Raw genomic sequence first — 230,686 nt, 5'->3', positions numbered from 1 at the left:
TGGAAACAGGTATTAAAGTAGTAGACCTTCTAGCACCTTATATCAAAGGTGGTAAAATCGGTTTATTTGGTGGTGCGGGTGTAGGTAAAACCGTACTAATCCAGGAATTAATCAACAACATCGCACAAGAGCATGGTGGTATTTCCGTATTCGCAGGTGTTGGGGAACGTACTCGTGAAGGTAATGACCTTTACTACGAAATGAAAGATTCTGGCGTTATCGCAAAAACAGCGATGGTATTCGGTCAAATGAACGAACCACCTGGAGCTCGTATGCGTGTTGCCTTAACTGGTCTTACAATGGCGGAGCACTTCCGTGATGAGCAAGGTCAGGACGTTCTATTGTTCATCGACAACATCTTCCGTTTTACACAAGCAGGTTCAGAGGTTTCGGCACTTCTTGGCCGTATGCCATCTGCCGTTGGTTACCAGCCAACACTTGCAACGGAAATGGGTCAATTACAAGAGCGTATCACATCTACAAACAAAGGTTCTGTAACATCTATCCAAGCGGTATACGTACCTGCCGATGACTACACGGATCCGGCACCGGCTACAACGTTCGCTCACTTAGATGCAACAACAAACCTTGACCGTGGATTATCTGAGCAAGGTATCTACCCAGCCGTGGATCCACTTGCATCAACATCTCGTGCCCTTGACCCTGAGATCGTTGGGGATGAGCACTATAATGTTGCGCGTGAAGTTCAGCAAACAATCCAAAAGTATAAAGAATTACAAGATATTATCGCGATCCTTGGTATGGATGAGTTATCTGATGAAGATAAACTTACCGTTGCTCGTGCGCGTCGTATCCAGTTCTTCTTATCTCAGAACTTCCACGTTGCGGAGCAGTTTACAGGTCAAAAAGGTTCTTATGTACCAGTTCAGGAAACTGTTCAAGGTTTCCGTGAAATCCTTGACGGTAAATATGATGACCTTCCAGAAGATGCGTTCCGTCTAGTAGGTCGTATCGAAGAAGTAGTAGAAAAAGCGAAGCAAATGGCGTAAAAAACGCCTTTTGCTTTTATTCCAGCCTAAGGAGGGGTTCTGTTGAAAACACTAACAGTAAGTGTTGTTACTCCGGATGGCCCTGTTCTGGAAGATTCATTTGAAATGGTTAGCTGTAAAGCTGAGAGTGGAGAGCTCGGGATCCTACCAGGTCACATTCCGCTCGTTGCACCGTTATCAATAAGTTCTGTGCGCTTAAAAGGAGAAAATCCACATCGCATTGCCGTAAGTGGAGGATTCCTTGAGGTACGCCCTGACAAAGTGACCATCCTGGCACAATCAGCAGAGCAGCCAGAGGACATCGATATCGAACGTGCCCGCGCAGCAAAAGAACGAGCAGAACGCCGTTTACAAGCTAAACAAGATGAAATTGATTTCAGAAGGGCAGAATTAGCACTACAACGTGCCTTAAACCGAATCGAAATTAAAGAAAACAGATAAGTAACAAAAAAAGGTGGCTGCCGTAACCGTCCAGGTTATGCGCAGCCACCTTTTTTGCATAGGCTCTGCAATGTTCCATGTGTTAGACCTTCGTTCCGCGTAGGCACGGCACATAGCCGTCAAGTTAAGAAAAAATAGTCTTTAAACCTTTTTGCATGTTTACTCCTGTCATATCATCCATTCTTATGGACAGATGAGCAGAAAAAGGGAAAAAGTTGTCCATAAGAATGAATCTTACGGACAGTAGAAAAGGAAAAAAGCAAAAGCTGTCTATAAAAACTAAATCTATGACCAATCAAGGGTATCAAAGGAACTCTTGTGCCAATACTTGTGTAATTCGAAGCCGACAATACTTCGAGATTAGCTCCGCCTTATTTTTGGTCAGCCAAAAAAGTATAAAAATGCAGTCACAGCAGTAAACTTATAGAGTTTGAAGTTGAGTTCCTATAATATGGATTATGTAAACTGGAACTGTCTGACACGTAGTTAATTTTGATAGTTTTCATCTGCTTAGCAAAGCTCCGGAAATAGGCTCCGCGTCCTGTGGGCACGGCTTCAGCTAGGCTACTACTTGAAAATGCTTCTTTGCTGCCTTGTGCCGAGGAAGCTCACTTCGAAGCAATGCTTGCAGACACAGGCACAAATGAAGTGGATCTTCAGCTCGCGCTGATTCCACGGGAGTCTCCGCCTATTTCCTACGCTTAAGGAAAATGCTACAACGGATGTAACAGCAAAAAGCAGTGGTTCTAGGCATTGTTGAATAGCTATTATATATGCATCCGATCAATATGCTAGCTCTTACAAAAGTTGTAGAGTCCCTATCCTAGCGTAGGCCAACCACGTAGACTCCCGCGGGATCATGCAGGCGCTGAAGATCCACAACGTCTGCACCTGTGTCTACTAGTAACGCTTCGAGGTAGGCTTCCTCGGTGCAAGGCAGCAGAGTAGTAATTCTAGTAGTAGCCTAGCTTCAGCCGTGCCCCGCAGGACGCGAAGTGGTTGGACGGAGCGGTATCACAGCACATGAATCATTTCAAAATTACCACTAAGCATAAAGCAGCTACTTTACATAATCCATATTATAGGAAGTTGTTTAGTAATGAAGTCAATTAGGACCGGGTGGTTTATGCACGTTTTTCTTAAAACGATCTGCATTATTAGTAGTCATAGAATATCCTTTCACTGCGTTAGTTCTACAACAGGTGAAGCAGCTAAGAGAAGGGAACAAAGCATGGTTAGAGAATTAAATCGACACTGATGGATAAATTTCAATATGTTTGAAGCGTCAGTACATAGCGTAGACCATCCACATACATTCCCGCAGACGCGAAGTGGTTAGCCGCATCGGTATTCCACCAATCCCAGCGACATGCGAATAACAGCACATTTTTGACAAATCACCAGCTTAATTGCCGTCGAATTTCCCGGGAAATATCGAATCGTAGCCAAAAAAACAGAAATCGATCCAGATATGTTATAATATAGGATAAAGTGAGACTGCAATCAGCGGGGGGAATCCCGACGGATTGCTTGCGAAACTTATCAGGAAGTTATCGCTGTGATAAATCATAGGTTAGTGAGGGATTTTGAATGTTAGAGAGTTTAGCGCAAGATGGGTTAGTCGGCATGTTATCTCATCTGCTTTTTATTGTGATCACATGGCAAGTACTCCAATCATTAAATTTTGATGAATGGTTCAAGAAGCACAAAGTAATGGAAGCGAGAATCTTCCTTATATTAATAACCATTACGATCGGTTCCACTGTAAGTAACTTTTTCTTAGATTTCTTAAACTGGTCCCAGCAACTGCTGTATATGTTTTCTTAAGACATATCCGTTCAGCAATACCAAAAAGATAAGATCTTCATGTATGGATACTTCATTTTCTGCCAATACTTTTTACTAAAAAAAAGGAGTGCGGGGAATGAAGTATTTACTTTTTTCTATAACGGCAATGATGATGATATTTTTTGTACAGCAATTAGATGCGAAAACGATGGATGATAATACGAAAGAGATGAATGATATGGTGGCGATGATAGAGGAACAAGGCTTAAATCTAGCAAACTTAGAAACTACTATTAGAGAAAGAAGAATAATTCCAGAAATTTCTCGTTTTATCGACAATCTCAAAGGGTATCAACTTACTATGGTCGACGACGATACGTATAAATTAGATGCAAACCGTCGGAATAATAACGGGATGAACGAATCATTATTAATAGTGCGCACCTATGAAAAGAAAAATGAATATCAAGTCCTTTATACTATTTCAGCGACGGAAATGACGCCGGAAGTACTAGAAAAGTTTCAGCAGAAAATAAAAGGAGTTACGAAAGTAATATTTACGGACAAAGCACAATATTTCTCTTGTGCACAGGCATGGAAAAATGGTATTATAGATATTGTTTCTTTTATAAATTTTGTAAAATCTGAACTGAAAATGTCAATTATTGACGAAGTAAAAGAACCAGACTTTACTACGTGGACTGGTTATACAGCGAACTGGAATCAAAAAATACAGCAATATGATCAAGAATTCAATATACAAATCGCCGTTAGAGAAGGGATAGGAGACAGAACTACCGTAACAATTGGAACACCTATCCTGATTAATGAATACTAATAATAATGAATATGCACTACAGAGGAGAATGAGCCTTGGAAAATATCATCGTTCGTGGTGGGAGGCAGTTAAATGGTACCGTTAAAGTAGAAGGTGCCAAAAATGCCGTACTGCCTGTCATTGCCGCAAGCATAATTGCAAGTGAAGGAAAAAGTATTATACACGAAGTACCTGCATTAGCAGATGTACTCACTATAAATCAAGTATTAACGCACATGAACGCAGAAGTTAAATATGAAAAGAACACCGTTACAGTTGATGCAACACAACCACTTCTAACAGAAGCTCCTTTTGAATATGTACGTAAAATGCGTGCTTCTGTACTGGTATTAGGGCCATTGTTAGCTCGTTATGGTCATGCAAAGGTTGCTTTGCCGGGAGGATGTGCAATTGGCTCAAGACCGATTGACCTTCACTTAAAAGGCTTCGAAGCAATGGGGGCAGATGTACATGTAGGTAATGGTTTTGTGGAAGTTTCAACAAATGGCAGATTGAAGGGTGCAAAAATCTATCTCGATATGCCGAGTGTTGGAGCAACAGAGAACATTATGATGGCCGCAGCACTTGCAGATGGCAAGACTGTTATTGAGAATGCTGCGAAGGAACCAGAAATAGTAGACTTGGCCAACTATCTGAACAAAATGGGTGCGCATGTTATTGGAGCAGGAACTGAAACAATTAAAATCGAAGGCGTCGATAAATTGCATGGTGCAGAGCATACGATTATCCCTGACCGTATTGAGGCGGGAACATTTATGGTAGCTGCAGCAATTACTGGCGGAAATGTTTTGATTGAGAATGCTGAAGTGGATCATATGCGCGCACTAGTATCAAAGATGGAAGAAATGGGAGTCCGTATTCTTGAAGAAGCGGATGGTGTTCGTGTGATTGGACCTAAAACACTTCAATCAACAGATATCAAAACGTTGCCACACCCAGGCTTTCCAACAGATATGCAGTCTCAGATGATGGCCCTTATGCTACATGCTGCAGGTACAAGTGTAATTACCGAAACTGTTTTTGAAAATCGTTTTATGCATGTTGAAGAATTCAGAAGAATGAATGCAAAATTGAAGATCGAAGGCCGCAGCGTGATTGTAGAAGGTCCTGTAAGTTTACAAGGGGCTGAAGTAGCTGCGACAGACTTACGCGCAGGAGCTGCGTTGATTTTGGCAGGACTGGTAGCAGACGGTTACACACGTGTTACTTCTCTGCACCATATTGACAGAGGGTATGTCGATATCACGGAAAAATTTGCAAAACTTGGGGCGGACATTGAACGCGTGAACGCAATGGAAACATCTTTTGTAGCAGAAGCTAATATGGCGGATACAGAACAAATAGAAGTACAATAATAGAGATAAGAGGACAGCTTAGACATATGCTAGTCCTCTTTTTTCTTTTACGTTTCTCCTGTTCTATTCTCCTAATCTTGTGAATAAAATAGAGTAGAATTGCAAGACAAGAATGAGGAGGTTATTCATGGCCAAATGGCAGTACAAAAAAACCAAACAATCCAACTGGAAATTGCCTTTCCTAGTCATCGTAGCAACTTTGCTGACCTTTATGTTCATCGTCCCTACTATTATTGTTATTCCTTTTAAAGGGGACAACGCCACACAAGCATCCAGCGAACAACAGGCAGAAGAAGCGACAGCCGCAGCACCCGTCACATTGGATTCTCCTTTTGATGTCAATGTCTTACGTAGTGAAACGGACGAAGTCGAAAAAGTACCATTGGAGGATTATGTCGTACATGTGGTTGCCTCAGAGATGCCCGCAGATTTTGAATTAGAAGCATTGAAGGCACAAGCGCTGGCGGCAAGAACGTATATCACGCAATACCTATCGCAAGGTCAACAAGGTAAGCTGGAAGGTGGAGCAGATGTAACCGATACCGTCCAGCATCAGGTGTATAAGAGCACAGAGGAACTGCGCCAGGTATGGGGTAGTGATTATCATTGGAAAATGGACAAAATCACAGAAGCTGTAGCAGCGACACAAGGTAAGATTATAACGTATAGCAATCAGCCTATTACACCAGCGTTTTTCTCTACAAGTAATGGGTATACTGAGAACTCGGAAGATTACTGGGAAGGTGAGTTGCCATACCTTCGAACAGTAGAAAGCCCATGGGATGAAGAGATTTCACCTAAATTTTTTGATCAGAAGATTTTTACAAAGGCAGAGCTAGAGAAGAAATTAGACGTAACGATTTCCAGTCAGATCAATGATTTTCAATTGACGAGAACGGAAAGTAAACGGGTAGCAACCGCCAAAATAGGTGATAATACGTTCACAGGCCGTGATATACGAGAATTATTAGGCCTGCCATCCAATGACTTCACCATTTCGAAAAAAGACGATCATTACGTCTTCACGACGAAAGGGTACGGTCATGGTGTCGGTATGAGCCAATACGGGGCAAATGGCATGGCGAAGGAAGGAAAAACGTATGAAGAGATCATCGAATATTACTATCAGGGCGTGCAGGTTTCTACGCTTGAAAAGGCGACACCAAAACTTTTAGTAAAAAAATAATTTTTCCATGTATATTTTTTCCTCTATTTGATCACAATGGTTGCTGAGGTGATGCATAATGGAGGAAAACAAAAACGTTTCAAAAAATAGCTGGAAACGTATCTTCAAGAAAAGATGGTTCTTTCCTGCAGTTTATTTAGCAGTAGCGGCTCTACTTTTAACAGGGGTATTATGGTATCAGAATGCTATCAATCAAGTTCCAGAGGCTGCAGAAGACATGCAAGATCAATTGAATGGTGAGCAAGACAGTCAGGATGAAGAAGATGCAACAACAGTCATGCAACAACAAGAAATGCTGGAGATGCCAGTAGCGCAAGACTTGCAAACGGAAATCGTGACAAAATTTTATGATTATGGTGCAGATGCAGAAACACAGGAACAAGCGTTAATTCTACACGAAAATCAATACTATCAAAGCGATGGCATTGATATCTCAACATCCGGAGATGAAGCTTTTGACGTAAGTGCTGCACTATCAGGTGAAGTAGTCGAAGTGAAACAGGATCCTTTACTAGGTAACGTTGTAAAATTAGAGCATGATTTCGGTGTGACAACGTATTACGCTAGTTTAGAAGAGATTTTCGTAGAGCAAGGCAGTACAGTAGAACAAGGTCAAGCAATCGCAACAGCTGGACAGAACACGCTAGGTCAGGAAAATGGAATTCACGTACACTTTGAAGTAAGAAAAGATGGTACACCAGTGAATCCAGAAGATTTTGTTAATCAACCAATTAACAAGATTGTAGCCCCTGATCAAGACGATGCCGAAGCTGATAGCGAAACAGACACAGAGTCAGACCAAGGAACAGAAGCAGATGATAGCGAAGATAAAGCCCCTGCTGCTGAAGAAGAAGACAATACAGATGATGCAGAAGAGACACCAGAGGATACCGAAGAAGATTCAACGAATAACAACGAATCTGAAATGGAAAACAGTGAATCTTCAAGCGCAATGGAAAACGCATAAAAACGAATCTCCTTACCTGTGAAAATAGGTAAGGAGATTTTTTTGTGTGTCAGAATCTCTTAGATAAAAAAATTTACAGATTGATTATTTTGAAAATGATTCATGTGCTAGGATGAGATGAGGCTTTTAGCAGTATTCATCAGTCTCCGAAGTTGTTAAACAGCAATAAAATACTAGTTTACACAATTGGAATGAAAGGAAGAAGTATATAAGATCAGATGGTAGGAAGTTTAAGTATTATATACAACGAACAAAACGTTTCTAAAAGCGATCGATCTGTCGATAATATGAGGTATTTGACGAACGAATATACCGATTTACCTATTGAAATCTATCTCGAATATGAAATAATATAGTAATGTGAAAGGAGATCGCAAATGGAAACTACAAAAATAAAAACAGGGATGATCCGCGAATATGTTGAATCAGAGAAGCAGATGCAGCTCTCACAATTCCTCACGATGATCAGCTTGGATAACGACGAAACACAGGAACTGTCCATCACTAAAGATTTTTTACTTCTTAGTAATTCCACCACAGACCAACGCCTTGCCTTAGAATACTTTTACATCAATCGATCCTACGAGGAACTGCAATACTATATAAAATTAAATATGGACCATGCCCATCCAGTAAATAAAAATGCGGCAAAACTATACAAGCTTATGCTCCATCTAAGAGATGGCAAACCTGCCCATGAAGTTAGGGCTCTTGCGAAAACGGTTTCCGCCGACACACCTGAATTAAAGTGTATAAAATACTTTTTAAATATAGAGGTAGATTCAAAAGTATATAACTTTGAGAGAATCGGATATTTCTTGAACAAAATCCAAAAACAGATACGCTATGTGGACAATCCGCTTTTGATTACATTCTTTAATAGCAGAATTCAAATGATTTTGTTCCATTATTATTGGAAGCGTAACGAATTAATTCTGGCGAGGAAACATGCATATGAAGCATTACAACTACCACATCAGGCAATACAAAAAGCACAGCTCCATCTGGATTTGGCGTTAACGTATATTTATGAAGATTTTCATTCCTGTATCTATCACATCGAAGAGGCAAAATATTTGGCACTTGCCTTAGATGATAGAGAGATCTTAGATAGGATTGATAATTTCACTTATCCGTTTGTTTGTGCGCACTTCGGAAAGACGGATGGTGTTGATACAGAACATCCCGTAGAAAAAGCGCACCTTGAAATTGCGAGAGGGAACTTCGACGTGGCTCAACAACTATTGGAAAACTTGGAATTCAGCACCCCTTTTTCGCAGTATTATTTAGGACTCGCCACCAAGAAACAGCATTTCTTTATATATTCTTACCAACACTTTATGGAGAAAAGGAGTGATCATTTTTTCGCAAAACTGCCACTCAAAGCTTCGGAAGGATTAGGTTTATAAAGTGAGACTCCAATCAGTGTGGGTTTTGACCCCTCGCTGATTGATAGCGAAACTTATCAGGAAGTTATTGTTCGTTTATCACCCACTTATCTTCTTATTTATCTCTCGAATCTTGAAGTGTGGAGATTACGGACGGTTAGTACCGTGATAAAAAAGATAATCCAAGGGAATAGGGGAAATTCGGTTAATGAAGTCAATTAAAAAAGAGGACCCAGACTACGGTGATATCGGATGAAAGGTGATGGTGCAGCCATCACCTTTTTCCTTTTGTGCAAGCAGTAGAGTGTGGCTATGTAAAAGAGAACAAATGGCGAAAGGAGCCAAAAGTAGGGCATCCTCTCATAGATTTGTATCCATTGCAGCGGAAAGGAGACAAGAGTCAGAAGCCAAGCGGCAGATTTGTATCGTTTAACGAGAAAGGATCCAAAAGGGTGAAGCAGTCCCCATAGATTTGTATCGTTTAGCGGTAAAGGACCCAAAAGTGTGAAGCAGCGACCATAGATTTGTATCGTTTAGCGGTAAAGGACCCAAAAGTGGAGAGCAGTCCCCATGGATTTGTATCGTTTAGCAAGAAAGGACCCAAAAGTGTGAAGCAGCGACCATAGATATGTATCGTTTAACGAGAAAGGACCCAAAAGTAGGAAGCAGCGACCATGGATTTGTATCGTTTAGCGAGAAAGGACCCAAAAGCGGAGAGCAGCCATCATAGATTTGTATCCATTACCCAGGAAGGGACCAAAAAAACCAATGCAAGCAGCAGATTTGTCTCCAAAACATAGAAGCCCAATAGAAAAGCGTTCATTCGCAGATCGTATCTGCACAAAGCCAGCCAACAAATCCCCCGCCCACCCACTCACCCAAAACAACTTCCATCCCATATCCCTCGCCCGCCACTCACCCAACCCCCCATACCAAAAACTCCGCCACATCCCCCCACACACCAGCCTGTCCCACCATTTGTCCCATTCCAATATCCATCCGGCAAACACTGCTTGTCCAATCCATATGAATACGCTCTCCTCGCCACTTGAAAAGCGATCGAGCATAGGTATGTCCCAAAAATTACTGTCATATTGGGCTTTGCTGAGTAATAAGATGTTACAAATTATCTTTTATTTGTCTAAGGTGAAGTTCTCATCTCAGTATCCTATGTATTTTTATACGCAATGCTTGTCTCAATTCACGCCTTGGACTGACAACTATGGGAGGCGAGTAAAGTGCATGACTACATCAAAGAACGAACATTAAAGATTGGCAGGTACATCGTAGAAACGAAGAAAACAGTTCGAGTCATAGCGAAAGAATTTGGAGTGTCCAAAAGCACGGTACACAAAGATTTGACAGAGCGCTTACCAGAATTACATCCCGACTTAGCTAACGAAGTAAAAGAAATATTAACTCACCATAAATCAATCCGTCATTTAAGGGGTGGGGAAGCGACCAAAATGAAATATCAACTTCATGGCAAACAAGCACCACCACATCCAGAAGAACTTATTACAAAGTAGCAGCACATTATCCTCTCTAATTCATCTGGAATCCTTTTTCAAATAGCCTATTCCCAACAACCATTCGCCAATACCATCTAAGATCCGACAGCATCCACATATTTTCCTAAAAATATTGACATTTTTTATGGAAAGCTATAACGATCTGGATCATTTTGTGATATTATATATAATTAGAGGTATTATGTACCATAATAATAATGATTCTTCTATAAAGCTTACATACATAACAAACAACGTCCTAGACGAAATGGATCACAAGGTATTGAAATAGGGAGGATAATCGTTCATGTTTTCAAGAGATATTGGAATAGATTTAGGAACAGCGAATGTGCTGATTCATGTAAAAGGAAAAGGGATTGTACTAGACGAACCATCAGTTGTAGCAATGGATCGTAACACTGGTAAGGTTCTCGAAGTAGGGGAAGCGGCTCGTCGTATGGTTGGTCGTACACCTGGCAACATCGAGGCGATTCGTCCGTTGAAAGATGGTGTCATCGCTGACTTTGACGTAACAGAAGCGATGCTGAAATATTTTATTAACAAAATTAATGTAAAAGGATTCTTGTCAAAGCCAAGAATGTTAATCTGCTGCCCGACAAACATAACGAAAGTGGAGCAAAAGGCGATTAAGGAAGCAGCCGAGAAATCCGGTGGAAAGAAAGTATACTTAGAAGAAGAACCTAAGGTAGCAGCGATTGGCGCGGGAATGGATATTTTTCAGCCTAGCGGTAATATGGTAGTTGATATCGGTGGTGGAACAACAGATGTCGCTGTGTTATCAATGGGTGATATTGTAACGGCACAATCGATCAAAATGGCTGGGGACAAATTCGATGCTGAAATTCTTCAGTATGTAAAACGTAAATATAAATTATTAATTGGTGAGCGCACAGCAGAAGATATTAAAATCAATGTTGCAACGGTATTCCAAGGAGCCCGCAGCGAGGAAATCGATATCCGCGGCCGTGACATGGTGTCAGGTTTACCAAGAACGATTACGATTCGTTCGGAAGAAGTAGAAGAAGCATTGCGTGAATCGATCGCTTTAATCGTACAATCAGCGAAAACCGTTCTGGAAAAAACACCACCAGAGCTGTCCGCAGACATCATCGACAGAGGTGTGATTCTAACAGGCGGCGGTGCATTACTAAACGGATTAGATCAATTATTGGCAGAAGAATTAAAAGTACCAGTCCTGCTTGCAGAAGAACCAATGAACTGTGTGGCAAAAGGTACCGGAATTATGCTCGATAATATCGATAAATTAGAACGTTCTATCGTATAACGTAACCGAAAGTGAGGTTCAACCGATGTTAAGAGGTTTCTACACAGCGACAAATGGCATGATGGCGCAGCAGCGCAGTCTAGAAGTGATGTCGAATAACATGACGAATGCGCAAACACCAGGCTATAAACAAGATACCGCAACACTAAGAGCATTTCCTGAACTGCTGATTCAACGGATGGAAAACCGTGAATTGCCAACAACGGAAGGTACGAAGATCCCGACAATGACAGAGCTCGGGGCAATCAATACAGGTGTGTACGTGCAGGAAACGATCCCTGATTTTGTACAAGGCACGTTAAAAGAAACAGGTGTCTCGACTGATATGGCACTCGTGCAAGGCACCACACCAGATGAGAACGGCTCGATTTTTTTCACGGTTCAGAATGGTGATGGCGATATTCGTTATACACGAAACGGTAATTTCACAGTAGATGGTGAAGGAAATCTGACGACTAATAATGGTTACTATGTATTAGACGAAGCCGGTAATCCGATTAATACGAATGGGCTTGATTTTACTGTGTCAACAGATGGTATGGTTCAGGTGGCAGGTGAAGAGATTCCTCTCGGGATTGCCTACAGTGCCAATGCCAATGATCTAGTGAAAAATGGACAGGACCTGTTCGAACTGGCTGAAGATGGACAAGCGTTAGTCAATGCCGGTGGCTTAGCAGGATTGCAATACAGCATCCAGCAAAATCATCTGGAGAATTCCAATGTGGATACGCAACAGACGATGACTGATATGATGCAGGCATATCGTAGTTTTGAAGCCAATCAGAAGGTTGTGCAGCAATATGATCGCAGCTTGGACAAAGCGGTCAATGAAATTGCACGACTTGGATAACTAAAGGGGTAGAAGCCGATGACTAGAATGACTTTTCAAGCTGCCGCGACAATGGGGCAATTGCAGAAACGACTAGATAATATCGCGAATAATATCGCCAATACCAATACGACTGGCTACAAAAACCGTGATGCCAATTTCTCTTCATTATTGTCGCAACAAATCAATCTCGAAGCAGATCCAACCAATGAAACCGGCCGATTAACGCCGGAAGGTCTACGTGTAGGAACAGGAGCAAAATTAGGGCATACTAATTTTGATTTCACCCAAGGTTCGTTGCAGACAACGGATCGCAACCTCGATGTTGCATTGCTTGAAGATAATCAATTTTTTCAAGTAGCGGTTGAGGAGAATGGTCAGCAAGAGGTTCGTTATACGAGAGCGGGTAACTTTTACTTAAGTCCGATGGAAAATGATACGGTGATGCTGGTTACCTCGAACGGTAATCCGGTACTTGGTGCAAATCAACAGCCGATCACGTTAGCGGATAATATGGAAGACTTGACCATTGACGAAAATGGTATGATCAATGTAACAAGGAATGGCGTTCAAGTTGTCGAAGGACAGCTCGGTGTCGTGGAAGCTGTGCGACCTCGTCTGTTCGAGGCATCAGGTGAATCGCTTTTCCGATTATCAGAGGACAGTCTTACCAATTATCCACTAAACGAAATTATAAATGACGTCGATACAATCCGTGTCCAAAGCGGGGCACTGGAAGGATCAAATGTAGATATTGCCAAACAAACAACCGATATGATTGAAACACAGCGCGCCTATCAGTTTAACGCGCGAACAATCTCGATGCACGACCAGATAAATGGTCTAATTAATCAATTGAGATAAAGTCGAAATAAGGAGCCATCTCGTATGTCAGAGCAAATAAAGAACGAAAAACAACCAACTGAATCCAAGCAGGAAAAGAAGCAAAAGAATGAAAAAAGAGCTGAAGTGAAAGAAAAGCAGAAGCAGGAAAAAGCCAAGGAAAAGGAAAAACGCTATGTTCGAAGGCTTATTCCTATCTGGGCAAAGCTTCTCATCTTTTTAGTGCTCGGCTTATTTGCGCTTATCATTGGACTTATTGTAGGATTTAGCATACTAGGAGATGGCAGCCCGTTAGATGTGCTGAAATGGCAAACATGGCAGCATATCATCGATTTTATTCGTAAATAGAGGAAAAGGGATCAGGCAATTGCACTGATCCTTATTGTATGTAAATGGAAGGAGACAAACCTATCATGGATATTCAAGAAATTAAAGAGACGATTCCACATCGTTACCCATTTTTACTAGTGGATCAAATCACTGAACAAAATGACACAAAAATCACCGGAAAAAAGAACGTAACGATCAATGAACCTTTTTTCCAGGGACACTTCCCCGATTACCCGGTAATGCCCGGTGTCCTAATCGTTGAAGCCCTTGCTCAAGTAGGTGCTGTAGCAATCTTAAGCAAAGAGGAAAACAAAGGAAAAATCGGTTTCCTGGCCGGTATCGATAAATGCCGTTTCAAGCGTCAAGTAAAACCAGGCGACCAACTGCAATTAGAAGTAGAAATCATCCGCATCAAAGGCCCAATCGGCAAAGGCAAAGCAGTAGCTAAAGTAGGCGACGACCTAGCATGCGAAGCAGAAATTACATTTGCGGTAAAATAGTATTTACATGAAAAGCAGAACATAACTCAGCAGACGATTGGAATTCTCCTGTGTTATGTTCTGTTTTTTTATTTAACTTGACGGTAAGGGTGGTCTTACCGAATGAACGAGCTGTCAATTCGATCATAACTCAAGATGGAAAATTTGATTAATGAACGAATGAGAGGTTTATTCGGATTAGACTGTCCGATAGAAGGATTCAAACGACCAAAAGAGGAGTGGAGCAGTGTCCAATTGTCCGATAGAAAGGTTCAAACGGCCAAAAAGGGAGCGAAGCAGTGCCCAACTGTCCGATAGGAAGGTTCAAACGGCCAAAAAGGGAGCGAAGCAGTGTCCAATTGTCCGATAGAAAGGTTCAAATGGCCAAAAAGGGAGCGAAGCAGTGTCTAATTGTCCGATAGAAGAGCTCAAACGGCCAAAAAGCGAGAGGAGCAGTGTCCAACTGTCCGATAGAAGGGTTCAAACGGCCAAAAAGCGAGCGAAGCAGTGTCCAACTGTCCGATAGAAGGGTTCAAACGGCCAAAAAGGGAGCGAAGCAGTGCCCAACTGTCCGATAGAAGGTTTCAAACGGCCAAAAAGCGAGAGGAGCAGTGTCCAACTGTCCGATAGAAGGTTTCAAACGGCCAAAAAGGGAGCGAAGCAGTGCCCAACTGTCCGATAGAAAGGTTCAAACGGCCAAAAAGCGAGAGGAGCAGTGCTCAATTGTCCGATAGAAGGAATCAAACGGCCAAAAAGCGAGAGGAACAGCGCTCAACTGTCCGATAGAAGAGTCAAGTCCATATTCCGTAAGAAAAACTCAAAGCTTCATCCTACAGCCCGCCGCACATCGCCAAAAGCAACTAACGTACGAAAGCGAAGCCAATCCAAGCCGAATCAACACCCCCAGAAAAAGATCTATTCTCTCGACAACTTTTAACCAACCAAAACAACGAAAAGCAGTGGTCAACCACCCCTCGTAACCATACAACACCAATCCACCACAACCCCGCATTCAGCAAATCTTATCAAATCCACACCATATCTCCCCACATATCCACCCATCAAAAAATTTCCATTCCACATAAGCATATAATTCGAAAAAGTTGGTTAAGCTAGCACTGAAGACGACTTAAAAGGAGGACAACACCTTATGAAAACGAAGTACATCAAGTACCTAAGTGCCTTTTTATTATCACTTGCTTTTCTTGCAGGTTGTGCAGATAGTGAAGAAGAAGAACCATTAGAAGAAGAACAACAGCAAGAGGATGACCAAACAGGTACAGAAGAGGAAGAAGTACCTGGCGATACGGGTGACAACCCAGAAGAAGGAACTGGAACGGGCACTATTGATGAAGGTACCACAGATGAAGGCACTACCGAAGAAGGAAACACAGGTGAAGACATGGGCGAAGAAATGGAAGATACCATGGATGAAGCCGAACAAAATATGGAAGATGCGGTAGACAACGAAGAAGATAATACAGAAAATGAATAAGTAAGAATAAAAGCCAATCTTCATATCAGGAAGTATTGGCTTTTATTATGTTTTCAACAAGTCAGCAGAAAAAAAGTTGAAACACAATTATTGCAACACGCTTTGATAGTTGTTAATGTGGAGGTGTGACTGACCAGTCATGAGAAAAAGTGAAACCTCTGTAGTTCAGCTATCGTACAAGAAAGAGGGGAGAGAAAGCCATGTCGAAACTGGAAGATAAAAAGAAACGAATCATGCAGGAAAGTCTGAAACTCTTCGCAGAAAAAGGATTTCACACGACTTCTATTCAAGAGATTGCCTCCACCAGTGAAGTATCCAAAGGCGCCTTTTACATCCATTTTGATTCAAAAGATGATTTGTTAGTAGAAATCTTCAAATACTATTCCGAAACCATCATGGAGAAACTTAACCGTATGGAAGATTCCTCGGATGATCCGTTTGAAGCATTCACAAATCAAATAGCAGCCTTTCTTGAATTATATAAAGACCACAAAGAATATTTATTAATGCATTTTCGTGATAATATTCACCTCGGTGACAAGATGGATGACCTGATCCGTAGTCTACATAAACAAAGCTACGACTGGATGGAAGAACGCCTGAGCAATATTTATGGCAGTCCGTTATCCACACATATGACCGATATCATCATCCAGGTCGACAGTCTGCTCAGCGGCTATTTCAAATGGATTGCGATCCATAACCTGGAGTTCGATTCCAGCCAATTGGCATCATACATTACCCATCATATTAACCTAATGATTCAGGATGTTCTCGAGCAACAGGCACCACCGATTTTTCACTATCAGGATCTTACCCAATTTAATGAAAAAGATGAACTGGCGATTCAGGAGAATATCGATGCATTACATGAAAAGATAACCCAGTTACCTCAACAGGACAAGCAGGATGCGCAAGAAGCGATCCAAGTATTAGAAGAAGAACGAACGAAGCAAAAGCCGAAACGCATTATTATTCAGAGTATGCTCAAGCATTTAGAAACACATGAGGTATTACAATCCCATGTGCAAAATATAAAAAAATATCTTTAAGAACAGAGAGGGGACAAAAGAATGAAGCGTTTATTGTTTTTACTGATGATTGTGATCATCACACTTGTTGCATGTTCACAGAATGACAACGAAGAGCAGGAGGAAGAGACAGAGCGTGTGACGCCAGTAGAAACTGGTGAAGTAACAAAAGGTGATCTGGTCATGGATCGTGTTTTTTATGGACGAACCTCACCAAATCAATCCACACCTGTTATTCCGTCAGTAGCGGGCGAAATCGATGAATTGGAATTAGCGAATGGTGATGAAGTCGAAGAAGGCGACGATATTGCGAAGATCGCAAGCCCGCAAGGAACGATTACGGTAGAAGCACCAGCAGATGGTGTGATTACTCAGCTGACTGCCAAAGAAGGTTCCATGGTATCGACACAGGATCCATTAGCTGTTGTTACCGATCTGACAAGTCTTAACGTCCAATTACAAATTGCCGATACGCAACTGAATTTATTTGAAGAAGGAAATGAAGTGAGCGTCACGACAGGTAATGAGGACGAAGAAGCGCAGCAGGCGACGATCGATTACGTGTCAGATGTCTCGAATGATTCCGGTCTGTTTCCAGTTGATTTGTCGTTTGACAATGAATCAGCCAATATAAAAGCAGGCGTTGTGGCCAAAGCGATTATTAAGGATACTGTTGTGCAGGATGCCTTGCAGGTTCCGACCGCTGCCTTAGTGGAACAAGATCAGGAGACGTTTGTCTATGTGGTCGATGGCGATACAGCTCGAAAAGTAGCCGTCACAGTCCAAGCTACCCAATCACAGTCAACCGCTGTGGAGGGAGAGCTTTCAGAAGGAGATCAACTCGTCACGAGCGGCCAGCTGACGTTAGTCGATGGCAGTAAAATTAAAGTAGCTGAGGAGGATTAATCATGAAATTAGTATCAACATCTGTGAAACGGCCAGTCGGGGTCATCATGATTGTCCTCGCTATCATCGCAATGGGTTTTATCTCCGTTCGAAATTTAGCGATAGATTTATTTCCGGAAATTGATTTACCAATTGCGGTCGTTGCAACCAACTATCCGGATGCAGCACCACAAGAAGTGGAACAGCTCGTTTCCAAACCAGTAGAAAGCAGTCTTAGCTCGATTGAAGGTGTCAACACGATTCAATCCCAGTCACAAAGGGGTTCTTCACTCGTTATTGTCATGTTCGAAAATGGCACGAACCTCGATAATGCCTTACTTGAAGTCCGGGAAAGCGTGGATCAGGTCAAAGGGGCATTGCCAGACGGCGCCAATGATCCAAGCGTTCTCCGTTTTAATCCGAACCAAATGCCCATTATGTGGGTCGGTTTAACAGGCAGTGATACACAAAAATTACAATCTGTAGCAGAAGACACGGTTCAGCCTTATTTTGAACGTCAAAGCGGTGTCGCTTCCGTCAGTATCGAAGGTGGCGAAGAACGAGTGATTGACGTTGAACTCGACAGAGCGGCCATGAAGCAGTACGGTGTCTCGACGCAACTGATTCAGCAGTCATTACAAGGCGCCAATCAATCCGCCTCTGCCGGTACTGTGCAACGAGGTGAACAGGATTTACAGATCCGGATAGACGGTTCTTATGGATCGGTCGATGATATTCGCCAGTCGATTATCCAGACACCACAAGGGGCCCAGATTACGCTCGATGACGTAGCGGATATCCAGGATAACAGACAAAAAAATAGTACAGCCCTGGTTAACAATGAAACAGCAGTTGTCCTCAGCATACTTAAGCAGTCTGATGGCAACACGGTCGATGTTTCTAACAATATATTAGATGCGATGGACGACTTGAATCAGCAGCTTCCAGATGATGTCAGTCTCGATGTTGTCGTCGATACATCCGATTTCATTAAACAATCGATTAATTCGGTTATCCAGAATATGATCTTCGGTGGTATCTTTGCATTACTCGTCCTGCTGTTATTCCTAAGAAGTTTCCGTGCCACGCTCGTTATTGGTGTATCCATCCCAATCGCGATTATTTCGACGTTTGTTTTACTCTATTTCACCGGTGAAACCTTAAACGTCTTAACAATGGGTGGTCTCGCCCTCGGTATCGGGATGATGGTCGACAGTTCGATCGTTATATTAGAAAATATCGTCGCCTACCGTCAAAAAGGCTACAGTATGAAAGAAGCGGCGATCAAGGGTGCATCCGAACTCGCACCAGCGGTTATTGCCTCCACTACGACGACATTGGTAGTATTCTTGCCGATTGTGTTCGTAGAAGGAATCGCATCCGAGCTATTTACGCCACTAGCCTTAACGATTTCGTTCTCGCTGATTGCATCACTGGCAGTAGCAGTTACACTGATTCCGATGCTATCTTCCAAGCTATTAACGAAAGCAATGGAGGATCACGGCAGACGTTACTGGTTTGATCGCATTATGCAAAAGGTGATCAACGGCTACGAACGCGTCCTTAAAGGGGCATTAAAATTAAGAAAAACAACGATTCTTATCACGATTGCAGCAATTATCGGAAGTCTCGCCTTAATCCCTTATATCGGCACAGCCTTTATACCAGAAGGGGACCAGGGCCAACTGACGATTAGCGTAGAAACACCACCAGGAACGAGTGAAGAGAAACGACTCGACCTAACCGAAAAAGTGAATACACAGCTAGCAGAATATGACGATATCATCGATGTCAGCTATGTCACAGTTGGAAGTGGCAACAGCCAAAGCGCGATGATGTCAGGCGGAGGAGGTTCAAACGCCTCGTACCAGATCCAGCTCGTCCCAGCAGAAGAGCGGGAGCAAACAACGTCATCTTTCGTACAGGAAGTTGATGAACAATTACAGGAAATTGCCGGCGCCGAGATCACGGTTAGTGAGGCAAGCTCAGGAGCAAGCCTTGGCGATCCAATCCAGATTCAGCTGTCCGGTCCCGAGAATGATGTGTTAAAAGAGCTGTCTGATCAAGTATTAACCGTATTAGAAGATGTGGAGGGCGTCTATAATCCAACGTCATCCTTATCGGATACCCAGCCAGAAATGATGGTAGAGGTAGATCGTGAATTAGCATCCCAGTATGGTCTCACGTATCAGGAAGTGATGAGTCAGGTTCAAACCGCCATGACCGGCCAAACCGTGATGCAATACCGTGAAGAAGGCGAAGAGATGAACGTCACCTTGCAATATCCAGAAGATGAAACGTCTACCATTAACGATTTAGAAAATCTGGAAATCCAGAATCAGCAAGGTACGACGATTCCGTTATCAACCATAGCAGAATTTGAACAAGTTCAAAGTGCTGCCACGATCAGTCGTGAAAATCAGCAGCGCCAAGTAAATATTACCTCTGGTATCGAAGGCAGTGACCTTGGAACTGTGTCACAAAATGTGGAAGATGCACTTAACTCGATGCACTTCCCAGAGGAATATGACTACTCAATCGGTGGTCAGGCAGAAGACATGACGGAAGCTTTCGCTGACTTAAGTCTTGCGTTAATCTTATCAATCTTCCTCGTCTATGCTGTTATGGCTGTTCAATTTGAGAACTTCTTGCATCCGCTAGTCATCATGTTCTCCATGCCAGCAACAGCAGTCGGTGTCTTCGGCGGCCTCTTCATCACCGGCCTGCCACTATCGATCACCGCCTTCATCGGGGTCATCATGCTCGCCGGTATCGTCGTCAACAACGCCATCGTGCTTGTTGACTACATCAACATCTTAAGAGACCGTGGCATCGACCGATATGAAGCAATTGTGGAAGCAGGAAAAACAAGACTGCGCCCAATCCTGATGACCACGTTAACCACCATCCTCGCCATGGTCCCACTTGCCCTGGGCTACGGCGAAGGTGCCGAAATGCAGCAACCAATGGCAGTCACCGTTATCTTCGGTCTTGCCGTATCAAGTATTTTCACACTAGTATTAATACCGGTTGTGTATACGTACTTTGACAGCGTGTCGATGCGAGTGAAGGGATGGTTTACGAAGAAATAATTATGAAAAAAGAAAGCTCCATTCTATTACAACTACCAGAATGGAGCTTTCTTTTGTTACAAAAATATTAATTTGAAATGAATGGGTAGATTTTCAATTGCAATTATTAAAGTTATTGTTTATAATATTTCAGGAAATAATTTTAAAAAAAGTCTCTTATTCTATAATTGTAGAGTTTTAGTTTAACTAGAGTTAGAGTTGGAGGATTAAAATGTTGTATATAGCCTTGTTAATAAGTTTACTACTCACAATTTTACTAACACCTTTAGTCATTAAATTAGCCGTCAAGACAGGAATAGTAGATCAACCAAATAATAGAAAGGTTCATAAAAAATTAATGCCACGTTTGGGTGGGTTAGCTATTTTTGGAAGCTTTGCTATTACCTATTTGCTTTTTATAGATAGAACAATAGAAATTTGGCCAATTTTCGCAGGTGGCCTCATTATAACAGCAGTCGGAATAGTAGATGATGTGAAACAAATCTCACCAAAAGCAAAATTATTAGGTCAATTATTAGCCGCCTTAGTGACTGTACTTGGTGGAATACAGATTGATTTTGTAACATTACCTTTTATTGACAGAGTTGAGTTTGGTTTTTGGGCAATCCCGATAACTATTGTATGGATTATTGGTGTAACGAATGCTATTAACTTAATTGATGGTTTAGATGGACTTGCTGCTGGGGTATCCTCGATAGCAGTATTTACTATCTCTGTATTTGCTGTAGCAATGGGGAACTATTTAATAGCCTTAATCGGCTTTATCCTATTAGGAAGCACTGTTGGTTTCTTATTGTTTAATTTCCATCCAGCAAAAATCTTTATGGGAGATACAGGATCGCTATTTTTAGGCTATATGATCAGCGTGTTGGCAGTATCAGGGCTATTTAAGAATGTGGCAATGTTCTCCTTACTAGTACCTATAATTATTTTAGCAGTGCCAATTATAGATACAAGCTTTGCTATTATAAGAAGAGTTGTAAATAATAAGCCTTTATCTTCTCCAGATAAATTGCATTTGCATCATTGCTTATTACGATTAGGTTTTTCACACAGACAAACTGTCTTACTAATTTATCTAATGAGTAGTATGTTCAGTGTTGCAGCAGTTATTTTTACAGAAGCTACTATCTGGGGAGCGACACTTCTCATTATTGGACTATCAATAATTGTTGAATTAATTGTAGAAATTACTGGTTTAATAAGTAAAGATTATAGACCAATACTGAACTATCTAGATACAAAGAAGCAAAATTAGACAAACTTAAAGCCCTTAATTTTAATAAGGGCTTTTATTTTTTAGAAAAATTGTCGAAAAAGTTGCGATATATAGTGTATAATGTATCAGAATGCTTAACAAAAAATAGTGGGTTTGTTCTAGGGGGAGCTCTATCGTTATGAATTTAATTGAATCAAACAGAATGAAATGGTCCAAATATATAGAATTTTTCTTTGTGTTTTTTATTTGCTTTCAGCCATTCTTGGATGTTTTAGCATTTTTAGATTTACCTTTTTCTGAACTGATCAGAGTAGCAGCTATGGGAATAGGTTGTATATATGTGCTACTATTGCCGAAATCGAAAATGAAAAACTTTGCACTTACTTATCTAGTTGTCCTAGGGGTGTTTATTTGTAGTCACTTTGTGAATAATTTCTTAGTAAAAGAACCTTTTAACTTAGGACAGGAAGTCAATTATATAATTAAAACATTATTCGTAGTTATTATGTTAATTATATACCCTTTAATTTTCCAATCAATCATAAAAAAAGATAATTGGCAAGAAATAATCCAAAGAAATATATTTATTAGTATGTCGATAATAGGGATTATTATGTTAATCGCAGATTTAACCTCTACAGGAAAACGAAGCTACGGTCAGTTAGTAAAAGAAGGTCATTCAGGGTGGTTTTTCTCTGGGAATGAATTAAGTGCGATATTAGCAATGGGCCTATCTCTAATGATCTTATACATGATTAAAAAGAATAATCTTAAACATAAAATCCTTCTATTACCATTTATTATTGTCGTTGCTTGGTCAAGTCTCCAAATTGGAACAAAAGTTGGTCTAGGGGCATGTGTTTTTGTTCTAGGAGTAGCTTTTATCGGTATATTAATAGCGCAAATAATTAAAAAAGGTCAATTTATAAATGCTTTATTTATTGGTGGGTTGTTAATAGCTACACTTGCATATGTACCTATTTCTCCTGTTTGGAACAACATGAATGTAATGGTTGAAGATACTGGAGAGGATGATTTAGGAGAGTTTGATAATGGACTAGGTGAAGGAGAAGATGAGAGTTTTCCAGAAGGAAATGTAGATGAAAATGGCGAACCTAAAGCGAATCATAGCATCTTACAGAATAAGTGGGTAATTAAATTACTTAGTGGGAGAGCTAACTTTTTTGAAAATACATTAACACAATTTGAAAACTCACCTAACTCCCAAAAAATATTAGGAATGGGTATTGGTGGAAATTACGAAACAGAAGAACAAATGAAATTAATTGAAATAGACTATTTCGATTGGTTTTTCGGCTATGGAATATTAGGATCAATCATATTGTTTAGTTTATTTATCTTCTATGGATTTTTTATTATAAAAGGCATCGTCGATCGACTTAAGTTAAAAAATGTTAATATATCCTATTTACTGGTCTTTGTTTCAGTAGGGTTAGGATTAGGAGTGGCATTTTTTGCGGGGCATGTACTCTTGAATCCAGCATCAGGTATATATTTAGCAATTGCTTTAGCTTATTTATATGTCCTGTCCATTCATCCAAGTGACAAACTAAAATAAGGGAGTTTGAAATCTAGCTATGCTAAATAAAAACAAAAAAGTTTTAGTAATTACGAATATGTATCCTAGCGACAAACACCCATCATTTGGTATTTTTGTGAAAAATCAGGTGAGCGCTTTACGAGATAAAGAACTGGACATTGATGTAGCAGCTATTCAAGACCAACGAATGGATAAGATGCATGTTATCAAAAAATACCTGCTATGGGTGTTTCAAATATTCAAATTTCTAATCCTAAATGGAAAAAAATATAATGTTGTCCATGCTCATTACGTTTTTCCATCAGGTTTATTTGCCATGTTTTTCAAGAGAATATTCGGTACGAAAGTCGTAGTTACTGCTCATGGTGGAGATATAGATAGAATGGCAAAAAAAAATAAAATAATATCTAAGATAACTAATTATATATTAAATGGTGCAGATCATATAATTGCTGTTGGTTATCAGTTGAAGGAAGAGATTATTCAAACTTACTCCATTAATGAGCGTAAAGTTTCCATCATAAATATGGGTGTAAATAGAAAGGTATTTGAACCGCGTTCAAAGTTGGACACAAAAAGTAATTTAAACTTAGATCAAGAACATTTTCATATTTTATTTGTTGGTAATCTTATTAAGGCAAAAGGAGTGCAAGAATTAATTTTTGCGTTTCAAGACCTCCAAAAAAAAGATCAAAAAATAGAATTACATTTAATAGGTGCTGAAAAAGAACCAGCATTTTTAGCAGATTTAAAAAAAGAGATAGGAGCAAGAGAATTAACAAAGATAAATTTCTATCCACCTAAATCCCAAAAAGAAATCGCTCAATGGATGGCAGCCGCTGATGTATTCGTTCTGCCTTCGCATATGGAGGGGTTTGGATTAGTAGCATTAGAAGCAATGTCTTGCCATACTCCAGTTGTTGGAAGTGATGTTGGTGGCTTATCATATTTGCTTAGAAATAATGCTGGGATACCGGTGCAACCTGCTAATCAAGAATCATTATTTAATGCTTTGGAAAAGATACTAACAGATAAGTCATTTAGACAAATATTAATAGATAATGGTGAGAAGCAGGCTGACCAAAATAAGGAAAGTGTTCAAATAGATAAATTATTAAACATCTACAATTTAAATGGAGAGTAATGACATGAAAAATAAAAAGCTTTTATTAATTTCGTCAATTGGTGGTCATTTAACCCAATTGTTACAATTAGAACCATTATTTAAACAGTATGATTATCATATTGTTACAGAGAATTCAGAAATCACAAAGAAACTTTCTGAGAATTACCCTATGTCTTTTTTAGTTTATGGAGCGAGAAATTATCCAGTAAAATATATATTTAAGTTTTTCTACAATATCATCAAATCATTATATATATTTATGCGTGAAAGACCAGATGTGGTTATTACTACAGGTGTCCACACTTCAGTTCCTATGTGCTATATAGCAAAACTCTTTAGAAAGAAAGTTATATTTATAGAGAGCTTTGCCAAGTCATCAACACCTACACTTTCAGGTAAACTTGTATATCCAATTGCGGACTTATTTATCGTTCAATGGGAATCAATGAAAGAAGTTTACCCTAAAGCAATTTATGGAGGGACGATATATTGATACTAGTATTATTAGGTACTCATGAGTTACCATTCCAGAGGTTATTAGATGAAATAGAAACATTAAAAAATAGTGGCAAGATTGAAGAGGAAATTGTTGTACAATCTGGTCATACAGACTTTAAAAGTAAAGAAATGAAGATAATCCCTTTTATCAATTATGACGAACTTGAAGAATTATATGAACAAGCCTCTTTAATTATTACTCATGCTGGTACTGGATCTGTAATAACTGGTCTAAAGAAAGATAAAAGAGTAATAGCAGCTCCACGATTAAAGCAACACGGTGAACATAATGATGATCACCAATTAGAGTTAGCAAAAGTATTTGAGGAATCTGGTCACATCTTGATTTGGAATGATGGTGACGATTTAGAAGAAATTATTCAAATCTCACGACAGTTTTCTCCAAACAAATTTATATCACAAAAGAAAAAGATGCTCGGACTTTTAGAGGACTACATCGATAATATTTGATGACATAGGAGTGTTTGCGTAGATGAATACACCATTGGTTACAGTTTTTATACCAGTTTATAATTGTGAAGACTATATAGTAGAAACACTAGACAGCATGCTAAATCAAACGTACAAAAATTTGGAGATTTTGCTGGTAAATGACGGTTCGACAGATAAATCAGTAGAGGTAATAAACTCTTTTAATGACCCTCGAATCAAATTAATAAATAATGAAAAAAATATGGGAATACCGTTTTCAAGAAATGTTGGTTTAACAAGAGCCGCTGGAGACTATCTGGTGATTATGGATTCAGATGACATATCTGTGCGAACTAGAGTGGAAGAGCAAGTAAAATACATGGAAAATAATCCTGAAATAGACGCTGCAGGCTCGTATTATATCAAATTTAATGACAGCAATGAAAGAAAAATTAGACCTTCTAACTTTACTAAACCAGAGGAATTAAAGATCGAACTTATGTTCTTTAATCCTATTGCTAATCCATCGGCAATTGTAAGAATGAATACAGTAAGCAAGCATAAATTAACTTATAGTCTTGAACATTTCGTTTCACAAGATTATGGATTTTGGGCCCAACTATCAAAAGTTGGAAAAATAAGTATTATTCCGGAATATCTTTTGAAATATAGGAGTGGGCATGAAAATATCACTAAAAAATCCAAGGCTAATAAGACATTAAAAAGAAAAGCAGTCATCAGTTCGATACAATTAGATTTGCTCAATTATTATGAATTTAACCTTAATAATGATGAATTAGAAATATACCACGATTTCTTTTCATTTAATTACAGTAGTATTGAACAGATAGAATCTATTATAAATTTAGTGCAAAAAATAAAGCATTTTGGAGAAGCGTCGCGACATTTTGATCAAGCAACATTTAGCTATGTATTAGAAGACGCAGTATTCAGAGGAATTACTAATCAGAGAATTTCCTTATTGAAAAAGCTTAAATTATGTAGTTCATTGGTAAAGAGTGATAAGACTAGAAGATATGCTTACATTATTATAAAACATGTATATCATACAATTCGCAGGTATTAGAGTAAGGTGGAATCTGATATCGGAGAAACAACATTTCCTGAGATCACATTTTAAGTTCGAGTGAGATAACGAGCACTTACAAAATGCTAAGCTTTGTTATTCTTAAGTTGTTGTCTTTCATTCATGGAATCTTTACTTTGATCAACTTGTTAAAAAATTTAGGTGAATCCAGAACTAGAATCTGATAAGAATTTGAGGTAGTTACATGTTTAATAAGTTAAGTAAGTTCTTTAAAAATAAATTCATACGAAACGTTATCATTATGGTTTCGGGTACTGCAGGAGCTCAAGCAATTACTATGCTACTGTCCCCAATAATAACACGTGTGTATGGTCCTGAGAATTATGGGTTAATGGGGACATTTATGGCCATCGTAATAATAATGGGGCCCATTGCATCTCTAACCTACCCGATAGCGATCGTTTTACCTAAGAAGGATTCAGAAGCAAAGAATCTTATTTTACTTTCTGTCATCATTGCCATATCTGGAGCAGCTATAGTTGCTATTCTCCTCTTAATTTTAAAACCGTTTATTGTGGAATGGTTTGATATTGGCGATATACAGGGTTACTTGTATTTAATACCTGTAGTCTTGTTAGGAGCTTGTTTTCTGCAAATAAATGAACAGTGGCTTATAAGAAAAAATAGTTTTAAAGTTTCTGCGAAAGCAGCTATTTTACAAGTAATTGTTACACAAGGTGGTAAAGCAGGAATTGGGTTATTTGCCCCTTATGCATCTGTATTAATAATCATCTCTGCGTTTAATGAAGCAATTAAAGGGATTTTTATGTTTCTCTTGTCAAAACGAAATGTACCGCTTAAATTCGTAAAAAATGCCATAAATTTCGAAGAGTTGAAAGAAGTAGCTAGAAAGTATAGAGACTTCCCTAAATATCGTTCACCACAAGTATTCTTGAATGCATCATCTCAGAATCTTCCTGTTTTAATGTTAACAGCATTTTTTGGACCTGCAGCGGCGGGATTTTATTCGATTGGTAGGACCGTACTTAATATCCCATCGCAATTAATTGGCAAATCAGTCGGAGATGTGTTCTATCCTAGAATATCGGAAGCAGCCAATAATAAGGAAGATGTGACTGGAATTGTTATTAAGGCAACCATGATTTTAGCAATGATTGGTCTCATTCCTTATGGGATTATTGTGGCATTCGGACCTCAATTATTTAGCTTTGTATTTGGTGAGGAATGGTTTAGGGCAGGAGAATATGCAAGATGGATGGCTCTATGGGTTTATTTTATGTTTATTAATCAGCCTTCAGTTAAGACATTACCAGTTATCAATGCTCAAAGGTTTCATTTGATCTTTACAATAGTAATGTTAATAGGGCGTGTATCTGTATTATTTTTAGGATATTACTTATATTCAAGTGATATAGTTGCAGTAGCATTCTTTGGAATTGCTAGTGCCGTGCTAAATATTGCTTTAATATTTGGAACTGTTTATTTAACTAAAAAGCATAAAAGGATGACTTAACGTGGTAGATATTTTTGTATGCGGAGATATTGTCAATTATCAACATAAAGACGGTTATTTTATATCAGAACCATTACGCGATATAATTGCAGGTGCAAATTTTTCAATAGCAAATTTTGAAGCACCGATACAAGGTAATTTTGGCCCTGCGGAGAAGTCTGGTATTCAGCATCATCAATGCAAAAATACGATTGCAGCATTAAAGGATCAAGGATTTGATATGCTTACTCTAGCTAACAACCATATTATGGATTATGGTGAAGAAGGCTTGAAAGCAACACTAAATGAAATAAAAGCTAATGAACTTAGAAATATTGGGGCTGGTACGAGCTTTTCCGAAGCTTATACCCCTCAAATAGTTAAAATAAATAATATAACGATAGGTTTTATTAATGCATGTGAAGCACAGTTTGGTGTCCTAGACTATAATTCGTCTGATAAAAGTGGTTATGCCTGGATTAATCACAATGAAATAGATGAGAAGATTATCGAGTTAAGAAATATATGTGATTATGTTGTTGTGCTTGCGCATGCAGGATTGGAAAACTTCTCTATTCCCCAACAAGAATGGCGAATGCGATATAAACAATTCATTAATCTTGGTGCAGATGTTGTAATAGGATCTCATCCACACGTTCCTCAAGGATTTGAAGAGTATAAAGGGAAATTTATTTTTTATAGTTTGGGTAATTTTTATTTTGATTCGAAAAATTATGTAAACAAAGAGGATAACTCTTATTCTGTGTTACTAAAACTTGAAAAAGAGTTGAGTTTTGAGTTGATTTACCACCATAAAGAAGATGGACAAGTGTTATTATCCCAAGACGATCAAAAAATAAATATACATGATTTAAATAGACAACTGGAAGATAATTATGTCTCTGAATTAGACAAAATATCTTTATCAGTATTTAATAAAAAGATTAAAAAGAACTTAGTTTATTCTCTTTCAATTGGTATATATGATGGAGGGATTCTGTCGAGCTTAAAAAGAATAATCAGAATTATCATTGGGAGAGAAAAACGGCATAATAAAAAATTATTATCTTTACACTTAATGCGTAATGAAACATATTATTATGTGGCTAGAAGAGCACTAGAACTACAAGCTAATTCTAAGATTGATGGTGATATACATGAGTGATTTTATATATTCTTACAATAAATGCAGCATCTCTGACATTAAGAATGCATTCCAGTCAATTTATCCTGATGACTTTAACCTTACTGTTACCGAGTATCATGGTGACTGGGGAAACCTTTTTGTAACGAAAAGTCCCTATAATGGCTTTGAACCTTATGAAACAGATGAATATCTCGCTGTAGTAATAGGAGGACCTTTACTAAACTTTACGGATAATAGCCATCTTTCTGTTAACGAAAATAATGATGCAACAAAAGCAATTTTCGACAGATGGTTAAGTGGCAAGATGGAATGGCAGAACGATCTAAATGGTCCATTTGCGGTTATTATAATAGAAAAATTATCAAAAGAAGTTTTCAGTGTAACAGATTTAATGTCTTTTATACCGCTTTACTATTATCAAAAACAAGGTCAATCCGATATGATTGCAAGTCACGTAGATGTATTTAATAAAATGTTTGATGGTCATTTAGAAGAAGATATAGTATCGAAAGTAGACTTTATCCTTCATGGAATTGTTACTTATCCCTATACAGAGTATAAGAATGTCTTTCAATTAGCACCAGCTTCCACTACAGTAGTGACAGAAGGTAATATACAAAGAAATGAACATTACTGGTACCCAAGTGAAGTTGATCTCCATTTAACAAAGAAAGAAGTCGCAGAATCCCTTAGAAATGCACTGACCTCCTATACGAAAACTATTACGGATCACTCCTATAATGTTGCCCAATTTATTAGTGGAGGCGAAGATTCTAGAGTTTTATTAGGTTTGATACCTGAGGTAGATAAAAAAAGAGAAGCAATAATATTTCTCGATAATATGAATAGAGAAGGTCAAATGGCTAAGAAAGCTGTTACCTTGTATAAAACAGCTAATTTTAATTTGTATACTCGAAGCAAAACATATTATTTAGATATATTACCTCAATGTGCTGATCTTGTAGGCAGTGGTGCTCAGTACTTTCATGCACACACATTTGGTTTTTATAATAAAAGTAAGTTGAACGAGTATGATGCTGTATTCGGAGGCTTATTCTCGGACGCACTGTTGAAAGGTGCTAGGGTGAAGAAAATAAGAGGGTCAAAACGATTTCCCTTTATTCCCGATATTAAATTGTCTACCTATTCACCAGAAAAGCAGCAATCGACAGGTGTGTTTAATAATGAAGTTGTACAAGAAGTATTCCGTAGAAGAAAAAATCACTTCGAATTCATTAAAACTTTTAGGGAGAAAACAGCTGAAGAATGGTTCGAATTATGGCCAAGTTCTATGAATTTAAATATTCCTAATTTTCATGTGAATAGAAGGTTGTTCAAAAGTTTTGAACCATTTTTATCAAATGAAGTAGTAAAATTATCTGCCGCTATTCCTCAAAAATGGAAAATGAATCGAATTATCTTTCACAGGACAGCTAAATCTTACCTGAAACCTTCTAAATGGTTATTTCATAGTGACGGGAGGCTTCCGTACTTCGCATGGTATGTGAATATTCCAATTCAATTTAGTTTTTGGTTATATGAACAACTGGGAAAGAAACTAGGATGGATTAAAGGAAATCAAGGACCATGGGCAGAATGGCACTTTGTTATGAAAAGCGCAAAATGGAACGACATGATTGAAGAATATGCCTCAGATGAATACTCTTTGAGTGAATATGTTAACGCAGATAATGTAAGTGAATTGTTTAATTCGAATCTAAACTATGTTCAAAAATTAAATGTGATGCAACTTTTAAATCAAGAATATAAAAATAGAAAAATTGTAGAAAAATAGTAGTTTTTATCTGTTTTTTTACAAAATTGTATTGAAAAATGTTCCATTAAAATATACTATTAGTAATGTAAATATTTATCATTTTATGTTACTCTGGGGTGAATACATTTGAAGAAACAGGCATATTTAACTATTTCTCTTGCTGCCGGTTTAGTAGTTTTTAATCAAGATTATCTAATCACAAAAGCTGAGACTGCTAAGAGAGAAGTCGTAGAACAAAAGGCTAGTCAAAGTGAAAATGCAATGGAATCTTCAACAGTTAAAGCTGTCGCTACTAACGGTGACTTATCCATCGGTTCTTCCGGCGAAGCTGTTAAAACGATGAAGATGAATTTAGCTAAACTCGGTTTTATCGTTTCAGACAATCCTAATCAAGATTTTGGACCAAAAACAAAGGAAACAGTCCAAAACTTTCAAAGTTATTATGGACTTCAAGCTACTGGCGTGGCAAATGAAATAACGTTGAGTAAGATCGATCAAATATTAGCAAGTCCGTTACAAAAAGGTAATAGTAATCCAGAAACCCTGCAAATGAAGCTTGATTTGGAGACGTTAGGATTTGAGGTATCTGATGATCCAAATGAAGATTTCGGACCGAAAACTGCTGATACATTGAAAGAATTTCAAAATAAATATAATTTAGTAACAAATGGTATAGGTGATCCCGTAACGATGGCAAAGATAACAGAATTAATCGAAATGCCGATGCAGTACGGCTTATACCGCCAAGATGTATTAGAAATGAAATTAGATCTCGAAGAAATAGGATTCAATGTAACGGATAATCCAAGCCCACAATTTGGCCCTAAAACAGAAGCAACTGTGAAGGAATTTCAGGCTTATTATGGACTGACTGCAGATGGAATAGCAGGAGATCAGACTTTAGAAAAAATTGATCAAATACTGACAAGCCCGCTCCAAAGCTGGAATAGTAATCTGGAAACACTTCAACTAAAATTGGACCTGAAGATATTAGGATTTGAAGTATCCAATGATCCCAACAATGACTTTGGTCCGAAAACCACCGCTACTTTGAAGGAATTCCAACAAAAATATAATTTAGTAGCAAATGGTATAGGTGATCCCGTAACGATGGCAAAGATAACAGAATTAATCGAAATGCCGATGCAGTATGGTTTATATCGCCAAGATGTATTAGAAATGAAATTGGACCTCGAGGAAATAGGATTCAAGGTTACCGATAATCCAAGTCCGCAGTTCGGTCCTAAGACAGAAGCTAAAGTGAAGGAATTTCAAGCATACTATGGACTTGAAGCTGACGGTGTTGCAGGATCCCGAACTTTAACTAAAATTGACGAGGTACTGGACAGTCCTTATCAGATTGGTAAAAGGGGCGAAGAAATCCTTCAATTCAAGTTAGATTTAGCCGAGCTAGGATTTGGTGTCTCTAGCAACCCGAATGAATACTTTGGTGCTAAGACGAAAAACACTGTTCAAGCATTTCAATCGGAATATGAATTAGTTCCTAATGGTATTGGAGACGAAGTGACATTAGCGAAGCTAGAAGAATTAAAAGATGCTCCACTTCAAATAGGCGTTGATCATGAAGATGTTCTTATTATGAAAGAAAAATTAGCAGAATTAGGCTTTAAAGTATCTGATAACCTTAATACACAATTTGGTCCGAAGACAGAAGCAACTGTAAAAGAATTTCAACGCTATTACGGATTAGAAGTTACTGGGGTAGCTGGAGATATAACGTTAAATAAATTAGATAGTTTACTTAATACTCCGTTAAAATATGGAATCACTCATCCGGAATCTATCACTTTAAAAAGAAACTTAGCAAGACTAGGTTTTAAGATTACTAATAATCCTTCTGAATATTATGGACCTAAGACAGAAGCTACTGTAGAAGACTTTCAAAGCTACTACGGATTAGTGGTAAGTGGTATTGCGGAAGAACGGACACTCAAGGAAATTCAAAACATATTAAGCAGTCCATTAAGTCCAGGGCACAGTAACCAAGATACGAAAACACTGAAAGAAAACTTAAAGAAGCTAGGTTTTAGTGTAAGCGATAATCCGAATATGGATTATGGACCTAAGACAGCATCTACAGTAAAAGAATTTCAGCAATATTTTAATTTAAGAGTTAATGGTATTGGTGATACCGCTACCTTATCTAAAATTAACGAAATTCTGTCTTCACCATTAAGATATGGTGAGAGTAATGCTCAAATTAAACAATTAAAGATTGATTTAGCAAAGTTAGGATTTGTGATATCGAACAATCCAAACAATGATTTCGGTCCCAAAACGGTAGAAGTTGTTAAAGATTTTCAAAAGTTTTTTGGGCTTCGCGTTAATGGAATTGGCGATGAAGTAACACTTAGAAAGATTAGTGAATTGCTAGAAACACATTCGTCAATTAACTATAGTAATTATGATTATACTTTTGACAGCTTTATCGATATTCAAATGACCAAAACACCAAAGGCAAATGGTTCCGGAAGTATCTCGGCAGGAAGAAACTTAGTAGAGTACTATGCTAATCCTTCCAATTTTTCTATGTCGTCAAAATCCTATTTACAATTCTTAATATTAAATAAAAGCGCGAATACAAATGTGAATGAAATAAACGACAAAGTACTTACAGGAGTTGGAAGCTTAACTAATGAGGCAGCGGCATTTATTGAAGCTGGTGAAGAATATGGTGTAAATGAAATCTACTTAATGGCTCATGCCTTACATGAAACCGGTAACGGGAGATCAACTTTAGCAAGAGGTGTCGGGGTTGATAAGAATGGAAATATCCCGACTGATAGTGAAGGAAATTTAATTATTATCACTGATAAGAACGATCCGCGGGTAGATAAAGTAGTTTATAATATGTATGGTTATGGCGCTGTAGATGCCAACCCTACTAGAGGCGGGGTAAGGTATGCCTATGAAAATGGCTGGTTTTCACCGAGTGAGGCTATCATCGGTGGTGCAAGTGATATTGTGAGAGGCTATATTTCAAAAGGTCAGGACACATTATATAAAATGCGTTGGGATCCGGATGATCCAGGTGATCATCAATATGCAACACATGTGGCCTGGGCAGTAATTCAGACTTCTGAAATGCATGAAATATATCAGTCACTAAATAATTATGTGCATTCCTTTGATGTTCCCAGTTACAAGAATCAACCAGGCTCATCCGGTGATCATCCACCACAGAACTTAATAGAATATCCTAGCAATATAAGTGGACAAACAAATGCAAATGTTAATTTCAGATCTCAACCTAACACAAATAGTAGTACAACTATTTATCAAACTCTTCATAAAGGCACAACTATTAAAGTACTAGGATCTAATGGAAACGGCTGGCTTAAAGTACAATATAACGATCGCCAAGGATGGGTATCCGATCCTTATGTTGACCTTCAAAATTTACTAAAAATAGTAGCAAGCAATTTAAATGTAAGGGTTGATCCGACAACGAACCATTCAGCTGTAGGGAAAGTATATAATGGAGACCTGCTAGCTGGTGTTTTACAAGATGATAACCATTTAGTAACGAGAAATGGTTGGTATCAGGTTTATTATCAAGGTAGTAAAAGATGGGTAAGTGGTGGAAATGGTTCATATGTCAGGGAAATAAAATAAACAAATAAAGGCTGTTGATTATTCAACAGCCTTTTCTTTTAAAATTAAAAATCTAATATAGAGGAGAGTATGTGATGATAAAAATGTCGGGTAAAATACCGTGTTTTATTGTTTTACTGGTTGTTACTATTCCTATTTCAGTATTTGCAGCCGATGCAAATGAATCTAGCAATCATACATATGCAGTATCAACAGAATCAGTAGAATTATCAATAGGTGATTCAAGTGAGTTAGTTTTGGAATTAAAAAAACAATTAGCTATTATCGGTTTCAAAGTATCAAATCATCCCAATCAAGATTATGGTCCAAAAACCGCTTCAATGGTAAGAAGCTTTCAAAAGTATTATGGATTAGAAGAAACGGGAGTTGCGTCAGAAGATACTTTCAAAAAAATTGATACAATATTATCAAGCCCCTTACAGGTAGGTAAAAGTAATCAGGCAACACTAGAGTTAAAAACAGACTTAGAGAAAATAGGATTTACAGTATCAGATACACCTAATCAAGATTACGGTCCCAAAACAGCAAGGACTGTAGAAGCCTTTCAAAAAAAATATGGTCTTACAGTTAATGGTATAGGCGATGAAATAACATTAAATAAAATTCAGGAAGTATTAGAAATGCCTATGCAAAATGGCTTGTATCGTCAAGATGTGCTTGAATTGAAAGTTAAGCTTGCTAAATTAGGATTTGAAGTATCAGAAAATCCAACTCCACAATTTGGCCCCAAAACGGAAGCAACTGTAAAACAATTTCAATCCTATTATGGATTAAATGTTACAGGGGTAGTAGGTGAAGCCACGTTATTAAAGGTTGATAAAATACTTGCAAGCCCCTTACAATTGGGAAACAGTAATCCAGAGACTTTACATTTAAAGCAAGATTTAGAGAAACTAGGGTTCATTGTATCCGATAGCCCAAACGAAGACTTCGGCAGAAAAACTGCAATTACAGTAGAAGCATTTCAGGCAAAGTACGGTCTGACCGTTAATGGTATTGCTGATGAAGTAACACTAGCAAAGATCCAAGAAGTATTAGAGATGCCAATGCAGTACGGTTTATACCGTCAAGATGTGTTAGAAATGAAGTTACAATTAGCCAAATTTGGCTTTGAAGTTTCCAATAACCCAACACCACAATTTGGACCTAAAACAGAAGATACTGTAAAAGAATTTCAACAATATTATGGGTTAGATGCTGATGGTGTTGTCGGAAAAGAAACATTAGACAAAATAAATGAAATGAATAACAGTCAATATCAACCGTGGAATAGCAGTAACCAGATTTTGGCATTCAAAAAAGATTTAGCTAAAATAGGATTTGTGGTATCTGATCAACCGAATAATGATTATGGGCGGAAGACAGCCGAAATAGTGAAAGAGTTCCAGCAAAAGTATGGACTAGTGGTTAATGGAATTGGCGATGAGGTAACACGAACAAAGGTTCAAGAAGTATTAGAAATGCCTATGCAATATGGTTTATATCGGCAAGATGTAAAGGAAATGAAAATTAAAATTGCCAAATTAGGTTTTGTTGTATCCAATAATCCAACGCCTCAATTTGGTGCAAAAACAGAAATAGTAGTAAAACAATTTCAGCGTTATTATGGTTTAAGTGCAACTGGTATTATGGATGATAAGACATTAAATAAAATAAATGATAATTATGGTACAATATTACAATACGGTAACAGCCATAATCAAGTGCTTGATATGAAGCAAGATTTGGCGAAATTAGGGTTTAAAATAACTAGCAATCCATCTACTTATTTTGGTCCCAAAACAGAGAATTTGGTAGAAGAATTTCAGCAGTATTACGGGCTGAAAGTAAATGGAATTGTTGATGACGTAACATTAAATAAGATCCATTCGATTTTATCGAGTGATATCATGATATGGAATTCTAATGATAAAATTCTACAGTTTAAAATAAAGCTTGAAAAATTAGGGTTTAAAGTTTCTAATCAACCAAACCAAGACTTTGGTTCTAAAACAGAACAAGTAGTGAAAGCATTCCAACAATATTATAATTTGAGAGTAAATGGTATTGGAGATCCTGTAACTCTCCAAAGATTAGATGAAATTCTTAAGAATTCTTTGCAAGTTGGAGATAGTCACAAAAATTTAATTAACATTAAAAATGATCTAGCTAGAGCCGGTTTCAAAATATCTAATCATCCCAACAGTGATTTTGGACCAAAAACAGAGGAAGAAGTAAAAGCATTCCAAGAATATTATGGATTACGTGTGAATGGATTACTAGATGATGTTACACTAATTACATTAGAACGAGTGGTCAACAATGAGTTAACTAGAAATGTTCCGCTATTAGTGAATGGAGCTCAAACTTATAGTTATCAAGATCTTCAGGGAGATATTAATGATTTCAACTTTTATTATCCTAATCTTGTTAAGACGGTAAACATAGGAAGGTCTGTAGACGGCAGAAACATTTATGCAATGAAATTAGGGAATGGTAATAAAGAGATTTTCATTAATGGTTCACATCATGCTAGAGAACATATGACAACGAATATCATTATGAAAATGATAGATGAATATGCGAAAGCCTATGTAGGAAACAAAAGATTTAGTGGTTACAATGTTCGAAAGCTGCTTAATGAGTTCTCAATTTGGTTTGTACCAATGGTAAATCCAGATGGTGTTATGCTAGTCCAAGATGGAGCATATTCCGCTAAAAGCCCTCAAAGAGTAATCTCTATAAATAATGGTAGCAGAGATTTTAGTGCTTGGAAGGCTAATATTCGTGGAGTTGATCTAAACAGGCAATATCCTTACCTTTGGAATACTATTACAGATAATTTAAGTAGTCCAGGATATGCATTCTATAAAGGACGTGCACCATTAACAGAACCTGAAGTACAAGCAGTTTATGACTTTACAAACGACCATAACTTTTTAGCGGCAGTTGCCTATCATTCATCAGGTCAATTAATTTATACTAGATATGGGTTCACGCCACATACAAGAAATATAACCAAAGGCGTTCAGAGAATTACAGGCTATACACCAATTGACTTGCAAAATAGTGTCAGCGGCGGTGGATATACGGACTGGTTTTTAGCTGATAAAAGAAAACCAGCGATTACCATTGAAATTTCACAATATGTCGGTGAACGACCAGTACCATTAGGTAATTGGGACAGTATTTGGTCTAAACAAAGAAGCATCGGATTATACCTTTTAGATTATGCAGATGAAAATCTATAGTAAACTAAAATAAGATGAAAAGAATAGCATGTTGTAAAGGAGTGAGGAACATTTCGGTACATCATGCTTTTTCTTTGGATGATATCTAAAGAATATTTATCACAGCGCTAAGCGTCCGTAATACTCAGGTTCAAGATTAGAGAGATAAATAAGAAGCTAAGTGGTGGATAAAGACGATAACTTCCTGATAAGGTTCACCACAATAAGTGTGGGCCCATCACTTGTTGAAGTCTCACTTTAAAAATTCTTACAAAAAAGATACCCTATAAAGCATGTAAATAACACGAATATATGAATAGAATGATGAAAATAGAGGGTGAATGAATTTGAAATATAATCACACGATAGATGCAGTCAAGTTTATTTGTGCAATTTTAGTAGTGTTAATCCATGTAACAGCTCCAATAGATCAAAAAGGTATGGCCACTTTTCTAAATTATGACAGTTATAGATCTTTTTTTGATATAGCGGTACCTTTTTTCTTTGCGGCTTCTGGATTTTTTTTAGCTTATAAAAATCGAGAATATTTAATTGGATATACAAAAAAAATACTATATTACTATATTATGTTTTCCGCCTTTTATATATTCTGTAATGCGGTATTGCTGGTAATCGATCGGTTAGTACTTCAGAGAGCGTTCTGGCCACGGGCAAGAGATCTATCTGACCAATGGAATTATGTGAATTTTTTAAATGGCACAATTGGGTCCTTTCATTTGTGGTTTTTAACAGCCTTACTATTTAGTACTCTTTTGGTTTATATGCTTTATAAAAGAAGGCCAGAAGTTATTTTATTGGTTTCATTTCTAGCATTTACAGTAAATGCTACAGGGATATTTAATTTCGGAGAACTGTTTCTGCATGGGGGAGTAGTACAAGGCTTTCTATATGTATCACTAGGATTTTACGTAGGTTCAAAGGACTTGAAGATACGATCACCATTATTGTGGTCCATTGTTTTCCTGGTCATTTACTTTATTGTAGGGGATTTCTTAAAAACAAGTATTAGTATAATATTCCTTTTTATATCTGTTTATTACTTGCTAATCTTTTGTAAGAATAATCCTGGTAATGAATCATTGATATCTAAATTAGGAAAGAAATACTCTTTAGCAATTTACATTCTACATGTGCTTATATTAGCCATAATGAAAAAAGTGTATATTTATGCCGGGTTGACATATTATGAGCATTTCTCATTCTATTTAATTTCAAGTATTGTTTGTGTAATAGTTTCTGTAGTAATCTTTAGTGGAGTTATGAAATCCTTGGATAAAGTGTTTCTTGTACCGTTTAATCATATACTTAATCCGGAGAAAAGAACTCAATATTGATAAACAGGGAGGCTTTAATAGGGTGTTGCTCTTGTGAGTAGCATTCTATCATAGGGCTTCCTTTTTCATGTTCATTGCTTTTGCACTATTTTCTTGATATATCCTTTTAATTGGAAGCGAGAGTAGTTAAGAAGCATCAGACTAGAAATCTTTAGTTAAATGATATTTTTTCGCTCATTTTTTTCGTTATTTGTGCGTCTATTCGACAAGTAAGATCATAAAAGATATAGAGATTAGTCCATATCCTAAGGGTGATGAGTATTGACAAAAAATGTTTTAATTTTCCCCCTCTGTCAAAAAGGTAATCATATGGTCACAAAACAGAGGCAAGCGAAAAGGACGTTAAATAGAATATAAGCATCCTCTAGAGAATGGAAACTAAACATATTCTTTATTAAAATAAACTCTACTAATTTGTATGTAAAGATAAACGAGTAACAGTTTTTGTAAGGCATGTTTTTAGTTAAAATACTATAGCAATAAGTACTTTAAATGCTCTTGAATATCTAATAGACCTATATTTTTGTATGATTTTTGTCTATTTAACAAGAATTTCATAAAACTAATATGTTATAATTCAACGATGAAGAGAATCCACAATACACTACTTTTTACGTTGCAAAATTTAATTTTAACTAACAAGTAAAAAGAAACAGGAGGGCAATCATGCACAAACTAATAACTATTATGGTACCAACTTATAACGAAGACCAAGTTATAGAACAGTTCTATGATAGAATTAATGATGTAACAAACGGGATAAATAACTATGAATTTGAACTCCTTTTTGTAAATGATGGAAGTGAAGACAGTACACTTTCGATCATAAAAAAACTGAGAAATACAGATAATAGGGTATCATATGTTGATTTATCTCGTAATTTTGGAAAAGAAATAGCGATGCTGGCAGGCTTTGATTATGCGAAAGGGGAGGCAGTCATTATTATTGATGCTGATTTACAAGACCCCCCAGAACTTATTACAGATATGATTCACTATTGGGAACAGGGGTATGATGATGTCTACGCAAAACGTAGCGATCGTCAAGGTGAAACGTGGTTAAAAAAGTGGACTTCTAAAAATTTTTATAAGGTTCTTAAGAAAACCTCAAGTATACCTATCCAAGAAGACACAGGTGACTTCCGATTATTAGATCAACGGTGTGTGAATGCACTGCGTAAACTAAGGGAGTCACAACGTTATACCAAAGGACTTTTCAGTTGGTTAGGCTTTAAGAAGAAGGAAATATTATTTAATAGAGATCCACGTGCTGGTGGTGAAACCAAATGGAATTATCCCAAATTAATAAACCTTGCGATTGAAGGGATCACTTCTTTTACTACATATCCATTAAAGCTTTCTTCTTATCTAGGAGTTATCATCTCACTCGGAGCTTTTATCTATATGTTATTCGTCATTTTTAAGACGATAGTATTTGGTGAATCAGTAACTGGTTACCCCTCTTTAATGAGTGTCATTTTATTTTTAGGCGGAATTCAGCTGTTATCTCTTGGTGTAATAGGTGAATACTTAGGTAGAATTTTCAACGAAACGAAGAAAAGACCGGTCTATCTTGTTCAGGAATATAATGATAAGAAAGATTTAGTGATACATGAAAATAAATAGGGAGATATTCAACTATATAGTCTTTGGGGTCCTTACTACCTTAGTCAATATTGCAGTGTATGCTTTATTTACCAAGGTATTTAGTTTGAATTATCAAGTAGCCACAGTAAATGCATGGATTGCAGCTGTTTTGTTTGCTTACTACACCAATAAAAAATACGTTTTTAAAGCTAAAGATAGAAACCTTAAACAACTAGTTAAAAGCTTTCTTTTATTTGTATATTATCGTGTTCTATCCCTTGTCATTGACTTATTAGTGATGTATCTTCTAATAGAAATATTATCCGTAGATGACATGGTCACGAAAGTTATTGCAAACATTGTAGTCATTATTTTCAATTATATTACAAGTAAATTGTTCGTTTTTAAAAAAGAAACATACTAGTTTGCCAGAAACAGAGAGAAATGAGGTTATAAAAATGGGGATTAGCACAAAAATTTCAAAAGACAATATTTTTATTTTGTCTATTATCCTGCTTTCAATCATACTTACTTTTATCTTTTCCACTCAGAAAATTAATTATCATATTGATGAGCTAATGACATACAGTCTTTCAAACAGTACGAGTTATATCGATATCACACCAGGTGAAACATATAAATCTTATGGTATGTATCAAGAGCAATTTCTAACTACAACAGAGGAATCAAATTTTGATTACGAACAGGTTTGGCAAAACCAGGCTAACGACGTACATCCTCCGTTCTATTATGTTCTGATTCACACTATTAGTTCCTTTATGCCGGGAGAATTCAGTAAATATATAGGAATAGCTGTTAACATGTTTTTTAATGGTCTTATCATTCTATTGTTATTCAAATTCTCCATGCTGTTAACTAATAATAGAAATATTGCTTATATAACGAGCTTGTTCTGGGCTGTTAACCCTGGTGTTATTTCAGACATGATGTTTATCCGTATGTACATCATGACGATGTTTTTTTGCTTGTTGATTTCATATATTCACTTAAAGCATGTTCAAACAGTGAACACTTATAGTTACAAATTTTATTTAGCTTTGTTTTTTGTATCCTTGACAGGGATTTTAACTCATTATTACTTTCTAATTTTCACATTTTTTATTTGTGCATTATTTGTCTTTTATTTGCTTGTTCGAAAGCGGTGGATGGACTTACTTATTTATATTGGTACATATGTTGGTATCCTGATATCTGCCATCGGCGTGTTTCCTTATATTTATCGTCATATATTTGGTGGTGGACAACGTGGGGCAGAGTCGATGGAAAATTTCATGAATATAAATGACTATCTCATATCTGTGAAAACTTTTTGGCAGATTATAAGTAACAGTTTATTTGGTGGCTACTTATTTATCTCAATAGTTGCAATAGTATTAATGTTCTTAGTTGCGATTCTGTTTAAAAGAAGTCAGTCAGTAGAAATTACTACCTCTTTAAGCAAGATTATCTATTTATTCAGTGCGTGTTGCCTGTATTTCTTACTAATCTCTAATATAGCTGTTTATACTGTTGAAAGGTATATACAGCCTATTTTTCCAATTTTAGTTCTTATGTTTGTTTGTCTCTTGTATCACGCTGTGATGTATTATCTAAATAGAACAAACTCCTTGTACATCTTAAGTGCCTTTCTGATAATTATTTGTATAAATGGTTATTGGCACACCACTTCATTTGAATATTTAATAAAAAACAGTGAAGAAGCACTAAATGTAGCTGAGCAATATCAAGAAAAAAATGTCGTTTATTTATATGATCGAAATTGGAAGATACCAACGAATTATATGGAATTGGCAAATTATAAAAGCGTTACTTTCTATGATCGTAATGATTTAGCTCCTTTTTATCAGAATACAAATTATGAAGAATTTGTTCTTTATATTCACTCTGAAGATGAGTCCATTGTTAATTCTATCGTAGATCGACTTCCTAACATTGATAACTATACAAAACTTAATAGTTATGGATACTGTGTAGTCTATTATTTAGAATAGACTCAGTATTTCATTTTATAAAGAGGTCCTGTTAAACATAGCGGAAGGTATAGGGATGATTGAAATGATGTTTTGTGAATAGTTGGTAATGAGTCCAAAATCACTGATAAAAGGGGCGTCTCACCGTGTCTTTTATTAACGTTTGGGTCGCCTTGCTTCCTTTACTTTGATATACTATACGTATCAATTGAAAGAGGGAGAAACGTGTATGAGTTCCGTCGATGCTTTAACGCAAGTCATCTAAGCGCAAGCGAAACAAATAGACCAATTTACGGCTCAACTCGCTCATCAAGCGAATGAGATGAAATTGTTGCGTGAACAAGCAGAGTACTTAACGCAAAAACTATTTGGAAAGTCAAAAGAATCTATTCCCACAGATGATAACCAGCTTTCGTTATTTGACGCACCGGAAGCACCGATACCCTTGGAAGAGGAAAAGGAAACCATTACATATCATCGAAAAAAGTCTAAAGGCAGAAAATAAACTATTTTACATCAATTTTCAGAACATTCTGTTCATCATGAACTGGTTGGGGATACTTGTGCATGCCCAACTTGTGAGCCAACCATGAAAGAGATAGGAAGCTATCCCGCGCGAGAAGAACTGGTCTATATTCCAGCTCAACTCAACCGGCATGTCCACTACCAACACGCCTATAAGTGTGAGGGTTGTTCTCCAAAAAGGATTGACAGATAAGATTGACAAAACACCTGTTCCGAAAGTACCGATGGATAATAGCTTGGGTTCCGCCTCTATTATTGTCTAAACGATTCACCAGAAATTTTCGTTAAAAGTACCCGCGTACCGCCAGGAAGAGGATTGGCATCGGATGAGATTACTGATTACGCAACAACATATTACCAACTGGCATATCAAAGTCTCTCAATGTTATTTAGAACCGTTTTATCAGGTATTGAAAGAAAAGCTGGTGGAACAAGATATCTTACATGCGAATGAAACCTCTTATCGCGTATTGGAAAGTGATACTAAAAAGACGTATTACTGTACCTTTTTAAGTGGTAAACATAGCGAGCACCCCATCACACTTTATCATCATGATGCAAGTCGGGGATCGCATGTCGTTAAAGACTTCCTTTCCAGTTATAAGGGGGATGTTCATTGTGATATGTGGTCAACTTATCAAGCCTTAGAGAAGGCAGAATTAGCTGGCTGTTGGGCGCATGTACGCCATAAATTCTGGGAAGCGATGCCGAAAGATTGTCCGGCCGATGCGGTAAGTCGACAAGGGGCAGGAGCTTGTGATCGGTTCTTTCGATATGAACGATCATGGAAATCGCTATTACCGAATGACCGGCTGAAGAAGCGAGAGAAACTTTTTCAACCAGAAATGGATAACTTCTTCGATTGGTTGCGTGCACAACCCGTGCTCTTTGGCAGTAAATTAGGAACGGCTATTAAGTATGCACTGAAATATGAAGCTACTTTCCGCACTGTATTAGATGATCAGTTAGTGCTTGATAACAATCGAGCAGAACGTGCGATGAAAGCTTTCGTGACAGGTCAGAAAAATTGGTTGTTTCGATGGAGCAAAGGCAGCAACCATTATTATGAGTCTCATCGAAACAGCGAAAAAAAAACAACATGATTCTGGAAACTTATATTACATATTTACTTGAAGCACTACTAAACCTAGAGATCCTTGCCGATTCTGCTAAATAGGGATATTTTTACATGGCGTCCGATGGTACAAGCTCGCTGCAAAAAAATAGGAAACAGAAACGAAATGAACAGGAGCATACCCAACACATTCGCTAACCTATCTCAAGAATAAGTTTAGCTTAGTGTTGGGTATTTTTCTATATACTTGAGTATTTGGCGCTTACCAACAAATTGACAGCGCATAGACAAATTTCAAATATTTGACCGAACAAGAATGAGGGAGAGAGGACTAATCCTCTCTCCCTCATTTATATTTAGTATAAAATTTATATTTGTTGTATTTCTACTAAGCATCATTTTGTAAGGATGGTTGGGAAAAGAGTAAAGACATTTCTTGACTATAACGTAATAATTCTAAAATATGGAAATTTTTTGAATTAAAACATTATAAAATTTAATATTAATCAAAATTGAACATATCTTCAGCAGTTAGCTGTGTATTATTGTACATGATGAAAACTGCGTCGAAATTGTTATTTGCAATATAATCCTTTAAGGATTGATCAGGATTATGTCTTAAATCATAGATCGTAGTTTCATGAAAATGTTGAGCGATATGATAGATTAAGGCATTTGTGTACGAATCTTTAATTATTAAAACATTGTCTGATTGAGCATTTGCATTATTTGTAATTTTAATTTTACTCTCATCATTAGAAAAGATATTCCCATAATATATATTATTTTTGGTGTCATAATCTTCTAGACCTGAGGCATATACCAGATATGGATCTATAGACTCCCCATTTAGCGCAACTTCATAACTAGAAAATGTTTTATCATCAAGATAGACACACTCATTCTGAGAGTCATTTGATTTTACGCTAGCATAAATTTGCTTATTATAGGTTCCCATAAAAAACTTATGATCAGGAATGCATTGTTTTTCATATGCGTCTTTCTTAAGATCATTATTCGCCACACTCATCTTTAGGAAATTATCCGCCTTTAACTGATTCACCGTTGCAGTATACGCGGCAAATGCTCCGTTTGCATTCCAATGGTGATCCGTCTTAAAGTAGAAATTACGGAGTTCTGATTCTGATTTTTCATTAAATGCTTCTCCGACATTAATTACATTCATATCATCTTTATTCAATTGTGACAAGAAGTACTCATTCTTTTTATCATAAGTCGGTTCTCCCAGATAACCTGGATACAAGAACTCTAGAGTAGCTGCTTTATGTGGTAAAGAAATATAGTAAGTGTTTATATTCTGTTTCTTTAAATACTTTGCGAATGCATTGGTATTCTCAGTAGCTGCATCCATTTTTTCCTGTGGAAAGCTCTTAGAAGGTTTCGGCATGATCCAGTTATCATCTGTTATATAATAATCAAAGATATAGGTTTTATTACTCAAACGTTGCCAATTGATATACATGTTAAGCCATACGTTTCTCCCCGGAAACTGATCGGTAAAAAAGGCTTCAAAATTCTTCATAAATTCTCCCGTCGACATTTGCTCCAATGAAATAGGTGGTCTCTGGGCTAACGTTCGATTTTCTACATCTGAATCTTTATTTTTCGGCGCAATGACTAAATAGACACCAATAATAAAAATGTAAGTAATAAATAAAATAAGTAAGATTTTTTTACCTGTTTTATTCATAGATGACACCTCCAATACTAAAATCTGAAATATATGAATGGATTATAAGTTGAGTTTACTAATGAAATCATTACAATGCCTAATAAAGACATGTAAACAAAAGGCATCACAATGGAATAGATTGGTCGTATTCTGTTTTTGTTCGTTTCACTAAGAGTACTGGACAAGCTTACTTTCAAATACTTAGCAATTGGCATGGAGAAAATAATACCAAGTACGAAAATGATCCAATAATCATTAAGAAAAATAATGGTCGTACCATTCATTAACTGGTCTCCACCTAATCCAAATAAGACTTGGATATAATCAAAAGAATAGGCAAAGTTATCAGCCCTGAAGAAAACCCAACCAATCATAACTACCAATAGCAAATAAATATGCTGAAGGGGTCTGTATGCTTTTGCTAATACTTTGGAAAATCCTAATCTTTCGACAACGATTAATAACCCAAAATAAAAACCCCAAGCCATAAATGTCCAACTGGCACCATGCCAAAAACCTGTTAAAGTCCAGACAATTAATAGGTTTACTATAGTCCTGACAGCACCTTTTCTATTTCCTCCCAGAGGTATATATACGTAATCTCTAAACCAGGTACTAAGTGAGATGTGCCATCTTCTCCAGAATTCTGAAACAGATCGGGCAATGTATGGATAGTTGAAGTTTTCTGGGAAATCAAAACCAAACATTTTACCTAATCCAATTGCCATATCACTATAGCCGGAAAAATCAAAATAGATTTGCAATGAATAGGCTAGTACCCCAATCCAAGCAGTAGCAACACTCAGTTCAGTTGTATTTGTAGCGAATACCGTATCTGCAATCTCTCCAAATGCATTAGCAAGCAAGACCTTTTTGGATAAACCAATAATGAATCGTTGAATACCGTCTGTAAACTTGTCTAGTGTAATCTGCCGCTTCTCTAATTGCTCATTAATTGAGTTATATCTGACAATTGGTCCGGCTATTAATTGCGGGAACAAAGCGATATAGAGTGCTAACGAAGTTAAATTTCTTTGTACTTTGGTGTCATGTCTATACACGTCTATAATGTAACTAAGTGCTTGAAACGTAAAAAAGGAAATTCCGATTGGCAGAGGGAATTCCTCAATAGTAATATGCAGATTAAATAGTTGATTAATATTATCAACTAAAAATTGTGCATATTTAAAGAAGCCAAGTATCAATAAATTACTGATAATGGCGCAGATAAGAAAAGTTTTTTTCCTGATTAGCTTCGTTCTGTTTGTATCTATTAACAATCCGAATACATAATTTATCAGAATAGAGACAATCATGAGGAAAATATATTTTGGTTCACCCCAGGCATAAAAAACAAGACTTGCAATTAATAAAATATAATTTTTCAGTTCAATGCGCATCATGTAATAACAGAATAAAACCATGGGTAAAAAACCAAAAAGAAAAACTAAATTGCTAAATACCATCACATTCACCTACAGATTTAAATTTATTTATAAAGAGAAATAAGCTAAGAGAAATACTATTTCATGTAATTCTCTTAGCTTTTCTTTAGGATTACAGGTGCTTAGGAGCAGCCTATATAAGTATTATTCAACATCATTTTCAAACTCTAAGTGTTGTTGGAATTTGGCTTTAACTTCTTCCAAATCTTGCTGATTTAATTCAAAATAATAACGATCAGCCCACAAATCACTTCCAGTTAAGTTTAGGGTTTCTATATCTAAAGAGCCAGATGTACCATATGTAAGCAAGCTCCTCATTTCACCAAAAGTAAAATTCGTTGTCATATTGTCACCGACTGCTTCAATGGCATCATCTAATTTAAATACTGAATTTACTGAAATTGTTTTATCTAGAATTGCTTTCATTATTTGCTGCTGACGTTTTCCTCGTTCTAAGTCATTATCTAATTTTCTTGTTCTAGCTAGAGCTAAAGCTTCTTCTCCGTTCAGTGTTTGTTCACCTTCGTATAAGTGGATCGCATTCTTTTGATCCTTTGAGTTCTGTTCTGTAAATTCATACGGAACATCTACTGTGATACCGCCAAGGGCATCTACAACATCGACAAATGCATCAAAATTCAATCGTACATTATAATCTACCGGTACTTCTAACAACTCTTCCACTGTATCAATTGTGGCATTTATGCCTCCAAAAGAATGGGCATGTGTTATCTTATCCTTATATCCAACTTTAGGTATATAAACGTATGAGTCTCTAGGAATACTCAGCATTTTTACGCTTTTATCGGTCTTATTCAGAGTTGCAAAGATTAATGCATCTGATAGTGCATTTGTATTATTTCTGTGTTCACTGTTATCGATTCCAATAAATAAGATTGAGATATGATCTTCTGTTGGATCAACCTCTTGATCTCGCAGATCAGATTTGTCTCTTCCATTATCTTCATATGATTCTGAAACAACTTTTTCAGCTTTGTTAAGGAGATTGACTGCATAAGTAGTTATCGCCCCGACAAGCAGAATAGAAAACACTAGTAGATATAGTAATATTTTCTTTTTTTTCTTTTTCTTATCCAATTTTTTGTTTACAATTCTAGAATGCCTCTTATTTTCAGTCATTACTTATCCTCCACATTACTGTTTGTTCAAACAATCTAAAGCTAATTCTACTATGAAACGAACGGAACGTAAATAAAATTTATCCTTATTTCGAAAAGTTTAGTATGTGACAAATATCGTATGCTAGTTACAATATTTTATCATATTTTACAATAAAGTTGTTTGTGATATGATATAATTTACATGTTAACTTAAATTTAATGCTAATAATTTTAGGAAGGAAGAATATACATGAAAATAGCTGTTGCTGGGACAGGATACGTAGGTCTGTCAAATGCCGTATTATTAGCCCAACACAACCAAGTAATTGCGTTAGACATTGATGAAAATAAAGTTAATTTAATTAATAATAAAAAATCACCTATAATAGATGAAGAAATTCAAGAGTTTTTATTGAATGAAAATTTAAACTTGATAGCATCTACTAACCAGGAAGAAGCATATGATGATGCTAATTTTGTTATTATTTCAACACCAACTAACTATGACCCGGAAAAAAATTATTTTGATACATCCAGTGTAGAACAGGTAATTAAGCAAGTAGTAGCTACTAATCCCAATGCTGTAATTGTTATTAAGTCAACCATTCCTGTTGGTTATACTTTAGAGCTTAGAGAGAAATTTAATACGGAAAATATTATTTTCTCTCCAGAGTTTTTAAGAGAAGGTAACGCATTATACGATAACCTCTATCCTTCCCGCATAATTGTAGGAGAGCAGTCTGATCGTGCGGAACAGTTTGCTTCATTGTTGGCTGAAGGAGCAAAAAAGAAAGACATTGATATATTGTTTACCAATTCAACCGAAGCGGAGGCCATTAAATTATTTGCAAACACTTATTTAGCGATGAGAGTGGCATTCTTTAATGAATTGGATACTTATGCGGAAGTAAGAGGCTTAAATACAAAGCAAATAATAGAAGGTGTTGGTTTAGATCCTAGAATAGGTAATCATTATAATAACCCTTCATTCGGATATGGTGGATATTGCTTACCAAAGGACACCAAGCAGCTATTGGCTAACTATCAGGATGTGCCAAATAACATAATGGCAGCAATAGTGGATGCTAATCGAACAAGAAAAGATTTTATTGCAGAAAGTATCTTAAGTAAAAATCCTAAAGTAGTAGGTATTTATCGATTAACAATGAAAACAGATTCGGATAACTTTAGACAGTCAGCTATTCAAGGTGTAATGAAGCGTTTAAAAGCAAAGGGAATTGAAGTTGTCATTTATGAACCGGTACTTGAAGAAGAAAAGTTCTTTAATTCGAGAGTGATTAAAGACTATAATGAGTTTGTTCAAATGTCAGATGTAATTGTTGCCAATAGACTAACCGATGAATTACAAGCAGTAAAAGAAAAAGTATATACACGAGATTTATTCACACGCGATTAAATTTCTATATTCTGCAGGCAAAAAGGTATAAAAATAGTCGTATTATTTAATTATATAAAAGACAATAATCGTTAGTGGGTGTATAAATGTATAACATTTTAGAGTTAGTTATCGCATTTTTAATCTCATCAATTTCTGCTTTTTCAGTAACACCTTTGATAAAGAAATTTGCGATAAAGATTAATGCTATTGATGTTCCGGACGAAAGAAAGAAACACGAAGGTATAAAAGCACGTCTTGGTGGTATAGCTATAATTATTGGGGTAATGGTTGGATTGTTATATATCCAGCCACAACATCCACACATGCTTACTGTTATTATTGGTGGTATTATTATCATCATTACAGGTATATTAGATGATTTGCTTACTTTAAAGGCATATCAAAAACTGCTAGGTCAACTAATTGCAGCAGGGATCGTTGCATCATCTGGTTTATTAATTGATGCTTTGACTATCCCGTTTATAGGTACCGTTCAATTAGATGGTTTTGCCTTTATTCTAACCATGATATGGATTGTCGGGGTAACAAATGCAATCAACCTTATCGACGGCCTGGATGGTCTCGCTGCAGGGGTTTCAGCAATAGCCTTAACAAGCATACTAATCATTGCGATAATGGATTATCAAATTATTGTGGTATATCTAAGTATTGTTTTGGTTGGGAGCTGTCTAGGGTTCCTATACCATAACTTCTACCCTGCTAAGATTTTTATGGGAGATACTGGAGCACTCTTTTTGGGTTATGCCATTGCAATTATTTCGATGCTTGGTTTGTTCAAGAGTGTAGCATTATTCAGCTTCATTATTCCTATTATAGTTATTGCAGTACCTATATTTGATACATTATTTGCGATATTAAGAAGAGTAATTAATAAACAGAGCATCGGTGCACCAGATAGGAAACATATTCATTATCAGTTAATGGAAATGGGTTTTAGTCATCGTACTTCTGTATTAATTATATATGCCTTTAGCGCCTTCTTTGGAATTATGGCTATTATATTTAGCAGTGTAACAATGCTCACTTCCTTGATAATATTTGCTATCACTTTATTTGGAATACAAATTATTGCAGAATTGACTGGTGTAGTATTAAATGGTCAAAGACCATTACTTAGTGGTATTCGAAAATTAATTGCAAGGAAAAACTAAAAAGTCAGTACAAGTTTAACTTGTACTGACTTTTTTTGTATTTTACGACACCTCCCACCCTTCCCAATTGATTATAGTAGTGAAGGGAGGTGACCGTTATGGCCACAGCAAATCGAATTGATTCCAGATTACAATTAACATTCGAGAACGGAACAGATCCTGTCTCAGGTGATCCGATCTACAAGAAACGTTCCTTCAACAATGTGAAAATCGATGCAACAGCTGATCAGCTGCTAGAGATTACGAAAGCACTTGTCCCATTGCAGCAATTAACGTTGTATTCGGTGAAACGTAATGACACTGAGTTAATCACGGAATAATCTTACGCATCACACGATAGAAAGGAGGAATAAGACATGAAGAAGATCGAACTCAAATTTGAGAACGAGCTAGGCAAAACCGTCACGATCTCACTGGATAATCCAGTCGAGCCAGTTGATCAGGAAGCTGTCAATGCTGCCATGGATGCGGTCATGAGCCAGAATGCGTTCTTTTCATCCGGCGGTGATTTAGTCGCGAAGAAAAGCGCACGCATCGTTGAACGAAATGTAACGGATATTGAATTATAATCTAAGTAAAAAAAGGGGAGCTTCCTTCAAGTGAGGCTCTCCTTTTTTCAGAAAGGAGGAGCAATCATTATGGAAGAAACCTGGACCACATTAATCACCGATCTTGGCTTCCCGGTTGCAGTCACCTTTTACCTGCTGCACCGTATCGAAACGAAGCTCAATACATTAATCGAGTCCATCGTCGCCTTGCCGGATAAAATGCGCTAGCCTTGCATGTGAAAAAGGTTAACCTCAGCTAACACCCATCGTTAGCTGAGGTCATTAAAGGAAGGATGGTTAGACGGACGGCTCGAATGTTTGGCAATCTGTTTCTTCTTCAGTGGCAGCACTGTGTCCTGTATGACTGACTACATAAATGATATCTGCATGACATCGATTCCCTTCAGCCCAGAACTTACAGTTGTTAACCTCACATTTTACATCTTTAGCCATCATGTACACCTCCTACAAGCCTTAGTATCATGCCCTCAGAGTCAAAAGATGTATGGTAATTTTTACTTGACGGGATACTTCTGCAGCAAGTGCGAAATAAATCGGTTGCCAGGAAATACGTAATAATGCTTACAAGCCTGTTTGTAGGATTTCAGCCGGTAATAGACATCCCCAAGAATTGCATGACAGTAGTTAGCTTCGACGACATCGCCATTTGATTGGTAAAAAGGAATAATCTCCTCGCTTACTCGCCTGCGGAATGATTCTGATCCGTACGTACACTGCACGATTTCTTTCAAAATGTAGAAGCGGTACTGGTATTTTTCTGAGGTGGCCATCTTTAGACCGCCATTGATCATCGTAATCGTCATTTCAACATCGCCCATTAATGCGTATATGTAGGCATACAGGTACAGGTATCTTTCTTTAAAAAAAGGATTCGTTTCATGATGGAGTGCTTTGCGAATATACTTCAGTGCCTGTTCATATTCGTCTTGCTGCAGGTAGGCGTAGCTGATTAAGTAGTAGATGTAGAAACGGTGTGTGCTTGGATAGTTTTCAAGGATAGTGTGTAATTGTTCAATGATCGTTGGCGTAGATTCTCTGCGGATTTGGTTCTTGATGACGAGAAAGCGGGAATATAGAATATTAGGCTGGTTCATTTTGTCCTGAAATAACATCATTGCTTTGACAGCGTGCTCGTGCGAATCTGCAAAATTTTCTCGTAAATAATAGGCAAGTGCATAGTATAAGTGGATTTCGCCGTCATGCGTAAATTGTTCCTTGTCCAATTTCTTGGCAACATGCAAATAAGTCCAGGCATCTCCCATTTGGGAACGAAGTAAATAATAACAACCGATCGACTTATAATAAAGGTAACCATAAGGTGTGGGAATAACATCAGCATGTTTCTTGACGTCCTCCAGGAAAGCTTCGGCATAATCAAGGTTGAATTTCATCAATCCGTAACGGAAATGACAAAGGGAATACAAGCCAGTTTCATCGTTCAAAGAGCGGATCGATACGTCTTTGAATTGCTTATAATAGTCATCTGCCTTTTGGTGATTCCCCATGGAGATGCTTTTTTGCCAGGCATTTAATTTGTCAAGCAGCGGATGATAGGCTGGATAGGTAATTTCTTTAATATTAAGGGCCTGCTGGATCTGGGTTATCTTTTCCTCCGTAAGGGTGTATTTGCCAGCTTCAAATCTGCTAATGATCGATGCGCTGGTATTTACATGATTGCCTAATTTGGTTTGCGACCAGCCAAGCATCTTTCGATATTTTCGTACAATTTTACCTCGATCATACCTCACTTTGATCATCTCCTAATTATTTACTTTTATTGCATGGATATATCATACTATAGTATTGGTAAAATGTAACTATAAAAAGTAAAGTTTTTTATTTTTTTTTGATTTGCCACTCGACAAAAAAGCCAATAATCAGCAGTATAAAAACGATGACAAAGGTTTTGATGCCGATCATTGGAATGACGATTAGTAACCAGGGGACGAATACAAGAAAGCCAATTAGCATAACAAAGCAAAAGAATACAAATCCTTTCATCGTCTGCCTTCTCCTTCAACATAGTGATACTATAAAGTATGACAATTGCCCAGAATCGTGATTTTTGAGATTGCAAACGATATAGCATATAATAATTGGCGAAGGGGGAATAATGATGAAGAACATAAATATGCAAGATTACCGCAAGGCCGACTATCCGATCGATGACATGTTTGTAAATCGCTGGTCACCTCGTTCCTTCGCGGAAAAAGAACTAGAAGAAGATACATTAATGACCGTACTCGAAGCAGCTCGCTGGTCACCATCCGGGAGCAACAAACAGCCATGGCGCTTTATCGTTGCCCGTTCAGAAGAGGATCGCAAGCAATTTCATTCCTTTATTATGGATGGGAATTTAGCATGGTGTACCAAAGCACCTGCATATGTGTTAATTATATCGGATACCGAAGCAGGCGCTGCACATGCTTTTGATGCGGGTACAGCTTGGGGATTCCTATCCTTACAAGCGATGAAACAAGGACTGATTACACACGCAATGGGCGGTTTCTATAAAGACCAGGCACGTGAAGCTCTGAACATTCCGGAACGATACCAGCTGCACGCAGTTATCGCCATTGGTTACCAGGATGAGAAAGAAAAGCTGGAAGAAGCATTCCAGGAACGCGAAGTACCATCACCGCGTCGTCCGTTAAGTGAAACGGTAATGGAAGGGAAGTTTAAAGCCTGAATGATTTCAGGCTTTTTCTTATATGTTCAGAATCTTATCGGTTTCTCTCTTGTGATCAAAAGCGGATGGTATTCGACCATAAGAGAGAAGAAAAATCGAGTCGTAGTGAACGAAAGTAAGCATCATGCGAACATAGCGCGACTTATTTCCCGGTTCAATAACCATCACAAATCTTCGATCAACTTCAGCCCTTATCTACCTTACAGACTTTCATGACAAGCCCATTGGACATGGCGAATGCGGGGATCCCACTAGTGTTTTCCCGGTTTAATAAGAAATTGATTATAACAAAAATATACTCAATTTTCGCAGTGAGAAAAATGCGTTTAGGATAACTAGCTGTAATGTGTGTCACTGTTCAAATATGGTCATTGATATTAGAAATAGGTATAAATAAAAACTCAATTTTTGGAATAGTATAATTGTCTAGAAAACACTACCAAATAAATTAAAATCTACATTTGAAGAATTAGCATTGTTTATACATCTTAGAAATGATGGTATTAAAAAGTCTGTCAACTTTACTTGTGCCTATCTTTTTCAAATGTTTTTTTGTGATCTTTGAAAATAAGAACTGGTATCAACTACTTCAAAGTAACAAAGCGAATGATTGTCTAGAAAAAATGCCGTCTATCGCTTTTTAAACAAGTCTACCTTTGCGTGAAGAAGATTTTTTACTATTTCTAAGTGCTCATACCATTGGAAAGGTAACCAACTTTTCGAATCATGATCGCCCAAAAGTTTTGATTATAGATGATTCTTCGTATAATCGTAACCGTATTAAATCAGTTGAATTATTAGCTCGCTGTTTTGACCATGTATCCCAAAAATGCGCTTCTATAAAGGGTTTCGTATGCTTACGCTTGGCTGGATTACGCACCGACTGTACCCTTGAAGATCAGGAAATCTTCGTATTTATGGAATATGCTGGGACTTTGAAGTCTCTTTTAAACCAACATAGTCTCTTTTGAGTTCCGAGGTCGCTCGTATGACAGCTTAATTATCATACCACGATTGTTTTCGCTCGATTTATTGTACTTCTTGGCAAAATAGATGTAGCACCGATGAACGGACTTTAGGTGGTATGTTTTATGAACTATGTGATGAGATACATGATCTTGATTGGGCTGTGGCATTTCAACAGTTGATCGAGCTTATTGAAGATGCTCTGAATAAGAGCAACAAGAAAGTACAAAAATTAATCAAAAGTCAAGTCCAACACTGGATTGCAGGCTTACCCAACTATAACAGTGCTTACCTGCCTATTTCAGTCTGCGAAAATTGAGTAACTAATAAAATTCGAAGTATTGTGTACGAGAATAATAGTAAAAAAAATAGAATCATTTAATCCCAAATTACTAAAGGTAATTCCGTGATATTCTAATAAGGCATCACCATACGATCGTATTAGGTTTTTATTAATGAAAGTTTCGTTGGGTCCCTATAGTCTGTATGTCTTGTCAAATCATACCGTTTTGGGAGCATAAATCAGTCATACAACGTAAAAGCATTTGGCGAAATATACGTTTTTACCATGGTATCTTGTTAAAACTCCTGACGCTACCTATAGTTAGATACGAATAAATGAAAAAAATTATGCTATTTATTCTAATATAGTAAAATAGTCTGGTATCATTCGTTTATTATTTAAAATAATGATACATTTAACCTAAAACTATAATTTCTATTATAAGAAATTTGTCTGTAATCGTAGAAATTTGGTATCATTTCTGCTTATAAGGTGGTAAAATGAAGGTGTTATTTTAGCTATTTATACTAAAGGAGGTAAATTTTATGAAAAAATACTTGTCAATATTGTTGATTGCTTTCATAATGTTCTCTCAATTATCGTACTCTAGTTCGATCATTCTTGCAGAAAGTAACAACAATCACACAGAAGAGTTTACCATCACCCTAGAGAGTGGTGCGTCGTTAAAAGAAAGTATCATAGATATAGGTTCAGAAACTATATATGACAACTTAAAAATCACTTTACCTAATGATGCGGATTGGGATGAAGAAAAAACAAAAGAATTAACAAAAGCAGACTTTTCTTTAACCTATCAACCTGATACTCATACGTTAGTAGTAGATAACGTACCCGATTCACCACCTTTATCTATTAAAATAGTACTGAACAATTTATCAGAACAGAACGAAATAAAAGTTGAAGGATATACAAATAATGAATTAGTAGCTAAAGAAAGCTTAACGTTTTCTCTAGACAAAAACGCTGCTGACGACAAAAACGTTTCTAATGACTCATCTACTATAGAGAGCACAAACAATGATTCCTCGGAAAATATCAACAATAAGTATGATGATACTGTTGCTAACCCCAAAGAAACCACCAAAGAAGAAGCAACCCAAGACGTTCTTTCAAATAATTTTATTACTCCTCTATCGGGTAATTTAAATGTGGATATTGATGTATCGCCATTAAATACTAATATTTATGCTGGAAATGACGCTGCTTATAAATTTGTATTTAAAACGACAGGGTCAATCGCAAAATATACGAATGCTGTGATTCGAGTAGATTTACCAGAACTAGATACAGTATCATTTAATCAGGCTCTTTCTGAATTGAAAATAGCAGGCGTCGAGCCTCATTTTGATGAAGAAATGAATCAGTTGATATATGAGTTTGATAGCATAAGTACTGGACAAACGTATGAAAATATTATCAAAGTGCAGACTGCAAATGGCATAACACCGAATGCAACGAAGTTAAATATGACGGCATCATTTGAAGCAGATCAACAAGCGATAGTGGACGATTCGGCACAAGTAATAGTGGATTCCTCCACAACGATTTCTGTATCAAAAAATTTTACCAAAGCAATAGGAAATGATCGAAATCTACCTATTCCAAATTCGGACACAGTTTGGAAAATTAGTGTTGATATCCCTAAAAAAAGTATTGGGCAAAGCTACATTGAAGAAGGCTCAAAAATTACGGTAGTAGATACTATACCGAATGGGCTAAATTATGATTCGACCTCTAAAGGGCCTGAACCAGATCAGAGTGGAAATCAATTAACGTGGACATTTGACGCTCCAAGTATAGAGGAGCAAGAAAATTCGGAAGATACATTATTCACAAAAGATCTTGAAGTGGTATTAACGGCTGAAGATAATACCGTGGATCAAACGTTAACAAACAATGTTGATGTTACTACTTCTTTTATTGGGGGAAATGAAAATAGTGTTAGTGCAAGTGACAGTGTAACAATCGTGGATTCGGAGAAAGCAACTGGCGACATTGAGGGAAATGTTTATGTGCCGGGGCATCACGGACCTTTAAATGGTAAAGGGGATATTGGTCCATTTGATAATAAAAACCCTAATCCCGTCGTATATGATGACGCTTTACTAGGATTTTCACATGGTATTGCACCATTGCAAGAAAGTAAAGAAGGAGATTTTCGCAAGTATACTACGCGTTATGATATTGATCCTCATTTAATATTTGAAGAAATGAAGACTCCAGGAGGGTTTGTATATAGACCTGGACCTGATTATCCCGGAGGGGTACCTTTAACTAATGATCCTGTCTTCAACATAGAAGCAATAGTCGACGGAAGTAGAGAAGTGTTAGTACAAGAAGCAGATATTGATACAACTTATACCAGATCAGAACTAGGAATAAGCGAGAATGCCAGAGTAAGTGCTATATTCTTAGATTTTACTTACGCACCCAGCGGTATGCTTAATAATGGCAGACCAAATTATTATTTTGGAGTTGAAAAGGGATATACTGGAGATGTTACAAACATATTTAATATTAATGGTATAGGTGGTGAGGGGACAGCCTTCGGAAGTAATACAAATGGGAGGCCATACAATACGGATCCCATTGCAGGCCCTAGATCTGCGCAAATTGTGCCCAAGCCCACGGATCAACCACCAATAGCAACAGTCGATGTATCGCTAACCAATCATCAAGGTTCCTATGTTGACTTTGGAGATAATCGAATGAGTGTTAATTTAACTACATCAAATAGTTCTACCTTAGCTATGAACGAGCCGTTAGAAGCAACAGTATTGTTACCATCAGGGGTTGTAATCTCAGATAATCCAGATTCGTTATTTTATGGTTCAGACGGAAGAGAATCAAATGGTGAGTATGAAATAGTTAGTGATAATTTTAATGATACAGGGCGGCAATTGATAACCTTTCATTGGGAAGATAGACTCTTACGTCCGGGGAAGAATATAAACACAGAAATCAATGTGGACATTAGTGAAGGGGCTCCGAATATTTTAAAATTTGATGTATATGGCTTTTCCGGAGATGAGGAACTAACAGTTCCCACTGTAGATAATCCAGGGTTAACAGATACCATTCTTCAAACAGACGTAGGGGACCTAAATGGAGACGGAAATGATGACCAACCACGACTGAAATCTGGTAATGAATATTATATGAGTGGTCAATATAATATTCAAACAGAGAAGTTAGTAAGAGGTGCATTAGATGATACATTTACCAAATTCGGGAGTACTGTGCCTGGTGGGGAAATTGATTATCAATTAACGTTAACGAATACAACTGGAGATGATATTTCTAGTATGACTTTAATGGATGTCTTACCATCTGTTGGAGATTTAGGTATCACTGATAATATTGATCGAGGAAGTCAGTTTACCCCTTCGTTGGTAAAGACAATTCAAATACCTACATCTTGGGAGGATAGAGTAGATATATACTACAGCTCCGTTGCTACACCTGAACGTGATGATTTAACGAGGAATACAAATTATCCAGAAACGACAGAGAAACTTTCTAATCCTGATAGCGCGGAAGCACCAGATTGGACATTAGCTAGTGAAATTGAAGATTGGTCTTCTATCCATGCCTTTAAAATTGAATTAAAAGATGGTGTTGAATGGATAGAAGGCGAAGACATAACAATTTCTTTCTCCATGGTAGCTCCGGCTGCTTCTGATGTAGATCCTAAGGTGTTAGATAAAAATATTAATCCAAGTGAAAGAGCAGCATGGAATTCGTTTGCGATTGCGACTGATCAAGGACAACCTGTGGAACCGACTAGAGTCGGTGTTTATATGAATTTAGATAATTCTGTACAATTATTAAAGAAAGGCGAAGATGATGAGGTTCTTCAAGGTGCGATATTCTCTCTTTATAATGAAGATAATCAAGAGATAGATTCTGGACTAACCACTAATGAACAAGGAATAATAGTTGTAGAAGACTTATTGCCGGGAAGTTATGAATTTGTAGAAACAAGCGCACCGGAAGGATATCAATTAGATGATACGCCAATACCCTTTGACATTGAGTTTGCTCAACAAGAGCCAGTTGAGATTAGTAAAGTTAACGAACTAGCCACAGGCTCTGTGGAGCTGAAAAAAGTGGGGGAAGACGGACTATTACTGGTAGGTGTAGAGTTTGAACTTCAGGATGCTGAGGGGAAAATGCTTCAGGATGGATTATTTACAGATGAAAACGGAGTTATAAAAGTAAATGGTTTAAAGCCAGGTAGTTATCAATTTGTGGAAAAGGCTACACTTGATGGATATAAGCTAGACACAAATCCTATTTCATTTGAAATTGGATTTGCGCAAAACACTCCGGTTGAATTAGAGGTAGAGAATTTATTAAGTACAGGTTCTGTAGAATTATTTAAAATAGGAGAAGAAGGAGAGGGGTTAGAAGGCGCTGAATTTACGTTACGCAATGAGGCAGGGGACGAGCTTCAAACAGGTTTAACAACGGATGAGATTGGTCAACTGCTCATTGAAGATTTGAAACCCGGTCATTACGAACTGGTAGAGACGAAGGCACCATTTGGTCATGAATTAGATGAAACACCTATACCTTTTGAAATCGTGTTTGATCAACAGGAAACGTTACAACTAACGATGGAAAACGAACAATCAACCGGAGCTGTGGAATTAACGAAGACCGGGGAAGACGGGAACATTTTAGAAGGCGTAGAATTTGAGCTGCAAGATGCGGAAGGGAATACCCTTCAAGAGAATTTGACCACAGATGCAGATGGCAAGTTACTCGTGCAAGAGTTGAAACCAGGAAACTATCAATTCGTCGAAACCAGCACGATCCAAGGATACGACATTGATAACACGCCTATCTCCTTTGACATTGTACTGGGGCAAACAGAACCAACCGAAGTTTCCTTTGAAAATCCATTAACACCGGGAGCTGTTACCTTAACGAAGGTAGGAGAAGAAGGAGAGGGGTTAGAAGGCGCTGAATTTACGTTACGCAATGAGGCAGGGGACGAGCTTCAAACAGACTTAACAACGGATGAGACTGGTCAACTGCTTATCGAAGACTTGAAACCCGGTCATTACGAACTGGTAGAGACGAAGGCACCCTTCGGCTACCAATTAGATAAAACGCCTATACCTTTTGAAATCGTGTTTGATCAACAGGAAACATTACAATTGACGATGGAAAACAGCTATATTCCAAGTACCTTCGAGTTAACCAAACAAGGGGAAGATGGACGCTTATTAGAAGGTGTCGTCTTCGAATTGCAGGATAGCGACGGCGAAACGCTAGAAGAAGGTTTTACGACAGATGAGCAAGGAAAGCTAACGATAGCTGATCTTGATCCTGGTAGCTATCAATTAGTCGAAACAGAGACCATTGCAGGCTATGACTTGGATGCGACGCCAATTGAGTTTGATATTGGTTTAGGACAAACGGAACCAACCGAAGTTTCCTTTGAAAATCCATTAACACCGGGAGCTGTTACCTTAACGAAGGTAGGAGAAGAAGGAGAGGGGTTAGAAGGCGCTGAATTTACGTTACGCAATGAGGCAGGGGACGAGCTTCAAACAGGTTTAATAACGAATGAGACTGGTCAACTGCTTATTGAAGATTTGAAACCCGGTCATTACGAACTGGTAGAGACGAAGGCACCATTTGGTCATGAATTAGATGAAACACCTATACCTTTTGAAATCGTGTTTGATCAACAGGAAACGTTACAACTAACGATGGAAAATGAACAATCAACCGGAGCTGTGGAATTAACGAAGACAGGGGAAGACGGGAACGATTTAGAAGGCGTAGAATTTGAGCTGCAAGATGCGGAAGGGAATACCTTGCAAACAGGATTGGAAACTAATGCGGGTGGTAAGTTATTGATTAGTGATTTAAAACCTGGTAGTTATCAATTTGTGGAAACAGAAGGTTTACCTGGGTATGACCTAATTGCGGATCCTATTGAATTTATTATTACACTTGGTCAGACAGAAGTTACAAAAGTTAATGCGGTGAATCCACTATCTACTGGATCAGTTGAACTAACCAAGTTAGGAAAAGCAGATAATGGCTTATCTGGAGCGATATTTGAATTGTTAAATGAGCAAGGGGAAACACTGCAAATGGGTCTTGCTACTGATCAAAATGGAAAGTTAATCATTGAAGATTTGAAACCAGGTTCTTATCAACTAGTAGAAACGGAAGCGCCTTTCGGTTATGAGTTAGATAGCACTCCAATACCATTTGAAATTGATTTTAACCAAGCAGAAACATTGAATCTAGCAATGAAGAACAGTATGACTAGCGGCTCAGTTGAATTAACAAAAGTAGATGAAGAAACTGGTGGAACATTAGCAGGTGCGACCTTTGAACTTCAACAAGAAGGAAAGGTTTTACAAGAGAATTTGAAAACAGATGAAAATGGGAAACTTTTAGTGGAGGACTTAACGCCAGGTACTTATCAATTTGTCGAAACGCGAGCTCCTGATGGCTATCAGCTAGATTCAGCACCTCTCACCTTTACGATTGATTTAGGTCAAAGTGAAACGTTATTAATCTCTACCGATAATACCATTGTAAAAGGTGATTTTGCATTAACCAAGGTAGATTTTGATAATCCATCGTTACCTTTAGCAGGTGTGAAGTTTGAAGTGCAAGATGCAGAAGGAAACATATTAAGAGAGGATCTTGTAACAGGAGAAGATGGCAAGCTTTTAATTGAAGATTTACGTCCTGGAAAATATCTGCTAAAAGAAACGGAGCCGTTAGAAGGTTATCACTCCCATCGACCGATATCCTTCACAATTGATAAAGGACAATTAGCACCTAAAAAAATAGCATTAACTAATAAGCAAATTCGTTCAGGCGTAGAATTAGTAAAGTTAGACAGTAAGAATAAGGAAAAGACCCTACATGGGGCAGAATTCAGTTTAAAAAATAAGGATGGCGAACTTATTGCGCAAGATCTTACCACCGATGAAAATGGTATGATTATTGTTGATTATTTAAAGCCTGGAGAGTATTACTTTACAGAAACAAAAGCTCCTAAAGGTTATACGCTTGATCCATCACCTATTCGATTTACAATAGAATTAGGACAATCTGAACGAACGAAAGTCGAAGTGCTGAATCAATTGGAAGTAAATGGTGAAGAAAAGACTCAATCTAGTCTTCCTACAACAGCAACAAATATTTTTAATTATACGTTATGGGGAGCTCTTTTTGTGATTGGTGGTACCGTTACTTTCATGTTCTATCGTCGTAGAAGACAATAAGTATATAATGTATATAGTATAAACATATAAAAGCATCACTTCTGTTGATTGAAAGACGGAAGTGATGCTTTTTTAATGGAAATTTATAGAATTGAAATAAGCTAGATATAAAGTAAGCGCCCAATAACGAAGTATCTATATGAACCGATCATTCTCCTATCCACTTATCCTAAGACAAAAGCATAGGAGGTTTTGATTTGATTGTAAATGTAGAGGATGCGAAAAGATGTTATATCGTATGTGGTAAAACGGATATGCGCTATGGCATTGATTCATTAGCTTATACCGTCCAACCACAGTTTGACTTAGATCCCATTCCAGGATGCTTTTTTTCTTTTGTGGGAACAAAAAAGACCGCTTTAATGCACTATATTGGAATGGGGGTGGTTACTGTATAAGCGGTTTGAGAGCGACCAATTAAAATGGTCTCGAACCATAAGAGAAGTGAGAACATTAATGGTCCAACAAGTGGATTGACTACTGCGTGGCTTCACTATAGATCCACCGATAAAAGATGCGTATCCCACACATTCGCTAATCTATCTCAAGTCTTGGTTTAGCTCAGTGTTGGGTATTTTCCTATATACTTGAGTATTGGTCGCTTACGATATAAAAAATCTAGAGTTAAGAAGAATTTGTAAATCTAGTCACATTGAAAAAATATATTGTATTCTATGGGTAGAGAATGTCGGTAAGAGAAAATTAGCGCCTATAATAATTGACTCAACTTTCGCAGACTGAAATAGGAAGGTAATCATTGATATAGTTGGATAAGCCTGTAATCCATTGTTGGACTTGACTTTTGATTAATTTTTGTACTTTCTTGTTGCTCTGTTTTTCAAGGCATCTTCAAGAAGCTCGATCAAGTGCTGAAGTGCCACACCCCAATCGAGACCATGAACTTCATCACATAATTCATAAAACATGCGGCCAAGTGTTCTCTCGTCTGTACTACATCGGTTTTCCCACGAGAGAATAATATATCGTGCGAATACGATGGTTGTATGACTAATGAAGCCGTCATACGAACGACTTTGGAACTCGTTTTGGAGTTTCAAAAGAGATTTTGTTGTTTGGAAAAACGAATTTCAAAGCACCAGGTGATTATGAGGGCAAAACAATCTGGCTCTTCAATGTCGGTACTAAAGCAGGCTATAAATTCAATCAGTCTTTCTTAGATGGTGCGATTGGAGCTATTGATGTAGGGGGAATTCGGAATGAAGAAATCGAAATGGTACTTTATATAGGCTGGAATAATGGAAGACTTGATAGATTTACTAATGCGTATCGTAACGACGATGGCAAGGTTGTTATCATTTATTTTATGATGGCACGACAAAAACAGATTATCAGTAATAACTAGAATAAGTAGTTCCGTTTAGTCGGAAATATCATAAAAAACAAACACATATGTTTTTCTTTCAGTATTCAAGTAGCTGCAATTGATGCCCGTTCAACAGAAAGTTAAAAAAATGCAGTAACTATTTCGTGGTGTCGTCAGCGAGTTTTTGTATTATAATGTAAAGCTTCTCCCTGACGATACCACACTACACCATTATACATATGATGCCTTTTACTCCTGATTTTGTTCTTCAGAAGGTTCTTCGGTTGGATCCGGTTCTTGCTCATCATTACCATTCCCGCACCCGACTAATAAGGAAGTGGAAAGAATGGCAGTAAACAGACCATATGCTAATTTCTTATATTTCATGATATTCACCTCATTTCAATCATTTATCTGCTTATTATTTCAGTTTTCTTCTTCATTATTCATCGAATCAATTAAGGTATCGCCCTAATTAATCTGTTCGATTTCAACGTTTCCAGTTCTGTAAAGGCTTCATAACAGCATCCAGTTGCCAAAGCTCTAGTCCTATGTCAATATAGACGATGCCCAATTGATTCCTCTGTCTATAAGATATTGGGAAAATTAATAGTCCTTGGATTAACGCTTTCAAATTCCTTCTATCATGCTTCATAATGAACTCTTTATGTTATATGCACCAACTTCTTATCATACACTCTATAGACTATAAAAAGATTGGTGGAGAATTTATGAATAAGAAGAATACAAATTCCCAACATAACCATACGTCAGAGAATCATTCCCCTTCATTCGCAAGGCCCTATAAATGGAATATAGACTTGCCAGCTAAACTTCACTCTCAAACAGTAGGAAAACGAGGGCCCATTTTAAAACAAGATAGCGTTGAACATGAAACACTACAGACATTTATCCATGAAAAGATTACAGAACGGCCTGTGCATGTGAAGGGATGGGGCGCTTTCGGCTACTTTGAAACCATTTATTCGATGTCCGATTACACGTCGCTTTCTTTTCTGCAAGAGCCAGGAACACAGGTGCCGGTATTTGTGCGATTCTCATTAGCGGTTAGTACAAAAGGAACACCAGATACATCCAGAAATGTGCGGGGTTTTTCCACTAAATTTTATACGGAAGAAGGTATTTTTGATCTTGTGTTTAATCATATTCCAGTCTTTTCAGTGCGGGACACGATTCGTTTCCCTGAAGCGATTAAGGCATTTCTTCCATCATCGAAAAACAACTTAATCGATCCGACCCGTTACTGGAACTTCGTCGCAAGAGCACCGGAGTCATTGCTATTCACATTACTTGTGTACTCCAATCTAGGCACAGTAAAAAGTCTGCGTCATATACCAGGCTATAGTGTTAATACATATGTCTGGAAAAACACAGAAGGTAAGCGATACTATGTGAAATATGTTTGGTCACCAATGGCAGGTCAACAGTATATCCGTAATGAGGAAGCTGTGAGATTAGCGGGCGAAAACCCGGATATTGCGGGGCAGGATTTATATGACTCGATTGAAAAAGGTGAACCAGTCGAATATGGATTGTATGTTCAGGTGATGGACCCTGAACAGTCATTGAACTTACCCTATGATCCATTAGATGATACGAAAATTTGGGATCAGCAACAGTTTCCATTCCTTCCTGTCGGTCGTATGGTGTTAAACAAAAATCCAGATAACTACATGGAGCAAGTAGAAAAGGCGGCCTTCTCCCCAACGAATTTATTGGATGGTGCAGAACTATCCGATGATAAGATGCTGCAAGGTCGAGCAAATATATATTGGGATTCTCAACGTTACCGTATAGGACCGGATTTCCGTAATGTTCCTGTGAACAAGGAGGCAAATTGGTGGCCGGGTGATTTAGTTACTAGCGGTAATGGGCGATTGGTGGAAGGAACATTGCAACGATCTGACATTGAAAAACACGATGATTTTACACAAGCAGGACTCTTTTATGAATCATTGTCCGAGCAAGACCAAGCAGATTTAATTGATAATATGGCAGCGGGATTGTCTGCTGTTTCGTCAGATGTATTCGATGTGGTGAATCAATATATGGAGCAAGCATCTGATGATTTAGCGAGAAAACTGAACCAAGCGGTCACAGAGAAAAAAGAGCAATAGACCATAGCCATTTTTTCTCGATTTGAGCACGAAAATGTAAGGCTACCATGGATCGCCACGGTCCATGTGTAGCCAGCTGAATAATTTTATCCAATTCGCCAAAATATAACAATAATACAGGGGTTTCGCTATTGAAATGTCACTATATCATTCGATATAATAAAATACATTGAATTCAAGATAAATAATCTAACAAAAAGGGTGATCGAGCATGGTGTTACAATCGCTTCTAATTATATTTTTATTATCTGCCTCCTTCTATCTTTCCTATATAACCTGCCGAAAAAAGTAAACATCTCAAGCTCTCTTATTCTATCAATGTCAAAATTCCGCTATTTTCGACAGATTTAAACAGAAAATGTTAGGTATTAAAACTCATAAAAATGGTTTTTTTCTTCAATTATTTAAGTCTTTTGATTTATCTTTGCTATAATACCTTGATGGTTATTGCAATTAATATAGGAAAACGGTATGATAGACATAGATAATTGAAGTATTTGATAAAGGCAAACTATTTGAAAGAGTAGGACGCAAAGCCTAGGGTCTAAGGGTATTTATCTTCATATCTTATACCTATGATCGCCTGGTTACCTAAATAACACTAATCGGATACGTGTGTGTATGACAAAGTTTCTTTTGTCATTTTAGGCTATTTCTGTTCTTTTCAGGAATAGCCATTTTTTTTGGGAATAAAAATGAGGAGGTAAAAACATGCGAATTGCAATTGTGAAAGAAGCTTCTATTTATCGCGAGGGTTTGGTAGGGGTGCTTTCTACGGAATTCAAGGATTATGATGTAATCGCAGTGGAACCGAAACAACAAGAGAAATTACGAGACTATATCATTGATTTGTTAATCATTGATATTGATACTAAGACTGACACCATGTCGCTTGTAGAGAAATATATGGAGAACAACAAGAAAATTATTATCTGGACGGAGAATCAACACCATGAGAATCTAACCGAACTGTTCAAAATGAACTTACACGGTTACTTCTTTAACGGAATGGAAAAGGAAGAATTAATTGGAGCCATTGAAAAAATCGTTGCGGGTAACCATTATATCCACCAGGATCTTGCACCAGTTCTGCTAGGCGATTACCGCCAGATTTATAATCGTAAAGAGTCAAGACCCGTTGGTGTGTTTACCAACCGCGAGTGGGAAGTGATGGAGCTCTTGACAAAAGGTTATAGTAATCAACGTATTAGTCAAAAGCTTTATATCACAGACAAAACGGTAAAGAATCATATTAGCTCCATCTTGCGTAAATTAGAAGTACCAGACCGGACGAATGCAGTCATTACAGCCTTTCGGAATGAATGGTTTTACGTTTCTTAAAAAAAGAAAGCCTGTGTCAGGAGGGACACAGGCTTTCTTTTTTTGCAAGGCAGGATGATATAACCTCTTAGTTATGAGTAAGCTCGTTGTAGTGAAAAGTTAGAATAAAAGAAACTACAGTACACGCTGAAAGACGAGCTGAATGTCGAATTTTTTAAGATATTCAAGAATAATTGTATGAATTTTACATAATAAAAGGTATATTGCTATGTCATATCAAAATGTATTGTGTTATAATTTCGAATATAATGTGCTAAGTATGCTATTTGACAGAAATACATTTCATTCGGAGGTTACTAAACTATGGAGGAAACGATATCACTGAAAGAGATTTTTGAAGTATTGAAGAAACGCCTTTTGCTGATTCTATTGTTAATGATTGGAGCGGCAGGTGCAGCAGCAATTATTAGTTATTTTGTCTTAACGCCAACCTATCAATCTAGTACGCAATTTATTGTTAACCAGGATACAAGTGAAGCACAAAGTGTCGATATAAATCAAATTAGATCTAACTTGGAAATAATTAATACATATAATGATATCATCACGAGTAATCGAATTTTGGATCAAGTTATAGAAGAATTGAATTTGGCGATTTCACCTGGCGCATTAAGTGAGAAAATATCGGTAGCGAATTCGGAGAGTTCTCAGGTAGTGAAGCTATCCGCAACCGATTCCGATCCTGAACTGGCAGCAGAGATTGCCAATACTACTGTCGCGATCTTTCAGGAAGACTTACCTGAATTAATGAATGTCAACAATGTGAGTGTCTTATCAGAAGCGGTTGTCCCAGCCAATCCAACGCCTGTTAATCCGAAGCCAATGCTGAATACAGCTATCGCACTTGTTATCGGTGCTATGATCGGGGTAGGCTTAGCGTTCTTATTTGAATACCTCGATAATACGGTGAAAACAGAGCAAGATGTGGAAAAAACTTTGGAATTACCTGTACTTGGTGTCATTTCTCATATTGACGAGAAAGATATGATGACGATGGGGAAGTCCGTATCCATCAGTCAGAAGCGTGAGAGGGGGAACTTCAATGGCCAGAAGAAAAAAACAGTCTAAAGTATCGAACATTCGTCACTTAATTACGAAAATGAACCCACGCTCTCCGATATCTGAGCAATACAAAACGATTCGGACTAATTTACAGTTCTCTTCCGTTGACGGTGATCTACAAACAATGCTGGTTACTTCATCAGGACCATCGGAAGGTAAGTCATCTACCACAGCGAATTTAGCGATTGTGTTTGCTCAGCAAGGAAAGAAAGTGCTTCTAATTGATGCGGATATGCGGAAGCCAACCTTGCATTACACGTTTAGAATGGATAACAGAAGAGGATTGAGCAGTGTATTGGTGGGAGAGTCAACCTTATTAGAATCGATTTCTAATTGTGATGTCGCCGGACTGGATCTATTGAGCTGTGGCCCGATTCCGCCTAACCCATCAGAATTACTAGGTTCGAAAGCAATGGAGAAGATGATCGTGGCTGCTAAAGAAGAATATGATGTGATTTTATTTGATACCCCGCCTGTTCTTGCCGTTACAGATGCCCAAATTCTTGCCAACATATGTGATGGTGCGGTGATGGTCGTACGGAGTAACCAGACGGAGAATGATGCAGCAATTAAGGCAAAAGAGTTGCTGGAAGTCGGTAATGCGAAATTGTTAGGAGTGGTCCTCAACGACCGTGAACAGAAAAAAGGTCATTATTATTATTACGGAAATTAATAGCAGAATGAAAGCCATTTGACTAGTCATCCTAGAGTTAAATGGCTTTTTTTAGTATTCAAAATCACCTTTATGAATGAACGAATTGTAAAAAAATATACATATCTCGAAATTCATCTTTTCAATTTATAACGAATATGATATTCTTTATATAGAACAGGACGAAAGTCTCATATAATATAAGGGGTAATGAGAAAGGATGGTATTAATGTTGGATATTAATCCGTATATTCTTCCAATCAATCAAGATAGCGTAAAGGATAAGCTGTCTGCTCTTCAAATGGCAAAGGAAGCAGAGAAGGCTGGCGTGAAATATATTATTGCTGCACCGAGATATATACAAGGAAAACAGGAAATTAATAAAGAATCCATCATAAGCTACATCAATACGTTAAATCAACAACTAAGTCAGGAACGAATAAACGTAGAGATTCTCCCTGGCCAAACCATTCGCATTTACGGTAATCTGGAAGAAGATTTAGAGAAAGGCAAACTGATCACCTATGGGAATGATCCAGCATATATTTTCATAGAGTTCATGTTTGATCATATACCACAATATACGAAACAGCTCTGTTATGAACTTCAATTAAAAGGGTATAAACCAGTGCTTGTCCACCCTGAGAAAAATCTGGACATTCAAGAGGATATTAATATGCTGTACAGCCTGGTGAAGAATGGTGCGCTGGTTCAAGTGAGCGCCAGAAGTATTGTCGGTAAGAAAGGCAAAAAAATACAAAAAACAGCGCAACAATTAGTAAAACATAATCTTGCTCATTTTATCAGCTCGGATACCGCAGATCCGAAACAATTCTATTTACAATCTGCCTGGAATACATTAAAGAAGACGGTATCGTTAGAACAGCTTTACCTGCTTCAAGAGAATATGACTCTATTAATGGAAGGTAAAATAGTACAAGGTGAGGAGCCTGTACGCATTAAGAAAAAGAAAATTTTTGGCATTATTTAGCATAAAAATGGAGGAATTAGCAAACATTTTACATAAATTAATGATGTTCGACAAAACTCGTCTAATTTCTCCTATTTTAATTTCTTTCCAATACTGCTATACTTATCCTAATATGACAGTGTGGCATAAGAAATATGAATTTAGATAAGGAAGGATGCGATGAATCGAATGATCGACATTCATTGTCATATCTTGCCTGGAATTGATGATGGTGCGAAACATACCGAAGAAAGTGTGCAAATGGCGAAAAGTGCCGTATCGCAAGGAATTACCACGATAATTGCGACGCCTCATCACTTAAATGGCAGCTATGATAACTACAAAGATGATATTATTACAGCAGTAGATCAATTGAACAATAGATTACAAGACGAAGCAGTACCTCTAACAATTCTACCCGGCCAGGAAACACGGATAAATGGAGAAATGTTAACCGATTTAGAAGCAGGACATCTGTTACCACTTAATGAATCAAGTGGCTATTTATTCGTGGAACTACCATCCAACCATGTTCCGCGTTATACAACGCAATTGATGTTTGATCTGCAACTGCAAGGAATCAAGCCAATCATTGTCCATCCCGAACGCAATAAAGAAATAATGGAAAACCCTAATATTTTATACGATTTAGTGAGTAATGGCACGTTAACGCAGCTTACCGCTGCAAGCATCGCTGGAAAATTCGGTAAGAAAATTAAGAAATTAAGCCTGCAATTAGTCGAGGCAAATCTCACACATTTCATCGCAACAGATGCTCATAATGTCACAACCAGAGGATTTGTGATGCAGGAAGCGCATAGTGTGATTAAGGATGAATTCGGTACAGAGACGCTTTTTTGGCTAATGGAAAATTCGCAATATTTAGTCAATGGAGAAAACGTTATTGGTGATGTTCCCGAAAGAATTAAAAAAAGAAAAATTTTAGGAATTTTCTAGTTGTTAAGTCCTAACCTTTTCGATATAATGTTTATCGTGTATTTCAAATATATGTTTGAAAAGACAATGGAGGATGATGATCCGTGGAAAAAGTAAGAAAAGCAATTATTCCTGCAGCGGGATTAGGAACAAGATTCTTACCGGCAACGAAGGCAATGCCAAAGGAAATGTTGCCAATCGTAGATAAACCAACGATCCAATACATAATTGAAGAAGCGATTGCATCAGGAATAGAAGATATTATTATCGTGACGGGAAAAGGAAAACGGGCCATTGAGGATCATTTTGATAATAACTTTGAATTAGAAGATAACTTATTGAAAAAAGGTAAGTTAGAACTGCTGGAAAAAGCAAAACAACCTGCCAGTGTGGATATTCACTATATTCGACAAAAAGAACCGCTGGGACTTGGACATGCCGTATGGTGTGCACGCAAATTTATTGGAAATGAGCCATTTGCGGTATTACTTGGTGACGATATTGTCCAATCAGATAAACCTTGCCTGGAACAATTGATCGATGAATATGAACGCACGGGCGGTTCGATTATTGGGGTCCAGCAAGTACCCGAGAACGAGACACACAGATATGGCATAGTAGATCCTGATCAACAGGATGGTAACAGCTATTCGGTAAGACAATTTGTTGAAAAGCCAGATAAAGGAACGGCACCATCGAACCTAGCAATTATGGGACGATATGTACTTTCACCAAAAATCTTTAACTATTTAGAGCAAAAAGAGATCGGTGCTGGCGGTGAAATACAATTAACCGATGCGATTCAGCAGTTAAATCAGACTCAAAGTGTATTTGCTTATGATTTTGAAGGAAAACGCTTTGATGTTGGTGAAAAGCTAGGTTTTATCAAAACGACGATTGAATTTGCCATTCAGAATGAGGAAATCGGTCCTGATGTACGGAAGTTTGTTGATCAGCTGGCAAGTGAATTCGAAGTAAGACAATAATAATGAGATGGAAGGGATCTACTGATGGGTTATAAGCAACGGATATTATTATTAGTTTTATTAGATTCAATCATCGTAAGTACTGCCATTTTTATCGCTTCCTGGGTTGTTTATCCGAATTATTCCTTGCAGAAGGCAGAAGTAGTGGCAGTATCATCAATCGCGCTGCTTCTCTTCCATCACTTGTTCGCCTTTATCTACAAGCTGTATCACAAGGTATGGGCATATGCGAGTGTGGGAGAATTAATTGCTATTGTAAAAGCGATCACATTTACGATTGTAGCAACAGGAATTGTTCAGTTCTTATTTAATGATTTTACGATTTATAAACGAGCACTTATTGTCACATGGTTATTACATATAATGCTTATCGGCGGCTCGCGGTTTGTCTGGAGAGTCTACCGGGACCGTTTCATGCATGATAAGAAGAATAAACAACGAACATTAATTGTCGGTGCAGGGTCAGCAGGTGCGATGATTGCAAGGCAATTAAAGAATGAACAGCATCATAACGATCTATTACCAGTAGCCTTTGTCGACGACGATATGGCCAAGCATAAAATGCAATTATACGATATTCCGGTTGCAGGACACACGAAAGAAATTCCTGATATCGTAAGTGAACTAGAAATTGATCACATTGTCATCGCGATTCCGTCATTAACGAATGGTGCTTTATCTGAACTGGTTACTATTTGTAACAGTACGAATAAACGAGTACAAATGGTACCGAAGATAGAGGATATTGTCTCCGGCAAAATTTCAGTTAGTTCTTTGAAGAATGTTGATGTGGAAGATGTGCTTGGTAGAGAGCCTGTCGAATTAGATATCAATTCGATTTCAGAATATGTCACTGATAATACCGTGATGGTAACAGGGGCCGGAGGTTCAATCGGCTCTGAAATTTGCAGGCAGTTAATGCGATTTACTCCGAGAAAAATTCTATTAGTCGGACACGGTGAGTTTAGTATTTATTCGATTGACATGGAACTGCGAAATAAATACAAAGATACAGCTATTGAAATTATACCTATTATTGCAGATGTACAAGACCGTGAACGAATATTCGAAATTGTCCAGGAGCATAATCCGAGAATTATCTATCATGCAGCAGCACACAAACATGTTCCGTTAATGGAATACAACCCACACGAAGCAGTCAAGAACAATATCATTGGTACGAAGAACGTAGCGGATGCGGCAGATGCTTTCGGCATTCATACTTTTGTTTTAGTTTCTACAGATAAATCTGTTAATCCGACCAATGTGATGGGCGCAACGAAGCGTGTGGCAGAGATGATCGTACAAACTCTTGCTAAGACAAGTAAAACGAAATTTGTTGCTGTACGATTCGGTAATGTGCTTGGAAGTCGTGGCAGTGTTATTCCCTTGTTTAAGAAACAGATTGAACAGGGTGGGCCGGTTACAGTGACCCATCCTGAGATGACTAGGTATTTTATGACGATACCGGAAGCTTCTAGGCTTGTGATTCAGGCGGGGACTTTAGCTCATGGTGGAGAGATTTTTGTGCTGGACATGGGTGAGCCTGTTAAGATTGTTGATTTGGCTAAGAATTTGATTAAGCTTTCAGGTTATACAGAAAACGAAATTATAATAAGCTATTCCGGAATCCGACCAGGCGAGAAAATGTATGAAGAATTACTTGGAGAAAATGAAGTTCATCCGGAAGCGATATATGAAAAAATTTATGTTGGCAAAACAGTCAATGTTGAAGAAAATCAATTGTGGGATTTAATTAGTCATTTTACAGAACACGATAAAGAGCAATTGAAGGATCATTTAATGAGGATCGTATATGCGGAGCGAATCAAGAGGGTAGGAGTAGCGAAATAAAGGCAGGATGTTACTTTCTTTGTCGACTATATAAAATAGGTGATTATTTGATTACATTATAATCCAAAAGAGAGAATAAAAAAGTGAGGTCAAATCATATGTCATATTTAGTTGTTGTTGCACATCCAGATGATGAGGTTCTAGGGGCGGGCGCCTCAATTTATAAGCTTGCTCAAGAAGGACATTCTGTAAATGTCTGTATATTATCTGGAGAAGTAAATGCCAGGAATTTTCGCCCTACTACAGATGAGCTTAATGAAGATGTGAATAACTCTATGAATAAATTAGGTGTTGATAGAGTTATATCTGGTAATTTTCCGAATATAGAGTTTAACAATGCAGGTCATTTAAAACTTGTTCAGTTTATTGAAGCAGCTATACTTGAAACAAATGCTGATATAGTATTTACTCACCATCCTGCAGACCTTAATAATGACCATCTTCACACTTCTATGGCATGTCAAGCAGCAGTGAGGTTATTCCAAAGAAGAAATGATGTAGCTCCTCTTAAAGAACTACTTTTTATGGAGGTACCATCTTCTACGGAATGGGGCTTAAATAAAGCAATGAATCAGTTTTCACCAAACATGTTTATTGAAGTTGGTGAATTAAGTGTGGAAAAAAAAATAGAAGCTCTCGCCCAATATCGTGGTGTTATGAGAGCTTATCCTCACCCTAGAAGTGAGGAAGCAATCAAAGGACTAGCTGCATACCGTGGTGGACAATCTGGAATGGTTTATGCTGAAGCTTTTGAGAGTGTATTTAGACGTGGATTCTAGAAAGTAGAGAGGATGGTATATTTTGAAGAAGAAAATTGCATTTGCAACTTGCGTTCAATTAGGGCTTAGTTGTATTGAAGAGATCTATCGTATTAGCGGCAAAGTAGATTTAATTATTACCCTTAAAGATGAAAAAGCAAAAGATAAGTCTGGAAGAGTTTATTTAGATGATTTTGCAAGTGAACATTATATACCTCTATTAAAGATTGATAATATCAACGATCAGGAGGTTCTTTCCGCATTAAAGAAAAACCAGATTGATTGGCTGTTTATTATTGGCTGGTCGCAAATTGCAAAAAAAGAAGTCCTTGAAACTCCTTCGCATGGTTGTATCGGTATGCATCCGACTCTATTACCAATTGGTAGAGGACGGGCAGCAATACCATGGACAATTATCAAGGGTTTAGATGAAACAGGCGTAACTATGTTTAAGCTAGATGAAGGTGTCGATACTGGTGATATTATTGGTCAAGGGGTTATCAAATTAGATCAGAACACAACTGCAACCCAACTTTATCAAATTGTTGATGATATGCATATTAAATTAATTGAAAAGTATTGGAAAGACATCGTCACTAACAATATAACACTTAAGAAACAAAATGAAATAGAAGCTTCAGAATGGCCTGGTAGAAAGCCTGAAGATGGGGAAATTTTAAGCAGTATGACTATGGACGATGCAGATAAGTTAGTAAGAGCAGTTACACATCCTTATCCAGGTGCTTTCCATAAAGTTGAAGATAAAGTATACCGAATTTGGTCTGCTAAAACAAATAAAGACGAAGGATCTATAAAACTTGTTGATGGGTATTTAATTCCTATCGATTATGAGATAGAGGTATAGTCTATGATAGATAAGACATTTCAAAAATTGATTAAGCGTTTTTGTGATATTGTTGTATCTTTAATAGTTCTTATTCCATTTCTACCAATATGGTTTTTTATTGCAATCATAATTAAGGCTACTTCTTCTGGTCCCGTTTTTTTCTTGCAAGATAGACCAGGGTTAAATAAGGAAATCTTTAAGGTATATAAATTCAGGACTATGAAACCAGGTTCAGAAAAGATGGTGAAAGGTCAAGAAGTAATGAAAGATGATGACCGTATCACAGCTATTGGAAAATTCCTTAGAAGAAGCAAATTAGATGAAATTCCCCAAGTATTAAATGTGTTAAAGGGAGAAATGAGCCTCGTTGGTCCTAGACCTGAAAGAGTGGAATCTCTTGCTGAGTATACGAATGAAATTTCTAAAAGACTTAATATGAGCCCAGGTATGACAGGGTTAGCACAGGTAAGTGGTAATATATATCTTTCTTTAGAAGACCGGTATAAGTTTGATGTTTATTATGTAGAGCATTATAGTTTATTACTTGATCTGAAGATAATCATTAGAACTGTTGGTGTTGTGTTATTTGGTGAAGATAAATATTTCGATAAGTACATAGTTGATATCAATCTAGGTCCTGAAAAGAAAACTCCTACAAATAAGGAGTATGTTTCAAAATGAAAAAGATACTTATAACAGGAGTTAATAGTTATATAGGTACATCATTTCAAGGATGGGTTTCACAATATCCTGATATGTATTCTGTAGATTTTATTAATATTAGAGATGATCAATGGAAAGAAAATTCTTTCTCTGGGTATGATGTCATTTTTCATACAGCAGCAATTGTACATGTTAAAGAAAACGATACGGATAAGTATTTTAAAGTAAATAGAGATTTAACAGTTAAACTTGCTAAAAAAGCTAAAGAAGAAGGTGTAAGGCAATTTATATTTATGAGTACTATGGGTGTTTATGGTAAAGAAAGTGGCTATATTACTGAAGAAACTACGCCAACTCCAAAGACCTTTTATGCTAAGTCAAAATATGAAGCTGAAAAACTCCTTTTTGAGATGAATTCTAAAAATTTTTGTATAGCAACTCTACGGCCACCGATTGTATATGGAAGAGGATGTCCTGGTAACTATTCCAGACTAGCAAATATGGCAATAAAATTGCCACTTTTTCCTGATATAGATAATAAGCGGAGTATGATATATATCGATAACTTAACAGAATTTATAAGGTTATTAATTGATTTTAAGGGTAGAGGGGTATTCTTTCCCCAAAATAAAGAATTTGTGAATACAACTGAATTGGTAAAGCTTATAGCAGCATATCATGGTAAAAAAATTAAGACCTCAAATGTAATTAACTGGGCAGTTTCAATGGGGCTAAAACAATCAGGGACTTTTAAGAAGGTCTTTGGTTCTTTTATTTATGAACAACAAATGCCTGGGAGTCAAGGTGTTTTTATGAATGGAAATATATTAGATTATGAGGTTGTCTCATTTAAGGAATCAATAAAGAGGACAGAGTATTATATTATGTAAAAAGAGATGACTTTTCGATGGATACTTTGTAAATTGAAAATTAGAATGGTCTTTGACACGGCAAATTCCTTTTATAAAGGGTGGAAAAAATATGGTAGAACGACAGCAGCATTTGAAAGTCAGTATAATAATTCCAGTTTATAATGTCGAGGGATATATAAAGAAAACATTATGTTCAATAATAAATCAAACATTTAAGGATTTTGAAATAATAATAGTCAATGACGGTTCTAGTGATAGAACCATAGATATAGTAGAATCTATACTTTCACAATCAATGATCAATTATATGATTTTAAATCAAAAAAATAATGGGGTTAGTTCTGCCAGAAATAAAGGTTTATCAAAAGCATGCGGTGAATATGTTTTTTTTATAGATGGGGATGATTATGTTTCTAATTCCTTTTTAGAAAAAATGTATTCTACAATGGTAAAGAATGAAGTGGATTGTGTTATGTGTGGTGGTAATATAGTAGATGAAGAAGATGGTAATATACTTCCTTATCAAAAGTCATACAGGTATTTTGATAATCTAATCACAGGTGAAGATGCATTATTTTGGATGTTAAAGAAAGACATATGGATTTATGTTGGAAATGCAATTTATAAGAAAGAAATAATAGATAAACACAATTTAAATTTTTCTATACATAATACTTACGGTGAGGATCAAGAATTCACGCTTAAATTTCTAGCGCATTCAGACAAGGTTGCTTGCGTAAAAGAAGTAATGTTTTATTATGTCAAAAGAAAAAAAGCTGCTACAGAAAACGTATCATTTGAAAGGTTTAATGTGGTTGAAGTTTTTTACAGTTTAATACACTATCTAAAAAGCTTAAATTATATTAAAAAAAATATAATTAATTATATTTATAGTGTACGTATACCAGAAGAAAGAATCTTAATTTTGTATCTGATATTAAAAGAGGTCAAGTTGAAAAAAGTGAATTTTCACTTGTTTGATCAGTTCCCAATTAAAGAAGAATTTAAAAGGTATGTGAAATCACAAGCGGTTGGTAAGAATTTTAAATTGAATCAATCAATAAAAATATATTTGCTAAACGAACATCTTTTTGTATTCATAATAAGGTTTCAAAGGCTCCTCAATAAATAGATTTATAAGTTTTGTTTAAAAGAATTGGAAGGTGGAAATTACATTTTGGATAATTGTACAAAACTAGTAATATTAACAAAGTATTTCGGTAATAATTTCACAGGTGCGAATATTGCTACTCATGAGATTGTTAAAAGGATTGAAAGGGATTTTGGTGAAGTCGTAGTATTTACAAAACATGAAGGAAGTTATGATATGGAAGATATCAGCATTAATAAGTATACAAATTTATTTGAATTAATAAAGTCATTAAGTTTTTTTAAAAAGAACCATAATAATTTTATTTGTTATTCTGATGATCACTTTGGCTTCATATTTAAGCTATTGAATATTCCATACTTTCATACTTATCATGGTAATTGGCCAGATGCAAAGAGGATTAACTTGACGCATTATCTAAAATCATTTTATTACAGACCACTATATAATTTGACATTAAGGAATGCAAAAAAAGTTGTGAACGTATCGTATTATATGGATGCTTTTGTTAGAAAATTAAATTCTAACACTGTAGTTATACGGAATGGTTTAGGATTATCTTCAGAAAAAAAAAATGTTAAAACAAAGGAAATTGCCGCTGGGGGCAAACTTAACATAGTAATGATAGGTAATATTGATAAAAGAAAATATAGTTTAGCTACACGATTGTTTAAATGTTTTGAAAATAAATTCAAAGGAAAAGTTACTGTCGATATATATGGTACAGCACAAGATAATTCATTGGTTGATGAAATTTATCAATACAATTTTGTGAAAATAAAAGGGTTTGATCCAAATATCGATTTTCAAGAATATGATTTGTTAATATCAACTTCTAAGAGTGAAAATTTGTCAATTGCTATGTGTGAAGCTTTAGCATCTGGATTACCTGTAATTACATTTAATATAGGTGGGCTAAATGAGATTGTTAAGAATGGTGAGAATGGGTTTACTATACCTAGATATGATATAAAATCAATGTTTGACCAGATAAACTTAATACAAGAAAAAGGATACGATTTTGTTTTCTCGGAAATTGAGTTATCACAATACGACTGGGATAAAGCGGCAAACCAATATTTGAAAAATTTCAAGATGTAGAGGATTTTAGAATGTTTAAAAAAATAAGTTGGGTAAATTTATATTTAATATTAACTGCTATTATTAATCCATTACTTGCATTTGCGCAACCAGATCTATTAATTATTAGTGTCTTTCTTGAGTTTATTATCCTATTTACCCAAAAAGACAATAAAATATTTAACTTGTGGAAAATTTTTATCTTATCTAGTATTTACTTTGGTGTATCAATATTAGGCATCAAATTGTATGATATAGTTCTAATAATAATAGTATTAAGTAGTCTTCTAGGTACATTAAAAAGTAAAATGAAGTTAAAGAAGAGTATTTTCATTAAGCATATTGAGATATATTATTTTATAATTTATTTAACATGTATACTGATATATCAAAATAGCAATAGTCAAGAATTTATGGAATATACTAGATACATAATGTCATTCTTAATTGTAATTATATTTGCATATTCTAACTTGTCAGTTGAGTATGTTAAAAAATTGATAAAATTCACACCTGTAGTAGCAGTGAAAAATTTTATTAGTGGTGTGCTAATATTCATATTATCTAATGTAAAAGGACATGAGTTATCAACCAACAGTAGTTGGATGAATTTCAAAACGCATTATAATCAAGGGGAATTAAGATTAGTTGGTTTTTATTCAGATCCTAATAAGTATTACCTTTTTTTTATAGTGACCTTTTTACTAATTGAGATGTATAAAAATGCTCTAAATACAAAGCTAGAGCATGAAAAGATAATTAAAACTTTTCTGATAGTAGGTATAATATCTTCTTTCTCTAGAACTGCTATAATTATTGTTATATTGCTAGTTTTTACAGAAATACTAAAATTATTCATACCTCAGAAATTTCAAAAATTGAAGGTAGTATTTTATTGGTTACTAGCTCTATTATTTTTTTTAAGCATAGATATTTTAATGGAATTTATGAATAAACTTTTGTACAACCTTACTATCGTTATGGGGAGAGAATCTTCTTTGATTTATTCATCCTCCATCGAAGAAAGTTCTAGGATTATTGCTTCAAAGATAGCATTAGGATCAATAAAACAAAATATGTTTTTTGGTAACGGCTTTTTTACATGGAACGAGTTATATTATATGCCTCCACATAATACCTTTATATTTATACTTCAAGATATTGGAATAGTAGGGCTTTTACTTTATTTTATTTGTATCATGAGTATTAGGTATTATTTGCGTATCGAGATTATTATAGCACTTCTAATTTTACCTAGTATAACTTTAGATTTGCAAAACTTTAGGCTTTTGTATTTTGTATTAGCGTTAAGCATTTTTTTTCGTTATGAAAATGAATCAGTGAACAACTTAAGACGAAGGCAATAAAAGATTATAAAATTTGAATGAATGTAGGTGGTTTTTTGAGAATATGTGTTACAGGGCCAGTAAACACTAATCAAAGTTTTGGTGGTGTTGCAATTTTTACAGAGTCACTAGCTGATGCCTTTAAAGAGTTAGGACACGAAGTACTAATTGTTACTGATTATTCAGAAACTAAGGAAACTATTAAAAACTCTTCTATTATATCAGTGGGAAAAAAGTCAATGAGAAAAAATCTATTTATGCATTATAAACTAAGGAAAAAAATTATTGAGTTTTCACCCAATATATTAATTTCATCACTAGAATATGGTTTTGTTAATTCATTTATTAAAAAAAATATAGATAATTGTACGACTATCCATTACCTTCATGCATTTCCTTCTATAAGGAGAAAACTAATAGATGCTTTTTTTCTCTTTTTAGGAAGTAAAATGATTTCTAGCAAATCGGACTTTGTTATATCTAATAGTGGATTAACTTCAGTTATAAATTCTGAAATTTTTAATACAAAGTCTGATTGTATTATAAATGTTGGATTGGGTTATGATTTCATTGAGAATTTAAAAGAATCTAATGTTAAAAAGACTCCATCTAATAATGAATTTAATATTCTATATGCTGGAAGATTAGTAAAAGAAAAAAATGTAGATTTTATAATTAAAGGTTTTGAAAGTGCTACTAGAGAAATCAAGGATAAGGTTGTTAAATTGAATATTGTGGGCGACGGACCTGAAAAAACAAATCTACATGAGTTAGTTAGAAATTTAGGAATTGAAACCAAGGTGGTATTTCATGGGAAAGTTGATCCACAGAAAATAACAAATTTCTATTTGGAATCAAATTTATTTATTTCATTAAATCCTCATGAACCATATGGAATAGTATATTTAGAAGCGTTAACTTCTGGTTGCAAAATTATATGCCCAATGACAGGAGGTCAAATGGATACTCTGATTGATTATAGAGAATATGTGAACGTTGTTAATCCATATGATTCTAATGATATTTCTAAAGCAATTTTCAATACAATATATGATAATAATATTATTAATGAACCACAGAAGCTTATTGCTAACTTTTCATATATAGAAGTTGCAAAACAAATTGAATTTTTTATTAAGAAGCAAATTAAAATCAAAAGTCTAGAGTAACGAAAAAGAGTCTGTTGAAAAAGTATAAAACTACTTCATCACTATGTGTCAAATTAAGCATAATGAATAAGCTAATATTGAATGCGGAGGTCTATTATGGATTGCGAAATAAAACCAAACTTATTTATAGTAGGGGCTCAAAAGAGTGGTTCTACTTCTTTATATTATTATTTAAATCAACACCCATCAGTTTTTTTTTCAAAGGAAAAAGAGCCAAGATATTTTAATTATAAATATAACAAAAACTTACAGAATGGTCCCGGAGATAGAAAGTGGGATAATTCAAGAATTACCAATTTTAAAGAATACATTGATTTATTTAAAAACGTGAGAGATGAAAAAATAATTGGAGAGGCAACTATTGAATACTTATATTTTTCAGAAGTAGCCCAAGAATTGAAGAAATTTAATAAAAACTCCAAAATTATAATTATTTTAAGAGATCCAAAAGAAAGGGCATATTCAGCCTACACACATCTTTGCAGAGACTTACGTGAGAATTTAAGCTTTAAAGATGCTTTATTAGAAGAGAACAAGAGAATAGATTCGGGTTATCACCAAATATGGCATTATAAAAATGTGGGGTTATATTACAATCAAGTAAAAACTTATTATGATGTATTTGGATATAATAATGTGAAGGTAGTTTTATATGACGACCTACTAAATAACCCTAATAACTTACTAGTAGAAATTCAAAAGTTCTTAGAGTTAGAAGTTCATAGCATTAAAACTTCTAATAAGTACAATCAATCAGGAATTCCAAAGAATAAATTTATTCAAGAAATTATACTAAATGATAATATGGTAAAAAGTACTGTTAAAAAGTTTCTTCCTTTAAACATAAGAAATAAATTAAGACATAAAGCAATATCGATGAATATTGAAAAACCTAAGATGGATAGTGAAGTACGTGGATATCTTATAGAATTTTTTAGGGAGGATATAATGAAAACTCAAAATATAATTGGTAGAGATTTAACCTCGTGGCTTAAATGATGTAAATATTAAATACATTGAAAAGCATAAGTAGTTGGTGAAAAACGGTTTAAATACTTTATGGTTATAGTCTCAAAGAACTATTTCTATTATTTTGTTTTGGTAGGAGAGAAAATGAAAAATATATTACAGTCAAAATTGGTGAGAAGTATATCAGGAAGTATAATTTTGAAAATAATTGGAAGTTTTTTGGCCTTTGTCACAAGTATAATACTTGCTCGATTATTAGGGGTTGTAGAATATGGAGAATATTCCTATATTATTGCCTTAATCGGATTATTAAGTATCCCTACTAATAATGGATTTCCAAATATGATAATTCGTTTCATATCTGCTTATAAAACAAGGTCAGAGTGGAGTCAGTTAAAAGGATTGCTTAAAGTTAGTAATATACTTGCTTTGATTATATCTCTATCGATATTCTTGGTCACTTTATGTATTGTTTTATCATTAGATATAAATTTTGATGAGAAAACAATAATTGTTGGATTGTTACTATTACCTTTACTCGCTTTAAACGCTGTTCGTACAGGAATTTTAAAAGGATTAAATAATGTTATATTAGGACAAATGCCAGAGAATCTAATTATACCTGCTGTATTTATAATAATATTGTTCTTGACAAGATTTATTATAGGCATCGATCTTGATGCAACGACTGCAATAATTATTCGTGTACTCACAGTAGGGATTGCCTTTTTAGTAGGAGTGTTATTTTTACGAGCAAAAATACCTTTTCAAGTGAAAAATACAAAAGAAAAATATAATATTAAAACTTGGATACATAGTGCGATCCCACTTTTGTTAGTTGGAGGAATGATGTACTTAAACAATCGGTTTGATATATTGATGTTAGGAGTATTGAAGAATTCAACTGATGTGGGTATCTACCAAGTGGTAACAAAAGGAGCAGAGCTAATTATATTTGCGCTGACGGCTCTTAATTCGGTGTTCTCACCAAGATTTTCAAGTTTATACGTAGATAATAAAATGCTAGAATTGCAAAAAATGGTGACTCTGAGTGCCAGATTAATATTTTTTATTTCCCTTCCAATAGCATTATTATTTATTTTCTATGGCGGAACAATTTTATCATTTTTCTATGGTAACGAATACGCAATTGGTGGAACATCTTTAGCTATATTAGCATTTGGGCAATTAGTAAATGCTGCATTTGGTTCTGTAGGGCAATTATTAATAATGACTGGATATGAAAAATTTAATGCTTTCGGTGTTGCTGTTGCAGCTGTTTCGAACATAATTTTAAATGCAATACTGATTCCAAAATGGGGGATTATTGGGGCGGCTACCGCAACTTCAATAAGTTTGATCGTTTGGAATGTTTTATTAGCATATGGTGTTTATAAAAAAATAAATATCTATCCAACTCTAATTGGTAAAATCCGTTAAAGATATGTCTAATGAAATATTCCAATAATAAAAATTTGTTATTTTGAATTAACTCTAAGTATATATGATGGATAATTAATTTTAATCTGTACTTATATAATAAAAGTGCAAAAGGTGATTGGAGTAGGTGAAATTTGAAAAAATTCAGTGATTTTAAGAACTTAATCTTGATATACCAAATGGGTAAAGTAGGCTCTACTAGTATTGCAGACTCAATTATTGAAAATGGTGGACAAGCGGAACATATTCATAGTTTTCACCATCCAGTTATGTTTGAACAATTTCATGACTTAAAATCTATTGATTACTATTTCCCAACAAAATCAATAATGAAATACAAAGTATACAATAATGTCTTCTTTAAGAACGCGCTATTACGAACGAATAAACGTTTGAAAATAATTACTTTAGCTAGAGAACCAATTTCAAGAAATATTGCAATGTATTTTCAAGGAATACACTTTCCTATTTTTGAAATTAATCGAAGTTACAATAACCGTTCAGATGAAGATGTTAATTTTGAATTAATCATTCAATTATTTCTGAATAAATTCCATCATAATTATGGGATTAAATGGTTTGATAATGAATTTAATCGTACTTTCAGTGTCGACATATACGATTATCCTTTTGACAAAGAAAAGGGATATACAATAATTAATACAAGAAATCTTGATATTATGGTTATTAAAATGGAGAAATTAAACGATTTAGAAGTAAAAATACAACAATTTCTCGACATGCCTAATTTTAAGTTAAACAAAGCGAATATCGGTGATAATAAATGGTATTCAGATTTGTATAAACGCTTTAAAAAAGTGTTTATTCCATCTGAAGATTATATTGAAAAACTATATAATACCAAATATATGAACCATTTTTATACTGAAGAAGAAATAAAGGTTTTTAGAAATAAATGGGGTCGTTGATCTCCTTAATTTATTGATAAGTTTATCTAATGTTTATTATTTAGAGGAAAGATATTGTTAGCCTAGTGGACCATGTTTAACACTAGACAAAGAAATCATATATAAAAATATAATAATTTTTGAGTAATTGTATGTATTTTAATTTAATTAATAGTTGTGAAAAGGAGAAAAAGTATGGAAAATAATTCTCACCTCGACCAACTCGAGGCAGAAGCAATTTACATAATAAGAGAAGTAGCCGCAGAATGTGAAAACCCAGTAATGCTATATTCAATTGGTAAAGACAGTTCTGTAATGCTACATTTAGCAATGAAAGCATTTTATCCAGAGAAACCACCATTTCCGTTTCTCCATGTAAATACAACATGGAAGTTCAAGGAAATGATAGACTTCCGTGATAGAAAAGCAAAAGAATTAGGTATCGAAATGTTGGAACATACAAATCAAGAGGGTGTAGAGCAAGGCATAAATCCGTTTGATCATGGTTCATCTTATACGGATATTATGAAGACTCAAGCGCTTAAACAAGCTTTAGATAAGTATCAATTTGACGCAGCATTCGGTGGAGGACGTCGTGACGAAGAAAAATCACGTGCCAAAGAAAGAATATTTTCTTTCCGTAATAAAAATCATGCCTGGGATCCGAAAAATCAGAAACCTGAAATGTGGAAATTGTATAATACCAAAATAAATAAAGGTGAAAGCATGCGCGTTTTCCCACTTTCTAACTGGACAGAGAAAGATATCTGGCAGTATATCAAAAAAGAAGAAATCGATATCGTTCCACTGTATTTTGCTAAAGAACGTCCAGTCGTCTACAGAGATGGCAACATCGTAATGGTAGATGATGATCGATTAAAACTAGAACCTGATGAGAAGATTGAACAGAAGAAAGTCCGCTTTCGTACATTAGGCTGTTATCCTCTGACTGGTGGTGTAGAATCTGATGCTGCTACATTAGACGAGATCATTGAAGAAACGCTAGGTGCAGTTTCATCAGAACGAACCAGCCGTGTGATTGACCAGGAAGCAGCTGGCAGCATGGAACGTCGTAAGAGAGAGGGGTATTTCTAGAATGAAGGGATTATTGAAATTTATTACTTGTGGTAGTGTCGACGATGGTAAATCCACATTAATTGGACATATGCTCTATGATGCAAAACTATTATTTGCTGATCAGGAGAAAGCCTTGGAACTAGATTCAAAGGTTGGTAGCCGTGGTGGAGAAATTGACTATTCTCTTCTATTAGATGGCTTAATGGCAGAGCGTGAGCAAGGGATTACGATTGATGTTGCTTATCGTTATTTTACAACCGATGATCGCTCGTTCATTGTTGCGGATACACCTGGTCATGAAGAATATACGCGTAATATGGCAGTTGGTGCGTCTTTTGCTGATTTAGCAGTTATTTTGGTGGATGCAACAAAAGGTGTCATTTCCCAAACAAAACGACATGCTCGTATTTGTGCATTGATGGGGATCAAGCATATTGTATTAGCTGTCAACAAAATGGATCTTATCGGTTATGATCAAAAGCGGTTTGAAGAAATCTCCAAAGACTTTCAGCAGATGACATATGGTTTTAATTTAGAGAGTATTCAAGCCATTCCAGTATCTGCTACAGAAGGGGACAACATTACAAAAAATTCTGATAATACGCTCTGGTATGATGGAAAGCCGTTGCTCCCTTATTTGGAAGATATCGACGTAGAAGATGATGCAGATCATCACGATTTTGTCATGCCTGTTCAACGAGTCAGTCGTCCAAATCATACTTTTAGAGGCTTCCAAGGGCAAGTAGAGGCGGGAAGTGTTAAGGAAGGCGATGAAATTATAACACTTCCCAGTCAGGAAAAAGCGAAAGTAAAAAGTATTTTGGTCACAGACTATGAAGTGTCAGAGGCTAACGCAGGGCAACCCGTAACCATTCAATTAGATCGAGAAGTGGATGTCTCCCGAGGCTGTGTATTGACAACGTCAAAAAATATCCAGGTGACCGATATGTTTACGGCTAATATTCTTTGGATGGATGACGCAGAATTAGTCGAAGGGCGAAACTATTTGGTGAAAGTCGGAACGAAACTTTTACCAGGTACGGTTATGTCGATTAAACATAAAATTGATATCAATACAGGTAAAGAAGTACCAGCCGATAAAATATTCAAAAATGAATTGGTGGAATGTGATATTTCACTATCGGAAAATATGGTGTTTGATAAATTTGATAATAATGAAGCACTTGGTGGACTTATTTTAATTGACCGAGTTACCAATATGACGTCTGGTTGCGGTGTAATTGAACATGCGTTACGTCGTTCCACGAATGTTATATGGCAGGAAACAGATGTATCAAGAGACGTAAGAGCGCAACAGAAGGGACAAAAACCAGTAACATTATGGTTTACCGGTTTGTCGGGATCAGGTAAATCAACGCTTGCCAATGAAGTGGAAAAGCGCTTGGTTGCTTCAGGATATCATACTATGCTGTTAGACGGCGATAATGTTCGTCACGGCTTAAATAAGAACTTAGGATTTAAAGAACAGGATCGTGTAGAGAATATTCGTCGAATTGCAGAAGTGGGTAAATTAATGAATGATGCTGGCTTAATTGCATTAACTTCTTTCATCTCGCCATATGAAAGTGATCGACAAAATGCACGTGAAATCATCGGAGAATCTTATATTGAGATATTCGTAAGTACTCCTTTAGAGGTCTGTGAAGAACGTGATGTCAAAGGTCTATATAAAAAAGCTCGTAGCGGTGAAATTCCTAACTTCACTGGCATATCCAGTCCTTATGAAAAGCCAACAACTCCAGAAATCGAAATCGATACGAGTCAATATTCACTTGAAGAAGCTACAGATTATGTAGTGAAAGAAATGACGAAGTTTTTGATTTAATTAGTTGAAAAGCTACTATCTCTTTGAAATAGTAGCTTTTCTAATAGGGAGGTGATTCCTCAAGTGACAATCGAAATGGGATTTGTATTAATTGCAATTGTTACCATGTTCCTGGCTTTGCTATTCGAAATTGCTAGACCGGATATGATCGTATTTTCTGTGTTAGTCATATTCGTATTAACTGGTCTGTTAAGTCCGGAAGAAGCATTTAAAGGATTCTCTAATCAAGGGATGCTGACCATCGCATTATTATTTATTGTAGCTGGTGCAGTGCAAAAGCATGGTATCTTGGAACAAGTAATGAAACGCTGGCTAAGCAAGAGTAGGAGTATCAAAGGAAGTATGCTTCGTTTCTTTATACCGGTATCCATTTCATCTGCTTTTTTAAATAATACACCAATCGTTGTTACCTTCACGCCAATGATTAAGAAATGGTGTGAAGAGAGAGGAATTCCGCCTTCTAAGTTTTTGATACCACTATCCTATGTAACGATACTGGGTGGAACGATTACGTTAATTGGTACGTCTACTAATTTAGTGGTGCATGGTATGTTACTAGATTATGGATTAGACGGTTTTTCATTGTTTCAATTATCTATCGTTGGAATACCAGTGTTGCTAATAGGATTAATTTATATTTTTACGGTTGGATTTAAATTATTGCCTTCTAATAAGGGCTTTAGTGATCAAGTGAAACAAGATAGTCGAGAATATATCGCGGAAATGATAGTATTAGATGATTTTCCTTCTATTGATTTGACGGTAGAAGCGGCAGGATTGCGAGAGTTAAAAGGGTTATATTTAATCGAAATTATTCGTGGTGCTGAAAGGTTATCGCCTGTTAAATCTACGACGGTTATACGTGCCGGTGACCGCTTGATTTTTACTGGATTAATCTCTACTATTGCTGAATTACAACAGTTGAAAGGCTTGCATTTAGAGACAGGTACTGATTTAGATTTAGATGATTTGAAAAATGGACATGTTCAATTGGTAGAAGCTGTTGTATCACATCAATCATCTCTTCTATCTAAGTCCATTAAACAGTCACAGTTTCGTTCAAAATTCGATGCAGGTGTACTAGCTGTTCATCGTAATAACGAACGAATTAAAAGTAAAATTGGAGATATCGTTTTAAAACCAGGGGATGTTTTATTACTGTTGACAGGATCAGATTTTACAAGAACTTATCAGTATTCCAACGACTTTTACGTAGTATCATCACTGGAAACACCAGACAATTTAAATGAAAACAGATCAAAAGGCTGGTTCTCACTGATCGTTTTAATAACAATGATTTTATCGGTTGCTTTTAACTTATTATCGATGTTCAAGGCGATGTTGTTTGCTGTTTTAATTTTTATCCTTACCAAAATCATTAGTCCCGAAGAAGCAAAGAAAAAAGTACAGTTTCATGTCTTACTGTTAATAGCCAGTGCATTCGGAGTTGGTACAGCGATGACCAAAACGGGATTAGCATCTTGGATGGCAAATGGTTTATTAGAAGTCGGTAAACCGCTTGGAATCATAGCGATACTGACGTTTGTTTATATTCTAACTAACGTATTTACCGAATTAATAACAAATAGTGCGGCAGCTGTTCTCATGCTGCCTATCGGATTAGAAATGGCTGATTCATTAGCAGTAGATTACATAGGATTCGCTGTAACCATTGCTATTGCAGCATCAGCAAGTTTTATTACACCGATTGGTTATCAGACAAACCTGATTGTATATGGTCCAGGTGGATATCAATTTAAAGACTATATGAAAGTGGGAACCCCATTAAGCATTATTGTCATGGTAATAACAGTAACGGTGGTAAATATAATATGGTTTTAAATTTAATGAATGGAGTGAATTAAAATTGAGTAAGTACATATTCGATTTATTCAACGTCTGCTTAGATGCCGGGAAAGAAATTATGGATGTCTATCAGCAAGACTTTGAAGTAGAACATAAAGATGATGATTCACCATTAACTATCGCAGATAAAAGAGCACACCAAGTGATAGCGGAAGGATTAATGAAAATAGATGCATCCATTCCTGTTTTAAGTGAGGAAGGAAGAGAAATTGCATTCGAAGAACGAAAAGACTGGAAAGAATTCTGGTTAGTTGATCCTCTAGATGGAACGAAAGAATTTATTAAGAAGAATGATGAATTCACGGTCAATATTGCACTCATCGATGGAAAATATCCTGCTTTAGGAGTGATTTATGCTCCAGCTTTAGATACGTTTTACTTCGGTGTAAAGGGAGATGGTGCTTATAAATTAAATAAAGCTTCTCAAGCAACTATCTCTAATGTAGAAGATTTAAAGAATCTAAGTATTCGTTTACCAGAAGTAAAAGAAAGTAAGGTTACGAATGTGGTAGCAAGCCGTTCACATATGTCGAAGGAAACCGAAGAATTCATTAATACTTTAAATGGAGAAGTGAATGTAGTTTCTTCAGGCAGTTCATTAAAGTTTTGTCTAGTTGCTGAGGGGAAAGCAGATTTTTATCCTCGGTATGCTCCGACGATGGAATGGGATACAGGGGCTGGTCAAGCTATAGTAGAAGCAGCTGGTGGCAAAGTAACACGATATGAGGATGAGGCACGTTTTTATTATAATCGAAAAGAATTATTGAATGGTTGGTTTTTAGTAGAAAACTAAGTCTATTATAATAACTAATTTTTCTAGGGGAATCAGACTTCTGGAGGATTTGAAAAACGTTTATGAACTTTATCAATAGGTATTAATATCACAGTATTATAAGGAGGAGTAGATATATTTGTGCTCCTTTAACTCTATAAGGGGAAATGATAATGACTAAAAGAGTAGAGCGAAATAAAAAGTCAAAACGTTGGCTGAAAGTTACATTAGCCGTAATAGTAGTAGTCATATTGTCAATAGCTGGTTATGTTTATTCCATTTATCATAACGCTCAACAAACAGTGGAACAGAAAGTCCACGAAGAAGTAGAAACCATTGATACCACCGTAACAAAGAAAAAAATAAAAGATCAGGAACCGCTAAATGTACTCTTACTAGGAGTCGATGAAAGATCTTCGGACAGTGGGCGATCCGATGCTTTAATGGTTTTATCATTAGATCCTGATAATGATGCCATGCAATTAGTAAGCATTCCCCGTGACACAAGAACAGAGATAGTAGGAAGAGGTACGGATGATAAAATCAATCATGCCTATGCTTTTGGCGGTGTCGATATGTCGATAAACACCGTTGAGAATTTCCTGGATATTGAATTAGACTACTACGTCCGAATGAATATGGAAGGGTTATCAAATTTAGTTGATGCATTAGGTGGTATAACAGTGAATAATAAACTGGACTGGAACGACACAGGTTATTATAAAAAAGGGTATCATTATGCGCAAGGTGATATACAATTAGATGGTCCCCAAACAATGGGTTATGTTCGAATGAGGTATCAGGATCCTAATGGTGACTTTGGCAGAACCGAACGTCAACGCCAGGTGATTAAGGCCGTAGTTGACAAAGGGGCTAGCTTTAATTCAGTTGGTAAGATCAATAACTTAATTGACGTACTTGGTAATAATGTGGTTACCAACATGGAATTTAAAGATATGACAGATCTTTTTACCAATTACCGTAATACCAGACAGCATTTCACCAGTTATATGATGCAGGGCAGCGGTACTAAAATAAGCGGTATCTATTATTTAATGGTGACAGATGAAGAAGTAAATAAAGTACACAACATGTTAATCAAGTCAGAATCATAGATTTTACATTATGTTAATATTATTTTCATGAATTTTATCGTAAACTAGTACTAATTTATTGGAAAAAATTATTATATTGTAAAATGATTTCCTGGAGGGATAACAGTGAAAAAAGTAAGAAAAGCCATTATACCAGCTGCAGGACTTGGTACACGTTTTTTACCCGCAACCAAGGCAATGCCAAAAGAAATGCTTCCGATCGTTGATAAGCCGACCATACAGTAAATAATTGAAGAAGCGATCGAATCCGGAATTGAAGACATTATTATCGTAACTGGTAAAGGAAAACGGGCCATTGAAGATCATTTCGATCATAACTTCGAATTAGAAGATAACCTAATGAAGAAGAATAAATTCGATCTCCTTGAAAAAGCCAAAGAACCATCCCAGGTTGAATTGCATTATATCAGACAGAAAGAACCTCTAGGATTAGGGCATGCTGTATGGTGTGCACGTAAATTTATAGGTGACGAACCATTTGCTGTATTATTAGGCGATGACATTGTTAGAGCAGATAAGCCTTGTTTGAAGCAGATGATCGAACAATATGAATCATTTGGCGGATCTATTCTAGGTGTCCAGCAAGTTCCTGACCATGAAACGCATCGTTATGGAATGGTAGACATCCTTAATCAGAACGGCAATGTATATAATATTAAAAATCTTGTTGAAAAACCAGCACTAGGTACAGCACCATCAAATTTTGCTATTATGGGGCGTTATGTACTATCACCAAAGATATTCGGCTATTTAGATGCAAAGAAAATTGGTGCTGGAGGAGAGATACAATTAACCGATGCTATTCAGCAATTAAATGAAAATCAAAGCGTATTTGCTTATGATTTCGCAGGTAAGCGATATGACGTTGGGGAGAAATTAGGGTTTATTAAGACAACGATCGAATTTGCACTTGAGAATGAAGAAATCGGCGCAGATGTAAGAAAGATTTTACAGGATCTGATGGAAACCAATTTGCAGAAATAATAAAAAGTAAATACTTCCCTGGATATTCAGGGAAGTATTTTTTGATAACAACATATGAATATGTGAACATATATGATTTAAAATACTAAAGATTCATTAGTACTAATTATAATGTTTATGCTGGCAATTGATCTTTCGTTACAAGTTCAGTTCCACTGCCGAAACAAAGTAGCACACATCCCAGCCCGTTCCTTCTGCAATTTCAATGATTGAACCGATTCTTTAATGGTAAGCGGTGCATGTTGATCAAAATAAATCTCCGTTACTTGCTTCGATCTAGCTTCCATACGATGAAGATGACACCAAAACAACCAGATACAATCAGAATTTCTATAGTGTTTTGTCGGGGAGGCGATGATAGATGCTACTGGATGAATCGGTATTGGGGTCCTTTTTAAGAAGGGCAGGTGGTAACGAACTGCTACCCGCCTGCCTTCAAAAGTAGAGCCATGTCGTAAGCAATTTTCCTTCACAATGGCTAATGGAGTCTGTGTACTGTATACTGCATGCGTCGTTTCGATAATTTTTGTCGGATATCTTGGATGAGCGGCAGGCATGATCACAAGTGTCTGATCGGTGACACGGTAGCTAGTCGTTACTGCTGTCATTATTTGATCCTGTTTCCCATATGTGTAATACGCTCCTGCATCGCTTCATTGAGGTATTCCGTGTGTAAATCAGTAAGTACGCTCTTGGGAATATCTAGAAATGCAAATAAATTTGTTATGAAATAGATCGTCACATTACTATCCCCTTTTTCAAACTTCTCTAATCCATCCACACTCATATCAATCACTTCGGCCACCTGCTGCCGTGTATAGCCTTTTGATTTACGTGCCTGTAGGCAATAACTGCCTAACGCATATAGAAAATTATCCTTCTCTTTACTACTCATTTTTTAACCTCTTATTTATTTTCATAAATTCAAGAGGGGAGTTAAACCGATTATAGTACGGATTATGGTATTATATGTAAAATGTAGTCAGGTCTCTGAAAAAGATGATCATGTTCCTGTAGGTAATATCAATACTCGAATCAATTATCAAGATTTCAGGGACATATCAATAGTGTTATGTTGCACTTTCGCGCTATTGGATAAGACCATGCCATTAAACAAATGGATCCTGTGCATTCATAGGAATATTAAAAAGTTGGTAAGAAAAAATAACAAGATGAGAGATTCGTTGATTTAGTACGTATATGATAGACATCATAGAGAAGGAGGATTGAAAAATAAAAGCTTGCTACATTTTTATATGCTTTTTTACTGATATGAGTGATGTGTAACGGGTTACACAATAATAGTTATAATGAAATATAACTATACAAACCTTTACGTGTGAGAACATTTTTTTCAATGTGTAACCCGTTACAGATAGAAAGAGGTGAGTCCAACAACTATTCGAGAAGTTGCTAAATATGCCAATGTATCAGAAGCTACAGTTTCACGGGTCATTAATAAAAAAGGGTATGTCAGTCAAGAAACACTTAAACAAGTGGAAGATGCTATTAAACATTTAAACTATAAACCTAATGAAGTAGCAAGAATGCTATATAAAAAAAAGTCTAACACCATCGCTCTGTTGATTCCTGATATCACCAACCCATTTTTCCCGGAGTTAGCAAAGGCAATCGAAGAAGTTGCCAAAAAGAAAGGATATGTAGTTGTCCTTTGCAATACGAAATCAGATCCTGAAATTGAAAAAAAATATGTGACAGAACTGACTAGTAAATATATTGATGGATTAATAATTATGAATCAAAGTTGTGAGGATACAGTGTATCAGAATCTCCCCTTTTCAACTGTTTTTTTAGATAGAGTAGATAAAAATAAATCTTCTTATATCGCTGTTCAAAATCAAGAAGGAGGAAAGCTGGCAACGGAGCATCTGATATCTTTAGGGTGTAAAAGCATTCTCCATCTTTCTGGCCCAAGTAATATTATCACCGCTGTAGAAAGAGCAGAGGGCTACCAAACTGCCATGAAACAGCATGGATTATTAATTGAAACAAAAGAGTGTAAGTATGAAGCAGACTATGCTTATCAAATGAGTCAGGCTATTTTTAAAGATGGTAATCGATTTGATGCGGTTTTTGCTGGGAATGACTTAATAGCAGCGGGTGTATTGAGAGCGGCGAAAGAAATCGGAATCAACGTTCCAAATGATTTACAAATAATTGGATATGATGACATTGACCTTTGTAAATATACGACACCTCAATTAACTACGATACAACAGCCTATCTATTTAATGGGAGAAAAAGCGGCAGAATTATTGATCGAAAAAATTGAAGGAGTATATGATGTCCGAGACAGTAACTATTTATTACCAGTTACTTTAATGGCAAGAGGTTCAACAAAACCTTTAGATAGTATTTAAGGAGAGACATGAATTGAAGCTTGCACGTACAAAACCTAATGTAATCATCGTTGGAAGTATTAACATGGATTTTGTAGTCACTGCAGAAAAGTGGCCAAGTCCAGGTGAAACAATGGTTGCAAGAAAATTTGATATTTTTCCTGGAGGTAAAGGGGCTAATCAAGCTGTCGCATCTGCTCGTGCATGCGCGAATGTTACCTTTATAGGTGCTGTTGGTTCAGATAATTTAGGTAGAGAAGCTATCAAGCATTTAAAATCACAAGAAATTAACACAGAGAATATCCTTGTGAAAGACAACGCAACTACCGGTAAAGCGATTGTTACGGTTGTTAATGGCGAAAACTCTATATTAATTAATGAAGGAGCAAACGGAAGATTAACCGTTAAAGATATTGTGGGACTTTCTCATTTGATTGCAGAGGCAGATATTGTATTAATGCAAAATGAAATCCCCAACCTTGTTCAAGAACAAGTAGTCGATATCTGTCAACTACATTGTATTCCAGTAGTATACAATCCAGCTCCTGCTAGGAAGCTTACCAGACATTTTCTTGAGAACATAACCTATCTAACACCAAACGAGCACGAATACAAGACGATCTTCTCAACTGATGAACCATTAATAAGAGATTTTCATTCAAAAGTAATTCAAACAAAGGGAGCAAATGGTATTGAGTATTGGCAAAACCACTCACTCCAAAAGATGGCAGGAATAAAGGTAGATACGGTCGATACAACGGGAGCAGGAGACACATTTAACGGTGTACTAACCGTGGAACTTGCAAGAGGAGCCACCATACATGATGCTATTGAAACGGCGAATATTGCTGCATCGATTTCAGTTCAAAAAAATGGAGCACAGCAAGGGATGCCTACTCAAAGTGAGATCTCCAAAGCGAGAAAACAACTAGAAATTTTCTAAGAAGATCCGTCATAAGAAAGGAAGTGATGACATGGAAAGTATTTTAAAAATGGAAGGAATTGATAAATTATTTCCTGGTGTGAAGGCACTATCCAGTGTGGACTTGGAACTGTTTAAAGGAGAAGTTCATGCCTTAATGGGAGAGAATGGTGCGGGAAAATCAACGCTTATGAAGATATTGTCTGGCGTATACACTCAGACAAAAGGTACTTTCTCTATTAAAGGAGAAGAGATTCGCATTAAATCTCCTAGTGATGCTGCGAGAGCAGGAATTTCCATGATTCATCAGGAGTTCAACTTATTTCCGAATTTATCGGTAGCTGAGAATATCTTTATGGACCGTCCATCTATAACTGGAACTTTAGGTGTTATCAATTGGAAACAGATGAATGAGAAAGCACAAGCATTAATTGATTCATTAGGGGCTTCTATTGATGTTCGAGAGAAGGTACAGAACCTGAGTGTTCAAAGCCAGCAAGTGGTAGAAATTGCTAAGGCGATCTCATTCGATGCTGAAATATTGATTATGGACGAACCATCTGCAGCATTACCAGAAAATGAAGTGAGGAACATGCTGGAAGTAGTGATGCGTCTAAAAGAACAAGGAGTTGCTATTGTTTACGTCTCACACCGGATGCCTGAAGTGTTTGAAATAGCAGATCGCGTGACTGTATTACGAGACGGGAAAAAAATAGCTACGAAACGAACGAAAGAAACAACGCAAGATCAAATAATAAATATGATGGTAGGAAGAGAAGTAGCGGAACTGTACCCTAATAAAACCAAAATTCGAAGTGAAGAAGTAGTTCTCGATGTACAGGAAATGACTTTGGGACCAAATCAAAAAGTGAACTTCCAAGTACGAAAAGGAGAAATTGTAGGACTTTTTGGATTAATGGGAGCTGGTACACACAATGTAGCAGAGCGTCTTTTTGGATTGAAGAAAGGGAAAGGAACCATCATGATAAATGGAAAGAAAGCAAACATTAAGAGTCCTAAGCAAGCAAAAAAACAGAAAATCGGATACGTTCCTCCTGACCGGCACAGACATGGTTTAATTAAGGAAATGACAGTCAAACATAATCTAACTCTAACCATATTAGATCAATTAACAGAATATTCAAAATTAAACAGAGAAAAGGAACAAGAGTTGATTACAGATTATATACAGGATTTTAATATTAAAACACCTAGTTCCAAACAGGTAGTGAATCTATTAAGTGGCGGAAATCAGCAAAAGATTGTTTTATCCAAATGGCTCGCAACCAACCCTGATATTTTGATTTTGGAAGAGCCGACCAGAGGGGTAGATGTGGGAGCAAAAGCAGAGATTTATGCTTTAATACAGAAGTTAGCGGATGATGGAATGGCTATTTTATTTATCTCTACTGAAATGCCTGAAGTAATTGGGATGAGTGACAGAATCCTTGTTATGCGCAAAGGAGAAATGATTAGACAGTACAATTACAGAGAAGTGGAGCAAAATGAGTTATTATCTGTTGCTTCGAGCATAGAACAAGATGAGGTGAAAGTGATATGAGAAAGATATTCAATTTGCATGAAACACCTATCATCCTTTTTACGATAATTGTAGCTTTTGTCTTTTCTATGCTTTCGCCATTGTTTCTGCAAGCATCAAATATTGAGACGATCTTATTACAAATCACCATTACTGGCATTGTTGCGATAGGCATGACGATGGTTATTCTCTTAGGAGGTATGGATCTTTCCGTAGGGGCAGTATTAGCGCTTGTATCTACGATAGTAGGTCTTCTTGTGAATGCTGGATTTAATGTTTGGATTGCCGCCCTTATTGGTATTCTGGCAGGCATTCTATGCGGAGTAATAAACGGGTTAATTATAACCTTATTGAATATACCAGATATTATTACGACGTTGGCGACAATGTACATTTTCAGGGGAATTGCGGTATATCTAAGTGGTGGAGTGTGGATCACTAATTTTCCAGTCGCATTTTCCTTTTTCGGACAAGGTACTCTACTAGGTCTGCCATTTCCGGTAATTGTACTAGTTGTTCTAGCCATCACGTTTGGTTTTGTTCTCAAGTTCACGCGTTTTGGTAGAAGAATATATGCTATTGGTGGTAATAAGCATGCCGCAAAATTATCAGGGATGGCGATGAAACGTGCTAAATTATATGTTTATTTGTACAGTGGTATGCTTAGCGGTTTCGCAGCAATTATATATGCTTCCAATGTAGGCAGTATTCAAGCTTCTACAGCAGCATTAAACATATCTTTCGACGTGATCGCGGCAGCCCTAATTGGAGGAGCCAGTATCTTCGGTGGTGTTGGTACTATATTGGGCTCTATGTTTGGTGTTTTACTATTAGGTATTATTCAGAATGGAGTCATTGTCAGTCAATTCTCTCCATATTGGGTAGATGCGATTACAGGCCTGCTTATCGTAGTCGCCATTATTATCAATTCTGTTAAACGGTGGAAAGACAGCTTGAAACTGGAGGGGAAACTTAAATGATAACAGCACTTAGACAGAAAACTAATATATTATCCTCTTTAGTCAGTAATCAGATTTTTATATTAGTCGTTCTTTTATTTGTACTATGTGCCTTTTTCAATACGCAGTCACCTTATTTTTTAACACAGGGAAATGTATTTAATATATCGACGCAAATTGTTGAGATAGGTTTAATTGCGATCCCGATGACCTATGTAATAATTTCTGGGAATATGGACCTGTCAGTGGGATCTATTATGGGGTTATCTGCAGTTGCTTTAGGTATGTTTCATAATATGGCAGGGTTAAATATTTGGCTTAGCGTGCTCCTTGCTCTATTAGTAGGTTTACTGTGTGGAACTTTTAATGCTTTTCTGATATCGAAATTAAAAATGCAGGCGATAGTGGTTACAATCGGCAGTATGGTAATGCTAAGAGGCGTTATCTACGTGTTAACGGAAGGAAGGCCAATTAGTGGTTACCCGAGCGAATTCTATTTTTTGGGACAGGGCCAATTATTAGGAGTACCTTTTAATACGCTCATACTAGTTGGATTCTTCTTACTTGCTTATTACATTATTCGTTTCACACGCTTTGGTCGCTATACTTATGGATTAGGTAATAACGAAGATGCTGTTTATTATTCTGGTATCAATCAAACCAACGTTCGGTTTACTATTCTAACCATCAATGGGCTTTTTGCAGGTTTAGCTGGAGTATTTCTAGTATCCAGGCTGGCTACAGCTGAAGCAACCACTGGAAATGGTATTGAATTATCCGTTATTACAGCTGTATTAATTGGTGGAACCCATATATTTGGTGGCAGAGGCAGTTTAGGAGGAACGATGATCGGAGTCTTGATCATAGGAGTATTAAATAATGGTCTGAATTTAATGGGGGTTTCTAGTTTATTTCAGATGGTTATATTAGGTTTATTTATTTTAATTGCTGTAAGTAGACAAAAATCATAATAATTGGAGGATTTATCATGAAAAAATTAGTGACATGTCTGACTTTATTGTTTGTATTGGTATTAGCTGCTTGTGGATCAAATGACGAGGCTCAAGGATCTGCTGAAGGGGAAATGGAAGTGAATGAAGAAATGAATTCCTTCTTTATCAATCCAAAATCGATAGGACCAGCGTATTTTACAGCTGCTGAACAAGGTGCTGAACAAGCTGCTGAAGATTTAGGGGTGCAGGTTATATTCAATGCTCCAACAGAGACAAGCTCTTCGGATCAGATTAATATGATACAAGATATGATGGTAAGAGAAGTAGATGGAATTGGTATCTCTCCTAATGATGGGGAAGCTGTAGTACCGGTCATAAGTGACGCGATAGAACAAGATATTCCCGTCGTAACGTGGGATAGTGACGCACCTAACTCTGAGCGTGCTTTCTATGTAACACCTTCTACTGATTCTGATTTAGGAGAAGCATTTGCTGAGGAAATCGCTCAACAAATGGAAGGGGAAGGGCAAGTAGCATTTATGGTGGCAGGTTTAGGATCAACGAATCAAATTGACAGAGTCGACGCTGCAGAAGCATATTTAGAAGAAAATTACCCGGAAATAGAGATTGTAACAGTTGTAGCAAGCGATGATGATCAACAAAAATCTTATGACAATGCACAAAATCTATTAAACACGTATCCAGATTTAGCTGGGATTGTTGGTTTCGCTGGTGGTGAACCACCTGCAGCTGCTCAAGCAGTAACTCAAGCGATTGAAAGTGGACGTATGGAAGCAGGTGACATTGCGATTACTGGTTTTGCTGTACCAAGTCTTGTTAAAGGATATATTGAGGATGGTATTATTGAAAAAATCATTACATGGGATCCAGCTGTTCTAGGATATACTTCTGTTTATGTGTTGAATGAAATGGCTAATGGCAACAGCATTCCGGAAGGCGAATTAACAATAGAGAATATTGGTAGTGTTTATGTAGAGGGACAAAACATTTTTAGTGGAACGATTGACTTAACCATTGATAATGTAAATGATTTTGATTTCTAATAAGTAGAATAAACAGTTAGGAGAAAAAGCATGAAATCTGTAGAAATTGTTCCTTTAACAAAGAAAATATTCGAACCGTATGGCCGCTCTTTCGAAATTCCATCCTCTCCTCCATCCAAGAGGGGAGAGGGATGGGATTGCTGGAGCTATGTGGCAAATATGAATGCTTCCACCAACGTCGGCGTGGGCATTGTGAAAACTTTAAAAAGACCTTTGATTGTAGATGAAATGGAGAGACATGTAAGTCGGGAAGAGATTCTGGTACCACTTTATGCTCCTATTATCCAACCTGTAGGGTTGTTTAAAGATAATAGTGATCCAGAGGAAAAGCCTGAAATTACAAGCGTTAAATGTTTTTTAATAGAACCAGGACAAGGCATTATTCTTTCTAAAGGTATTTGGCACAGTCCAGCTTATGCGTTAGAAAAAGATACGGATTATCTGTTTTTCATAGAAAATAAAAAGGATCTATTTGGCGATGAATTAGTGAATCCGTGGGTCAAGTTCGATCAAAACGAAAAACTAGAAATGTTTCTTAAGAAATGAGGTTATAAGATGGAAAAAAAAGCACAAGTATTAAAATGGATTGATGACAATCAAGCGGAAATTATCAGGACACTTATGGATTTAATTGAAATTCCCAGTGTAAACCCTTGGTTTGATGAACCAAAAGAATTGACAAATGAAAAAGGTGTTCAAACATATATATCAAAAAAAATGGAAGAGTTAGGTGCGGATGTTGAACAATGGGAGCCAAATGCTGATGCTTTAAAAAAATATGAAGGAAAGGCCGGATATTACCCTGGAAGGGACTTCACGGATCGCCCCAATTTAGCTGCTACTTTTAAAGGTAGAGGGGAAGGCAATTCTATGCTTCTTTTTGGACATATAGATGTTGTGAAGGAGGGTTCCAATTGGATTCAAAAACCCTTTGAACCTAAAATCATCGATAATAGATTATATGGACGTGGCGCAGTAGATATGAAAGGTGGAGTGGCATCCATGCTATCTGCTGTACAAGCTCTGAAAGCTTCTAATGTGGAGTTGGATGGCGATATTATTGTTGGTACAGTGGTTGATGAGGAAGCAGGAGGTATGGGAGCACTGGATTTTATTGACCACGGGTACCGAGCCGATGGTTGTATTTTAACAGAACCAACTTCCTTAAAGATTGCCCCGTTATGCAGGGGGATTTTATGGGGGAAATTAACGATTGAAGGCAGAGCAGGTCATATTGAAATGCCAAAAGCTAGCTGGCAGGATGGTGGAGCAGTAGATGCTATAGAGAAGGCAAAATTCATTATGAAAGAAATAGATGAATTGAATAAGAAGTGGGCGGAAGAGAAAAATCATCCGTTACTTCCTATACCATGTCAAATAAATATATCTCAAATTAAAGGTGGAGAATATCCAACATCGTATGCAAATAAAGTAGAGCTTCATTTTAATGCACAATATTTACCGTCTGAACGTGATGAGAATTTAGTAGGGGGAAGAGTGAAAAACGAAATACTCTCTTTCATTAATGAAATTAGTAAGAAAGATGCTTGGCTGGAAGAAAATCCGGTGCATGTGGAGTGGCAAGTGGACGCAGATTGTGCAGAAACGGATAGTGATGATCCATTTGTTAAGCAATGTGCATCTTCATTGGAACAGATTGGCCAACCTCCTGTCATAGAGGGGCTTTGTTTCCATACCGACATGGGATGGCCGGTAAATGTAGGAATTCCTACTGTTAATTTTGGACCAGGTGATCCTCGAATGGCCCATCATAGCGATGAATTTGTGTCAGTAGAAGAAGTGATAGAAGCAACTAAGATGATAGCTGTTTCTTTAATAGATTGGTGTAATGGACAAAAAAATTACTCTCATGAAGATAGGAGATGATGAAGAGTGAAGTTATTATTTATTGGAGAATCATGGGTTATTCATATGATTCATACAAAAGGTTATGACAGCTTTACTTCGACAAAATATGAAGAAGGTGCCACTCATTTACTTCAAACATTAAATGACAATGGAATTGATGTGACATATATGCCTGCTCACGAAGTACAAGTTCGCTTTCCGAGAAGTATAGAAGATCTTAGAATATATGACGCGATTGTTATTAGTGACATTGGTGCGAACACATTTTTACTTCAGAATCCTACTTTTTATAATATGGAAAAAGTCCCGAATAGCTTAGAGTTGATTAAGCAATTTGTTTCTGAAGGTGGAGGCTTCCTGATGATAGGTGGATACCTTTCATTTATGGGAATTGAAGGGAAGGCAAATTATAAAAATTCACCTCTCGCAGAAATACTTCCTGTGGTAATGGAAGATGGAGATGATCGAGTAGAAGTACCTCAAGGAATTAATCCAAATGTTGTAAGTAATCATGGATTATTAAAAGAATTAGGAGAATGGTCGTCATTTTTGGGATATAATAAATTGACAGCCAAAAGTAATACAGATACACTGATGGAGATTAATGAGGACCCATTTCTAGTATTAGGATCTTATCACAAAGGAAAAACGGCTGCTTTTGCAAGTGACTGTGCACCACATTGGGGCTCCTTAGAGTTTGTAGAGTGGGAGAACTACTCTGTATTCTGGAGCGAGCTTATTAAGAGTTTGCAAAAAGATTAAATAACTGCAATAAAATTGCCCCCTCATTTTTGTGAATGAGGGGGTGTTGTTAAATCCAGCAGCCATTCTAAGAAAAAAGCAAGTTCGCATCATTGCTTTATCACAAACTTATCTTGATAAATAACGTATATGCAATTTTTCAGGATAACTATTCCCCAACAGTTAATAAGATATCTTTTTGATTGATTGTTGATTCAACCGTTAATTCTAACTTTTTATATTGGTCATGATTTGTAATGATAATAGGTGTTACTATTTCATAACCTGCTGCCTGAATTTTATCGATATCAAATTCCAGAAGTAATTCACCTGCCTGTATTTTATCTCCCTGTTCTACATGATTAATGAAATGTTCTCCATTCAGTTGCACTGTATCGATTCCTACATGAATTAAAATCTCCACGCCTTCCTCGGATGTAATTCCGATTGCATGTTTGGATGAAATTAATGTGGTGATAACCCCATTAACAGGAGATACAATTTTCCCTTCACTTGGCATGATGGCCACACCTTTTCCCATAGCTTCTGAAGCAAATACTGGATCAGAAACATCTTGTAGAGCAATGATCTTGCCATTTAAAGGACTAGCAATTATTTCTTCTTTACTCATACTGTTATCAACCATTTCTTCTGTTTGTCCCGTTTCTTCAATCGGCGTGTTATCTTGATTTACTCCTCCGAAGAAATAGGTTAGAACAAAGCCTAATACCGTTGCGACGATCACGGCAATAACATAGCCCCAGAATTCACTGTTAAACCCTTCGGTTGGACTAATATAGGTGGGAAATGAGAAAATTCCTAGTCCGCCGAATACATAAAGTTTGGAAGCAAAGAAACCTGTGATACCACCACCTGCAGCACCGCCAATGCAACTAATAATAAATGGTTTTTTCTTAGGTAGGGTAATACCATAAATTGCTGGTTCTACGATGCCGAAGACAGCCGAAATGAACGCTGGGATACTAAGTGCTTTTATTTGTTGATTTTTTGTTTTTATCATGATCGCCAAAACAGTACCTGCTGTAGCAAGTAAAGAGGCCATAGCAGTTGCTAATACAGGATCATAACCTAAAGTTGACAGGTTATTGAACGCAATAGGCACAATTCCCCAATGCAGACCAAATATGATGAGCACTTGCCAAAGAGCACCAATAAAGATTCCTGCAATAATGGGACTCAAGTCAAATAGCCAACTCGTTCCTCCTCCTAGTAATGAGCTTAACCAGGTAGCGATAGGCCCGATAACAATGAAAGTTGCTGGCACAATCAATAATAACGTAAACGTCGGTACTAAAAATGTTTTCACAACACTTGGAATGTATCTCGAGAGAAATGCCTCTACTTTCGCTGCAAAAAATGTAGCAATAATTATCGGAATAACGGTTGTTGAATAAGTCATTAAAATCACCGGAATCCCTAAGAATGTCATATTTACCGGTGATTCGATGACGGTTCCAGTAAATATTGAATATAATGGATCTCCTTCCGTCAATGTAACGATTGAAGGGTACAACAGCGCACTGGCAATGGCCATGCCGATAAATGGTGTACCTCCAAATTTTTTCATGGAAGTGTATCCTAAGAAAACAGGTAAAAAGTAGAATAGAGCATCTCCTGTTGCATTAAGAATATGATAGGTTCCTGACTCATCGCTTAACCAACCACTTGAAGTGAAAAGCGCTGTAAACCCTTTAATCATACCTGAAGCAACTAATATACTTAGAATAGGTGTAAAAATTCCTGCCACTATATCAATAAAGCGATTAAGAGCATTACCTTCTGGTTTCTCTTCTTTGCTTTCCTCTGTAAATCCTCCTGCTGCTGCAAGTTCTTTATATACTTCTGGTACGTGATTGCCGATAACTACTTGATATTGTCCACCGCTTTGCATGACGGTGACGACACCATCCAGCATTTTAAGTTTTTCTGTTTGGGCTTTTGATTCATCTTTCAATTTAAATCGGAGTCGGGTGATACAATGAATAACACTGTTTACATTTTCGCGTCCACCGACCAGATTTAATATCTCTTCTGCTAACTGCTGATAGCGCATATTTTCACTCCTTATGGTGCAAATTTTGATATGGTAATAACCTTGGTATTCGCTTTATCTTCCTATATGATTTTATCCGTAAATAAACCGGTTTCATTATGTGATGAAAAAGCGTTAACTTATATACAAGGAGATGAGTAGTTAACGCTTTTGTCACGGCGTTAATCGTCCGTAATACTCCCACTTCAAGATTTAAGAGATATTAAACGGACGATAACTTCCTGATACGTTTCGCTAGTAATCTGTGGGAATCAAAACCCCCACTGATTGAAGTCCCACTTTACCTTTAGTTTCTTTTTTTCATTAACAATTATCAGCAGGGAAGACAATATTTGCTGTTTTTCTCGCTGTCTCATACACTTCCATCACAGAGTGTGAGTAGTCTAATAATTCATGACAACGGTCGAAGTCTTTATTATCAAAAATATCTTTAAATACAAGAAGTTCATAATACAAAGTGTTCGCTGTCGTTTGATTATTCAGCTGAGACGATTGGTCATCAACATGTAAGATGACATTTTGGCATCCATTCGCACCATTTTCCACATGAATGTAACCATTTTCCCCTTGAATAAGGACAAAATTCATACTTTTTGTATCCTTGGCTCCTGCGCATTCTGCAATAAAGTCAGGGTATTCCATTAGCAGGATACCTGATGTATCGATCCCATTTGGATGTTTATTAGCTGTATAGTTGACTGATAAAGGTGCCCCAAATAAGTTTAGTACAAAATGCAGGTTATATATGTTGATGTCTGCTAACGCTCCTCCAGAAAATTCAGGGTTAAACACGTTGGGTAAATCTCCATTTAGTAATGCACCATATTTGCTGGAATATTGGCTATAATTACATTGGACTAACTTTAGCTTACCTAATTTGTTTACGTGTTCTTTAATCAATTGATAATTTGGTAAATGAATATTGGTGATTCCTTCAAATAGCATTCGTTCATTTGTTTTAGCTAATTCCTTCAATCTTTTCGTTTCACGTGCTGTAGATGTGAAAGGTTTCTCACAAATAACATGCTTTCCATTCTCTAATGCCTGATACGCATGCTCATAATGAAAACTATTGGGAGAGGCAACATAGACAAAATCTATAGTTGGGTCCATAAATAATTGTTTGATATCTGTATAGATTGTTTCTACATGGTGTTTCTCAGCTAATGGTCTAGCAGTTTCCTCTTTGCGAGAATACATTGCTACACATTCTATCCCATCTATTTTATTGATGGCTGATAAAAATACATCTACTATTAATCCAGTTCCTATCGTTCCTATCTTCATCTTTCTCCTCCGTTCATAGGATCTTTATTTTGTATTCTTTGCAACAGCAAGTCCATTTTCGAGTACATGTAAAACGGTAACCACTTCTTCATCTTTAACGGGTTTTTCACCATTATTGTTAATGGCCTGATATAGCTTTTCGTATAGAATGCCATAATCCGTTATCTCTGAAGGTACTCTTTCCTCATATTCCTTCCCTTTCTCATCAATATAGGATATGGAACCCCAATTACTTTCCGGTTCTACTTCAAAATTTACCTGTGTTGGTCCGTCTGGGTTCTTTTTTTGGTGTCCGCTGCTATATTTAATAAAACTGCCTTTATCTCCATGAACTGTAAATTTCGGGTGCTCCAGTTTTACTGCGATACTGCTTTTTACTGTTACTTTGGTTCTTCCAAAGTAGAAGTCAATATCGATATAATCATCTGATTCTCCCGGATAAAAAGCACTTCTTACGTCATAGTGAATATCATCTGGTTTGCCGTAGACGGAAATGATTTGATCAATCGTATGCACAGCAAGTCCATATAAAAATCCATAGTTTCCTTTCTTTGCGAATTGTGGCATGAAGTAATCATAATGGGATTGGATTTCGATAATATTTCCTAATTTTCCACTTTCCAGTACTTTTTTAAGTGTAAGAAAATCACCGTCAAACCTTCTGTTTTGGTTCGCCATTGCAATAAGTCCTTTAGATTTTGCCAAATCAAATACTTGATTTGCTTCTTCAATTGTTGGCGCAAAAGGTTTTTCGACAAGGACATGCTTGCTATTTTCTAATGCACGTGTTGCATATTCAACATGGCTATCTACATGTGTACAGATCACAACCAAGTCTATATCGGTATCATGCAAAATGTCGTCTAAATTGGTAGTGAATCGAATAGAGGGATACCAGTTCTCGTGTTCTGTACCTTCTTTAACTCGATCTTCTTCTCTGCGAAAAATGTATTTGACATTAATTGTTTCTCTTCTTTCCAAATAAGGTAAGTGATAATTAAGAACAGCGTTTCCGTAGCCAATTATTGCAATATTCATCATTTAGCATCTCTCCTTTAGACTATCTAACAGGGTCATCATAGCATGCATATTTGAGGGATTAAATAGGTATTAATAGCTTTGGTTAACGTTTTCATTTTTAGTGAAATAAATAAACCCATTTGTGAAATTGAATTTCACAAATGGGTTTATTTTGCATGTTGGTTCATCCATTTTCACTCAAATTATTTGTTTAAAAGACCTAAATATAGGACGTCAAAAATATATTGAGTCGTGATTATATTGGTAAGTTTTACTAAATGCGCGATTTTATTATTATAATAGCTTTGAATATTTTTATCAGCTATCCTTGCTAAGTCATTGTCCTGAGAACCAGTAATAGAGATAACTTTTTGGTTTGTCGGTTTTATTTTTTTTGCTATGTCGATAATGGCGTTGTTTGTACCAGTATGGGAGATGACAAATGAAACGGTCGTCTGATTATCTCTCGCATTATTTAATAAATGATAGTTCACACTGTTATGCGACATAGCATGCACACCTATTTCATTCCACTTCGCACAAACTTGCTGGGCGATGTAATAGTTCGCATCCACCCCATAAATATCAATTCGATGTGCATCCCGTAACCAATCAATGATCTCCGTCAGTTCTGAAATGTTAAAGTGTTTTCGAGTCTCTATTACAGCTTCTTCATAGATATAAGGGAGGGAATCAATTTTGCTTTGAAGTTCATTTTTGTCCTGATCATCCTCACTTTTTATTTTATTTGTTAAGTCAGATTCTTTATATTCAAGGGCAAACTGAAGTTGGAAATCGGGAAATCCTTTTGTCCCCAATTTCTTGCATAATCTAACGATTGTGGGTGAACTGGTATAGGTTAATTTTGCTAATTCACTAGCAGTCAGCTTAAAAACTGTTTCAGGGTTATGAAGTATATATTCCACTATGTGTATTTCCTGATTGGTAAGATCTTTCATATACTTCATCTTGTTTATTAGCATCTCTTATACTCCTTTTATAAAGAATAATGTCTCCATTGCGGATCAGTCCGTTTTATTAATTTTAACCTAATATTCTAATTATAGAAAGTGACGGTATGTACCCGTACCGTGCCAAAAAACCCTTTTTCGCTAACGAAATGCTTTATACTCCATTAGGTTTAGCGTTTTTAACCGGTCTGGAACGAAATAACGGCATATGACTTGCTCCCGCATTCCCGCTATGATAGACACACCGCGGAATACTTGATAAGTGCTTATCACCTAGCAGGTGCATGAGAAAGATGGAATTTCAAGAAGTGTTGGCAGAACATGAGCGCATGATTCACCATTTTATTCATCGTTATCAGATACGGGATGCAGAGGGCGAATTCTACCAGGAAGGGCTAATAGCTGTCTGGCATGCTTATCAGCAGCACGATCCTTCTAAATCGAAATTATCCACGTTTATTTACAGTTCGATATCCAGACGTTTTCTTAATATGATGCAGAAGCACAACCGTGATCAGAAGAAGCAGCAAGACTGGCTGGAGCAGGTGAGGGAAGACGACTTATGGGCAGAGGATAATTATCCTTTCGATAGTTACCTGATGAACACGCTCAAGCAGGAATTATCGGAGAAGCAATGGTGCTGGCTAATTGAATTTATCATAGAGGATCAATCTGTGAAATCCATCGCAACACGTCACGATACGACAGAGGTGGCTGTGAAGAACTGGGGGAGAATGGCGAAACAGAAGATTCGGAAGGTGATGGAGGGGTAAAAAATTTTCTGAGTTTCAAAGGTAACTATAGGAAAGCCCTTGTTGAACAGGCAAGGGCTACATTTTTTAAAATTTGTACCGTATGTTAGCCAGCGAGGGTGAAAAAGCGATTTTCTTAATGAAAAATCTTATTTTCTCGTTAGAAAATCGCTTTTTCAACTATTCCCAGACAAATATCGGCATATGCTAAATTTTCTGTTTTCCGCTATTATGGAAGCAAGCTTATATACTTTAAGTAAATGAAGAGAGGGGAATGGAAATGGCAAATCCACAAGTGGAGGATGGGTACATAAGAATAGCAAATGATTTATGGAATGAGGTATTACGACGCGCTTTCTCAAAGAGGCAGACGAATCTGATTCTGTTCATCTGGCGGTTATCGTACGGAACCGGACAGAGTGATTGCTTGATTCCGAGCTTTACCAATTTTGAATTAGCAGGCATGTATAAACAGGACGTGAAGAAGGAGCTTACCTTCCTACGTGATTGTGCCGTGCTTTATTGGGATTCGCAAACGATGGTGTTCTGGATAAATAAAAACTATCACCTCTGGCAAATTACACCGAATAAGAAGTGGGACAATGAGCGTTTTAAACAGCTTCTGAAAAAGAATGTACATCGTAAGAAAGCGAACACTTCAGATGCACAACCTGTCACTGCAGAAAGGAAGCAGGTCAGTGATGTACTGACGAAACCGGGTAAAACGGTAAGTAAATCACTTACCTCCAAGTTAGTAAAATACGTACCAGAAAATAGCGTTAAGTCAATGGTGATAAGGGATCCAGCTTCCCGAAAGACAGAGGGAAAGACAGAAGGGAGGAAAGATAGAAAAGAATGTAATAGTTATAGAGACCCGCGCTTTCGCGAATTAATGCAATTTTATCGTGAAAATTTACAAATAGGATTAACCGATTCGCCTTATAACTATGAATTACTGACCCAATGGTATGAGGAGTATGGCCATGAACTGGTAATGGAAGCAATGAGAAATGCTACCAGGGCCGAAGCAAAAGGAGTGAAATATCTAGAAAGCGTGCTGTTGAACTGGGCAAATATGGGTGTGAAAACAGCAGCGGATGTAACGGTTATGCAGAAGCAAAGAAACGTAAGTCAACGTAAGCCGTCCTACCAGAAGAATCGTGCTGATGCTAAGCGGGATATTGTACCGGATTGGTATGTGAAACAGAAGAGTGAGCCGGTAAAAGAAGATAGTATGACAGAAGAGGAGAAGGATAGGAGAGCGGCTGAGGTCGATCGGATGTTTGGTATGTCAACACTAAACTGAACATATTTTTAAAGGAACATAAACTTGTTTATAGCGTTCTTAGTTCTAGCACTCTATTGGAAGCTAGTGCTTACATTTTGTCACTTGACTTTGAGCCTCTACGGGCAAGATTATGAGCCAGGAAGCCAGATCTACAATAAATCTGGCTCATCCACCAAGGCTATCCTGCCCGCCTCTCCAAGTAAAGTGCACGTTCCTCTACGAAATAGCGCACATACCTGCCTGATGCTTATTCTTATATTCCTTAGGTGTTAAATAGTCTAAGGATCCATGAATTCGAATATTATTAAACCAATTTACGTAATCAAAGAGCTCCAGATCAAGCTCTCGTTGACTTGAAAAGACCATACCACTTACGAATTCTGTTTTAATCGTTTTGAATGTTGCTTCAGCCACTGCATTGTCATACGGTGTACCTTTATTACTTAAGGATTTTTTAATCTCAAAAGTCTCCAGCGCTTCATCAATAAGTTTATTTTTAAACTCACTTCCTCGGTCTGTATGGAAAAGTTCGAGACGATTTAGATTGTACTTCACTGTCGAAAAGGCACGTTGAACTAAAGCTGCGTCCTTATGAGGACCAGCACTGTGTCCAATGATTTCCCGATTATATAAATCTACTAATACACAAATATAGTGCCATTTTTGTTGTACACGAACGTATGTTAAATCACTCACAATGACCTTTAATTCTTCATCTTGATCAAATTCTCGATTCAAGGTGTTTCCAATTTCAGACTCATTTACAGTAGTTTTCGTTGGTTTAAATTGAGCAATTGTGTATTTGGAGACAAGTCCTTGTTCTTTCATTATTTGCCCAATACGGCGACGTGAAACTTGCCAGCCTTTCTTATATAGCTCCTTTTTTATCTTACGCTGACCATAGACACTGCGGTTCTTTTTAAATATATCTATAATCAGTTCTGTTAATTCTTCTTTCTCTTGGTCATCACGGATTTTGGCTTCATAGTAGTACGTACTTCTTGGAAGTTGTAGGACGGCGCACATTGCTGATACAGAGTATTTATGACTGTTATTACGGATCACATCTACTTTCGTCCCATAATCAGCGCGGCTTGCTTTAAAATATCATTTTCCATTGCGAGTCTTTGATTTTCTTTACGAAGTCTGATTAACTCCTCCTGTTCCGGAGTTCTGTTGTCTTTCTCTTCAAAGGATCCAGTTGTTTTATGTTGACTAACCCACTTATCAAAGGCAGAAGGTGTCAACTCGTATTCTTTGATAATCTCATTTCTAGGTTTACCTGAAAGGTGCAACTGGACGATTTGTTCTTTAAACTCATTTGAAAATGTTCTTCTTTCTCTTTTGGCCATAATTGCCTCTCCTCCGACATTAATTGAATCAAGTTTATATGACCTTAACGAATCTGTCCAACTAAGTGTAACCTATTCAGTTGGAGGCGTATTTGAAAGGGGAGGGGTAGGATTTATTTTGATGTTGAAGACACTACTAAGTTACCAGTTTTCTAATACGAATCACTGGTAACTAAGTAGTCAATGTCGTTTTTTACCCTTTAATTCCAGTAATTGCAACACCCTCAATAATTTGCTTCTGTGAAAAGATATACACAATCAATACAGGAATAACAGAAATCACTGTTCCCGCCATCATAAGCGGCCAGTTAGCGGTGTATAAACCTTTGAACGAATTTAATAAGATTGGTACGGTAAACTTCTCTGGTGTGTTTAAATAGATTAATGGATCAGGATGAGGTTACGAGAAATCTGCATTAGGAGCTGAGCTAACAAAAGGGTCACCAACAAATTTTTCTGGTACTTTTGTGTATCCAGTTCAAGGACTGGTCTGCTAAATTCGGGGATGGATAAAGAGGTGTTGAAAACGATTGTCGATACTATATTTATTCATGTTGATCCCTCCCTTTCTTTTTACATATATGAGTTAATAGAGTAATTTATTTGTAAAATTTTGAAGAGGGAGGATGGGGTTAGGGAAAGGTGTGCCATGGTCGATGACTTGGCTGATTGAAAAACCTATTATAATTAGGTTCTTGTGAAGTACAATTTCTTTTTAGTTATGCTGAAAACCTAATTCCTCTTTATTTTTGGTAATCAAAGTGTAATGATTCAAAAAATGAATTCTAATAAAAAGTACATCCTTCATCCTTTCTTAAATGCTAATAATTTATATTTTATGCATGTAATAGTGAAAAAATAACCGTCAGAATGAAGCTATCCAAAATTTTAAAATAATAATAATTTGTGTTAAAAAATAGTATTTAACGTTAAAGACTTTATAGGTGACCCTGTACTATAATATTACCAAACTTAATTAACCGCTTACATTCGAGGGCGATTATTAAGTAAAAGAGGAGGATGTTTAATGAAACTATATGTGTTCCGTTTGATGTCTGTCTTAACATTAATCTTTGTTCTAACTGCTTGTAGTACGAATACGAATAATAATTCAGAAGAAGAAAATGCTGCGAAGGAGTCTCGAAATGAGGAAGAAATAACATTGACATTAGGTCACTATCGTGTAACAGATAATCCAATTGATCAACTTTTTGTTAAAACAGTAGAGCAGTTTAAGGAAGATCATCCTGAAGTAACCATAGAAGAAAATGCAGTCGCACATGATCCATATCGAACAAGAATGACGACATTAAGTGCCTCAGGTGAATTACCAGATATTTTCATGGCCAATGGTTCCATGCTTATCGATTATATTTCGAAAGATTATGTTGCTTCTTGGAATGATATTTTGGATGAAGATACGGAATGGCGGGATGGCTTTATTAATAATGCATTTGATGATTTTAGCTCTGATGACAATATTTATGGTATACCTGTTCAAATGCAGGGAGTCCACACAATTTACTATAATCAAAAAATATTTGAAGAAGTAGGAATTAATGAATTTCCCAAGACTTACTCCGCATTCCAAGATGCTATACAAACAATTAAAGAAGCAGATTATACACCAATTGTGATGGGGAATAAACCGAACTGGCCATTTGGTTCTACATTTTTTAGTACATTTGCGGATCGTATTACCGGTACAGAATGGTTTGCTGGATTAGAGACTGGTGAATCTAAGTTTACGGATCCGGAGTTTATTCAGGTATTAGAAGAAACGAAAGAACTTGCGGAAAGTGGAGCATTCAATCCTGATATTAACAGTATTGATCCAGAACAGGCTGCTAATGTGTACTTCACTGAGGAAGCGGCAATGATGGTAATCGGACCATGGGGGATAAGAGATTATTTTTTAAATGCTCCAGATGAGGTGAAAGAAAATACGCATTTAGCTCTTCTTCCAGAGATTGACGGAGGAAAAGGAAAAGCGAATGCTGTAGCAGGTGGTGGAGGATGGTCATATGCGATTAATGGTCAACTAGAGGGAAAGAAAAAAGAATTAGCAATCGAATTTGTTAAATCGTTGACAAATGATGCATTTGCACAAGGAATGCTTGAGAATAATGGGATGCCAATGAGAAATTTGGATACAACTGATGCAGAATTAACACCATTGCAAGAGGAATATTTCTCTATGATGGATGGAATAGAATATACGCCCGTGTATGATATTCGTCTTGAACCTGCGGTAGTTGAATCCTTATATAGAGGGTTGCAAGATATGCTTATTGGAGGGGTTACCCCTGAGCAATTAGCTGAGAATGTTCAAAGTAACGTAGGAAATTAATTAGAAACTTGTTTGTCGAATAGCCTTTTTATCTATCAATAGAAGAGGTGACCAAGAAATGAACGGAACATTATTTAAACTAAAGGCAAACCACATTTTGAAATACTTGTTTCCTGTTTTGTTGATTTATAGCGTAGCCGTACTAATCCCTTTAGTCATGTCTTTTGTGTACAGTTTGTTCGATGATACCGGTACTGCTTTTATCGGTTTGCAAAACTATGCTGCATTACTGAAAGACTCTGTTTTTTGGATTTCCTTTAAAAATAATATTATTCTAGTTGTCTTTTGTGTTGTCGGTCAGGTAGGAATAGCGTTTATTGTCGCAGCTCTTCTGAATACAAAATTTTTAAAAATGCGGAGTCTGCATCGACTAGCCATATTTCTTCCAGTCGTACTTGCTCCGGTGGTAACTGGTTACTTGTGGACAATTATTTATAATTATCGATTTGGATTATTGAACTGGTTTATTGGTCTATTTGGAATGGAACCTGGCCTATGGCTGGATGACCCGGAAAAAGTAATTTATATGGTTTCCATTCCTTTGATATGGCAATATATCGGACTCTATTTGATTATCTTTTTAGCAGGTATGCAGAATATTCCAAAAGAAATATCGGATGCTGCAGAAATCGATGGAGCAAATTGGTTTCAGAAGAATCTTTACGTCAATATTCCAATGTTAAAAGGGGTTACGCAAGTAGCTTTAATGTTATGTATATCCGGAACGATGAAAACATTTGATCACATTTTTGTAATGACAGGCGGAGGCCCAGGAACTGGTTCACTTGTTATGGCGCAACATGCCTATAATAATGCATTTTTAATGTCCAAGACAGGTTATGGTAGTGCGGTTTCAATCGGAATGATGATCTTAAGCGCGACTATTATTCTGGTTACTATGAAATTGATTGGGATGAGTGATAAAAATGTATAAAACAGGAGCAAAAATAGTTAAAGTACTAACCAATATATTTGTATTATTGTTTACTTTGTCTGCGATTTTTCCAGTTGTTTGGATGCTTTATACATCATTGAAAACAAATAAAGAATTTCTGGCAAATACATTATCATTCCCCATTGCTCCAACTCTAATTAATTATTTGAACACATTTGAGGTAGGGGAGCTCAGACACGCTCTTTTTAGTAGTGTTTTCAACACCATCATAACAGTGCCTTTAATAGTATTTTTTTCCTTCATACTTGCTTACTTTTTTGCCAGATTTAAGTTTAGGGGAAAAGGTATCTTATTTGGACTTATCCTGATTGGGATGCTTGTACCTCTGCATTCTTTGTTGGTGCCATTGTTTGTACAATTCAAAACAACAGGAATGCTTGATAACCGATTCACTTTAATTTTGCCTTATATTGCTTTCAATTTACCATTGTCAGTCTTTTTGTTTCAAAGTTTCATAAAGGAAATACCTTCAGAAATAGAAGAAGCAGCATATATCGATGGGAGTTCTTTCGATCGTACACTTTTTCGGATTATTTTACCGATTTGTATGCCAATGGTTGCGACTGTTGCAATCTTAAATGTTCTACATGTGTGGAATGAATTTCCGTTCGCATTAGTGTTAAATAAATCACCAGAATTTTATACTCTTCCAGTATGGTTGACGTTCTTTAATGGAGCATATACGACAGATTATACGGGGAAAATTGCAGGTTTAATGATTACTTCTCTTCCTACGATTATTCTTTACATGTTCTTTAGCAAACGGATTATACAAGGTATGACATCAGGATCTGTTAAAGGATGATAGTAAATATCTTATATTGAACGGGCAAAGGATGTGAATGCATTGGAGTGGACGAAGATAAATGATATTTCTCCACTTGTTCGTAAAGTGAAAATTACTAAGAGTGACCATTTATCAGGAGAATGGACTGATTTTGATCATGTATTCACGTATATTGAACAAGGTACAGCGGACTTCATTCTTAATGGTATTAATTATAAGGTTCAAGAAGGTGACAGCTTACTGTTTTACCCAAAGATGCGGCATTTCATTCGCTCGACTTCTGAGGAACCATTAATTCAATATATTTTTCATTTCGATCTTTATTTTAATGAAGTTCGAAGTAAATGGAAGGAAATAGGTGTGATGAATGAACAAAGGATGACTGTTCCACCTGAAGAAATGATCCTAATGTCCAGTCATCCAATCTCTAATCTTAGCATATCTTCCCGGATAGAATTAAGAAAATGCTTCTTGAAAATGTATCAGGAATATGTGAATAGACAGGATTTTTATTCGTTAAGACTTAAAGCAGCTACAATTGATATTCTAAGTATTTTTTACCAGAATCAGAACAAAGAATCTAATAATGAGGGCAGTCTTACCAAAGGTTGGGGGATAATCGAAAAATGTATCAATTTTATACAGGATAATTATGATATTGCTGAATTGGATAGTGTAATGATAGGTGAATATGTAGGGTTCTCTGCTAGTCATATTTCCTTTTTATTTAAAGAGCAGCTCGGTGTTACCCTTCATAATTATATTACACATGTTCGCATCGAAAATGCCAAGAAGCTTATGCTGGAAAGCGACGATACCATAACGATGATCTCTGAACAGACAGGATACAAAAGTATTTATTCCTTCAGTAGATCTTTTAAGAAAAAGGTTGGAATGACTGCGAGTCAATATATTGCGTATCATTCTAATGTTAATCTATAGAAATGACAATTTGAAGGAGTGCTTAGATTTGGATAATAGAGAAATAGTCTTTGTAGAGCCATGGAAAGTAGAAATTACTAGTAAAAGAATAGATGCTCGTATGGAAGCACATCAAGTATTAGTGAAAAAAATTTATACAATGGTTAGTCCTGGAACGGAACTAGCATGCTTGTCCGGTATGGAATCTTGGTTTAATATGCCTGGAGTTCCTGGTTATGCTTCTGTCAGTGAAATTGTAGAAGTAGGATCAGAGGTTACGGATTATAAAGTCGGTGATGTAGTTTTTCATTACGGGAAACATAGCAGATATGAATTCACTACAACTGACGGTGTGTTTCTCAAAGTACCAGAAGGATTGGAACTAAAGAGAGTCCCTTTCACTCGAATGGCTACAATCGCACTTACGGCTATTCGAGTCTCTGAAATTGAACTAGGAGATCTTGTCTCTGTAACGGGGCAAGGAATAGTAGGTAATATGGCTGCTCAATTAGCTGCATTACAAGGTGCTGAGGTTATTGGTCTGGATTTAGCCAACGAGCGGTTGCTAACGGCAAAAGAATGTGGAATAAAGCATTGTGTTAATGCAGGAACAGAAGAACCAAAAGACCGTATTATGAACATATCAAATGGAAAGGGTGTTAACACTGCTATTGATGCAACGGGCGTACCAAAGGTTGCTATAGACAGTCTTTCATGGATCGGAAAGTTTGGGGAGATTATTCTGTTGGGAACACCTCGAGGCACATACAATACTGATGTTACAGAAGTACTAAGGTCTTCACATCTATTTGAGAAAGGGTGCATTAACTTCAAGGGAGCGCATGAATGGCGTTACCCAGTTGCTCCGGACACTTTTGTCAAACATTCACTTTTACGAAATTCAACTATTGTATTTCAATTACTTATGAATGAATCGCTAATAGTCGACCCTTTAATTAGCCATATCATTCCGTATGAGAAAGCCCCAGAGGCATATGAAGGTCTCCGAAACAACAAAGATCTTTATAATGGAGTTTTATTTAAATGGTAGTGACAGGCTGCAAAAGTGTATTAAAACTGTGGGTGAGACCAATAAAAGTTGAAGGAGTATGTACATGTTAAGAGGTTTAACTAAAGCAGGGCTAGGTGTTATAGACAGTGATTTAGCGTTTATTCAATTAGCAGCAAAGTATGGTTTTCAGTCAGTTGATTTAGATGCTAAAACTTTTATTAACAGTTATGGAATAGAGGAAGCAAAAGCGATATTAAAAAAATATGATATGCAAATTGGTTCGATTAATTTACCGGTTGAATGGAGAAAATCAGAGACCGAATTTCGGCAAGGCATTACGCAATTAGTTGCCAGCGCTGAAGCAGCTGCTGAATTAGGATGCAAGAAATGCTGCACGTATATTCTTCCTTCTACTGACATAAAGCCATCTAGTTTAATGGCACTTGCTGTCAGACGCTTAAGAACCTGTGCATCTATATTAGGGACTTACGGCATTCGCATGGGGCTTGAGTTTGTAGGTCCAATGCATTTAAGAAAAATAGGCGAGCATCCATTTGTTTGGACATTAGAAGAAACTATTGAGTTATCTGATGCCATCGGGTTACCTAATGTCGGAATTTTACTAGATTCTTATCACTGGTATACTACAGGATTAACAACGAAAGATATTGAAAAATTAAGACCTGATCAGATCGTACATGTACACATTAATGATGCATATGATCTTCCGATAGAGGAGTTAAAGGATAATGATCGATTATATGTTGGAGATGGGGTAATAGATTTACAAGGTTTCTTAACCGCCCTAAAGAAAATCGGATTTAGTGGGACAGTTGCTCAAGAAGTGTTAACTACTGAAGCGCCAGTGGGAAGTGTGGAAGAGATAATAGAACGCACACAAAAAGGTTATGATGCGTATATGTTAGGAAGTTGACAAGATGATGAATAGGATAAATGAGACGGTTAATGAGAGATTATTAGTAGAGGTCAAGATTATAAAAAACCATCACTTGCGTGTAGTGATGGTTTTTTTATTCGTATTTCTGTGTTTGTTATTATTTAGTAATGCCCTTTTGTTTGAATAACATTTTAATTATGTTTGTATTTATGAGAGCGATTTTATTATACTTTAATTTTTGATATTATTAATCTCAGTATTTACTGTATCTGTTTACAGTATTTTATTTTCAAGTTATTTTAATAACGTTTACTGGTAAGGAGGTATCGAATTGAAGAATAAAAATAACTATCTTCAACAAAAATCACAGCATCCTAAGGTTGTAGCCTATTATTTCAAAGAATGGAGGGGGTTCGATATGCCTTTTCATTCACATAAAGCGATCGAGATTATGTACGTGATTTCTGGTGAATGTTTGGTAGAAGTGGGGAATAGATCTTTCCAATTGAAAAAAGGGAGATTTATTTTTATTGGAAGTGAAGTGCCCCATCGTTTATTTGTGAAACCAGACGGAATATGCAGAATGTTAAATTTAGAATTTATTTTAACAAAAAGAAATAGATCATTTCCTTCATTAGATGAGTTAGCTGATGAGAATAATCCGCTTTATAACTTTTTGAATATAAATCAAGCTTTTTTACTTTTAAGAGATATAAATGGTATTGTATTAAACTCTTTAAAGCAGCTTGTATTAGAACTTGATAAAGGAAATGAAAGCGATAATTATTTAATGGTACATCTTTTACTATCACAATTATTATTGCAAGTGTCCGAAAATGTAGAGAAAACAAAGGAAAGACCCATAAAGCAAACAGACATTTATATTAGAAAAGTAATTGACTATATTCATGAAAATTATGACTATGACATTAAGATTGAAGAGTTAGCTCAACTTGTCCATTTACATCCTAATTATTTGCATCGCATTTTTAAAGGAGCATTGAACATAACTATAATGGAGTATTTAACAAATTTTAGAATTGACAAAGCAAAAATGTTATTAACACGATCTGATATCCCTGTAACAGATATATCCAATTATGTCGGAATGAATAGTAGCCAATATTTTAGTAAAGTATTTAAAAAAGAAACAGGGGCAACGCCGATTGAGTATAGAAGGAAAGAAATTAATAATATACGCCCTTAATTATTACTAAACATTGGATGAGATTATTAGAATTTTGTTCAATATACACCAGTCTCTATTCGCTGAGCTGATAAATTGATAACGAAAGTAGTGGCCGATAAAAGTAGATTAGTCACATAATCTATCTTTATCGGCTATTAGCTGCTCTATTCTATTAATATTCCTCACATTATTTTCTTTCACCAATTACATAATAATTCACCTTTCCGGAGGTTGCTCAATACAATTTACAACTCACACTCTGTTAAATAAATAGTATGCCGTTCTATAACAACATTTTCATGGATTAATAAAGAAGTGGAATAAATAGAAAGGCAAAAGAGTTTTTATGCTTTTCCATAGTTAGAATTATACACAAAAAATAAGTAAGAGGAGATTATTGTTAAAGCGCTATCAAATGTAAGGTGATACGATAATTATATTATAAAAAGTTGAATAAACCCTAATCCAGTAGCATTTGTTGAACAATGAATTATTAGTATTATTTGTTCAGGAATTATTTTAATTTCGTAGATTTTAGATTATTACTTGAGAATTTATCTCTTAATTACTAGTGCTATTTTTATGCTTGATAGCCATAGTAAGAGAAGAAGAAACAATACTATTTAAAAAGGGGTATTATTATGAAGAAATTAACCAGTTTTATTACGGTAATCTTATTGTTAGGTGTTAGTTTATTATTAATTAGCTGCGGAAAAGCTAATGAGTCGTCTGGTGATAAAAACGAAGGTGAAATAACCCTTGAATACTGGGTGGGATGGTCACCTGGAGAAGAAAACGCGATTGAATCAAAGAAATTAATTGAGCAATATGAAAAAGAGAATCCTAATATAAATATAAATATTCAAGAACTTAATTATGATATGATACATGACAAACTTGTTACAGGAATTACTGCAGGAGATGTTCCTGATTTGTCCTGGGGACTTGGGGAATGGGTCGCTGACCTTAATGGTATGGGTGGATTAATGGATTTAACCGGTTATGTTAATGAATGGAATGACAAAGAAAATATCCAACAGAGTAGTCTAGATGCATTGACTATCAATGATAAACTAGTGGGATTACCATATCAGACAGGTGCACGTGCATTGCTGGTACATGAAAATATGTTAAAGGATACAGGGATAAATAAAGTCCCAGAGACATGGGATGAATTAATAAGAATAGGAAAAGAATACAATGAAAATACAGGTAAATACCTTTACGGTATGACGGGGACAAGTGTTAGAGCACCACAAGAAATGATAGGATATTTTGCTCAACAAGGTGTAGAAATCGCTTCTGAATCAGAGAACGGAAAATTTAGAAATACATGGAATGATAATCCTAAAGAATTGGAAGCGGCTACAAAAGTATTCGCTTTTTATCAAGACCTAATCGAAAACAAAGTAGTTGATCCTAATGCTAAAACATGGGATTGGGAGACAGCAGATACGAATTTTGCAACCGGAACATACGCAATGGAAGTTGTAGGTAACTGGATGCAGGAACGAGAATCATCAAATCCCGAAACAATGAAGGATGTTTCCGTTACAGTACCGCCATATGGTGAGGAACCAGCAACATTTCTAGAAGTGAAACCAATATTTATCTTTAAACAATCCGAACACCCGGAAGAAGCGTGGAAATTTGCCCAATTTTTATTGAGTAAAGAGTTTCAAGAAAAAGTACAATCTGCAAATACACCAAGGACTGATGTTGTAGAAGATACAAAATGGGGGAATGGTTTTAAGGATTTGGGAGAAATTGGAGTGAGTTTTCCTCCGGTACCAATGGGTAACATTACCAAGAATATGGAGGATGCCCTTGCTAAGGTGATTCAAAATAATGAAAAACCAAAAGAAGTTGCAAAATGGCTAAGCGATGAAATTAACAAGTCATTAAAAACATCTGGGGTGTTAAGTGAAGACTAGTTAGAGGATCTGTAATTACTTAAGGGGGAGATATTTCTCCCTCGGAAAGGAATAGCATCATGGGTTCTAAAAATATAAAACGACAAAAGTATTCAAGAGAACAACAAAGACGTTTTACCGCAATGTTGCTAATCATACCATCTATAATATTTCTAGTTGGATTAATTGCTTATCCATTAGTAAAAGTAGTGATTGATAGTTTTAGACTGGTAAACTTGACTAACGTTGCAGTAAGTGGATTTGCAGGTTTTGAGAACTATGTAAAGGTTTTAACAAATGAACACTTTCAAAAAGCACTTTCGAATACTGTGATTTGGACATTACTATCCGTAATAGGTGAATTTATTTTCGGTATGATTACAGCAGTTGCTTTAAATAATCAAGTGAAAGGTGTAGGTTTTTTTAGAAGTTTAATCATCATTCCTTTTGTTGTACCCGTTGTAGTTGCGGGTTTAACTTGGGAATGGATGCTATCTCCTGATTTTGGGATTATTAATTATCTGTTTGAAAAGATAGGCTTGATAAGTGAGTCTGTTAACTGGTTGGGAGAAAAAGAGACTGCATTATTAACTGTGACATTTGTAAATATCTGGAGATCATTTCCTTTTTATACTGTGACTTTATTAGCAGCTTTACAGTCAATTCCACATGATATTATCGAAGCTGCTGCCGTAGATGGTGCAAATGCTCCTAAACGATTTATGAAAATAATTTTTCCTCAATTAAAATCCGTTTCTATGGTGCTTATTGGCATGCATTTAATTTGGACTTCTATTAATTTTGATTATGTTTGGGTTATGACAGAGGGTGGACCGTTCTATGCAACAGAAACATTACCAGTTCAAATATATAGGTACGCAATGAAACAATATGATGTTGGTGCAGCCTCTGCCTTATCGACAATGATGATTGGTTTGATGACGATAGGATTTGTGACTTATTTTTATATTAAAAAAGTAAGAAGTAAGAGTGAGGGGATAAAATGATTACAACTAAAAGGAGTAAACTATTCTCCAAAATAGTAACCTATATTGTTTTAATTGCATTTGCTGTACTATGTATTTTTCCACTATTATGGATGATGGCTACTGCGATAAAGCCAGAGGATGAAATAAGAACAGCTATTCCTACTTTCGTTACATTACATCCAACTTTTGATAATTTCAGTCGTGTGTTAATGAATAATGGGTTTTTGTTAAATATCAGAAACAGTCTCTTGGTCGCGGTATTCACTACGATTGTTTCTTTAGTCGTTTCTATGTTTGCGGCATATACAATGAGTCGATACGGTAAATTTAAGGAAATTAAGCTTTCCGGTGCAGCGATGTTAATTTCTCAAATGGTTCCAGGAGTCTTGTTGCTTGTACCATTATTTATTATTATGAAAGAGATTAATCTGATTGATACGTATCTATCGTTAATTATTGCTTATACAACATTTTCTATACCTATGTGTACGTTCATATTAAAAGGTTTTTATGATACATTGCCACATGATTTAGAAGAGTCAGCTGAAATAGATGGTTGTTCGAAGCTTGGGATTATTTTTAAAATAATTGTACCAATTTCTATTCCAAGTCTCATTTCAACAGGGTTATATGCATTTGTTTTAGCGTGGAATGAATTTATGTTCGGATATGTATTTATTAATAGTGAATCAATTCGAACAATAACACCAGCTATTAAAATGTTTCAAGGTTCCAATATAACAGATTGGGGTGGATTAATGGCTGCTTCGACATTAGCTGTATTGCCTATTACAATTGTATTTCTTTTCTTCCAAAAATATTTTGTATCAGGTCTAACAGCTGGTTCTGTTAAAGGATAGTTATACCATAACAAGGTAGCATTTGGAATTTGAATTATACTCCATACATTAAAAAGAATTGGTGAAGGAATTAATGTTAACAATGTTTCTTAAATATAATATATTAAAAGCCCTACAGATTATGAGGTAAGTAATCTGTAGGGCTTTTTAATTATGTTTTAATTACTTGCTTACTTAAAAATTTATTATATTTATCATTTTTTCGCCTATATACTAATATGTACTGTTACACTCTTTGGCACTAGGTGGTAAAAATGTGTCAGACGTGGTACATTTCAGTGGCCATAATCAAAATTATGCTAAACTTAAAATTCTCTAGTATCTAAGAGCTGTTTAGATTGATCTAACTTTAATTCATTACTTTTCTTATCTATAAAATCATTTGCTTTTAAATTGTTGGTATTATGTATTATATCTTCTTTTATCTTTGATTTGCTGCTATTCATAATTTTATATAGCTCTTCGATTAATTCTTCATTTGCTTCTAATTGACTTTTTAATTTTATAATTTCTTTTTCTAATCTGGCTCTGATACTTTCATTAGAAGTCTGCTTCATTTGTGTTTCTTTTTCTCTAATTTCTTCCTCATACTGTTGTTTTTTCTCTTGCTTTCTTTTAGAAAATGCTTTTTTCATATAAGAGATAATAAATTCAATAATTTCATCTGCATATCTAATTAACAATTTTTTTATAAAAGGAAATGCTACTTTAATAAACCACCCTGTGAATTTTTGTTTAAAACCCAATTTTATCCCCTCCATTTAAATTAATTCCATATTACCACAAATGTTACAAAATAGGTATTTTTAATTATATGATGTTAGAACATTTGTCACACACCTCCTTATTTATGAAAGAGGAAAATATCAGGTGGGACTGTATTCTCTTTTCGTAAGTGAGATTATGCAAATATTTAGTTTTCGGTAGTAGAAGAAGAGAGGTATGGGGAAGTAGACTATCGTTTGGATTTATCAAAGGTGTGGATAGTAATCAGTTTTCGAATCTGTTGATCCATTTGATGGGGAATTAGAAGAATAGAACTTTCCCTACTCCAGAATGCTTTTAAGAATATATTAGTAAAACCATCATATCCATCTAATACTAGCATTCTAAAAATAGTTTTCAAATAAAGAACAGGAGGATAACATAGATGAATATACAATTTGGAATGACAAAGCTCATACAAGCTATCGCCGAATGGGTGACGAGGTTGGCTCTCACCAATATGATGTGGCTGCTATTCAATGTACCAGTGATATTGTTTAGCGTGAATCTAGCATTCGCAGAAACTAGACAGGAAATGATCAGTATTATCGGCATACTGTTCATCCTCGCGCCTTTTATTACCTTTCCTGCTACTGGCGCCTTATTTGCTGTCGTAAGAAGGTGGACAATGGAAGATACAACGATAGCTGTGTTTAAATCTTATATAAGATATTGGAAACAGCATTATAAACAGAGCATCATTGCAGGACTTATCATAGAAGTCTTCTGGATGATATATGCCATTGATTACTACTATTTCACTACGCAAATCAGCTCCTCATTAGCACTGGTATTTATCATGCTTGGAATAGTATTTCTGATGATCACACTCTTTTTTATCTGCTCGCTTGTGCATGATGAATTATCGATGATGAACCTGATGAAAAACGCGATTATCATGGTTATTACCAATCCAATTGTAACCGTATCGATCGGTGTATTTAACCTGTCAATTCTGTACATCAGTTTCCGTTATGCACCATACCTCATTGTCTTTTTTCTAGGATCCTTGATCGCATTTGTTACCTTCAGTGTTTTTTATAAAATTCATAAAAAAGTGGAATTAATTAAAAAAGACTCAATATAAATGAAACTATAACCATTAAAAAATGGTTGTTTTTTTATCACTGTTTAGAAATCGATTTCCAAAAAACGTAAAGAACAAACTAACAGCTGATTGTATCTCAAGAGTTCTTATACCTGCACTCAAGGATTAGAAAGGGATTTATATACTTATTTAAACAATAAATGTAAGGGTTTTCGGAAATCGATTCAGTCAATTACAAAAAAGGGAGCGATAAGCAAATGAGTAAATTTAACCGAGAAGAAATATTGGAATTGTACAAAGATTTACGTGTAACGGATGTACGTGACGGGATGGACTGGGTAGGACTGCACGGTTATGGGACAGTGGATCATAGTATCCGTCCGTTATTCCGGACAAAAGTGGTTGGCATTGCGAGAACCGCGCGTTATTTACCATTTGAAGGACCTGTTCCCAATGTAACAGGTGATGCGTATACGAAGTGGGCGAAATGGTATTACGGTGAGGTTTGTACGGATGAATGGGCACATGACATTGAAGCAGGGGATTTCATTGTTATGGATATCGCAGGGGCAGATGTTGGGATACTTGGTTCTAATAATACGTTGGACCATCTCCATAAAGGAGTAGTCGGCTATTTAACTAACGGTGGAGGGATTCGGGATACAGATGAAGTGATCATGCAACAGATCCCAGTCTGGTCTAAGTTTGTCTCACAAGGAATGGACCAGACGAGAATTCGCTACTATGAGAAAGATATTCCTGTCGCCATTGGTGGTGTAGCTGTTTATCCGAATGATGTGATCGTAGCAGATGGTGATGGTGTCGTCGTTGTGCCAAGTAAATATGCTAAGGACGTAGCGAAGTATGCGCATCAGGAATTAGCAGGTGATAAAGCAGGACGCAAGAAATTATATGAGAAATTAGGTTGGGAATTAGACGATACCGTACAGTAATTCGCAAATAATCTTCCTGAATCTTTATGAAGCATAAGAGGTGATGAGTAGTTGGAGACATTAGGGTTTAGAATTCTGACAAGGGAATCAAAGGTTAGTCCAGCAATGGTACAAAAGTTCGAAAATGTGGTGACACCACATGTGAGTGATAACATGAACAGAATGTTTTCCGGCGGTTCTGGTTTAAGCGCTTATTACCAAAAAGGAAAGTTACTCGGTGCAGCATTAACCATCAAAACCAGACCAGGCGATAACCTCATGGTACACAAAGCGATTGACCTGGCAGAGCATGGTGACGTATTAGTGGTCGATGCCGGTGGTGATACAACAAATGCAATTGTCGGTGAGATCATGTTGGAATTATCAAAGAAAAAAGGAATCAGCGGCTTTGTCATTAATGGAGCGATACGCGATTCCGCAGCATTCCGTAATGGTGATTTTCCGGTATATGCCAAGGGCGTCACACACAGAGGGCCTTACAAAGATGGGCCGGGAGAAATAAATGTCCCGGTATCAATAGACGGCATGGTGATTCACCCAGGTGATTTGATCTTGGGTGATGAAGATGGCGTGGTTGCGATCCCGCAGGCATTAACCGCTGACATATTAGATCAGGTGAAATCACAAGAAAAAAAAGAATGGGAAACATTTCAGGCTATAGAGAATGGCAGCGTGGATCGATCCTGGATAGATGCAACATTAAAAAATAAAGGGTGTGAGTGGAAATGACACCCGTTAATCACTATAGTTACAAAAAATTGCAGGATTTCTGCTCCTCGATTTTTGTTCATGCGGGAGTGGAGAAAGAACAGGCAGATATCGTCGCTGCATCCTTGGTTCAGGCAGATTTACGCGGTGTAGATTCCCACGGAGTTGTGCGAACCGCTATTTATTTAAAGAGAGTCGAGAACAACATGATAAACCCTGCAGCGAAGATTCGTACCGAAAAAGAAAATGAATCAACTGCTTTAATCGATGGCGCCAATCACTTCGGTGCTGTCGTCGGAACTAAGGCGCTCAAGCTCGCAATGAAGAAGGCAAAAGCAAATGGGATCGCCATGGTAGGTGTAAAACATTCCAATCATTTCGGGACAGGAGCTTATTATGCTTTAGAAGGTGTAAAGGAAGATTTGGTCACGATTGTTATGTCTAACGCATCCCAGACGATGCCGCCAACCGGAGGGTTAAGGCCGTTTATCGGGACCAATCCGTTAGCGGTAGGAATTCCATGCGGCGAATATCAGCCATTCCTGTTAGATATGGCCACCAGTGTGGTAGCAAGAGGGAAGATTATTGTTGCCGCCCAAAAGGGCAAAAGCATTCCACCAGGTTGGGCGATTGATAAGCATGGTAAGGCCACGACAAATGCGGAAGAAGCGTTACAGGGTTCTGTTTTACCATTAGCGGGGCCAAAAGGATATGGTATTTCGATGTTTATCGATATCCTGTCAGGTGTACTGACGGGTGCCGGCTTTGGTAAGTATGTCCATAATATGTATGAGAACTGGGAGGATCCCCAGAATGTAGGTCACTTTTTTATCACCATTGATATTAACAAGTTTATCGATATCCAAACGTTTAAAAAGAGAATGGACTTATATATTCAAGCTATTAAATCAGAACCAAAAGCAGAGGATGTCGAGGAAATTCTGATTCCTGGTGAGATCGAAACCAGAATATCCGAACAACGAAAAAAGAATGGCATCACACTACCTTTGAAAGTAGAACAGGAATTAACCGAAATCGGCAGGAAATACGGCGTACCGTTAGAAGATGCTTTATTACGGTGCTAAGTCTGCAAAACTTCCACTTCAAGTTTCGAGTATCCCAAAAAAGCTAAGTGGAAGTAAACAGACGCTAACACCCTGATCAAAGTCTCACTTTATTCATCCATTCTAATACAGAAAGTAAAGGTGTGTAACCATGCTAGTGAATGATCAATTCAGATATGAAATGCCTACGAAAATAGAATTTGGTGCTGGTAAAGTAGCGCATCTGGCTCAATATGTAACAGAGGTAAAGGGGAACAGAGTATTAATTGTTGGTGATCTGGGCGTATTACACGCTGGCATAATCGAAAGGATCGAGACGCCGCTGAAGAAGGCAAACATCCCTTACCAGATATTTAGTGAGATCGGGACAGAAGCAACGATCGAATCGGTCGCTAATGCTTACCGAGTGGCAAGGGAAATGCATTGTGACGTTGTGGTAGGTGTTGGTGGTGGAAGTTCACTTGATATCGCCAAATCTGTTGGCGTTTTACTTGGAAATGGAGGAGAGATCCGTGATTATGTTGGGTTAGATAAAGTACCCGCACCAGGTAAGCCGGTAATCGCGATTCCAACTACTGCTGGGACTGGGAGTGAAATCACGAGATTCTCGGTATTATCCGACAAAACAGAAAAAGCGAAATTGAGTGTCGGCAGTATGTTTAATTGTCCTGCTGTTGCATTAGTGGATCCGGAACTGACCCTGACCTTGCCACCACATCTTACAGCAACAACTGGGATGGATGCCTTAACCCATGCATTGGAATCGTATGTTAATAAAGAAACACAGCCGATATCTGAGGCATTATCGTTAGAGGCTATGAAACGTATTGCCAGTAGCTTAAGGCTCGCCGTTGTGCAAGGGGAGAATCTGAATGCGAGAAAAGACATGTTATTGGCGAGTACGATGGCGGCTATGGCCTTCAATACGACACGACTGGGATTGGCCCATTCATTAGCCATACCATTAGGGGCAAAATTCAATATACCACATGGATTAGTTAATGCGATATTGCTACCAGAAGTAATGCGTTTTAATGTTATTGGCAATCCGCACAAATTCATTGAAATTGCCCATATCTTTGGAGAGCAAATCGATGGATTAACTGACAGGGAAGCGGCTGAAAAATCCGTCAGTGCAATTAGGAAACTGAATGAGGATATTGGAATCAAACAGAAATTATCGGACTTTAACGTGAAAGAGGAAGATTTAGAAGAAGTGGCGCAGGAAGCGATGTTATCTGGAAATACTCCGATTAACCCGGTCAAACCAACAATTGAAGATTTAAAAAATATTTGCAGAGCAGTCATGGAGTAAGTGAGGAGGGATGTGTGTCATGACCATTGGAGAAAAAATGCAACACTTCTTAGATCATCTGAAGCCTCGTATATACGGAAATTATATTAATGGCCAGTGGGTGTCTGGTGCAAGTAACGAAGCCTATACCCTATACAATGCTGCCAATACGGAGCAAGCTTTGGCCAGTTTTCCTAAATCGTCACAGGAAGATGTCAACCAAGCGGTGGCGGCTGCCAAGGATGCGTTTGAAGCCTGGTCGGCAGTGCCTGCTCCTGATCGTGGAGCGATTTTATATAAAGTGGCGGATCTTTTGGAAGAACATTTGCATGAATTAGCTTTTATTGTATCTGCAGAGCAAGGAAAGGTGTTAAGTGAATCATTGGGGGAAGTAGCAAGAGCGGTGAAGGAGGCGCGTTTCTGTGCAGGAGAAGCGTTCAGGATGGAAGGAAAAACACTCCCGGCTGAACGTGAAAATGTCTCGAACGCCACTTACAGAAAACCGATCGGTGTGATCGCAGCGATTGCTCCTTGGAATTTCCCTATGGTGACCCCAATTCGTAAGATTGCACCTGCATTAGCGTATGGTTGCACAGTTGTGTATAAGCCTGCAACAGCAACCCCATGGACATCTGCCAGATTGATGGAATTGCTGACAGAAGCCGGTGTGCCAGATGGTGTAGTAAACTTGATTGTTGGCAGTGGATCTGCTGTTGGTGATCCATTAGTTGCTCACCCGGATGTTAAAGGAATCAGTTTTACCGGCTCTACTGATTTAGGAAAGCGAATTAATCAAATAGCTTCTGGGAGATTTGCCAAGACACAACTCGAATTAGGCGGAAAAAACCCTGCTATCGTATTAGATTATGCGGATGTAAATCAGGTAGCTTCCCAAATCATCAGTGCTGCCTGTAATTGCAGCGGACAACGTTGTACTTCCATCAGTCGGGTGATTGTGTTACGTGACAAGAAAGAAGAGCTCGTCCATGCGTTGATTGATGCATTAGAAGATATAACGATTGGTCCGGCCTGGGATGACAAGGCGGATATGGGTCCACTCATCAACAGAGGACATTTGGACAGTGTGCAGGACTACATTGCGATCGGTGTGCAGGAAGGTGCCAAGCTTAGATACGGTGGAGCGTTATTAGAATCTGGACAGTATAAGCAAGGTGCATATATGAAGCCGGCCCTTCTGGATCATGTAAGTCCTTCTATGACGATAGCTAAGGAAGAAATATTTGGTCCCGTTCTAACGGTAACAGAAGTAGACAGTGTGGAAGAGGCATTAGCAGTTGCGAATGATGTAGATTACGGGTTGGCTGCATCTATCTTTACCGAGCAACTTTCCGTAGCTCATCAATTAGCTGACAAAGTGGAATCAGGAATGGTCCATATCAATCATGGAACAGCAAGCGCGGCACATTTACCATTCGGAGGTACCAAGCGTTCAGGCTTTGGCGCATTTTCGATCGGCAGTTCTAATATCGAATTTTTTACAGAATTAAAATCCGTGTATGTGGCGTACTGAAGCATATCCTCGTTATCAGTAAAGGGGAGCTCTGTGTGAAACCAAAAATATATGTGACGAGAAAATTAGAAGATCGTATCATAGCAAAGCTGGAAAAATACTGTGAAGTGTCCATGTGGGATAAAGAAGATATTCCTGTCCCGAGAGAGGTATTAATGGCAGAAGTACCTAAGGTAGATGGGCTCTATTGTCTGCTCACGGAAACGATTGATCAAGAAATCATCAGGTTGGCACCACGTTTGAAAGTGATCAGTAATATGGCTGTGGGTTATAACAATATTGATCTGACAGCTGCTAGGGAACGTAACATTGTGGTCACCAATACTCCTGATATATTGACAGAAACAACAGCGGATCTCACCTTTGCCTTGTTAATGGCTACAGCCCGCCGGATCGTCGAAGCTGTTGATTATATAAAGAATAACCAATGGCAGACGTGGTCCCCGATGCAATTAACAGGAAGAGATGTATATGGCGCTACGTTAGGAATTATCGGAATGGGGCGGATTGGATCAGCTTTAGCAAGAAGGGCTAACGGATTCGCGATGAATGTCGTGTACCATAATCGCAATCGTTCCCCAAAAGAGGAGCAGGAATTAGGCGTTCAATATCTAGAATGGGAAGAACTGTTCAAAACTTCAGATTATATATGCGTGATGGTGCCATATAGCGAAGAAACGAAAAACCTGATTGCGGAAAAAGAATTTCAACTAATGAAAGAAACGAGTATGTTGATTAATACATCAAGAGGTGGAATTGTGAACGAAGATGCACTCTACCACGCTTTAACTAACCAACAAATATGGGCAGCCGGGCTTGATGTTTTTGAACAGGAACCGATTGATAATACTAATCGATTTGTGTCATTACCGAATGTGACTACCTTACCCCATATTGGCAGTGCAAGTATGGCAACACGATTAAAAATGGAGGAAGTCGCTGCAGAGAATCTGATAAGGGTACTGCAAGGCAGGTCTCCTTTGTACAGCGTAATCTGAATTTTGCTGAGTCAGTTTGGATAACGATTTCCAATGGATACGTATCCAGACACGAAAGGCAGCCCACCTGTTTTGTTAGAAATAGCTGTTTTGGAAAACGATATTATCGATAAAAAAAGGAGCGATTAAGCAGATGAGTAAAATTAACCGAGAAGAAATATTAGAGTTGTACAAAGATTTACGTGTAACGGACGTACGCGACGGGATGGACTGGGTGGGACTGCATGGTTATGGCACGGTGGACCACAGTATCCGTCCATTATTCCGGACAAAAGTGGTAGGTATTGCAAGAACCGCGCGTTATTTACCATTCGAAGGACCTGTCCCGAACGTAACAGGGGATGAATATACCAAGTGGGCGAAATGGTATTACGGTGAGGTCTGTACGGATGAGTGGGCACAAGATATCGAAGCTGGAGATTTCATAGTCATGGATATCGCCGGGGCAGATGTAGGCATACTCGGTTCTAATAATACCTTGGATCACCTTCATAAAGGCGTAGTCGGCTACTTAACTAATGGTGGAGGGATTCGTGATACGGACGAAGTGATTATGCAGAAGATTCCAGTCTGGTCTAAGTTTATCTCACAAGGAATGGATCAGACGAGAATTCGCTATTATGAGAAAGATATTCCCGTCGCGATTGGCGGTGTAGCTGTTTACCCGAATGATGTGATCGTAGCAGATGGCGATGGAGTCGTGGTCGTGCCTAGTAAATACGCCAAGGACGTTGCGAAATATGCGCATCAGGAATTAGCAGGCGATAAAGCAGGACGCAGGAAATTATATGAGAAGCTAGGCTGGGAACTAGACGATACCGTTCAATAACGATTCTATTAAACTTGTATTTTAAAGTGGGGGAATAAGCATGAAGAAGATAGGCTTTATCGGATTAGGAGCTATGGGATTACCAATGGCACAAAATATATTAAAACAAGGGTTTCAGCTGCATGTGGCACAACATCGAAACCCAGACCCTGTAACAGTTCTCGAAAATCAAGGGGCGCAGGTTCATGCTAGTTTAGCAGACGTGATTCGAAATAGTGATGTTGTTATTTCGATTCTGCCGACAGACCAGGAGCTGAATGACGTATTACTTTCAGAAGAAATAATGGAGTCCTTTCACCAAGAGGCAATTTTAATAGAAATGACCTCTGGGTCGCCTGATGCTATTAAAAGACTGCATAAGGTCTATAACAACAAAGGGATTCGTGTATTAGATGCTCCGGTTAGTGGTGGAACGCCTGGTGCAGAGAGTGGAACATTAACAGTCATGCTGGGGGGTGAACAATCCACGCTAGATGAAGTAGAAGATGTAATCAATGCAATGGCGAAGAATGTCTATTCCGTTGGCGATGTGGGCGCAGGTAATGCTGTGAAAGCAATCAATCAAATGCTTGCAGGTATTCATATGATTGCCACATCGGAAGCGGTCCGTTTAGCGAATGAATTGAACGTAGATACCGGTGTGCTGAAAGAAGTTATTGGTAACAGTTCTGGCCAGTCATGGATGTTAATGAATAAACTCGATGCAATTGTGCAGGAACAATTTGAGCCTGGATTCAAGTTGAAACTGATGAAGAAAGACGTGCAAATAGCAGTAAATGAAGCAAGAACCAGCGCATTACCGATAGCATCATTAGCATTAGAATTATATCAGTCAGCTCAAAAAGAATATGGTGAATCAGATTTCGCAGCAATTAGTAAAAAGCACTGATATCTAGGGTTACCGCGTTTTACAACTGATGGCTATTACGGAAAAAAAGGGGAGATTAAATAATGAAGAGAAGTTTATTGTTGTTCACAATGATAACGCTTGCCTTTTTGTTACTGTTAGGTTGTTCGAGTAATGAAGATGACTCCAATAACGAAAGCTCTGATGGTGGATCTGAAGAGCAAATTGAGATTAGTTTTTCCTGGTGGGGAGATACCGGGCGTCATGAGAAATACAATGAAATCATTGACTTATTTGAAGAAGCCCATCCAACTATTAAAGTGGATAGACAATTTGGAGGCTGGGGAGATTACTGGGACCGGTTAACGACACAGGTCTCTGGCGGTAATGCTCCTGATGTGGTCAGTATGCACCAATTCTATGTCTCAGATTATGCAAGAAGAGGTGCGTTGCATGTCTTGAATGACAAGGTAGAAAGCGGGGAACTGGATTTATCAGACTATCCAGAGGCTGCTCTGGATAGTGGCAAGGTTGGCGATGATATTGTCATGGTAGCCAAGGGGATTACAATGCCTGGCTTTGTATATAATACAGCAGTCTTTGATGAACTTGGCGTTGATTATCCTCAATCGGATTGGACGTGGGATGACTTTGTCGATAAAGCATATGAAATTAAAGAAGCGATAGGTGAAGATGGCTGGGCAATAGAGGATGGAAGTGGTGGACAATTACAGCCATTATTCCGTTACTTTGCACGTCAGCATGGTCAGGATCTTTTTACAGAGGAAGGAAAATTAGGTTTTGAAGAGCAAGTGCTAACCGATTGGTGGACGATGTGGGATCAGATGAGACAGGATGGCGTAATTCCTGATGCCGCTACCAGCAATGAATATGACGGATTACCGTTAGAGGCGAATATGTTCGCAACGAAGAAAGTAGCATTACTTGGATTACCAGCAAATCAAATGTATTTATATGAAGAACAAATGGCTGAAGGTGAAATAAATATTGTCCGTGATCCACATATTGATGGTGGTCCAAATGGTGAATATATAGAAGGAGCTTACCTCAGCATTACCGAAGCTTCTCCTCATAAAGAGGCTGCAGCAGAATTCATTGAGTTTTTTGTAAGTAATGAGGAAGCGGTGAAAATATTCAAAACAGAACAAGGTCCTCCTGCAGGTACAGAGGCTTCCAATACCGTAATCGAAGAACTTACACCTCCTGAGAAACGAGCGGTGGAATATATACAAACGACTGTAGACCTGTCAGAGCCTGCTCCTTATGCGCCAGAAGGGGTAAATGAACTCGAAACATTGTTCTCTGACAACGCTGAAGCAATTGCTTTCGGACAAAAGTCAGTAGAACAGGCAGTAGCAGATTTCATGAATGAGGCCAAAAGTATACTGGGCGAATAACGTTGATTGGATAGGTTAAATGTGGTGAAAGATCAGATTCAATTAAGTCCAAAGTATAGTTGATATCTTAATTGAATCTGATTATTTTGCAAGCTGGGAAGATAAGAAGTTAGGAGATCAACGTAGAGACAAAATAGCGTGGACCATGTTTAAGAATCTATGGATAAGGAGTATCCACTATGGGGAAATTTAAATTATTCTGGAAAAATAACGGAATTGGTTATCTGTTCTTAACTCCTTGGCTAATAGGGATTTTGACATTAACGGCAATACCAATGGGAGCATCCCTTTATTTTTCATTTACTAGTTATGATATGTTCAATGCGCCTACCTGGGTTGGCCTTGATAATTATCTGTCGCTTTTCTCAGATGCAAAGTGGCTGCAAAGCGTAAAAGTAACGCTCATCTATGTATTGTTAGGTGTCCCTTTTCAACTGGCATTTGCCTTATTTATCGCAGTCATATTAAATAAGGGGATTGGCGGTTTGCGAGTGTATCGTGCAGTCTACTATGTTCCGTCCTTATTTGGAGGAAGCGTGGCGATTGCGATTCTATGGCGTCAAATATTTGGCGGAAATGGCTTAGTTAATAATATCCTTGGCAAGTTCGGATTTGAGGGGATTAACTGGATATCGACACCTGACACTGCCCTGTACACGTTAATTATACTGATGATTTGGCAATTTGGCGCATCTATGGTGATATTTTTAGCAGGCCTGAAGCAAGTACCTGTAGAACTCTATGAGTCTGCGAAGATAGATGGCGCAGGATCATTAAAGCAATTCTTTCAGATCACACTTCCATTAATTACGCCGGTCGTTTTTTTTAACTTAGTGATGGGGATTATCGGAGCTTTTCAAGCATTCACGCCAGCATATATTGTCAGTGGTGGAACAGGTGGACCACTAAATTCAACCTTATTCTATACACTATATCTTTATCAGAAAGGGTTCACACAGTTTGCAATGGGATATGCTTCAGCGATGGCCTGGATTTTGCTAATTGTAATTGCCTTTGCAACGGCAATCGTTTTTGCAACGTCGAAAAAGTGGGTATATTACCAAGGTTAGAGGTGATGATAAATGGAAACAAGTTCCAAAGAAATGGTCAAAACAAATAGTCGATCCAAACAGAAACGAGAGATAAAGAAGCTTGCTATTCATAGTTTTGTAATCGCCTTAGGCATTGTGATGCTTTACCCTTTGATCTGGATGGTAAGCAGTTCGTTTAAACAGCCGGCAGAGATTTTTAATTCGGTGTCTTTTTTTCCTTCGGATTGGACGCTGGAAAATTACACACAGGGGTGGGCTGGCGTATCGGGATATACATTCGGACTGTTTTTTGGCAACACACTTCTGATTGTCGTCTTAGCGATCATTGGGAATGTAATAGCTTGTTCAATGGCAGCCTATGCATTTGCCAAATTAGACTTTAAGTTTAAACCGATATTTTTTACACTAATGCTAATGACGCTGATGCTACCATTTCATGTCACAGTTATTCCACAGTATATCATGTTTAATTATTTAGACTGGATCAATACGTATTATCCGCTGATCTTACCGAAATTCTTTGCGGTGGAAGGATTCTTTGTCTTTCTTATGGTGCAGTTTATCAGGGGGATACCGAATGAACTGGTCCAGGCTGCCGAGATTGATGGCTGCGGAAGAATTAAGACGTATTGGTATCTCATTCTGCCATTATCGGTTCCCGCCCTTGTAACGACGATGATTTTTACTTTTATATGGACGTGGAATGATTTTTTTGGTCAGTTACTATATATTAGTGATTTGAAATTATATACAGTGGCACTAGGATTAAGAATGTTCTTGGATTCAGCTGGTGAAAGTGCCTGGGGACCAATGTTTGCTATGTCGACATTATCATTAATACCTTTGTTTGGTGTGTTTATATTCTTCCAAAAGTATTTAATTGAAGGAATCACTACTGGTGGATTGAAGGGATAATTTAGAATAAATGTATTTATTATGATATGATACATCTATAAATGCATAATATTGGGAAATGAAGGATAGACATATTATAAACGTGGAAAATGGTGATAGCTATGAAAGTAACAATAGCTGATGTTGCTGAAAAAGCCGGAGTATCCAAGACAACTGTATCAAGAATTCTAAATGGTAATCATGATCATAATACTCCTGAAACGATACAAACCGTATTAAGAGTTGTAGAAGAATTAGAGTACCGCCCGAATGCATTAGCAAAAGGATTAAAATCTATGAAAACAAATGTGATTGGTATTGTGTTATCGAATTTTCGCAATGAATTCTGGTTTAATGTACTAGAGGGCGTAGAAGATACCTGCAAAGATCAGGGATACAATTTAATGATATGCAACTCTGATGGAGATCCAAAGCTTGAAGAACAATATATAAGAGAATTCCAAATGAGACAAGTTGATGGAATAGTCATTAATCCAACTGTCAGAAATCAGCGCTTATATGAGAAGCTAATGGAAGACAAGTATCCGATGGTCGTCATTAATCGAAAAATACCTGGCCTTCATGCAAACAACGTAGTGGTAGATAATATTAAGGGCGGTTATCTGGCAGTTGACCATTTATTGGATAACGGTCGTAAACATATACTCGCGATTACGTATAAGAATGAGAATATTAGCACGTGGCAGGAAAGAATTAAAGGCTATCAGGATGCGCTTATTTCTCATGGATTAACGGAAAGTTCTATCTATATTTTAGAGATTACCAGTCTTAAAAAAGCTCCAAAGCAAATCAAGAAATATTTAGAAGAAAATCCGATGATAGATGCGGTATTTTCCACGAATAATATGTTAACCCTTGAATTAATAGAAGCATTAAAAAAGATGAACAAAAACGTACCAGCTGATATTGGTATTGTAAGCTATGATGACACAATTTGGGCTAAACATATTAACCCTCCTTTAACTACTATTAAGCAGCCTTCCTATGATATAGGAAAAGAAGCAGCAAAACTACTCATAAATGAAATCAGATCGAAAGAAGTTCCAACGATAAAAAACATTATTTTTCAACCAGAATTGGTAGTAAGAGAGTCGTCTGAAGAAATAGAATGATAACATCATTTACAGGCAGGTGACCTAGAGATGAAAATGGTAATAGGCAGCGATCACTGTGGTTTTCCTTTAAAGAAACAGATGATCCCGTTTTTAGAACGTTTAGGATGTGAGCTAGTTGATTTGGGATGCTATTCAGCAGAAAAAGTAGATTTTCCTGATATCGTCAAACGTGTAGGAGAAAAAATAGTGGATAAAGATTGTGAGAGAGGCATTGTCTTTTGTGGCACTGGTATCGGAGCAGCGATAGCAGGTAACAAGATTAAAGGAATTCGCGCTGCTGTATGTCATGATACGTACTCAGCACATCAATCGGTGGAGCACGACAATGTAAATCTAATGTGTCTGGGCGGAAAGATTATATCTGAGTGGTTAGCAGAAGATTTAATCCGATCATTTATTGAGGCAGAATTTAGTGCTGATGAGGATTTTAGAAGAAGAGTAGCTAAGCTGGAAGAGATGGATGATTCGGGTTTATGAGAAAAACGAGGTGTTCTACTATTGCGTTCTCTATGCAGAAAAGAAAATAGAGAGCGCAATAGTTGTTTTTATGATTAATGGAGTGGTATTGGTCGTGGGGGGGAGGCAGTGAGTTGCTGGTGTGGTTGGTGATGTGGTAGTGAACGAAAGTGTGCGTAATTCGATCATAAGTGATGGGAAGAGGAAGTGTAGTGAACGAAAGAGTGCTCTATTCGACCATAAGCGATGAAAAGAAGAAGTGTAATGAACGAAAGCAACTCTATTTCAAACTGAACGTTACGGAAGTCGGTTCCCATTGCAGATTAAAGTGATGAATGAGCCAAAAGAGAGGGAATGACCTTCTTCACCAAAGTGTATAGCCCCTCTACTAGTATAATCAAATGAGAAGCGATTAAAGTGTCTAACTTTTGAAAAGCAGATTGGCTATATCCCGCCAATAGCCCTCTATCGTTAAGAAGTGTTGGTCCTCCTCGGTAACTGCCGTTAAAAATTTGTGAGTTCCTTCCGTGTATAATTTCCTCATGTATGAAAAAAATTCACCTTTTACATAATTTATACCGGTATGTGATCAAAGGTGTAACAAAATCGTTTTTTCTCTAGAGAAAATCCTTTTTTCGTAATAGAAAATCTATTTTTGTTAAGCGTTCAAGTACATATCGGTAGATGCATAATCTCCTTTCCATGGTTATCATGAAAGCACAGAGGCGCGTGTATTGCTTTAAGCCGATGCAATGAGGAGAGGGGAATAACAATGACAAATCCAGAAATGGAAAAAGGGTACATTAGAATTGCGAATGTTTTATGGAATGAACTATTACGCAGAGATTTTACCAAGAGGCAGATGAACCTGATTCTGTTGATCTGGCGATTATCGTACGGAACGGGACAGAAGGATTGCGTGATACCGAATTATACGGTCTTCGAGTTAATCGGAATGTATAAACAAGATGTGAAGAAGGAGCTTACTTTCTTACAAGATTGTGCTGTGCTGGATTGGGATCGCCAAACAATGGTGTTTTGTATTAATAAGAACTATCGGCATTGGCAAATCACACCGAATAAGAAGTGGGAAAATGAGGGGTATAATCAGTTGATGCACAAAAATTTAATCAGAAAGAAAGAGCAGAATCAAAAACTCCCAGCCAATACCTCACGCAGTAGCAAAAATGTTAAAGTAAGTAAATTACTGACGAAACGAAGAAAAGCGGTAAGTAAATCACTTACTTTCAAGTTAGTAAAACACTTACCGGTTAAAGGCGCAAAGTCAGCTGTAATAAGGGATTCAGCTTCCCTAAAGACAGGTTTAAAGACAGTAAAGAGTAAAGACATAAAAGAATGTAATAGTAATAGTAGTGACGTCGACTTTCAAAAATTGATGAAATTTTACCGTGAGAATTTGCAGAAAGGAATCAGTGAATCACCTTTTAATTATGAACTGTTGACTCAATGGTATGGAGAATATGGTTATGAGTTGTTATCCAAAGCAATGGAGCTTGCTGCCAAAGCAGAGGCAAAAGGAGTGAAATATTTAGAAAGTGTGCTGTTGAATTGGTCTAAGATGGGCGTGAAAACAGTAGAGGATGCCAGACTATTGGAGAAACAAAGAAAAGCAAGACAAAGAAGGCCAGCTAATCAGACAAATGGGTCAACAGCTAAACGGGATATAGTACCGGATTGGTATGTGAAGCAGAAGAGTCAGCCGGTGAAACAAAAGACGGAGACGGAGGAGGAGAAGAGGAAGAGAGCGGCTGAGGCGGATCGGATGTTGGAGGAGTATTTGAAGGGGGAGCGGTAGGGATACGTTTTTTAACAGTCTCTTAAAAGGCGATGTGATTACTGACAATCGGATTATGAAGGATTGTTTTGTTGAAATAAGGGGAGACGAAATAACTTGGATTGGAAACGAGAAGAAAAATCTGGATCATGCCTTATATGAAGTAAAGGATGGTTTTATTTGTCCAGGTTTAACAGATGTTCACATACATGGTGTGAACGGTTTTGATTTTATGGACAATCAAGAAGCATTTACTGACATTGCAAACAGTCTTCCAAGCTATGGTGTAACCTCTTTTCTGGCAACTTCAAGAACAGCTGCAGAGAAAGATGTGGAGCAATTTCTCAGGCGTGTAAAGATACATCAGAATAGTCCTTCAGGCGGAGCTAATTGCCTCGGCGCTCATTTGGAAGGGCCGTGGATAAGCCCTGCTTATAGTGGAGTCCAAAGCAAGTCCTATATAAGGGAGTTAACTTGGAATGATGTCGATACGATTATCAATCCTTATTTAAAAAATATCTCTGTTATTACATTGGCACCTGAGGAAGTGGAAAAGCACGCTATCTTGAATTATCTTCAATCAAACGGCATACATATATCAGCTGGACATACGAACGCATCATTGGAAGAAATAGGGGGAGCCATTGATTCTGGTTTGACACAAATAACGCATACATTCAATGCGATGAGCCCTGTGCATCATAGAACTCCAGGTACAGCTGCAGCTTCTTTGTATTATGATGACATAACATGCGAAATTATTGCAGATGGTATTCATGTAAATCCCAGTATGATTGAGCTTTTGTATAAGGTGAAAGGCCAGGAGAAAATGATCTTGATATCTGATTGTACTGGATATAATGACTTAGCGGATGGAGAATACTTTTTTCGGGGAAAGAACTTAGTAAAGGCTGGCAATAAGGTAACGTTGAAAAGTGGTCAGCTGGCAGGCAGTGCAATTACGTTGGACAAAGGATTGAAGTATATCGTAGAACAGTGTCATATTCCATTGGAACAAGCTGTTTATATGGCAACACAGGGACCATTGAATGCAATAGGGCAAGGAGAAACGAGAGGGAGGATTGCTGCAGGGTATAAAGCAGACATCATGATTTTAAACAGTGACTTAATGGTTGAGAGGACCATTGTTAATGGGAAGAAAGTATACTCTCGGGACGCTTGTTGATTGAAATTCGGAAAGGGTGTTTAGGTATATGTTTAATAGAGTTTTTACACGGCGCTAACCGTCCGTAATCCCCCCACTGATTGAAGTCTCACTTTATATGAAGGATTAGTTTAGTAGGCACTAGATTAATTTTTTGATTCTGGAATACCAATCTGTCATTTCGCTTTGTTGTATAATACGAGAGGCAGTTTTGTCCTTGCTTTGAATGCGAGGTACTAAGCAATGAAGTGTGATGAATTTTTTCATATTTTAATAGTTTGTTTTGCATCTTATTGTTATAATTAAATTATAGTAACTACATAGAGCGAATAGGCGGTTGACACTCCCTAAAAAGAAAGGGGGTGTTTAATATGGTGACATATGAAGCAATGAGCATGCTTTTTCAATTCGGCATATTTTTAGCTACGTTCCTAGCAACTATAGTAGCAATTATTGCATTAGTCACCAATAGAAAAAAGAAGTAATCGTCTGTCGCTCCACCAAAGAGTCAGATGATTACTTCTTTTAGCATACTTCAACCTCTAGTTGGTCAGCCGCTCTTCATGCGGCATGTAGTTACTGACACCGAGTGGTAACAGCCACTCGGTTTTCTTATATTGTATTATAATGTTATTTAATAAATGAGTCAAATTATTGTATTATGCTTTATATCTTTTATCACGGCGCTAACTGTCCGTAATATCTCCACTTCAAGATTCAAGAGATAACTAAAAAGGAATCAGTGAATCACCATTTAACTATGAACTGTTAACTCAGTGGTATGAAGAGTATGGTTATGAGTTGTTATCCAAAGCAATGGAGCTTGCTGCCAAAGCAGAGGCAAAAGGGGTGAAATATTTAGAAAGTGTGCTGTTGAATTGGTCTAGGATGGCCGTGAAAACAGTAGAGGATGCCAGTCCATTGGAGCAACAAAGAAAGGCAAGACAGAGAAAGCCAGCCAATCAGACAAATTGGTCGACAGCTAAACGGGATATAGTACCGGATTGGTATATGAAGCAGAAGAGTCAGCCGGTGAAACAAAAGACGGAGACGGAGGAGGAGAAGAGGAGGAAAGCGGCTGAGGCGGATCGGATGTTGGAGGAGTATCTGAAGAAGGGGGAGGAGTAGATTTAGAAGTATCGGCTATATTCTTAATTCAAAATAAAAAGAACAGGAATCAACCTATTTTTTCGTAATAGTACGATTTAATCTATTGTGAGAGCAGCTGTTTCATCACTAGAGGATTTACTTGCCTGTTCACTTACATAATCGATAAATTTCTGAAACTGATCATCGTATACATACTTAAAGGACCACTTCATCAGATTAGTTATAAATTTATAATAAGAATTAGCTGGTATTAACGTTACTTCTACTGTAAACACGGTACCCCCATCGTATTCAGTAAGGGTATATTCCGTCTTGCTTAGACCTTCTTTTGTCTTTGATGATACGGCTACATGATGTGGTGGGTTAAAGGTGGTATAGGTAGCAGGCAGGGTATAGATTTTTTTACCTAATTTTTGTCTGGTGATATAGGTTGATCCTTCTGCTAAATCTTCTTCTTTTCCATCGAAGATATTCTCTATAATCTGGTCATTCCATTGCAGTACATGTTCATCTTGATTTAAGCAATCAGATACAAGTTGGATGTCAGCTAGTATCACAGCTTGAAAGTAGTAACATTTGATTTCCTTCATGTCTTTTTCTTTTCTCCTGTCAGGTTAATTTTTACTTATATACAACCTTTGATTCTGGTATATCTAATGAAGAAAACAGGATGTCAAAGGAATCCCAGCTGCTATATTTACTAGTTGTCTAAAATCCTGTGCATATAAGTAAATAAATTTTATCACTTGTTGGATTGTTTTACCATATACAAATCAATCATTTGTAACAATTTTGCACTAAAAAAGTATATTGACAACCCTGATGAATAGGCGTAATATAAATAATATTGATAATCATTATCAATAACTATCATTTAACCTGTACATATTAAGGAGAGGGAATAACTTGAAGAAAGTACTTATCGCATTTTTATTTGTAACAGCGCTTTTATTAGCGGCTTGTGGGAACGCAGAGGATTCCTCAGGATCAGATGAGGCATCTGCTTCTGAATCAGATGCGCAAGAAACAAGCAATGAAGAGGAAGAAGCATCTTCATCTGAAACGTTCACATATGAATCGGAAGAAGGTCCTATTGAACTGCCTAGTAATCCACAACGTATCGTAGCATTATCTTATGCACCGAATGTGCTTGCATTGGGTGGAAATGTCGTTGGTGTAGATGAATGGACATTTAACAATCCGATCATGGCAGATAAATTAGAAGGTATTGAAGCTGTAACGGAAGAAAGCTTAGAGAAAATCATTGAATTAGAACCAGACTTAATCATCGTAGGTTCCTGGTTGAAAAATATTGATAAATTGAAAGAAATTGCACCAACCGTTTCTTTCACTTACGGTAAGCTAAGTTACTTAGAGCAGCACGAAGAAATCGGAAAAGTCCTTAACAAAGAACAAGAAGCAAAAGATTGGGTAGAAGATTTCAAAGCCCGCGCAACAGAAACTGGTGAAGAGATTAAAGCCAAGATCGGAGAAGATGCGACCGTTTCTGTTCTTGAAAATGATGTGAAACAAATGGCTGTATTCGGTGACAACTGGGGTCGTGGAACAGAGTTATTGTACCAGGAGATGGAGTTGAACATGCCTGAGAAGGTCAAAGAGAAAGCATTGGCAGACGGGTATTACTCCTTGTCACTAGAAGTGATCTCGGACTTTGCGGGAGATTATATTGTCTTAAGTAAGAACCCTGACGGCGATACTGCATTCCTTGAGACGGAAACGTGGAAAAACATCCCGGCCGTTCAGAACGGGAATGTGTTGGAGCTAAATACACATGTGATTGCAGATAGTGATCCGATTACGTTGGAATACTTGTTGGAGCAATTTAGTACGTTCTTTTTGGGAGAATAAATGAGTGCATTTGCGGAAAAAAGGAAAGTGCCCTCTCAAGAAGACTAATTGAGCTGATTTTAATAACTTCTATCAAAACATTCACTGACCATGTAAATGGAAGGTGGATGTTTTTTTATAGTTGTCTATCCAACCATAATTGGCTGGACCAGCTTCCATTGTATCCTGGCAGGCTTTATTGGGGAAAACAGTTGGAATGGGGGCATAGGTCCAATTAAAAAGCAGAGGGTTCTGATAGAAGAACCCTCAACTAATTTTCACTGTGTTAGACGCTGGTCTGTTGTTGCATTCTTTTATCCCTGACCAGCAATGATAGATACAATACTATCGATGTCATAATCGAAACGGAAGATGTGATGTAAATGTAATGATAGCCGAATGCAGATGCAATAAAGCCAAAGCCAATCGCGCCGACACCTACCCCCAAATCGAAGAAGGAGAAGAACGTTGCATTTGCCATGCCTTTACGATTATCAGGTGCCTGGTTCACTGCCCATGCCTGAAGTGCAGGCTGTACGGTACCGAAACCTAATCCATATAATGCAGCAGCTAAGTACAGAACGAACGAATTCGGCAGCCAAGCTAATAATACCATTGCCGTAAAGATGGCAACCGTCCCAGGCAAGAAGACGACGATATGCCCTTTGCGATCATACAATTGGCCCGCATACGTCCGGGTAATCATCAACGAAATCGCAAATACAAAGAAGTAGATCTCGATCCCTGCTATCCCTTCCTGCTCTGTATATAATGGCAGGAAAGATGCAATGCCGCCAAAAGCTGTTGTTATGAAAAATAGTAAGAGCGATGGACGTAATGCTTTTTTCTCCAATACGTCAAATCGTGGGGCGACGGTTTTCTTGGCATTCGGATCGACGGGCTTGTACGTAATTTGGCTGGATAAAATGAACGCCACTAATCCCAGCGCCGAACAAATTAAGAACAGCATTGTAAATGAAATATAGCCGTATAACGTAAGACCTAATGCCGGTCCAAAGGCAAGCGCTAAATTACCTGAAAGCCCGAAATATCCCATCCCTTCACCACGTCTGCTCTTCGGGATTAAATCGGTCGCAATCGTTCCGGTAGCCGTGGTGGAAAAGCCCCATCCTAATCCTTGTACACAACGCATGATGAACAGAAAGATCATACTGGTAATAAAAGCAAAAGATCCAATCGATATTACAAAAATGCCAAGCCCGATCATATAGACAAACTGTCGTCCCTTAGACTCCAATGCATGTCCGGCAGTGGGACGTAATAATAATGCTGAAAACGTAAAAATACCTGTAATAATTCCAATTAACTCATCACTGCCACCTAATTGTTGGACAAATAACGGTATCGTCGGTAATGTCATTTGAAAGCCTAAAAATATAAAAAAATTTGCCAAACAAATGAGGGCAAAATCCTTCGTCCAAATCTTTTCCTTTTTTATAGCTGCTTCATCCACAAACAGAACCCCTTTATTTCGATAGTCGAAATATAATTATACCGTATTAGTATTCACTCTGATAATAATATGCATTTTTATATGCTGCTTATTAGGGGATATGCCTCTCGCTTGTCATAGTTATACTAATTACGATCCGTGTTTCTGTACCAATTATGAATCATAGTCTAATCTATCTTGTTGTAGTCGCGGATGTTCTTTTCATAAGGTCTCAGAGGGGATGCTGGGAATTACTGCTGGGGGACGAGACAAATGCTGAGTTTTACGGACAAAACCGGGGAGGAGAAGAAAGGAATTGTCCGATTGAAGAGCCCAAACGGACAAAATGGAGAAAGAGAAGTGGTCAATTGTCCGTTAGAAGAGCTCAAACGGACAAAACGAAGAAAGGGAAGTGGTCAATTGTCCGTTAGAAGAGCTCAAACGTACAAAATGGAGAAAGAAAAGCGGTCAATTGTCCGTTAGAAGAGCTCAAACGGACAAAATGAGGAAAGGGAGGCGGTCAATTGTCCGTTAGAAGAGCTCAAACGGACAAAATGGAGAAAGAGAAGTGGTCAATTGTCCGTTAGAAGAGCTCAAACGGACAAAATGAAGAAAGGAAAGTGGTCAATTGTCCGTTAGAAGCTCAAACGGACAAAATGTGAGAAGAAATGCAATCAACTGTCCGGTAGAAAGAATTTTCTCCACTCCAGTACCAGGATTGAACTATTATGCGTCATCCTCTTCCATAAAAATTCGTTGACATCGAGATGGGCGTATGCTCATTTTTTTATTAGAGCAAGGGGAGTATCCATTGATTCCAAATAAAAAAGCAGGTACCACCGATGTGATACCTACTTCTCTTTAACAAAATGAATCTTTAGGTTTTGGAACAGATAGTCCAAACATGGGCCGCAGATAAAGTGCGACAAACGTTCCTGCTAACGCTAGAATTCCCCAAATGTAACCGTGAAGGCTGAAGGAAGAAATGCCACCGAAATATGCACCGATGTTACAGCCAAAGGCTAATCGCGCTCCATATCCCATCAGCAATCCACCGATGATGGACGCCAGAACATTTTTCACATTTAATCGGGTAAACTTGAAAAGTCCTCCCGCGGCAGAAGCTAAAAATGCACCAAGAATCACACCAAAGTTCAATACAGTAGTTGAATCAGCAAATATTGATGCTTCTAATGCTTGAGCATTCGCTCCTTGCCAGAACCCCCAACTTGCAGGATCCATACCGAAGAATTGTGCAACTTTTGATCCCCATAATGCGAAGGCAGAAGTAATACCCCATGGCGCTCCACGAGTCATTAGCGTTAATGCATTTAATACAGCCAGAGCAATGGCTGCGGCAAATAACGGCCATGAACCACGGAAAATACGTTTCCAGCCAGCAGTAGTTGGTAATGCAGCCATTTTTGGAGCTTTTCTTTTTCTTTCCACTACTAATGTGATCCATGCAATCAAGCCAAATAACAAGATCGATACGAACCATGCACCACCATAACCAAGACCTGTAGATGTAGCTAATGAAACAGGTTCAAAAGATGGCAGGTCCTGCGTCCAGAATGAAAAGTGGGCAGCTCCAATTGTAGCTCCTACAATAAAGAATAATAGTGTAATTAACATGACAGTACGTCCGCCACCAACAGCATAAAGTGTACCAGATGCACACCCGCCGCCTAACTGCATACCTACACCAAACATAAAAGCACCAACTAGTAGACTAATTCCTATTGGCGATACATAACCTGACACACCAGTTCCAAAGAATGACACACCAAATGCTAGAATCGGAGCAAATAGTGTTACTGCTACTGCTAACATCAGCATGTGAGCCCTTAAGGCTTGTCCGTTCCCTACAGATGCAAATCGGCGAAATGCGGAGGTAAAGCCAAATCGAGCATGGAATAATGTATATCCAAGTAATAATCCTATTACTAATAATAATGACTGAGAGATATCTTGCGTTACCATTAAATAGATAAGCAATACGAACCCAACAATAAGCGCACCGATAATTAGTGGCGTCTGTGGAGCATTTAACTCTTTGTGTTGTGTTGCCAACTGATCGGTTTGCTGAGCAGTTCGATTCTTTGCGGTTGTTTCCACTCAAAACACCCTTTCCCTATTAATTTTATCGGAATAATACTTTTTAATAGTAAAGATAGATGGTGATAATGTCAACCTTATTGTTCGAGGTAAATACGGAGAGTAAGCTTAGGACATTATCTATGGCAAAATAGAATGACACTTATTTAGTACAAAATTAATATCATTTGTTGTCATACACGGTAATAATGCCTCTTATCAGTAAGCTAGTAATCTTTATGTACTTAGAAAAAATACTTTAATGATACAAAAGAGAAAGTCATAATTTAGTATGTTAAGAAAACTTCCTAGCATTATTTAAAAAAAATGAACACATTCCACCATCCACTACGTCTAACTTATAAAGGGGGGAGCAGCAATTGGAAATGGATGACCGCTTTGAACATGTACAATCGAAAGAAGAGCTGTTGAATGAATTAATCCATTATTATGGGAACGATTTAAAAAGAATCGCTTATTCTTATGTCAAAGATATGGCCCAATGTGATGACATTGTTCAAGAAGTATTTATCTCGTGCTATCAGCATCTTCACACTTTTCGAGGAGAGGCCGAATATAAAACATGGCTCATTCGAATCACTTTAAATAAATGTAAGGATTATCATCGCAAATGGAGTTTTCGCAATCTTATCTATCATTCATCTATCAAAAAACACGTTGATAAAGAAAGTGTGAGGCATTCGGCAGAGCAGGAAGTCATGCAACAAGAAGGGGCAAATGAGATTTTTGATGCTATTGCAACGTTGAAACCAAAGTATAAAGAAGTGCTCATCTTATATTATGTGCAGGATTTAACCCTGAAAGAAATCAGCGAGATCATGAAGTTCAATCTTAATACGATCAAAACCCGATTTAATAGAGGGAAGGACCAGCTGCAGAAGGAATTGAGGAGGAGGGGATATAACAATGGATCAGTTTGATGCGAAAATAAAACAAGACGCAAAAAACTATTTACAGCAGAATGTACATTTCACGAGGGAAAACAGGAATAACATTAATGAATCGATTGCCAAAAAGAGGACTCCTTTTCTCATCACTGGATTAACAACTGTGATGCTTGCTATAGCCATAGTAGTGATGATCGGTTTACCTGTATGGCTTCAATCTCAGAATAATGTTGTCTTGCAACAAACGATAGCTTCAATCTCAGAAATAAATCTCACATTAAAAAACAAGCTTCCTGATGATTTCTTGCCGGTTGTTGAACCTGAAGAACCAGAAAAAACGGAAGAACAGGAGGAAACAGAACAACCAGAACAAAACGAACCTGTTGAAACCGAGCAAAATGAGGAACAAAGTGATAATGAGGTAGAAACTAACGAAGAATCACCTTCACAAAGTAACGAGGAAGAACCGGAGGAAACGGAAGAATCCACGTCAACTGAGCAGGGAACAGAAGAAGAAGAAACGAATACAGAAACAGAAGAGGAACAATCTGTTGATGAAGCAGTATTTATTGATTTAGTAAAAAAATATAATGCGATGGGAGATGATATAATTTTGGAGGAGGGTTCTTACAAAATAGAAAATTATCAGTCCAAAGAAGAATATTATAATTATCTATCCAGTTTTATGACCTATGAAACAGCAAAAGAATTATGGCATTACAGATTAAAGAATGTTGAAGGTGGGTTAGAATTAATAGCAATGGATGGTCATGAAGACTTCAGTTTGGAAGAGGGATATACCTTTGGTCAGTACTCCGATACGGAATACTATATTAATCGCTATCAGGAAAGTGATCTATTCGGCGGAACGGATATGACTATTAACTTTACGCTTAGAGAAGGTACATGGGTGATAAGTGATATTATTAGGAAATAGAGACCAATACTTTCATTAAGGGATAACTAATCTGAATAACCTAACTAAATAATAAATTCTTCACCTCCGGTCTGTGGTCTGGAGGTGTTTTTTGTGTTTTTATAAACCGGGCTGTCGTTTGGAGTTCGGGAAAGCATTTATTTACTTTTATACTTATTTACGTTTCATTAAACTGAAAACGAAGTAAAGACATTGATTTTTTTAAGTAGTTTTTATCAGTAGCTTTTCTTATTGTAGTTCTCTAACAATAAAACCACGCTTATTAAAACAAGAAATGTGAATTATTACATAATTTTCGTTTTCTTTTTTAGTGTGAGTTTGGACAATTATTATAGTATCAGAATGGATGGTATGGCTACTAAAAATGTATAAAAGTGCACTTTAATAAGCAGGGTTAAATAAAACAAAAAAACTGTAGAAAAATGATATTTTTAAAAGAAAGGGTTGACTAGTTCTTTTTGTAAGCGTATTCTTTATGTTAAGTTACAGATATTAAGTAATTAAACAAATTTAATGTAATGATTGGATGGTGTTTATTTGTGACTTATAAGAAACAAAAGGAGAGATGTGTAAATGACGGTGAGTACAACGATAAAACAAAAAACCTATCAACGAACAGAGTATCCGAGGCCGCAATTCCGACGTCAGTCATGGATTAACTTAAATGGCAGGTGGAAATTTTCTTTTGATGATGAAAATGTTGGGGAGAAGGTAGATTGGTATAATCAACCGAGTTTTTCTAAGGAAATCCAAGTCCCTTTTACTTATGAAACGAAAGCCAGTGGGATCGGAGAAGAGAGCTTTCACCCATATGTTTGGTATCAGCGCATGTTTGATATTCCAAAAGAAGAGGCTGGGAAAAGATCAGTCCTAAGATTTCAAGCTTCTGACTACTTGACGAAGGTGTGGGTAAATGGAACGTACATTGGTAAGCATGCTGGAGGTAATTCTGCATTTTCGTTTGACATTAGCCATGCAGTAGATCAAGCGAAAACAAACGAGCTTGTTGTTAAAGTAGAGGATAGTAACAGCTGCTGTCAGCCTCGAGGGAAACAGCGATGGACAGAGAATAATTTCGGTTGCTGGTATGTACAGAATACCGGCATTTGGCAAACGGTATGGCTTGAATTTCTTCATCGAAATAGCATCGAACACGTGAAAATCACTCCGGAAATTGACACACACTCAGTCGTTTTTAATTATAACCTCCATGGATTGGTGGGGGATCAGAGTAGAATAGAAACAATTATTAGCTTTAAAGGAAAGAAAGTGAAGCAACTATCATTTGTGCCGGATCGCACTAAAATGAACATGGAAGTCGATCTGCTATCTGACATACACGAATGGAAAGTGATGCACTGGTCCCCGGCGAATCCCAACCTCTATGATGTAACATTCCGATTATATGAAAATGAAATATTAGTTGATGAAGTAGAATCATATTTTGGTATGCGAAAAATTTCAATTCAAAATGGTCAAGTCCTGTTAAATAATTCACCGATTTATCAAAAGCTGTTATTGGATCAAGGCTATTGGCCAGATACAATGTTGACTCCTCCTTCTGATGAAGCAATGATAGAGGATATTAATAAAACGCTTGAGATGGGATTTAACGGTGTACGTAAACACCAAAAAATAGAAGATGACCGTTTTCTTTACTGGTGTGATATCAAAGGTTTACTCGTATGGTCTGAAATGGCTGCAACTTACGAATACGATGATGAGGCAGTTGATAATTTCACCAAGGAATGGCTGGAAATTATGCAAGAACGGTACAACCATCCGTCTATCATTACATGGGTACCTTTTAATGAATCCTGGGGCGTACCTAATATCGCTACCGACAAGAGACAACAAGCATTTACGGAAGCGATTTACTACTTATCTAAATCAATCGACAGCCAAAGACCGGTAATTGTAAATGATGGTTGGGAGCACACAATTTCCGATATCATTGCACTTCATGATTATGAAGAGTTTGGCGAGAAGTTTTATGAACGTTATTCAGATAAAGAATGCATCTTAAATAACAAAATACCCCATAACTACCGCAAATATGCGTTTGCAGAAGGTTACCAATATAAAGGACAGCCAGTAATTATTACCGAATATGGTGGTATAGCCTTTAGCAATAGTGATGGATGGGGTTATGGTAATTCAGTTCAAACAGAAACGGAATTTCTAAAAAGATATCAAAACATAACAGATGCTATTAAAAAGATCCCTTATATTTCTGGCTATTGTTATACGCAAACAACAGATGTACAACAAGAAGTAAATGGATTATTAAAAGAAGACCGTACGCCAAAAATTGCGATGGATAAAATCAAAGAAGTGAATGATCGGATCAAATAGAGCTGCTGCTAACTAAAACTAGGAGGGATTATGATGGCAAATGAAAAGCCAAATATTCTGCTGATTTTAGCGGATGATTTAGGGTTTTCTGATTTAGGTTGTTATGGTGGGGAAATTGATACGCCAAATTTAAATGAAATTGCAGGTAAAGGTGTACGATTTACACAATTTTATAACTCAGCTAGATGTTGTCCTAGTCGTGCTTCTTTACTTACCGGATTATACCCCCATCAAGCAGGTGTAGGCGAGATGGATCATGACTTAGAGACGCCGGGTTATCGTGGTTATTTGAAGGATGAATGTGTAACACTTGCTGAGGTGCTACGTACGGAAGATTACCACACTTATCTATCTGGGAAATGGCACGTTGGTAAACAAGGACCAATAAAACGTGGCTTTGACGATTATTATGGGTTACTTGGAGGATTCAATAGTTTCTTTGAAAAGAAAAACTATGTTCGTTTGCCAGAAGGACGACCTGAACATCAATATGAGAGAGACCAATTTTATGCAACAGATGCAATTACTGATCATGCATTAGATTTCATAGAAGATGCTCGTCAAGACGACAATCCGTTCTTTCTATACTTATCATATAATGCACCGCATTTTCCATTACAAGCTCCAAAAGAGGATATTAAAAAGTATGAAAAAGTGTATGAAAAGGGATGGGACCGTATTAGGGAAGATAGGTTAGCACGGATGAAAGAACTAGGTATCGTTGCAGAAGATTCTGATTTGACACAAAGAGCAGAATTTTGGACTCGTGATCGTAAAGTTACAGGAAGAAACCCAGCGTGGGATTCTATTGATCAGGATCGTCAAAAAGATTTGGCAAGACGTATGGCGATATACGCAGCGATGGTTGACAGAATGGACCAAAATATTGGGAGAGTACTAGAAAACCTTCGTAATAATGGTGAGTTAGACAATACATTAATCTTGTTCTGTTCAGATAACGGCGCTTGTGGAGAATGGGATCCGTGGGGATTTGACAACTGGATCACCACTTCTAACACCCTGCATCGTGATAAAGATCTAGATAAAATGGGAGGGCCTGAATCGTATCACAGCTATGGTTCAGGCTGGGCAAATGTATCTAGTACACCACTCCAATTATATAAACATTACAGTCATGAAGGAGGAATTAGTACACCACTGATAGCACACTGGCCAAAAAGATTAGAACGTGAGGGTGAAATTGACCATCGACCTGGTCACTTTATCGATTTTATGGCTACTTTTGTGGAGATATCGGGAGCGACATATCCTGATAATTACAATGGTCATGAGATCTTACCAATGGAAGGAGAAAGTCTTGTCTCTGTTTTTGATGGGAAGTCTTGTCAGGTGCGCACTTTATGTTTTGAGCATGAGCAGCATTGTGGAGTTCGAAAAGGGAAATGGAAACTGTCAAAAGTTAGGGAAAGAGATTGGGAGCTTTATGATATGGAAAATGATCGTACGGAGCTTTACAATCTGAAAGATCAATATCCAGAACTAGTAGTTGAAATGATTGAGATATGGAATGAATGGGCGAAACGAACTGATGTGACCCCGCGCCGTAAAGTAACCAATTAAAAAACTCTGTTATCGTCGTTGCTATATGGTAACGGCGATAACGGACTGACGTTTGTGAGGTACTAATAGCTAGTGTAACAGATGATCTTTTAGTGACTTGTGCGTAAGCAGTGAGGAGGTAAAAAGGTGGGAAGTGTGGTTTCAGGTTTTTATCGTGTGAGTGAATGGATAATGCGCTTTGCTATAGTCAATATACTGTGGCTACTTTTTACAGCGATAGGGGCAGTAATATTTGGTATAGGTCCTGCGACGTCTGCTATGTTTACCGTAGTAAGAAAATGGTTGCAGGGGGAAGAGATTCCGATATTTAAAACATTTAGTCTAGCTTACAAACGAGATTTTATAAAGGCCAACAGCTTATTTTTACTATTGGCAATAGCGGGATATACACTAATTCTTGACTATCGATATTTTGCCGTCCAAGATGGCCTGCTTTTTAGTATATTAAGTATCATCACTCTACTTCTCTTGATCCTGTATTTCATTACAGCATTGTATGTATTCCCAGTATTCGTTCATTATGAATTAAATATGTTGCAATACTTTCGAAATGCTTTTTTAATCGCAATTGCCCAGCCTATTTTAACTTTTATTATGTTTATTGGTGTAATAGCGATTTATTATGTATTATTCATCATCCCTGGTCTGATCGTTTTTTTCGGAATAAGTAGTTTTTGTAGTTATATCATGTGGGTCGCATACGTTTCTATTTCTCGAGTAGAACGGGCAAATGAGGTGCTGAAAGAAAAAACATATAGTTAGAAAACAAAAAAGCATAAAGTGATCATCTGTTTTCGATAACAGGATAGGCATACGCAATGGGGAAAACCACAACTGGTCTAATGATTATACGTTTTTAGATACTGACATGAAATGATTAATTTTAGGAGGTAGGATAATGAGTAAGACTTTCTGGCATGTCTTATTGTTCGTATTGAGTATGGTGGTGATGACGGGATGTAATGGGTCAAAAGAAGTGACTGACCAGGTAAGTGAAGGGCCATCTGAGACATTTAATGAAGAGGGATTCCCTATTGTGGACGATGAAATTACGTTGAATATTTTTTCGAGAAAATCACCTCCAAATGGAGCTTATGAAGATATGTTAATGTTTCAAGAATATGAAAAAATGACTAACGTAAATATTGAATGGGACGATGTACCACAGGATGGTTTTGCTGAAAGAAAGAACCTTGAATTCTCATCTGGTGAACTTCCAGATGTTTTCTACAAGTCTAGTATTTCTCAGTTGGAGGCTGTCAAGTATGGCTCGTCTGGTATTCTTATCCCGCTTGAAGGTTTATTAGAAGATCACGCACCGAATATAACAGCACTGTTTGAAGAATATCCCGAGATTAAATCATCGATTACGGCTCCTGATGGTCACATATATGCCTTACCTGCCATTCTGACATTAAATGCAGCTAGGACAGATAAAATTTGGATTAATCAAACATGGCTAGATCATTTAGGGTTAGAGCAACCGACTACTCCCGAGGAACTAGTGGAAGTATTAACTGCTTTTCGGGATGACGATCCGAATGGAAATGGCAAGCAGGATGAGATTCCCTTGACATTTCGTAACTGGAGTCAGTTAATGAATTCGATGATTGGGTCATGGGGCATGGTGGATCAAATGGGAAATCATTTGATGGTGGAGAATGACAAGATTAAATTTTGGATGACAAGTGATAGATTTAAAGAATATCTTCAATTCTTAAATAAGCTTTACAGTGAGAATCTATTAGATCGAGGGGTATTTACGCAAGAAGAAGCTAAATTTGTAGGGAATATGGCTGCAGGTAATGTTGGTGTTTTCTGGAATCAAACGACAGATGCTTTCGACAAGGTTAAGGAACATTTTGAAGGGATTTCGCCGATTGCTGGTCCGTATGGTGATCAGTTAGTGCCATCTTCTCCAGTGGCGCGGGATTTCGGAACATTTGCCATTACATCTGAAAATGAGTATCCTCATGAAACAATAAGATGGCTTGATTATTTCTTTGGAGAAGAAGGTTCAATATTTTTCCGGTATGGAGTAGAAGGAGAAACGTTTACTTTTGGAGAAGATGGTCTGCCGGAATATACAGATGATATCCTGAATTCAGACATGGGGAGTGGGCCAGCAATCGGTCAATTTACCCCTTGGCCAGGTGGAGGTGCACCACAGCTTGTAACAGAGAAAAATGCTTCTGCTATTAACCCACCAAAAGCGCAAGAAGCACAAAGTAAATTGGATCCATACTTACCAGAAGCTATTTACGGGACCCCTATCTTTGATGAAGATACAACGAAAGAAGTAGATCAAATCCGCCAAGACATGGATCAGTACTATGAGGAGACGACTTCCAAGTTCATTACTGGTGACATGAATTTCGATCAATGGGACGAATATGTATCAACTATAGAAAACATGGGATTAGACCGTCTGACTGAAATATATCAAGAAGCCTATGACTTAAATTATAAATAAATTCACCCTCTCACTGGGTACAGAAGTTCTGTGCTCAGTGAGTTAGGATGTTACACGGAGAAGGAGGTAGGAGGCGTGAATGGCATAAAGTCAGAGCTTCATAAAAAAGATGTTACAGGACAAACCAAACCGTTGACAGAAAGACAGAAAGCTTGGAAATATATATTCGCGCGTTACGATTTATATTTAATGCTTTTGTTACCACTGGCTTGGTATGCTGTTTTTCAGTATGGGCCGATGTATGGGTTGCAGATTGCCTTTAGAGATTTTAATCCTGCTTTTGGGTTTTTAGGGAGTGAGTGGGTAGGTTTTGAAAACTTTGAACGTTTTTTCTCTTCTTATTACTTTGGCAGATTACTATGGAACACTTTTTTGATTAGTGTACTCTCTTTATTAATTGCATTCCCCATTCCTATTGTGCTGGCATTGTTAATTAACGAGATTCGTAATACAACTTTAAAGAAAACGCTTCAGAATGTAACCTATATGCCACATTTTATTTCTGTAGTAGTTATTGTCGGTATGCTGGATTTATTCTTAAATCCAGATGGAGGATTTATCAATATTATTTTAGGTTCGTTTGGAATAGAGCCGATACCTTTTATGGAAAAGCCTGAATGGTTTAAAACACTCTTTATAAGTTCAAACATCTGGCAAAGCATGGGGTGGCAGTCGATTATTTACGTAGCGTCCTTAGCCGGGATTGATCCCCAATTATATGAAGCGGCAAAAATGGATGGTGCTTCGAGGCTGCAACGGATTATTCATGTGTCCTTACCCGGTATATTTCCTGTTATCATTATCATGTTGATATTGGATATTGGACAGTTCATGAATGTAGGCTTTGAGAAAATTCTCTTAATGCAAAATAATTTAAACTTGGAATCTAGTGATGTTATTCAAACGTTCGTTTATCGTAATGGTATTTTGAACGGCGATTACAGTTATAGCGCTGCAATTGGTTTATTTAATTCGCTTATCAATTTCTTCTTGCTTATTCTGATTAACAGATATGCAAGAAAGAAGGCCGAAACAAGCTTATGGTAGGTTCCATGTGCCGAACGAGGAGGGGATAGTAGGATGCAACGATCATTAAAAATATCAGATGGTAAACTCTTTGATGTCATCATCACGTTGATTTCGGCTGTGATTATTATCATCGTGTTATATCCGCTTATTATAGTGGTTAGTGCTTCATTTAGTGATCCGGCAAGGGTTATGAATGGAGAGATGTGGCTCTGGCCGGTAGGATTCACACTAGATGCTTACACAGAAATTTTTAAAAATAGCGACATTTGGATTGGATATCGCAACACTATTTTTTATACGGTTTTTGGAACAGTAATTAACATCGGATTAACGACATTAGCTGCATATCCTTTGTCCAGACGTGACTTGCCAGGAAGGAACGTGTTCATGTTTCTTATTACATTTACAATGTTTTTTCATGGTGGGTTAATTCCTACTTACTTAGTAGTCCAAGGTTTGGGAATGGTCGATACGATTTGGGCGATGGTTATCCCTAACGCTATCGCGACATACAATTTAATCGTTATGCGAACCTACTTTCAAACAAGTATCCCTTGGGAACTTCAAGAGGCGGCAATGATTGATGGATGTTCGAATATCAAACTGTTATTCAAGATTATCCTTCCTTTGTCCAAACCAATCATTGCGGTAATGATTTTGTTTTATGCTGTTGGGCATTGGAATGCTTTCTTTAATGCCTTAATTTATTTAAGGGAAGAAGGACTTTATCCGTTGCAGCTAATTCTTAGAGAAATTTTGCTAGTTAATCAGTTAAGTGGAACAGAGGCTTCTGGTCAATTTGGAATGGATGAAAAATTATTACTTGGCCAAAGTATTAAATATGCTTTAGTTGTTGTTGCTAGTATACCAGTGCTAATTGTGTATCCTTTCGTCCAAAAACACTTTGTAAAAGGGGTCATGATTGGATCTATCAAGGGATAAATGATTAAAGGGGAGAGGCGAATTGTGTAATCCTAATATTCTATTGATTCAAACCGATCAGCAGACAGCTGAAACGTTAGCGTTATACGGTAATTCATTGGTAAAGACGCCTCATTTAGAAGGATTGGCGGAAAATGGTGTTTTATTTGAGAATGCTTTTTGCAACTACCCAGCCTGTTCGCCATCGCGCAGTTCAATGATGACTGGCAGATATCCATCTACTATTCGTTGTCATGCTAATCATATGTTAATTAATCCTGAGGAAATAACATTACCTCAAGTCTTGAAGGAACAGGGATACCAAACAGCCATAATTGGAAAAAATCATGCGTTCATGGATGGCAGAATGGAAAATTATTATTCCTCATCGAGAGAGAAGGAGGATATATTACATCAGACATTCGACTATATTGTTGAAGGTGGTCATGGACATCTTGTGGATGGATTTAGAGACGACCCAGAGGTACAAGCGGCTCATCAATGGGCAGAAGAAAACTGTTTTCAAAAACCACTTGGATATGGTACGAATCCTGCTTCTTTTACGAAATGTGGTACACAATTATTAGGGGATACCGCGATTGATTATTTAGAAACTGTTCGTAATGAAGATGTCCCTTTTTTTATGTGGCTATCCTTTCCAGATCCGCATACTCCTTATCAAGTACCAGAACCTTATGCAAGTATGTATGATCCGGCTAATGTTCCGCTGCCACCAAAAGATGATCTTAATGATAAACCGGAACGTCAAAGGGTGGCGCATATAATGGATGCGATGGATAAAGCGGATGATGATGTTATTCGTAAAGTGCGAGCTACTCATTATGGCATGATTAACTTTATAGATGACAACGTAGGAAGAGTGTTGGAAACAATTAATCACCTTGGTATAAAGGAAAATACAATTATCATTTTTACATCTGATCATGGCGATTCAATGGGTGCACACCAGTTAATCCAAAAGCATAATGCTTTCTATGATTCGTTTACACATGTTCCATTAATTGTTTCATGGCCTGGTACAATCCAAAATAAAACTGGCAACCATTTAATTGAACTGATAGATTTAATGCCGACATTGCTGGAATTAAGTAACTTATCCATTCCAGACGGTGTTCAAGGTAAAAGCTTTGCCTCCTATCTTTTAGAACAGCCTTACCATCCACGAGAATATGTTGTCATAGAAAGCGGTGAAAAAGGAAGTCCTCCAGAGGTTTCGGACATAACCGCTCGTCCTGCTGATCCGTTCGATGAGTCGTGTTTTGTATGGTGTGCTTACCGAGAAGCATGGTACGGACGAGGGAAATCGATTAGAACGAATGATTGGAAGTTAAATATTTATGATAACGGGGATGGGGAGTTGTATGACTTAAAGCATGACCCGGCAGAGTTAAGTAATCTGTATGGTAAAACTAATTATGACTCTATAACGATCGAATTAGAAAGGAAATTACTAAGGTGGTGTATTGATAAGGATGATGTCTTACCTGTAAATAAGACTGTCCATCACCAATATAAGAATTTATTTGCAGGGGGAGAGTTAGGACAGTAGAAAATCAAGTTTTATTCAAATAATAATGTTGGAAAACCGGATGGCTCTCTTGATTCATTTTTAATTGCTGAAAATGTGACAAGAGAGCCATCCTTGTGTTCTCGAGTTATAGAGAGTGTTTCTTGATAATTAAAGAGTAGATCAAAAGAAAAAAGAATAGGAGTCCCTATTCTTTCACACGCTTATTCCATTTGGTATAAAGTAAGCACAACTGTCCCAATAATAGAAGAAACGCGCCTATTATTACAAGATTAATAATATTTGTTGCCGTACTCGGTAATGCTGCGCCATCATCACTATCAGTGGCTACGGCAAAGGAAGATGTTTCAGTTTCTGTATCATCAAAAGCTGTAATGATAATTTCTGCATTTGTCATTAACCCTTGAAATTCATTTCCTGATTCAGGAGGGAATGTTAAGCTAAACGCTAAGTTGTCGGTGCTATCTGGTGGTAAAGTTAAATCCGATAGTAATGAAAAATTGGCTAGCTGGTCATCAAATAAAATACCATCCGCATGTGTTATCTTCAGTGACAATTGATTGTAGAACGCTTCCGAACCGTCTAGATATTGAATGTCGATTGTATAGGTTATATCGTGATCGACTTGATTGCTGATAGTAATTTCACGATCGGCCCAATCTCCGGGCTTCAGGTTACTAAGATCAAATAACTTACCATTTTCATTTAAAGTTCCATCGAGGTTTATCAGGTTTTGACTTGTGGTCGCCTGCACGATGGGAACAGAGAATAAGAAAAACAGCAGGAATATAGAATAAAAGAGTTTCGGCTTGGTCAATATCATACACCACCTTTTTATTAAGCAAGGAGCAGCTGTGTTGTTACTTCTGTTCAACTGCTTCCTGTGCCTTTGATTCAGCAGGTTTTTTTAGTTCGATCTGGGATAGTGCTTGCCAAATGGTGAAAGCTGCATATCCGATTAATAGAATGCCAGGTAAGATTAACAGCATAGCGCTGCCTGCTTGCGAATTTGCGAAAGTGACGACATAACCGAGATAAGGGATAGTGAATCCCTCATACTCCGCCACTACGTTGTCTGATAGAACGGTTGCTGGATCTACGGCATTATTATTGTCCCCTTTTGTTTCATACATCACATGTTCGCCACTCTGAATGACGTCGGAAACGCGGTGGGTAATTAACGTTTCATTTTCATTTAAGAAGGTGATGACGTCCCCTTCTTGAAATCTTGTCATATCACCACCAGGTTTAACTGCGATGATGGAGCCTGTTTGGATATCGGGTTCCATCGATCCAGATAAGACTGCTTTTAGCTGATATCCCATCACTTCCGGTTCCCCACCGGATGCTTTGGTGGAAATCGTGATAAATACCGTAAATACTAACGAAACAAAAAGCACAACCGTAATAAGAAAACTTAGCCATTTTCTAACTTGTTTAAAAATTTTATTTGTCATTTCGTTTCACCTTCTTGAGATTCAGTTTTGGATGATGGTGCATCTTCTGATTGACTTTGTTGCTGTTCTTTCTCGGTAGCTGTTTCGGGTTCTTTTGTTTTTTGCTCTGTCTCTGCTTTTTCTTTTACCTCTTCTTTCGTTTCAGGCTCTTGACTTTCATTGGCTGGAGGTAATGTTTCTTCTGGATTCGAATTGGCCTCTTTATCAGCTTCTTCTGTTGGTGCTTCTTTATCTTCTTCTTGAACTGGCTCTTCTACTGGTTCATCCGGCGTTTCCGGAGGTGCGGTATTTACTGCCTCTTCTTTTTCCGGTTCCTGCACTGTTTCTTCCGCATCTGGTGTTACTTCTTCTTCCGATTCCGTTTCTGTCGGTTCAGAAGGGCATGATACTTCGAATACTTCGCTCCAGATTATTTTTTCTGATTCACCGGCATAATCCGGTTGTTGAAAGACCTTTACGATATAAAATCCTGTAATTGTTGCCTCATGTGAGATCGTTGTCACTTCATTAGCTTCCAGTAGCTCAAGTGTATCCTCAGCAATTTTGCTCCCATCTTTTGGATTGCCGTCCTCTATGTAGAAAATCTCGTATTGGGTAGCATTGGTCATACTGAACCCGTTATTCTGTATATCTACTGAGAAGGTTGTTGGGAGGCAACTATCGTTTACAGTTTGATTCTCACTTGGTGTAAATAGTAATTCGCTACCATCCCACCAAGTTCCACTCGGCATGGTGAAACTAACCTCTTTGGTGTTGCTGAACATGGAACTGGTGGGGGAGGTGAGCTGTGACAAAGATAGGATGACGGCGTATAAAATGATCACTAGTTGTAGGAGAGGGGATTTTTTTCTATGATTTTTTCTGTATGTTACCATTCTTGAACTTCTCATATCGATTCCTCCATTTTGAAAAGTTTATTTATTATCGTTAATAGATAAAGTGAGACTTTGATCATTGGGGGGGTTGGCCTCCAATGATCATTAGCGAAACTTATCAGGGTGTTAGCGTCTGTTTCCTCCTACTTAGCTTTTTTGTGATACTCAAAGCTTGAAGAGGGAGTCTTACAGACAGTTAGCACCGTGATAATTGTGTTATGTATTCACGGTAATAAATAAAGGATAGAAAAAGGTGAGACAAGCCCACCCTTTTCTATGTTATCTTTCTTCGCCTTCTTCTTGTTCAGCTGTGAATGTCCAGTTAAGTTCTAAAGAATCGCCTTGGAAGATGTTTTGATCTTGACCGTTGTCTTTGAATTCAATTTTCACACTCAAATAATCTGTTCCTCCTGCTGGGATACCATCTTGCTCATAATCCCACCATAAGAAATCTTCCAATTCTACAGCTAAATCATCTGGTGTCATTGTTGAAAGCTCAGATAAAGATTTTTCGTAAATGACTGTATATTCGTCATTATCAAGCCAGCCTTCAGGATGCCCTTCATTTTTCAGGAATTTGACTACATAATGATCTCCTAAATCTTCACCGCCATTATTGTTATCAACGTCTGTCACACTGTAGGAAGTATCTAACAGGACACTTGCAATATCTAAGGATCCAGTGTTTTGTAATTCGAAGGAGCGAAGCATATAATCTCCTGGTTTTAAATTATCTACATCAAAGATTACCTGTGGATCCAATGTCAGATCCAATGTACCTGCTGCGAACGTATTAGCGGAAACTTCTGTATCGTTAAAATATGCATATGTACCTCCGCCTACCAATGCTAAACCTAGTGCAGCTGTAACAACGCCCATACCTAATTTCTTTTTAATTGTCATCTTTTCTCCTCCTTGTTTTGTTCTTTATTAAGAACACAATTTGTATTTTACCTCTAAATATCAATTATTCAAAGTACAAAAAAGGGTCAAAACGGACCGATTCGATCGTTTTAAAGAACATTCTCTCTTGATTTCGTAGTATTTCATTGTTTTTCGTTTATTTTTAAATGTATATTCTTTAAAGCGAACGATGCGTTTATGAATTGTATAAGCAAAACGATATCTCTAGGCTTGAAGGGTATTAAAATTTTTTACCTGATGTACTGGGAGTGTGTGTTACTCTGAAACGGAAGGATTATTTTCAAGTTATCTAAGGGAATTATGAACTATCGATGATGTTTTACAAAGTTGTAACAGGCAGAGTTATCAGTTAAATTATGTAAAAGAAAGGTGATTTCATGGATAAAGAAAAACGTGATCAATGTAGAGAAGAGATTGCTAATCATATTATATTTTCTAATCAGGTATTGGAATTGTTGGATATCAGCAGATCAAGATTAAATCAGTATGTAAATGCAGGAAAAATTATACCGATTGTTGCAGCTGGGAGAAATACAGTGTATTTACGAGAAGATATTGAAGCGTTTAAGCGTGATCATCTTGATAAGTTGGATAAAGATTTACGATACAGAAATAAATAAGATACGGTGTTTCCTGTTTAGAATGATAGAGGGGGATTTTAAAGTGGAATTATTTTTGAATATAAACAGAGAAAGCGATTCATGAAAAAATGCTATTGCTTTACATGAACAATTTAGTTATTTCATTTCCTTATGATGTAGTTTCATAAAAGAAGAGCTCATTCGATCAAAGCGGGCTGCGAAAAGTGGAGGAATGAACGAAAGCGAGTGTCATTCGATCAAAGCGAGCTGTAAAAAGTGGAGAAATGAACGAAAGCGAGTGTCATTCGACCAAAGCGAGCTGCGAAAAGTGGAGAAATGAACGAAAGCGAGTGTCATTCGACCAAAGCGAGCTGTAAAAGTGTGGAAATGAACGAAAGCGAGTGTCATTCGATCAAAGCGGGCTATGAAAAACAAAAGAATTGAAAATCGCAATTGCTACTGAATAGATACCATCACTAAGCAGCTTTGAACCCATGTAGCACAAAACAATGCCATAAATAAGATAATCATTCCCCATCCCAAGAGATCCCCTCAATCCACAAGTCAAAAAAACAAGACACAAGGAAAACCCTCGTGCCCCATTCATAACCTCTATTAAGCAGACTTGCTACTCATCCGCTGTCCCAAGCGTCATTCCGCCATCCACGACAATCTCAGAGCCTGTGCAATAAGAGCTCTCATCGGAGGCGAGGAAGGCTACTACTTTAGCAATTTCAACTGGTTGTCCGATACGTCGCAGTGGAACGGTATTGTAATACTCGGGAACACTTTCATCTTGGCTGACCATGTCGGTTTTAATACCACCTGGATGGACCATGTTGACGCGAATTCCCGTTGGACCAAGTTCAATAGCTGCGGCTTTGGACATTGCAACGACTGATGATTTTGTTGCAGCATAAGCTGAGGAATGGCTGATCGGAGCAAATGCAGAAACCGATACGTTGTTAATGATTGAGCCTTTTTGCTGCTTTTCCATTTGTGGAATAACAGCTTGCATGCCCATGAACACACCAAGCTGGTTCACATTAATCAACTGTTGATAATCATCGACCGTTGTCTCTCTGAAGGTTTTGCGTTTGAGAGCTCCGGCATTATTGACTAATGCATCCAGCCGATCGAATGTATGGATAATCTTCTCAACTGCTGCGTTCCAGTCTGCTTCGTTGGTCACATCCAACTGAACCGGGAAAGCATGATCTTCTCCTATTAGCTTTGCTACTTCGTTCGCTGCATCATAATTTCGAGCACCAACCACTACCATAGCTCCTAAGCTGGCAAGGTGCTGCGCAATAGCCTTTCCCTGTCCGCGATTAGCACCGGTGACAAGAATGACTTGATTGTTTAGATTTGGCATACGTGCACTCCTTCTTCTATTCATACTTATATCTGAAACCTTAAGGAATAAACTCCATACCTGTTAGAATCATATTTATTAACCGTCTGTACGACTCCCACTTTAAGCATCGAGTTCACAAAGAAGCTAAGTGGGAGTAAACAGACGCTAACACCCTGATAAGTTTCGCTAATGATCAATGGGTGTAAAAACCCCCACTGATCAAAGTCTCACATTATTGTACCACGTCAGTTCCTGATGGGAAAAAGAGACGCTTTGGAGCTGTGTGTCCCTCTATTAGTATTCCTGTTTTTTTGAAAAAAATGAAACGGTTTGTTGCAACATAGTAAAGCAATTGTTTGATTGATTTAACAAATCGTTTTATTATTTTTGTAAGCGCTTAAAAATAATCTCTAGGGAGGGGGACTTATTGCGCGTGTTGACAGACTAAATCTTAACTTGGGGGATCAAATGAAATTCCCAATCCGAATCCAATCGTTCACCTTCAAAACAAAAATGTTTCTTGCCTTCGCCAGCGCGTTCATCATTGTGATTATCATCATCGGAACCGCCATTTTTCTATTTAATGTGGATAATATGAAGAAAAATACGCATTCCCTTTCCAATATCCTGTCTACGCAATTCAGCAAAACCATCGACTTATATTTTGAAGATATCGACCGGGTATCGTTAGCTATTTTTACTGACCCTTATGTCCAGGACATGCTGGAACATTACGATACAGAGGAGGTCACCAACGATATCGATAATCGAAAAGATCTGTATCCGAAGATTTTTAATCAAATTTATCCGAATGAAGATATTGAGGGGGTGACGATTTATACGACTGATAAGACAGCTTTTACCTATCAGGAAGGGAGCGGGATGGAGCTGCAATATCGGGAAGCTGATCCGCAATGGATGGCGCAATTAGATGGGCTGAAAAAGGATGCGTTTTTGCTTTTGCCGACCAGGCAAGTAACAATTTCAAAAGAAGAGAAACAAGTGGTTTCCTTCGTACGACATATCTACGGCATACCGAGAAGAAATAAAATTGGCTCGCTGAAGATCGATATTAATGTAAATGTATTTGATAAGTTATTAGAGTTGGATAAGCTCGAAGAATTGGAAGAATACTTGCACGTATTTGTCTTAACAGACGAGAATCAGGTCATTTATGATCAGGAAAGGGAAGCAATTGGAGACACGCTGCATATAAATCTTCCCAATGCAACCAATGATTTAGCGCAAAATTGGACATTAACTTGGAATGACAGATCCTATCTGTCTGCCAGTAACAGCTCGGCTTTTACCGGATGGCAAAGTCTGTTGCTGGTTGATAATCATTTTATTATTTCGGAACGAAACCAAATCCTGCTTTTTATGGTGGGAAGCGGTCTGATCACGATATTGATCATTGCGATTATCTCGTATTCTTTATCATACAGTCTGTCAAAACCGCTGATCCTTTTGCGCAAAAAGATGGAAAGAGTGGAGAGTGGGGATTTAGCGGACAGGATGGATCTGACGAACAATGAAGAGCTGAATGTCTTAATAAGGGTGTACAACAGTATGCTCGACAGTATTAACAAGTTAATTACGGAAGTCTATCAATCAAGCATTGCGGAGAAGAATGCCAAGATTTCCGCTCTGCAATCGCAAATTAATCCGCATTTTCTTTATAACACGCTAAATGTCATGAAGTCTTCCAGCCGGGTCAAAGGGGTTGAGGAAGTAGCTGTTCTGGCGGAGTCATTAGCCGATCTGTTTAAATATACGGCGGTGGGCCTTAACAGAAAAGTAATGGTGGCAGAAGAAATTGAACATATCCACAATTATATGCGGATTCAGCAATATCGCTTTGTCGGCAGATTTGATAAGGAGATTTCGGTCAGTGAGGAAGCGAAACATGCACGGATTCCGAAGCTGCTGGTTCAGCCCATTGTCGAAAATGCTGTGATTCATGGTTTGAAGCATACGAAGAAGAACGGTATTATCAGGGTCCGCATTGATAAAGAGGCAGAATTCTTGCATATCGAAGTTACGGATAATGGGCAGGGAATGGACGCAGAGACATTAACTACTCTTAGTGAGCGAATACGGAACAATAAGGTGGATAGTGATGAGACAAGTGTTGGATTGATCAATGTCGCTCAGCGGATTCGCTTGTTGTACGGATATCGCTACCGGTTGGAGATGGAGTCAGAGAAAGACCGAGGGACACGGATGGTGATGAAGATTCCATTTGAAGAAGGGAGCTCGTACACGTAAAAAGGGGGAGACAGATGAATATTTTGATTGTGGAAGATGAGTATTGGGCACTGGAGGAATTAAAAGCATTACTCGCGAACTATCAACAGGAGCATCAGCTGTTCTTCTTTGATGATGGGGAAGAGGCATATGCGCATGTGCTCCAGCATGAGCCGGATCTGGTGATTACTGACATTACGATGCCGGTGATGGACGGTATCGAATTAATCAGAAGCGTGAAGCGGCTTTATCCTGTAACGGAATGCGTGTTATTAACAGTGCATGATAGCTTTGATTATGCGAAGCAGGCGATTGATCTGAACGTATCGTATTATTTATTAAAGCCGGTAAAACGAGATACGCTCAATGATATGATGAGCCGTCTGCTTGGTAAAATAGCAGACAGAAAAAAGCACGCCTCCGATGAACAATTATGGTTCATCAATCAGCTGATCGTAAACCCGTCCACAGTTAATAAAGAGCTGTTTGTCAACGAAACATTATACGTTACATACATCGTGCTTGGAAATTGGCATGCACCCATCGAGGATGACGACATCATCATGCAGGAGCTTGAGAAAATCAACCAGCAAACGAAAGGGTGGCTGCTATCGTTGGATAAGCAGCGGATTCTTTTTCTAACTAAAAAAGAAGTGATCACGAAAACACTCTTTCAACAGTGGAGTGAAGTCAGGCAGGTTCACCTTGCTACCGTGAAAAAAGGGGAAGATCAGCGCTTAGGCGATGTCTATCAACAGGTGCATCAGCTGATGGATCAGCATAAATGGTTTGGCAGATCGTCCTTTATCACCGATCAATCGCAAGCAAGTCAAGTCACACTCCATTCGTTGTGGGATGAGGTGCGTGTGTTGGAGAAGTCATTGAGAAACGGGGAATACACCTCTGTTGACACACAGCTATCGATTCTGACAGAGCAAATTCACTATTTGCAGCCGACACAGAAGGTATTAAGACAATTTTTGTTAGATATGTATTACGCGATCTGGTTTAAATTAGAACAATCGACGAGTAAAGTCATTAAGATTCCGCAGATGGACAGTCATTTCGCAGCATTAGACCGTTTGTTAACAATCAAGGAGCTGAGAGGCTGGTTACAGAAGTTGCTCGCCTTCATCATGCAATCATTAGATGATGAAGAACTGGCGCCTAGACAATTAATACCGAAAGTGAAGGAATTTATTGAGACTCATTATGCAGACAACATTACGTTTCAGCAGTTTGCCGATGATCATCATGTTAGTTTGAGCTATCTTTCCAGAGAATTCAAGCTGCAGACGTCGATGAATTTCTCTGACTATCTGACAAATTATCGCATCGAAAAAGCGAAGGAACTATTTGAAAATGGGTTTACTAAAACAGTGGAAGTAGGGATCTTAGTCGGCTATCAGGACCCGAAACATTTTCGCTCGGTCTTTAAGAAAGCGACAAATTATTCACCGAAGCAATATAAGGACCTACAGCAAAAGACAAGAAGGGAGTAAAATTTTCCCCTCTTTTTTGTTAAAATTATAGGTTTTTTCATTAGGATGTCTACCACTATACTTAACCTAATTCCTTTTCACAGGGGGTGAACATTCGCACGTATTTCTCATGATAGGCAGAGGGGGCAGATGGATGTTAAATGTAGCGGTTGTCGGCGTGAATAATATTGGCAGTCTACATTGTCAGGCATATTTGGAGAATCCGGATACAGCGCTAGTAGCCGTCTGTGATCTTGTGGAAGAGCGGGCTCAAGCAGCAGCCACTAACTATCAGACAAGGGCATATACAAATCTGGACGACTTATTGGAAAAAGAAGTGGTTGATATCGTCAGCGTGGCAACGGCAGGTGTTGAGAATGGCAGTCATCATTATGCACCTGTGATGACTGCGATGAAGGCTGGTAAAGATGTCTTAGTGGAGAAACCGATCTCCAACAGCTTGGAGGAAGCGCGAGAAATGGTAAGGGTTGCGCTCGAGAAGAAGGTGCGGCTAGGATGCAACTTGAATCATCGTTTTGTTCCGGCAGCGGCAAAGGGAAAAGCGCTGATAGCGGAGGATAAATTAGGCTCTCTTCTGTATTTGAATATGAAATTAACGATACAGAATCCGAAAGATATGACGGAATGGTTTCATATGAGAGCGCTGCATCCGCATTCGATCGATGTGATGCGCTATTTTGCAGGGGATGTCCGGCGGGTACAGTCTTTTATGACGCGAGCACCTAAGCGCCAGAGCTGGTCGACGGTATCGGTTAACATGGAATTTCAATCAGGTGCAGTAGGGCATTTGACGGGAAGCTACGATATGTCACGACATCATCCGATCGAATATTGCGAAGTAGCGGGAACGAGCGGACGATTTGAAATTGACAATGTTTATGAGCATTTTCGTTATTATCCGCATCATCAGCAAGAGATGACAACGATGAGAAATTCGATTATGACCGGTGTCGATACGTTTCATGCTACGTTACGCAATCGAATTGATCAGTTTATAATCGATGTAAAAGCAGGTACACACCCGATCAAATTGTCTGCTTCTGGATTCGATGCGTTAGCTGCACAGGAAGTGATTGAAGCAGCTATTGCCTCACATCAAGCAAACGGAAAAGTGATCGAGGTTCCTCAGATCCATGATTATTTGCCGATACGTAACGTTTCTCATTAGAGGAATCATTTTTTATCTGTAAATGACAACGCTTTCAAATAAAGATTAATGAAGGAGGAGAGTTTCATGATAAAGCGACAGCGTCATTGGGTCTTATTTTTACTTGTAACGTTTATTGCGATGGTGTTATTAGCAGCGTGTGGTGGAGGGGATTCAGAAGAAACGTCAGGTGGTACAAATAGTGAGGATACTGGCAGTGATACGTCAGGTGAAGCAGTAGAATTATCAATGCTCGTATCGGAAACAGCAATGGATGATCCGGGCTTTGTGGCGGTGCTGGATGCCATCGAGAAAGACTTAAATATCAAGACGAATGTTGAAGTCAGACCTGGTGGACCAGAAGGGGAGAATGTCGTCAAAACACGACTTGCTACCGGTGATATGGCAGATCTTCTGTTGTTTAATTCTGGTTCCTTGTTAATGGCCTTAAATCCATCTCAATATTTTGTCGATTTAGGTGAAGAGCCGTTTATGGATAACGTCATGGACAGTTACAAAGAGGTCGTTTCGTCGGATGATCAAGTATTCGGTATCCCGGCGAAATCGAGTCAGGTTGGCGCCTGGTTGTATAACAAAAAAGTTTATCAGGAATTAGGTCTTGAAGTGCCGCGGACCTGGGATGAGCTGATGGCGAACAATGAGAAAATCAAAGAAGCTGGCAAAACAGCGGTGATTACCACGTATGGAGAGGCATGGACATCACAGCTTCCGATTCTGGCTGACTTCTACAATGTGCAAGCTGAGGTAGCGAACTTCGCCGACGATTATACGAATGGCGAGGCTAAATTTGCCAATACGCCAGAAGCGCAACGAGGCTTTGAGCGGATTCAGGAAATCTACGAAAATGGCTACCAGAATGAAGATTATACGGTGGCCACTTATGATCAAGGGATGCAGATGATTGCGGAAGGTACAGGTGCCCATTATCCGATGCTAACGCAAGTATTACCGATCATTGAAGAGAACTATCCTGATTTAGTTGATGATATCGGCGTCTTCCCACAGCCATCGGATGATGCTTCGACAAATGGTCTGACGACGTGGATGCCCGATGCGATTATGATTAATAAAGAAGCAGAGAATGTCGATGCCGCGAAAAAATGGCTGGACTATTTTATTTCGGATAAAGGGATTGCCGCTTATGAATCAAAGGCAAAAAGTATCGGACCTTACGTGTTGAAGGATGTTGAATTACCGGAGGATTCCTATGCTGCAGTAGAAGAGATGCAAGTCTATTTTGAGGAAGGCAATATTGCACCTGCCCTTGAATTCGTATCACCAATTAAAGGACCGAACTTACCACAAATTTGTACGTCAGTAGGAAGTGGCACGATGACCGCTGCAGAGGCGGCTGCCATGTATGATGACGATGTCGAAAAACAAGCCAAACAGCTAGGTCTGGATTGGGATTAGTGTAGCAGGATCAGGCAACGGGAAAAGCAGGCAATTCGAACTGCTTTTCCCGTTGCGCAAATAAATCTTATCGCGAAGGAGTTGACATCGAATGAACAAGAATATGAATAACATGTACCCGTATTTTTTCCTGATTCCAGCTATCCTCATCTATGGCACATTCTTCTTGGTACCGACGGCTCTATCGTTTTTTTACAGTTTCACCTGGTGGACGCTCACAGATTGGGAGTTTATCGGGTTTGATAATTTTATTCAGTTTTTTCAGGAGCCATCACTGAGAATTGGTTTTCGCAATACGTTGGTTTTTGCGTTTACGACAATGGGTGGTAAGGTGATTCTCGGTCTGGCGCTGGCGGTGTTTCTGACGTCGAAAATAAGAAATAAAGATTTGCTGCGATCGATTGTATTTTTTCCGGCATTATTGAGTACGATTGCGGTCGGCTATACATTCAGTTCGATGATGCACCCGACAAAAGGGGTGATCAACACGATTCTTTCTTTTATTGGCATAACCGGACCGAACTGGCTTGGAAATCCGGATATTGCGCTATTGTCGGTTGCGATGACGGATATTTGGAAAGGGGTCGGTATCGCAACGGTTATTTTCATTGCCGGGTTAATGGCGATTCCTACCCATTATTACGAAGCACTAAAGATTGATGGCGGCAGTGCTTTGCAAGCGTTTTGGCATATTACCTTGCCGTTATCAAGACCTGCGATGAATACCGTTATTATTCTCGCCTTAATCGGCGGTCTCCGTACATTTGACCTGGTATGGGCGATGACAGGCGGTGGACCTGGCTTTAGTACAGACCTTCTTGCATCGATTGTGTATAAACAGTATGCTGCAGGCTTCTTCGGGCTGTCGACTGCCGGGAACGTCTTATTATTCTTATTCGTGGCACTGGTTGCTTTTCCGATCTTTAAATTTATTAATCGAAAAGAGGTGGACTTATGAGAGCCAATGCGATTAGTACCTTAAACGAACAGCAGCAACAAGAGGAAATGATCCAGGCAAGGAAAAGAAGCAGCCGGCGTATGCTTGTCCTTGAAACGCTTGGTGTCCTTGTGGCATTAACCTTCTTTGGGATTCCATTTTATTTTGTCTTGATTAACTCGTTTAAAGATCGTGCAGGTGCTTCTTTGCTGAATCTTTCTTTTCCGGAGAATTTTCAGTTTCTTAACAATTACAAAGAAGTACTAACCTTAAACGATGGTGTCGTGCTGCGAGCATTTATGAACAGTACGATTATCACGGTACTTTCTTTAACAACGATCATCATTATTTGTTCGATGGCGGCCTTTGTGATTGCAAGGCGCTCCGGCTTAGCCAAAAAATTAAATTATGTGATCCTGATCGGTCTCATGATTCCACCTTCTATCGTGCCGACGATCTGGTTGCTGCAAGGGATGGGACTATTTAAAACGTTTCCCGGGATTATTTCCTTAGAAGCAGGACTTCATTTTTCCTTTGCCTGTTTGTTGTATACTGCTTTCGTCGGGACGATCCCGAAAGAGCTGGATGAAGCGGCATTAATGGATGGCTGCGGTCCGTTCAATTTGTTTTTTCGTGTGATATTTCCCTTATTGAAGCCGGTTACCTCGACGGTTATCGTATTGTCCTCGATTCAAATTTATAATGATTTTGAGAATATGCTGTATTTCTTTCCGGGCGCGGATAATGCCACGGTACAGCTGACGTTATACAATTTTACCGGGATTTATGGAACGGAGTATCATTTGCTTTTTGCCGATGTGTTATTAATATCGATACCGCCGTTAATCCTGTTTATTTTCTTTAACAAAAAAATAGTCGATGGGATGACGGCAGGTGCGGTCAAAGGGTAACAGCGGAATGTCCTGATTGACCATGTGCCCGACGGCATTCGCTATGATCGAGAGGTCCGGACGTTGTATGATACATGTAAGCGATTTAATAAAATTCGAGGAGGACTATTCATGAGACTAGGTGTGAACAGTGTGTTGTTTGGTGGGCATGATTTACAGTCAGCGGTTAAGCAGATCGAATTTTGCGGGTATGAAGGGATCGAACTGGCATCGATTGCAGGGATGGCAGAACACCTGTCAGATACGGCCAGCGATCAGGCGATACAAGACATTCGCAGCATGGTCGATCAAGCAGGGTTAGAGCTTTATTGTGTGGAAGCGGCGACGAACATATTAGAAGCAGACAATCGTGAGCGGACGAAGCGCGTTTTCGAACGGGCGGCGAAACTCGGGATCCCAATGGTGACAACAGGGAGTGCAGGTGAGTCAGACAATGAGGAAAAAATGGAAGCATCCTTGAAGGCGGTCGAAGAACTGTCCCAGGCAGCGCATGATGTTGGCATTCAATTTGCCTTGAAAATCCATTATGGTCAAAGTATTTATAACACCGAGACGGCTTTACGATTAATGAAGGAAGTACAGCATCCGGCACTAGGGCTCAATTTCGATGCGACACATGTCGGCAGAGTCGGAGATGATCCTGTCCAAGCGATCGGGGAGTTGAAAGACTATATTATTCATTCCCATATTCGCGACACGAAGATCGAGCAGTTACAGATTGCTGCACCCGAATTTCAGACAGCAGGGAGAGGGACGGTACCATTAGAGGCGGTTGTCCATAAAATGGTCGAGATTAATTACCAGGGCGCTACGGTGTTAGAAATTATCGGTGCAAATGATTATTCACTGGAACAGGTAACAGCAATTGCTGCCGAGAGCCGAGGGTATTTAAAGCGATTGTTTGAAGAAGCCAAAGCGAAAGCAGTTATATAAGAGGGGGATGGTAATATGCAAAAAGTAGCAGTGGTTGGACTAGGCAATATTGGCAAAACGCATTGTAAATATTATAACGAAAATCCGAATGTCGAACTGGTTGCGGTTTGTGATCTTTTGGAAGAGACTGTTCATGCTGTGGCTCACCTTTATGGCGCCAACGCTTATCTTGATATGGCAACCATGCTGGCCGAAGAAGAGATTGACGTGGTCAGTATTGCAACAGCTGGGGAAGAAAATGGCGGTGATCATTACGAGCCTGCTGTGCTGGCAATAGAAGCGGGTAAGAACACACTGGTAGAGAAGCCGATTTCCAATGATATCGTCAAAGCACGAAAAATGGTCAAACTGGCAAAAGAGAAGAACGTGCGCTTAGTCAGTAATTTGAATCACCGTTTTGTCCCGCCTGCCTATAAAGGGAAGGAGCTAATCGAAAAGGGTGAATTAGGTACTTTACTTTTTCTCAATATGAAGCTGACGATCCAAAATCCTGCAGAAACAAGTCCATGGTTCCATCTGCGAGCGTTACACCCGCACTCGGTTGATGTGATGCGCTATTTCGCTGGAGATGTCAAGCGTGTTCAGGCATTTATGACCAAGGCACCTGGCAGAGAAATCTGGTCGACGGCTTCTATTAATATCGAGTTCACCTCAGGAGCAGTGGGCCATTTAACCGGCAGCTATGACATGGCAGTGCGTCATCCGATTGAATATTGTGAAGTGGCAGGAAACAAAGGACGTTTTGTGATTGATAATGTGTATGAGCATTTCACTTTTTACCCGCATGACCGTGACGAACTGCTAACTATGCGCAATTCGATTATGACAGGAGTCGGAAGCTTTCAGGAAACCTTCAAAAATCGACTGGACCATTTTATCCAGCAGATTGAAGACGGGGTTCCGCCTGCGGACATGGAAGCATCAGGTATGCATGCTCTAGCAGGTCAGGAGGTCATTGAAGCGGCTATCAGGTCGCAACTGGAAAATGGTGCAGTGATTGACATACCAGCTGTCGAGTAAAGAGGGAAAGGGTGGAACGGATTGAAGTTAAAAGTGAGTCAATTTATTAAAGAAAACGACTTCCCTTTTTGTATCAATCATAAAGTCCATACAGATCGCAACGCCCCGCCATTACATGCACATGATTTTATTGAACTGGTGTATGTTATGGAGGGCAAGGGGGATCACGTCTGTGATGGGGAGAGCTATCCATTAACAGCTGGGGATGTCTTCATTATTAATCCAGGCGAACAACATACCTATATCATCGATCAAAAGGATAAATTAGAAATTGTTAACTGCCTGTTCATGCCTTATTTATTTGATGCGATATGGCTGAAGGGGCTGGGAATAACAGAATCGATGGATTATTTCTATGTTCATCCTTTTCTCGATAAGGAAGAGCGCTTCCATCATTGTATAAATTTAAGAGGCAATGAAGCTGATCAGATTTACCGTATGTTCGAAAAAATGTGCTATGAATACGAAGGCTGTCAGCACGGCTATGAATCTATTATTCGGCTGAAGCTGGTCCAGTTACTCATCGAGTTATCAAGAATTTATCTTCGTGTAACGGATGGGCAGTCCAAAGTCGATATCAAACAGCAGGAGCGAAAGACATTTATCCACCGCATTAGTGGTTATCTTGAAAGACACGCGGATCAGAAATTGACGTTAACTGCATTATCGGAGCTATTCGGCATTAGTTCACGGCATTTGAATCGAATTTTTAAAGAAGAGACAGGAAGAACCGTTGTCGAATATATTCATGAAATCAGGATGAATCGCGCGAAGAAATTGCTGGTTGAAACATCGGAAAAAATCATCATAATTGCGATGGAGGTAGGCTATGATGATCCAGCTTTTTTCACCCGTTTGTTTACGAGAAAAGTAGGATGTTCCCCAGGGAGATACAGGGAACAGCGTGCGTTAACCAAGACGAATCTGAAGGAGGAGAATATATGAAACAACCCAATGTGATTCTTTTTGGAATTGATAGTTTACGAAGAGACTTTATGAGCAGTTACGGTTACGAGAAGCAGACGACTCCCCACATGGATAAAGTAGCAGATGCAGGCGTGCTGTTCGAAAATCACTTCAGCCCGAGCATCCCGACCACGCCGGGCTATGCATCGATGCTAACCGGCCTCGATTGTTTCGGGACGGATACTGTAGCCTTACGACATGAGGGGGATATTCAAGGACAGACACTGGCAGAATTACTTGGGGAGAAGGGTTACCATACGACGTGTGTCGGCTTTTCAAACAATCCGTCCGCGAGAGGGTTTCAAAACTATTTAGACTATGAAGCATGGCTGCCCGATGAAACAGGCCGTTGTCCAAAAGCGCAAAATTTAAATGAAGTGGCGATTCCAGAATTACGCCGCTTGCATGAAACCGATCAGCCGTTTTTCTTGTTTATGCGCCATATGGATCCGCACTCTCCTTATTTACCACCGAAACCTTTTGAACGAATTTTCTATGACCGTGATGAGAAGGATCCTGCCAATACATCGATGGAGCCGGTGTACAACTTTAAGCCGCATGCTGACTTTTTTAAATCATGGATTCCAGAAGGTGTCACCGATCAGCAGTATGTCACCGCTCAGTATGAAGGCGCGATTGCGTATATGGATGCGTGTATCCAGAATATCATCACGACGGTAAAAGAATTGGGGATTGAGGAAGAGACGGTGATCATTCTGACTTCTGATCATGGGGAAACTTTATATGAACATGATTGCTATTTCGATCACCACGGAATGTATGATAACTGCCTAGTTGTACCGCTGATCATCAAATATCCAGGCAAATTGCCAGAGGGGAAACGGGTCAAGGATGCGACGTTGGTTAAAGATATTATGCCGACGATCTTAGAGTTAATCGGGGTGAAATCAGATACAGCTTTCGACGGCCAAAGCCTGCTGCCGATGGTCGACGGTTCTGAGTTTGCCAGGGTCTCCGAATTTTATATTACCGAATGTACATGGATGCGCAAACACGGCTGGCGCACCCCGGAATGGAAATTAATCCAGGCATTGGAGCCCGATTTCCATGATAAGCCGGAAATCGAATTGTACAACTTGGTGGAAGACCCTGAAGAGAATCACAATCTCGCCGCCCAGGAGCCGCAAATCGTCAAGATCCTGCAAGGCAGAATGCACGACTACATCACCAAAAGAGAAGCCCAGACAGGCAGGGATAATCCGATGTACACCAACACCAATTATCACGGACTAGGCACAGGACCATTTCAGTCATCACAAGAAGCGTATGACAAACTGTATTTAGGTTCGATTCATAAGGCACGCGCACTGCAGGCGAAGGATTAAGCGTGAGGACCTGTAGGACAGTTCCGCTTGGGGCGGGGGTGTCCGATTGAGGTGTGGTGTGTGCGGTTGATTCGATTAATGTGTGCTGTGAAAGCGGGGATGTGAACGAAAGTGGTGCTTATTTGATTAAAGTGAGACTCAACCGGACGAAAGAGGAGCAATTGTTCATTAGAAGCTCTTAAACGGACAAAAGAGAGAGGAAAAGCAGAGCGGTTGTCCGATAGAAGCTTTCAAACGGACAAAAGAGAGAAGAAAAGCGGAGCGATTGTCCGATAGAAGGTCTTAAACGGACAAAAGAGAGAGGAAAAGCGGAGCGATTGTCCGATAGAAGGTCTTAAACGGACAAAAGAGAGAAGAAAAGCGGAGCGAATGGCCGTTAGAAGCTCTTAAACGGACAAAAGAGAGAAGAAAAGAGGAGCAATTGTCCGATAGAAGCTCTTAAACGGACAAAGGAGAGAGGAAAAGCGGAGCAATTGTCCAATAGAAGCTCTTAAAGGGACGAAAGAGAGAGGAAAAGCGGAGCGATTCTCCGATAGAAGCTCTTAACCGGACAAAAGAGTGAGGAAAAGCAGAGCGAATGTCCGATAGAAGCTCTTAAACGGACAAAGGAGAGAGGAAAAGCAGAGCGATTGTCCGATAGAAGGTCCCAACCGGACAAAAGAGAGAAGAAAAGCAGAGCGAATGTCCAATAGAAATACTCTCTTATCGCTTTAGAATGATGATTTCAAAAATAGACTGCGGGGTGTATGTGAATGGGTGGCATTTTACGAATACCGGAGTGGATTCTGAAGTTTGCGTATTTAACCGTTTTATGGGTGATTTTTTCGATGGCTGGCTTGATCGCATTCGGCGTGTTTCCTGCTACCGCCGCGCTTATGGCAATCCAGCGTCAATGGCTGAAAAAAGATGCGGATGTATCTGTACTCACAAGTTTCATCCATTATTATAAGAAGAATTTTGTGAGAGGTAATTTGGTAGGCTATTTCTGGGGGATCATTGCCTTCACTTTGTATGTCTATTTTCAACTAATCCAGCTGTTAGATGGGCTGTTATATACATTCGCTTTTTATGGATTAACAGTTATTGCGTTGCTATCTCTATTAACGGCAGCATATTCATTTGCTGTTCTCGTTCATTTTGAGCTTCGCTTATTCCATGTTATCAAAAATGCTTTCCTTATTATGATCGTTTCTCCTTTAACTAGTGTGATGATGGTTAGTGGATGTGTTATTCTATTTTTCGTGTTCAGGCATCATCCCGGATTGTTTGTTATCTTTGGGCCAAGTTTGTTCACTTTTCTCATATTGTTCTCGTCTTATCTGGCATTCCATCATTTAGAGAAAAAGCAGGAGCGGCAATTTATACACACGATAAAAAATGTAAGAAGCGAATAAATTCCTCATTTATTCGCTTTTTTAGTTTTCATTAATGTATCTATTTTTTCTTTGGAAGGGTTCTTTCTCCAGTCGTTCCACGTTAAGCCTACGGTATGAAGTATTCGCTCAATCCGCTTTTTAAAAGGTAAGCCTTCCACTTCCAATTGGGTGATCATCGGATCTTTTTCGCCTGCCAGCATGTCTTGTATCCATTGATCTAACGTTTCTTCGAATTCCCCGGCAAGATCGGCTTGAGCGTCTGCCAGATTATTCGTCTCAAGTGGATCATTTTCGATATCATATAACTCCTTGGGCGGTCTGGTGAACAAGCCACTGTCGTAATTTTTAATGAATTTATATTTTTCTGTCCGGATGCCTCTCGCTGCTTGCCAGGCGCATTCACTAAGATAGACCGTATCTGTTGTGCCATTTTCCTCGCCTCTAATCGAAGGCCATAAACCTTTTCCATCGATGGTGCGATCATGATCGATGTTAAGGGCGTCCATAATGGTAGGAAAAAGATCGACCTGTTGCACCATTCCTTTTATCCGTTGCTCTTCGGGAATGTAACCTGGCCATCTCATGATAAGAGGTACCTGCACGGTCGTATCATAGAGCCCGCAATGGTCCCAATAGATATCGTGCTCGGTCAAGCTTTCTCCGTGATCGCCAAAAATGATCAGGAAAGTCTCTTCTTTTATTCCTAAATGCTCTAAGTGTTCATCTAATTCTTGCAATCTCTGATCCAAATAGCGAACTTCCGCATCATACAATGCATTGACATATTCCGTATCGGTCACCGGTCCGATTAAATCAAAATGATGTTGTTTGAAAAAAGGATACGCCAGATGATTATAGGCAGCTTCCATACTTTGATTCCCGGGATCATACGGGTCATTGTTCTGATCATAAAATAATTCGATGTTTTCCTTTGGCGGTAAATAAGGAGTATGCGGATCCCAATAATGAAGAAAAAGGAAAAAATCCTCGTCTTTATGGTCGGTTAACCAGTCTTTCGCATATCCGTTAACGGTTTTGCCATCTATCCAACGCTCATCGCCGACGCTGTTGATATAGTAGCGATAGCCGCGGGCGAACCATTCCTTCAATTGATAGAGATTATCCACCGCTGCTGTGGTCAATCCTGATGAACGGAGGATAGTTGGTAGCCATGCGGTTGATTTCGGTAAATTAGTCAAATGGGAGCCATGAGAAACGATGCCATTTTTTATCCCTGTTTTGCCTGTGAATATGGCTGTATGCGCTGATTCTGTTGGAATATCAGCTGCAAAAGCATTCTCAAAAAGCACACCATCCCTCGCTATTTTGTCCAGATAAGGGCTCGTCGGTTTAGGATAGCCGTAACAGCCTAATCGATTGGCGCGTAATGAGTCTAAAGAAATCATGATTATTTTCATCGATATCCTCCTATCTAAAGGGAACAATCTGTTTAGTATTAGCTTAGAATATTCTTGGGGAATTATCTATGAGGATGGGGACAGGGAGATAGCTGATGTGGACATTTTGTTTAAAAAAATGGGCATCGCTCCCCCCACAAACAATTACTTAGACAACCGAACTAATTTACGATAGCATTTAAAGAGTATCCGAAATCACATAAAGAGCTGAAAAAAGCCAAAATACAGCTATTGCGTGACGCGAGCGATGGCAGTGCGATGCTGTCGAGCATGAGCACACGCAATGAAGAAAAAAGGAGCATTCCAATATGAATAAACAATTAGAAACGTTAACGAACTGGTTACATAAGGAAGACATTGACGTTCTATTTATCAATTCGCCCGAAAATGTCTATTATGTATCAAACTTCCATACAGATCCGCATGAACGGTTGATGGGGGTATTCGTATTTAAAGAGGCTGAGCCATTATTTATTCTGCCTGGCATGGAAGTGAATCAATTAAAAGATGCAGGCTGGCAGTACGAAATCATCGGTTACGCAGACCATGAAAATCCTTGGGACAAGATTCAGGCAGCTTTCGCATCAAGAAATCAGACTGATGCGAAGAAAGTATCCTTTGAAGAGGAGGTTCTTACTTATAGTCGCGCCAGCGCTTTTCTTAACCTTTTTGCAGGAGCGGAAGTTATTTCTGCAGAAGCCCAATTAAATGGGATGCGGGTTGTCAAAGACGATAGTGAAATAGCGATTATTAAGCGTGCAGCCGAAATGGCTGATTACGGCGTTCAAGTTGGCGTAGATGCGCTCCAGGAAGGTATCACCGAGATGGAGGTATTAGCCAAGATTGAGTATGAGCTAAAGAAAAAAGGCATTCGGGAAATGTCCTTCTCGACGATGGTGTTGTTCGGTGAAAAGGGTGGAGACCCGCACGGCAACCCGGGAGATCGCCAACTGCAACCAGGGGATATGGTGTTATTTGATTTAGGTGTAGTGCTTGATGGTTATTGCTCCGACATTACCAGAACGGTTGCTTATCAATCAGTAACGGACAAACAGAAAGAAATCTATGAAACGGTATTAAAAGCTGAAATGGCAGCATTGGAGGCAAGTAAGCCAGGTACTCGTATTGGTGACCTTGATACTACTGCAAGAAACATTATTACCGATGCAGGCTATGGCGACTATTTTCCACACCGGTTGGGTCATGGTTTAGGAATCAATGTCCATGAGTTTCCGTCCATGAGCCATTTGAATGATGGTGTTCTGCAAGAAGGAATGGTGTATACGATCGAGCCGGGAATTTATCTGCCGAACATCGGCGGGGTGCGAATTGAAGATGATGTACTCGTTACAAAAGATGGCTGCGAAGCACTTACGAAGTTTCCGAAAGAATTACAGATTATTGAATGAGGAAGGGAAGAGGCACAAGGTTGATCTTGTGTCTCTTTTTCTGTTGATTATGAGTGAGTTGTCTGAATTGTAGAGAACCAGTCGAAAAAAAACACGAAGAAGCGCTCAACTGTCTGATAGAGCCCCTCGGTCAAAAACAACCAAAAGAGCTGAGGCAACTGTCCGAAAGAATTGGCAACCTTCAGCATCTGCAGAACCTTCGTCATTCTTCATAAAAAACACCTGCCACAGCTCTAACACAGTATCTAAGTTTACCTGCCTATTCTTTCCTTATTGTCCTTCAGTGCCAATCTCAGGAATGTTTACTTCGGTAATACTATTCCAATTATTTGATGTATTGCCATGGCCGATAATTCGGACAAACCGGGCATTTTTTTGCTCAAATTTAAATGATTCCATTTGAGTTGTGGAAGCACTGCTGCTTCCACTGTATACTTCTTCCCAGCTCTTACCATCTGAAGATACTTCTATATCAATGTAGGTGGCACGCTCTGCACCATTCATAAAAGCTATTTGCACTTCATTGACAGCTATACGATCACGAAGTTCATATTGGATCCATTGTTCACCTTCAGCTGACCACCTTGTATGCAAATCACCATCAATCGTGTTTTCTTTACTATTTTCTGGCTGGGGTTCGTCACTGGCTGTCACATCAATTATAGTTTTGAGGACAGTCTGGATTGGAATGTTAACCACCATATCTCTATAAGTAGCAGATAACGAGGTAGTTCCCGTCTTTTCCCTTGTTTCCAGTATGCCTTTGTCGATGAAAACAAACTGTTCATCTGGTAATTCCCAAGAGATTTCATCAGCAGAGACTGCAGCCTGATCGCCTCCTTGATAGGTTACCAGACCGCTAAGATCGGAGAGAGGGAGGCTGGCACCGATGCCAAGTTCGATTTTTTCTCTATCCAGAACGAATGATTCTGCATAAAACTGGCCTGCTGTGACATTTTTAATCTCTACTTTCTCATTCGAATTCGCAGATAATAATAGATAACGCAGCTCCTGTTTATTCATCACATTATTTCCATTTGAAAAACTTGATTTATGGAATTCGTTAAGCGGTATGATCACGTGCTTCCAATTCTCAGTGGTATTTGCTATGGCAATACTCCATTCTTCTTCATCCTGTTTCTCGAATAAAGTCAGCTTCATGCTGTCCCATGCTGGAAATGAATCTTTTTTTTCTTTGATATCAAATGCGATATAATCCTTGTTTTTAAGGGATTTTGGTTTGAGTTTTACAGGTTTCTTATTAGTGGTCTCGATCGGTTTTTTTTGCTTGATGAGGGAAGTTACTGTATCCTGATTAATGATATCTTCCTCCATATCTGGTAAATCCTTCTTTTCCAGCAGAGCTAGCCACCACTTATCAGCCGGTCCTACGTTCATTATGGATAAAGGCTCCAGGTTCAGACTTTTGTCTTTTTTTGACTTATACAGTTTATCTTCGCTGTTGTAAACCATCTTTAATTTCCTGGATATAAGTCCTGTGTCAATGTTTCCTGTGGAGGCATCGTTTCCGGTTAACTCCGCTGTATTGTTTTGATAGGAAATATTTTCTCCGGTCACTTCATAGATGGCATCACCTTGCTCAAGTACTATTTTATTATTTGTAATCTGGCTATTTATTGGTTCAAAGTATTGATAATTAGAAGTAGGATTAAAGCTGTAGCCATCTCCGATCACAATTCCTTGCGAGTCAGGATACATAATAACATTGTCTGATATGGTTGCGTTCTCGACAGGAATATAATTGTAACGACGGCCAACCTCCGCTTCTGAGTCATAGCGACCGGCAAGGATACGGATACCTTGTCCGACACCATACATATAGTTCTCCTTAATTGTTTGATTTCTATCTGTTACCCGAATACCATATTTAGTGTTAAAGAAAATATTATGTGAGACCTTATTGTTGGAGCCGAATCGTAAAGTGAAACCAGAGTCAGAGTTTTTAAATGTATTGTACGTATACTCATTATGGGCTGTCTTACTGCTTATTATTTCAGCACCATCTCCTGTAATATTTTCGAATAAGTTATGGTCTACGGTGGTATAGACTTTTACTTGTTCGGTACCATAACCCTGCCCGATCTGGATGGCTTCCAATCCGTTCGTTTCCCCCGGGTACAACTCACTTACATCTGGAATATCTGTAAAGTAGTTATGATCAATTCGGTTATATTGATTTTCCATGTTGTTATTGTCATTTACCCGTACAGCAATGCCCATAGATACATTACGCTTAAAGGTATTATGGTGGATTCGATTGCTTTGAGATTTGTCCTGGATTCGAATAATACCTCCGAACGGATCGCTTGGGCCAGATGCATGAAAGACATTATCTGTAACTTGACTGTGAGAGAGACCGCTTAAGCCTATAAGGTATTGCTGGCCGATTGGATTTGCTTGATCAAAGTGGAAACCCTGAAACTTCAGATGCTCACCGGTGAGTGTGATATTGGTGTTACCTGTAAATATAACGCCTCCTGGTGTTTCCGGTCGGATAATGACAGGAGCCCCATCTGTTCCTTCTCCGACTAAAGTAGACTGAAAATCTTCATATCTTCCATTCGGTATGATGATCTCTTCTCCTGGATTTGCTTCAGATACTAGGTGTGGAAGGTTATTTTCAAGTTCCATTACTTCAGGATCCTTTTCATCTCCATTTTCCGCTGAGTAGACATGGATATAATCAACGTGGATCGTAATTGGCCGGTCTTCTTTCATACTATTTTTGGCATCTGCGCGTATTTCTGTAACAGGATCATCTGCGCTAAATTTTTCTTTTCCAGAGCTGGCACTCATTTCATTGATAACGAATTCTCCTTCGTACCATTTATCAAGCTCAATGTCCCTCTCCAGCGTAATAAAAGTCTGCCTGTCTTTATCTCCTTTCATTCTCATTGCGATGTAGTCGACTGCTGCATCAGCATGGCCGGTAACTTTTATTCTGTATTTGACTTTGGTATTTGCAGAATCGAGCTGAAATAAGGAAGGATTATTTTTAGCAGAAATCATCACTCTGGCAAATTGATATTCGGCAGGGTTCGGAATAGTTGTACTGGCAATCCCGTCCTTTATCACGGCCTCATGATTCAGCTCAATGTTCTCGTTTGCACCGTCAAATTCTAAATGGAGAATATCGCCCTCTTCGGTAAGCGCTTCCAATTGATAAGGCATGAAAATAATGTAAAAAAGAACAACAAGAACCCATGTACTTACATTTCGTTTTTTCAATTGCTTCCATCCTTTCTGATTTTAATCGTGTGACACCTTACTCACTTTATTTTAAAAAGAAAAATGCTTCCATGCCTATAGATAATAGTCATATCTTTTTATCCATTCCTCACTTTTTTACGTTTTTTACCCTAAGTAAACGCTGGATCATTGCTTCACCTAAAAATATCACAATAAAAAAATCCTATGCAGCACATCGCCTTTTACATATAATGTGGGTCAAAGTATAGGAGGTGATGAAGAGTTGGGCCTGTTACGCGACAATCAGCTTCAATTACTGTGGACCGCCAGAATTGACTATACCGCAAATTCGGCAGTTAGCTTACATCAACATACAGACTGTTACCAATTGTTGGTAGTGCTAACGGGGAATGGTCATATTTTTACGAATGGAAAAAGGCAGCATGTTAACAGAGACAGTGTTTATCTTTTTAAAATTGGAGATTCGCATCGGTTTTACTTCACAGATGCCTGTAAAACAATCGATTTTAAGTTTAAGATATTGGATCGTGAACTGGAAAAAGAAATTTCAAAAGAGCAAGTGAAAGAAGATTGCCCTGTAGCAGAATTAGAAGAATTTAAAAAATGGCATCACCTTGCTCGCCATATAGCAGAGGACTCAGATGCATTAGCCTGGAACAGAATCGATTCCGGATTTAAAAGTACATTCATATCTCTTGTGGAAAAATCGAAAAACAGAAAGCGTTCGGCTATAAGTACTGCAAAAGATCAAGGCATCATTACTTGCCCTGGAAAAGCGTCTAAACATCCGATTGTGCAGTATGTTGAAGCTAATTACGCTGCAAAGATCACGTTAAACCTGCTTGCTGAAATGTATAATTATAATCCAAAATATATTATTAAAATCTTTCAAAATGAAGTGGGAATGCCGCCTATTCAGTACTTACAGGAGGTCCGATTGTATTACGCGCGTTATTACTTAGAATTCACCTCGCTCACTGTCACTGAAATTGCAGAGAGTATAGGATGGACCTCTCCTTATTTTTCCAAACTTTTTAAAAATGTTGAAGGAAGGTCTCCACGGGAATACCGTACTTTTTTTGTTCAATATGTTGGCAAGGACATCAATATGTCAAAAGAATTTAATAATAAATGGAGAATTTCCATGCCAAAAAGCTAGTGAAGCTGAATTTAGATTAAGTTTATGTGAAATACGACCATTCTCTTTTGGTTCATACCATAATACGATAAACATACAAGAATGAAGGGGGTTGACCTGAATGGTAAAGAAAATGACGATACCGCCAATGGAGTTAGTTGATCGAGATGGCGAGGATACACAGTTATGTGCAGTAATGGATGAGGTGAACGATATAACAGTTAAGAGAGCCAAAATCCCTGATCCGACAGCTGACAGTGTCAGAGTAAAAGTCAAATGGGTCGGAATTTGTGGCAGTGATCTTGAGGTATTCCGGGGAGCAAGGGAACCTGAATTTATTAGTTATCCTACAAGGCTTGGCCATGAAGTGGCAGGTATTATCGATAAAGTTGGAGAAAATGTAGTGGGATTAAAAGAGGGAGATCAGGTGACGCTTCGATATGTATGGGGGGCTTTCGCGGAATATATCTGCTGCAGTCCATTTTCTATAAAAGTATTACCAGCAGATTTCCCTCTGATGGAAGGTTCATTAATCGAAGTTCTGCCGGGAATACTGCATGCTGCGGAAATAGCAGAAATCTCGCCCAATAAAAATGTCCTTATTACAGGGCAAGGGGTAAGCGGTCTTGTACTTACGCAAATTATTCATCTCTTCAGCCCGCGAAATTTAGTAGTAACTGATTTATTTGAAGAAAAATTGGAACTGGCAAAAAAGTACGGTGCCACCCATACGTATAAAATACCGAATGATCATACAAGTACAATGAGTGTAGTTGGTAATGATTTTCCAGAAGGTTTTGATGTAGTCATTCCATGTCTGCTTGAGGGAGAAGGAATGGTGGATGCGATCGATGCCGCTGCTCAAAATGGGAGAATAGTAATGTATGGCTGTATTGGAACATGTCATGAGCCGGTAGACTTTTTTAAGATACACAAAAAAAGATTGGATATCTTTTCAACAGAACCGAAAAGGGATATTGACAATCGCAGGTATTTTGACGAAGGGTTACGTTTAGTCTTGGATGGCTTAGTAAATACAAAAGAAATGATTACCCACGTCATTCCATTGAAGCGCATTAAGGATGCTTTTGATCTTCGGAATCAGCATAGTGGTGATACATTACATGTCATGATTGATTGTGAAAATCACAGGTAGAACGAGACGTTGAAAAACAGAGACCTAAAAAAAACACAAGAGGAGCAAAATAAAACCATAGTACGGATTTCACAGATGAAGTAGTGTAAAAGAATAGAGCGAAAGCGATGTCAATATCGGCGCTTATCACTTTAGCATGGAAGGAGAAGGGCATAGTGAAAAATATCCGGATTGGAATTATCGGTGTAGGAACGATGGGAACTAGGCATATGAATTATTTACAGGATGGTTTAATCAATGGAGCGACAGTGACGGCATTATATGAAACTACTAAAGAACGTGCAGAGTGGCTTAAGGAACATGTAAGCAGTGAAATAGAGGTATTTACTGATGAGGACGCTTTTTTTCGTTCTGGAATGGCAGATGCTGTAATTATAGCAACACCTCACTATGACCATTCTAAATTGGCGATAAAGGCATTTGAACATGGTCTGCACGTATTATGTGAGAAACCTGCTGGTGTATATACAAAACAGGTAAGAGAAATGAATGATGCTGCACAAGCTAGCGGGAAGGTATTTTCGATGATGTACAATCAGCGAACAAACCCTCTGTATCAAAAACTAAGAGAATTAATTATGGATGGGGAGTTAGGGGAAATACGCAGAATAAATTGGATTATTACAACATGGTACAGGTCGCAAAGCTATTATGATTCGGGTGGTTGGAGAGCGACATGGGCTGGTGAGGGCGGAGGTGTTCTGATTAATCAATGTCCCCATCAGCTAGATTTGTGGCAATGGATGACTGGTATGATGCCGGAACGCATACGTGCATTTTGCTACTTTGGCAAGCACAGAGAGATTGAGGTGGAGGATGAAGTTACTGCCTTTACCGAATATGAAAATGGAGCGACCGGTGTGTTTATCACGACAACCGGAGAAGCTCCTGGAACGAACCGGTTAGAGATTGCGGGGGATCGGGGTAAGGTAATTGTGGAAAACGGCAAATTACATTTTTGGCGGTTACGTGTCCCTGAACCTGAATTTAATCGGACCTATCAGGGTGGTTTTGGATCACCGGAGTGCTGGAAAGTAGACATTCCTGTAAAAGGAGAAGAAACCGCACATCCGGGCATCACACAAAATTTTGTTGATGCTATTCGGAAAGGCACTGCATTACTTGCTCCAGGAGAGGAAGGAATAAAGGGGCTGACATTATCCAATGCCATGCAATTATCCACATGGTTAGATGATTGGGTATCATTACCGATAAATGAAGACCTTTATTATCAGCATCTCCAGGAAAAAATGAAAAACTCATCCGTTAAGAAAGAAAACAAGAGTATTGCGTTGAAAGTGGAAGGAAGTTATTAGCATCAATATCGGACATCAAACGATTAATGACCGATTTGCCACGGTGCTAATCGATAATGAGCAGTGTGGCAAACCCCGCTGCTCATTATCGCACTTTACAGAGTGAAATAAATGAGAAAAGGTGGTAGATGATGAAGTTTTCCGTTTTTACAGTGATGACACCAGATATGACACCAGCACAATTAGTTGATAATTTAAAAGAAATTGGATATGACGGTGTGGAATGGCGTTTTAAGCTAACACCTGAAGAAATGAAAAAAGAACAGCCAGGTTTTTGGAGAAACAATTTAAGTACTATCTCTCCTGAGGCGACAGATGAGGAACTAGACAATTGGTTAGCTCTTACCGATGACAGAGGTTTAGAGGTAACGAGTATCACACCCTATTTAAATTGTGGAGAATTAAAAGAAACGGAGAAAGTTTTACAAGTTGCCAAAAAATTAGGTGCTTCTTCTATTCGATTAGGGGTTGCGAAATATGATCGAACCGAAAATTATAATGATTTGTTCCAAAAACAGTTAGCCTATCTTAAGGAAGCGGAACAGATGTGTAAGCAGTATAACGTGAAAGGCCTAATAGAGACACATCATCAAACAATTGCGCCTAGTGCAGGACTTGCTCATCGAATAGTGGAAAATTTTGACCCGGATCATGTAGGTGTATTATATGATCCTGCTAATATGATAAAAGAAGGATATGAAAATTTCAGAATGGGAATGGAATTATTGGGTCCATACTTAGCACATGTACATGTCAAAAATACGAAATGGGAAATAGTGAGCAAGGAAGAAGATGGTACTTACAACTGGCAACCGAGCTGGGCAATAGTTGAAAAAGGAGTAGTAGATTGGAGACAGGTCATTTCTGATCTGAAAGCTGTTGATTATGATGGAAATATAGGAATGGAAGACTTTAGTGGTGAATTAAACACAAAGGCGGCATTAGAACACAATATTAAATGGATCAAACGATTATGGAAGAAAAGTTAAAGGTGTACGCCCCTTTAACTTTTCTTATACGACAGAAAAGCAAAAAATGAATTCCTATAATATGGATTATGTCAACTTACTAGCATCCATTTTGAAATGTAGTTAGAGTTATGATGTCGCTCCGGCCAACCATTCGCGTCCATAATCCATCTTATAGGTAGTTGTTTGCTATTTGTGTTAGTTAGTTAGGATCGGGTGGGCTTTCGTGGTTTTTCTAATATATAACATTTTGATAACAGGGAGGGATATGCTTGCTTAAGGGTCTTTATATCATGAATGAAAGGTCATTTGATCTTGTTTATCCAGCAGATGTAAGAAATGAAATTGAAGAGATAGTCGATATTTATGCACCACCTCTGACGAGTCAATCATTAAGGGAAGACCTTTCCATTCTGCAAGAAGCAGAATGTCTCTTTACCGGATGGGGAGCTCCTGAATTAACTAGAGACCTGCTTGAAAAGGCACCGAATTTAAAAGTGATTTTTTATGCTGCAGGTTCTATTAAAAAAATCGCAACAGATGCATTTTGGAAAAGTGATGTGAAAATTACGACAGCCGCAGAGGCAAATGCTATTCCGGTGCAGGAGTTTACCCTGTCTCAGGTTCTTTTTTGTCTGAAAAATGGGTGGCAATATGTAAAAGATATCAGAATAAATAAAGCATATCCTGAAAAACCTTACTCATTCTCAGGGGCATATAACAGTACGGCAGGTATTATTTCATTAAGCAAAATAGGCAGAGGAGTTTGCGAATTATTAAAACCATTCGAGATTAACCTGTTAGCCTATGATCCATTTGTCAGTGAACAAGAAGCAGAACTGTTAGGCGTCAGTCTCTGTAGTTTAGACGATCTGTTTTCAAAGTCTGATGTGGTATCCTTACATGCTCCGCTTTTAGAAGAAACAAGAGAACTGATTAAAAGGGAACATTTTAAATTAATGAAACCAAACGCGGCTTTTATTAATACTGCCAGAGGCGCAATCGTGAAGGAAGCGGAGATGATCGAAGTTCTGCAGGAGCGTAAAGATATTACAGCTGTCCTTGATGTTACATTTCCTGAACCTCCTCCGTTAAATTCGGTATTATATACAATGCCAAACGTTGTGCTAACACCACACCTAGCAGGCAGTCAGGGAGAGGAATGTGGCAGAATGGGCAATTATATGCTTGAGGAGTTAAAAAAATATGTGAAAGGTGAAAAGCTTCAGTGGCAAGTGAATTATCAAGCGTTTATCAAACAAGCTTAATAAGTAAGTTCCGAAAATAATCTGCACTCGGGAGGGATTAAATTTGTTAAAGTCTGATCAGAAAAGTAATAACGTGTGGTCACCATCTTACATGAATTGGATTATGACAAAGGCAAACAAATCGATAAACAAAAGGCCAGTTCACATCACAGATTCGATTGCTGATAAAAGTATGGGGAACAAGCATGATTACTATTCCAATGCGGACTACTGGTGGCCTAATCAAGATACGGAGAATGGGTTGCCTTATGTTAAACGTGATGGGGAATCCAATCCTCAAGTATTCTCTGATCACCGGAAGATACTAAGAAGTATGAGAACGCATGTAGCAAACTTAACTGCGGGATATCTGGTTAGCGGCGAGGAAAAATATGCAGAAAAGGCGGTCCTATTTCTTAAAGAATTCTTTTTAGATGAAGAAACAAAAATGAATGCCCATCTTGAATATGCGCAAGCCATTCCAGGTATTTGTGAAGGGAGAGGCATCGGGATAATTGACACACTACATTTAATCGATGTGCCACAAGCTATTCAATCACTGCAACAAAGTGCAGCTATGTCACCTCGTATTAGAGAAGGACTAAAAGAGTGGTTCAGCGATTATCTGCACTGGATGAATACACATCCAAACGGAATAGAAGAAAAGAACGCAAAAAACAATCACAGTGTATGCTGGTATGTACAGGTGGCGAGTTTTGCCATTTTTACAGAAAATCAGAAAATGTTGGGCTATTGCCGGCAACAATATAAAACGGTTCTTTTACCTGACCAAATGGCGCAAGACGGCAGTTTTCCACACGAGCTGGCACGAACTAAGCCATACAGTTATTCTATCTTTGTATTGGATAACATGGTAACCTTATGTCATATTTTATCAACACCAGATCAAAATTTATGGGAGTACCAATTAAAGGATGGCAGAGGGATAAAAAGAGGGATAGAGTTTTTGTATCCTTTTCTTAAAGATAAAAAAGCATGGCCATATTCAAAAGATATTAAACATTTTGCTAGTTGGCCAACTAGAATTCCCTTTTTATTATTTGCTGGAGTAGCTTTCAATGAAAAGAAATACCTTGATCTGTGGAATAAATTGGAATTGGAATCATCAAATCTTGAAGTGAGAAGGAATATTGCGATCAGGCAGCCAGTATTATGGTTTTGATTATCTTTTAGAATAATGTCCCCCTATTCTCTAGATCTTTTTGGTAAAATATAATGTAAGCGATTACTTAAAAGGGAGGCAAGGTAATGAATATTTTAGTTGTAGAAGATGAACCAATGATTTTAAAAGGAATATCTTTCCTGTTAAAGGACTATGAATATCCAGATAACGAGCAACCTACTATCTTTATGGCTAATAATGGTGTGAAAGCCATTGAGTATCTTCAATCTAACTCCTTCGATTTTATATTTACAGATATAAAAATGCCAGAAATGAATGGATTTGAATTAATTAGTAAATGGTCGCAGAAGAAGACGATTTCTCAATGGGTAGTTATTTCCGGTTTTAATGATTTTGAATACACGAGGCAGGCTATTCAATATGGTGTGAAAGACTATCTTCTTAAGCCAGTGACAAGAAAGAAAATGAATGAGACTATTGAGCGCTTATTGACTAACCGTGAAAATACAGAGAATTCTTTCATAAGTATCATGGAAACCCAATATATCCTTGAAAAGTTAGGGGGATTTATTTGGAACCTGGACGTAAAAGCAATGAAGGGATTTTTTTCCCAATGGGTGTGCAAGTTGCCTGAACACACGATTAATTTAAAGATATATCACAATTTTCTCAAAGAAGTATTAGAGATACTTGTCAGTCGTTTGAAATCGAAAGGAATAAAAGATTTAACTAACGATGAACTATGGGTAAAGGGCAGAACTAAGGAGGAGCTGGAGAGAAGTTTCATCGAAAGTTGTCTATTTATTATCGACAAGATTAGAATGAAAAGGAAAGGGAATGTTATTGATCCTATTGATGCAGCAAAAGAATTTATCGAACAGAACCTGGAGGAACGTCTCAATTTATCCGATGTCGCAGATAAACTCGGTTTTAACCCTACTTATTTCAGTCAGTTATTTAAAAAAGAAACGGGCGAAAGCTTTGTTGAATTTAGAAGAAAGATTCGTATGGAGAAAGCAAAAGAATTACTAGAGATGGATGCTATGCGTATAATTGATATTTCGAATGAGATTGGGTACAGTGATTTACCACACTTTACAAAAAGTTTTAAAAAATATACCGGTTATACGCCTTCAGAGTATAAACAGCGTTTAGGTATTTCCTGTACATGAAGCGTTTCAATGAAATGAACTTATTTCAGAGGCTTTTTCTTTTTTTTATAATCGTTATCTTATTTCCATTACTTTTTATGTCTAGCATTATATATATGCAGTCATCTAACTCGATTCAAAACCAGGTAGAGCAATATCTAAATCAGAATATTTCTGTCACTAATATGCAAGTGGATCGTTTTTTAAAAGATTATGAACTTATTACATTACCAATGGTGACAGACGAAAATGTAAAACGATATTTAGACCTGAATTCGAATCAGGCATTCGACAGGTATGAAATATACACAGAAATAACGAATAAGATGAGGGAGATTCAGAAGCAGAATCCTGCCATTGATATACTCTATATCATTACGGATAGCGGACATTCCGTCCTATCCGAGAATCGGTACTATGCACCGACTATTCCTTTTCCTACTGATCAGGTATATGATTATCTTAAGAAGGAAGCACCTGATTCGGGTAAGGTCGTTATCACTCCCAGAAAAAATATTGATGGCGAGTTAGTGATTACTTATACACGGAAGATCAGAGATAAAAATTTTCAGCCAAGAGGAATTCTTGGGGTGGACATTTCCTTTCAGACAATCATGGAGTATTGGTCTGTTACTGATATGAAAGAAGGAAGTAAATTGATGATTGTTGATGATGAAGGAAAGTTGATTTATCATCCTGATTCCTCATTGTTTGGCACTTATATTAATGAGGAAGTGCAATTACAATTAAATAAAAAAGAAAAAGGATCTTTTTTCAGTTCTTCAGCAGACAATGAGATGTTTTATTATTATCATACTTCTGATTATACCAATTGGAAAACGGTCATTACGATTCCAAAGTCTGAATTATTCAGGCCAATTTCCAATATACGGACAACTACTATTGTAACTGGAACGCTTGCTGTTTTAATCGCATTAATACTGGGTTATAACTTCACAAGAAGAATAGTTCGTCCCATTCGTATATTACAGAAGCATTTAAAAAAGATGGAAAAAGGGATTTGGACAAAGGTTCCTATAATGAATGGAACAGATGAAATGATCGGTCTGGTAAACAGCTATAACCAAATGATTGATGAACTGAAAAAGTTAATCGATAAAGTGTACTATACGGAATTAAATAATCAGAAGACACAACTGAAAATACAACAGAGAGAATTAGAGTGGCAAAAAAACGAGTTACATGCTTTGCAAGCTCAAATAAATCCACATTTCTTATATAATACTTTAGAAACGATAAATGCTTATGCGGTGATAAAAGGTGCAGATGAAATATCTGAAATGGCAGACAGTCTGGCTTATATGTTCAGATATTCGGTGAAGAATTTAGAAGTAGTGACAATAGTGGAAGAATTGGAACATGTAAGAAATTACTTAACGATTCATGAACACCGGATGCAAGAAAATATCGCTCTGGATATAAAAATAGATCCCGATCAATTATTAAAGGATGCTGTTAAACTCAGTCTCCAACCGCTGGTGGAAAATGCAATCGGTCATGGTTTTAATAAAGGGCTGGCTAATGGAAAGATTACAATTGATGCAAAAGAAAAAGATGATTTATTCTATATCATGGTTGAAGATAACGGAACAGGGATAAAGAAATCTCGTTTGGAGGAGCTGGAGTTACAACTTAAAAATAATCCTACCCACATCGATACGGATGGAATAGGTTTACAGAACGTTCATCGCAGGATTCAGCTTATCTTTGGAGAAGAATATGGCATACAAATAGAGAGTAAAGAGGACTGCGGAACGAAAATTATTATAGTAATTCCGAATACAAAAAAAACTTGAGGGAAAGTAAAAATATCTCTCAAGGTTTTTTTGCTTGTCTACATCATTCTGTTCTATACGTTGTAGCACTTCCTAGAGAGTAGGAAAGGTGTGAAGACTCTACATACGTCAGCTCCTGCTGAAGTTCCACTTTGTCTGTGCCTGTGTCGCAGGTTCTCTTTGGAGTGAGTTTCCTCGGTACTAGGCAGCAAAGAAGTTGTGCAAGCTGCAGCCTAGCTGAAGCAGTGCTATACAGTTCCACTTAACATCATTCCTATTTTTTGAGGCTTCTTTTACAGAAAAACTAAAGAAAACACAAACCGAGTAAAACAAAACCATAGTAGCCGTTCTTTAAATTAAGTAGGATAAAGTTATACATTATAGAAACGGAGGGGATATGTTCAGAGTGCATCCATTTTTACAAAAGAACAACCTTAAATGCAAGCGTTTTCTTTTGGTCGCGGCGCTAACCGTCCGTAATACCCCCACTTCAAGATTCGAGTGATACATAAGAAGCTAAGTGGGGGATAAACGGACGCTAACTTCCTGATAAGTTTCGCTAGCAATCAGTGGGGGTCAACCCCCCACTGATTGAAGTCTCACTTTATAAAAGTATCCAGAAAAAAAGGAGGGAGATTTCATGAGCAAAGTGTTAGCAAATGAATCTTCAGCAAAATTAAATGTTAAGTCAAAACAAAGAACAGTCTGGTCTCATATAAAAAAGTTTAAGGCACTGTATGTAATGTCATTACCGGGTATCTTTTATTTTATTATTTTTAAGTATGTACCTATGTTGGGTTCCATTATAGCGTTTAAAGATTATAATATTTTTCTCGGTTTCTTAGGAAGTACATGGGTTGGATTTGAGCATTTTATTACCATGTTTAATAATCCTGATATTTTCCAGATTATAAAAAATACGTTTATTATAAGCTTTTATGATATTTTGTTTAATTTTCCAGCACCAATCATTTTAGCATTGCTATTAAACGAAATAAGAGTCGTGTATTTCAAAAGAGTTATTCAGACCATTGTATATATGCCACACTTTCTGTCATGGGTTATCATAAGCGGTTTATTTATTACGATACTTTCACCTTCAACAGGGATAGTAAACACGTTAATTGAAGCACTAGGTTTCGATTCGGTTTATTTCTTTGGCAGTGAAGCCTTTACCAGACCGATTCTCATCACCTCAGGTATGTGGCAAAGCATTGGCTGGGGAACCATTATATATTTAGCCGCACTTTCGGGTATCAATCCGGAATTATATGAAGCAGCAAAGGTAGATGGAGCAAATAGATGGCAACAAACGGTAAGTATTACATTACCTTCACTTTTACCGACAATTACTATCTTATTTTTGTTACAAATAGGTCAATTTATGGACTTTGGATTTGAAAGAATCTACACATTTCTTAACCCTTTAAATTCAGGTACCGGACATATTATAGATACCTATGTATATGAGATCGGTCTCCTTAATGCTCAATACAGTCTTACCACCGCAATGGGGTTATTTAAGTCGCTTATTGGTTTATTTCTTATTATGATAGCCAATTTCTTAAGTAAAAAAGCGACAGGAAATAGTTTATACTAGGGAGGAATGAAAGATGAACAGCAAACTCAGTACGGGAAGCAAAATCTTTAATATATTTAATTATACTTTTGTCACGTTAATTTCCTTAACCATGATATTACCTTTCGTCCATATCTTAGCGAAGTCGTTCAGTTCGGGCAGTGCGATTGCAGAGGGTGATGTGTTTTTTTGGCCTGTTGAATGGGATTTGACAAACTATGCTTATGTATTTCAGGATGCCTCGATTTGGAGAGCGTTTGGTATTTCGGTTTTGATTACGGTAGTTGGTACAGGTATCAACCTAATTGCAACTGCCTCACTGGCTTATCCATTATCCAGAGCAGAATATAAAGGAAGGAAATTAGTGCTGCTTGGTGTTTTATTCACTATGATTTTTTCAGCGCCACTTATTCCAACATATTTGGTAATTAAAGAGTTAGGGATGATTAACACGTTATGGGCTTTAATGATTCCAAATGCTATTTCGGCGTTTAACTTTTTGGTAATGAGATCATTTTTTGTTCAGATTCCCCCTTCTTTAATTGACGCAGCCAGAATAGACGGATGTTCTGAAATGGGAATACTGATGAAAATTGTACTTCCTTTTTCTAAACCCGTCATGGCTACCATGACAATATTTTATGGGGTCTACCATTGGAACAGTTATCAGACTGCTTTGTATTTCTTAAACGATCCGAGCTTATATCCTTTGCAAGTAAAATTAAGACAGCTCATTCAAACCGATGATTTAAATATTGATGTGGAAACAACGATGTCCGCAGCTTTTATGAATTCTACTGAAGGTATACAAATGGCTACTATTATTATAGCAACCATTCCCATTTTAATTATATATCCATTGCTGCAAAAACATTTTGTCAAAGGCGTAATGATTGGTTCTATAAAAGAGTAGAAGTCTTGTCATTAGTTAAAGAAAATAATAAATATTCACAAACCGACCTAAAGAAAACACTACGTATTTGAAAGCGCTTCATTTTATAATGATATTGTTCAAATACAAAGGAGGTCTATTTATGAAAGAAAAGAAGTTTTTTAACAGGTCGTTATTTTTGCTTTTTGTTGGTTTCTTAGTGATTATTGTGATGGGATGCCAATCATCTGAGAGTACTAACCCGGAATCTGGTGAAAATGACCCTGAAACAGATTCGTCTGAACCAACAGATATTTCTATTTCTATGAGAACGTTGGCCTTTACCCATGTAGAAAATCATCCGAATATTAATGAGGATGAGTATGTGAATAAGTTAGAAGAAATGACGAATGTGGATTTAGATATCACACTGGTACCTCATAATGAGTTTGAACAGAAAATGGATTTAATGTTTGCATCAGGCGATATCCCGGATGTTGTTTCTACCTCAGGTGCATATGGCGGAGGTTCGACCTTGAGAGATGCGGTGAGAGCAGGTGTTTTCCTTCCGCTTGGGGATTTACTTAAAGAACATGCACCAAATTTAATGGAACAGGTTCCCGAATCGGTTTGGGAATCGGTAACATTTGAAGATGGGAAAATTTATGCAATCCCTGAATTCTTAGGGAACCCGTCAAGAAGAGCGACCATTGTCCGTGCAGATTTACTGGAAGAAGCAGGCATTCCAGTTCCAAAAACACCTGAAGAAGCATGGACAGTAGAAGAAACACTGGATGTACTTCGAAAGTTTAAAGAAATGGGTGTGAAAGAGCCATATATTGGACGTGCTGAATTTAAATATGCGGACACATTCTTTGGCTCTTATGATGTGTTTCCGTATGAATCGCAATTAGAAGTTGTAGATGGGAAGATACAACCCAAGTTCTTTGACGTGGAAAACATGACGAAAGCCCTTACTACTTATAAAACGATGTACGAGGAAGGTCTTATTCACAGTGAATTTTTAACACATGAATATAATGACTACAAAAATGCTGGTCTATCTGGTAACGGTGGCATGTGGACGATGAACGCTAATGAATTACTTCAATGGGAAGCACAAATTAAAGAAAGTGTACCTGAAGCAGATATAGAAATTATTCCATCTCCTCGAGGTCCGGATGGCAGCGGTGGACACTATCTGTATGGCGATGTTCAACGATCATTTATGATTAATAAGGATGCAGAAGATAAGGTAGTCGAAATTATTAAATTCTTAGATTGGATGTTAACGGAAGAAGCAGAAACATACTTCTCTTATGGTATAGAAGGTGAAGACTATACATTGGATGGAGACCAGGTAAATTATAATCAGCCATCAACAAATGAAGAAATAAACATTGAAAGATATCGTACTGGTTGGTTATGGATGGTGAAAGATACCACATATTATGCTAATCTGCTTGAGCTTTCAGAAGAAGGTAAAGATTTAATGAACACCTATGATACCATCTTGGCAGAGGAAGGCCGTGACGGTATAAGGTTCAACACTGCAATAGAGGCTTTAGATAGCACACCACAACTTCAGGCTTCGTCTGATAAACCTGCACCATTTTTATTAGAAAAAATGGCGAAAATTGTTACAGGCGAAGAATCGGTGGATACTTGGGCACAGGTAATCGAGGATTGGAAGCAACGTGGTGGTGATAAGTATTTAGAAGAGATACAAGAACGTTATGACAGCGGGGAATTCTTAGAATCTAGGAGATAAGCTAATTTTAAAAAAGGTGAAGACGCTTGAGGTGTCTTTACCTTTTTTGTATTTTGGGTGTTTTCTAAGGATTGTATGGATTTATAAAAATTTCTTATTCATATGCTTTATAGTCACTATAGTACATAATTGTTACATCAGCTACTTTATTTGTCTGATTTTCATTACAAATTGGTAGTAATTGTTCGTTCTTGATTCTCATAAGCGGCTTCTTCTGTGAAATTGTAAGAACCGGTCAAAAGTGTGTTGTGATAATAACAGCCATTTTTAGGTGCATTCTCTGATCTGAATTTATTTTAATCTATATTCCTTTCAGCATTTGTCCAATGGGTGATGATTTGGACAGTTACTTCTCATACTTTCGCATTGATCACAGCAGGGGGAGATATCTAAAACTTACTAAGCGTGATAACATTTTTTAATGAGATGTCGTGATTCCGATAATTCTTGTCTTTTTACATTACATATTCTTTCTCGCATTTTGAAATCAGATTATTAAATCTACTGTCGGTCAGAGGCGTGTCAGGTTTGTTGTTTTATGTGGAACAGAAGATCGATTACTATACTTTTGAATTTCTTTTCTTTGTTTTTTTCATTACTTTTAATAGATATCCTCCCTTAAACTTTCGTGGCTCATAAGAAATGATAAAGGCATTCGGCTCATATATATCTATTAGGTTTGTTACAAATTTTTCTGCATTTCTTTTCGTTAAAATCTGGAGTTGATAACGGATACTATCTTTTCCCATCCCATCAAATACGGTTACGCCGAACCCATTGTTCCGAAGCGCGGAAATAAGTTCCTGATTCCTATTCGGTAAGTTAACAGTAAGGGTTGTATAGCCTAAAGCCAACTTATTTTCAATGTAATTCCCTAAAAAGATTCCTGCTGAAAAACCAAGGGCATAAACAAGCATCTCTGGAATACTTTGCTCACCACTTAGAACAATGATAATCCGAATATATTAATTAACGCTTCTATAAACCCAAAAACAGCAGCTAATACGCTCATGTTTTTAACAACAAAAATAATACGAAGCGATAATGTAGGCACATAGATTATTTGTAATAAGAAAATTAAAAGGATGCTGGACATAAGTAAATCCTTTCTGAAAAAATAATTCGAATTTATATTTTCCGAAAATGAGAAATTAATGCGTAGCAGTCCGTATTGGTACCTATCAAGATGATTTCTTTATTGCAGGAAATCAAAAACAAATAAATGAATTATTTAATAAATTTGAGGAGTATTAAAGAAATTATTCATAAATAAGGAATTACAATTTCACAATAGGCCAATAAAGTCAGCTGATTTGTTTACTTTGATGTGACTCGGGAAAACATCTTATAAAGATAAGGAGGGAAAAAATGGTTTTCAAATACAAAAAGGTTGCTTTTCTGATGATTCTGTTTGCAGGCCTTGTCCTGGCCGCCTGTCAGGAGCAGGAGCAACAGACGGAAGACAACCCTGGAACAGATGAGACTGCTTCTTCTGAGGACGATAAGGCAACGAATTCTGATGCTGCTGCAGAAGCAGAAGAACAAACGGATTCTAATAATGCTAGCCAACAAGCAGATACGAGTAATGAACCAAATACAGCCAATAATGATCAGCAAGACGATGGAATGGAACCGGTAGAAGAAGCTGATTACCCCTCTGAACAGGAAGCACTGGATGTATTAGACACTTATCAGGAAGTTGAGCAAACCAATACAGATCTGGGCCATGGGATGAAAGGATTTACGGAAGGTGCAGCCGGTCATCAATACGTCTCCTGGAATGAAGGGAATTGGTACATCCGAGTGGACTTCCCGTCAGATCCGGCGAATGCAATCGAAAATTATGAAAACGGTGAAGCATTGGCCAAGGAAGTAGTTAATTATTTGGAGGAACATTATCTACCGGCACCAGATCGTCGCGGAACAATTGTGATCAATGGATTTAGTCAGCATCCAGAGACTACTATAAAATGGCAAGAGGGAAGCACGGTTTATACGATTAATGAGGAGACGGTGGAACCATTGGATGCTTTGGAGTTAGCGGTGAATAATGGGTGAGACAGTTTACTAGGAAAGAGTCAATCAACTGACCTTCCGTCGTTATCTACAACATCAGCAGCCCTTCATTCTTAACACCTAACAGACCAGCTGGTAAAGCTAATAAATAGGAAAAGATCATTGATTTTCGATGGTCTTTTTTTGTCGCTTATATGGAATATTATGCTAAAGTGAATGTATAGTGAAAGAATCTATGAAATAGAAAGGTAGCGATTATAATGCATGTACCTATTACCAATCGTATAAACGCAATTCATGAAAAAGTAAAATTTTCTGGAAGCATGCTTGTTAAGAGAAATAATGAAATAGTAACCGAATTAAGTTATGGATATTCTAATCGGTCTGAGCAAATCGAAAATACTAGAAATACAAGATATGGTATTGCATCGGGATGCAAACTTTTTACAGCCATAGCAATCTGTCAGCTTGTGGAAGTTGGAAAGCTCTCTTATGAAACAAAATTGGAAGACTGTCTTAATGAATATTTCCCGAATTTTGATAAAGAAATAACTGTTCATCATCTGTTAACACATACGGCAGGAATTCCTGATTATTTTGATGAAGAAGTAATGGACGATTTTGAGGAGTTGTGGGTGAAGCACCCCATGTATCTTATGAGAAATGTAATAGATTTCTTACCACTTTTCCAAAACCAGCCTATGAAATTAAAAGTAGGAGAAAGCTTTCATTATAATAATGCAGGCTATATTTTACTTGGCTTAATTTTGGAGCAAGTTAGCCAGGTTACATTCTCTGAATATGTGGAAGAAAATATTTTTAAGAAAGCGGGAATGAGTTGCTCAGGTTATTTCGAATTCGATTCTCTTCCATTACATACAGCACTAGGGTATATCGACCTTCCAGATGGTAAGTGGAAAACAAATATTTACTCATTACCTGTAAAAGGTGGATCAGATGGTGGAGCATATGTCACCGTAAACGATATGGTAAGCTTATGGGAGGCTCTCTTCGACAACAGACTACTTAACGAAAAACATACTAAAAAGCTACTAACACCATATGTACGAACCGATGATGAAAATGGCTATTATGGTTATGGTGTATGGATTGAAAAGAAGGAAGAGGAAATTATTAAATTTCATATTATGGGATACGACCCAGGAGTTAGTTTTCATTCAGCATTTTATCCTACCACATGTATCAAAACAGTAATATGTTCTAACAAATCTCATGGAGCATATCAAATTATGAAAGAAATAGAAGAAGGGATCTCAGACATATTATAATAATAGAATTCTTACGATCCCTCCATGAAAAGCAGTCCGTGCATTTCTTCAGTGCCTAAACACCAAACTGCTTCAAATGATGGTCAAGATGCTTAAAGATTCCTTTCCCCCACTGTTCAGGAGTTAGTTTCCCGAAAAATGGATGAGGATGACTTGTGCATTTTTCTGGACCATTTTGTTGGAATGTCAGTATTTTCTGTTTAAGTCTTTCCCTTTCTCTTTCAAAATGCTTGTCATCTGCAATTAATAGGCTTGGAATGGTAGACATATTTACTGGCAACGGCTTGTCGTTAAAAAAGATCGGTTTTGCCATTCTTCCTACTACTATACCCAACAAACCTCTTGGAGGAGAAGTATTTCCTATAGCGATATCTTGGAAGGCAGAGCAGTGAGCTAACATTTGGGCGACATTCATTTTCCCCCATTTTGGTCGGGAATGTTCACTTAATCGATCTATCCGTTTTATGATCGTCTCTGTATGAGATCGATCAAAAATAGTATACATGAGCATGCTCCTTTGTTCTTATTACTATAATAGTTCGACGTTAATGAGGATTATCCTTTTTGAATCATTCCCCTCCAAAAATGGTTATTTATGTTAACATATAAATGAGTTTGCGACGTATATTTGCAAAGGGCATAAAAAAGTTGGAGTTGATGGAATGGGAGTATGGATTCGGCGCCTTATCATAATCGTTTGTATAATTGTACTTATACCCAATATTGTTTCTTTTTTTTCAGGGATGACGAATGGGCTGCCAGAGAATATTGAAAATAAAGTGAATAACGGAGATGCGGTTCTTATCGATTTAGATAAAAAGGTAAACTTGGAAGGTGATGATATTTTATTCAAGCATCTTGTATTAGCACCAGAGGAAACCTCCTTAATTTTAGAAGTGCATAAGGAAGAAAATGGCTGGTCATTTCCGGAATCTGCACTTGAATTAAAAGATGATAAAGGTAATAGTTATCCAGTAACAAGCAGCTCATCTTCAGGTGAAACATGGGGGCAGTATACGGTTGTTCACTATGAACCTCTAGCAGCAAATGTAGAGACAATAGAAATAAAGTTCGAATGGTTTGATCGAATGTTTCAAACTTAATTTTCAATAGACCAGGGGGGAGCACAATGAATCGAACAGTAATACAAGCGATAATAGAATGGACCATTGCCTGTCTGTTAATCTTTTTTGTGATTATAGAATCCCTTATATTACATATTACGAGCTTTCCCCAGAAGCGGCCTTTGAAAAATCGGAACGGACTATTTACTATGGTCCATCACAAGTATTAGAAAAAGTAGATTTAGAGGATGTCCAGATTTTTCTGTCTACCTATAAAAACTGGTTTTCAGCTACTTTAATTAATAAACATGCCGGCATTTTCTGGGGACCAGGAAGCGGTGCTGGTGGGGAAGAGATAAAAGAGGATCAAGATATTAACTATTCCTGGGGTGGTACCTTGATTAATGAAGATTACAGGTTGATGCAATATTATGGTATTGTGACCAACCCGGAAATAAGCAGAGTAGAACTGGATGTGTCAATAGCGGATAGTAGAGGAAAAGGCGTACCTGGAGAAGATATTGAAACGTTAACGTATCAATTAAAAGATCATCGCATGTTCTTATTTCATTGGAACGACATGGAAGATGACTATAAAGCAAGAACATTACGAGGATTGAATAATGATGGGGAAGTTATTTATGAGGATAACTTCATGTAAATCACTAGGAGGGAATAGGATGAAACAGCTTTTTATAAAACAAAAAGTGTTCAGTTTAAGCGAAAAATTCACAGTGAAAGATGAGCAGGAGAATGATGTATATGATGTGGAGGGAAGCTTCATGAAAGTGCCAAAGACTTTCTCCATACTGAATACAGCGAGAGATCAAATCGCATGCATTACGAAAAAGCCGTTCAGCTTTTTGCCAAAATTTTTGGTGGAGGTAAACGGTCAGGAGGTATTAACGATCAAAAAGGAATTTTCCTCCTTAAAAGCGCGATATACAATTGATGCAGCAGGGATTGAAGTACATGGTAATTGGTGGGATATGGATTTTCAAGTGCTGCAGCATGGGGAAACGGTAGCTGAAGTTGGCAAAGAGTGGTTCTCGTGGGGAGACAGCTACAAGGTTCAAGTAATAAAGGAAGAAATGGAGAGCGTTATTATTGCCCTCGTTGTTGCGATTGATTGTGTGAAAGCTGACCAGGCAGCAACATCCTCGGCGACGACGGTTTAAAGATGAAAAAGGGGGGGGTACCAATTGAATAATCTATACAATGACTTAGTTAAGATACTTATAACTTTAATATTAGTATTCGGTATCCATAAGATAGGTGAAATGGATTTACCTTTGCTATCAGATATCCCATTCATCGGTATTTATATTCAATATCTTTTTAATATTTTAATGGATATTTTATTTTTGATAGTTGTTATTCTATTTATAAAAGTAGCTTATCAGTCTATTGAGGAATTATGGTTTCAAAAGAATATAGATGCCGACAGAATGGAAGCTGAGCAAGAAGATGAGGGGTTGATCAAATAAAGAGGAACGTAATATCAAACTGTAATGAGAGTAAGGAGAAGTTGAAATGAGCGTAAAGCGAAAAAGCGTCAGTCTGGTACTGGTGGGAATTGGTGTAGCTATTATCTTTTTTTCGATGAATTGGTTTTATCCCTACTCGCCTTTCAGTATCAACAAAAGTTATGCTTATAAACCTGACGAAATCTTATTCAATGGGAAGAGCTATGAAGAAGTTTTAAGTGAATTTAAAGCAACCTATGAAAAAGATTCAGCTAATAATGATGTAAATCTGACAATAGACAGTACCGAGTATGTCCTGCCTATATTTGAACGAATGGTTAATTAGTAAGGACGCTGTGTCCTTTGATGCAGGGGATTTAGAGGGGATGCTTTCTGAGGTAAAGCAAGTAAGGGGAGCATTACTAGACCTTGTTGTTCAAGGAGATTATGAAGGAGAGCAAAGAGGATACTTAGTGAACGTAATTAGAAATCTATTATCATTAGAAGACAGTATCGTTGAAATGGAACATCAAAACTATTTGTCCAGAAGCGAGCTTGACAAGAGATTTGATCAGCTTCATCGTGCATTTATACATAATTTTGATTGGTTTGTTACTTTTTATGAGCGGACGACTGGTGATGGTTTTGAGTGAAAGAAGCTTGGCAAAATTTTAAAATGGTGGTGTATCATGAAGCTAAGACTGGAGCTATTCGTAAAAAATATAGAAGAAACCGTTCATTTCTATCAAAGGGTTCTTGGTTTTACAGCACCTTCTGGTATAAATGAAAAGTATACTCCAATTACAAACGGAAATGTCGTAATCGGACTTGCGAAGTTGGAGAAGCTTGAACAGTCACATCCATTAAAAACAGAAGGTAACCAGCCAAATGGTAAAGGTGTTGAAATTGTCCTGGAAGTTAAGGATCTGGAAGGAACATATGAAAGAGTGTTATCAACAGATTATAAGATAGAAACTCCATTAAAAGAAAGGCCGTGGGGATTATCTGATTTTAGGCTGATTGATCCAGATGGGTATTATATTAGGGTTTCCTCGTAAAAATAATACGGAAGAATTTTATCACAGCGTAATATCCCAACTGATTGAAGTCTCACTTTATAAAATAAAAATGTACAATAATAAAATCAGATGTTGTTTTATCCAAAAGAAAATGTAATAATAAGGTAATATTAAATGGAAAAGGCATGGAAGAGAAGAGTAAATTAATGTTCATCCTTATACAGAGAGCTTCGGCAGCTGAAAAGAAGCAAGGATTCGTTAATTGAACATGGTCTCTGAGCTGCATAGCTGAACTTTTTTGAAGTTAGGTTATGACGAGATTTGGCACTCGTTATAAATGTCAGGGTATAAGAGCATGTAATGTTCCGTACTTATCGAGGCTGATCATGTGAGTGATTAGTAAATAAAAGGTGGTAACACGAGTATAACCTCGTCCTTTGACAAGCGTTTTTGTCTTAGGGCGAGGTTTTTTTTGTAGATTAAAAGGAGGTAGTGATATGAACGTATTCATTGGAGGGGCTTGGCCCTATGCAAATGGTTCCATGCATTTAGGGCATATTGCCAGTTTATTATCAGGAGATATTTTAGCACGATATTACAGAGCAAAGGGGGATAATGTCCTTTATGTCTCAGGAAGCGACTGTAATGGAACTCCTATTACAATCAGAGCAAAGCAGGAAGGTGTGACTCCAAGGGAAATTGCTGATAAATACCATGAGGAATTTAGTGAATGCTTTGAGAAGCTTGGTTTCACCTATGATTGTTATACGCGTACCGACTCTGCACATCATCATAAAACTGTTCAGGAAATCTTTTTGAAATTAGTAGAAAACGAAAAAATTTATCAGAAAGCGGTGGAACAGGCATATTGTACAACGTGTGACCAGTTTTTACCTGATCGATTTGTGGAGGGGCTTTGTCCGAATTGTGTAAAGGATGCAAGAGGGGATCAGTGTGATCATTGCTCCAAAATCTTAGAACCATTAGACCTTCGTGATAAGAAATGTAAACTATGCGGCGATGTTCCAACTACAAGAAATACTGAACACTTCTACTTTAAATTAAGTACATTTCAAGAACCGTTACAACAGTATGCTGATAACGCTAGGAGTAATGGTTTGTGGCGTGACAATGCAAACCAATTAACGGCAAGATATTTGAAAGAAGGATTGCATGACCGTGCTGTATCACGTGATTTGCCAATCGGCGTTTCGGTACCAGTACATGGTTATGAAGATAAAAAATTTTATGTGTGGATTGAAGCTGTATCAGGCTATTATTCAGTCAGTAGAAAATGGGCGAAAGAACATAAAAGAGATGATTCCGTTTTCTGGAGTAAAGATACAATCTCATATTATATACACGGGAAGGATAATATTCCATTTCATTCGATTATTTGGCCATCGATTTTGTTAGGGGTAAAGCTTGAAGCTTTGCCTACTCATATTGTTTCCAATGAGTATCTAACAGTTGAAAAGAAGAAGCTGTCTACAAGCAAAAATTGGGCAGTATGGGTACCGGATCTGCTTGAGAAATATCATCCAGATTCCATACGCTATTTCTTAACAATAAACGCTCCTGAGAATAGAGATTCCGATTTTTCGTGGAGAGAGTTTGTCTACAGTCATAACAGCGAACTATTAGGTGCATATGGTAACTTCATCAATAGAACGTTAAAATTTATTGAAAAATCTTTTGATGGAAGAATTCCATACGCTAAAGTGGATGCGTCTATCAAGGACGAAATTAAGAATTTGTATACTGAGATAGGTAAGCTGATCGAAGAAACGCACTTCAAACAAGCATTGGATATTTTATTTGAATATATCCGGCATGCCAATAAGTATTTTGATCATCAACAGCCATGGGTTCAGGTGAAAGATTCTCCTGAAGAATGTAATAATACATTAGCCACTTGTGTATATATCATTGCAAATATGGCTCAGTTATTAAGTCCATTTCTTCCATTTTCAAGTAGTGAAATAAAAGAGAGCTTAAACATATCGGAATTTCAATGGAAACCAATTGAAAGATATGATTCCAAATTAAAACATGTGAAACCACTATTCGAAAGGGTTGATGTAGCAACAATTGAGGTAGAGGTTGAAAAATTAAAAGCCCAGTCTTTTTTATAGTGTAGGAAAATTTTAGCAATGAAGAAGTTCGACGTTGTGAAAAAGTATGTACCAAGTATAAGAAACTTACTAACAGACGAGGCGAATGCGGAGTTTTCTAATAAACGGCTTGGGGATAGTGTTATTTTGGTAAATCTTGAGCTAACTTTTCGTAAAAGAGTTAGCTCTTTCTATCTGATTTGGAAAAAAGAGAGATGAATTTCTATATTTCAAACTATCTATTGGAATATTATGTTAAAATAAACATATGTACATCTTAGATTGAACCAGCGTTAAAAACAAAAAGAGTGCAAGGAGGTGTTTAATATGAAAAATGTAATCATAGCTCTTATCACTTTATTTGTTCTTTTGTTCATCCCCCCTTATTTTGGCATAAATACGTCATCCATCATACCTAATGTAATAGAATGGGCTACAAAATTTATTCTTCCGTGGATCATGCTGTATTTTTTAATCAAATACGTAAATCGTTTAGAAAAAAATTAATGATACGTCATGCGTGGGATTTCTGGATTTGAGGAGGTGTAATTTTATGCCATTAGAACAGGAAGTAATCGGCTTGTTAATTGCTGGTTTTTCAATTGTGATGGGAATCGCTCTTATCGTTACATTGTTCCTTTGGATAAAAAATAAGCATAATAGCTTCGGATACATATGGACATTGTTACACTTCTTTTCATTGATTATTTCCGTATATTTTGCACTGCAGGCTATTGGTTTTGACTACAATCATCCCATGGCATCCGAAGAGATTTCCTTTCGAATCGGTATAGCCGGCGTTGCCTGGGCTGTTAGTATGTTTTGTTTGATTATTGCATTGATTGGTTTTTCGAGAAATAGAAAATAACCAGCTTTGCTATTTTTTACAGGGAGGGGGAAGTGCGGTGTTAAATCGAGCCATTGATCAATTTGGATTACGAGTGCGAACAATGAATGAAGTTGAGGACTCTCATAGTTCAAGTTCAACCGTATATAAATGTAATTTGTATACTGGTGAAAATGTTTATTTGAAAATTCCTTTTACAACTTTAAAGTTTCAACGCGAGCTAGAAGCCTATAAAATCTTAAAAGGAAGCGTTTCAACCCCTGATATGCTAGATTATTGGACAGGTGATGAGGAGTGTACGGGTGTTTTTTTATTATCTGAATTAAAGGGAGAGCCATTAACTTCTAAATCTACACCATCAATAGCGTACCAGATTGGAGTTCTTCATGCTGAAATGCATGCTATTCAACCTCCTCCCGAGCAAAAATTAACGGGTATTAAAAATGAATTTTGGCAATGGTCCAGTTTCATCGAACAGCAATTCTTGAATTTTGCTGAAGATGTAAGGGGCGTTATAGATGAACAATTATATAAGAGAGCCATTGATAAATTTGAAGTGATGAAACAACAACTACCTTCACCGGATGGACCAAGTTTCATCCACATGGATTTTCGACCAGCCAATATAATTGTTGATCATGACAATGTTTCAGGAGTAATAGATTTTGAGAGCGTAAGATTTGGTTCAACAGAAATTGATTTTACTAAACTGTATCGCGATTATTTAAGTTATGATGATCGCTTATATCACGCATACCAAGAAGGCTACACCAGTGTTAGACCATTGATTAATCTTGAAAATGTCCTTCCTTTTTATCGATTTACCGATGCCTTCAATAGCATCGGCTGGTGTAAACGTAGAGGAATTGAAAAAAATGCTTTGTTTTTGGCAGAAAATATGGAGAGGTTAAAAAAATACTTACAATAGTTCAGGTGATTAAATGATCAACTATTTAGGAACCCCAATCATAGAAACAAATCGTTTAATACTTAGAAGATTAGCACTTACAGATGTGCAAAGTGTGTTTGACCACTGGCTTTCAGACGAACGGGTAGCCGACAATCGGATCAACGCAGCACATAAAAAAGTATCGGAGACCATGGAGAGAATGGAAAAGATAGTCGGCCAATACGGAAATAAAGATTTTTGTTACTGGGGAATTATGTTGAAAGACAGCCGTGAACTTATCGGCGAAATCGATCTCTATCAGTTTGATAATGCCACTGAAAACTGTGAGGTAAGCTATTCAATAGGACCCAAGTGGTGGAATCAGGGATATGGAACGGAAGCACTCAAAGCTGTGGTGGAATTTGGTTTTTGCCATATGAATATCCACAAAATATCTGCAGCACATAATATAGACAACCCTGCTTCTGGAAAAATGATGAGCAATGCTGGTATGGAGAGAGAAGGAGTAATCAGACATATGATCCGCAATGCCAAGAGCCAGTATAAGGACTGTGCAATCTGTGGCATTCTCCAGGAAGACTATCTTAAAAAGAATAACAATGCCCAGAGCAGCATTCTTCATTTGAATGGATAGATTGTAAAAACTAGGAGTGAATAAACTGAAACTATTAAAATCCAAAATCTTCTGGCTGTCTGTATTCTTGATTGGTAGTCTTATCTTTTTTATTAATTATGGATCACCTTGGAGTTTATATAAATATAACAAAGCGTTCGAGAATTATTTAGAGGATACCCACCAGCAAGATTTTGAAATCGATAGTATGTCATATGATCTCATGCATGGTACTTATTCCGCAGAAGCATTCGAAGTGAATCATCCAGCCATGTTATTTTATCACGGCGCTAACCGTCCGTAATCCCCCCATATTAAGGTTCAAGAGATAAAACAAGAAGCTAAGTGGGGGGAACGGACGATAACTTCCTGATAAGTTTCGCTAGCAATCAGTGGGACAAATCCCCCACTGATTGAAGTCTCACTTTATGTAGGGCAAGATATTCAAAACAAAGAGATTACGGATGGATACGAGTTTGAAACGTTTAACTTAAAAGCAACAGAAGATATAACAAAAATCGTACAGAAATACTTACCTGAAAATACGAAAGTCAATGTGGAAGTAATCTCAGCTGAAAGCAAAGAATTAGAAGTGAATATTTGGGCAGACGAGAATGTGGACACCAGCCTGGAAGAATCAATAAGAAAAGAAATTGAGAGTAGTGAATATACGGCTGATCAGCTTTTTTTTGACTAGTAATTTTAGTAGAAGTGGCCATAAAACTGCTGAAAGTGGCCATAAAATGAATAAAAGTGGCCATAAAACATCGAAAAGTGGCCATAAAATGTGGCCTTATGTTACTTATGTATGCAGCTTACTTAAAGACAATAGATAACAATAATCAGTGAGGGATACAATGAATGTTCGTAAAGTAAAAAAGAGGTATTTTGTTTTTAGTATTCTTTTATTCCTGATACTAATCTGGTTTTCCTATGATATATACATAAAACACAGTATGGAGAGCGATGTGATTGACTATTTAGAAAGTAATGGTTATCAGGATGAGGAAATTGAGAAAATAAGTGTATCAAGATCTAAGCCTGGAATAACAGCAAGCGTCATATTTGAAGATGAAAAGGATAAAATTTATTTATATAATTATGAAGACGGAGAGATCGTACAAAGTGGGTATGGTGTATTAAATAATGATTGAGAATTTCGCTAGGCAAGATGATAAAGTGGCCATAAAAGTTATAACATCTCACTTCATTGGAAAGATCATGAGAAGTTTATCGCTGATTGGAGCAGAAAATGAAAAAGGCAATCAAGTTTATCTTTAGCATTAGTTTTATATTATATTTATTTGTATTTTTTAAACAGGGGGAGTGGTGACTGGTATAGCGATCTTTCGTTGTTAGAAAAGTTAAGGTTCAATTCCAATTTCGTTCCATTCAAAACAATGAGTACATATATTCGAGCTATGTTTGATGGGAGTATGAATGCTAATATTCCAATAGAAAACCTGTTTGGCAATTTACTTCTATTTTTACCTATGGGCATTTATGTACCATTTTTCATAGAAAAACTAAATAAATGGCGAGTATTCACTGTTTTAATGAGTATCATTTTACTCATTATTGAAACAGTACAATTAGTTACATTAAGAGGCAGTTTTGATATTGATGATTTTATCCTGAACATGATCGGTGCCTTAATTGGTTTTGGCGTTTGGAGGACGAAAATAGTGCAACGGATACTTCGATGAAAAAGGAGTGCAATATCATATGGTTATACCAATCTTTCGTATTTTTGATATGGAGAAAGTTCACTCGTTCTATATCAATTATTTAGGCTTTAAAAAGGACTGGGAACATCAGTATTCGGAAAATATGCCAGTGTATATTCAGGTTTCCTTAAACGATGCAGTTATACATTTATCTGAACATTATGGTGATGCTTCTCCTGGAGGTGCTATTCGGATTAAAATAAAGGATTTAAAAAGTTTTCATTCTTTATTAGTAGAAAAGCAATACCCGTACTCTAATCCTGCTATAGAAAAAACACCCTGGGGTACTAGTGAATTAACAGTTATCGATCCTTTCTCAAACAGAATTATATTTTATGAGGAATTGGAGTAGTTTTAGAACGGACTTAGAAGTTTCTTGTGATAGGTATTTTTGCAAAAGTGGCCATTAAATGAATAAAAGTGGCCATAAAACGTCAAAAAGTGGCCATTAAAGTAGCCGAAGTGGCCATAAAACATCGAAAAGTGGCCATAAAAAAGTTGATTATATGTTGAACTGACAATACATAACCAAGCTAGAAGAAAAAATTCTTCTAGCTCATTTTTTTGAAACTTTTGCACCCCCTGGTTGCTCTAACAGATGAAAGGAGGGAACAACTTGAAAGATTTATCTATAATAAAAAAAGCAATAAGCGGGAATGAAGAAGCATTTGAAACACTCGTCAAAAAAGAGAGTGAAAAGCTCTACAAAACTGCATTTCTTTATGTCCGAAACAAAGAGGATGCATTGGATGTACTTCAGGAAACAATATACAAGGCTTTTATATCCATTGATCAAGTTAAGCAGCCGCAGTTTTTTTATACCTGGCTGACAAAGATTCTGATCCGAACGGCTTATGATGTCATAAACAAACGAAAGAAAGTCGTTTTTGATGAGGAACTTATCCGTAATATTTCTGACGATAGTTATGTGGACGCAGAAGAGAAGATGGATATGTTAAACGCCATTTCCGCTTTAAGTAAACATTATCAAACTGTCATTATCTTATTTTACTATCATGGTTTTACGATTGATGAGATTGCGGAAACGATGGGGAAACCCGCGAACACTATTAAAACCTATTTACGTCGGGCAAAAATGGAATTGAAAAAAAGTATTGGGGGGATGAATTACCATGGGCAAAGAGCGTTTACATAAAGAAATCGATGAGATAGAAGTTCCCAAGAGCGAAATATTTCAGGCAATAGAGCGAGGCATGGAGAAAGGCCGTAAAGAAAAAGTACCGAAAAGAAGATCCAAGGTCAAGCTTGTAAGTGCAGCAGCATCGATTGCGGCAATCGCATTCTTGGCAGCAGGTTTCGTTTTTGCACCTATTTCATATGCCCTGTCTTCTATTCCTCTGTTAGGCTCTGTTTATGACAAGGTTGGCATGCAAATCGGTGAGGAGTTACTGGAAAGTGATTTAGTAACGCAGCTTGATCAGAAAGCGACGAGTAAGGGAGTAGATATCACGATAACAAGTGCTTATTATGATGGCAATGTCATTGGTATTACCTTTAATGCGAAAGGTGACAAACTTTCATTGGATCGTGTTGGAGGGGAAGGTCCAGAAGCAGGCTATCGCTTTCATCTTTTTGACGGAAAAGATCAAAATCAGTTGTCTGCTACCATGTCAAGCTTAAAAGAAACAGAAGATGGATACATTGCTTCGATTGAATTTTATAATGATCATGGTTATGTACTCGAAAAAGATACGTTGCCATTAACTTTTACGAATATGGCAAGTGTTAATGGCCGTTGGAAGTTTGATGTGCCGGTTGAGAAAATTCCATCAGAAACGATTTATTCGGAAGCTACGACTGAGCTTGAAGGTTCAGGATACTCACTTCAAATGGAGTCTGTTGTGAAAGGCAAGGCGACGACGATATTAAATTACCAGACGACAATGCCTTTGGATGGGGAAATGGATTATATAAACATTAAAGTGGTGGATAGTGAAGGAAATCGCTTATCACCGTTTAACCCAAATGTTGTATCAACAGAGACAAGTGAATCTTTTATTCTAGAAGATAACCAAGACTTAATTGATAGCAAGATCAGTGACGATGCCAAGTATCTAATCATTCAACCGGAAATAGAAAAATCAGAAGAAGATACTGTGTATTCTATGAACCAATCGCCTCCTTTTACCATAGAAAGCAGCAGGTTTGACTATTCGATAAAGGTAAATAGCATACAGCAAGAGGGGGAACAGTTAATATTGGATTATCACATACAGAATGTAGAAACTGGTTCGCTTCGAGCAGATATTATTCAAGGCTTTGCCAACTTTATCATGATGATTAAATCTGACAATGTTCAAAGGGATGAAACGGGAGAATTGGATATGATGAACATGCTGGAATACAGGATTCGAAGTGATCAAGCAACGTTACAAGAAGGTGACAGTCTGCATTTTCAATCCATTTTTGAATGGAAAGATCAAGATACGTTTGATTATAGAGATTATTCCATTTTAGTACCATTTGGAACATTAAGTGCAAATGAAGAGCCGATTAAAATGGATGCTATTAAAGTGGAATTAAAATAATGTATGGAGTAGGTGTTGGATGTTTGATTCCAATGCCTATTCTATTTATTTTGTATGGAATATCTGTCATATGATGACTTCTTCTCATATTTAGATTAATAAATTTAACTCAGGTTCAGCGTGAGTAATAATTTGATCGTATTATTATGCTCAACCGGACAACATTAATTGTGGGAAAAGAGTGAATGTCCGATAGAATCCCCCAATCGGCCAAAAGGGAAGAATAGGAGCGTCGAGTTGTGCGATAGAAGTGCCCAATCGGCCAAAAGGGAAGAATAGGAGCGTCGAGTTGTGCAATAGAAGTGCCCAATCGGCCAAAAGGGAAGAATAGGAGCGTCGAGTTGTGCGATAGAAGTGCCCAATTGGCCAAAAGGAAAGAATAGGAGCGTCGAGTTGTCCGGTAGAAGCCCCCAATCGGCCAAAAAAGAAGAGAAGGAGCGTCGAGTTGTCCGATAGAAGCCCCCAATCGGCCAAAAGGGAAGAGTAGGAGTATCGAGTTGTCCGATAGATGACCTTCCCAGCAGTCATCATCCGTCACACCTACGTCATCCCCCCATATAACTCATTAGAAGCGGACGTATTTTTTAAAACTTCTTAAATTTATTTCTGTTTTCCTGTAAACTATTCAAAAGAAACCGACTCTATATAATAGGCGATATTCTATCCGAGGGGAGATGTTATGGATTCACAGCTTTTGTTGCAAATATATAATAAACAGGCAAAAATGATCTATTACTATTTGAAAAAGAACGGATGCAGTCATGAAGATGCGGAGGATATTGTGCAGGAGAGTTATATGAAATATATAGCGTACAGCAGCGGCGTTGCTTCAGATAAAGCACTATCCTATATTTTTTCCATTGCAATGAATGAGTTCAAAAGAATGTTAAAGAAAAAAGGAAAAGAACAGGTGATGTCGATCAATGATGATCGCTTTTGGAATAATTTTGCAAATGACGATGATATTGAATCGAGCGTATTACATATCGAATTGAGTGCTGAAATCTTTCTAACCTTAAAGGAGATACAGGAAATCTATCAACAGCTTTTGCTATTAAAATATGAACTGGAGCTAAGTTATAAAGAAATTTGATTACTATTAGGGATGAAGGAAGAGACAATCAGGACATACTTATTTCGGGCAAGAAAAGCATTCAAAGAGAAGTGGGGGAATCTTCATGAGCGATGATATTTTTGATGAAAAGAAGGTAAAAAGAGCGATAAGAAAAGGGAAAAGGAAGACAATCATTACGATTGTTGCCGTGTCTATCCTGGTGTTTGTTGTGCTGAGTATAGGCAATTTTGCTATTTCAGCCTATTTTAGTCAAAAGGCATATAAAGAGCGGGATGCATATATCAGACTCACTACACCTAATGGCTATATCAGTGAAACTGTTGATTCTACAGGCATTCTTGGAGGATCAAGCAATTATAAGGTTTCCAAGGATATGAAAAGAAAAGCAGTTGTGATGGAACAGGATCAGTATTCCTTTGGGCTGATTCCATCTGTTTTGCTTTCAAGAGGTGCAGGTGGAAGCATCGGAGTAACTGGTGAAGAATGGCAGTTTACCTATAAAGATAATGGCTGGAGAAATATGATGTTTTTCCACCCCGATGTCACGTACGAAAAATATAATAACGATGAAGGGCTTATTGAAAGTATGTCAGGGGATAATATCTATGAAGTTGCTCTTTCTTTTGATAAACCATACAAGCAACGTGACTTACCTGTTGAGCAGCTTCCGGAAATGACATGGTTTTGGATCAACACATACACCGACAGTCAATTAGAAACATATAGAAAAGAAGCAGATGAGTACGATTGGTCTGCGGCATTTATAAGAGAAAATGATGCTCTAGGTTTTTCGATTAATTCCACTTATTATGCCAATACTGATTTGGAATATGATTACAATAACTTTCTTCAATTACTGCAAACCAGTTATGCAAGCGAACACCATCAAGCATATAGCCATTTGAAGGACCAGGATATAGAAGATGCCGAAATCTTAGGTGTAGTTGTGTATGGAACGAAGGAGCAAATCTTAGACATGATCAACGAGCCTTTTGTTCAGGCAGCTTCCTTAGGAGGCGTCGTGGACAACTATTAATGTTTCAAATCCACCTATTTATGGGTATTATATGATAAACTTAGGAATATATAGGAGTTAAGTATGTAAACGAAATTATCTTAATGGAAAGGAGCGATTCCAGCGTGGAAGTTATCCAAGCAATTGCGCCTCTCGTCATCGTCGCAGTGATTGTGTTATTTGTCCTCCATAGACTTCGGCATAAATATGACCAAGGTAAATTGGGGAAGAAAAAAACTAAACGTGCTCAGGTGGTATTAGACACTATGATACCGATGGGAATGCTGGCTGGTTGTGCAATTGGTGTGCTGGCAGGGATTTATTTGCCGTATTCACTGCTGCTTACTATCAGTTTAGGATCGGGAATCGGCTATTTATTTGGTTATATTGGTTATGAAATATATAGTCAGCAGGAAAGTATATAAGTTTTTTGAAAACGCATACCCGAACTGGTGAAGCAGTGATGTTGAGAAATGAAGGTGGTTAAATATGCACATTGTTGCATGGCTGATTGTAGCGTGTGAGATCGGATTTTGGATCTTTATTATCGCGGGATTGGTAACGAGATATCTGTTTAACAAGGAAAAAGCGGGTCTCTTTTTACTGGCGATGACGCCGATTGTCGATCTTGTTTTGCTTGTTGTGACGAGTATTGACGTCTATCGTGGAGCAGAAATAACCGGTGCGCACAGCATTGCCCCCATTTATCTGGCCATCTCCATCGTTTATGGGAAATCGATGATTCGCTGGGCAGATGAACGTTTTTTATATTATGTGAAACGTGAGGGACCAAAGCCAATACGGAGAATCGGAATGGATTATGCAAAACACAGCATGAAAGGCTCCTTGCAGCATGTCTTAGCCTATCTGATTGGCGGCGTACTATTGCTGTTGATGATTTTTTATATTGGAAAACCGAGTGAAACAGAGATACTGTGGAGAACGCTCCAGGTATGGGGAATCGTTGTACTAATTGACATTGTGATTTCTGTTACTTATTTTATTTCACCACTAAAATAACCACCTTATTGGCGGTAGGTAAATAGTTTTATATTTGTAAAAATATTTTAAATCTTTATTAATCTATTATACAATAGAGTTTATATTGATAAAGTGGTGGGCTGTTGGATTCGTTTGTTTTTGCATATCCCCATGTTTGAAGCTACATAATAAATCCAGTATAAAAAGTGATCCCCTTCTATAAGAAACCACAAAAAAAACGCAGCAGGCAAGAATCGGGAGCGTTCCGAAAAAGGGATTCTGTCTGACATTTATGACGAGCAAATAGCAATAAACAAGATAATCAACGAGAAAGGACGAATGATATGAGTTTAACGAAAAAGATACTGATTGCACTGGTACTAGGTGTAATTACAGGTATTGGTTTATCGTTGTTACCGAGTAACATTTTTACTGGTGTTGATACGTATGTATTAAATCCAGTTGGACAAATATTCTTAAATCTAATTATGATGATTGTTGTACCGATCGTTTTCGTATCCATTGTACTGGGAACGGCCGGTCTTGGTGATCCTGCAAAGCTTGGGAAAATCGGGATTCGAACGATTGGATTTTATTTATGTACGACCGCTGTAGCCTTATTCATTGGGCTTGGAGTTGGCTTAATTCTCGAACCAGGTAAAGCAGGCACATTTGATACGGGAAATGCCAGCTATGAAGAAGAAGCTGCTCCGCCTATTATGGATACCTTTATCAATATTATTCCGGAGAACCCGATCGAAGCAATGTCAACGGGGAACATGTTACAAATTATTGCTTTTGCCGTATTTATTGGGATTGCCTTAGCGAAACTTAGTGACAAAACAAGCGGCATCCTTCGATTATTTGAACAAGCAAATGAAATCTTAATCTTCCTGGTGAATGCGATAATGAAAACAGCCCCTTATGGTGCGTTTGCGTTGATTGCGTCTGCAATTGGAGATGCCGGATTAGATGCATTAGGGTCGATGTTAATGTATATGGTTGCTGTCATCCTCGCATTGCTTATCCATGGTGCTGTTACGTACAGTTTAGCGATTAAAGGATTAGGAAAAGCTAGTCCGATAAAGTTTTACAAACTGTTCTTCCCAGCGATGTCTGTTGCCTTCAGTACATCGAGTTCAAGTGCAACACTGCCAGTCTCGATGAAAATGGCACAGGAAAGACTTGGGGTGAAAAAAGAAATCAGCAGCTTTGTTCAGCCTTTAGGTGCGACGATCAATATGGATGGTACGGCGATTATGCAGGCGGTAGCTACCGTATTTATCGCACAAGTATATGCAGAGCCACTTGGCATTAGCCAAATGTTAATGGTTGTCTTAACCGCAACCATGGCAAGTATCGGTACAGCCGGTGTTCCTGGTGTGGGACTTATTATGCTGGCAATGGTGCTGAAGCAAGTCGGCTTACCTGTAGATGGTATTGCATTAATTATCGGTGTTGATAGATTATTAGACATGTTACGTACATCGCTCAACATTACCGGTGATGCAGCTTGTGCGTATATTATTTCAGAAGGCGATAAACGAAATGAGAAAGATAAAACAGAAGAAACTGCTTAGTGTGGAAACACGTCTATTTTCGAATAGACGTGTTTTTTCTAGGTTGGAAAAATTTAAGCAATGAAGACGTATTGAAGTTTTGAATGCATCAAGTATAAGGAAAGGAGCCAAAAGTGTAGAGTGGTCGCCAAAGATTTGTATCGTTTAGCAAGAAAGGAACCAAAAGTGGGAAGTAGTCACTAAAGATTTGTATCGTTTAGCGGGAAAGGAGCCAAAAGTGGAGAGTGCTCGCTCAAGATTTGTCTCGTTTAGCGAGAAAGGAACCAAAAGTGGGGAGCAGTCGCCAAAGATTTGTCTCGTATAGCGGGAAAGGAGCCAAAAGTGGGGAGCAGTCGCTCAAGATTTGTATCGTTTAGTGGGAAAGGAACTAAAAGTGGAGAGCAGTTACCATAGATGCACATGCATTCTTCTAGGTAGATAAAAGTATTGAAGATTATTATTACGAAATGAAGTCGAAGTATCCAAATAGTGTTGTCAGCATCCCATCACCAATTACAAGGCATATTATGGAAAAATAATCAATTGTATCCCTCCAATAGCGTTGATATTTATCCGATTATGTATTGGGTAGGAACAGGATCCAGGAATATGTTCAACGAGAATACTATATGATTTCCCATTTTTTATAAATAATTTAATGGTCTTGAATTTTTTTCCCAATGATTTATAAAACTATCTATATGTTATGATTAATATGTTTATCACGGTACTGACCGTCTGTAATACTCCCAAGTCAAGTTTCGAGTATCACAAAGAAGCTAAGCGAGAGTAAACAGACGCTAACACCCTGATAAGTTTCAACAAGGAGCTGCATGCAATGAAGGACACAGAGCAATTAAATGTATTAGCTGCTGAATTCCGGGAATGCCAACATGTTCTGACAGCGATTGGCGATCCGACAAGACAATCTATCCTGCTTACGCTGATCGCAGCAGGTTGTAAGGATGGAATGCGGGTTGGTGAAATTACGCAAAAAACACATTTATCCCGTCCTACTGTTTCACATCATTTACGGATTTTAAAAGAAGCGAAAGTGGTGAATGTTCATCGCGTAGGCACGAAGAATTTTTATTATATAGATCCTCAACATAACAGCTTGTTTTTGCTGAAGAATATGATGAACCACATTGAAGAATATATACAGAACCACTGGGAAGAAGAAAAAGGATGAATAGGAAGGAAGCACAGACATCATGGTGGATATATTGCTGATGATTACCGTATTGATTATTTACAGGAGCACCTGGTACAAATCCGCGAAGCTATTAATGAAGGTGTAGAAGTGATGGGCTATACAAGCTGGGGACCAATTGATATTATAAGTGTGTCGACATCAGAAGTTAGCAAGCGATATGGCTTTATTTATGTAGATGTCGATGATTATGGTAATGGCAGTTTTCAACGAAAGAAAAAGAAAAGCTTTGATTGGTATAAGAAAGTTATTGAAAGTAATGGTGAAATACTATAGTAGTTATTGATTGAACTCACCCACTTGAAGAAGTGGAAAAAGATTTTGAAACAGAGCACTATCAGAAAAAATTTATTTTAAAAGGCTAATTCTCTTGGTATGTAAGGAGGATTAGCTTTTTTATTCTGATAAAAATCCAAAAAAAGTATGATGGTATGTAAATGTCTGAATGAGAATATTCACTACTTATGAATGGATATTTATGTTAAAATAAGAAACGAATGTAAGGTGAATTTATTACAATGTCTATAAATTTAGAGAAAAGTGTAGGGAACAACGTTGAAATAGAAAACAAATTGGAGTGAAGCCCATGTTGGTAGAAAAGTTATATCATCATATCGAACAATCACCTAAGCTATTTTTAATAGTTACGATGCTTACGATTGTCTTTTTCTCCGGAATCTCCTTTACATTCGTCGTTCCTGGATTAAAAGGGTTTAGCCTGTTTTTTACGTTTCTAACGTTATTCATCTATTTAATAGTAGCAATCATCTTTGCTGGGTTAATGAAAAAAAGGATTGCAAGCGTTTTTGTGCTTTCTATACTGTTAAGCGGTCTTGGGATGGGATGGCGTTTATGGCTTGAGTGGGGAGAGTATAGCTTAGTGGAACATATGAATCCAGCGGTTTATATTGGTTATCCGATTGTTAGCGCTATCTTTGTTGCGTTGTTTTATCACAGTGCTAACCGTCGCACTTCAAGCTTCGAGTATCACAAAGAAGCTAAGCATTAGCCGTTTGGGATACGATAGAAAAATGGCAGCAGCAGGTCACTGATAAATGATATCATAAAAGAGGTGATGAAGCTGAAACGAAAACTCTTTTTCATAACGCTGATTACTTCGGTCGTTCTAGTCGCTTGCTATCATCAAAAAGAGGAGAACCTAATGAGTTCAGGTAACCCGACAGCTGCAGATATTTTAATAGATAATCCGGAAGCAGATATTTTTTTGCTAAATGGAATTGTGTATAGTAATGCAGGGGATCTTGACTGGGTGATGGAAAAAGATTGGACGGCAGGTGAGGAAGTTGCCGAAATAACCAGGCAAACTGCTGAGAGTAATGAGTTTACTAGTGGAACAGCTACAATCTTACCGGTGGGTACCAGCATTTACCAAACAGAGGAACCTAGCGGGTTATATATTGCAATCGTGAATAATGAAGAAATTCCTTATATCGGATTACGAGAAGGTTAAATGAATGGCTGAGAAAAAATGAATGCGAAGGTGGTAAAAGTATTGTTTATGATAAAAAATATGACAGATGATCAGTTTCCCTTTTTAACCGATATGTTATATGAATCTATCTATGTTCCCGAAAACAAACCGCCAAAAGAAGAATTATTAAACGTGCCACATCTTAAAAAGTATTATGAGGATTGGGGAAGAAAAGGGGATCGAGCATTCATTGCGCATAATTCGGATCGTCAGCCGGTTGGAGCTGTCTGGTATCGATTGTTCGAGGCTATGGTTATGTCAATTCAAATACCCCGGAGCTGGGGATTGCTGTTTCGGAAGAGGCAAGGGCAAAGGGACTTGGTTTTCTGTTAATGAAAAAAATAATAGAACAAGCGAAGGCGGATGGTTTTAGAACGGTATCGTTAAGTGTAGACCGGGGGAATGTGCAAGCCATTCATCTTTATAAAAAAACAGGATTTGCACATTATTGTGTTGATGGAACATCCGAGACGATGCTTATAACGTTGTGAGCGAGTAGGTATGAAGCTGTCTTCGGCGGTTTGAAGGGTTATTGGTGTTTCATTCAGTTGTCTTCAAGCGTAAGGACCAAAAAAGAAGAGCCGAACGCCTGAAGAAGAGCAAACTTCAAGCGTAAGAGTCAAAAAAGAACCACCAAACGTCTGAAGTAGCCCGAACTTCAAGCGCAAACATCCTGCTACAAAGCCCCTTCCACCTGAACTCCTTTCAATCACACTTCTGCTAGAAAAAGACCTTCCAGCCCCTTTTTATACAATAAAATACGTTAAAACAGTTAAACAAATAGAAACTATCACCATCACAATCGCTGGTTTCAGTGCTTTGGCGCGCAGATCACGTATATTTACATTCAGTCCCAATCCGACCATTGCTGCTGTTAAACACCATGTACTAAGATGCGAAGCCCCATTTATAAAAGAAGAGGATACATGAATAATATCGCCGAGTACAAAGCTTCCCAATATACTCATCACCATGAATCCTATCAAAAACCAGGGGAATGCTATTTTTGTTTGCGCATCCTGCTCATCCCGGCCCTTTTTTCGTTTGATGATATAGATAAATAGCAGGCACAGTGGCAGGAGTAAAAATACTCTGCCCAATTTTGCCAGCAGCCCTATTGCCAGTGCTTCTTTTCCTGCTGGTGCGGAAGCGAGGGCGACATGCGCTACTTCATGCAAACTAATGCCGGACCAGATGCCGTATTCTGTTGGCGTTAATGGGAGGAATGGGCGTAAAATAGTGTACGTAATAGCAAAAACAGTGCCAAATAATGCGATGATACCAACGCTGATCGCTGTGTCTTCCTCTTTAGATTTTATGATAGGTGCAATGGCAGCGATGGCTGCGGCACCACAGACTCCTGTCCCTACCCCAAGCAGAAGAGAGATATTTTTATCGGCCTTCACAAGCCGTGCCAGCCATACGGTTGTTAGGATGGCAAAGGTTATAACCCCAATATCTCGAAGCAGTAATCCTGCTCCATCCTGTATAACCGTAGCAATATTGAGCTTTAATCCGAATAAAACGATCGCAAACCGTAATAATTTTTGGGAAGAAAAAGCGATACCTAAGCGGAAGAATTCAGGGTATCCACATAACTGCCGGTAGAAAACAGCGATAATGATCGCGGATGCCAGCTGTCCGATCTGGTCAAAACCGGGTAACTTTGCTAATAAAAAACCAAGCGAGGCAATCAAAAAGGTGAAAGCTATACCGCCGATCCTATTTATGTCAAATTTTGCGTTTTTCATGTTAACACCACCTGTTCTCAGATTACGTCCTCTCTGGATATAAGTAAAATAATCATTTATTATGTTAATCATAAGTAAATTTATATAAATGAAAAAGGTGGAATACAATGGATCAACAATTACAAGTCTTCGTCACCGTAGCAGAATTAAAGAATTTCTCGCGTGCAGCAGAAAAATTACACATGACCCAGCCTGCTGTCAGTCAGTACATCCGATCGCTGGAGCAAACTATGGGATCCAAATTACTGGAACGAAGCAACAAGTTTGTCCGCTTGAATCAGGCGGGTGAAATGGTGTATTACCATGCAAAGGAGATCTTGGGGCTTTATGCAAAAATGCACGACTTAATCGATGATCTGACTAATAAGGCAAGCGGTCCTATTTCGATTGGTGCCAGTTATACTTTTGGTGAATATGTGTTGCCCCATGTGATCAAAAACATGCACCAGCACTATCCACTGATTGAGCCAACTATCACGATTGGAAATACATCCAAAATAGCCAATCTAGTGTTGAGTCATCAAATAGATGTAGGGATAGTGGAAGGAGCCTTTCATGATAAGCATTTGGTTATTGAACCTTTTGCAGAGGATTCCATGTGTATAGTAGCCGCTCCTAACCACCGTTTGGCCAGAAAAGAAGGGAATGTTTCCGTTTCAGAATTAGAAAAGGAGACATGGATCGTGCGGGAACAAGGTTCGGGAACCAGGGAAGTTACGGAAAAAATGTTTCAATCGATTGGCATTGACCCTGAGAAAAGATTGGAGTTTGGCAGTACTCAGATCATTAAAGAATCGATAGCAGCGGGTTTAGGTATTAGTCTGCTTTCTTATTGGGCAGTCCGCGATGAAAGTGCCAGGGGTTCGTTGTCTGTGGTGGAGCTGAACCAACTGCCGGTAAAACGTGAATTTTCAATTGTGTTACGTTCGCCGTTTCAAACGAAGGCGCTGAACGTTTTTTTGAGCTTATTAAGAGCATTCGGAAGCGAAAGTCCACGAGAACTGGAGTAAATGTCAGGTAGGCATACTGATTAACGTTTTTTGCAAGAGGCTTTATTTATGATAAAATTAGACTAATTGTAATTGTGCAGGAGGAGATTGCTACGTTTAAACAAATCCTATTTGAAAAAGCACTTAATCGAACAAAAGTGGGAGTCGTCATTACCGATCCCGATCAGGAAGATAATCCGATCATACTTGCTAATGAAGGCTTTTATCACTTAACTGGCTATACCAGTGAGGAAGTGATCGGACAGAATTGTCGCTTTCTTCAAGGTTCAGAAACAAATGATGATAGTGTACGAAAGATTTCGGAGGCATTACATAATCGAGAATCCATTGAAGTCTTGTTATACAATTATAGGAAAGATCAGACAGGCTTTTGGAATGAATTAATCATCGATCCGGTCTGGATAGAGGAAGAATCCAAGTTTTATTTTATCGGGATTCAAAAAGATATCAGTGAAGAAAGGGAAAAGGCAATGATACTAGAGAATACATTAAAAGAGATGGACAGTATCTCGACCCCGATTGTGCCGATAACAGACAATGCAGTTATCCTGCCGCTGATCGGCAACTTCACCGATCAACGATTTGATTCGATGAGCAAGCGGCTATCCTTTTATCTGGAAGATTCGGATGAAGATTACCTGATTATCGATTTGTCTGGTTTGTATGAAATGGATACGTATGTCGTTTCCCGTTTCTTCGAGATCAGTCAGTTAGCTCGTTTAATGGGGAAAGAAACACTACTGGCAGGAATCGGTCCCAATCTCGCAATGAAAACAGCTGGGATGGTAGATACAGTCAACAAAATCCCTACATTTAACAATGTGAAAGCAGCTATTGCGTATATTTCTGAATAATATTTTTGGAGGAAAGCATCTTGGTGAAGGTGCTTTTTTTACTAAAGTTCCTCTAACTAGAATAGAAATGATTGAACCAACCATCACGATTGGAAATACATTAAAAATAGCCAATATATTGTTGAGTCATCTACTGGGCAATTCGTGATGAAAGTGCCAAGGGTTCATTGTCTGTGATAAAGATCAACCAACTGCTGGTAAAACGTGAATTTTCAATTGTGTTATGTTCCCCGTTTCAAACGAAGGCATTGACGTTTTTTTGAGCTTATTAAGAGCGTTCGGAAGCGAAAGTCCACGAGCTGAAGTAGAAACTACACCAGATACATTACCCTGGTATCAAGGAGGTAGTGAGGGATCTCTGTATTTACAGAGTTTTCTGCAACAAGTATAGATGAGGAAGATGTATTAAACATCGGGTTATTGAATCTTTTGCGGAGGATTCCATGTGTATAGTAGTCGCTCTGAATCACCGTTTGGCCAGAAATGAAGGGGATGTTTCAGTTTAAGAGTTAGAAAAGCAGACATCATCGACTCTGAGAAAAAGTTGGAGTTTGACAGTACTCAGATCATTAAAGAAGCGATAGCGGCGGGTTTAGGTATTAGTTTGCTTTCTTGCAGATCCAAGAAGTAAAAGAGTTTAATTCATTTTGGGTAGATGCCAGTGCCGAATGACATCTTTATTATGAACAACAAGAAAATCACGTATGCAGGATTGCACGAAGTTTAATCAGGATTTTCATCCCTTTTCAAAGGAAATTTCGGTTCTTGTGAAAATAATTTGTATGCCGTTGGCAGCATAGAATTTATTTTGGTATAATTGGATATAAATTCAATTTTTGAGTGGAGAGAAGCTAATGAAAAAGATTGTATATTATTTTCTAGGGCTGTTTTGTTTCATGATGATTACTTCCTGTGTCCATCAACAAAATTATATTGCTCAAGCTGAACTAACTGATAGAGAATTGAATATATTAGATAATACAGCAGATAAATACTTTATATTCGATTTTTTTATTGGCGAAGACTACGATGAAGTGGAATTAAAAATGGAAAAATTCTCATTTGGTACTTTACAAGAAGAACTGGTTGATCATTCCATTATACCAATAGAGAAAGATGGCATGATTGTTTTCTCCACCTCTAAAACGAGACGTGATGATCCGATTTTCAATATTACTGCTCATAGTCAGGACAAAATAGGTGGTGCTACAACATTTCAAACATTTGATGAGGAATTGAGTTCAATGAGCAGCAGGTGGGATTCTAACCCGCTGCTTGAACAGCAATTTAAAGATGAAGGTATCTTATTGAGTATTTGTTATACTAGTACAGACCCCACAATGGGCGAGAGATTGCCAGATAAATTTTATAAAAAAAGTCAAATTAATATAGACTTGATAAAAGAATTTGATGTCGTATTTATACTTAAGTATAAGTTTCAATAAATAAGGTAAAGTGATTATTTATGCCATTTCGTCCATATAGCATGATATTCCTTTTCCGTTACAGGCAATATCGTGCCATGACGCTTTTTTAGCTGACCAAACGAATATTCATCCGGTTTTAATTTGCGCCAGCATGTCCCGGTTGTGTCCCCTATGTCTGTAGTGGTGACTGGCAGATAGCCTCCTTCTGTTGCGTACTGATCAACGAGCAATCCCCATCTATTTTCTCCGTTAAACTTAAAAAATTCCGGCCCTTCAACATCTTTACCGGTAAGCTTCATGCCTAAGGATTCTAAAGTAGAAAGAACTTGCCATTCCCCCAATAATTGGTCGCTTGCTTCAATGGTGATTTGCCCGTCACCTGATGCTCTGTAATAGGAACCATTTGCCGAGATGATGGTTGTGTCTATGATTGAGTTGTTTTCACCACGAGTGATATATAATTGAGGCTCTGTAAAACTACGAAAATCTGTTGTTTTACTGCAATAGATATGCATGCCTCTGCCCTCACCGTTCGTTGCCTTTCTGCTGGATGCCCAGAATACGAGATAATCATCTTCCTGCTCGTCAAAAATAGCCTCCGGAGCCCAAGCGCAGCCTGCATCTTGCGGAGCAACCTCTACAATCCGTGGCTCAGACCAGTTCACAAGATCGGGTGATTCCCAAATAACGAGTGAATGACTGCCGGTAATTGTAGCTTGCGCATGTTGCCAGCCACCACGGTGATAGATACTGAGATCGGTAGCCAGTAAATAGAAGGTTTTCCCATCGTTACTTCGAATTAAAAAGGGGTCCCGTACTCCTTGTTCTCCAACTGTTGAATACAAAACCGGCTGCTGGTTATTCAGATCTTGCCAATGCAGCCCATCCTTACTTAGCGCAAAATAGATTTGTTCGCCGTTCTTTTGCTCGCCAATAAAATGGGCAAATAAATAGCCGTAAAATGATTCGTGGCCCTTATTTGAGAAGGGTCTTTTCATCATGTGACCTCCTATTTAATAATAGTATATTTCAGTTTACCAAAGAATTATGGCTTATTGAAATATTATGGTTGCACAGATCATTTACCTAGATGGAAAAAGGCAATGGTGGTTAAGACTAGTAGACTAGCGATAAGCGGATTGTCAGATTTCAGCTAATAAAATCTTTATAATAACCATGCTTTTGCCATAATTCGTCATGATTGCCTTCTTGGATTATCTCTCCATTTTCTAAGACGATAATTCTATCAGCCGTTTTTATTGTCGATGGTTGATGAGCAATAATAAACGTTGTTCGTCCTCTCATTAAGCCTTGTAAGCCAGTTTGGATACGTTCATCCATCATCATATCAACATGACTAGTGGCTTCGTCGAGCACTAATATTTCTGGTTGTGCCATAACAGCTCGCGCAATTGCTATAAGTTGTTTTTCGCCCTCTGATAAGTTAGATCCGGATTCATTAATGATGGTGTTGTAGCCATCAGGTAAATTCCGAATAAAGTAATCGGCTTGAGCTAACTCTGCCGCTTTTATAACCTCTTCATCCGTTACATCATCAGCTTTAGAGCCATAAGCGATATTTTCCCTGATGCTTCTGCTAAACAGCCAATTTTCTTGGAATACTGTTCCAAATAATTCAAATTTCTCTTGCTCCTCTATTTGGTGGATGTTATTACCACCTATCAGGATTCGTCCTTCACTTGGTGCTAACAGACCAAGCAGTAATAAAGATAATGTTGACTTACCTGCCCCGTTCTCCCCAATAATAGCAACAGTTTCGCCCTTATTTATTTTTAGATTTACGTTATTTATAACAGATGAAGAATGGTCATATGAGAAGCTTACATTTTCAAAATGAACAAATTCATTATTATGACTAGAATGGTCAGCATTTTTTTTAGCAGATAGAGGCTGTTCCTTCTCATCTAATAGTTGAAAGACCCTTTCGGAAGCAGCTATCGTTGACTGAATAGTATTCATAATCGTAGCCAATTTATTAACAGGCTGCTGGAACTGACGCACATACATAATAAAAGCTTGAATATTCCCCAACGTTATCAATTGATTTATGACAAAAATACTGCCAAGGACGCATACCACAATATACACCATGTTTTGTAAAAGCTTTAGCAGAGGGGTTATGGTACTGGATATATACTGTGCTTTCCAGCTATATTCGTATAAAAGGTTATTTCTTTTTTGGAAATTCTCATCTGCATCATTTTCCAGATTAAAAGCCTTTATCGTTTCCTGTCCCGTATATGATTCTTCCACAAAACCATTTAGATTACCTAACAGCTTCTGTTGATTTTTAAAATATAGTTGAGATTTCTTCACTATTTTCTTTGTAATAAATATACTCCCGGGAATAATGAGAAATACAACGCCCGTTATAAGAGGACTTATATAAAGCATGATAAGCATGATACCTAGTAATGAAATAACGGATGTGAGAAATTGACTGATCATCTGCTTGAATGTATTATTTATTTTCTCAATATCATTAATAGACCTGCTGAGGATGTCTCCATGACTGGTATGATCAAAAAAAGTTATTGGCAATTTATAAAGCTTTTGATACACTTCACTTCTAAGGGTGTAAATAATTTTTTGGGTCACACCAATAAGAAGATATTCTTGCATGTAGGTGAATACAGAACTTAGTAAGTATAGTACTGCTAACAGACAAATTATCAGAAAGATATACTGCAGATCCACCTTACTTCCCTGGACTGCTCCTTCGTATAATTCTGTTACAGCTAACCCTAGAATAACGGGACTTAGAATAGTAAAAGAAGTACTGCACACTGCGAATATAACAACTGAAAATAGTTTCCGTTTGTAAGGTTTTATATAGTTCAGTAATCGTTTGATAACAGGTTGAATCTTATTATACGTATTTTTATCTCTAGTCATGTCTTATCCTTCCTTTACACGAAACGAATCATCAGCAGTTAATTGCTGATAGGAGCCACTAGCGACTACTTTCCCTTTATCAAGAATCACAATATGATCAGCATAACTCACTGCATGAATATCCTGGCTAGCTACAATGATAGTAGATA

At 37.7% G+C, this 230,686-nt stretch carries 206 protein-coding genes, 7 pseudogenes, 1 riboswitch and 1 other annotated feature (2 of these 215 only partly in view); of the genes and pseudogenes, 180 read left to right on the top strand and 33 right to left on the bottom strand.

The annotated features are described in order from the left end of the window. The 37 genes from atpD to MUN87_RS09225 all read left to right on the top strand — a co-directional run. Positions 1 to 1,010, top strand: partial view of a F0F1 ATP synthase subunit beta gene (gene atpD, locus MUN87_RS09400; RefSeq protein ID WP_244747515.1) — the 3' portion only. The gene continues 394 nt to the left of window position 1, outside the view; the window shows 1,010 of its 1,404 coding nt (coding positions 395-1,404); its start codon lies beyond the left edge, outside the window; it ends in the stop codon at positions 1,008 to 1,010. 42 nt (positions 1,011 to 1,052) lie between these two features. After that, positions 1,053 to 1,451, top strand: coding sequence for a F0F1 ATP synthase subunit epsilon (locus MUN87_RS09395; protein ID WP_244747514.1), 399 nt, complete (start codon positions 1,053 to 1,055; stop codon positions 1,449 to 1,451). A 1,590-nt stretch (positions 1,452 to 3,041) separates the two neighbouring features. Next, positions 3,042 to 3,278 (top strand): DUF1146 family protein, encoded by a 237-nt coding sequence (locus MUN87_RS09390; RefSeq protein WP_244747513.1) that lies wholly within the window; start codon positions 3,042 to 3,044, stop codon positions 3,276 to 3,278. A gap of 97 nt (positions 3,279 to 3,375) precedes the next feature. Then, a complete protein-coding gene (locus MUN87_RS09385) occupies positions 3,376 to 4,077 on the top strand; it encodes a YwmB family TATA-box binding protein (RefSeq protein ID WP_244747512.1) in 702 nt (233 codons plus the stop codon). 35 nt (positions 4,078 to 4,112) lie between these two features. Continuing rightward, positions 4,113 to 5,432 carry a UDP-N-acetylglucosamine 1-carboxyvinyltransferase gene (gene murA / locus MUN87_RS09380; protein WP_244747511.1) on the top strand — a complete coding sequence of 440 codons (1,320 nt, stop codon included), beginning with the start codon at positions 4,113 to 4,115 and terminating at the stop codon, positions 5,430 to 5,432. A gap of 127 nt (positions 5,433 to 5,559) precedes the next feature. Further along, positions 5,560 to 6,618 (top strand): stage II sporulation protein D, encoded by a 1,059-nt coding sequence (gene spoIID, locus MUN87_RS09375; protein ID WP_244747510.1) that lies wholly within the window; start codon positions 5,560 to 5,562, stop codon positions 6,616 to 6,618. A gap of 58 nt (positions 6,619 to 6,676) precedes the next feature. Beyond that, positions 6,677 to 7,585, top strand: coding sequence for a stage II sporulation protein SpoIIQ (gene spoIIQ, locus MUN87_RS09370; RefSeq protein WP_244747509.1), 909 nt, complete (start codon positions 6,677 to 6,679; stop codon positions 7,583 to 7,585). A gap of 377 nt (positions 7,586 to 7,962) precedes the next feature. After that, entirely contained in the window at positions 7,963 to 8,994 is a 1,032-nt protein-coding gene (locus tag MUN87_RS09365) for an AimR family lysis-lysogeny pheromone receptor (RefSeq protein ID WP_244747508.1), read from the top strand. 1,217 nt (positions 8,995 to 10,211) lie between these two features. After that, positions 10,212 to 10,502, top strand: coding sequence for a sporulation transcriptional regulator SpoIIID (spoIIID, locus tag MUN87_RS09360; RefSeq protein ID WP_244747507.1), 291 nt, complete (start codon positions 10,212 to 10,214; stop codon positions 10,500 to 10,502). A gap of 289 nt (positions 10,503 to 10,791) precedes the next feature. Continuing rightward, the gene (locus tag MUN87_RS09355; protein WP_244747506.1) at positions 10,792 to 11,790 is read left to right on the top strand and encodes a rod shape-determining protein; all 999 of its coding nucleotides are present in this window, start codon (positions 10,792 to 10,794) and stop codon (positions 11,788 to 11,790) included. 25 nt (positions 11,791 to 11,815) lie between these two features. Continuing rightward, positions 11,816 to 12,640 carry a flagellar hook-basal body protein gene (locus tag MUN87_RS09350; RefSeq protein ID WP_244747505.1) on the top strand — a complete coding sequence of 275 codons (825 nt, stop codon included), beginning with the start codon at positions 11,816 to 11,818 and terminating at the stop codon, positions 12,638 to 12,640. Positions 12,641 to 12,658: 18 nt separating this feature from the next. Next, positions 12,659 to 13,483, top strand: coding sequence for a flagellar hook-basal body protein (locus MUN87_RS09345; protein WP_244747504.1), 825 nt, complete (start codon positions 12,659 to 12,661; stop codon positions 13,481 to 13,483). 24 nt (positions 13,484 to 13,507) lie between these two features. Further along, positions 13,508 to 13,810 (top strand): DNA-directed RNA polymerase subunit beta, encoded by a 303-nt coding sequence (locus tag MUN87_RS09340; protein WP_244747503.1) that lies wholly within the window; start codon positions 13,508 to 13,510, stop codon positions 13,808 to 13,810. A 65-nt stretch (positions 13,811 to 13,875) separates the two neighbouring features. Then, positions 13,876 to 14,292: a 3-hydroxyacyl-ACP dehydratase FabZ gene (gene fabZ, locus MUN87_RS09335; RefSeq protein ID WP_439649650.1), complete on the top strand. Its 417-nt coding sequence runs from the start codon at positions 13,876 to 13,878 to the stop codon at positions 14,290 to 14,292. A 144-nt stretch (positions 14,293 to 14,436) separates the two neighbouring features. Further along, the gene (locus tag MUN87_RS09330; protein ID WP_244747502.1) at positions 14,437 to 14,589 is read left to right on the top strand and encodes a hypothetical protein; all 153 of its coding nucleotides are present in this window, start codon (positions 14,437 to 14,439) and stop codon (positions 14,587 to 14,589) included. Positions 14,590 to 15,421: 832 nt separating this feature from the next. Beyond that, positions 15,422 to 15,766 carry a hypothetical protein gene (locus MUN87_RS09325; protein ID WP_244747501.1) on the top strand — a complete coding sequence of 115 codons (345 nt, stop codon included), beginning with the start codon at positions 15,422 to 15,424 and terminating at the stop codon, positions 15,764 to 15,766. Between the two features lie 200 nt (positions 15,767 to 15,966). Continuing rightward, complete coding sequence (locus tag MUN87_RS09320) at positions 15,967 to 16,818, top strand: TetR/AcrR family transcriptional regulator (protein ID WP_244747500.1); 852 nt, start codon at positions 15,967 to 15,969, stop codon at positions 16,816 to 16,818. A gap of 21 nt (positions 16,819 to 16,839) precedes the next feature. Further along, positions 16,840 to 17,703 (top strand): efflux RND transporter periplasmic adaptor subunit, encoded by an 864-nt coding sequence (locus MUN87_RS09315; protein WP_244747499.1) that lies wholly within the window; start codon positions 16,840 to 16,842, stop codon positions 17,701 to 17,703. A 2-nt stretch (positions 17,704 to 17,705) separates the two neighbouring features. Continuing rightward, complete coding sequence (locus MUN87_RS09310; RefSeq protein WP_244747498.1) at positions 17,706 to 20,774, top strand: efflux RND transporter permease subunit; 3,069 nt, start codon at positions 17,706 to 17,708, stop codon at positions 20,772 to 20,774. A 211-nt stretch (positions 20,775 to 20,985) separates the two neighbouring features. Then, positions 20,986 to 22,032 (top strand): MraY family glycosyltransferase, encoded by a 1,047-nt coding sequence (locus MUN87_RS09305; protein ID WP_244747497.1) that lies wholly within the window; start codon positions 20,986 to 20,988, stop codon positions 22,030 to 22,032. A 139-nt stretch (positions 22,033 to 22,171) separates the two neighbouring features. Continuing rightward, positions 22,172 to 23,572, top strand: a complete 1,401-nt coding sequence (locus MUN87_RS09300) for an O-antigen ligase family protein (RefSeq protein WP_244747496.1) — start codon at positions 22,172 to 22,174, stop codon at positions 23,570 to 23,572. 19 nt (positions 23,573 to 23,591) lie between these two features. Next, positions 23,592 to 24,698: a glycosyltransferase gene (locus MUN87_RS09295; RefSeq protein ID WP_244747495.1), complete on the top strand. Its 1,107-nt coding sequence runs from the start codon at positions 23,592 to 23,594 to the stop codon at positions 24,696 to 24,698. A 4-nt stretch (positions 24,699 to 24,702) separates the two neighbouring features. Continuing rightward, a complete protein-coding gene (pssD, locus tag MUN87_RS09290) occupies positions 24,703 to 25,173 on the top strand; it encodes a PssD/Cps14F family polysaccharide biosynthesis glycosyltransferase (RefSeq protein ID WP_244747494.1) in 471 nt (156 codons plus the stop codon). Continuing rightward, positions 25,170 to 25,649: a PssE/Cps14G family polysaccharide biosynthesis glycosyltransferase gene (gene pssE / locus MUN87_RS09285; protein WP_244747493.1), complete on the top strand. Its 480-nt coding sequence runs from the start codon at positions 25,170 to 25,172 to the stop codon at positions 25,647 to 25,649. Before pssD ends, pssE begins: the two co-directional genes overlap by 4 nt. Before the next feature lie 22 nt (positions 25,650 to 25,671). Next, a complete protein-coding gene (locus MUN87_RS09280; protein WP_244747492.1) occupies positions 25,672 to 26,697 on the top strand; it encodes a glycosyltransferase family 2 protein in 1,026 nt (341 codons plus the stop codon). Between the two features lie 205 nt (positions 26,698 to 26,902). Continuing rightward, the gene (locus MUN87_RS09275) at positions 26,903 to 28,192 is read left to right on the top strand and encodes a lipopolysaccharide biosynthesis protein (RefSeq protein ID WP_244747491.1); all 1,290 of its coding nucleotides are present in this window, start codon (positions 26,903 to 26,905) and stop codon (positions 28,190 to 28,192) included. 1 nt (position 28,193) lies between these two features. After that, positions 28,194 to 29,336: a CapA family protein gene (locus tag MUN87_RS09270; protein WP_244747490.1), complete on the top strand. Its 1,143-nt coding sequence runs from the start codon at positions 28,194 to 28,196 to the stop codon at positions 29,334 to 29,336. Then, entirely contained in the window at positions 29,329 to 31,113 is a 1,785-nt protein-coding gene (locus tag MUN87_RS09265; protein WP_244747489.1) for an asparagine synthetase B family protein, read from the top strand. Before MUN87_RS09270 ends, MUN87_RS09265 begins: the two co-directional genes overlap by 8 nt. A gap of 108 nt (positions 31,114 to 31,221) precedes the next feature. After that, positions 31,222 to 34,731, top strand: a complete 3,510-nt coding sequence (locus MUN87_RS09260) for a peptidoglycan-binding protein (RefSeq protein ID WP_244747488.1) — start codon at positions 31,222 to 31,224, stop codon at positions 34,729 to 34,731. A 74-nt stretch (positions 34,732 to 34,805) separates the two neighbouring features. Continuing rightward, positions 34,806 to 37,961, top strand: a complete 3,156-nt coding sequence (locus tag MUN87_RS09255; RefSeq protein WP_244747487.1) for a peptidoglycan-binding protein — start codon at positions 34,806 to 34,808, stop codon at positions 37,959 to 37,961. A gap of 326 nt (positions 37,962 to 38,287) precedes the next feature. Next, on the top strand, positions 38,288 to 39,295 hold the full coding sequence (locus MUN87_RS09250) for an acyltransferase family protein (RefSeq protein WP_244747486.1): 1,008 nt from the start codon (positions 38,288 to 38,290) through the stop codon (positions 39,293 to 39,295). Between the two features lie 666 nt (positions 39,296 to 39,961). After that, positions 39,962 to 40,921, top strand: coding sequence for a glycosyltransferase family 2 protein (locus tag MUN87_RS09245; RefSeq protein ID WP_244747485.1), 960 nt, complete (start codon positions 39,962 to 39,964; stop codon positions 40,919 to 40,921). Further along, positions 40,908 to 41,306 carry a GtrA family protein gene (locus MUN87_RS09240; protein WP_244747484.1) on the top strand — a complete coding sequence of 133 codons (399 nt, stop codon included), beginning with the start codon at positions 40,908 to 40,910 and terminating at the stop codon, positions 41,304 to 41,306. The genes MUN87_RS09245 and MUN87_RS09240 overlap by 14 nt, the downstream gene beginning before the upstream one ends. Before the next feature lie 34 nt (positions 41,307 to 41,340). Further along, complete coding sequence (locus tag MUN87_RS09235; protein WP_244747483.1) at positions 41,341 to 42,894, top strand: glycosyltransferase family protein; 1,554 nt, start codon at positions 41,341 to 41,343, stop codon at positions 42,892 to 42,894. Positions 42,895 to 43,204: 310 nt separating this feature from the next. After that, positions 43,205 to 43,378: an IS66 family transposase gene (locus MUN87_RS09230; protein WP_244747482.1), complete on the top strand. Its 174-nt coding sequence runs from the start codon at positions 43,205 to 43,207 to the stop codon at positions 43,376 to 43,378. Positions 43,379 to 43,462: 84 nt separating this feature from the next. Continuing rightward, a complete protein-coding gene (locus MUN87_RS22420) occupies positions 43,463 to 43,591 on the top strand; it encodes an IS66 family transposase zinc-finger binding domain-containing protein (protein WP_369414016.1) in 129 nt (42 codons plus the stop codon). A 133-nt stretch (positions 43,592 to 43,724) separates the two neighbouring features. Then, positions 43,725 to 44,501: an IS66 family transposase gene (locus MUN87_RS09225; protein WP_244747481.1), complete on the top strand. Its 777-nt coding sequence runs from the start codon at positions 43,725 to 43,727 to the stop codon at positions 44,499 to 44,501. A 474-nt stretch (positions 44,502 to 44,975) separates the two neighbouring features. Here MUN87_RS09225 and MUN87_RS09220 read toward each other — a convergent pair whose 3' ends face one another. The 3 genes from MUN87_RS09220 to MUN87_RS09210 form a co-directional block, all read right to left on the bottom strand. Next, positions 44,976 to 46,184 carry a DHHW family protein gene (locus MUN87_RS09220; RefSeq protein WP_244747480.1) on the bottom strand — a complete coding sequence of 403 codons (1,209 nt, stop codon included), beginning with the start codon at positions 46,182 to 46,184 and terminating at the stop codon, positions 44,976 to 44,978. 17 nt (positions 46,185 to 46,201) lie between these two features. Next, complete coding sequence (locus tag MUN87_RS09215) at positions 46,202 to 47,632, bottom strand: MBOAT family O-acyltransferase (protein WP_244747479.1); 1,431 nt, start codon at positions 47,630 to 47,632, stop codon at positions 46,202 to 46,204. Positions 47,633 to 47,755: 123 nt separating this feature from the next. After that, entirely contained in the window at positions 47,756 to 48,751 is a 996-nt protein-coding gene (locus tag MUN87_RS09210; RefSeq protein ID WP_244747478.1) for an LCP family protein, read from the bottom strand. A 231-nt stretch (positions 48,752 to 48,982) separates the two neighbouring features. Here MUN87_RS09210 and MUN87_RS09205 point away from each other — a divergent pair, with 231 nt between their 5' ends. The 5 genes from MUN87_RS09205 to MUN87_RS09185 all read left to right on the top strand — a co-directional run bounded on the left by MUN87_RS09205 (position 48,983) and on the right by MUN87_RS09185 (position 52,079). Further along, a complete protein-coding gene (locus MUN87_RS09205; protein WP_244747477.1) occupies positions 48,983 to 50,149 on the top strand; it encodes a nucleotide sugar dehydrogenase in 1,167 nt (388 codons plus the stop codon). An 86-nt stretch (positions 50,150 to 50,235) separates the two neighbouring features. After that, on the top strand, positions 50,236 to 51,303 hold the full coding sequence (locus MUN87_RS09200; RefSeq protein ID WP_244747476.1) for a glycosyltransferase family 4 protein: 1,068 nt from the start codon (positions 50,236 to 50,238) through the stop codon (positions 51,301 to 51,303). Between the two features lie 98 nt (positions 51,304 to 51,401). After that, positions 51,402 to 51,623, top strand: a complete 222-nt coding sequence (locus MUN87_RS09195; RefSeq protein WP_244747475.1) for a DUF1659 domain-containing protein — start codon at positions 51,402 to 51,404, stop codon at positions 51,621 to 51,623. A gap of 36 nt (positions 51,624 to 51,659) precedes the next feature. Continuing rightward, positions 51,660 to 51,872 (top strand): DUF2922 domain-containing protein, encoded by a 213-nt coding sequence (locus MUN87_RS09190; RefSeq protein ID WP_244747474.1) that lies wholly within the window; start codon positions 51,660 to 51,662, stop codon positions 51,870 to 51,872. A 69-nt stretch (positions 51,873 to 51,941) separates the two neighbouring features. Further along, complete coding sequence (locus tag MUN87_RS09185; RefSeq protein WP_244747473.1) at positions 51,942 to 52,079, top strand: YvrJ family protein; 138 nt, start codon at positions 51,942 to 51,944, stop codon at positions 52,077 to 52,079. 69 nt (positions 52,080 to 52,148) lie between these two features. Here MUN87_RS09185 and MUN87_RS09180 read toward each other — a convergent pair whose 3' ends face one another. From MUN87_RS09180 to MUN87_RS09170, 3 genes are all read right to left on the bottom strand, one after another. After that, on the bottom strand, positions 52,149 to 52,304 hold the full coding sequence (locus tag MUN87_RS09180) for a DUF1540 domain-containing protein (protein WP_244747933.1): 156 nt from the start codon (positions 52,302 to 52,304) through the stop codon (positions 52,149 to 52,151). 62 nt (positions 52,305 to 52,366) lie between these two features. Then, positions 52,367 to 53,620 (bottom strand): helix-turn-helix domain-containing protein, encoded by a 1,254-nt coding sequence (locus MUN87_RS09175; protein ID WP_244747472.1) that lies wholly within the window; start codon positions 53,618 to 53,620, stop codon positions 52,367 to 52,369. Positions 53,621 to 53,708: 88 nt separating this feature from the next. Beyond that, positions 53,709 to 53,873 carry a hypothetical protein gene (locus tag MUN87_RS09170; protein WP_244747471.1) on the bottom strand — a complete coding sequence of 55 codons (165 nt, stop codon included), beginning with the start codon at positions 53,871 to 53,873 and terminating at the stop codon, positions 53,709 to 53,711. A gap of 115 nt (positions 53,874 to 53,988) precedes the next feature. Here MUN87_RS09170 and MUN87_RS09165 point away from each other — a divergent pair, with 115 nt between their 5' ends. From MUN87_RS09165 to tnpB, 4 genes and pseudogenes are all read left to right on the top strand, one after another. Continuing rightward, positions 53,989 to 54,561: a nitroreductase family protein gene (locus MUN87_RS09165; protein WP_244747932.1), complete on the top strand. Its 573-nt coding sequence runs from the start codon at positions 53,989 to 53,991 to the stop codon at positions 54,559 to 54,561. 508 nt (positions 54,562 to 55,069) lie between these two features. Next, positions 55,070 to 55,846: pseudogene (locus tag MUN87_RS22520) on the top strand (transposase); the annotation flags it as partial. Between the two features lie 509 nt (positions 55,847 to 56,355). Further along, positions 56,356 to 63,096: a SpaA isopeptide-forming pilin-related protein gene (locus tag MUN87_RS09160; protein ID WP_244747470.1), complete on the top strand. Its 6,741-nt coding sequence runs from the start codon at positions 56,356 to 56,358 to the stop codon at positions 63,094 to 63,096. A 197-nt stretch (positions 63,097 to 63,293) separates the two neighbouring features. Beyond that, positions 63,294 to 63,494: an IS66 family insertion sequence element accessory protein TnpB gene (tnpB, locus tag MUN87_RS09155; protein WP_244747469.1), complete on the top strand. Its 201-nt coding sequence runs from the start codon at positions 63,294 to 63,296 to the stop codon at positions 63,492 to 63,494. A gap of 325 nt (positions 63,495 to 63,819) precedes the next feature. On the opposite strand, the pseudogene MUN87_RS09150 reads toward tnpB, so the two are convergent. Beyond that, positions 63,820 to 64,178, bottom strand: a pseudogene (locus MUN87_RS09150) (IS4 family transposase); the annotation flags it as partial. On the opposite strand from MUN87_RS09150, the gene MUN87_RS22515 reads away from it, so the two are divergent. Further along, entirely contained in the window at positions 64,166 to 64,459 is a 294-nt protein-coding gene (locus MUN87_RS22515; protein WP_439649649.1) for a type 2 periplasmic-binding domain-containing protein, read from the top strand. The pseudogene MUN87_RS09150 and the gene MUN87_RS22515 overlap by 13 nt on opposite strands. 210 nt (positions 64,460 to 64,669) lie before the next feature. Here MUN87_RS22515 and MUN87_RS09145 read toward each other — a convergent pair whose 3' ends face one another. Further along, positions 64,670 to 64,807, bottom strand: coding sequence for a hypothetical protein (locus MUN87_RS09145; RefSeq protein ID WP_244747468.1), 138 nt, complete (start codon positions 64,805 to 64,807; stop codon positions 64,670 to 64,672). Between the two features lie 344 nt (positions 64,808 to 65,151). On the opposite strand from MUN87_RS09145, the gene MUN87_RS09140 reads away from it, so the two are divergent. The 25 genes and pseudogenes from MUN87_RS09140 to galU (MUN87_RS09020) all read left to right on the top strand — a co-directional run bounded on the left by MUN87_RS09140 (position 65,152) and on the right by galU (MUN87_RS09020) (position 93,182). After that, positions 65,152 to 66,558: a catalase gene (locus MUN87_RS09140; protein WP_244747467.1), complete on the top strand. Its 1,407-nt coding sequence runs from the start codon at positions 65,152 to 65,154 to the stop codon at positions 66,556 to 66,558. Positions 66,559 to 67,053: 495 nt separating this feature from the next. Beyond that, positions 67,054 to 67,153: riboswitch (cyclic di-GMP riboswitch) on the top strand. A 116-nt stretch (positions 67,154 to 67,269) separates the two neighbouring features. Beyond that, positions 67,270 to 67,899 carry a response regulator transcription factor gene (locus MUN87_RS09135; RefSeq protein WP_244747466.1) on the top strand — a complete coding sequence of 210 codons (630 nt, stop codon included), beginning with the start codon at positions 67,270 to 67,272 and terminating at the stop codon, positions 67,897 to 67,899. A gap of 303 nt (positions 67,900 to 68,202) precedes the next feature. Beyond that, a complete protein-coding gene (locus MUN87_RS09130; protein WP_244747465.1) occupies positions 68,203 to 68,967 on the top strand; it encodes a YveK family protein in 765 nt (254 codons plus the stop codon). Then, the gene (locus MUN87_RS09125) at positions 68,942 to 69,634 is read left to right on the top strand and encodes a CpsD/CapB family tyrosine-protein kinase (protein WP_244747464.1); all 693 of its coding nucleotides are present in this window, start codon (positions 68,942 to 68,944) and stop codon (positions 69,632 to 69,634) included. The genes MUN87_RS09130 and MUN87_RS09125 overlap by 26 nt, the downstream gene beginning before the upstream one ends. A 208-nt stretch (positions 69,635 to 69,842) precedes the next feature. Continuing rightward, on the top strand, positions 69,843 to 70,604 hold the full coding sequence (locus MUN87_RS09120) for a tyrosine-protein phosphatase (RefSeq protein WP_244747463.1): 762 nt from the start codon (positions 69,843 to 69,845) through the stop codon (positions 70,602 to 70,604). A gap of 168 nt (positions 70,605 to 70,772) precedes the next feature. Continuing rightward, a complete protein-coding gene (locus tag MUN87_RS09115) occupies positions 70,773 to 71,540 on the top strand; it encodes a tyrosine-protein phosphatase (protein ID WP_244747931.1) in 768 nt (255 codons plus the stop codon). An 83-nt stretch (positions 71,541 to 71,623) separates the two neighbouring features. Further along, entirely contained in the window at positions 71,624 to 72,505 is an 882-nt protein-coding gene (gene galU / locus MUN87_RS09110; RefSeq protein WP_244747461.1) for a UTP--glucose-1-phosphate uridylyltransferase GalU, read from the top strand. A 24-nt stretch (positions 72,506 to 72,529) separates the two neighbouring features. After that, positions 72,530 to 74,359, top strand: a complete 1,830-nt coding sequence (locus MUN87_RS09105; RefSeq protein WP_244747460.1) for a polysaccharide biosynthesis protein — start codon at positions 72,530 to 72,532, stop codon at positions 74,357 to 74,359. Positions 74,360 to 74,457: 98 nt separating this feature from the next. Beyond that, a complete protein-coding gene (locus MUN87_RS09100) occupies positions 74,458 to 75,138 on the top strand; it encodes a PIG-L deacetylase family protein (protein ID WP_244747458.1) in 681 nt (226 codons plus the stop codon). A gap of 22 nt (positions 75,139 to 75,160) precedes the next feature. Further along, a complete protein-coding gene (locus tag MUN87_RS09095; protein ID WP_244747457.1) occupies positions 75,161 to 75,982 on the top strand; it encodes a formyltransferase family protein in 822 nt (273 codons plus the stop codon). A 3-nt stretch (positions 75,983 to 75,985) separates the two neighbouring features. After that, positions 75,986 to 76,645 carry a sugar transferase gene (locus tag MUN87_RS09090; protein WP_244747455.1) on the top strand — a complete coding sequence of 220 codons (660 nt, stop codon included), beginning with the start codon at positions 75,986 to 75,988 and terminating at the stop codon, positions 76,643 to 76,645. Further along, positions 76,642 to 77,517 (top strand): NAD-dependent epimerase/dehydratase family protein, encoded by an 876-nt coding sequence (locus MUN87_RS09085; RefSeq protein ID WP_244747453.1) that lies wholly within the window; start codon positions 76,642 to 76,644, stop codon positions 77,515 to 77,517. Before MUN87_RS09090 ends, MUN87_RS09085 begins: the two co-directional genes overlap by 4 nt. 91 nt (positions 77,518 to 77,608) lie before the next feature. Beyond that, positions 77,609 to 78,631, top strand: a complete 1,023-nt coding sequence (locus MUN87_RS09080; RefSeq protein WP_244747452.1) for a glycosyltransferase family 2 protein — start codon at positions 77,609 to 77,611, stop codon at positions 78,629 to 78,631. A gap of 45 nt (positions 78,632 to 78,676) precedes the next feature. Then, a complete protein-coding gene (locus tag MUN87_RS09075; protein WP_244747450.1) occupies positions 78,677 to 79,711 on the top strand; it encodes a glycosyltransferase family 4 protein in 1,035 nt (344 codons plus the stop codon). A gap of 11 nt (positions 79,712 to 79,722) precedes the next feature. Further along, positions 79,723 to 81,057 (top strand): O-antigen ligase family protein, encoded by a 1,335-nt coding sequence (locus MUN87_RS09070; RefSeq protein ID WP_244747449.1) that lies wholly within the window; start codon positions 79,723 to 79,725, stop codon positions 81,055 to 81,057. A gap of 17 nt (positions 81,058 to 81,074) precedes the next feature. Continuing rightward, positions 81,075 to 82,205: a glycosyltransferase gene (locus MUN87_RS09065; RefSeq protein WP_244747447.1), complete on the top strand. Its 1,131-nt coding sequence runs from the start codon at positions 81,075 to 81,077 to the stop codon at positions 82,203 to 82,205. Positions 82,206 to 82,301: 96 nt separating this feature from the next. Continuing rightward, the gene (locus MUN87_RS09060) at positions 82,302 to 83,204 is read left to right on the top strand and encodes a sulfotransferase domain-containing protein (RefSeq protein ID WP_244747445.1); all 903 of its coding nucleotides are present in this window, start codon (positions 82,302 to 82,304) and stop codon (positions 83,202 to 83,204) included. Positions 83,205 to 83,318: 114 nt separating this feature from the next. After that, entirely contained in the window at positions 83,319 to 84,614 is a 1,296-nt protein-coding gene (locus MUN87_RS09055; RefSeq protein ID WP_244747444.1) for a flippase, read from the top strand. A 134-nt stretch (positions 84,615 to 84,748) separates the two neighbouring features. Further along, positions 84,749 to 85,543 carry a putative capsular polysaccharide synthesis family protein gene (locus tag MUN87_RS09050; protein ID WP_244747443.1) on the top strand — a complete coding sequence of 265 codons (795 nt, stop codon included), beginning with the start codon at positions 84,749 to 84,751 and terminating at the stop codon, positions 85,541 to 85,543. Positions 85,544 to 85,717: 174 nt separating this feature from the next. Continuing rightward, positions 85,718 to 86,617: a sulfate adenylyltransferase subunit CysD gene (cysD, locus tag MUN87_RS09045; protein ID WP_244747441.1), complete on the top strand. Its 900-nt coding sequence runs from the start codon at positions 85,718 to 85,720 to the stop codon at positions 86,615 to 86,617. 1 nt (position 86,618) lies between these two features. Further along, positions 86,619 to 88,445, top strand: coding sequence for an adenylyl-sulfate kinase (gene cysC, locus MUN87_RS09040; RefSeq protein WP_244747439.1), 1,827 nt, complete (start codon positions 86,619 to 86,621; stop codon positions 88,443 to 88,445). Between the two features lie 63 nt (positions 88,446 to 88,508). Continuing rightward, positions 88,509 to 90,287, top strand: coding sequence for an SLC13 family permease (locus MUN87_RS09035; RefSeq protein WP_244747438.1), 1,779 nt, complete (start codon positions 88,509 to 88,511; stop codon positions 90,285 to 90,287). A gap of 25 nt (positions 90,288 to 90,312) precedes the next feature. Beyond that, positions 90,313 to 91,104 carry a 3'(2'),5'-bisphosphate nucleotidase CysQ gene (gene cysQ / locus MUN87_RS09030; RefSeq protein ID WP_244747436.1) on the top strand — a complete coding sequence of 264 codons (792 nt, stop codon included), beginning with the start codon at positions 90,313 to 90,315 and terminating at the stop codon, positions 91,102 to 91,104. 152 nt (positions 91,105 to 91,256) lie between these two features. Continuing rightward, positions 91,257 to 92,198, top strand: coding sequence for an LCP family glycopolymer transferase (locus MUN87_RS09025; protein WP_244747435.1), 942 nt, complete (start codon positions 91,257 to 91,259; stop codon positions 92,196 to 92,198). Between the two features lie 105 nt (positions 92,199 to 92,303). Beyond that, positions 92,304 to 93,182 (top strand): annotated as a pseudogene (galU, locus tag MUN87_RS09020) (UTP--glucose-1-phosphate uridylyltransferase GalU). Between the two features lie 146 nt (positions 93,183 to 93,328). Here the strand turns inward: galU (MUN87_RS09020) and MUN87_RS09015 are convergent. Next, positions 93,329 to 93,790, bottom strand: coding sequence for a competence protein ComK (locus MUN87_RS09015; protein ID WP_244747433.1), 462 nt, complete (start codon positions 93,788 to 93,790; stop codon positions 93,329 to 93,331). Next, positions 93,790 to 94,077, bottom strand: coding sequence for a helix-turn-helix domain-containing protein (locus MUN87_RS09010; RefSeq protein ID WP_244747432.1), 288 nt, complete (start codon positions 94,075 to 94,077; stop codon positions 93,790 to 93,792). Before MUN87_RS09010 ends, MUN87_RS09015 begins: the two co-directional genes overlap by 1 nt. Before the next feature lie 490 nt (positions 94,078 to 94,567). On the opposite strand from MUN87_RS09010, the gene MUN87_RS09005 reads away from it, so the two are divergent. From MUN87_RS09005 to MUN87_RS08965, 9 genes are read left to right on the top strand one after another with little or no spacing between them, the layout of a single operon-like run. Next, positions 94,568 to 95,563, top strand: coding sequence for a LacI family DNA-binding transcriptional regulator (locus tag MUN87_RS09005; protein ID WP_244747430.1), 996 nt, complete (start codon positions 94,568 to 94,570; stop codon positions 95,561 to 95,563). Between the two features lie 13 nt (positions 95,564 to 95,576). Continuing rightward, positions 95,577 to 96,485: a ribokinase gene (gene rbsK / locus MUN87_RS09000; protein ID WP_244747428.1), complete on the top strand. Its 909-nt coding sequence runs from the start codon at positions 95,577 to 95,579 to the stop codon at positions 96,483 to 96,485. A gap of 31 nt (positions 96,486 to 96,516) precedes the next feature. After that, positions 96,517 to 98,025, top strand: a complete 1,509-nt coding sequence (locus MUN87_RS08995; protein WP_244747427.1) for a sugar ABC transporter ATP-binding protein — start codon at positions 96,517 to 96,519, stop codon at positions 98,023 to 98,025. After that, positions 98,022 to 98,984, top strand: coding sequence for an ABC transporter permease (locus MUN87_RS08990; RefSeq protein WP_244747425.1), 963 nt, complete (start codon positions 98,022 to 98,024; stop codon positions 98,982 to 98,984). The genes MUN87_RS08995 and MUN87_RS08990 overlap by 4 nt, the downstream gene beginning before the upstream one ends. Further along, positions 98,981 to 99,934 (top strand): ABC transporter permease, encoded by a 954-nt coding sequence (locus MUN87_RS08985; RefSeq protein ID WP_244747423.1) that lies wholly within the window; start codon positions 98,981 to 98,983, stop codon positions 99,932 to 99,934. Before MUN87_RS08990 ends, MUN87_RS08985 begins: the two co-directional genes overlap by 4 nt. 17 nt (positions 99,935 to 99,951) lie before the next feature. After that, positions 99,952 to 100,980, top strand: a complete 1,029-nt coding sequence (locus MUN87_RS08980) for an autoinducer 2 ABC transporter substrate-binding protein (RefSeq protein ID WP_244747422.1) — start codon at positions 99,952 to 99,954, stop codon at positions 100,978 to 100,980. Between the two features lie 30 nt (positions 100,981 to 101,010). Continuing rightward, on the top strand, positions 101,011 to 101,526 hold the full coding sequence (locus MUN87_RS08975; protein ID WP_244747420.1) for an ureidoglycolate lyase: 516 nt from the start codon (positions 101,011 to 101,013) through the stop codon (positions 101,524 to 101,526). 9 nt (positions 101,527 to 101,535) lie between these two features. Next, entirely contained in the window at positions 101,536 to 102,867 is a 1,332-nt protein-coding gene (locus MUN87_RS08970) for an ArgE/DapE family deacylase (protein WP_244747419.1), read from the top strand. A gap of 6 nt (positions 102,868 to 102,873) precedes the next feature. Beyond that, the gene (locus tag MUN87_RS08965; protein WP_255840646.1) at positions 102,874 to 103,611 is read left to right on the top strand and encodes a glutamine amidotransferase; all 738 of its coding nucleotides are present in this window, start codon (positions 102,874 to 102,876) and stop codon (positions 103,609 to 103,611) included. Between the two features lie 148 nt (positions 103,612 to 103,759). Here MUN87_RS08965 and MUN87_RS08960 read toward each other — a convergent pair whose 3' ends face one another. From MUN87_RS08960 to MUN87_RS08945, 4 genes are all read right to left on the bottom strand, one after another. Next, positions 103,760 to 105,664, bottom strand: a complete 1,905-nt coding sequence (locus MUN87_RS08960; protein WP_244747417.1) for a beta-glucoside-specific PTS transporter subunit IIABC — start codon at positions 105,662 to 105,664, stop codon at positions 103,760 to 103,762. 303 nt (positions 105,665 to 105,967) lie between these two features. Next, the gene (locus MUN87_RS08955; protein ID WP_244747416.1) at positions 105,968 to 106,951 is read right to left on the bottom strand and encodes a Gfo/Idh/MocA family protein; all 984 of its coding nucleotides are present in this window, start codon (positions 106,949 to 106,951) and stop codon (positions 105,968 to 105,970) included. A 24-nt stretch (positions 106,952 to 106,975) separates the two neighbouring features. Continuing rightward, positions 106,976 to 107,992 carry a Gfo/Idh/MocA family oxidoreductase gene (locus MUN87_RS08950; RefSeq protein ID WP_244747414.1) on the bottom strand — a complete coding sequence of 339 codons (1,017 nt, stop codon included), beginning with the start codon at positions 107,990 to 107,992 and terminating at the stop codon, positions 106,976 to 106,978. A gap of 182 nt (positions 107,993 to 108,174) precedes the next feature. Then, positions 108,175 to 108,954 (bottom strand): MurR/RpiR family transcriptional regulator, encoded by a 780-nt coding sequence (locus tag MUN87_RS08945; protein WP_244747412.1) that lies wholly within the window; start codon positions 108,952 to 108,954, stop codon positions 108,175 to 108,177. Between the two features lie 281 nt (positions 108,955 to 109,235). On the opposite strand from MUN87_RS08945, the gene MUN87_RS08940 reads away from it, so the two are divergent. Together MUN87_RS08940 and MUN87_RS08935 are read left to right on the top strand one after the other, a co-directional pair. Further along, entirely contained in the window at positions 109,236 to 109,715 is a 480-nt protein-coding gene (locus MUN87_RS08940; protein ID WP_244747411.1) for a sigma-70 family RNA polymerase sigma factor, read from the top strand. A gap of 259 nt (positions 109,716 to 109,974) precedes the next feature. Beyond that, positions 109,975 to 111,000: a replication protein gene (locus tag MUN87_RS08935; protein ID WP_244747410.1), complete on the top strand. Its 1,026-nt coding sequence runs from the start codon at positions 109,975 to 109,977 to the stop codon at positions 110,998 to 111,000. A 198-nt stretch (positions 111,001 to 111,198) separates the two neighbouring features. Here the strand turns inward: MUN87_RS08935 and MUN87_RS08930 are convergent. Together MUN87_RS08930 and MUN87_RS08925 are read right to left on the bottom strand one after the other, a co-directional pair. Next, a protein-coding gene (locus MUN87_RS08930) for an IS3 family transposase (RefSeq protein WP_244747408.1) occupies positions 111,199 to 112,334 on the bottom strand; the annotation gives its coding sequence in 2 pieces (ribosomal slippage) (positions 111,199 to 112,085 and positions 112,085 to 112,334; 1,137 coding nt in all). 193 nt (positions 112,335 to 112,527) lie between these two features. After that, positions 112,528 to 112,725, bottom strand: a pseudogene (locus MUN87_RS08925) (carbohydrate ABC transporter permease); the annotation flags it as partial. A gap of 636 nt (positions 112,726 to 113,361) precedes the next feature. Between MUN87_RS08925 and MUN87_RS08920 the strand changes: the two are divergent. The 11 genes from MUN87_RS08920 to MUN87_RS08870 all read left to right on the top strand — a co-directional run bounded on the left by MUN87_RS08920 (position 113,362) and on the right by MUN87_RS08870 (position 124,208). Further along, the gene (locus MUN87_RS08920; protein WP_244747407.1) at positions 113,362 to 114,684 is read left to right on the top strand and encodes an extracellular solute-binding protein; all 1,323 of its coding nucleotides are present in this window, start codon (positions 113,362 to 113,364) and stop codon (positions 114,682 to 114,684) included. 58 nt (positions 114,685 to 114,742) lie between these two features. Beyond that, on the top strand, positions 114,743 to 115,618 hold the full coding sequence (locus MUN87_RS08915; protein ID WP_244747405.1) for a carbohydrate ABC transporter permease: 876 nt from the start codon (positions 114,743 to 114,745) through the stop codon (positions 115,616 to 115,618). Next, positions 115,611 to 116,444 (top strand): carbohydrate ABC transporter permease, encoded by an 834-nt coding sequence (locus tag MUN87_RS08910; protein ID WP_244747404.1) that lies wholly within the window; start codon positions 115,611 to 115,613, stop codon positions 116,442 to 116,444. Before MUN87_RS08915 ends, MUN87_RS08910 begins: the two co-directional genes overlap by 8 nt. Before the next feature lie 42 nt (positions 116,445 to 116,486). Continuing rightward, on the top strand, positions 116,487 to 117,368 hold the full coding sequence (locus MUN87_RS08905; RefSeq protein WP_244747402.1) for an AraC family transcriptional regulator: 882 nt from the start codon (positions 116,487 to 116,489) through the stop codon (positions 117,366 to 117,368). Positions 117,369 to 117,396: 28 nt separating this feature from the next. After that, positions 117,397 to 118,398, top strand: coding sequence for a zinc-dependent alcohol dehydrogenase (locus MUN87_RS08900; protein ID WP_244747401.1), 1,002 nt, complete (start codon positions 117,397 to 117,399; stop codon positions 118,396 to 118,398). Positions 118,399 to 118,462: 64 nt separating this feature from the next. Then, positions 118,463 to 119,293 (top strand): sugar phosphate isomerase/epimerase family protein, encoded by an 831-nt coding sequence (locus tag MUN87_RS08895; RefSeq protein WP_244747399.1) that lies wholly within the window; start codon positions 118,463 to 118,465, stop codon positions 119,291 to 119,293. 4 nt (positions 119,294 to 119,297) lie between these two features. Then, complete coding sequence (locus MUN87_RS08890) at positions 119,298 to 119,444, top strand: hypothetical protein (protein WP_244747398.1); 147 nt, start codon at positions 119,298 to 119,300, stop codon at positions 119,442 to 119,444. Between the two features lie 144 nt (positions 119,445 to 119,588). Further along, positions 119,589 to 120,464, top strand: coding sequence for an AraC family transcriptional regulator (locus MUN87_RS08885; protein WP_244747396.1), 876 nt, complete (start codon positions 119,589 to 119,591; stop codon positions 120,462 to 120,464). A 623-nt stretch (positions 120,465 to 121,087) separates the two neighbouring features. Further along, the gene (locus MUN87_RS08880) at positions 121,088 to 122,380 is read left to right on the top strand and encodes an ABC transporter substrate-binding protein (protein ID WP_244747395.1); all 1,293 of its coding nucleotides are present in this window, start codon (positions 121,088 to 121,090) and stop codon (positions 122,378 to 122,380) included. A 59-nt stretch (positions 122,381 to 122,439) separates the two neighbouring features. After that, positions 122,440 to 123,366, top strand: coding sequence for a carbohydrate ABC transporter permease (locus MUN87_RS08875; RefSeq protein ID WP_244747394.1), 927 nt, complete (start codon positions 122,440 to 122,442; stop codon positions 123,364 to 123,366). Then, complete coding sequence (locus tag MUN87_RS08870) at positions 123,363 to 124,208, top strand: carbohydrate ABC transporter permease (protein WP_244747392.1); 846 nt, start codon at positions 123,363 to 123,365, stop codon at positions 124,206 to 124,208. The genes MUN87_RS08875 and MUN87_RS08870 overlap by 4 nt, the downstream gene beginning before the upstream one ends. 305 nt (positions 124,209 to 124,513) lie before the next feature. Here the strand turns inward: MUN87_RS08870 and MUN87_RS08865 are convergent, their stop codons facing one another. Beyond that, the gene (locus MUN87_RS08865; RefSeq protein ID WP_244747390.1) at positions 124,514 to 124,954 is read right to left on the bottom strand and encodes a hypothetical protein; all 441 of its coding nucleotides are present in this window, start codon (positions 124,952 to 124,954) and stop codon (positions 124,514 to 124,516) included. Positions 124,955 to 125,358: 404 nt separating this feature from the next. On the opposite strand from MUN87_RS08865, the gene MUN87_RS08860 reads away from it, so the two are divergent. From MUN87_RS08860 to MUN87_RS08775, 18 genes and pseudogenes are all read left to right on the top strand, one after another. Next, on the top strand, positions 125,359 to 126,060 hold the full coding sequence (locus MUN87_RS08860) for a YesL family protein (protein ID WP_244747389.1): 702 nt from the start codon (positions 125,359 to 125,361) through the stop codon (positions 126,058 to 126,060). Between the two features lie 218 nt (positions 126,061 to 126,278). After that, positions 126,279 to 126,974 carry an RraA family protein gene (locus MUN87_RS08855; protein WP_244747387.1) on the top strand — a complete coding sequence of 232 codons (696 nt, stop codon included), beginning with the start codon at positions 126,279 to 126,281 and terminating at the stop codon, positions 126,972 to 126,974. Between the two features lie 51 nt (positions 126,975 to 127,025). Continuing rightward, positions 127,026 to 127,703, top strand: a complete 678-nt coding sequence (locus tag MUN87_RS08850) for an RraA family protein (RefSeq protein WP_244747386.1) — start codon at positions 127,026 to 127,028, stop codon at positions 127,701 to 127,703. Beyond that, entirely contained in the window at positions 127,700 to 128,767 is a 1,068-nt protein-coding gene (locus MUN87_RS08845; RefSeq protein WP_244747384.1) for an Ldh family oxidoreductase, read from the top strand. The genes MUN87_RS08850 and MUN87_RS08845 overlap by 4 nt, the downstream gene beginning before the upstream one ends. A 130-nt stretch (positions 128,768 to 128,897) precedes the next feature. Further along, a complete protein-coding gene (locus MUN87_RS08840; RefSeq protein WP_244747383.1) occupies positions 128,898 to 130,061 on the top strand; it encodes an iron-containing alcohol dehydrogenase in 1,164 nt (387 codons plus the stop codon). A 19-nt stretch (positions 130,062 to 130,080) separates the two neighbouring features. After that, complete coding sequence (locus MUN87_RS08835) at positions 130,081 to 131,571, top strand: aldehyde dehydrogenase family protein (protein WP_244747381.1); 1,491 nt, start codon at positions 130,081 to 130,083, stop codon at positions 131,569 to 131,571. A gap of 35 nt (positions 131,572 to 131,606) precedes the next feature. Continuing rightward, positions 131,607 to 132,569, top strand: a complete 963-nt coding sequence (locus MUN87_RS08830; RefSeq protein ID WP_244747380.1) for a 2-hydroxyacid dehydrogenase — start codon at positions 131,607 to 131,609, stop codon at positions 132,567 to 132,569. A gap of 133 nt (positions 132,570 to 132,702) precedes the next feature. Further along, positions 132,703 to 133,398: an RraA family protein gene (locus MUN87_RS08825; protein ID WP_244747378.1), complete on the top strand. Its 696-nt coding sequence runs from the start codon at positions 132,703 to 132,705 to the stop codon at positions 133,396 to 133,398. Between the two features lie 40 nt (positions 133,399 to 133,438). Next, positions 133,439 to 134,287: an NAD(P)-dependent oxidoreductase gene (locus tag MUN87_RS08820; protein WP_244747377.1), complete on the top strand. Its 849-nt coding sequence runs from the start codon at positions 133,439 to 133,441 to the stop codon at positions 134,285 to 134,287. 62 nt (positions 134,288 to 134,349) lie between these two features. Further along, entirely contained in the window at positions 134,350 to 135,663 is a 1,314-nt protein-coding gene (locus MUN87_RS08815; protein WP_244747375.1) for an ABC transporter substrate-binding protein, read from the top strand. A 179-nt stretch (positions 135,664 to 135,842) separates the two neighbouring features. After that, positions 135,843 to 136,733 (top strand): carbohydrate ABC transporter permease, encoded by an 891-nt coding sequence (locus MUN87_RS08810; protein ID WP_244747374.1) that lies wholly within the window; start codon positions 135,843 to 135,845, stop codon positions 136,731 to 136,733. Between the two features lie 12 nt (positions 136,734 to 136,745). Further along, positions 136,746 to 137,630, top strand: coding sequence for a carbohydrate ABC transporter permease (locus tag MUN87_RS08805; RefSeq protein WP_244747372.1), 885 nt, complete (start codon positions 136,746 to 136,748; stop codon positions 137,628 to 137,630). A gap of 101 nt (positions 137,631 to 137,731) precedes the next feature. Continuing rightward, positions 137,732 to 138,742, top strand: coding sequence for a LacI family DNA-binding transcriptional regulator (locus MUN87_RS08800; protein WP_244747371.1), 1,011 nt, complete (start codon positions 137,732 to 137,734; stop codon positions 138,740 to 138,742). 30 nt (positions 138,743 to 138,772) lie between these two features. Then, positions 138,773 to 139,222, top strand: a complete 450-nt coding sequence (locus tag MUN87_RS08795) for an RpiB/LacA/LacB family sugar-phosphate isomerase (protein WP_244747369.1) — start codon at positions 138,773 to 138,775, stop codon at positions 139,220 to 139,222. Between the two features lie 751 nt (positions 139,223 to 139,973). Then, entirely contained in the window at positions 139,974 to 141,017 is a 1,044-nt protein-coding gene (locus tag MUN87_RS08790; protein WP_244747367.1) for a replication protein, read from the top strand. 31 nt (positions 141,018 to 141,048) lie between these two features. After that, positions 141,049 to 142,182 (top strand): annotated as a pseudogene (gene nagA / locus MUN87_RS08785) (N-acetylglucosamine-6-phosphate deacetylase); the annotation flags it as partial. 350 nt (positions 142,183 to 142,532) lie between these two features. After that, on the top strand, positions 142,533 to 142,646 hold the full coding sequence (locus MUN87_RS08780) for a putative holin-like toxin (RefSeq protein ID WP_244747364.1): 114 nt from the start codon (positions 142,533 to 142,535) through the stop codon (positions 142,644 to 142,646). A 253-nt stretch (positions 142,647 to 142,899) separates the two neighbouring features. Then, positions 142,900 to 143,289, top strand: coding sequence for a DnaD domain-containing protein (locus MUN87_RS08775; protein WP_255840648.1), 390 nt, complete (start codon positions 142,900 to 142,902; stop codon positions 143,287 to 143,289). A gap of 77 nt (positions 143,290 to 143,366) precedes the next feature. Here the strand turns inward: MUN87_RS08775 and MUN87_RS08770 are convergent, their stop codons facing one another. Beyond that, positions 143,367 to 143,861: an SRPBCC domain-containing protein gene (locus MUN87_RS08770; RefSeq protein WP_244747362.1), complete on the bottom strand. Its 495-nt coding sequence runs from the start codon at positions 143,859 to 143,861 to the stop codon at positions 143,367 to 143,369. A 316-nt stretch (positions 143,862 to 144,177) separates the two neighbouring features. Here MUN87_RS08770 and MUN87_RS08765 point away from each other — a divergent pair, with 316 nt between their 5' ends. Further along, positions 144,178 to 145,140 carry an iron-hydroxamate ABC transporter substrate-binding protein gene (locus MUN87_RS08765; RefSeq protein ID WP_244747360.1) on the top strand — a complete coding sequence of 321 codons (963 nt, stop codon included), beginning with the start codon at positions 144,178 to 144,180 and terminating at the stop codon, positions 145,138 to 145,140. A gap of 265 nt (positions 145,141 to 145,405) precedes the next feature. Here MUN87_RS08765 and MUN87_RS08760 read toward each other — a convergent pair whose 3' ends face one another. Then, positions 145,406 to 146,593: an MFS transporter gene (locus tag MUN87_RS08760; RefSeq protein WP_244747358.1), complete on the bottom strand. Its 1,188-nt coding sequence runs from the start codon at positions 146,591 to 146,593 to the stop codon at positions 145,406 to 145,408. A 252-nt stretch (positions 146,594 to 146,845) separates the two neighbouring features. On the opposite strand from MUN87_RS08760, the gene MUN87_RS08755 reads away from it, so the two are divergent. Beyond that, the gene (locus MUN87_RS08755) at positions 146,846 to 147,055 is read left to right on the top strand and encodes a hypothetical protein (protein ID WP_244747357.1); all 210 of its coding nucleotides are present in this window, start codon (positions 146,846 to 146,848) and stop codon (positions 147,053 to 147,055) included. A gap of 378 nt (positions 147,056 to 147,433) precedes the next feature. Here MUN87_RS08755 and MUN87_RS08750 read toward each other — a convergent pair whose 3' ends face one another. Further along, positions 147,434 to 148,645 carry a YeeE/YedE family protein gene (locus tag MUN87_RS08750; RefSeq protein WP_244747929.1) on the bottom strand — a complete coding sequence of 404 codons (1,212 nt, stop codon included), beginning with the start codon at positions 148,643 to 148,645 and terminating at the stop codon, positions 147,434 to 147,436. Positions 148,646 to 149,055: 410 nt separating this feature from the next. On the opposite strand from MUN87_RS08750, the gene MUN87_RS08745 reads away from it, so the two are divergent. From MUN87_RS08745 to MUN87_RS08705, 9 genes are all read left to right on the top strand, one after another. Beyond that, positions 149,056 to 149,610 (top strand): sigma-70 family RNA polymerase sigma factor, encoded by a 555-nt coding sequence (locus MUN87_RS08745; RefSeq protein ID WP_244747928.1) that lies wholly within the window; start codon positions 149,056 to 149,058, stop codon positions 149,608 to 149,610. Further along, entirely contained in the window at positions 149,597 to 150,514 is a 918-nt protein-coding gene (locus tag MUN87_RS08740; protein ID WP_244747355.1) for a hypothetical protein, read from the top strand. The genes MUN87_RS08745 and MUN87_RS08740 overlap by 14 nt, the downstream gene beginning before the upstream one ends. A 573-nt stretch (positions 150,515 to 151,087) precedes the next feature. Further along, positions 151,088 to 152,869, top strand: a complete 1,782-nt coding sequence (locus MUN87_RS08735; protein WP_244747353.1) for a glycoside hydrolase family 2 protein — start codon at positions 151,088 to 151,090, stop codon at positions 152,867 to 152,869. A 30-nt stretch (positions 152,870 to 152,899) separates the two neighbouring features. Beyond that, the gene (locus tag MUN87_RS08730) at positions 152,900 to 154,450 is read left to right on the top strand and encodes an arylsulfatase (RefSeq protein WP_244747351.1); all 1,551 of its coding nucleotides are present in this window, start codon (positions 152,900 to 152,902) and stop codon (positions 154,448 to 154,450) included. Positions 154,451 to 154,576: 126 nt separating this feature from the next. Then, positions 154,577 to 155,212, top strand: coding sequence for a YesL family protein (locus MUN87_RS08725; protein WP_244747349.1), 636 nt, complete (start codon positions 154,577 to 154,579; stop codon positions 155,210 to 155,212). A 136-nt stretch (positions 155,213 to 155,348) separates the two neighbouring features. Further along, a complete protein-coding gene (locus MUN87_RS08720) occupies positions 155,349 to 156,923 on the top strand; it encodes an extracellular solute-binding protein (RefSeq protein ID WP_244747347.1) in 1,575 nt (524 codons plus the stop codon). A 132-nt stretch (positions 156,924 to 157,055) separates the two neighbouring features. After that, positions 157,056 to 157,970, top strand: a complete 915-nt coding sequence (locus tag MUN87_RS08715; RefSeq protein ID WP_244747926.1) for an ABC transporter permease — start codon at positions 157,056 to 157,058, stop codon at positions 157,968 to 157,970. Positions 157,971 to 158,003: 33 nt separating this feature from the next. Then, entirely contained in the window at positions 158,004 to 158,894 is an 891-nt protein-coding gene (locus tag MUN87_RS08710; RefSeq protein ID WP_244747346.1) for a carbohydrate ABC transporter permease, read from the top strand. Between the two features lie 22 nt (positions 158,895 to 158,916). Beyond that, a complete protein-coding gene (locus tag MUN87_RS08705; protein WP_244747345.1) occupies positions 158,917 to 160,443 on the top strand; it encodes a sulfatase family protein in 1,527 nt (508 codons plus the stop codon). A gap of 166 nt (positions 160,444 to 160,609) precedes the next feature. Here MUN87_RS08705 and MUN87_RS08700 read toward each other — a convergent pair whose 3' ends face one another. The 4 genes from MUN87_RS08700 to MUN87_RS08685 all read right to left on the bottom strand — a co-directional run bounded on the left by MUN87_RS08700 (position 160,610) and on the right by MUN87_RS08685 (position 163,657). Then, positions 160,610 to 161,239, bottom strand: a complete 630-nt coding sequence (locus MUN87_RS08700) for an LPXTG cell wall anchor domain-containing protein (protein ID WP_244747343.1) — start codon at positions 161,237 to 161,239, stop codon at positions 160,610 to 160,612. Between the two features lie 43 nt (positions 161,240 to 161,282). Continuing rightward, entirely contained in the window at positions 161,283 to 161,879 is a 597-nt protein-coding gene (gene sipW, locus MUN87_RS08695; protein WP_244747342.1) for a signal peptidase I SipW, read from the bottom strand. Beyond that, a complete protein-coding gene (gene tapA, locus MUN87_RS08690) occupies positions 161,876 to 162,754 on the bottom strand; it encodes an amyloid fiber anchoring/assembly protein TapA (RefSeq protein WP_244747925.1) in 879 nt (292 codons plus the stop codon). Before tapA ends, sipW begins: the two co-directional genes overlap by 4 nt. A 279-nt stretch (positions 162,755 to 163,033) precedes the next feature. Then, complete coding sequence (locus tag MUN87_RS08685; protein ID WP_244747340.1) at positions 163,034 to 163,657, bottom strand: CalY family protein; 624 nt, start codon at positions 163,655 to 163,657, stop codon at positions 163,034 to 163,036. Between the two features lie 398 nt (positions 163,658 to 164,055). On the opposite strand from MUN87_RS08685, the gene MUN87_RS08680 reads away from it, so the two are divergent. After that, entirely contained in the window at positions 164,056 to 164,298 is a 243-nt protein-coding gene (locus MUN87_RS08680) for a MerR family transcriptional regulator (protein WP_244747338.1), read from the top strand. A gap of 589 nt (positions 164,299 to 164,887) precedes the next feature. Here the strand turns inward: MUN87_RS08680 and MUN87_RS08675 are convergent. After that, positions 164,888 to 165,634: an SDR family NAD(P)-dependent oxidoreductase gene (locus MUN87_RS08675; protein WP_244747923.1), complete on the bottom strand. Its 747-nt coding sequence runs from the start codon at positions 165,632 to 165,634 to the stop codon at positions 164,888 to 164,890. 450 nt (positions 165,635 to 166,084) lie between these two features. Between MUN87_RS08675 and MUN87_RS08670 the strand changes: the two genes are divergently transcribed. The 11 genes from MUN87_RS08670 to MUN87_RS08620 all read left to right on the top strand — a co-directional run bounded on the left by MUN87_RS08670 (position 166,085) and on the right by MUN87_RS08620 (position 179,453). Beyond that, positions 166,085 to 167,884 (top strand): cache domain-containing sensor histidine kinase, encoded by a 1,800-nt coding sequence (locus tag MUN87_RS08670; RefSeq protein WP_244747336.1) that lies wholly within the window; start codon positions 166,085 to 166,087, stop codon positions 167,882 to 167,884. A 14-nt stretch (positions 167,885 to 167,898) separates the two neighbouring features. Next, positions 167,899 to 169,365 carry a response regulator transcription factor gene (locus MUN87_RS08665; protein WP_244747335.1) on the top strand — a complete coding sequence of 489 codons (1,467 nt, stop codon included), beginning with the start codon at positions 167,899 to 167,901 and terminating at the stop codon, positions 169,363 to 169,365. Positions 169,366 to 169,498: 133 nt separating this feature from the next. After that, positions 169,499 to 170,533 (top strand): Gfo/Idh/MocA family protein, encoded by a 1,035-nt coding sequence (locus MUN87_RS08660; RefSeq protein WP_244747333.1) that lies wholly within the window; start codon positions 169,499 to 169,501, stop codon positions 170,531 to 170,533. Positions 170,534 to 170,599: 66 nt separating this feature from the next. Beyond that, positions 170,600 to 171,946 (top strand): ABC transporter substrate-binding protein, encoded by a 1,347-nt coding sequence (locus MUN87_RS08655; protein WP_244747331.1) that lies wholly within the window; start codon positions 170,600 to 170,602, stop codon positions 171,944 to 171,946. Between the two features lie 91 nt (positions 171,947 to 172,037). After that, positions 172,038 to 172,904: a carbohydrate ABC transporter permease gene (locus MUN87_RS08650; protein ID WP_244747329.1), complete on the top strand. Its 867-nt coding sequence runs from the start codon at positions 172,038 to 172,040 to the stop codon at positions 172,902 to 172,904. Continuing rightward, positions 172,901 to 173,794: a carbohydrate ABC transporter permease gene (locus tag MUN87_RS08645; protein WP_244747328.1), complete on the top strand. Its 894-nt coding sequence runs from the start codon at positions 172,901 to 172,903 to the stop codon at positions 173,792 to 173,794. Before MUN87_RS08650 ends, MUN87_RS08645 begins: the two co-directional genes overlap by 4 nt. A 111-nt stretch (positions 173,795 to 173,905) precedes the next feature. After that, positions 173,906 to 174,727 (top strand): sugar phosphate isomerase/epimerase family protein, encoded by an 822-nt coding sequence (locus tag MUN87_RS08640; RefSeq protein WP_244747326.1) that lies wholly within the window; start codon positions 173,906 to 173,908, stop codon positions 174,725 to 174,727. A 15-nt stretch (positions 174,728 to 174,742) separates the two neighbouring features. Next, complete coding sequence (locus MUN87_RS08635) at positions 174,743 to 175,747, top strand: Gfo/Idh/MocA family protein (RefSeq protein WP_244747325.1); 1,005 nt, start codon at positions 174,743 to 174,745, stop codon at positions 175,745 to 175,747. 21 nt (positions 175,748 to 175,768) lie between these two features. Beyond that, positions 175,769 to 176,692: a helix-turn-helix domain-containing protein gene (locus tag MUN87_RS08630; RefSeq protein ID WP_244747323.1), complete on the top strand. Its 924-nt coding sequence runs from the start codon at positions 175,769 to 175,771 to the stop codon at positions 176,690 to 176,692. Beyond that, positions 176,689 to 178,059, top strand: a complete 1,371-nt coding sequence (locus tag MUN87_RS08625; protein WP_244747322.1) for a sulfatase family protein — start codon at positions 176,689 to 176,691, stop codon at positions 178,057 to 178,059. Before MUN87_RS08630 ends, MUN87_RS08625 begins: the two co-directional genes overlap by 4 nt. A gap of 752 nt (positions 178,060 to 178,811) precedes the next feature. After that, a complete protein-coding gene (locus MUN87_RS08620) occupies positions 178,812 to 179,453 on the top strand; it encodes a YesL family protein (protein ID WP_244747321.1) in 642 nt (213 codons plus the stop codon). Positions 179,454 to 179,458: 5 nt separating this feature from the next. Here the strand turns inward: MUN87_RS08620 and MUN87_RS08615 are convergent, their stop codons facing one another. After that, positions 179,459 to 180,853: a sulfatase family protein gene (locus MUN87_RS08615; RefSeq protein WP_244747319.1), complete on the bottom strand. Its 1,395-nt coding sequence runs from the start codon at positions 180,851 to 180,853 to the stop codon at positions 179,459 to 179,461. Between the two features lie 308 nt (positions 180,854 to 181,161). Between MUN87_RS08615 and MUN87_RS08610 the strand changes: the two genes are divergently transcribed. After that, on the top strand, positions 181,162 to 182,262 hold the full coding sequence (locus MUN87_RS08610) for a M24 family metallopeptidase (RefSeq protein ID WP_244747318.1): 1,101 nt from the start codon (positions 181,162 to 181,164) through the stop codon (positions 182,260 to 182,262). 270 nt (positions 182,263 to 182,532) lie between these two features. On the opposite strand, the gene MUN87_RS08605 is transcribed toward MUN87_RS08610, so the two are convergent. Further along, positions 182,533 to 185,511 carry a chondroitinase-B domain-containing protein gene (locus MUN87_RS08605; RefSeq protein ID WP_244747317.1) on the bottom strand — a complete coding sequence of 993 codons (2,979 nt, stop codon included), beginning with the start codon at positions 185,509 to 185,511 and terminating at the stop codon, positions 182,533 to 182,535. Between the two features lie 244 nt (positions 185,512 to 185,755). Between MUN87_RS08605 and MUN87_RS08600 the strand changes: the two genes are divergently transcribed. From MUN87_RS08600 to MUN87_RS08550, 11 genes are all read left to right on the top strand, one after another. Next, positions 185,756 to 186,652: an AraC family transcriptional regulator gene (locus MUN87_RS08600; RefSeq protein ID WP_244747315.1), complete on the top strand. Its 897-nt coding sequence runs from the start codon at positions 185,756 to 185,758 to the stop codon at positions 186,650 to 186,652. Between the two features lie 100 nt (positions 186,653 to 186,752). Next, the gene (locus MUN87_RS08595) at positions 186,753 to 187,787 is read left to right on the top strand and encodes a zinc-dependent alcohol dehydrogenase (RefSeq protein ID WP_244747313.1); all 1,035 of its coding nucleotides are present in this window, start codon (positions 186,753 to 186,755) and stop codon (positions 187,785 to 187,787) included. A gap of 155 nt (positions 187,788 to 187,942) precedes the next feature. Next, positions 187,943 to 189,103, top strand: coding sequence for a Gfo/Idh/MocA family protein (locus tag MUN87_RS08590; RefSeq protein WP_244747311.1), 1,161 nt, complete (start codon positions 187,943 to 187,945; stop codon positions 189,101 to 189,103). A 128-nt stretch (positions 189,104 to 189,231) separates the two neighbouring features. Continuing rightward, positions 189,232 to 190,092, top strand: coding sequence for a sugar phosphate isomerase/epimerase family protein (locus MUN87_RS08585; protein WP_369414014.1), 861 nt, complete (start codon positions 189,232 to 189,234; stop codon positions 190,090 to 190,092). 251 nt (positions 190,093 to 190,343) lie between these two features. After that, on the top strand, positions 190,344 to 191,339 hold the full coding sequence (locus MUN87_RS08580) for a hydroxyacid dehydrogenase (protein WP_244747310.1): 996 nt from the start codon (positions 190,344 to 190,346) through the stop codon (positions 191,337 to 191,339). A 43-nt stretch (positions 191,340 to 191,382) separates the two neighbouring features. Next, positions 191,383 to 192,501 (top strand): alginate lyase family protein, encoded by a 1,119-nt coding sequence (locus MUN87_RS08575; protein ID WP_244747308.1) that lies wholly within the window; start codon positions 191,383 to 191,385, stop codon positions 192,499 to 192,501. An 86-nt stretch (positions 192,502 to 192,587) separates the two neighbouring features. Then, positions 192,588 to 193,634, top strand: coding sequence for a response regulator transcription factor (locus MUN87_RS08570; RefSeq protein WP_244747307.1), 1,047 nt, complete (start codon positions 192,588 to 192,590; stop codon positions 193,632 to 193,634). A 95-nt stretch (positions 193,635 to 193,729) separates the two neighbouring features. Further along, complete coding sequence (locus tag MUN87_RS08565; RefSeq protein WP_244747305.1) at positions 193,730 to 195,430, top strand: sensor histidine kinase; 1,701 nt, start codon at positions 193,730 to 193,732, stop codon at positions 195,428 to 195,430. A 619-nt stretch (positions 195,431 to 196,049) separates the two neighbouring features. Beyond that, positions 196,050 to 197,009, top strand: coding sequence for an ABC transporter permease (locus MUN87_RS08560; RefSeq protein ID WP_244747303.1), 960 nt, complete (start codon positions 196,050 to 196,052; stop codon positions 197,007 to 197,009). Positions 197,010 to 197,022: 13 nt separating this feature from the next. Further along, positions 197,023 to 197,901, top strand: a complete 879-nt coding sequence (locus tag MUN87_RS08555; protein WP_244747302.1) for a carbohydrate ABC transporter permease — start codon at positions 197,023 to 197,025, stop codon at positions 197,899 to 197,901. Positions 197,902 to 198,022: 121 nt separating this feature from the next. Next, positions 198,023 to 199,630, top strand: coding sequence for an extracellular solute-binding protein (locus MUN87_RS08550; RefSeq protein ID WP_244747300.1), 1,608 nt, complete (start codon positions 198,023 to 198,025; stop codon positions 199,628 to 199,630). Between the two features lie 560 nt (positions 199,631 to 200,190). Here the strand turns inward: MUN87_RS08550 and MUN87_RS08545 are convergent. After that, positions 200,191 to 200,726 (bottom strand): annotated as a pseudogene (locus MUN87_RS08545) (DUF2179 domain-containing protein). Positions 200,727 to 200,998: 272 nt separating this feature from the next. Here MUN87_RS08545 and MUN87_RS08540 point away from each other — a divergent pair. Together MUN87_RS08540 and MUN87_RS08535 are read left to right on the top strand one after the other, a co-directional pair. After that, complete coding sequence (locus MUN87_RS08540; RefSeq protein ID WP_244747299.1) at positions 200,999 to 201,688, top strand: hypothetical protein; 690 nt, start codon at positions 200,999 to 201,001, stop codon at positions 201,686 to 201,688. Positions 201,689 to 201,906: 218 nt separating this feature from the next. Next, complete coding sequence (locus MUN87_RS08535) at positions 201,907 to 202,935, top strand: serine hydrolase domain-containing protein (RefSeq protein ID WP_244747297.1); 1,029 nt, start codon at positions 201,907 to 201,909, stop codon at positions 202,933 to 202,935. Positions 202,936 to 202,990: 55 nt separating this feature from the next. Here MUN87_RS08535 and MUN87_RS08530 read toward each other — a convergent pair whose 3' ends face one another. Continuing rightward, positions 202,991 to 203,440, bottom strand: a complete 450-nt coding sequence (locus MUN87_RS08530) for a DUF1569 domain-containing protein (RefSeq protein ID WP_244747295.1) — start codon at positions 203,438 to 203,440, stop codon at positions 202,991 to 202,993. 157 nt (positions 203,441 to 203,597) lie between these two features. On the opposite strand from MUN87_RS08530, the gene MUN87_RS08525 reads away from it, so the two are divergent. From MUN87_RS08525 to MUN87_RS08390, 28 genes and pseudogenes are all read left to right on the top strand, one after another. Beyond that, complete coding sequence (locus MUN87_RS08525; protein ID WP_244747294.1) at positions 203,598 to 204,038, top strand: DUF5643 domain-containing protein; 441 nt, start codon at positions 203,598 to 203,600, stop codon at positions 204,036 to 204,038. 58 nt (positions 204,039 to 204,096) lie between these two features. After that, the gene (locus MUN87_RS08520) at positions 204,097 to 204,660 is read left to right on the top strand and encodes a hypothetical protein (protein ID WP_244747292.1); all 564 of its coding nucleotides are present in this window, start codon (positions 204,097 to 204,099) and stop codon (positions 204,658 to 204,660) included. A 19-nt stretch (positions 204,661 to 204,679) separates the two neighbouring features. Next, entirely contained in the window at positions 204,680 to 205,177 is a 498-nt protein-coding gene (locus MUN87_RS08515; RefSeq protein WP_244747291.1) for an LURP-one-related/scramblase family protein, read from the top strand. 24 nt (positions 205,178 to 205,201) lie between these two features. Next, entirely contained in the window at positions 205,202 to 205,486 is a 285-nt protein-coding gene (locus MUN87_RS08510; protein ID WP_244747289.1) for a hypothetical protein, read from the top strand. 46 nt (positions 205,487 to 205,532) lie between these two features. Continuing rightward, positions 205,533 to 205,811 carry a hypothetical protein gene (locus MUN87_RS08505; RefSeq protein ID WP_244747288.1) on the top strand — a complete coding sequence of 93 codons (279 nt, stop codon included), beginning with the start codon at positions 205,533 to 205,535 and terminating at the stop codon, positions 205,809 to 205,811. Next, entirely contained in the window at positions 205,792 to 206,118 is a 327-nt protein-coding gene (locus MUN87_RS08500) for a hypothetical protein (protein ID WP_244747287.1), read from the top strand. Before MUN87_RS08505 ends, MUN87_RS08500 begins: the two co-directional genes overlap by 20 nt. Positions 206,119 to 206,154: 36 nt before the next feature. Beyond that, positions 206,155 to 206,523 (top strand): VOC family protein, encoded by a 369-nt coding sequence (locus tag MUN87_RS08495; RefSeq protein WP_244747286.1) that lies wholly within the window; start codon positions 206,155 to 206,157, stop codon positions 206,521 to 206,523. Positions 206,524 to 206,661: 138 nt separating this feature from the next. Then, positions 206,662 to 206,925: a binding site (T-box leader), on the top strand. A gap of 56 nt (positions 206,926 to 206,981) precedes the next feature. After that, entirely contained in the window at positions 206,982 to 208,619 is a 1,638-nt protein-coding gene (gene metG, locus MUN87_RS08490) for a methionine--tRNA ligase (RefSeq protein WP_244747284.1), read from the top strand. A gap of 532 nt (positions 208,620 to 209,151) precedes the next feature. Further along, entirely contained in the window at positions 209,152 to 209,466 is a 315-nt protein-coding gene (locus MUN87_RS08485; RefSeq protein WP_244747282.1) for a hypothetical protein, read from the top strand. Between the two features lie 37 nt (positions 209,467 to 209,503). Then, a complete protein-coding gene (locus MUN87_RS08480) occupies positions 209,504 to 210,373 on the top strand; it encodes a phosphotransferase family protein (protein WP_244747281.1) in 870 nt (289 codons plus the stop codon). A 13-nt stretch (positions 210,374 to 210,386) separates the two neighbouring features. Beyond that, the gene (locus MUN87_RS08475) at positions 210,387 to 210,989 is read left to right on the top strand and encodes a GNAT family N-acetyltransferase (RefSeq protein ID WP_244747279.1); all 603 of its coding nucleotides are present in this window, start codon (positions 210,387 to 210,389) and stop codon (positions 210,987 to 210,989) included. A gap of 16 nt (positions 210,990 to 211,005) precedes the next feature. Beyond that, entirely contained in the window at positions 211,006 to 211,272 is a 267-nt protein-coding gene (locus MUN87_RS08470; RefSeq protein WP_244747278.1) for a hypothetical protein, read from the top strand. A 553-nt stretch (positions 211,273 to 211,825) separates the two neighbouring features. After that, complete coding sequence (locus MUN87_RS08465) at positions 211,826 to 212,122, top strand: DUF3139 domain-containing protein (protein WP_244747276.1); 297 nt, start codon at positions 211,826 to 211,828, stop codon at positions 212,120 to 212,122. 150 nt (positions 212,123 to 212,272) lie between these two features. After that, complete coding sequence (locus MUN87_RS08460; RefSeq protein ID WP_244747274.1) at positions 212,273 to 212,674, top strand: VanZ family protein; 402 nt, start codon at positions 212,273 to 212,275, stop codon at positions 212,672 to 212,674. A gap of 19 nt (positions 212,675 to 212,693) precedes the next feature. Further along, entirely contained in the window at positions 212,694 to 213,047 is a 354-nt protein-coding gene (locus MUN87_RS08455; protein WP_244747273.1) for a glyoxalase superfamily protein, read from the top strand. Between the two features lie 264 nt (positions 213,048 to 213,311). Beyond that, entirely contained in the window at positions 213,312 to 213,851 is a 540-nt protein-coding gene (locus MUN87_RS08450; protein ID WP_244747272.1) for a sigma-70 family RNA polymerase sigma factor, read from the top strand. Then, positions 213,829 to 215,244, top strand: coding sequence for a DUF4179 domain-containing protein (locus MUN87_RS08445; protein WP_244747271.1), 1,416 nt, complete (start codon positions 213,829 to 213,831; stop codon positions 215,242 to 215,244). The genes MUN87_RS08450 and MUN87_RS08445 overlap by 23 nt, the downstream gene beginning before the upstream one ends. Before the next feature lie 679 nt (positions 215,245 to 215,923). After that, the gene (locus MUN87_RS08440; protein ID WP_244747270.1) at positions 215,924 to 216,337 is read left to right on the top strand and encodes an RNA polymerase sigma factor; all 414 of its coding nucleotides are present in this window, start codon (positions 215,924 to 215,926) and stop codon (positions 216,335 to 216,337) included. 85 nt (positions 216,338 to 216,422) lie between these two features. Continuing rightward, positions 216,423 to 217,355, top strand: a complete 933-nt coding sequence (locus MUN87_RS08435; protein WP_244747269.1) for an anti sigma factor C-terminal domain-containing protein — start codon at positions 216,423 to 216,425, stop codon at positions 217,353 to 217,355. Positions 217,356 to 217,459: 104 nt separating this feature from the next. Further along, positions 217,460 to 217,759, top strand: a complete 300-nt coding sequence (locus tag MUN87_RS08430; RefSeq protein WP_244747268.1) for a hypothetical protein — start codon at positions 217,460 to 217,462, stop codon at positions 217,757 to 217,759. A 64-nt stretch (positions 217,760 to 217,823) separates the two neighbouring features. Further along, a complete protein-coding gene (locus tag MUN87_RS08425) occupies positions 217,824 to 218,354 on the top strand; it encodes a hypothetical protein (RefSeq protein ID WP_244747267.1) in 531 nt (176 codons plus the stop codon). A gap of 305 nt (positions 218,355 to 218,659) precedes the next feature. Beyond that, entirely contained in the window at positions 218,660 to 219,895 is a 1,236-nt protein-coding gene (locus MUN87_RS08420) for a dicarboxylate/amino acid:cation symporter (protein WP_244747266.1), read from the top strand. Positions 219,896 to 220,703: 808 nt separating this feature from the next. Next, complete coding sequence (locus MUN87_RS08415) at positions 220,704 to 221,066, top strand: ArsR/SmtB family transcription factor (protein WP_439649667.1); 363 nt, start codon at positions 220,704 to 220,706, stop codon at positions 221,064 to 221,066. Between the two features lie 27 nt (positions 221,067 to 221,093). After that, positions 221,094 to 221,363 (top strand): annotated as a pseudogene (locus MUN87_RS08410) (family 1 glycosylhydrolase); the annotation flags it as partial. A gap of 310 nt (positions 221,364 to 221,673) precedes the next feature. Beyond that, positions 221,674 to 222,096 (top strand): ABC transporter permease, encoded by a 423-nt coding sequence (locus MUN87_RS08405; RefSeq protein WP_244747264.1) that lies wholly within the window; start codon positions 221,674 to 221,676, stop codon positions 222,094 to 222,096. A 153-nt stretch (positions 222,097 to 222,249) separates the two neighbouring features. Continuing rightward, positions 222,250 to 222,558, top strand: coding sequence for a hypothetical protein (locus tag MUN87_RS08400; protein ID WP_244747263.1), 309 nt, complete (start codon positions 222,250 to 222,252; stop codon positions 222,556 to 222,558). Positions 222,559 to 222,600: 42 nt separating this feature from the next. Further along, positions 222,601 to 222,912: a hypothetical protein gene (locus tag MUN87_RS08395; protein ID WP_244747262.1), complete on the top strand. Its 312-nt coding sequence runs from the start codon at positions 222,601 to 222,603 to the stop codon at positions 222,910 to 222,912. Further along, positions 222,807 to 223,070, top strand: a complete 264-nt coding sequence (locus tag MUN87_RS08390; protein WP_369414024.1) for a GNAT family N-acetyltransferase — start codon at positions 222,807 to 222,809, stop codon at positions 223,068 to 223,070. Before MUN87_RS08395 ends, MUN87_RS08390 begins: the two co-directional genes overlap by 106 nt. Before the next feature lie 255 nt (positions 223,071 to 223,325). Here the strand turns inward: MUN87_RS08390 and MUN87_RS08385 are convergent, their stop codons facing one another. Further along, positions 223,326 to 224,330, bottom strand: coding sequence for a YeiH family protein (locus MUN87_RS08385; protein WP_244747261.1), 1,005 nt, complete (start codon positions 224,328 to 224,330; stop codon positions 223,326 to 223,328). 107 nt (positions 224,331 to 224,437) lie between these two features. Here MUN87_RS08385 and MUN87_RS08380 point away from each other — a divergent pair, with 107 nt between their 5' ends. The 3 genes from MUN87_RS08380 (at position 224,438) to MUN87_RS08370 (ending at position 227,639) form a co-directional block, all read left to right on the top strand. Next, positions 224,438 to 225,340, top strand: coding sequence for a LysR family transcriptional regulator (locus MUN87_RS08380; RefSeq protein ID WP_244747260.1), 903 nt, complete (start codon positions 224,438 to 224,440; stop codon positions 225,338 to 225,340). Positions 225,341 to 225,414: 74 nt separating this feature from the next. Further along, entirely contained in the window at positions 225,415 to 226,194 is a 780-nt protein-coding gene (ytvA, locus tag MUN87_RS08375) for a YtvA family blue-light photoreceptor (RefSeq protein WP_244747259.1), read from the top strand. 854 nt (positions 226,195 to 227,048) lie between these two features. Beyond that, complete coding sequence (locus MUN87_RS08370) at positions 227,049 to 227,639, top strand: YgaN family protein (RefSeq protein ID WP_244747258.1); 591 nt, start codon at positions 227,049 to 227,051, stop codon at positions 227,637 to 227,639. A gap of 14 nt (positions 227,640 to 227,653) precedes the next feature. Here MUN87_RS08370 and MUN87_RS08365 read toward each other — a convergent pair whose 3' ends face one another. The 3 genes from MUN87_RS08365 to MUN87_RS22295 all read right to left on the bottom strand — a co-directional run. Then, the gene (locus tag MUN87_RS08365; protein ID WP_244747257.1) at positions 227,654 to 228,622 is read right to left on the bottom strand and encodes a glycoside hydrolase family 43 protein; all 969 of its coding nucleotides are present in this window, start codon (positions 228,620 to 228,622) and stop codon (positions 227,654 to 227,656) included. A 148-nt stretch (positions 228,623 to 228,770) separates the two neighbouring features. Then, positions 228,771 to 230,537, bottom strand: coding sequence for an ABC transporter ATP-binding protein (locus tag MUN87_RS08360; RefSeq protein WP_244747256.1), 1,767 nt, complete (start codon positions 230,535 to 230,537; stop codon positions 228,771 to 228,773). Between the two features lie 3 nt (positions 230,538 to 230,540). Continuing rightward, positions 230,541 to 230,686, bottom strand: partial view of an ABC transporter ATP-binding protein gene (locus MUN87_RS22295; protein WP_255840645.1) — the 3' end only. Its footprint extends 868 nt past the window's final position; only the last 146 of its 1,014 coding nucleotides appear in the window; the start codon falls outside the window, past its right edge — the gene reads right to left on this strand; the stop codon is at positions 230,541 to 230,543.

This window comes from Gracilibacillus salinarum (genome assembly GCF_022919575.1).
GTDB lineage: Bacteria > Bacillota > Bacilli > Bacillales > Amphibacillaceae > Gracilibacillus > Gracilibacillus salinarum.
This window is presented reverse-complemented; position numbering and strand designations above follow the sequence as displayed.

Bases quoted from the DNA above. Each gene is read 5' to 3' on its own strand.
- MUN87_RS09390 (WP_244747513.1), top strand. From the start codon at position 3,042: ATGTTAGAGAGTTTAGCGCAAGATGGGTTAGTCGGCATGTTATCTCAT.
- MUN87_RS09385 (WP_244747512.1), top strand. From the start codon at position 3,376: ATGAAGTATTTACTTTTTTCTATAACGGCAATGATGATGATATTTTTT.
- spoIID (WP_244747510.1), top strand. From the start codon at position 5,560: ATGGCCAAATGGCAGTACAAAAAAACCAAACAATCCAACTGGAAATTG.
- spoIIQ (WP_244747509.1), top strand. From the start codon at position 6,677: ATGGAGGAAAACAAAAACGTTTCAAAAAATAGCTGGAAACGTATCTTC.
- MUN87_RS09365 (WP_244747508.1), top strand. From the start codon at position 7,963: ATGGAAACTACAAAAATAAAAACAGGGATGATCCGCGAATATGTTGAA.
- MUN87_RS09355 (WP_244747506.1), top strand. From the start codon at position 10,792: ATGTTTTCAAGAGATATTGGAATAGATTTAGGAACAGCGAATGTGCTG.
- MUN87_RS09350 (WP_244747505.1), top strand. From the start codon at position 11,816: ATGTTAAGAGGTTTCTACACAGCGACAAATGGCATGATGGCGCAGCAG.
- MUN87_RS09345 (WP_244747504.1), top strand. From the start codon at position 12,659: ATGACTAGAATGACTTTTCAAGCTGCCGCGACAATGGGGCAATTGCAG.
- MUN87_RS09340 (WP_244747503.1), top strand. From the start codon at position 13,508: ATGTCAGAGCAAATAAAGAACGAAAAACAACCAACTGAATCCAAGCAG.
- fabZ (WP_439649650.1), top strand. From the start codon at position 13,876: ATGGATATTCAAGAAATTAAAGAGACGATTCCACATCGTTACCCATTT.
- MUN87_RS09325 (WP_244747501.1), top strand. From the start codon at position 15,422: ATGAAAACGAAGTACATCAAGTACCTAAGTGCCTTTTTATTATCACTT.
- MUN87_RS09320 (WP_244747500.1), top strand. From the start codon at position 15,967: ATGTCGAAACTGGAAGATAAAAAGAAACGAATCATGCAGGAAAGTCTG.
- MUN87_RS09315 (WP_244747499.1), top strand. From the start codon at position 16,840: ATGAAGCGTTTATTGTTTTTACTGATGATTGTGATCATCACACTTGTT.
- MUN87_RS09310 (WP_244747498.1), top strand. From the start codon at position 17,706: ATGAAATTAGTATCAACATCTGTGAAACGGCCAGTCGGGGTCATCATG.
- MUN87_RS09305 (WP_244747497.1), top strand. From the start codon at position 20,986: ATGTTGTATATAGCCTTGTTAATAAGTTTACTACTCACAATTTTACTA.
- MUN87_RS09300 (WP_244747496.1), top strand. From the start codon at position 22,172: ATGAATTTAATTGAATCAAACAGAATGAAATGGTCCAAATATATAGAA.
- MUN87_RS09295 (WP_244747495.1), top strand. From the start codon at position 23,592: ATGCTAAATAAAAACAAAAAAGTTTTAGTAATTACGAATATGTATCCT.
- pssD (WP_244747494.1), top strand. From the start codon at position 24,703: ATGAAAAATAAAAAGCTTTTATTAATTTCGTCAATTGGTGGTCATTTA.
- MUN87_RS09280 (WP_244747492.1), top strand. From the start codon at position 25,672: ATGAATACACCATTGGTTACAGTTTTTATACCAGTTTATAATTGTGAA.
- MUN87_RS09275 (WP_244747491.1), top strand. From the start codon at position 26,903: ATGTTTAATAAGTTAAGTAAGTTCTTTAAAAATAAATTCATACGAAAC.
- MUN87_RS09265 (WP_244747489.1), top strand. From the start codon at position 29,329: ATGAGTGATTTTATATATTCTTACAATAAATGCAGCATCTCTGACATT.
- MUN87_RS09255 (WP_244747487.1), top strand. From the start codon at position 34,806: ATGATAAAAATGTCGGGTAAAATACCGTGTTTTATTGTTTTACTGGTT.
- MUN87_RS09245 (WP_244747485.1), top strand. From the start codon at position 39,962: ATGCACAAACTAATAACTATTATGGTACCAACTTATAACGAAGACCAA.
- MUN87_RS09240 (WP_244747484.1), top strand. From the start codon at position 40,908: ATGAAAATAAATAGGGAGATATTCAACTATATAGTCTTTGGGGTCCTT.
- MUN87_RS09235 (WP_244747483.1), top strand. From the start codon at position 41,341: ATGGGGATTAGCACAAAAATTTCAAAAGACAATATTTTTATTTTGTCT.
- MUN87_RS22420 (WP_369414016.1), top strand. From the start codon at position 43,463: ATGAAAGAGATAGGAAGCTATCCCGCGCGAGAAGAACTGGTCTATATT.
- MUN87_RS09225 (WP_244747481.1), top strand. From the start codon at position 43,725: ATGAGATTACTGATTACGCAACAACATATTACCAACTGGCATATCAAA.
- MUN87_RS09220 (WP_244747480.1), bottom strand. From the start codon at position 46,184: ATGAATAAAACAGGTAAAAAAATCTTACTTATTTTATTTATTACTTAC.
- MUN87_RS09215 (WP_244747479.1), bottom strand. From the start codon at position 47,632: ATGGTATTTAGCAATTTAGTTTTTCTTTTTGGTTTTTTACCCATGGTT.
- MUN87_RS09210 (WP_244747478.1), bottom strand. From the start codon at position 48,751: ATGACTGAAAATAAGAGGCATTCTAGAATTGTAAACAAAAAATTGGAT.
- MUN87_RS09205 (WP_244747477.1), top strand. From the start codon at position 48,983: ATGAAAATAGCTGTTGCTGGGACAGGATACGTAGGTCTGTCAAATGCC.
- MUN87_RS09200 (WP_244747476.1), top strand. From the start codon at position 50,236: ATGTATAACATTTTAGAGTTAGTTATCGCATTTTTAATCTCATCAATT.
- MUN87_RS09195 (WP_244747475.1), top strand. From the start codon at position 51,402: ATGGCCACAGCAAATCGAATTGATTCCAGATTACAATTAACATTCGAG.
- MUN87_RS09190 (WP_244747474.1), top strand. From the start codon at position 51,660: ATGAAGAAGATCGAACTCAAATTTGAGAACGAGCTAGGCAAAACCGTC.
- MUN87_RS09185 (WP_244747473.1), top strand. From the start codon at position 51,942: ATGGAAGAAACCTGGACCACATTAATCACCGATCTTGGCTTCCCGGTT.
- MUN87_RS09180 (WP_244747933.1), bottom strand. From the start codon at position 52,304: ATGGCTAAAGATGTAAAATGTGAGGTTAACAACTGTAAGTTCTGGGCT.
- MUN87_RS09170 (WP_244747471.1), bottom strand. From the start codon at position 53,873: ATGAAAGGATTTGTATTCTTTTGCTTTGTTATGCTAATTGGCTTTCTT.
- MUN87_RS09165 (WP_244747932.1), top strand. From the start codon at position 53,989: ATGAAGAACATAAATATGCAAGATTACCGCAAGGCCGACTATCCGATC.
- MUN87_RS09160 (WP_244747470.1), top strand. From the start codon at position 56,356: ATGAAAAAATACTTGTCAATATTGTTGATTGCTTTCATAATGTTCTCT.
- MUN87_RS09145 (WP_244747468.1), bottom strand. From the start codon at position 64,807: ATGAAATATAAGAAATTAGCATATGGTCTGTTTACTGCCATTCTTTCC.
- MUN87_RS09140 (WP_244747467.1), top strand. From the start codon at position 65,152: ATGAATAAGAAGAATACAAATTCCCAACATAACCATACGTCAGAGAAT.
- MUN87_RS09135 (WP_244747466.1), top strand. From the start codon at position 67,270: ATGCGAATTGCAATTGTGAAAGAAGCTTCTATTTATCGCGAGGGTTTG.
- MUN87_RS09130 (WP_244747465.1), top strand. From the start codon at position 68,203: ATGGAGGAAACGATATCACTGAAAGAGATTTTTGAAGTATTGAAGAAA.
- MUN87_RS09125 (WP_244747464.1), top strand. From the start codon at position 68,942: ATGGCCAGAAGAAAAAAACAGTCTAAAGTATCGAACATTCGTCACTTA.
- MUN87_RS09120 (WP_244747463.1), top strand. From the start codon at position 69,843: ATGTTGGATATTAATCCGTATATTCTTCCAATCAATCAAGATAGCGTA.
- MUN87_RS09115 (WP_244747931.1), top strand. From the start codon at position 70,773: ATGATCGACATTCATTGTCATATCTTGCCTGGAATTGATGATGGTGCG.
- MUN87_RS09105 (WP_244747460.1), top strand. From the start codon at position 72,530: ATGGGTTATAAGCAACGGATATTATTATTAGTTTTATTAGATTCAATC.
- MUN87_RS09100 (WP_244747458.1), top strand. From the start codon at position 74,458: ATGTCATATTTAGTTGTTGTTGCACATCCAGATGATGAGGTTCTAGGG.
- MUN87_RS09090 (WP_244747455.1), top strand. From the start codon at position 75,986: ATGATAGATAAGACATTTCAAAAATTGATTAAGCGTTTTTGTGATATT.
- MUN87_RS09085 (WP_244747453.1), top strand. From the start codon at position 76,642: ATGAAAAAGATACTTATAACAGGAGTTAATAGTTATATAGGTACATCA.
- MUN87_RS09080 (WP_244747452.1), top strand. From the start codon at position 77,609: ATGGTAGAACGACAGCAGCATTTGAAAGTCAGTATAATAATTCCAGTT.
- MUN87_RS09070 (WP_244747449.1), top strand. From the start codon at position 79,723: ATGTTTAAAAAAATAAGTTGGGTAAATTTATATTTAATATTAACTGCT.
- MUN87_RS09065 (WP_244747447.1), top strand. From the start codon at position 81,075: ATGAATGTAGGTGGTTTTTTGAGAATATGTGTTACAGGGCCAGTAAAC.
- MUN87_RS09060 (WP_244747445.1), top strand. From the start codon at position 82,302: ATGGATTGCGAAATAAAACCAAACTTATTTATAGTAGGGGCTCAAAAG.
- MUN87_RS09055 (WP_244747444.1), top strand. From the start codon at position 83,319: ATGAAAAATATATTACAGTCAAAATTGGTGAGAAGTATATCAGGAAGT.
- cysD (WP_244747441.1), top strand. From the start codon at position 85,718: ATGGAAAATAATTCTCACCTCGACCAACTCGAGGCAGAAGCAATTTAC.
- cysC (WP_244747439.1), top strand. From the start codon at position 86,619: ATGAAGGGATTATTGAAATTTATTACTTGTGGTAGTGTCGACGATGGT.
- MUN87_RS09025 (WP_244747435.1), top strand. From the start codon at position 91,257: ATGACTAAAAGAGTAGAGCGAAATAAAAAGTCAAAACGTTGGCTGAAA.
- MUN87_RS09015 (WP_244747433.1), bottom strand. From the start codon at position 93,790: ATGACAGCAGTAACGACTAGCTACCGTGTCACCGATCAGACACTTGTG.
- MUN87_RS09010 (WP_244747432.1), bottom strand. From the start codon at position 94,077: ATGAGTAGTAAAGAGAAGGATAATTTTCTATATGCGTTAGGCAGTTAT.
- MUN87_RS08995 (WP_244747427.1), top strand. From the start codon at position 96,517: ATGGAAAGTATTTTAAAAATGGAAGGAATTGATAAATTATTTCCTGGT.
- MUN87_RS08990 (WP_244747425.1), top strand. From the start codon at position 98,022: ATGAGAAAGATATTCAATTTGCATGAAACACCTATCATCCTTTTTACG.
- MUN87_RS08985 (WP_244747423.1), top strand. From the start codon at position 98,981: ATGATAACAGCACTTAGACAGAAAACTAATATATTATCCTCTTTAGTC.
- MUN87_RS08980 (WP_244747422.1), top strand. From the start codon at position 99,952: ATGAAAAAATTAGTGACATGTCTGACTTTATTGTTTGTATTGGTATTA.
- MUN87_RS08975 (WP_244747420.1), top strand. From the start codon at position 101,011: ATGAAATCTGTAGAAATTGTTCCTTTAACAAAGAAAATATTCGAACCG.
- MUN87_RS08970 (WP_244747419.1), top strand. From the start codon at position 101,536: ATGGAAAAAAAAGCACAAGTATTAAAATGGATTGATGACAATCAAGCG.
- MUN87_RS08960 (WP_244747417.1), bottom strand. From the start codon at position 105,664: ATGCGCTATCAGCAGTTAGCAGAAGAGATATTAAATCTGGTCGGTGGA.
- MUN87_RS08955 (WP_244747416.1), bottom strand. From the start codon at position 106,951: ATGAAGATAGGAACGATAGGAACTGGATTAATAGTAGATGTATTTTTA.
- MUN87_RS08950 (WP_244747414.1), bottom strand. From the start codon at position 107,992: ATGATGAATATTGCAATAATTGGCTACGGAAACGCTGTTCTTAATTAT.
- MUN87_RS08945 (WP_244747412.1), bottom strand. From the start codon at position 108,954: ATGCTAATAAACAAGATGAAGTATATGAAAGATCTTACCAATCAGGAA.
- MUN87_RS08940 (WP_244747411.1), top strand. From the start codon at position 109,236: ATGGAATTTCAAGAAGTGTTGGCAGAACATGAGCGCATGATTCACCAT.
- MUN87_RS08935 (WP_244747410.1), top strand. From the start codon at position 109,975: ATGGCAAATCCACAAGTGGAGGATGGGTACATAAGAATAGCAAATGAT.
- MUN87_RS08920 (WP_244747407.1), top strand. From the start codon at position 113,362: ATGAAACTATATGTGTTCCGTTTGATGTCTGTCTTAACATTAATCTTT.
- MUN87_RS08915 (WP_244747405.1), top strand. From the start codon at position 114,743: ATGAACGGAACATTATTTAAACTAAAGGCAAACCACATTTTGAAATAC.
- MUN87_RS08910 (WP_244747404.1), top strand. From the start codon at position 115,611: ATGTATAAAACAGGAGCAAAAATAGTTAAAGTACTAACCAATATATTT.
- MUN87_RS08895 (WP_244747399.1), top strand. From the start codon at position 118,463: ATGTTAAGAGGTTTAACTAAAGCAGGGCTAGGTGTTATAGACAGTGAT.
- MUN87_RS08890 (WP_244747398.1), top strand. From the start codon at position 119,298: ATGATGAATAGGATAAATGAGACGGTTAATGAGAGATTATTAGTAGAG.
- MUN87_RS08880 (WP_244747395.1), top strand. From the start codon at position 121,088: ATGAAGAAATTAACCAGTTTTATTACGGTAATCTTATTGTTAGGTGTT.
- MUN87_RS08875 (WP_244747394.1), top strand. From the start codon at position 122,440: ATGGGTTCTAAAAATATAAAACGACAAAAGTATTCAAGAGAACAACAA.
- MUN87_RS08870 (WP_244747392.1), top strand. From the start codon at position 123,363: ATGATTACAACTAAAAGGAGTAAACTATTCTCCAAAATAGTAACCTAT.
- MUN87_RS08860 (WP_244747389.1), top strand. From the start codon at position 125,359: ATGAATATACAATTTGGAATGACAAAGCTCATACAAGCTATCGCCGAA.
- MUN87_RS08855 (WP_244747387.1), top strand. From the start codon at position 126,279: ATGAGTAAATTTAACCGAGAAGAAATATTGGAATTGTACAAAGATTTA.
- MUN87_RS08845 (WP_244747384.1), top strand. From the start codon at position 127,700: ATGACACCCGTTAATCACTATAGTTACAAAAAATTGCAGGATTTCTGC.
- MUN87_RS08840 (WP_244747383.1), top strand. From the start codon at position 128,898: ATGCTAGTGAATGATCAATTCAGATATGAAATGCCTACGAAAATAGAA.
- MUN87_RS08835 (WP_244747381.1), top strand. From the start codon at position 130,081: ATGACCATTGGAGAAAAAATGCAACACTTCTTAGATCATCTGAAGCCT.
- MUN87_RS08825 (WP_244747378.1), top strand. From the start codon at position 132,703: ATGAGTAAAATTAACCGAGAAGAAATATTAGAGTTGTACAAAGATTTA.
- MUN87_RS08820 (WP_244747377.1), top strand. From the start codon at position 133,439: ATGAAGAAGATAGGCTTTATCGGATTAGGAGCTATGGGATTACCAATG.
- MUN87_RS08815 (WP_244747375.1), top strand. From the start codon at position 134,350: ATGAAGAGAAGTTTATTGTTGTTCACAATGATAACGCTTGCCTTTTTG.
- MUN87_RS08810 (WP_244747374.1), top strand. From the start codon at position 135,843: ATGGGGAAATTTAAATTATTCTGGAAAAATAACGGAATTGGTTATCTG.
- MUN87_RS08805 (WP_244747372.1), top strand. From the start codon at position 136,746: ATGGAAACAAGTTCCAAAGAAATGGTCAAAACAAATAGTCGATCCAAA.
- MUN87_RS08800 (WP_244747371.1), top strand. From the start codon at position 137,732: ATGAAAGTAACAATAGCTGATGTTGCTGAAAAAGCCGGAGTATCCAAG.
- MUN87_RS08795 (WP_244747369.1), top strand. From the start codon at position 138,773: ATGAAAATGGTAATAGGCAGCGATCACTGTGGTTTTCCTTTAAAGAAA.
- MUN87_RS08790 (WP_244747367.1), top strand. From the start codon at position 139,974: ATGACAAATCCAGAAATGGAAAAAGGGTACATTAGAATTGCGAATGTT.
- MUN87_RS08780 (WP_244747364.1), top strand. From the start codon at position 142,533: ATGGTGACATATGAAGCAATGAGCATGCTTTTTCAATTCGGCATATTT.
- MUN87_RS08770 (WP_244747362.1), bottom strand. From the start codon at position 143,861: ATGAAGGAAATCAAATGTTACTACTTTCAAGCTGTGATACTAGCTGAC.
- MUN87_RS08755 (WP_244747357.1), top strand. From the start codon at position 146,846: ATGCTGAGTTTTACGGACAAAACCGGGGAGGAGAAGAAAGGAATTGTC.
- MUN87_RS08745 (WP_244747928.1), top strand. From the start codon at position 149,056: ATGGATGACCGCTTTGAACATGTACAATCGAAAGAAGAGCTGTTGAAT.
- MUN87_RS08740 (WP_244747355.1), top strand. From the start codon at position 149,597: ATGGATCAGTTTGATGCGAAAATAAAACAAGACGCAAAAAACTATTTA.
- MUN87_RS08735 (WP_244747353.1), top strand. From the start codon at position 151,088: ATGACGGTGAGTACAACGATAAAACAAAAAACCTATCAACGAACAGAG.
- MUN87_RS08730 (WP_244747351.1), top strand. From the start codon at position 152,900: ATGATGGCAAATGAAAAGCCAAATATTCTGCTGATTTTAGCGGATGAT.
- MUN87_RS08720 (WP_244747347.1), top strand. From the start codon at position 155,349: ATGAGTAAGACTTTCTGGCATGTCTTATTGTTCGTATTGAGTATGGTG.
- MUN87_RS08710 (WP_244747346.1), top strand. From the start codon at position 158,004: ATGCAACGATCATTAAAAATATCAGATGGTAAACTCTTTGATGTCATC.
- sipW (WP_244747342.1), bottom strand. From the start codon at position 161,879: ATGACAAATAAAATTTTTAAACAAGTTAGAAAATGGCTAAGTTTTCTT.
- tapA (WP_244747925.1), bottom strand. From the start codon at position 162,754: ATGGTAACATACAGAAAAAATCATAGAAAAAAATCCCCTCTCCTACAA.
- MUN87_RS08685 (WP_244747340.1), bottom strand. From the start codon at position 163,657: ATGACAATTAAAAAGAAATTAGGTATGGGCGTTGTTACAGCTGCACTA.
- MUN87_RS08680 (WP_244747338.1), top strand. From the start codon at position 164,056: ATGGATAAAGAAAAACGTGATCAATGTAGAGAAGAGATTGCTAATCAT.
- MUN87_RS08675 (WP_244747923.1), bottom strand. From the start codon at position 165,634: ATGCCAAATCTAAACAATCAAGTCATTCTTGTCACCGGTGCTAATCGC.
- MUN87_RS08670 (WP_244747336.1), top strand. From the start codon at position 166,085: ATGAAATTCCCAATCCGAATCCAATCGTTCACCTTCAAAACAAAAATG.
- MUN87_RS08665 (WP_244747335.1), top strand. From the start codon at position 167,899: ATGAATATTTTGATTGTGGAAGATGAGTATTGGGCACTGGAGGAATTA.
- MUN87_RS08660 (WP_244747333.1), top strand. From the start codon at position 169,499: ATGTTAAATGTAGCGGTTGTCGGCGTGAATAATATTGGCAGTCTACAT.
- MUN87_RS08655 (WP_244747331.1), top strand. From the start codon at position 170,600: ATGATAAAGCGACAGCGTCATTGGGTCTTATTTTTACTTGTAACGTTT.
- MUN87_RS08650 (WP_244747329.1), top strand. From the start codon at position 172,038: ATGAACAAGAATATGAATAACATGTACCCGTATTTTTTCCTGATTCCA.
- MUN87_RS08645 (WP_244747328.1), top strand. From the start codon at position 172,901: ATGAGAGCCAATGCGATTAGTACCTTAAACGAACAGCAGCAACAAGAG.
- MUN87_RS08640 (WP_244747326.1), top strand. From the start codon at position 173,906: ATGAGACTAGGTGTGAACAGTGTGTTGTTTGGTGGGCATGATTTACAG.
- MUN87_RS08635 (WP_244747325.1), top strand. From the start codon at position 174,743: ATGCAAAAAGTAGCAGTGGTTGGACTAGGCAATATTGGCAAAACGCAT.
- MUN87_RS08625 (WP_244747322.1), top strand. From the start codon at position 176,689: ATGAAACAACCCAATGTGATTCTTTTTGGAATTGATAGTTTACGAAGA.
- MUN87_RS08620 (WP_244747321.1), top strand. From the start codon at position 178,812: ATGGGTGGCATTTTACGAATACCGGAGTGGATTCTGAAGTTTGCGTAT.
- MUN87_RS08615 (WP_244747319.1), bottom strand. From the start codon at position 180,853: ATGAAAATAATCATGATTTCTTTAGACTCATTACGCGCCAATCGATTA.
- MUN87_RS08610 (WP_244747318.1), top strand. From the start codon at position 181,162: ATGAATAAACAATTAGAAACGTTAACGAACTGGTTACATAAGGAAGAC.
- MUN87_RS08595 (WP_244747313.1), top strand. From the start codon at position 186,753: ATGGTAAAGAAAATGACGATACCGCCAATGGAGTTAGTTGATCGAGAT.
- MUN87_RS08585 (WP_369414014.1), top strand. From the start codon at position 189,232: ATGATGAAGTTTTCCGTTTTTACAGTGATGACACCAGATATGACACCA.
- MUN87_RS08570 (WP_244747307.1), top strand. From the start codon at position 192,588: ATGAATATTTTAGTTGTAGAAGATGAACCAATGATTTTAAAAGGAATA.
- MUN87_RS08565 (WP_244747305.1), top strand. From the start codon at position 193,730: ATGCAGTCATCTAACTCGATTCAAAACCAGGTAGAGCAATATCTAAAT.
- MUN87_RS08560 (WP_244747303.1), top strand. From the start codon at position 196,050: ATGAGCAAAGTGTTAGCAAATGAATCTTCAGCAAAATTAAATGTTAAG.
- MUN87_RS08555 (WP_244747302.1), top strand. From the start codon at position 197,023: ATGAACAGCAAACTCAGTACGGGAAGCAAAATCTTTAATATATTTAAT.
- MUN87_RS08550 (WP_244747300.1), top strand. From the start codon at position 198,023: ATGAAAGAAAAGAAGTTTTTTAACAGGTCGTTATTTTTGCTTTTTGTT.
- MUN87_RS08540 (WP_244747299.1), top strand. From the start codon at position 200,999: ATGGTTTTCAAATACAAAAAGGTTGCTTTTCTGATGATTCTGTTTGCA.
- MUN87_RS08535 (WP_244747297.1), top strand. From the start codon at position 201,907: ATGCATGTACCTATTACCAATCGTATAAACGCAATTCATGAAAAAGTA.
- MUN87_RS08530 (WP_244747295.1), bottom strand. From the start codon at position 203,440: ATGTATACTATTTTTGATCGATCTCATACAGAGACGATCATAAAACGG.
- MUN87_RS08525 (WP_244747294.1), top strand. From the start codon at position 203,598: ATGGGAGTATGGATTCGGCGCCTTATCATAATCGTTTGTATAATTGTA.
- MUN87_RS08520 (WP_244747292.1), top strand. From the start codon at position 204,097: ATGGACCATTGCCTGTCTGTTAATCTTTTTTGTGATTATAGAATCCCT.
- MUN87_RS08515 (WP_244747291.1), top strand. From the start codon at position 204,680: ATGAAACAGCTTTTTATAAAACAAAAAGTGTTCAGTTTAAGCGAAAAA.
- MUN87_RS08505 (WP_244747288.1), top strand. From the start codon at position 205,533: ATGAGCGTAAAGCGAAAAAGCGTCAGTCTGGTACTGGTGGGAATTGGT.
- MUN87_RS08495 (WP_244747286.1), top strand. From the start codon at position 206,155: ATGAAGCTAAGACTGGAGCTATTCGTAAAAAATATAGAAGAAACCGTT.
- metG (WP_244747284.1), top strand. From the start codon at position 206,982: ATGAACGTATTCATTGGAGGGGCTTGGCCCTATGCAAATGGTTCCATG.
- MUN87_RS08485 (WP_244747282.1), top strand. From the start codon at position 209,152: ATGCCATTAGAACAGGAAGTAATCGGCTTGTTAATTGCTGGTTTTTCA.
- MUN87_RS08475 (WP_244747279.1), top strand. From the start codon at position 210,387: ATGATCAACTATTTAGGAACCCCAATCATAGAAACAAATCGTTTAATA.
- MUN87_RS08465 (WP_244747276.1), top strand. From the start codon at position 211,826: ATGAATGTTCGTAAAGTAAAAAAGAGGTATTTTGTTTTTAGTATTCTT.
- MUN87_RS08455 (WP_244747273.1), top strand. From the start codon at position 212,694: ATGGTTATACCAATCTTTCGTATTTTTGATATGGAGAAAGTTCACTCG.
- MUN87_RS08445 (WP_244747271.1), top strand. From the start codon at position 213,829: ATGGGCAAAGAGCGTTTACATAAAGAAATCGATGAGATAGAAGTTCCC.
- MUN87_RS08440 (WP_244747270.1), top strand. From the start codon at position 215,924: ATGGATTCACAGCTTTTGTTGCAAATATATAATAAACAGGCAAAAATG.
- MUN87_RS08435 (WP_244747269.1), top strand. From the start codon at position 216,423: ATGAGCGATGATATTTTTGATGAAAAGAAGGTAAAAAGAGCGATAAGA.
- MUN87_RS08425 (WP_244747267.1), top strand. From the start codon at position 217,824: ATGCACATTGTTGCATGGCTGATTGTAGCGTGTGAGATCGGATTTTGG.
- MUN87_RS08420 (WP_244747266.1), top strand. From the start codon at position 218,660: ATGAGTTTAACGAAAAAGATACTGATTGCACTGGTACTAGGTGTAATT.
- MUN87_RS08405 (WP_244747264.1), top strand. From the start codon at position 221,674: ATGTTGGTAGAAAAGTTATATCATCATATCGAACAATCACCTAAGCTA.
- MUN87_RS08400 (WP_244747263.1), top strand. From the start codon at position 222,250: ATGAGTTCAGGTAACCCGACAGCTGCAGATATTTTAATAGATAATCCG.
- MUN87_RS08385 (WP_244747261.1), bottom strand. From the start codon at position 224,330: ATGAAAAACGCAAAATTTGACATAAATAGGATCGGCGGTATAGCTTTC.
- MUN87_RS08380 (WP_244747260.1), top strand. From the start codon at position 224,438: ATGGATCAACAATTACAAGTCTTCGTCACCGTAGCAGAATTAAAGAAT.
- MUN87_RS08370 (WP_244747258.1), top strand. From the start codon at position 227,049: ATGAAAAAGATTGTATATTATTTTCTAGGGCTGTTTTGTTTCATGATG.
- MUN87_RS08365 (WP_244747257.1), bottom strand. From the start codon at position 228,622: ATGATGAAAAGACCCTTCTCAAATAAGGGCCACGAATCATTTTACGGC.
- MUN87_RS08360 (WP_244747256.1), bottom strand. From the start codon at position 230,537: ATGACTAGAGATAAAAATACGTATAATAAGATTCAACCTGTTATCAAA.